196 protein-coding genes, 4 tRNA genes and 3 pseudogenes (2 of these 203 cut by a window edge) are annotated in these 230686 nt (G+C 59.7%); 81 read left to right on the top strand and 122 right to left on the bottom strand.

The window, feature by feature from the left end; all coding sequences use genetic code 11:
- The 4 genes in view from nuoK to nuoN are tightly spaced (at most 39 nt apart) and all read left to right on the top strand, a layout consistent with a single transcriptional unit that may run on beyond the window.
- Positions 1-267, top strand: partial view of an NADH-quinone oxidoreductase subunit NuoK gene (gene nuoK, locus ACVVH8_RS18725; RefSeq protein ID WP_003180046.1) — the 3' portion only. It extends 42 nt beyond the left edge of the window; the window shows 267 of its 309 coding nt (coding positions 43-309); its start codon lies beyond the left edge, outside the window; the stop codon is at positions 265-267.
- Positions 264-2117, top strand: a complete 1854-nt coding sequence (gene nuoL, locus ACVVH8_RS18730) for an NADH-quinone oxidoreductase subunit L (protein WP_475225522.1) — start codon at positions 264-266, stop codon at positions 2115-2117. Before nuoK ends, nuoL begins: the two co-directional genes overlap by 4 nt.
- Before the next feature lie 39 nt (positions 2118-2156).
- On the top strand, positions 2157-3689 hold the full coding sequence (gene nuoM, locus ACVVH8_RS18735) for an NADH-quinone oxidoreductase subunit M (protein WP_212809471.1): 1533 nt from the start codon (positions 2157-2159) through the stop codon (positions 3687-3689).
- A 7-nt stretch (positions 3690-3696) separates the two neighbouring features.
- Positions 3697-5160, top strand: a complete 1464-nt coding sequence (gene nuoN / locus ACVVH8_RS18740) for an NADH-quinone oxidoreductase subunit NuoN (RefSeq protein ID WP_007920173.1) — start codon at positions 3697-3699, stop codon at positions 5158-5160.
- Between the two features lie 191 nt (positions 5161-5351).
- Here the strand turns inward: nuoN and ACVVH8_RS18745 are convergent, their stop codons facing one another.
- Positions 5352-5816, bottom strand: coding sequence for a GNAT family N-acetyltransferase (locus ACVVH8_RS18745; RefSeq protein WP_475225525.1), 465 nt, complete (start codon positions 5814-5816; stop codon positions 5352-5354).
- Between the two features lie 519 nt (positions 5817-6335).
- On the opposite strand from ACVVH8_RS18745, the gene ACVVH8_RS18750 reads away from it, so the two are divergent.
- Together ACVVH8_RS18750 and ACVVH8_RS18755 are read left to right on the top strand one after the other, a co-directional pair.
- Positions 6336-7661: an OprD family porin gene (locus tag ACVVH8_RS18750; RefSeq protein WP_475225528.1), complete on the top strand. Its 1326-nt coding sequence runs from the start codon at positions 6336-6338 to the stop codon at positions 7659-7661.
- Positions 7662-7878: 217 nt separating this feature from the next.
- Positions 7879-8661, top strand: coding sequence for a hypothetical protein (locus ACVVH8_RS18755; protein WP_475225530.1), 783 nt, complete (start codon positions 7879-7881; stop codon positions 8659-8661).
- A gap of 67 nt (positions 8662-8728) precedes the next feature.
- Here the strand turns inward: ACVVH8_RS18755 and ACVVH8_RS18760 are convergent, their stop codons facing one another.
- From ACVVH8_RS18760 to ACVVH8_RS18785, 6 genes are all read right to left on the bottom strand, one after another.
- Positions 8729-9109, bottom strand: coding sequence for a DUF6124 family protein (locus tag ACVVH8_RS18760; protein WP_103306800.1), 381 nt, complete (start codon positions 9107-9109; stop codon positions 8729-8731).
- Positions 9110-9478: 369 nt separating this feature from the next.
- Positions 9479-9811: a DUF2790 domain-containing protein gene (locus ACVVH8_RS18765; RefSeq protein ID WP_137219223.1), complete on the bottom strand. Its 333-nt coding sequence runs from the start codon at positions 9809-9811 to the stop codon at positions 9479-9481.
- A gap of 67 nt (positions 9812-9878) precedes the next feature.
- The gene (locus ACVVH8_RS18770; RefSeq protein ID WP_212809479.1) at positions 9879-10082 is read right to left on the bottom strand and encodes a co-regulatory protein PtrA N-terminal domain-containing protein; all 204 of its coding nucleotides are present in this window, start codon (positions 10080-10082) and stop codon (positions 9879-9881) included.
- A gap of 235 nt (positions 10083-10317) precedes the next feature.
- Positions 10318-13464 (bottom strand): CusA/CzcA family heavy metal efflux RND transporter, encoded by a 3147-nt coding sequence (locus tag ACVVH8_RS18775; protein ID WP_475225533.1) that lies wholly within the window; start codon positions 13462-13464, stop codon positions 10318-10320.
- Positions 13465-13479: 15 nt separating this feature from the next.
- Positions 13480-14673 carry an efflux RND transporter periplasmic adaptor subunit gene (locus ACVVH8_RS18780; protein ID WP_212809484.1) on the bottom strand — a complete coding sequence of 398 codons (1194 nt, stop codon included), beginning with the start codon at positions 14671-14673 and terminating at the stop codon, positions 13480-13482.
- 49 nt (positions 14674-14722) lie between these two features.
- On the bottom strand, positions 14723-15970 hold the full coding sequence (locus tag ACVVH8_RS18785) for a TolC family protein (RefSeq protein ID WP_475225535.1): 1248 nt from the start codon (positions 15968-15970) through the stop codon (positions 14723-14725).
- A gap of 411 nt (positions 15971-16381) precedes the next feature.
- Between ACVVH8_RS18785 and ACVVH8_RS18790 the strand changes: the two genes are divergently transcribed.
- The 4 genes from ACVVH8_RS18790 (at position 16382) to ACVVH8_RS18805 (ending at position 19435) form a co-directional block, all read left to right on the top strand.
- The gene (locus tag ACVVH8_RS18790) at positions 16382-17056 is read left to right on the top strand and encodes a heavy metal response regulator transcription factor (RefSeq protein WP_475225537.1); all 675 of its coding nucleotides are present in this window, start codon (positions 16382-16384) and stop codon (positions 17054-17056) included.
- A complete protein-coding gene (locus tag ACVVH8_RS18795; protein ID WP_475225540.1) occupies positions 17053-18486 on the top strand; it encodes a heavy metal sensor histidine kinase in 1434 nt (477 codons plus the stop codon). The genes ACVVH8_RS18790 and ACVVH8_RS18795 overlap by 4 nt, the downstream gene beginning before the upstream one ends.
- A 236-nt stretch (positions 18487-18722) precedes the next feature.
- Positions 18723-19061, top strand: coding sequence for a type II toxin-antitoxin system Phd/YefM family antitoxin (locus ACVVH8_RS18800; protein WP_475225542.1), 339 nt, complete (start codon positions 18723-18725; stop codon positions 19059-19061).
- Positions 19058-19435: a type II toxin-antitoxin system VapC family toxin gene (locus tag ACVVH8_RS18805; RefSeq protein ID WP_475225545.1), complete on the top strand. Its 378-nt coding sequence runs from the start codon at positions 19058-19060 to the stop codon at positions 19433-19435. The genes ACVVH8_RS18800 and ACVVH8_RS18805 overlap by 4 nt, the downstream gene beginning before the upstream one ends.
- Positions 19436-19673: 238 nt before the next feature.
- Here ACVVH8_RS18805 and ACVVH8_RS18810 read toward each other — a convergent pair whose 3' ends face one another.
- Genes ACVVH8_RS18810 through ACVVH8_RS18835 form a run of 6 tightly spaced genes read right to left on the bottom strand, consistent with a single transcriptional unit; the run spans position 19674 to position 25624 of the window.
- Entirely contained in the window at positions 19674-21416 is a 1743-nt protein-coding gene (locus ACVVH8_RS18810; RefSeq protein WP_103305296.1) for an ABC transporter substrate-binding protein, read from the bottom strand.
- Positions 21417-21464: 48 nt separating this feature from the next.
- Positions 21465-21737: a DUF2160 domain-containing protein gene (locus tag ACVVH8_RS18815; protein ID WP_103305295.1), complete on the bottom strand. Its 273-nt coding sequence runs from the start codon at positions 21735-21737 to the stop codon at positions 21465-21467.
- A 10-nt stretch (positions 21738-21747) separates the two neighbouring features.
- Positions 21748-22548: a carbohydrate ABC transporter permease gene (locus tag ACVVH8_RS18820; RefSeq protein WP_003192012.1), complete on the bottom strand. Its 801-nt coding sequence runs from the start codon at positions 22546-22548 to the stop codon at positions 21748-21750.
- A gap of 9 nt (positions 22549-22557) precedes the next feature.
- On the bottom strand, positions 22558-23424 hold the full coding sequence (locus ACVVH8_RS18825) for a carbohydrate ABC transporter permease (protein WP_475225547.1): 867 nt from the start codon (positions 23422-23424) through the stop codon (positions 22558-22560).
- A complete protein-coding gene (locus ACVVH8_RS18830; RefSeq protein ID WP_475225549.1) occupies positions 23421-24530 on the bottom strand; it encodes an ABC transporter ATP-binding protein in 1110 nt (369 codons plus the stop codon). Before ACVVH8_RS18830 ends, ACVVH8_RS18825 begins: the two co-directional genes overlap by 4 nt.
- Positions 24530-25624 carry an ABC transporter ATP-binding protein gene (locus ACVVH8_RS18835; RefSeq protein ID WP_475225552.1) on the bottom strand — a complete coding sequence of 365 codons (1095 nt, stop codon included), beginning with the start codon at positions 25622-25624 and terminating at the stop codon, positions 24530-24532. Before ACVVH8_RS18835 ends, ACVVH8_RS18830 begins: the two co-directional genes overlap by 1 nt.
- A gap of 380 nt (positions 25625-26004) precedes the next feature.
- On the opposite strand from ACVVH8_RS18835, the gene ACVVH8_RS18840 reads away from it, so the two are divergent.
- Positions 26005-27843 carry a sigma-54-dependent Fis family transcriptional regulator gene (locus ACVVH8_RS18840; protein WP_475225554.1) on the top strand — a complete coding sequence of 613 codons (1839 nt, stop codon included), beginning with the start codon at positions 26005-26007 and terminating at the stop codon, positions 27841-27843.
- A gap of 189 nt (positions 27844-28032) precedes the next feature.
- Here the strand turns inward: ACVVH8_RS18840 and ACVVH8_RS18845 are convergent, their stop codons facing one another.
- From ACVVH8_RS18845 to ACVVH8_RS18855, 3 genes are all read right to left on the bottom strand, one after another.
- Positions 28033-29250, bottom strand: coding sequence for an MFS transporter (locus ACVVH8_RS18845; RefSeq protein WP_475225556.1), 1218 nt, complete (start codon positions 29248-29250; stop codon positions 28033-28035).
- 273 nt (positions 29251-29523) lie between these two features.
- Entirely contained in the window at positions 29524-30906 is a 1383-nt protein-coding gene (cysS, locus tag ACVVH8_RS18850) for a cysteine--tRNA ligase (protein ID WP_475225559.1), read from the bottom strand.
- 22 nt (positions 30907-30928) lie between these two features.
- A complete protein-coding gene (locus ACVVH8_RS18855) occupies positions 30929-32629 on the bottom strand; it encodes a glutamine--tRNA ligase/YqeY domain fusion protein (RefSeq protein WP_475225561.1) in 1701 nt (566 codons plus the stop codon).
- 251 nt (positions 32630-32880) lie between these two features.
- On the opposite strand from ACVVH8_RS18855, the gene ACVVH8_RS18860 reads away from it, so the two are divergent.
- Together ACVVH8_RS18860 and lpxH are read left to right on the top strand one after the other, a co-directional pair.
- The gene (locus ACVVH8_RS18860) at positions 32881-33387 is read left to right on the top strand and encodes a peptidylprolyl isomerase (RefSeq protein ID WP_103305286.1); all 507 of its coding nucleotides are present in this window, start codon (positions 32881-32883) and stop codon (positions 33385-33387) included.
- Positions 33384-34136 (top strand): UDP-2,3-diacylglucosamine diphosphatase, encoded by a 753-nt coding sequence (gene lpxH / locus ACVVH8_RS18865; protein ID WP_103305285.1) that lies wholly within the window; start codon positions 33384-33386, stop codon positions 34134-34136. Before ACVVH8_RS18860 ends, lpxH begins: the two co-directional genes overlap by 4 nt.
- Positions 34137-34256: 120 nt before the next feature.
- Here the strand turns inward: lpxH and ACVVH8_RS18870 are convergent, their stop codons facing one another.
- The 8 genes from ACVVH8_RS18870 to ACVVH8_RS18905 form a co-directional block, all read right to left on the bottom strand.
- Positions 34257-35786: a DHA2 family efflux MFS transporter permease subunit gene (locus ACVVH8_RS18870; RefSeq protein WP_103305284.1), complete on the bottom strand. Its 1530-nt coding sequence runs from the start codon at positions 35784-35786 to the stop codon at positions 34257-34259.
- A 200-nt stretch (positions 35787-35986) separates the two neighbouring features.
- Positions 35987-37189, bottom strand: a complete 1203-nt coding sequence (locus tag ACVVH8_RS18875) for an HlyD family secretion protein (protein WP_401300793.1) — start codon at positions 37187-37189, stop codon at positions 35987-35989.
- A gap of 15 nt (positions 37190-37204) precedes the next feature.
- On the bottom strand, positions 37205-38674 hold the full coding sequence (locus tag ACVVH8_RS18880) for an efflux transporter outer membrane subunit (RefSeq protein ID WP_475225563.1): 1470 nt from the start codon (positions 38672-38674) through the stop codon (positions 37205-37207).
- Complete coding sequence (locus tag ACVVH8_RS18885; protein WP_103305281.1) at positions 38664-39146, bottom strand: MarR family winged helix-turn-helix transcriptional regulator; 483 nt, start codon at positions 39144-39146, stop codon at positions 38664-38666. The genes ACVVH8_RS18880 and ACVVH8_RS18885 overlap by 11 nt, the downstream gene beginning before the upstream one ends.
- Positions 39147-39330: 184 nt before the next feature.
- Complete coding sequence (locus ACVVH8_RS18890) at positions 39331-40656, bottom strand: HdeD family acid-resistance protein (protein ID WP_103305280.1); 1326 nt, start codon at positions 40654-40656, stop codon at positions 39331-39333.
- A gap of 118 nt (positions 40657-40774) precedes the next feature.
- Complete coding sequence (locus ACVVH8_RS18895) at positions 40775-44449, bottom strand: translocation/assembly module TamB domain-containing protein (RefSeq protein ID WP_475225565.1); 3675 nt, start codon at positions 44447-44449, stop codon at positions 40775-40777.
- Positions 44446-46173, bottom strand: a complete 1728-nt coding sequence (locus tag ACVVH8_RS18900; protein ID WP_475225568.1) for an autotransporter assembly complex protein TamA — start codon at positions 46171-46173, stop codon at positions 44446-44448. The genes ACVVH8_RS18895 and ACVVH8_RS18900 overlap by 4 nt, the downstream gene beginning before the upstream one ends.
- A 65-nt stretch (positions 46174-46238) precedes the next feature.
- On the bottom strand, positions 46239-46889 hold the full coding sequence (locus ACVVH8_RS18905; RefSeq protein ID WP_103305277.1) for a GNAT family N-acetyltransferase: 651 nt from the start codon (positions 46887-46889) through the stop codon (positions 46239-46241).
- Between the two features lie 322 nt (positions 46890-47211).
- Between ACVVH8_RS18905 and xthA the strand changes: the two genes are divergently transcribed.
- Both xthA and ACVVH8_RS18915 read left to right on the top strand, forming a co-directional pair.
- A complete protein-coding gene (gene xthA, locus ACVVH8_RS18910) occupies positions 47212-48024 on the top strand; it encodes an exodeoxyribonuclease III (protein ID WP_103305276.1) in 813 nt (270 codons plus the stop codon).
- 267 nt (positions 48025-48291) lie between these two features.
- On the top strand, positions 48292-49626 hold the full coding sequence (locus ACVVH8_RS18915) for a substrate-binding domain-containing protein (RefSeq protein WP_475225570.1): 1335 nt from the start codon (positions 48292-48294) through the stop codon (positions 49624-49626).
- Positions 49627-49756: 130 nt separating this feature from the next.
- Here ACVVH8_RS18915 and ACVVH8_RS18920 read toward each other — a convergent pair whose 3' ends face one another.
- Positions 49757-50986 carry an acyl-CoA dehydrogenase gene (locus ACVVH8_RS18920; RefSeq protein ID WP_475225572.1) on the bottom strand — a complete coding sequence of 410 codons (1230 nt, stop codon included), beginning with the start codon at positions 50984-50986 and terminating at the stop codon, positions 49757-49759.
- Positions 50987-51169: 183 nt separating this feature from the next.
- On the opposite strand from ACVVH8_RS18920, the gene ACVVH8_RS18925 reads away from it, so the two are divergent.
- The 3 genes from ACVVH8_RS18925 (at position 51170) to ACVVH8_RS18935 (ending at position 53735) form a co-directional block, all read left to right on the top strand.
- The gene (locus ACVVH8_RS18925; RefSeq protein WP_095189900.1) at positions 51170-52099 is read left to right on the top strand and encodes a LysR family transcriptional regulator; all 930 of its coding nucleotides are present in this window, start codon (positions 51170-51172) and stop codon (positions 52097-52099) included.
- Positions 52100-52295: 196 nt separating this feature from the next.
- Positions 52296-52697: a MerR family transcriptional regulator gene (locus ACVVH8_RS18930; protein ID WP_212809518.1), complete on the top strand. Its 402-nt coding sequence runs from the start codon at positions 52296-52298 to the stop codon at positions 52695-52697.
- Positions 52698-52835: 138 nt separating this feature from the next.
- Complete coding sequence (locus ACVVH8_RS18935; RefSeq protein WP_475225575.1) at positions 52836-53735, top strand: hydroxymethylglutaryl-CoA lyase; 900 nt, start codon at positions 52836-52838, stop codon at positions 53733-53735.
- Between the two features lie 676 nt (positions 53736-54411).
- Here ACVVH8_RS18935 and ACVVH8_RS18940 read toward each other — a convergent pair.
- The gene (locus ACVVH8_RS18940) at positions 54412-56109 is read right to left on the bottom strand and encodes an AMP-binding protein (RefSeq protein WP_475225577.1); all 1698 of its coding nucleotides are present in this window, start codon (positions 56107-56109) and stop codon (positions 54412-54414) included.
- 359 nt (positions 56110-56468) lie between these two features.
- Here ACVVH8_RS18940 and ACVVH8_RS18945 point away from each other — a divergent pair, with 359 nt between their 5' ends.
- The 4 genes from ACVVH8_RS18945 to ACVVH8_RS18960 are packed head-to-tail and all read left to right on the top strand — an operon-like array spanning position 56469 to position 62031.
- Positions 56469-57632 (top strand): isovaleryl-CoA dehydrogenase, encoded by a 1164-nt coding sequence (locus tag ACVVH8_RS18945; RefSeq protein ID WP_103305271.1) that lies wholly within the window; start codon positions 56469-56471, stop codon positions 57630-57632.
- A 13-nt stretch (positions 57633-57645) separates the two neighbouring features.
- On the top strand, positions 57646-59253 hold the full coding sequence (locus tag ACVVH8_RS18950; protein ID WP_475225579.1) for a carboxyl transferase domain-containing protein: 1608 nt from the start codon (positions 57646-57648) through the stop codon (positions 59251-59253).
- Between the two features lie 13 nt (positions 59254-59266).
- On the top strand, positions 59267-60082 hold the full coding sequence (locus ACVVH8_RS18955) for a gamma-carboxygeranoyl-CoA hydratase (RefSeq protein WP_475225582.1): 816 nt from the start codon (positions 59267-59269) through the stop codon (positions 60080-60082).
- Complete coding sequence (locus ACVVH8_RS18960) at positions 60082-62031, top strand: acetyl/propionyl/methylcrotonyl-CoA carboxylase subunit alpha (protein WP_475225584.1); 1950 nt, start codon at positions 60082-60084, stop codon at positions 62029-62031. The genes ACVVH8_RS18955 and ACVVH8_RS18960 overlap by 1 nt, the downstream gene beginning before the upstream one ends.
- Before the next feature lie 41 nt (positions 62032-62072).
- Here the strand turns inward: ACVVH8_RS18960 and ACVVH8_RS18965 are convergent, their stop codons facing one another.
- Positions 62073-62732 carry a LexA family protein gene (locus ACVVH8_RS18965; protein ID WP_249412051.1) on the bottom strand — a complete coding sequence of 220 codons (660 nt, stop codon included), beginning with the start codon at positions 62730-62732 and terminating at the stop codon, positions 62073-62075.
- Positions 62733-62861: 129 nt separating this feature from the next.
- Between ACVVH8_RS18965 and ACVVH8_RS18970 the strand changes: the two genes are divergently transcribed.
- Positions 62862-63200 (top strand): DUF6124 family protein, encoded by a 339-nt coding sequence (locus ACVVH8_RS18970; RefSeq protein ID WP_103305266.1) that lies wholly within the window; start codon positions 62862-62864, stop codon positions 63198-63200.
- A gap of 143 nt (positions 63201-63343) precedes the next feature.
- Here the strand turns inward: ACVVH8_RS18970 and ACVVH8_RS18975 are convergent, their stop codons facing one another.
- Complete coding sequence (locus ACVVH8_RS18975) at positions 63344-63583, bottom strand: hypothetical protein (protein WP_475225586.1); 240 nt, start codon at positions 63581-63583, stop codon at positions 63344-63346.
- Positions 63584-63680: 97 nt separating this feature from the next.
- Here ACVVH8_RS18975 and ACVVH8_RS18980 point away from each other — a divergent pair, with 97 nt between their 5' ends.
- Together ACVVH8_RS18980 and ACVVH8_RS18985 are read left to right on the top strand one after the other, a co-directional pair.
- Complete coding sequence (locus ACVVH8_RS18980; protein WP_475225589.1) at positions 63681-64832, top strand: M14 family metallopeptidase; 1152 nt, start codon at positions 63681-63683, stop codon at positions 64830-64832.
- A gap of 150 nt (positions 64833-64982) precedes the next feature.
- The gene (locus ACVVH8_RS18985) at positions 64983-66197 is read left to right on the top strand and encodes an MFS transporter (protein ID WP_475225591.1); all 1215 of its coding nucleotides are present in this window, start codon (positions 64983-64985) and stop codon (positions 66195-66197) included.
- On the opposite strand, the gene ACVVH8_RS18990 is transcribed toward ACVVH8_RS18985, so the two are convergent.
- The 5 genes from ACVVH8_RS18990 to ACVVH8_RS19010 form a co-directional block, all read right to left on the bottom strand.
- A complete protein-coding gene (locus ACVVH8_RS18990; protein WP_103305262.1) occupies positions 66194-66739 on the bottom strand; it encodes a cytochrome b in 546 nt (181 codons plus the stop codon). The genes ACVVH8_RS18985 and ACVVH8_RS18990 overlap by 4 nt on opposite strands.
- Positions 66736-67842 carry a catalase family peroxidase gene (locus ACVVH8_RS18995; protein WP_475225593.1) on the bottom strand — a complete coding sequence of 369 codons (1107 nt, stop codon included), beginning with the start codon at positions 67840-67842 and terminating at the stop codon, positions 66736-66738. The genes ACVVH8_RS18990 and ACVVH8_RS18995 overlap by 4 nt, the downstream gene beginning before the upstream one ends.
- Positions 67843-67963: 121 nt before the next feature.
- Entirely contained in the window at positions 67964-68728 is a 765-nt protein-coding gene (locus ACVVH8_RS19000) for an enoyl-CoA hydratase-related protein (RefSeq protein WP_212809536.1), read from the bottom strand.
- A gap of 51 nt (positions 68729-68779) precedes the next feature.
- A complete protein-coding gene (locus ACVVH8_RS19005; protein WP_475225596.1) occupies positions 68780-70114 on the bottom strand; it encodes a hypothetical protein in 1335 nt (444 codons plus the stop codon).
- A complete protein-coding gene (locus ACVVH8_RS19010) occupies positions 70111-71706 on the bottom strand; it encodes an amino acid adenylation domain-containing protein (protein WP_475225598.1) in 1596 nt (531 codons plus the stop codon). The genes ACVVH8_RS19005 and ACVVH8_RS19010 overlap by 4 nt, the downstream gene beginning before the upstream one ends.
- 269 nt (positions 71707-71975) lie before the next feature.
- Between ACVVH8_RS19010 and ACVVH8_RS19015 the strand changes: the two genes are divergently transcribed.
- Both ACVVH8_RS19015 and ACVVH8_RS19020 read left to right on the top strand, forming a co-directional pair.
- Positions 71976-72482: an RNA polymerase sigma factor gene (locus ACVVH8_RS19015; protein WP_315446114.1), complete on the top strand. Its 507-nt coding sequence runs from the start codon at positions 71976-71978 to the stop codon at positions 72480-72482.
- Entirely contained in the window at positions 72479-73225 is a 747-nt protein-coding gene (locus ACVVH8_RS19020; protein ID WP_475225600.1) for an anti-sigma factor family protein, read from the top strand. The genes ACVVH8_RS19015 and ACVVH8_RS19020 overlap by 4 nt, the downstream gene beginning before the upstream one ends.
- Before the next feature lie 122 nt (positions 73226-73347).
- Here the strand turns inward: ACVVH8_RS19020 and ACVVH8_RS19025 are convergent, their stop codons facing one another.
- The 7 genes from ACVVH8_RS19025 to ACVVH8_RS19055 all read right to left on the bottom strand — a co-directional run bounded on the left by ACVVH8_RS19025 (position 73348) and on the right by ACVVH8_RS19055 (position 79964).
- Positions 73348-74319, bottom strand: a complete 972-nt coding sequence (locus ACVVH8_RS19025) for a Csu type fimbrial protein (protein WP_103305256.1) — start codon at positions 74317-74319, stop codon at positions 73348-73350.
- Entirely contained in the window at positions 74316-76673 is a 2358-nt protein-coding gene (locus ACVVH8_RS19030; protein WP_475225603.1) for a fimbria/pilus outer membrane usher protein, read from the bottom strand. Before ACVVH8_RS19030 ends, ACVVH8_RS19025 begins: the two co-directional genes overlap by 4 nt.
- Before the next feature lie 244 nt (positions 76674-76917).
- Positions 76918-77706: a fimbrial biogenesis chaperone gene (locus ACVVH8_RS19035; RefSeq protein ID WP_475225605.1), complete on the bottom strand. Its 789-nt coding sequence runs from the start codon at positions 77704-77706 to the stop codon at positions 76918-76920.
- A 34-nt stretch (positions 77707-77740) separates the two neighbouring features.
- Positions 77741-78241 carry a Csu type fimbrial protein gene (locus ACVVH8_RS19040; protein WP_103305252.1) on the bottom strand — a complete coding sequence of 167 codons (501 nt, stop codon included), beginning with the start codon at positions 78239-78241 and terminating at the stop codon, positions 77741-77743.
- A gap of 4 nt (positions 78242-78245) precedes the next feature.
- On the bottom strand, positions 78246-78782 hold the full coding sequence (locus ACVVH8_RS19045; RefSeq protein ID WP_475225609.1) for a Csu type fimbrial protein: 537 nt from the start codon (positions 78780-78782) through the stop codon (positions 78246-78248).
- A 20-nt stretch (positions 78783-78802) separates the two neighbouring features.
- Positions 78803-79336, bottom strand: a complete 534-nt coding sequence (locus ACVVH8_RS19050; RefSeq protein ID WP_103305250.1) for a Csu type fimbrial protein — start codon at positions 79334-79336, stop codon at positions 78803-78805.
- A 106-nt stretch (positions 79337-79442) separates the two neighbouring features.
- A complete protein-coding gene (locus tag ACVVH8_RS19055) occupies positions 79443-79964 on the bottom strand; it encodes a Csu type fimbrial protein (protein WP_475225611.1) in 522 nt (173 codons plus the stop codon).
- Positions 79965-80249: 285 nt separating this feature from the next.
- On the opposite strand from ACVVH8_RS19055, the gene zapE reads away from it, so the two are divergent.
- Positions 80250-81389: a cell division protein ZapE gene (gene zapE / locus ACVVH8_RS19060; protein ID WP_475225613.1), complete on the top strand. Its 1140-nt coding sequence runs from the start codon at positions 80250-80252 to the stop codon at positions 81387-81389.
- A 96-nt stretch (positions 81390-81485) separates the two neighbouring features.
- Positions 81486-82799, top strand: coding sequence for a leucine-rich repeat-containing protein kinase family protein (locus ACVVH8_RS19065; RefSeq protein WP_475225616.1), 1314 nt, complete (start codon positions 81486-81488; stop codon positions 82797-82799).
- A gap of 123 nt (positions 82800-82922) precedes the next feature.
- On the opposite strand, the gene ACVVH8_RS19070 is transcribed toward ACVVH8_RS19065, so the two are convergent.
- On the bottom strand, positions 82923-83627 hold the full coding sequence (locus ACVVH8_RS19070; RefSeq protein WP_038362748.1) for a YebC/PmpR family DNA-binding transcriptional regulator: 705 nt from the start codon (positions 83625-83627) through the stop codon (positions 82923-82925).
- A 221-nt stretch (positions 83628-83848) separates the two neighbouring features.
- Here ACVVH8_RS19070 and ACVVH8_RS19075 point away from each other — a divergent pair, with 221 nt between their 5' ends.
- Complete coding sequence (locus ACVVH8_RS19075; RefSeq protein ID WP_475225618.1) at positions 83849-85249, top strand: type VI secretion system Vgr family protein; 1401 nt, start codon at positions 83849-83851, stop codon at positions 85247-85249.
- A 6-nt stretch (positions 85250-85255) separates the two neighbouring features.
- On the opposite strand, the gene ACVVH8_RS19080 is transcribed toward ACVVH8_RS19075, so the two are convergent.
- Complete coding sequence (locus ACVVH8_RS19080) at positions 85256-86647, bottom strand: FAD-dependent oxidoreductase (protein ID WP_212809556.1); 1392 nt, start codon at positions 86645-86647, stop codon at positions 85256-85258.
- Positions 86648-86719: 72 nt separating this feature from the next.
- Positions 86720-88045: an MFS transporter gene (locus ACVVH8_RS19085; RefSeq protein ID WP_103305244.1), complete on the bottom strand. Its 1326-nt coding sequence runs from the start codon at positions 88043-88045 to the stop codon at positions 86720-86722.
- A gap of 282 nt (positions 88046-88327) precedes the next feature.
- Here ACVVH8_RS19085 and ACVVH8_RS19090 point away from each other — a divergent pair, with 282 nt between their 5' ends.
- Positions 88328-89200 (top strand): LysR family transcriptional regulator, encoded by an 873-nt coding sequence (locus tag ACVVH8_RS19090; RefSeq protein ID WP_103305243.1) that lies wholly within the window; start codon positions 88328-88330, stop codon positions 89198-89200.
- 192 nt (positions 89201-89392) lie between these two features.
- Here ACVVH8_RS19090 and ACVVH8_RS19095 read toward each other — a convergent pair whose 3' ends face one another.
- Entirely contained in the window at positions 89393-90253 is an 861-nt protein-coding gene (locus ACVVH8_RS19095; protein WP_475225620.1) for a LysR substrate-binding domain-containing protein, read from the bottom strand.
- A 112-nt stretch (positions 90254-90365) separates the two neighbouring features.
- On the opposite strand from ACVVH8_RS19095, the gene ACVVH8_RS19100 reads away from it, so the two are divergent.
- Positions 90366-91475: a 2-aminoethylphosphonate--pyruvate transaminase gene (locus tag ACVVH8_RS19100; protein ID WP_475225623.1), complete on the top strand. Its 1110-nt coding sequence runs from the start codon at positions 90366-90368 to the stop codon at positions 91473-91475.
- Positions 91476-91627: 152 nt separating this feature from the next.
- Positions 91628-92455 carry a phosphonoacetaldehyde hydrolase gene (gene phnX / locus ACVVH8_RS19105; RefSeq protein ID WP_475225625.1) on the top strand — a complete coding sequence of 276 codons (828 nt, stop codon included), beginning with the start codon at positions 91628-91630 and terminating at the stop codon, positions 92453-92455.
- A gap of 99 nt (positions 92456-92554) precedes the next feature.
- Here the strand turns inward: phnX and ACVVH8_RS19110 are convergent, their stop codons facing one another.
- Positions 92555-93451 carry a hypothetical protein gene (locus ACVVH8_RS19110; RefSeq protein WP_475225627.1) on the bottom strand — a complete coding sequence of 299 codons (897 nt, stop codon included), beginning with the start codon at positions 93449-93451 and terminating at the stop codon, positions 92555-92557.
- Between the two features lie 198 nt (positions 93452-93649).
- Between ACVVH8_RS19110 and ACVVH8_RS19115 the strand changes: the two genes are divergently transcribed.
- The gene (locus ACVVH8_RS19115; RefSeq protein WP_103305239.1) at positions 93650-94198 is read left to right on the top strand and encodes a cytochrome b; all 549 of its coding nucleotides are present in this window, start codon (positions 93650-93652) and stop codon (positions 94196-94198) included.
- 90 nt (positions 94199-94288) lie between these two features.
- Here the strand turns inward: ACVVH8_RS19115 and ACVVH8_RS19120 are convergent, their stop codons facing one another.
- A complete protein-coding gene (locus ACVVH8_RS19120; RefSeq protein ID WP_475225629.1) occupies positions 94289-95215 on the bottom strand; it encodes a 1-aminocyclopropane-1-carboxylate deaminase/D-cysteine desulfhydrase in 927 nt (308 codons plus the stop codon).
- A gap of 145 nt (positions 95216-95360) precedes the next feature.
- A complete protein-coding gene (locus ACVVH8_RS19125; RefSeq protein WP_475225632.1) occupies positions 95361-97400 on the bottom strand; it encodes an oxidoreductase in 2040 nt (679 codons plus the stop codon).
- Between the two features lie 208 nt (positions 97401-97608).
- Here ACVVH8_RS19125 and ACVVH8_RS19130 point away from each other — a divergent pair, with 208 nt between their 5' ends.
- The gene (locus ACVVH8_RS19130) at positions 97609-98736 is read left to right on the top strand and encodes a carbon-nitrogen hydrolase family protein (protein ID WP_475225635.1); all 1128 of its coding nucleotides are present in this window, start codon (positions 97609-97611) and stop codon (positions 98734-98736) included.
- A gap of 3 nt (positions 98737-98739) precedes the next feature.
- Positions 98740-99780, top strand: a complete 1041-nt coding sequence (locus ACVVH8_RS19135; protein ID WP_475225638.1) for an AraC family transcriptional regulator — start codon at positions 98740-98742, stop codon at positions 99778-99780.
- A gap of 378 nt (positions 99781-100158) precedes the next feature.
- Here the strand turns inward: ACVVH8_RS19135 and ACVVH8_RS19140 are convergent, their stop codons facing one another.
- Both ACVVH8_RS19140 and ACVVH8_RS19145 read right to left on the bottom strand, forming a co-directional pair.
- A complete protein-coding gene (locus tag ACVVH8_RS19140) occupies positions 100159-101004 on the bottom strand; it encodes a DUF2242 domain-containing protein (protein WP_212809572.1) in 846 nt (281 codons plus the stop codon).
- Positions 101005-101096: 92 nt separating this feature from the next.
- A complete protein-coding gene (locus ACVVH8_RS19145; protein ID WP_475225641.1) occupies positions 101097-101996 on the bottom strand; it encodes a LysR family transcriptional regulator in 900 nt (299 codons plus the stop codon).
- A 118-nt stretch (positions 101997-102114) separates the two neighbouring features.
- On the opposite strand from ACVVH8_RS19145, the gene ACVVH8_RS19150 reads away from it, so the two are divergent.
- On the top strand, positions 102115-103320 hold the full coding sequence (locus ACVVH8_RS19150; RefSeq protein ID WP_475225644.1) for an MFS transporter: 1206 nt from the start codon (positions 102115-102117) through the stop codon (positions 103318-103320).
- Positions 103321-103999: 679 nt separating this feature from the next.
- Here ACVVH8_RS19150 and ACVVH8_RS19155 read toward each other — a convergent pair.
- From ACVVH8_RS19155 to ACVVH8_RS19200, 10 genes are all read right to left on the bottom strand, one after another.
- A complete protein-coding gene (locus ACVVH8_RS19155; RefSeq protein WP_475225647.1) occupies positions 104000-105871 on the bottom strand; it encodes a SurA N-terminal domain-containing protein in 1872 nt (623 codons plus the stop codon).
- A gap of 227 nt (positions 105872-106098) precedes the next feature.
- The gene (locus ACVVH8_RS19160; protein ID WP_003183171.1) at positions 106099-106371 is read right to left on the bottom strand and encodes an HU family DNA-binding protein; all 273 of its coding nucleotides are present in this window, start codon (positions 106369-106371) and stop codon (positions 106099-106101) included.
- 148 nt (positions 106372-106519) lie between these two features.
- Positions 106520-108916: an endopeptidase La gene (lon, locus tag ACVVH8_RS19165; RefSeq protein ID WP_007917325.1), complete on the bottom strand. Its 2397-nt coding sequence runs from the start codon at positions 108914-108916 to the stop codon at positions 106520-106522.
- A 163-nt stretch (positions 108917-109079) separates the two neighbouring features.
- Positions 109080-110363 carry an ATP-dependent Clp protease ATP-binding subunit ClpX gene (gene clpX, locus ACVVH8_RS19170; RefSeq protein WP_016775335.1) on the bottom strand — a complete coding sequence of 428 codons (1284 nt, stop codon included), beginning with the start codon at positions 110361-110363 and terminating at the stop codon, positions 109080-109082.
- 112 nt (positions 110364-110475) lie between these two features.
- Complete coding sequence (gene clpP, locus ACVVH8_RS19175; RefSeq protein WP_007951559.1) at positions 110476-111111, bottom strand: ATP-dependent Clp endopeptidase proteolytic subunit ClpP; 636 nt, start codon at positions 111109-111111, stop codon at positions 110476-110478.
- Positions 111112-111203: 92 nt separating this feature from the next.
- A complete protein-coding gene (gene tig / locus ACVVH8_RS19180) occupies positions 111204-112514 on the bottom strand; it encodes a trigger factor (protein WP_103305231.1) in 1311 nt (436 codons plus the stop codon).
- 402 nt (positions 112515-112916) lie between these two features.
- Positions 112917-112992 (bottom strand) — tRNA-His (locus ACVVH8_RS19185).
- A 76-nt stretch (positions 112993-113068) separates the two neighbouring features.
- Positions 113069-113153: transfer RNA gene (locus ACVVH8_RS19190), tRNA-Leu, on the bottom strand.
- 58 nt (positions 113154-113211) lie between these two features.
- A tRNA-His gene (locus ACVVH8_RS19195) sits at positions 113212-113287 on the bottom strand.
- Between the two features lie 32 nt (positions 113288-113319).
- Positions 113320-113396: transfer RNA gene (locus ACVVH8_RS19200), tRNA-Arg, on the bottom strand.
- Positions 113397-113671: 275 nt separating this feature from the next.
- On the opposite strand from ACVVH8_RS19200, the gene folD reads away from it, so the two are divergent.
- The gene (gene folD / locus ACVVH8_RS19205; protein ID WP_064389226.1) at positions 113672-114526 is read left to right on the top strand and encodes a bifunctional methylenetetrahydrofolate dehydrogenase/methenyltetrahydrofolate cyclohydrolase FolD; all 855 of its coding nucleotides are present in this window, start codon (positions 113672-113674) and stop codon (positions 114524-114526) included.
- 230 nt (positions 114527-114756) lie between these two features.
- Positions 114757-115695 carry a D-alanyl-D-alanine endopeptidase gene (gene pbpG / locus ACVVH8_RS19210; protein ID WP_103305229.1) on the top strand — a complete coding sequence of 313 codons (939 nt, stop codon included), beginning with the start codon at positions 114757-114759 and terminating at the stop codon, positions 115693-115695.
- Between the two features lie 52 nt (positions 115696-115747).
- Here the strand turns inward: pbpG and ACVVH8_RS19215 are convergent, their stop codons facing one another.
- From ACVVH8_RS19215 to ACVVH8_RS19225, 3 genes are all read right to left on the bottom strand, one after another.
- The gene (locus ACVVH8_RS19215; RefSeq protein ID WP_103305228.1) at positions 115748-115951 is read right to left on the bottom strand and encodes a hypothetical protein; all 204 of its coding nucleotides are present in this window, start codon (positions 115949-115951) and stop codon (positions 115748-115750) included.
- A gap of 12 nt (positions 115952-115963) precedes the next feature.
- Entirely contained in the window at positions 115964-116170 is a 207-nt protein-coding gene (locus tag ACVVH8_RS19220) for a DUF6021 family protein (protein ID WP_212809581.1), read from the bottom strand.
- An 89-nt stretch (positions 116171-116259) separates the two neighbouring features.
- Entirely contained in the window at positions 116260-116931 is a 672-nt protein-coding gene (locus ACVVH8_RS19225) for a peptidase C39 family protein (RefSeq protein WP_475225650.1), read from the bottom strand.
- Positions 116932-117164: 233 nt separating this feature from the next.
- Between ACVVH8_RS19225 and ACVVH8_RS19230 the strand changes: the two genes are divergently transcribed.
- Positions 117165-117332: a hypothetical protein gene (locus ACVVH8_RS19230; protein ID WP_177431430.1), complete on the top strand. Its 168-nt coding sequence runs from the start codon at positions 117165-117167 to the stop codon at positions 117330-117332.
- Positions 117333-117573: 241 nt separating this feature from the next.
- On the opposite strand, the gene ACVVH8_RS19235 is transcribed toward ACVVH8_RS19230, so the two are convergent.
- Both ACVVH8_RS19235 and ACVVH8_RS19240 read right to left on the bottom strand, forming a co-directional pair.
- A complete protein-coding gene (locus ACVVH8_RS19235) occupies positions 117574-118323 on the bottom strand; it encodes a TerC family protein (protein ID WP_103305225.1) in 750 nt (249 codons plus the stop codon).
- 29 nt (positions 118324-118352) lie between these two features.
- Positions 118353-118595, bottom strand: a complete 243-nt coding sequence (locus ACVVH8_RS19240) for a hypothetical protein (RefSeq protein WP_103305224.1) — start codon at positions 118593-118595, stop codon at positions 118353-118355.
- A 143-nt stretch (positions 118596-118738) separates the two neighbouring features.
- Between ACVVH8_RS19240 and nhaR the strand changes: the two genes are divergently transcribed.
- The gene (gene nhaR / locus ACVVH8_RS19245) at positions 118739-119638 is read left to right on the top strand and encodes a transcriptional activator NhaR (RefSeq protein ID WP_475225653.1); all 900 of its coding nucleotides are present in this window, start codon (positions 118739-118741) and stop codon (positions 119636-119638) included.
- On the opposite strand, the gene ACVVH8_RS19250 is transcribed toward nhaR, so the two are convergent.
- Entirely contained in the window at positions 119633-120796 is a 1164-nt protein-coding gene (locus ACVVH8_RS19250) for an MFS transporter (protein WP_103305222.1), read from the bottom strand. The two genes, nhaR and ACVVH8_RS19250, sit on opposite strands and share 6 nt — an antisense overlap.
- Positions 120797-121134: 338 nt before the next feature.
- Here ACVVH8_RS19250 and sstT point away from each other — a divergent pair, with 338 nt between their 5' ends.
- Positions 121135-122367 (top strand): serine/threonine transporter SstT, encoded by a 1233-nt coding sequence (gene sstT / locus ACVVH8_RS19255; RefSeq protein WP_103305221.1) that lies wholly within the window; start codon positions 121135-121137, stop codon positions 122365-122367.
- 254 nt (positions 122368-122621) lie between these two features.
- Here the strand turns inward: sstT and ACVVH8_RS19260 are convergent, their stop codons facing one another.
- Positions 122622-123131: a DUF1993 domain-containing protein gene (locus ACVVH8_RS19260; protein WP_123529389.1), complete on the bottom strand. Its 510-nt coding sequence runs from the start codon at positions 123129-123131 to the stop codon at positions 122622-122624.
- Positions 123132-123256: 125 nt separating this feature from the next.
- Here ACVVH8_RS19260 and ACVVH8_RS19265 point away from each other — a divergent pair, with 125 nt between their 5' ends.
- Positions 123257-123901: a YceH family protein gene (locus tag ACVVH8_RS19265; protein WP_103306619.1), complete on the top strand. Its 645-nt coding sequence runs from the start codon at positions 123257-123259 to the stop codon at positions 123899-123901.
- A gap of 117 nt (positions 123902-124018) precedes the next feature.
- On the opposite strand, the gene ACVVH8_RS19270 is transcribed toward ACVVH8_RS19265, so the two are convergent.
- A complete protein-coding gene (locus ACVVH8_RS19270; protein ID WP_475225656.1) occupies positions 124019-124537 on the bottom strand; it encodes a cupin domain-containing protein in 519 nt (172 codons plus the stop codon).
- A 275-nt stretch (positions 124538-124812) separates the two neighbouring features.
- On the bottom strand, positions 124813-125631 hold the full coding sequence (locus ACVVH8_RS19275; RefSeq protein WP_212809586.1) for a shikimate 5-dehydrogenase: 819 nt from the start codon (positions 125629-125631) through the stop codon (positions 124813-124815).
- 256 nt (positions 125632-125887) lie between these two features.
- Here ACVVH8_RS19275 and ACVVH8_RS19280 point away from each other — a divergent pair, with 256 nt between their 5' ends.
- The 3 genes from ACVVH8_RS19280 (at position 125888) to ACVVH8_RS19290 (ending at position 126957) form a co-directional block, all read left to right on the top strand.
- Positions 125888-126247 (top strand): hypothetical protein, encoded by a 360-nt coding sequence (locus ACVVH8_RS19280; protein WP_212809588.1) that lies wholly within the window; start codon positions 125888-125890, stop codon positions 126245-126247.
- Positions 126248-126477: 230 nt separating this feature from the next.
- A complete protein-coding gene (locus ACVVH8_RS19285) occupies positions 126478-126672 on the top strand; it encodes a hypothetical protein (RefSeq protein ID WP_103306624.1) in 195 nt (64 codons plus the stop codon).
- 102 nt (positions 126673-126774) lie between these two features.
- Positions 126775-126957, top strand: coding sequence for a hypothetical protein (locus ACVVH8_RS19290; RefSeq protein WP_475225658.1), 183 nt, complete (start codon positions 126775-126777; stop codon positions 126955-126957).
- On the opposite strand, the gene ACVVH8_RS19295 is transcribed toward ACVVH8_RS19290, so the two are convergent.
- Together ACVVH8_RS19295 and ACVVH8_RS19300 are read right to left on the bottom strand one after the other, a co-directional pair.
- Positions 126954-128015, bottom strand: coding sequence for an AI-2E family transporter (locus ACVVH8_RS19295; protein ID WP_103306626.1), 1062 nt, complete (start codon positions 128013-128015; stop codon positions 126954-126956). The genes ACVVH8_RS19290 and ACVVH8_RS19295 overlap by 4 nt on opposite strands.
- Before the next feature lie 111 nt (positions 128016-128126).
- Positions 128127-128813: a cysteine hydrolase family protein gene (locus tag ACVVH8_RS19300; protein ID WP_475225661.1), complete on the bottom strand. Its 687-nt coding sequence runs from the start codon at positions 128811-128813 to the stop codon at positions 128127-128129.
- Positions 128814-129004: 191 nt separating this feature from the next.
- Here ACVVH8_RS19300 and trhP point away from each other — a divergent pair, with 191 nt between their 5' ends.
- Entirely contained in the window at positions 129005-130342 is a 1338-nt protein-coding gene (gene trhP, locus ACVVH8_RS19305; protein ID WP_475225664.1) for a prephenate-dependent tRNA uridine(34) hydroxylase TrhP, read from the top strand.
- Between the two features lie 178 nt (positions 130343-130520).
- On the opposite strand, the gene ACVVH8_RS19310 is transcribed toward trhP, so the two are convergent.
- Positions 130521-131387 (bottom strand): LysR family transcriptional regulator, encoded by an 867-nt coding sequence (locus ACVVH8_RS19310; RefSeq protein ID WP_212809593.1) that lies wholly within the window; start codon positions 131385-131387, stop codon positions 130521-130523.
- Between the two features lie 100 nt (positions 131388-131487).
- On the opposite strand from ACVVH8_RS19310, the gene ACVVH8_RS19315 reads away from it, so the two are divergent.
- Positions 131488-132384, top strand: coding sequence for a DMT family transporter (locus tag ACVVH8_RS19315; protein ID WP_475225666.1), 897 nt, complete (start codon positions 131488-131490; stop codon positions 132382-132384).
- Between the two features lie 198 nt (positions 132385-132582).
- Here ACVVH8_RS19315 and ACVVH8_RS19320 read toward each other — a convergent pair whose 3' ends face one another.
- Positions 132583-132813, bottom strand: a complete 231-nt coding sequence (locus tag ACVVH8_RS19320) for a hypothetical protein (RefSeq protein WP_475225669.1) — start codon at positions 132811-132813, stop codon at positions 132583-132585.
- A 92-nt stretch (positions 132814-132905) separates the two neighbouring features.
- Complete coding sequence (locus tag ACVVH8_RS19325) at positions 132906-133619, bottom strand: FadR/GntR family transcriptional regulator (RefSeq protein WP_475225671.1); 714 nt, start codon at positions 133617-133619, stop codon at positions 132906-132908.
- A 356-nt stretch (positions 133620-133975) separates the two neighbouring features.
- Between ACVVH8_RS19325 and ACVVH8_RS19330 the strand changes: the two genes are divergently transcribed.
- Both ACVVH8_RS19330 and gudD read left to right on the top strand, forming a co-directional pair.
- Positions 133976-135322 (top strand): MFS transporter, encoded by a 1347-nt coding sequence (locus ACVVH8_RS19330; RefSeq protein ID WP_475225673.1) that lies wholly within the window; start codon positions 133976-133978, stop codon positions 135320-135322.
- 25 nt (positions 135323-135347) lie between these two features.
- Positions 135348-136691 (top strand): glucarate dehydratase, encoded by a 1344-nt coding sequence (gene gudD / locus ACVVH8_RS19335; protein ID WP_475225676.1) that lies wholly within the window; start codon positions 135348-135350, stop codon positions 136689-136691.
- Between the two features lie 119 nt (positions 136692-136810).
- On the opposite strand, the gene ACVVH8_RS19340 is transcribed toward gudD, so the two are convergent.
- Entirely contained in the window at positions 136811-137689 is an 879-nt protein-coding gene (locus ACVVH8_RS19340) for a LysR family transcriptional regulator (RefSeq protein ID WP_103306635.1), read from the bottom strand.
- A gap of 160 nt (positions 137690-137849) precedes the next feature.
- Here ACVVH8_RS19340 and ampC point away from each other — a divergent pair, with 160 nt between their 5' ends.
- On the top strand, positions 137850-139016 hold the full coding sequence (ampC, locus tag ACVVH8_RS19345) for a class C beta-lactamase (RefSeq protein WP_475225678.1): 1167 nt from the start codon (positions 137850-137852) through the stop codon (positions 139014-139016).
- A gap of 72 nt (positions 139017-139088) precedes the next feature.
- On the opposite strand, the gene ACVVH8_RS19350 is transcribed toward ampC, so the two are convergent.
- Together ACVVH8_RS19350 and ACVVH8_RS19355 are read right to left on the bottom strand one after the other, a co-directional pair.
- Positions 139089-139355: a hypothetical protein gene (locus ACVVH8_RS19350; protein WP_103306637.1), complete on the bottom strand. Its 267-nt coding sequence runs from the start codon at positions 139353-139355 to the stop codon at positions 139089-139091.
- Between the two features lie 15 nt (positions 139356-139370).
- Entirely contained in the window at positions 139371-139664 is a 294-nt protein-coding gene (locus tag ACVVH8_RS19355; RefSeq protein WP_475225680.1) for a DUF6124 family protein, read from the bottom strand.
- A 524-nt stretch (positions 139665-140188) separates the two neighbouring features.
- Here ACVVH8_RS19355 and ACVVH8_RS19360 point away from each other — a divergent pair.
- Positions 140189-141556 (top strand): AAA family ATPase, encoded by a 1368-nt coding sequence (locus tag ACVVH8_RS19360; RefSeq protein WP_475225682.1) that lies wholly within the window; start codon positions 140189-140191, stop codon positions 141554-141556.
- Positions 141549-142175, top strand: a complete 627-nt coding sequence (locus tag ACVVH8_RS19365; RefSeq protein WP_475225685.1) for a retron system putative HNH endonuclease — start codon at positions 141549-141551, stop codon at positions 142173-142175. The genes ACVVH8_RS19360 and ACVVH8_RS19365 overlap by 8 nt, the downstream gene beginning before the upstream one ends.
- Positions 142176-142336: 161 nt before the next feature.
- Here ACVVH8_RS19365 and ACVVH8_RS19370 read toward each other — a convergent pair whose 3' ends face one another.
- Positions 142337-142906 (bottom strand): DUF4174 domain-containing protein, encoded by a 570-nt coding sequence (locus ACVVH8_RS19370; protein ID WP_475225687.1) that lies wholly within the window; start codon positions 142904-142906, stop codon positions 142337-142339.
- A 208-nt stretch (positions 142907-143114) separates the two neighbouring features.
- On the opposite strand from ACVVH8_RS19370, the gene ACVVH8_RS19375 reads away from it, so the two are divergent.
- On the top strand, positions 143115-143579 hold the full coding sequence (locus ACVVH8_RS19375; protein WP_103306642.1) for a GNAT family N-acetyltransferase: 465 nt from the start codon (positions 143115-143117) through the stop codon (positions 143577-143579).
- A gap of 64 nt (positions 143580-143643) precedes the next feature.
- On the opposite strand, the gene ACVVH8_RS19380 is transcribed toward ACVVH8_RS19375, so the two are convergent.
- From ACVVH8_RS19380 to ACVVH8_RS19395, 4 genes are all read right to left on the bottom strand, one after another.
- Positions 143644-143934: a hypothetical protein gene (locus ACVVH8_RS19380; RefSeq protein ID WP_475225690.1), complete on the bottom strand. Its 291-nt coding sequence runs from the start codon at positions 143932-143934 to the stop codon at positions 143644-143646.
- A gap of 9 nt (positions 143935-143943) precedes the next feature.
- On the bottom strand, positions 143944-144729 hold the full coding sequence (locus ACVVH8_RS19385) for a sulfite exporter TauE/SafE family protein (RefSeq protein WP_475225692.1): 786 nt from the start codon (positions 144727-144729) through the stop codon (positions 143944-143946).
- 230 nt (positions 144730-144959) lie between these two features.
- Positions 144960-146174 carry an MFS transporter gene (locus ACVVH8_RS19390; protein WP_475225694.1) on the bottom strand — a complete coding sequence of 405 codons (1215 nt, stop codon included), beginning with the start codon at positions 146172-146174 and terminating at the stop codon, positions 144960-144962.
- A 205-nt stretch (positions 146175-146379) separates the two neighbouring features.
- Positions 146380-147129 (bottom strand): hypothetical protein, encoded by a 750-nt coding sequence (locus tag ACVVH8_RS19395; RefSeq protein ID WP_475225697.1) that lies wholly within the window; start codon positions 147127-147129, stop codon positions 146380-146382.
- A gap of 272 nt (positions 147130-147401) precedes the next feature.
- Here ACVVH8_RS19395 and ACVVH8_RS19400 point away from each other — a divergent pair, with 272 nt between their 5' ends.
- The gene (locus ACVVH8_RS19400; RefSeq protein ID WP_475225699.1) at positions 147402-148550 is read left to right on the top strand and encodes an aldose epimerase family protein; all 1149 of its coding nucleotides are present in this window, start codon (positions 147402-147404) and stop codon (positions 148548-148550) included.
- 59 nt (positions 148551-148609) lie between these two features.
- On the opposite strand, the gene ACVVH8_RS19405 is transcribed toward ACVVH8_RS19400, so the two are convergent.
- The 6 genes from ACVVH8_RS19405 to ACVVH8_RS19430 all read right to left on the bottom strand — a co-directional run bounded on the left by ACVVH8_RS19405 (position 148610) and on the right by ACVVH8_RS19430 (position 151921).
- Entirely contained in the window at positions 148610-149137 is a 528-nt protein-coding gene (locus tag ACVVH8_RS19405; RefSeq protein ID WP_475225701.1) for an Imm15 family immunity protein, read from the bottom strand.
- A gap of 62 nt (positions 149138-149199) precedes the next feature.
- Complete coding sequence (locus ACVVH8_RS19410) at positions 149200-149706, bottom strand: DUF4265 domain-containing protein (protein WP_475225704.1); 507 nt, start codon at positions 149704-149706, stop codon at positions 149200-149202.
- 60 nt (positions 149707-149766) lie between these two features.
- Positions 149767-150231 carry a hypothetical protein gene (locus ACVVH8_RS19415; protein WP_475225706.1) on the bottom strand — a complete coding sequence of 155 codons (465 nt, stop codon included), beginning with the start codon at positions 150229-150231 and terminating at the stop codon, positions 149767-149769.
- A 144-nt stretch (positions 150232-150375) separates the two neighbouring features.
- On the bottom strand, positions 150376-150780 hold the full coding sequence (locus tag ACVVH8_RS19420; RefSeq protein ID WP_103306650.1) for a hypothetical protein: 405 nt from the start codon (positions 150778-150780) through the stop codon (positions 150376-150378).
- A 41-nt stretch (positions 150781-150821) separates the two neighbouring features.
- Complete coding sequence (locus ACVVH8_RS19425; protein ID WP_249412054.1) at positions 150822-151226, bottom strand: hypothetical protein; 405 nt, start codon at positions 151224-151226, stop codon at positions 150822-150824.
- 98 nt (positions 151227-151324) lie between these two features.
- On the bottom strand, positions 151325-151921 hold the full coding sequence (locus ACVVH8_RS19430) for a hypothetical protein (RefSeq protein WP_475225709.1): 597 nt from the start codon (positions 151919-151921) through the stop codon (positions 151325-151327).
- Positions 151922-152440: 519 nt separating this feature from the next.
- Here ACVVH8_RS19430 and ACVVH8_RS19435 point away from each other — a divergent pair.
- A complete protein-coding gene (locus tag ACVVH8_RS19435; protein ID WP_475225712.1) occupies positions 152441-153262 on the top strand; it encodes an aldo/keto reductase in 822 nt (273 codons plus the stop codon).
- Between the two features lie 25 nt (positions 153263-153287).
- Positions 153288-153758: a DUF1810 domain-containing protein gene (locus tag ACVVH8_RS19440; protein ID WP_475225715.1), complete on the top strand. Its 471-nt coding sequence runs from the start codon at positions 153288-153290 to the stop codon at positions 153756-153758.
- Here ACVVH8_RS19440 and ACVVH8_RS19445 read toward each other — a convergent pair.
- Positions 153723-156083 carry a DNA polymerase II gene (locus tag ACVVH8_RS19445; RefSeq protein WP_475225717.1) on the bottom strand — a complete coding sequence of 787 codons (2361 nt, stop codon included), beginning with the start codon at positions 156081-156083 and terminating at the stop codon, positions 153723-153725. The genes ACVVH8_RS19440 and ACVVH8_RS19445 overlap by 36 nt on opposite strands.
- Before the next feature lie 363 nt (positions 156084-156446).
- On the opposite strand from ACVVH8_RS19445, the gene ACVVH8_RS19450 reads away from it, so the two are divergent.
- Positions 156447-156887, top strand: coding sequence for a CBS domain-containing protein (locus tag ACVVH8_RS19450; RefSeq protein ID WP_103306656.1), 441 nt, complete (start codon positions 156447-156449; stop codon positions 156885-156887).
- 131 nt (positions 156888-157018) lie between these two features.
- On the opposite strand, the gene ACVVH8_RS19455 is transcribed toward ACVVH8_RS19450, so the two are convergent.
- The gene (locus ACVVH8_RS19455; RefSeq protein WP_212809646.1) at positions 157019-157642 is read right to left on the bottom strand and encodes a glutathione S-transferase; all 624 of its coding nucleotides are present in this window, start codon (positions 157640-157642) and stop codon (positions 157019-157021) included.
- 463 nt (positions 157643-158105) lie between these two features.
- On the opposite strand from ACVVH8_RS19455, the gene ACVVH8_RS19460 reads away from it, so the two are divergent.
- From ACVVH8_RS19460 to ACVVH8_RS19475, 4 genes are all read left to right on the top strand, one after another.
- A complete protein-coding gene (locus tag ACVVH8_RS19460; RefSeq protein ID WP_103306658.1) occupies positions 158106-158627 on the top strand; it encodes a DUF3455 domain-containing protein in 522 nt (173 codons plus the stop codon).
- A 156-nt stretch (positions 158628-158783) separates the two neighbouring features.
- Positions 158784-159320: a sigma-70 family RNA polymerase sigma factor gene (locus ACVVH8_RS19465; RefSeq protein WP_475225719.1), complete on the top strand. Its 537-nt coding sequence runs from the start codon at positions 158784-158786 to the stop codon at positions 159318-159320.
- Positions 159317-160009 (top strand): anti-sigma factor, encoded by a 693-nt coding sequence (locus tag ACVVH8_RS19470; RefSeq protein ID WP_401298130.1) that lies wholly within the window; start codon positions 159317-159319, stop codon positions 160007-160009. Before ACVVH8_RS19465 ends, ACVVH8_RS19470 begins: the two co-directional genes overlap by 4 nt.
- Before the next feature lie 132 nt (positions 160010-160141).
- The gene (locus ACVVH8_RS19475) at positions 160142-160660 is read left to right on the top strand and encodes a hypothetical protein (RefSeq protein WP_103306661.1); all 519 of its coding nucleotides are present in this window, start codon (positions 160142-160144) and stop codon (positions 160658-160660) included.
- Between the two features lie 71 nt (positions 160661-160731).
- On the opposite strand, the gene ACVVH8_RS19480 is transcribed toward ACVVH8_RS19475, so the two are convergent.
- Positions 160732-161823 (bottom strand): DUF1615 domain-containing protein, encoded by a 1092-nt coding sequence (locus ACVVH8_RS19480; RefSeq protein ID WP_475225722.1) that lies wholly within the window; start codon positions 161821-161823, stop codon positions 160732-160734.
- 342 nt (positions 161824-162165) lie between these two features.
- On the opposite strand from ACVVH8_RS19480, the gene ACVVH8_RS19485 reads away from it, so the two are divergent.
- Together ACVVH8_RS19485 and ACVVH8_RS19490 are read left to right on the top strand one after the other, a co-directional pair.
- Positions 162166-164370, top strand: a complete 2205-nt coding sequence (locus tag ACVVH8_RS19485) for a TonB-dependent receptor (RefSeq protein ID WP_475225724.1) — start codon at positions 162166-162168, stop codon at positions 164368-164370.
- A 252-nt stretch (positions 164371-164622) separates the two neighbouring features.
- Positions 164623-166158 carry an FAD-dependent oxidoreductase gene (locus ACVVH8_RS19490; protein ID WP_475225727.1) on the top strand — a complete coding sequence of 512 codons (1536 nt, stop codon included), beginning with the start codon at positions 164623-164625 and terminating at the stop codon, positions 166156-166158.
- 123 nt (positions 166159-166281) lie between these two features.
- Here the strand turns inward: ACVVH8_RS19490 and hemB are convergent, their stop codons facing one another.
- Entirely contained in the window at positions 166282-167256 is a 975-nt protein-coding gene (gene hemB, locus ACVVH8_RS19495; protein WP_123529451.1) for a porphobilinogen synthase, read from the bottom strand.
- A 243-nt stretch (positions 167257-167499) separates the two neighbouring features.
- Positions 167500-168198, bottom strand: coding sequence for a glutathione binding-like protein (locus tag ACVVH8_RS19500; RefSeq protein ID WP_315448999.1), 699 nt, complete (start codon positions 168196-168198; stop codon positions 167500-167502).
- Positions 168199-168543: 345 nt separating this feature from the next.
- On the opposite strand from ACVVH8_RS19500, the gene ACVVH8_RS19505 reads away from it, so the two are divergent.
- A complete protein-coding gene (locus ACVVH8_RS19505) occupies positions 168544-169218 on the top strand; it encodes a histidine phosphatase family protein (protein ID WP_475225730.1) in 675 nt (224 codons plus the stop codon).
- 132 nt (positions 169219-169350) lie between these two features.
- Here the strand turns inward: ACVVH8_RS19505 and mnmH are convergent, their stop codons facing one another.
- The 10 genes from mnmH to ACVVH8_RS19555 form a co-directional block, all read right to left on the bottom strand.
- Positions 169351-170454, bottom strand: coding sequence for a tRNA 2-selenouridine(34) synthase MnmH (mnmH, locus tag ACVVH8_RS19510; RefSeq protein WP_475225733.1), 1104 nt, complete (start codon positions 170452-170454; stop codon positions 169351-169353).
- The gene (gene selD / locus ACVVH8_RS19515; RefSeq protein WP_475225736.1) at positions 170454-171488 is read right to left on the bottom strand and encodes a selenide, water dikinase SelD; all 1035 of its coding nucleotides are present in this window, start codon (positions 171486-171488) and stop codon (positions 170454-170456) included. Before selD ends, mnmH begins: the two co-directional genes overlap by 1 nt.
- A gap of 128 nt (positions 171489-171616) precedes the next feature.
- Complete coding sequence (locus ACVVH8_RS19520; protein ID WP_475225738.1) at positions 171617-172159, bottom strand: hypothetical protein; 543 nt, start codon at positions 172157-172159, stop codon at positions 171617-171619.
- A 51-nt stretch (positions 172160-172210) separates the two neighbouring features.
- Complete coding sequence (locus tag ACVVH8_RS19525; protein WP_475225740.1) at positions 172211-172747, bottom strand: hypothetical protein; 537 nt, start codon at positions 172745-172747, stop codon at positions 172211-172213.
- A complete protein-coding gene (locus ACVVH8_RS19530) occupies positions 172737-172982 on the bottom strand; it encodes a hypothetical protein (protein ID WP_475225743.1) in 246 nt (81 codons plus the stop codon). The genes ACVVH8_RS19525 and ACVVH8_RS19530 overlap by 11 nt, the downstream gene beginning before the upstream one ends.
- A complete protein-coding gene (locus ACVVH8_RS19535) occupies positions 172979-174109 on the bottom strand; it encodes a hypothetical protein (protein WP_475225745.1) in 1131 nt (376 codons plus the stop codon). The genes ACVVH8_RS19530 and ACVVH8_RS19535 overlap by 4 nt, the downstream gene beginning before the upstream one ends.
- On the bottom strand, positions 174099-177689 hold the full coding sequence (locus ACVVH8_RS19540) for a toxin VasX (protein WP_475225748.1): 3591 nt from the start codon (positions 177687-177689) through the stop codon (positions 174099-174101). The genes ACVVH8_RS19535 and ACVVH8_RS19540 overlap by 11 nt, the downstream gene beginning before the upstream one ends.
- Positions 177686-178552, bottom strand: coding sequence for a DUF4123 domain-containing protein (locus tag ACVVH8_RS19545; protein ID WP_475225750.1), 867 nt, complete (start codon positions 178550-178552; stop codon positions 177686-177688). The genes ACVVH8_RS19540 and ACVVH8_RS19545 overlap by 4 nt, the downstream gene beginning before the upstream one ends.
- Positions 178549-180552 carry a type VI secretion system Vgr family protein gene (locus tag ACVVH8_RS19550; RefSeq protein WP_475225753.1) on the bottom strand — a complete coding sequence of 668 codons (2004 nt, stop codon included), beginning with the start codon at positions 180550-180552 and terminating at the stop codon, positions 178549-178551. The genes ACVVH8_RS19545 and ACVVH8_RS19550 overlap by 4 nt, the downstream gene beginning before the upstream one ends.
- A 211-nt stretch (positions 180553-180763) precedes the next feature.
- Complete coding sequence (locus ACVVH8_RS19555; protein ID WP_475225755.1) at positions 180764-191293, bottom strand: autotransporter-associated beta strand repeat-containing protein; 10530 nt, start codon at positions 191291-191293, stop codon at positions 180764-180766.
- A 522-nt stretch (positions 191294-191815) separates the two neighbouring features.
- Here ACVVH8_RS19555 and ACVVH8_RS19560 point away from each other — a divergent pair.
- Positions 191816-192775 carry a nucleoside-specific channel-forming protein Tsx gene (locus ACVVH8_RS19560; protein ID WP_475225758.1) on the top strand — a complete coding sequence of 320 codons (960 nt, stop codon included), beginning with the start codon at positions 191816-191818 and terminating at the stop codon, positions 192773-192775.
- Between the two features lie 15 nt (positions 192776-192790).
- Positions 192791-193813 carry a purine-nucleoside phosphorylase gene (locus ACVVH8_RS19565; RefSeq protein WP_475225760.1) on the top strand — a complete coding sequence of 341 codons (1023 nt, stop codon included), beginning with the start codon at positions 192791-192793 and terminating at the stop codon, positions 193811-193813.
- A gap of 137 nt (positions 193814-193950) precedes the next feature.
- Here the strand turns inward: ACVVH8_RS19565 and ACVVH8_RS19570 are convergent, their stop codons facing one another.
- The 3 genes from ACVVH8_RS19570 to ACVVH8_RS19580 all read right to left on the bottom strand — a co-directional run bounded on the left by ACVVH8_RS19570 (position 193951) and on the right by ACVVH8_RS19580 (position 196117).
- Positions 193951-194907: a quinone oxidoreductase family protein gene (locus ACVVH8_RS19570; protein ID WP_475225763.1), complete on the bottom strand. Its 957-nt coding sequence runs from the start codon at positions 194905-194907 to the stop codon at positions 193951-193953.
- 31 nt (positions 194908-194938) lie between these two features.
- On the bottom strand, positions 194939-195112 hold the full coding sequence (locus tag ACVVH8_RS19575; protein ID WP_007969534.1) for a DUF1427 family protein: 174 nt from the start codon (positions 195110-195112) through the stop codon (positions 194939-194941).
- Positions 195113-195343: 231 nt separating this feature from the next.
- Positions 195344-196117 (bottom strand): AraC family transcriptional regulator, encoded by a 774-nt coding sequence (locus ACVVH8_RS19580; protein WP_103307307.1) that lies wholly within the window; start codon positions 196115-196117, stop codon positions 195344-195346.
- A 136-nt stretch (positions 196118-196253) separates the two neighbouring features.
- Between ACVVH8_RS19580 and ACVVH8_RS19585 the strand changes: the two genes are divergently transcribed.
- Positions 196254-196481, top strand: a complete 228-nt coding sequence (locus ACVVH8_RS19585) for a DUF6555 family protein (protein ID WP_103307308.1) — start codon at positions 196254-196256, stop codon at positions 196479-196481.
- A 39-nt stretch (positions 196482-196520) separates the two neighbouring features.
- Entirely contained in the window at positions 196521-196793 is a 273-nt protein-coding gene (locus tag ACVVH8_RS19590) for a hypothetical protein (RefSeq protein ID WP_475225765.1), read from the top strand.
- Between the two features lie 22 nt (positions 196794-196815).
- Here the strand turns inward: ACVVH8_RS19590 and ACVVH8_RS19595 are convergent, their stop codons facing one another.
- The 3 genes from ACVVH8_RS19595 to ACVVH8_RS19605 form a co-directional block, all read right to left on the bottom strand.
- Entirely contained in the window at positions 196816-196983 is a 168-nt protein-coding gene (locus tag ACVVH8_RS19595; RefSeq protein WP_103307310.1) for a metallothionein, read from the bottom strand.
- A 1025-nt stretch (positions 196984-198008) separates the two neighbouring features.
- Positions 198009-198464: a DMT family transporter gene (locus ACVVH8_RS19600; protein ID WP_103307340.1), complete on the bottom strand. Its 456-nt coding sequence runs from the start codon at positions 198462-198464 to the stop codon at positions 198009-198011.
- Positions 198465-198467: 3 nt separating this feature from the next.
- Positions 198468-198953 carry a DMT family transporter gene (locus tag ACVVH8_RS19605; protein ID WP_475225767.1) on the bottom strand — a complete coding sequence of 162 codons (486 nt, stop codon included), beginning with the start codon at positions 198951-198953 and terminating at the stop codon, positions 198468-198470.
- A gap of 113 nt (positions 198954-199066) precedes the next feature.
- Here ACVVH8_RS19605 and ACVVH8_RS19610 point away from each other — a divergent pair, with 113 nt between their 5' ends.
- Positions 199067-200002, top strand: coding sequence for a LysR family transcriptional regulator (locus ACVVH8_RS19610; RefSeq protein WP_212809686.1), 936 nt, complete (start codon positions 199067-199069; stop codon positions 200000-200002).
- Between the two features lie 61 nt (positions 200003-200063).
- On the opposite strand, the gene ACVVH8_RS19615 is transcribed toward ACVVH8_RS19610, so the two are convergent.
- The 3 genes and pseudogenes from ACVVH8_RS19615 to ACVVH8_RS19625 form a co-directional block, all read right to left on the bottom strand.
- Positions 200064-200885: a methyl-accepting chemotaxis protein gene (locus ACVVH8_RS19615; RefSeq protein ID WP_401298343.1), complete on the bottom strand. Its 822-nt coding sequence runs from the start codon at positions 200883-200885 to the stop codon at positions 200064-200066.
- Positions 200886-200969: 84 nt separating this feature from the next.
- Positions 200970-201746: pseudogene (locus tag ACVVH8_RS19620) on the bottom strand (cache domain-containing protein); the annotation flags it as partial.
- 209 nt (positions 201747-201955) lie between these two features.
- Positions 201956-203275: a Na+/H+ antiporter family protein gene (locus ACVVH8_RS19625; protein WP_103307336.1), complete on the bottom strand. Its 1320-nt coding sequence runs from the start codon at positions 203273-203275 to the stop codon at positions 201956-201958.
- Between the two features lie 807 nt (positions 203276-204082).
- On the opposite strand from ACVVH8_RS19625, the pseudogene ACVVH8_RS19630 reads away from it, so the two are divergent.
- Positions 204083-205051 (top strand): annotated as a pseudogene (locus tag ACVVH8_RS19630) (PDC sensor domain-containing protein); the annotation flags it as partial.
- A gap of 264 nt (positions 205052-205315) precedes the next feature.
- Positions 205316-205909: pseudogene (locus ACVVH8_RS19635) on the top strand (methyl-accepting chemotaxis protein); the annotation flags it as partial.
- A gap of 132 nt (positions 205910-206041) precedes the next feature.
- Here ACVVH8_RS19635 and ACVVH8_RS19640 read toward each other — a convergent pair.
- The 4 genes from ACVVH8_RS19640 to ACVVH8_RS19655 are packed head-to-tail and all read right to left on the bottom strand — an operon-like array spanning position 206042 to position 208643.
- Positions 206042-207355, bottom strand: coding sequence for a sensor histidine kinase (locus tag ACVVH8_RS19640; protein ID WP_475225770.1), 1314 nt, complete (start codon positions 207353-207355; stop codon positions 206042-206044).
- Positions 207352-208020, bottom strand: a complete 669-nt coding sequence (locus ACVVH8_RS19645) for a response regulator transcription factor (protein ID WP_103307333.1) — start codon at positions 208018-208020, stop codon at positions 207352-207354. Before ACVVH8_RS19645 ends, ACVVH8_RS19640 begins: the two co-directional genes overlap by 4 nt.
- Before the next feature lie 3 nt (positions 208021-208023).
- Positions 208024-208335, bottom strand: coding sequence for a PepSY domain-containing protein (locus ACVVH8_RS19650; RefSeq protein WP_103307332.1), 312 nt, complete (start codon positions 208333-208335; stop codon positions 208024-208026).
- Entirely contained in the window at positions 208335-208643 is a 309-nt protein-coding gene (locus tag ACVVH8_RS19655) for a PepSY domain-containing protein (protein WP_123529487.1), read from the bottom strand. Before ACVVH8_RS19655 ends, ACVVH8_RS19650 begins: the two co-directional genes overlap by 1 nt.
- Before the next feature lie 248 nt (positions 208644-208891).
- Here ACVVH8_RS19655 and ACVVH8_RS19660 point away from each other — a divergent pair, with 248 nt between their 5' ends.
- The 5 genes from ACVVH8_RS19660 to codA all read left to right on the top strand — a co-directional run bounded on the left by ACVVH8_RS19660 (position 208892) and on the right by codA (position 214264).
- Positions 208892-209971 (top strand): patatin-like phospholipase family protein, encoded by a 1080-nt coding sequence (locus tag ACVVH8_RS19660; RefSeq protein ID WP_475225772.1) that lies wholly within the window; start codon positions 208892-208894, stop codon positions 209969-209971.
- Positions 209972-210056: 85 nt separating this feature from the next.
- Complete coding sequence (gene queD, locus ACVVH8_RS19665; RefSeq protein WP_003223505.1) at positions 210057-210413, top strand: 6-carboxytetrahydropterin synthase QueD; 357 nt, start codon at positions 210057-210059, stop codon at positions 210411-210413.
- Positions 210414-210611: 198 nt separating this feature from the next.
- On the top strand, positions 210612-211424 hold the full coding sequence (locus ACVVH8_RS19670; RefSeq protein WP_475225774.1) for an alpha/beta fold hydrolase: 813 nt from the start codon (positions 210612-210614) through the stop codon (positions 211422-211424).
- Positions 211425-211730: 306 nt separating this feature from the next.
- Positions 211731-213002, top strand: coding sequence for a cytosine permease (codB, locus tag ACVVH8_RS19675; RefSeq protein WP_475225777.1), 1272 nt, complete (start codon positions 211731-211733; stop codon positions 213000-213002).
- 14 nt (positions 213003-213016) lie between these two features.
- Entirely contained in the window at positions 213017-214264 is a 1248-nt protein-coding gene (gene codA, locus ACVVH8_RS19680) for a cytosine deaminase (RefSeq protein ID WP_212809700.1), read from the top strand.
- 128 nt (positions 214265-214392) lie between these two features.
- Here codA and ACVVH8_RS19685 read toward each other — a convergent pair whose 3' ends face one another.
- Complete coding sequence (locus ACVVH8_RS19685; RefSeq protein ID WP_475225779.1) at positions 214393-215373, bottom strand: diaminopimelate epimerase; 981 nt, start codon at positions 215371-215373, stop codon at positions 214393-214395.
- A gap of 242 nt (positions 215374-215615) precedes the next feature.
- On the opposite strand from ACVVH8_RS19685, the gene ACVVH8_RS19690 reads away from it, so the two are divergent.
- Both ACVVH8_RS19690 and ACVVH8_RS19695 read left to right on the top strand, forming a co-directional pair.
- Positions 215616-216767, top strand: a complete 1152-nt coding sequence (locus ACVVH8_RS19690; RefSeq protein WP_212809704.1) for an MFS transporter — start codon at positions 215616-215618, stop codon at positions 216765-216767.
- 290 nt (positions 216768-217057) lie between these two features.
- On the top strand, positions 217058-217204 hold the full coding sequence (locus ACVVH8_RS19695) for a hypothetical protein (protein WP_475225781.1): 147 nt from the start codon (positions 217058-217060) through the stop codon (positions 217202-217204).
- A 541-nt stretch (positions 217205-217745) separates the two neighbouring features.
- Here ACVVH8_RS19695 and ACVVH8_RS19700 read toward each other — a convergent pair.
- The 6 genes from ACVVH8_RS19700 to ACVVH8_RS19725 form a co-directional block, all read right to left on the bottom strand.
- Entirely contained in the window at positions 217746-220172 is a 2427-nt protein-coding gene (locus ACVVH8_RS19700; RefSeq protein WP_475225784.1) for a TonB-dependent siderophore receptor, read from the bottom strand.
- Positions 220173-220270: 98 nt separating this feature from the next.
- Entirely contained in the window at positions 220271-221254 is a 984-nt protein-coding gene (locus ACVVH8_RS19705; protein WP_475225786.1) for a FecR family protein, read from the bottom strand.
- Positions 221255-221294: 40 nt separating this feature from the next.
- Positions 221295-221786, bottom strand: coding sequence for a sigma-70 family RNA polymerase sigma factor (locus ACVVH8_RS19710; RefSeq protein ID WP_475225788.1), 492 nt, complete (start codon positions 221784-221786; stop codon positions 221295-221297).
- A 103-nt stretch (positions 221787-221889) separates the two neighbouring features.
- Positions 221890-222696, bottom strand: coding sequence for a hypothetical protein (locus tag ACVVH8_RS19715; RefSeq protein WP_475225791.1), 807 nt, complete (start codon positions 222694-222696; stop codon positions 221890-221892).
- 264 nt (positions 222697-222960) lie between these two features.
- Complete coding sequence (locus ACVVH8_RS19720) at positions 222961-227427, bottom strand: hemagglutinin repeat-containing protein (protein WP_475225793.1); 4467 nt, start codon at positions 227425-227427, stop codon at positions 222961-222963.
- A 113-nt stretch (positions 227428-227540) separates the two neighbouring features.
- Positions 227541-229268, bottom strand: coding sequence for a ShlB/FhaC/HecB family hemolysin secretion/activation protein (locus tag ACVVH8_RS19725; protein ID WP_475225795.1), 1728 nt, complete (start codon positions 229266-229268; stop codon positions 227541-227543).
- A 289-nt stretch (positions 229269-229557) separates the two neighbouring features.
- Here ACVVH8_RS19725 and ACVVH8_RS19730 point away from each other — a divergent pair, with 289 nt between their 5' ends.
- Complete coding sequence (locus tag ACVVH8_RS19730; RefSeq protein WP_475225797.1) at positions 229558-230676, top strand: HlyD family secretion protein; 1119 nt, start codon at positions 229558-229560, stop codon at positions 230674-230676.
- On the top strand, positions 230673-230686 hold the 5' end (the start) of the coding sequence (locus ACVVH8_RS19735) for a DHA2 family efflux MFS transporter permease subunit (RefSeq protein ID WP_475225800.1). Its footprint extends 1579 nt past the window's final position; the window shows 14 of its 1593 coding nt (coding positions 1-14); the start codon lies at positions 230673-230675; the stop codon falls past the right edge of the window. Before ACVVH8_RS19730 ends, ACVVH8_RS19735 begins: the two co-directional genes overlap by 4 nt.

Below are 230686 nucleotides of genomic sequence, written 5' to 3' on the forward strand. Positions count from 1 at the left end.
ATCCTGTTCTGCCTTGGTCTGGTCGGCCTGATGGTCCGCCGCAACATTTTGTTCGTGTTGATGAGTCTGGAAGTGATGATGAACGCCTCTGCACTGGCCTTCATCGTCGCGGGCGCCCGCTGGGCGCAGCCGGATGGACAGATCATGTTCATCCTGGTGATCAGCCTTGCAGCTGCCGAGGCCAGTATTGGTCTGGCGATCCTGCTGCAACTGTATCGCCGCTTCCACACGCTCGATATCGACGCTGCCAGTGAGATGCGCGGATGAACCTGATCTTTCTGACTTTCGTATTCCCTCTGATCGGTTTCCTGCTGCTGTCGTTCTCCCGTGGACGCTGGTCGGAAAACCTCTCGGCGCTGATCGGCGTGGGTTCCATTGGCTTGTCGGCGATTGTCGCCGCTTACGTCATCTGGCAATTCAACGTCGCGCCACCCGAAGGCGGTCACTACACCCTGGTGCTCTGGCAGTGGATGGCGGTCGAAGGCTTCAAGCCTGACTTCGCCCTCTACGTCGACGGCCTGTCGATCACCATGCTCGGCGTGGTGGTGGGCGTCGGTTTCCTGATCCACCTGTTCGCCTCCTGGTACATGCGCGGTGAAGCGGGTTACTCGCGCTTCTTCTCGTACACCAACCTGTTTATCGCCAGCATGCTGTTCCTCGTCCTGGGCGATAACCTGTTGTTCCTGTACTTCGGCTGGGAAGGCGTGGGCCTGTGCTCGTACCTGTTGATCGGTTTCTACTACAGCAACCGCAACAACGGTAACGCCGCACTCAAGGCCTTCATCGTGACCCGGATCGGCGACGTGTTCATGGCCATCGGCCTGTTCATCCTGTTCCAGCAAGTGGGCACGCTGAACATCCAGGAACTGCTGGTGCTGGCACCACAGAAATTCCAGGTCGGTGACTTCTGGATCACCCTGGCGACTCTGATGCTGCTGGGTGGCGCAGTCGGTAAATCGGCACAACTGCCGCTACAAACCTGGCTCGCGGACGCGATGGCCGGCCCTACCCCGGTTTCGGCACTGATCCACGCCGCCACCATGGTGACCGCCGGTGTCTACCTCATCGCCCGTACCCACGGTCTGTTCACCCTGGCGCCGGACATCCTGCACCTGGTCGGCATCGTCGGCGGCGTGACTCTGGTTCTGGCCGGTTTCGCCGCACTGGTACAAACCGACATCAAACGTATCCTCGCCTACTCGACCATGAGCCAGATCGGCTACATGTTCCTGGCGCTGGGCGTTGGTGCATGGGATGGCGCGATTTTCCACCTGATGACCCACGCCTTCTTCAAGGCCCTGCTGTTCCTTGCTTCCGGTGCGGTGATCGTTGCCTGCCACCACGAGCAGAACATCTTCAAGATGGGCGGTCTGTGGAAAAAACTGCCACTGGCCTACGCCAGCTTCATCGTCGGCGGCGCGGCCCTGGCTGCCCTGCCACTGGTTACCGCAGGCTTCTACTCCAAGGACGAAATCCTTTGGGAAGCGTTTGCCAGCGGCAACCACGGTCTGCTCTACGCAGGTCTGGTCGGCGCGTTCATGACTTCGCTGTACACCTTCCGCCTGATCTTCATCACGTTCCACGGTGAAGCCAAGACCGAAGCCCACGCCGGTCACGGCATCGCTCACTGGCTGCCACTGTCGGTGCTGATCGTGCTGTCGACCTTCATCGGCGCGATGATCGTTCCACCGCTGCACGGCGTCCTGCCGGAAAGCGTTGGGCATGCCGGTGGCGAAGCCAAGCACAGTCTGGAAATCGCTTCGGGCGCCATCGCCCTGGCCGGTATCCTGCTGGCGGCCCTGCTGTTCCTTGGCAAGCGTCGCTTCGTGACGGCAATCGCCAACAGCGGCATCGGCCGTTTCCTTTCGGCCTGGTGGTTCGCTGCCTGGGGCTTCGACTGGATCTACGACAAACTGTTCGTCAAGCCGTACCTTGCGATCAGCCATGTACTGCGCAAAGACCCGCTCGACCAGACCATCGGTCTGATCCCGCGTATGGCCAAGGGGGGTCACACCGCCCTGAGCCGTACCGAGACCGGTCAACTGCGTTGGTATGCCGCCTCGATGGCTGCTGGTGCCGTGCTGGTAATCGGCGCCATCGTGCTGGTAGCGGTCTGATATGAACCTTGCGAATTTGCGAAAGGAAACGAGCCCGTCATGATTCTGCCTTGGCTAATCCTGATCCCCTTCATCGGCGGCCTGCTGTGCTGGATGGGTGAGCGCTTCGGCGCTACCCTCCCCCGCTGGATTGCGCTGTTGACCATGACCCTGGAACTCGCCCTCGGCCTCTGGCTGTGGGCCCACGGTGACTATTCATTTGCTCCGGCGCCTGGCGCCGATCCGACCTGGGCGCTTGAGTTCAAGCACGTCTGGATCCAGCGCTTCGGCATCAACGTGCACCTGGCCCTCGACGGCCTGTCGCTGTTGATGATCCTGCTGACCGGCCTGCTGGGTATCCTCTCGGTACTGTGCTCGTGGAAAGAGATCCAACGTCACGTTGGCTTCTTCCACCTGAACCTGATGTGGATCCTGGGCGGCGTTGTCGGCGTGTTCCTCGCCCTCGACCTGTTCATGTTCTTCTTCTTCTGGGAAATGATGCTGGTGCCGATGTACTTCCTCATCGCGCTCTGGGGTCACAGTTCTTCGGACGGCAAGAAAACCCGGATCTACGCAGCGACCAAGTTCTTCATCTTCACTCAGGCTTCCGGCCTGATCATGCTGGTGGCGATCCTCGGTCTGGTGCTGGTCAACTTCAACAACACCGGCGTGATTACCTTCAACTACGCCGACCTGTTGAAAACCAAGATGTCGATGACCACCGAGTACATTCTGATGCTCGGCTTCTTCATCGCCTTCGCGGTCAAGCTGCCCGTCGTACCGTTCCACTCCTGGTTGCCTGACGCTCACGCCCAGGCGCCGACTGCTGGTTCCGTCGACCTCGCCGGTATCCTGCTGAAAACCGCTGCTTACGGCCTGCTGCGTTTCGCCCTGCCGCTGTTCCCGAATGCCTCGGCCGAGTTCGCGCCGATCGCCATGACCCTCGGTCTGATCGGGATCTTCTACGGTGCGTTCCTCGCGTTCGCGCAAACCGACATCAAGCGTCTGATCGCCTTCTCGTCCGTTTCCCACATGGGCTTCGTACTGATCGGCATCTACTCCGGCAGCCAACTGGCACTGCAAGGTGCAGTCATCCAGATGCTCGCGCACGGTCTGTCGGCGGCGGCACTGTTTATCCTCAGCGGTCAGTTGTACGAGCGCTTGCACACTCGTGACATGCGTGAGATGGGCGGTCTGTGGTCGCGTATCGCTTACCTGCCGGCGATCAGCCTGTTCTTTGCAGCCGCGTCCTTGGGTCTGCCGGGTACCGGTAACTTTGTCGGCGAGTTCCTGATCCTGATCGGTACTTTCGCCAGCGCTCCATGGATCACTGCGATTGCCACCTCCGGTCTGGTGTTCGGTTCGGTCTACTCGCTGATCATGATCCACCGTGCTTACTTCGGTCCGGCCAAATCGGATTCGATCCTGCACGGCATGGACGGTCGCGAACTGATCATGGTGCTGGGCCTTGCGGTGCTGCTGATTTACCTCGGCGTTTACCCGCAACCGTTCCTCGATACTTCTGCCGCCACGATGCATGGCGTGCAGCAGTGGCTCGGCACCGCCTTCACTCAACTCGCTTCGGCCCGGTAAGAGCGCTATGGAATTCACGATTCAACACTTTATTGCGCTTGCGCCACTGTTGATCACCAGCCTCACCATTATCGTGGTGATGCTGGCAATCGCCTGGCGCCGCAACCACTCGCAGACCTTCCTGATCTCGGTCGCCGGTCTGAACCTGGCTTTGCTGTCGATCCTGCCAGCCCTGAAAGTCGCGCCTCTGGCCGTGACCCCATTGCTGCAGATCGACACCTTCGCCTGCCTGTACATGGCGCTGATCCTGGTCGCCACCCTCGCTTGCGTCACCCTCGCCCACGCCTACCTCGGCGATGGCGGTTCGGGTTACCCGGGCAACCGTGAAGAACTCTACCTGCTGATCCTGATGGCCGCCGCCGGTGGTCTGGTTCTGGTCAGCGCGCAGCACCTGGCCGGTTTGTTCATCGGTCTGGAACTGCTGTCGGTGCCGGTTTACGGTCTGGTGGCTTACGCCTTCTTCAACAAGCGTTCGCTGGAAGCCGGCATCAAGTACATGGTGTTGTCGGCTGCCGGTTCGGCGTTCCTGTTGTTCGGTATGGCGCTGCTGTACGCCGATTCGGGTTCGCTGAGCTTCGTCGGTATCGGTCAGGCACTGGCTGCAACTGGCCTGCCTAGCTCGCTGGCGCAACTGGGCCTGGGCATGATGCTGATCGGTCTGGCGTTCAAGCTGTCGCTGGTACCGTTCCACCTGTGGACGCCGGACGTCTACGAAGGTGCTCCGGCGCCGGTCGCCGCGTTCCTCGCGACCGCTTCGAAGGTTGCCGTGTTTGCGGTGATGGTGCGTCTGTTCCAGATCTCCCCTGCTGCCAGCAGCGGTGTACTGAGCGACGTGCTGACTGTCATCGCCATCGCCTCGATCCTGTTCGGTAACCTGCTGGCCCTGACCCAGAGCAACCTCAAGCGTCTGCTCGGTTACTCGTCCATCGCGCACTTCGGCTACCTGCTGATCGCACTGGTGGCGAGCAAGGGTCTGGCGGTGGAAGCCATCGGCGTCTACCTGGTCACCTACGTGATCACCAGCCTTGGCGCGTTCGGCGTGATCACTCTGATGTCCTCGCCGTACAACGGCCGTGACGCAGATGCCCTGTACGAGTATCGCGGCCTGTTCTGGCGCCGTCCGTACCTGACCGCCGTACTGACCGTGATGATGCTGTCCCTGGCCGGTATCCCGCTAACCGCAGGCTTCATCGGCAAGTTCTATATCATCGCTACCGGTGTCGAGTCGCACCAATGGTGGCTGGTCGGTTCGCTGGTTCTGGGCAGCGCCATCGGCGTCTTCTACTACCTGCGCGTGATGGTCACCCTGTACCTGATCGAACCAAACCTGCGCCGCCACGATGCGCAACTGCACTGGGAACAGAAGGCAGGCGGCGTGATGCTGCTGGCGATCGCCCTGGTCGCGTTCTTCCTGGGTGTGTACCCGCAGCCATTGCTGACTCTGGTTCAGCAGGCGGGTCTGGCGGGCTGATTGCTTGGCTGGCTAGAAATGAAAACGGCACCTTCGGGTGCCGTTTTTGTTTACGCAATTCTTCTAGCAACAAATAACCTATGGCGAGGGAGCTTGCTCCCAGCGGGACGCGAAGCGGCCCCCGCTGTTCATCTGAGAAGCGGGGCCTGCTACGCAGTCCAGCGGGAGCAAGCTCCCTCGCCACAATTGCATCAAAGTTTCTTCACCATCGGTACACACGCCAGTTGCAGCCCTGAAGGTGATTGGTAAATCGCACTCCCCTCCCCGATGTAACCGCAACGCCGGTAAAAGTCGGCAGCGTTCAACGTTGCGTCCAGACACACCTCTGTCAGCCCCAGCTCTCGCGCTAGGCTCTCAAGAAAATACAGGACACGCTGACCCAACCCCCGCTGCATGAAATCAGGAAGAATAAAGATCGCACCGATTTCACGATGCTGTAGATCAAGCATCCCGGTCGCTACCGCTTCACCGTCCACGCACCCCAAATAGAAATGCTTTGCCATGAGTGTGTCGTAACCGTCCTCGGCCGAACCTCTCGTCCAATCGAGCATTTGCTGCTCGCTGTAGGCACCGATGCACTGATGCCGAATCGCTAGTCGCCGGATATCGAAGGCAATCTGGGCATCGTCCGGGGTCGCTCTTCTGATTTCGAACATTTCTCTCTCCATGAGCCATGTGCGGATGGGCAATGAAAAAGCCCCGTCCATTTCTGGTGGGGCTTTGGGTACACGTCAAATGACAAACACGTATGACCTTATGGCCCGCCGGAAGCGGTCATAGAGGAGCACATCATGTTCATTCGGTGTTGGGCAGTCATGGTCGGATAGTGCTGTGGATTGTTCCGACACGTCAATCGCGAAGTTTCCCCTAAACTCATGTGGGAGCGTGGCTTGCCCGCGATGACGCCGGCACATTCAGCATCATCATTGCCTGACCCAACGCTTTCGCGGGCAAGCCCGCTCCCACAGGTTTCAGTGGTGTTCATAAATCCAGGTACACCCGCATGGCTTGGCGTTACAGCCACATGACGAAATTGTAATTCCCTCATCACCTTGGCGTTATCCGCAGCTTGCAACGATGTCCCCCGGCGACCATGCCGACGAGCCCCATGCCCGTCGAACAATAAAACCCACGCCGAAGCACGTTCCCGTTCTGCCGAACCCAAGGAGTGTTTGATGGTTAACAATACAAAAATATCGATGGCCGCTTTAGCGGTGGTGGTCGGCTCCGGGCCGTCCATGGTGTTTGCAGAAGACAAGCCTGAGGGTTTTGTCGAAGGCAGCAGCCTGACGGTGCTCAACCGCAACTTTTACTTCAATCGTGATCACCGCAACGGCCAGTCCAGCCCTACCGGCAACGGTTATTCCGAAGCCTGGTCGCACGCGGTGATCAGCAAGTTCGAATCCGGCTTTACCCAAGGCACCGTCGGGGTGGGTGTTGATGCGTTTGCGATGATCGGTTTGAAACTCGACACCGGTGACGGGCGCAACGGTGGGCGCAGTTCGTTTGATGTGTTGCCGGTCAACAGTGACGGCGAGGCGCGGGACGAATACACCAAGGTCGGTGGCGCGGCGAAAGTGCGGGCATTCGATACGGTGGTCAGGGTCGGTGATGTATTCCCGGCAAACCCGGTCGTGGCGGCGGGTGACTCTCGTTTGCTGCCAGAAAGCTTTCGCGGCGTGACAGCGACCAACACCAGCATCGAAGGTCTGTCGGTGCAGGGCGGTCGACTGCACGCGATGAGCCAACCGGTGTCCAGCGACACGCGCGAGAACTTCGCGACCTTCTATGCAGGCCCGGTCAATTCGCCGTGGATCGCTTACGGCGGCGGCGATTATGCGATTAACAAAAACCTCAGTTTCAGCCTCTACTCCAGTCGCCTCAAGGATGCCTGGAATCAGTACTACGCCGGCACCTCGTGGACGTATCCACTGTCTGACGACCTGTCGCTGTTCGGTGGCCTGAACTATTACAAGGCTGTCGATGAGGGCAAACAACTGCTCGGCGAGTTCGACAACAACATCTGGAGCGGCCGTGCCGGCGTGAAGTTCGGCGCCCACTCCGTCGCCCTCTCCCACCAGCGCAACAATGGTAATGACGACTTCGATTACCTGCGCCAGTCCGACTCGATCTTCCTCGACAACTCCATCCAGTACAGCGACTTCAACTCACCGAAAGAACGTTCGTGGATGGTGCGTTATGACCTCGACATGACTACCTACGGCGTGCCCGGCCTGTCGTTCATGACCCGTTACGCGCGCGGCACCGATGCCGATTATTCCAACGCCAACGCGGTGTACATGCGCCGTGATGCCGAAGGTAACCCGCTGACCGATCAGAAGCGTTGGGAGCGCGACATCGAAGTCAAATACGTGGTGCAGAGTGGTTCGATGAAAGACCTGTCATTACGCTTGCGCCAGGCCACAACCCGCGCCACGGCGTTTGAGTCCGATCTGGATGAAGTTCGGGTGATTGTCGAATACCCATTGGCGATTCTCTGAGTTCACGAGCACAACACATTCACCTTTAGAAGCTCCTTGCTCCTTTGGTAAGAGGTGAATCTTTTGGCGTCCTTCGGGGCGCCTTTTTTATGCCCGGTGTTTAACAGACAGAGTGGCGAGAGCGCTTGTGACCCCAAGAACTATCAGGTAAAGAGTGGCGTTCCGACGTTCCCTACACCTGAATCGGAGTCAGGTGGATCAATTCCAAGGATCAATTGTGCTTGACCTCATTTACCGCGCTTCATGGGGCGTTGTACTGCTGCTGATTTTCCTCAGCGAAGCAATAACGCTGTTTGCCGCCGGGTTCCGGCTCGATCAGATGGAACGCCACCTCATCGAGTCTGACTTTGTCGGCACTGAACGAAAAAGACTGGGCAATGGCCCGTTGGGGCGAATGAAGAGAGTCAGGCAGATTCGCACACTCACCGGCCGAATCACTTACCCCCTTATGCTGGAGCGCCACGCGGTCACGGAGGCCGAGCGCTTACCGGCGCATCTGAAAAAGTGGCTGGCGATGCCACGATGCCTTCTGCGAATGGCTCTGATGGGGGCCTGTCTACTGTTGCTTTGGCTCGGTTTCGAGCGGTTATGTACGACGCTTTCCACACCGGCGAGCGACGCGAAGCTGCTGTACGTGGCAGCCTTGATCGCCTGTGTACTGGTGGCCGCTGTGGCGTTGCTCGTGCGGACGTACGTCAGCTTTTTCAAACTGACTGAGATCGAGTCTTTTCTGAAAGAGTCCTACTTCGTCGAACGAAACAGGCGGGTGCTGGGTGACAGTGTTTATGGCCGCTCCTGCCGCCTGTACCACATCTCGAACATTCTGTTCCTGGACTATGGCTATCTGCAGGCCAGTGATCCCGATGCCATTCCCGAGATTGACCGTTTTCCGTTGCCTCTGCGGAACTGGGTCAATATTCCGGCCCGGATGTTTGGCTACTCTGTTCCGGGTTTTGTCGCGGTTTACTGCACGGCGTGGATCTTCGCAGTGTTCGCCTGACGATCAGTCTTTCAATAAAACGCGGCCTGGATAGCGCCGCGTTTTTTCACCCCTCTCGGCAGATTGATCAGCCAGCAGGCTCGACGTTATCCAAAGCCCTGTTCACCGCCAGTTCGCCGAGCATGACGACTTGGGCGATGCCCAGAATCGTCTTACGATGCGTGCCTTCCAGCAGCGCGGCGAAGTCGCCGAGCATGACGGAGGCGGAGGCCAGGGATTCGCAGGCGTTGGCCAGCAGGGATTCGGTGTCGGCTTTGGGATTGGCCAGGAACATCTGGTTGGGGGTGTAGGGCGTGGCCATGATCGCGGCGCTGGGTTTGAGGTAAAAGTCGAGGGCGCGGTCGGCGGCTTTGTGGAGTTTTCGAATATCGGCGGAGACGTAGGGGGATGTTGTGTCGGCGTCCGCTGGAACGGTTGTTTCAGGCGGATTGGGCGTTGGCTTTTTCATGATGAAACTCCGGTGTGGCAATGGAGCTGGCCCATTCGGTTCCAATCGAAGGGTGGCAGCTGTACGCAGGTTGGAACCCGGGCCACCAGACAAAACCCGACAGACTCGAAGTCTCCCGCGCACAGCCGCCATAACGGAGTGCACACCATCAAGGTGCGCAAGCATACGTTATGAAAGCCAATTTTGCGCTTTCGGGTGGTCCGGGGTTCCAATCCCGATCGCTGATTTGGCAGCGACATCCACACACTAGAGAGCCGACGTCCGACGGACAACCTGAAAACATTGTGGGAAGGTTCTGCGATTGACCTACACCCTTAAACATCCCGAAGCGAAATACAGATCGTGATATTGCAATACCCCCGGTGTCGGCTATCCACCGCTGTTCCGGCAAACACCCGCCACGCTGTATTTGAGGGTGTTGAGCTGCCCTTGCGAATCTTCATAGGTCATGGCGGTGGGGACGACCGAGCAGGCAGGCTGCGGCTTCACCACGCTGACGATTTTCACCACGTCCAGCTTCATCCCGTATTCGTAATCCCTCACCACCGGCGGCGCTTTGCCCTGGTTGGCGGCGTATTGCGCCATGGCTTTGGCGTTGGCGCTGAATGCGCGCTCGAACGTGCGGTCACCCCCGCCCTCGGCCAGCACATTCATGGACATCGCCATGACGCCGGCGAGGGTCAACGACTTGATCAACTTCATCTTCAACTCCTCCATAAAAAAGCCCGGCATCGATGCGCGATGACAGGCTTGTTCCAGCACGGTGTGGTTACAGATCCTGGGTTTTGTCGTCTTTCTTTTCATTGACGACCACCGGATTGCCTGCAGCCTTTTCCTTGGCGACAAACAGCTCTACCGAGCGGTCGCTGGCGGCCATCATTTTTTCAAAAGTACGGTCGCCGCCACCTTCGGCCATGGCCAGGGAAGACAACGCCAAAGCTGCGGTGAAGGCACTGATTTGGGCGAATTTCATGTTTGATTCCTCGTTTAAGTAGCTGACGGGATCAAGGTAACAAGGCGAACCTATCGGGACGGTGGCGGGGAAATTACATATCCGTTATCTGGCCTTACCCCACCACTGAGCAGCCTGCGCAATACCTGTGGCGAGGGGATTTATCCCCGATGGACTGCGCAGCAGGCCTGCTTTTTTGGGGCCGCTGCGCGACCCATCGGGGATAAATCCCCTCGCCACAGGGTTGTGTTCACAATCAGGTGGGCATTGAGTCCTCATCCCGGCGATGGGCGAGTTGGTACAGCGCCGGCAAGATCAGCAGCGTGAGAATGGTCGAAGACAGAATTCCGCCAATTACCACCGTCGCCAATGGCCGTTGCACTTCTGCACCGGTGCCGGTCGCGAGCGCCATCGGAATGAACCCCAGAGAAGCCACCAGCGCCGTCATCAAGACCGGCCTCAGGCGTGTCAGCGCACCGAGGTTGATCGCATCCGCAAGCGACCGCCCCTCCTCGCGCAGATTGCGGATAAACGCAATCATCACCAAGCCGTTAAGCACCGCCACCCCGGACAGCGCGATGAACCCCACGCCGGCAGAAATAGACAACGGAATATCGCGCAACCACAGCGCCATGACCCCACCGGTCAAGGCAAAAGGAATCCCGGTAAACACCAGCAAGCCATCCTTGAGATTGTTGAACATCATGAACAACAACCCGAACACCAGCAGCAACGCCACCGGCACCACAATCTGCAACCGCTTGGCCGCTGATTGCAGTTGCTCAAACTGCCCACCCCAACTGGTCCAGTAACCGGCCGGCACCTGCACCTCACGTTCGATCACTTCGCCCGCCTCTTCAACGAACGAACCAATATCACGCCCCCGCACGTTGGCGCTGACGATCACCAGACGCTTGCCGTTTTCGCGGCTGACCTGATTCGGCCCGAGCACCAGGTCGAGGCTGGCGACGTCTTGCAGTGCGATGAAGCCGATCTGGTTGGCCGTACCGTTCACCGCAGGCACCGGGATCAGCAGCGCCGACAAGCCATCGATGTCCTTGCGCATGGCATCGGACAACCGCACGACCATGTCGAAACGCCGATCGCCCTCATACAACGTCCCGGCCTTGCGACCACCCACCGCCACGGCAATGGTGTCCTGCACATCACCGACGTTGAGCCCGTAACGCGCCGCCTTGTCGCGATCAATGTTGATGGTCAGCACCGGCAACCCGGTGGTCTGCTCGACCTTGACCTCGGACGCGCCGTTGACCTTCTGCATGGCCGCTGCAATCTTCGTCGCCGTGGCGTTGAGCACGTCCATGTCATCGCCAAACACCTTCACTGCCACGTCACTGCGCACGCCGGAAATCAGTTCGTTGAAGCGCAACTGAATCGGCTGCGACAGCTCGTAGTTGCTGCCTGGCAATGTCGCGGCCGCCACTTGCAGTTCGGCCATCAGGGTTTCGCGGGACTTGCCTGGATCCGGCCATTGCTCTTTCGGCTTGAGCATCACGTAGCTGTCGGAGATGTTCGGTGGCATCGGGTCGGAGGCGATTTCAGCAGTGCCGGTGCGGGCGAACACGCGCTCGACTTCAGGCACCTTGGCCAGAATCAAGGTTTCCAGGCGCTGCTGCATGTCCACCGATTGCGTCAGGCTGGTGCCGGGCACGCGCAACGCTTGCAAGGCGAAATCGCCTTCACTCAGGCTCGGCACAAACTCGCTGCCCATGCGGCTGGTCATCACGCCGCTGAGCACAATCACGCCCACCGCCGCACCCACAGCGACGGTGCGATGCGACATCACCCACGCCAATGCCGGCGCATAGACGCGACGCGCGCCGCGCATGACTGCGCCCTCTTCTTCCTTGACCTTGCCAGTCACGAACAGCGCAATCGCCGCTGGAACAAAAGTCACCGAAAGCAACATGGCACCGAGCAACGCAATCACCACAGTGAACGCCATCGGGTGGAACATTTTCCCTTCAACGCCGCTCAGGGCGAAGATCGGCAGGTACACGACCATGATGATCAACTGGCCAAAAATCAGCGGCCGCCGTGCTTCTTTGGCTGCCGCAAACACTTCCTTGAATCGCTCGCTTCGCGTCAGCAAGCGCCCATGGTGCTGCTGCGCGTGAGCCAGACGACGCAGGGTGTTTTCGACGATCACCACCGCGCCATCGACGATGATGCCGAAGTCCAGGGCGCCGAGACTCATAAGGTTGGCGCTGACCTTGTTGCTGAACATCCCGGTGAAGGTGAACAGCATCGACAGCGGAATCACCATCGCGGTAATCAGCGCCGCACGAATGTTGCCGAGGAACAGGAACAGAATCGCGATCACCAGAATCGCGCCTTCAATGAGGTTTTTCTTCACCGTAGCGATGGCTTTGTCGACCAGGTGCGTACGGTCGTAAACCGGCACGGCGATCACCCCGACAGGCAGGGATTTATTGATCTGTTCAAGCTTGCTCGCGACCGCTTGCGAGACGGTACGGCTGTTCTCGCCGATTAACATGAACACCGTACCGAGTACCACTTCGCGACCATTTTCCGTGGCCGCACCACTGCGCAATTCGCGGCCGATGTCCACGGTGGCGACGTTCTTGATGCGGATCGGCGTGCCGTCGACATTGGCCATGACGATGTTGGCGATGTCCTCGGTGCTCGCCACTTGCCCCGGCGCACGGATCAGCAATTGCTCGCCGCTGCGCTCGATGTAACCGGCGCCGACGTTGGCGTTGTTGCGCTCCAGTGCAGTGACCAGATCAGTCAGTGTCAGCTTGTACGCGGCCAGGCGTTTCGGGTCCGGCGCAATCTGATATTCCTTGGCGAAGCCGCCGATGGTGTTGATCTCGGCCACGCCCGGGACGTTGCGCAATTGCGGCTTGATGATCCAGTCCTGAATCACCCGCAGATCGGTTGGCGTGTACGGCGTGCCGTCGTCCTTCAGCGCGCCTTCCTTGGCTTCAACCGTCCACAGGAAAATCTCGCCAAGACCGGTGGAGATCGGCCCCATGACCGCTTCTGCACCTTCGGGCAATTGCTCCTTGGCGATTTGCAAACGCTCGTTGACCAATTGGCGGGCAAAGAACAGGTCGGTGCCGTCCTTGAAGATCACCGTGACCTGCGACAGCCCTGAGCGCGACAACGAACGGGTCTGCTCCAGTGCCGGCAAACCGGCCATGGCGGTTTCAATCGGGAAAGTGATGCGCTGCTCGGTTTCCAGCGGCGAGAACCCGGCGGCGCCGGTGTTGATCTGCACTTGAACATTGGTGATATCGGGCACGGCGTCGATCGGCAGTTTCTGATAACTGGCGATGCCGAGGCCGGCCATGAGCAGAACGGCGAGCAGGACGATGATGCGCTGCTCGATGGCAAACTGGATCAGGCGTTCGAACATGAGGACCTTCCAGGATTAATGACTGTGCTCGGCTGAGGCTTTGCCCAGTTCCGATTTGAGGACAAAGCTGCCGGCGCTGGCGACTTGCGCGCCGGCCTCCAGGCCTTGGGTAATTTCCACCTGCCCCGCCGCGCGACTGCCCAGCTCCACCGCTTGCGCCTTGAAGCCGTCGTCGGTGCGCACGAACACCGTGGGTTTGTCCTCGACGGTCTGGATCGCGGTTTCCGGCACCGCGACTTGCGCCTGACGGCTGTCGGTGGCCACCAGCGCGGTCACGAACAGCCCCGGACGCCACGAGCCCTGCGGGTTTTCCAGGGCGACGCGCACAGTCGCCGTGCGGGTTTGTTCGCCAAGCAGACTGCCGACGTAGGCCACGCTGCCGGTGACTTGCGCATTCAATTCCGGCGCGCTGACGGTGACCAATTTGCCCACTTGCACCTTGGTCAAATCCTTGGGTGACACGCCGAACGTCACCCACACCCGCGACAAATCCGAGAGCGTGAAGGCCGCTGTGGTTTCATCAACCACCTCCCCGGGCGTCAGGTGTTTTTCCACCACGACACCGTCGAACGGCGCCCGCAGTTCATAGCGATTGCCGCCGGTAGCGACCACGCTGCCGCTGAGCACGCTGATTTTTTGCCGGGCGTTGCTGACGGCGATTTCGGCTTCTTCCAGCGCTTGGCGCGCCTGAAGGAAATCCTGCTCGGCGGAGATCTTGTCCTGCCACAGCTTCTTTTCGCGCTCATAGGTGGTGCGCGCCAAGGCCAAACGGCGTTGCGCTGCCGCCTGCTCGCTGCGCTGATCGGAGATCTGCTGACTGGCGATGACAGCCAGCAACTGGCCCTTCTTCACCGATTGGCCGAGGTTGACTGCCACCGACTCGACCACACCGGGAACACGCGGCACGACGTGGGCGGTGCGGTCTTCGTCGAAACGCACTTCGCCGGGGAACGGCAGGCCGAGGCTGATGTTCTGCGCCTGTGCCCGGGCCAGTTGAATGCCCGCCGCAGCGATCTGCTCGGCGCTCAACTCGATATGCCCTTCTTCGTCATGTTCGCCGTCGGCGGCTGCGCCTTCTTCGGCGTGATCGGCATGTTCGGCCGCTTCATCAGCGTGGGCGTCGATGGACGCGTTGCCCGGCCACATCGAGCCGATGCCGATGCCCAGCGCCAACGTCGCCGCAGCGACCACAATCAGTTTTTTTTCCATGGAAACTCCTCTGCGCCAAACCATCGCGCAGTGATCAAAAAGATGAAATTCAAGGGCTGACGGCGAGGTCGCCGAAGATTCGTTCGATGCGCACGCGGGCATCGGTGGCTTCGCTGACAGCCTGGATGTATTGGCTGCGCGCACTGATCAGAGTGCGCTGAGCATCAAGCACGTCGAGGAAGCCGAACTTGCCCATTTCGAAACCGCGCGTGGCGCTGTCCACCGCACTTTGCGCGGCGGGGAGGATGGTCTGGTTGAACGCTGTGACTTCGCCGTTGGCGGTCTGCCATTGCGCAAGGCTGGTCTGGATTTCCGTGCGCAAACGCAGTTCGGTGGCGTTGCGCAGATCCCGCGCCTGATCGGTGCGCCGCGCCGCCGCGAGGACGTTGCCCTGATTGCGATTGAACAGCGGAATCGGCATCGACAGCCCGACCACGTTGACCCGCTCGCGCTCGGTTTCGCTGTATTGACTGCCGAGGCTTACGGTCAGATCGGGGATACGCTGGGACTTTTCCAGGCCCAACGACGCTTCGCGCTGATCGATCTGTAGTTTGGCCAGACGCAACTCGGCGGTCTCGTTCAGACGCTCAAGCAAACGATTCGGCGGTGGCGCGCTGGCGAGGTTTTGCGTGGCGGTTTGCACCGTAGTCGAGCTCGTCAACGGTGCGCCCATGACCTGCGCCAGTTGTTGGTAGGCATTGGCCTGATCGCGTTCGGCGCGGCTCAACTCCAGGCGCACTTCGGAGAGCTGCACCTGCGCCCTTGTACCTTCGACCGGCGATGATTTACCGGCCTCGATCCGCCCTTGCGCGACGCGCAAGCCATGCTCGGCCAGTTGCAGTGACTGGCGCGACAACTGCAAGCGTTGCTGCGCGGTCTGGGCGCCGTTGAACGCCTGAATGACATCGGCGCGCAAGGTGTTGCGCTTGCGTTCAAGCTCGATTCCGGCGGCATCCTGCGCACGGCTGGCGACGTCAATGCGCGCGCCGCGTTTGCCACCCAGTTCGATCGGCTGGCTGAGCTTCACTGTGGTGGTGCGGGATTCGCGACGGGTGTCTTCGGCCTCCCACGAGACCTCGGGATTGGGGATCAGCCCGGCCTGCTGGCGGTCACCCTCGGCGATACCGATTTCCCATTGGGCGGCGGCCAGATCCGGATTGCCGGCGAAGGCGCTTTGCAGGGCTTGATCGAGGGTCAGGGTCGATGCGTGCGCAAGGCTGGTACCGGCCAGCAACAGAATGCCGCTGGCTATTTTTTTCAGGCGTGATCGCGCCGTCAATTCTGTTAAACCGGGCAATGGAAGACTTCCTTTATTCAAGAATCTTTGATGGCGCCACGGTAGGGTTTTGAACTTATCGACAAGGTGACTGGAAGATTACAAATCCGTTATCCACGGTTGCAGGAAGTTGTTTTGCTCTAGCATGCGGAGTGCGCAACGCAACTATGCAATACATGGAAACAAATACGCCGAAGTTATCTGCCCAACAGCACTTGCCTGAACGCAATACATAGCTATTTGCACCTTCCTGCTGCGACAGGCTGTCGCAGATGGCCGAATTAAAGGGGTCAAACGTTGACCCTGTAGCCACTACAGCGTTTACCGTGCACCTCACTCAGTTATTTACTGCACCCGGAAGCCCCTACAAAAACAACAACTTTCCCGGCCACCCTTAATTAAATATCCATTAAATAGAAGTGGTGATAGATCATGCGAATCCTTGTGATCGAGGACGAGCTTAAAGCTGCCGAATACTTGCATCAGGGTTTAACCGAAAGTGGCTATATCGTTGACCACGCGGCCACCGGCGCCGATGGTTTGCACCTGGCGCAACAACAGGTTTATGACCTGATCATTCTCGACGTCAATCTGCCCGAACTCGACGGTTGGGGCGTACTGGAGCAACTGCGCCGCACGCATTCGACGCGGGTGATGATGCTCACCGCGCGCGGGCGTCTGGCCGACAAGATTCGCGGCCTCGACCTGGGCGCCGACGATTATCTGGTCAAGCCGTTCGAGTTTCCCGAGTTGCTGGCGCGGGTGCGCACGTTGATGCGGCGCAGCGAAAACATCCCGGTACCGCAAGTGCTGAAAGTCGCCGATCTGGAACTCGACCCGGGCCGTCATCGCGCGTTTCGCGGCGCGCAGCGCATCGACCTGACCACCAAGGAGTTCGCCCTGCTGCACCTGCTGATGCGCCAGTCCGGCGAGGTGCTGACCCGCACACAGATCATTTCGCTGGTATGGGACATGAATTTCGATTGCGACACCAATGTGGTCGAGGTGTCGATCCGCCGGTTACGGGCGAAGATCGATGAGCCGTTCGACAATAAGTTGATCCACACCCTGCGCGGCGTCGGCTATGTGCTGGAGGCGCGGGAATGAAGCCGGCCAGCCTGTCGATGCGCCTGGGTTTGACGGTGAGTATTCTCGGCGCGCTGTTGGTGGTGTTTCTGGCGATCCTCGCGTATTTCGCGCTGACCCATGAGCTGAATGCCCTTTCCAGAGACAGTCTGGAAAAGAAAATGGCGCAAGTTGAGCACAGCCTGTCGCTGTACGCCGATGCCAACGAAATCAGCGGAAAACCACACATTCTTCTCGATCAGGTGATGGGGCACGACAACCTGACGCTGACGATCTACGACCGTCGCAATTTGCGCACGCCGCTGCTCAAGTCCGGCACCGGCCTGGCTGATCCGCGGCTTGAATTGAAGGTCGTGCGGGCGATCACCGATGACCTCGCCTACTCGACCAGCACCGACGCCGATGGCGCTAAATTCCTCACCGTCTCGAAGCTGATCAGCCTCAAGGACGGCACCCGAGTACCGGTGCTGCTGTCGATGGACAACGCGCACGATCAGGCCTTGCTCAGCGCCTATTTGCGTTCGACGCTGATGGCCTTGCCGTTGCTGCTGATCTTCATTGGCCTGACGGCCTGGGGCGCGGTGCAGCGCGGGCTGGCGCCGATGCGCGAGTTTCGCAAAGTGGCGGCGATGGTCTCGACCCAGGATCTGGAGCATCGGTTGTCAGCGGTGAACATGCCGCAGGAACTGAGCGAACTGGCGCAGGGCATCAACTTCATGTTGCACCGCCTCGATGCCGGCGTGCAGCAGCTGTCGCAGTTCTCTGATGATCTGGCACATGAGTTGCGCACGCCGATCAACAACCTGATGGGCAAGGCGCAGGTGACGCTTTCGCGCGAACGCAGCGTGGAGGAGTACAAGGATGTGCTGGTGTCGTGCACCGAAGAGCTGGAGCGCGTGGCGCGGATTGTTTCGGACATGTTGTTTCTGGCGCAGGTCAGTCATCCGTCGGCGCTGGCGCCTTTTGAACAGATTGCTTTGGAAGAGGAAGCGTCGAAAGTCGCCGAGATGTTTTCGCTGTCAGCGCAGGACAAGCAGATTCATTTGAATGTGCTCGGCAGCGCCTCGGTGATGGGCGATCGGTTGATGATTCAGCGGGCGATTTCCAATTTGCTGTCGAACGCGTTGCGCCATTGCCCGTCCGGGAAAACCGTGACGTTGTTGATCGAACAAGGTGCCACGCAAAGCTCGCTGCTGGTCAGCAATCCCGGGGCCGGGATTGAAGCGCAACATCTACCGCATCTGTTCGACCGCTTCTACCGTGTCGACAGCAGCCGCTCGCGCTCACAAGGCAGTACCGGGTTGGGGCTGGCGATTGTGCGCTCGATCATGAGCCTGCATCAGGGTATGGCCGACGTAAAAAGCCTGCCTGGCGCGATGACCGTGTTCAGACTTGAATTTCCTGCGGTGACTCCAACGACCCCATCGCTGGCAAGCCAGCTCCCACAGTGATTTCGGGTGTACCCGGAATTTGTGAGCACCACAGAAACCTATGGGAGCTGGCTTGCCAGCGGTGGCGATGGCGCTGGGTCAGTCGATATTTTCGTACGATTTTTTACCGATTTGCTCCCGTCCCCACACAAACGCCGAAAGCTCTCGCCGCAACCTCCGTTTTGTCCTACAGCCAGTTTGAGTACATAGCTCTATGGTGGAGGCATGGCAGATGGAATACCGACGAGAGGCAAAAAATGAACAGGGAAATCGTTTGCGAATGGGCTGAAGAAGCCTATGGTTTGGCAGCGCTGAAATATTCTGGCTATATTTGTCCAGAATACAGGGGTGAGCTGATGATCATCGTTCCGCTGGCTGAAGCCAAAAACAATTTATCCAAACTCGTCGATGATGCCGCTGCTGGCCAAGTCATCACGATTGCCAAGCATGGCCGGGCGATGGCTCGCCTCGTTCCCGTAGGAAAACCCAGCGCTCAGCGTATTGGCGCAATGAAGGGCAAACTGGTGTTGCCCGACGATTTCGACTCACCATTGCCCGATGACATGCTTGATGCATTCGAGGGCACTCAGGCATGAGGCTTCTGCTCGACACGCACATTTTGCTCTGGACGCTCAGTGATGACGCCAGACTGTCCGGCAAAGCCAGAAAACTGATTGAGAACGCCACCGAAATCTACATCAGCGCCGCCACCTTCTGGGAAATGGCGATCAAGGTCGGGCTCGGCAAGCTGAAAGTTGATCTGGAAGAAATCCGCCAATATTGTCTCGACAGTGGCTTTATCGAACTGCCAGTGACTGCAGAGCACGCCATCGCCGTTAAGGATCTTGAGCACCATCACCGGGATCCGTTTGACCGCATTATCGTGGCCACAGCAATGACCGAACCGATGAAGTTGCTCACGGCTGATCCTTTGGTTGCTCGGTACACCGATCTGGCTGTTTTAGTCTAACCACCGCCCCTGAACCTGTGGGAGCCAGCCTGTTGACGATGGCGGCGGGTCAGTCGATATCAATGTTGAATGTCAGATCGAATCGCTTGCAGGCAAGCTCCCACAGTGGTTTCGGGTGCACTCGGAATATGTGAGTGACTCAGAAACCTGTGGGAGCTTGCCTGCAAGCGAAAGCGGTAGATCAGGCGCCAAAAAAAACGGCACCTCGCGGTGCCGTTTGCCTTTCACATTTCAGCGTTTACTTACGCGCATCCGCCCACGATTTCAGCAGTTCGTTGTAGCTGACGGTCTCGCCCTTCGGCTTCTCATTCGCCAGTTTCGGTTTCGGTGCACCCGGCTGGTCAAACCAGTATTGCGCATCGCGTTCCGGGTTCATCTTCGGCGCACAAGTGGCCTGAGCCTTGGAGCGTTCGAGGCGCGTCATGATCGCGTCCTGATCCTTGGCCAAGCCATCCAGCGCCTGTTGCGGGGTTTTCTCGCCGCTGGCCGCTTCGGCGATGTGGCTCCACCACAGTTGCGCCAGACGCGGATAGTCCGGCACGTTGGTCCCGGTCGGGGTCCATTGCACGCGGGCCGGGCTGCGGTAGAACTCGACCAGACCACCGAGTTTCGGCGCCAGATCGGTCATCGCCTGCGAATTGATGTCCGACTCGCGAATCGGCGTCAGACCGACGATGGTTTTCTTCAGCGATACGGTTTTCGACGTCACAAACTGCGCATACAACCACGCCGCCAATTTCTGTTTCTCAGGCGTGGACTTCATGAACGTCCACGAACCCACGTCCTGATAGCCGAGCTTCATGCCCTCTTCCCAATACGGCCCGCGCGGCGACGGCGCCATGCGCCATTTCGGCGTGCCGTCGGCGTTGACCACCGGCAGGCCCGGTTTGGTCATGTCGGCGGTGAACGCGGTGTACCAGAAGATCTGCTGAGCGATGTTGCCTTGCGACGGCACCGGCCCGGATTCGGAGAAGGTCATGCCCGCCGCTTCCGGTGGCGCGTAGGCCTTGAGCCAGTCGACGTATTTCTGCGTGGCAAACACTGCCGCCGGGCCGTTGGTGTCACCACCGCGGGTCACGCTGGAGCCGACCGGGTGGCAGTCCTCGACGCGAATCCCCCACTCGTCCACCGGCAAACCGTTGGGCAGACCTTTGTCGCCGCCACCGGCCATGGAGAACCAAGCATCGGTGAAGCGCCAACCCAGCGACGGGTCTTTTTTGCCATAGTCCATGTGCCCGTAGACGCGCTTGCCGTCGATTTCCTTGACGTCTTCGCTGAAGAATTTGGCGATGTCTTCATAGGCCGACCAGTTCACTGGCACGCCCAATTCGTAGCCGTACTTTTCCTTGAACTTGGCTTTCAGGTCGGCGCGCTCGAACCAGTCGGCGCGGAACCAGTAGAGGTTGGCGAACTGCTGATCGGGCAGTTGATAGATCTTGCCGTCCGGCGCGGTGGTGAACGAGATACCGATGAAGTCCTTGATATCGAGGGTCGGTGAGGTGAAGTTCTTGCCTTCGTTGGCCATCAGGTCGGTGATCGATTCGGTCTTGCCGTAGCGAAAGTGCGTACCGATCAGGTCCGAGTCGTTGACCCAGCCGTCATAGATATTCTTGTCGGACTGCATCACCGTCTGCATTTTTTCCACCACGTCGCCTTCTTGCAGCAGGTCGTGGGTGAGCTTGATCCCGGTGATTTCGGTGAAGGCCTTGGCCAGCACTTTCGACTCGTATTCGTGGGTGGTCAGGGTCTCGGAAACGACCTTGATTTCCATGCCGCGAAACGGCTCGGCAGCCTTGATGAACCACTTCAATTCTTCGAGTTGCTGATCGGCCGTCAGGGTCGACGGTTTGAATTCACTGCCGATCCATTTTTTTGCCGCGTCTTCGTAGGCATCGGCCCACGCGGCGGCGCTCAAACCGCTGAGTGCCAGCATGGCTGCCAATGAAATGCTATGTCGCAGCTTATTGTTTTTGTCGAACATAGAGACCTCCTGTTTAGGATTTCGGAGCACGGTTGCCGATCGATTCGACTAGCCCCAACGCATCACAGCCAACAGCCACACCAGGGACAACGCGGACGCCACCCAGATGCTCCAGTCGGTGGCGCCGATGACCAGCAAATGCAGGTAGGCGCTGCCGAGAAGACCGATAAACAAGCGATCGCCACGGGTGGTGGCAATCGGCAGAAAACCTCGCCGCAGGATGCTCGGCGAGCGCAATTCCCATGTGGTCATGCCCACCAGCAGCAGACCAATGGCGATGAAGAACCCCGCTGTCGGGGTGGTCCAGCTCATCCATTCCATCATCAGTTCCTCAGACTCGACCGAGGGCAAAGCCCTTGGCTACGTGGTTGCGCACAAACCAGATCACCAGCATGCCCGGCAGGATGGTCAACACCCCCGCTGCCGCCAGCACGCCCCAGTCGATCCCCGACGCCGACACCGTACGAGTCATCACCGCAGCAATCGGTTTGGCGTTGACCGAGGTCAACGTGCGTGCCAGCAGCAGTTCGACCCAGGAAAACATGAAGCAGAAAAACGCCGTCACACCGATGCCGGAACCGATCAGCGGGATGAAAATCTTCACGAAGAACTTGGGGAAACTGTAGCCATCAATGTAGGCAGTTTCGTCAATTTCCTTCGGCACCCCGGACATGAAACCTTCGAGAATCCACACCGCCAACGGCACGTTGAACAGGCAGTGCGCCAGCGCAACGGCGATGTGCGTGTCGAACAGACCAATCGACGAATACAACTGGAAAAACGGCAGCAGAAACACCGCCGGTGGCGCCATGCGGTTGGTCAGCAGCCAGAAGAACAAATGCTTGTCGCCGAGAAAACGATAGCGGGAAAACGCATAGGCTGCCGGCAACGCCACACTCAGGGAAATCACCGTGTTCAGGCTGACGTAATACAGCGAGTTCAGATAACCGGTGTACCAGCTCGGATCGGTGAAGATCACTTTGTAGTTCGCCAGCGTGAAATCCTGCGGAAACAGCGTCAGGCCGCCGAGGATTTCGGTGTTGCTCTTGAAGGACATGTTCAGCAGCCAGTAGATCGGCACCAGCAGGAACAGGATGTACACCAGCAACGGAATCAGCTTTCTTTTGCTCATGGCCGGGCCTCAGCGGTTGGTGTCGGAGTGCGTCATGGCGGTGTAGAACAGCCAGGACACCAACAGGATGATCAGGAAGTACACCAGCGAAAACGCCGCTGCCGGCCCGAGGTCGAATTGCCCTACAGCCATCTGCGTCAACGTCTGACTCAAGAAGGTCGTGGCATTGCCCGGCCCGCCGCCGGTGAGCACGAACGGCTCGGTGTAGATCATGAAACTGTCCATGAAGCGCAGCATCACCGCGATCAGCAGCACGCTCTTCAACTTGGGCAACTGAATGTGCCGGAACACCGCCCAGGCCGAGGCCCGATCAATCCGCGCGGCCTGGTAATACACGTCGGGAATCGCCCGTAGCCCGGAGAAGCACAGCAGCGCCACCAGTGAAGTCCAGTGCCAGACGTCCATCACCAGCACCGTGACCCAGGCGTCCATGGTGTTGGCCGCGTAGTTGTAGCTGATGCCCATGGCGTTGAGGCTGGAACCGAGCAGGCCGATGTCAGCGCGGCCAAAGATCTGCCAAATGGTGCCAACCACGTTCCACGGAATCAGCAACGGAATCGCCAGAATGATCAGCACCAGCGACGACCAACGGCCCTTGGTCGGCATGGTCAGGGCGACCGCTATGCCCAGCGGGATCTCGATCAACAACACGCACGCCGAGTAGATGAACTGGCGCAGCAACGAGTCGTGCAGACGCGGATCAAGCAGCACCTGCTTGTACCAGTCGGCACCGACGAAGTAGCGGCTGGACTGGTCGAAGATGTCCTGCACCGAATAGTTGACCACGGTCATCATCGGGATCACCGCACTGAACGCCACCAGCAGGAACACCGGCAATACCAGCCACCAGGCCTTGTTGTTCTGCACCTTGTTCATGGCTGCACCTCATCATCGGCTTCAAGCAGAAACTCATCGGCATAAACCATCAGCCACTGCGCCGGAAAACTGATGTACGCGGTGCCTTGGGGCACCGGTTTGTCTTCGGCCAGACGCACTTTCAGCGGCGCGCCGTCGAGGTCGAGAGTCATGATCTTGTAGGTGCCAAGGTCTTCGACGTGTACGACGTGTGCCTGCATCGCGTCGTCAAATGGCTCGTCCCACACGTGAATGAACTCGGGGCGGATGCCGACCTTCAGATTTTTCCACTGGCCGTGTTCGATATGTCGCTGCATGGCGTCGGACAACGGCAGGTGCGTCGAGGCAAAACCGACGCCGCCGGGCTGTGGCTGCACCTCGATCAGGTTCATCCCGGGGCTGCCAATGAAATAGCCGACGAAGGTGTGGCTGGGCCGCTCGAACAATTCCCGTGGCGTGCCGAACTGGACGATCTGGCCGCCGTACATCACCGCGATCTTGTCGGCGAAGGTCGAGGCTTCCAGCTGATCGTGGGTGACGTAGACCATGGTGATGTTGAACTGCTCGTGGATCTGCTTGAGTTTGCGCCGCAGCTTCCACTTCAGGTGTGGGTCGATCACCGTCAGCGGCTCGTCGAAGAGGATTGCCGATACGTCGTCACGGACCAGACCACGGCCCATCGAGACTTTCTGTTTTTCGTCGGCGGTAAGATTGCGCGCCTTCTTGCTCAGGAGGTTTTGCAGGTCGAGGACTTCGGCAATTTCCTGCACCTTGCTGTGCACTTTCGCCTCGGCCATGCCCTGATTTCTCAGAGGGAAGGCGAGGTTGTCGAACACGGTCATGGTGTCGTAGACCACCGGAAACTGGAAAACCTGGGCGATGTTGCGCTTCTCCGGCGTCAGGTCGTTGACCGCTTTACCGTCGAACAACACGTGCCCCTGCGAGGGGCTGAGCAGGCCGGAAATGATGTTGAGCAAGGTCGACTTGCCGCAACCCGACGGGCCGAGCAAGGCATAGGCGCCGCCCTGCTCCCAGACGTGGTCCATCTCGCGGATCGCGTAATCCTCCGCGCCGCTCGGGGTTTTGCTGTAGCTGTGGGCGAGGTGCTGCAAACGGATTTCGGCCATCAGGCAACCCTCGCGACGCGCCGGCCCGGTGCTTGCACCAGACGGCCCTGCGCATCGAAAACGAACAGTTTGTGGGTCGGGATGTAAATGCGGATCGGCGCATCGACGTCGTATTCGTGAACACCGGGCAGGTGCAGCACCAGCAGGAAATGCTCGTTGCGCACGTGCAGGAAAGTTTCCGATCCGCTGATCTCGGCGACTTCAACGGTCACCGCCAATTCCAGATCGTCATCGTTGCTCGGCACCAGCGAGATGTGGCTCGGGCGTACGCCGAAACGGAACTCGCCCTCGCCCACCGGACGCAAATCGACGTTCAACGGGAAGTGCACAAAATTGGCGAAGCTGACTTCATTGCCTGCGATGCGCCCGGGCATCAAGTTGATCGGTGGCTCGGAGAACAATTCCGCCGCCAGTACCGATTGCGGCTGGTGATAAACCTCGGTCGACGGGCCGCTCTGGATCACCCGCCCTTCATGAAGAATGGTCGTGGTGCCGCCCAGCGCCAAGGCTTCGTTAGGTTCCGTGGTGGCGTAGATGGCGATGGTGTGGCGCAGCTTGAACAGCTCGCGCATTTCCTGGCGCAGTTCTTCGCGCAGTTTGTAATCGAGGTTGACCAGCGGCTCGTCGAACAGGATCAGTTCGGCATCCTTGACCAGCGCGCGGGCCATGGCGGTGCGCTGTTGCTGGCCGCCGGAGAGTTCCAGCGGATAGCGTTGCAGAAACTTCTCGATGCGCAGCATCTTCGCGGTTTCCTGCACCTTGCTATGGATAATCTCTTTTGAGACACCGGCCTGACGCAACGGCGAGGCGATGTTCTCGAACACGGTCATGGTCGGGTAATTGATGAACTGCTGATAGACCATCGACACGTTGCGCAAACGCACCGGGCGCTGGGTAACGTCGACGCCGTTCATCAGGATGCGGCCGCTGTCGGGTTTGTCCAGACCGGCCATCAAACGCATCAGGCTGGTTTTGCCGGACAGGGTGCGGCCGAGCAAAACGTTGAAGGAACCGGGTTCGAATTTCAGGCATGCATCGTCGATCCAGGTCTGGCCTTCGACGGTACGGCAGACGTGCTCCAGGGTGAGTGACATGGCTCGGCCTTTTTATTATTGGAGTCAAGCGACCTGTGCACTGGAGCGACTTTCGTGCCAGAAATGGCAAGCTGTTGATTTGTCGTAAAAATCGCTGAAAGCGCAGGGAAACGGCGTTCAATGCTGAACACATTTGAACAGTCGGGCGATTGACAATGAACAATAGTGAACAACACTCTATGAACGCTTTTTGCCCGATTTCGTGAACACGAAGATCTCTGTAGGAGTGAGCCTGCTAGCGATAGCGGTGTGTCAGTCAATGCGAATGTGTCTGATAGACCGCTATCGCGAGCAGGCTCACTCCTACAATTGATCTGTGCAGGTTTCAAAGATTGGGCCCATAACAACAATAAAAATCGCTGCATCAGAGGCCCATTGCCATGGCCGCACCTGCCCCGCCGCTGTCCCACGACGCCCTCGTCCAGAGTTCCTGGCAACGTTGCCGCGCGTTCGGCCTCGACCACCAAAGCACTCCGGCCTTTGATCAACTGCCCGCCGCCGGCATCGCGCACCTGCTCGATAGCCATCACTCGCTGGTGCAGACCACCCACCAGGAAGTCCTGCCCTACTACGAAAACATCCTGAGCAATTCCAACTGCCTGATCATGCTCGCCGACAATCAGGGCCAGGTGTTGACCTCATGGGGCACACAACGCTTTATCGAGCCGAGTCTGGCCCGGGGTTTTCAGCCGGGGGCGAGCTGGATCGAACGCGCCAGCGGTACCAATGCCATCGGCACTGCGCTGGCCTGTGAGCAGGCGGTACACATTGAACACGATGAGCATTTCCTCAAGGCCAACCGCTTCATGACCGGCTCCGCCGCGCCGATTTTCGACGCCGAGCGCAAGGTGATTGCGGTGCTTGATGTGTCCAGCGACAGCTATCTGCCGCCCTCGCACACTTTGGGCATGGTCAAGATGATGAGCCAGACCGTAGAAAACCGGCTGATCCTCAACCTGTTCCATGGCCAACATTTTCAACTGACCTTCAACACCGGGTTGAACAACCTCGACAGTCAGTGGGCCGGATTGCTGATCTTTGATGAGAGCGGTCAGGTGCTGTCGGCGAATCGGCGGGCGGACAATTTGCTCGGTGTGCGCTTGTCGCGGGTCAGCGTCGAGAGTCTGTTCAAGGTGTCGTTGCTGGAGTTGATCAATCAGCCGGACGGTTTGCCGTTTGCCTTGCAGACCTCCGGTCGTAACCGCTTTCAGTGTCTGTTGAAGCGGCCGAAACAGGCGCCGATTCAAGCGCGAGTATTTGTTACTGAGGCCAAACCCGCCGCACCGACGGCGATCAGCCTCAATACCCTGCACTTTGGCGACAGCCGCGTGGAAAAAGCCGTGCGCCAGGCTGAGCGCTTACTGGAGAAAGACATTCCCCTGTTGATTCACGGCGAAACCGGGGTCGGCAAGGAAGTGTTCGTCAAAGCCCTGCATCAGGCCAGCTCACGGAGCAAACAGGCATTTATCGCCGTCAATTGCGCGGCGATCCCCGCTGAACTGGTGGAGTCTGAGCTATTTGGCTACGAGAAAGGCGCATTCACCGGCGCCAATCAGAAAGGCAGCATCGGCCTGATTCGCAAGGCTGACAAAGGCACGCTGTTCCTCGATGAAATCGGCGACATGCCGTTGCCGACCCAGGCGCGGTTATTGCGGGTGCTGCAGGAACGTTGCGTGCAACCGGTAGGCAGCAGCGAGTTGTTCGCGGTGGATTTGCGGATTATCTCGGCGACCAACCGCTCTTTGAGGGAACAGGTGCAATTGGGGCGGTTTCGTGAGGATCTTTATTACCGCATTGGCGGACTGACTCTGGAACTGCCGCCGCTTAGGGAGCGCAGTGATAAAGAAGCGTTGTTTAAACGACTGTGGGAACAGCATCGTGAACCGACGCAATGGGCAGGGTTGAGCCGTGAAGTGCTGGAGCTGTTTGGCCGTCATCCGTGGCCTGGGAATCTGCGCCAAGTCAGCAGCGTGATGCAGGTGGCGCTGGCCATGGCCGAGGAACAACCAGTGCGGCCGGAGCATTTGCCGGATGACTTTTTTGTTGATCTGGAGATGGAGCCGGTTGAGAGCGCACAGCCGTTGGGGGTTGATCTGAATGATGTGGAGGCGTTGAACCGGGAGTTGAAGGCTTCCGGGGGGAATATTTCCCATCTGGCCAGAAGGCTGGGCGTTAGTCGAAACACGCTTTATAAGCGGCTGCGGCAGATTGAGGGTTGAGTGAATCCCGATCCCTCATCGGAACGCCGCCAGCCCAGCCCTCTCCCGGAGGTAGAGGGAGCCGACCGAGATGTCTGGCGTTATACATCGACCTGAAAAAACGGGTTGATTATGGATTCGGCACACATCGTTCAGGTCAGCGTATCTCGTGAATATCCCCCAATCAGTCCCCTCTCCTGGGGAAGAGGGTTAGGGTGAGGGCGAAAAGACCGGCTCAACACGCGCAGTGGAAACAGCCGCCAAGGTGCGAAGTCCCACCAGAACCACCACCATCATCATCAACCCCGCGCAAATCGCCACGCCGAACCCCGCCCGTGCACCAAATGCATCAATCACCACCCCCGCCAGCATGCCCCCAAGCGCCACGCCGATGCTGATGCCCGTGGTCATCCAAGTCAGTCCTTCGGTGATCCTAGACGGCGGGATGATGATCGTCCCCAGTTTCATTACCACAACCATGGTGGGCGCAAACGAGATGCCAGCGATAAACAGCATCGCGGAAAGGACATAAACGTCCGGAGAGAAAACCGGCAGTACGCCGGTGACTGCCGTGACCAAAATCCCGATAAAAAACTGTTTTTCAATCGCCAGCGAAACCCGCAACGCACCGAACGTCAGGCCCGACACCAGCGAACCGAAGGCATAGGCTGCAAGGATGAAAGTGGCGGACGCTGGCCAGCCTTGTGCATTGGCGAACGCCACGACAGCAACATCGATTGAACCGCCAATAGCGCCCATCGCCAACAGCGCCAGGACAATCGTGCGAACACCGGGAATCAGCAGGGTTGAGCCGGTATTGCTGACATGGCCCACGACCACTTTAGGTTCAGTCTGGCGTTGCAAAAGGAACGCCGTCACCCCGACAGCCAGCAACGCCACCGCCACCAGCGGTCCGGCTTCGGCGAAAAAGCTCACGCTCAAGCCGATCGCCAGTGGCGGGCCGATGATGTAGGCGAGTTCGGTCAGGACCGTATCCAGAGAGAACGCGGTGTGCAGTTGCGGCTTGCCCCGGAATAACTGCGACCAGCGTGCCCTGATCATGGACGGCATGCTCGGCATTGTTCCTGCCAGGGCAGCCAGCACAAAAAACAACGCGGCGGGCGCCCTCAAGTGAACGGCGAAGATCAGCGCCAGCAACATGACGATGCTGAATGCCGTCACCACGGGTAGCACTCGACTCTGACCACGTTGATCAACCAGTTTCGAGATACGTGGGCCAAGCAATGCGTTGGCCAGGGTGAACGTACCGGCGACTGCCCCGGCCAGCCAGTAAACACCTGTCTGCTCCACCAACATGGTGATGATGCCAATGCCGATCATTGCCTGCGGCAAGCGGGCGATGGAGCTCGCGAGCACTAACCCCGTGGCACCAGGGGTTGTCAGCAGTTCGCGATAGTGATTAGCCATGATTCCTCCCTCTATTCGTCGCTGAGCAGCATCCCGCTGCCGCGTCAGACATCAAGACCTAGGCGAACGTCAAAAGCAACCTCGGCTATGCGGCAGAAAAACAAAAACCCGCGCAGGGCGGGTTTTGTTTTGATCGTTCCCACGCTCCGCGTGGGCATGCAGCCCGGGACGCTCTGCGTCCCTGCAAAGCCGAACGCGGAGCGTCCGAAGAGGCATTCCCACGCAGAGCGTGGGAACGATCATCGCGGCGGATGTCTCCAGCAGGTACAGCGATCAGTCAGCCAGACGCCAGGTCGTGCCGCCCTTGCCGTCTTCCAGCACCACGCCCATGGCGGTGAGCTGGTCGCGGATGCGGTCGGATTCGGCCCAGTCCTTGCCGGCACGTGCTGCCAGACGCGCAGCAATCAGCGCATCAACCTCAGCCGCATCGACACGCCCTTCAGCGCCCGCTTGCAGGAAGTCATCGGCTTCGAGCTGCAACACACCCAACACGCTCGCCAACTCTTTCAGACGTGCCGCCAAACCGGCCGCCGCATCGAGATCGCTCTCACGCAGACGGTTGATCTCACGCACCATCTCAAACAGCACGGCGCAGGCTTCCGGCGTGCCGAAGTCGTCGTTCATCACCGTGGTGAAACGCTCGACGAACGCTTCGCCACCAGCCGGCGCCACAGTCGGCAGGCCTTTCAACGCGTGGTAGAAACGCTCGAGTGCGCCTTTGGCGTCCTTGAGGTTGTCTTCCGAGTAGTTGATCGCGCTGCGGTAGTGGCTCGACACCAGCAGGTAACGCACGACTTCCGGGTGGTACTTGTCGAGCACGTCGCGAATGGTGAAGAAGTTGTTCAGGGACTTGGACATCTTCTCGCCATTGATACGGATCATGCCGCAATGCATCCACGCGTTGGCGTAGGTCTTGCCGGTGGCCGCTTCGCTCTGGGCGATTTCGTTTTCGTGGTGCGGGAATTCCAGATCGCTGCCGCCGCCATGAATATCGAAGGTCTCGCCGAGGCAGCAGGTGGACATCACCGAGCACTCGATGTGCCAGCCCGGACGCCCGGCGCCCCATGGCGATTCCCAGCTTGGCTCGCCCGGCTTGGTGGCTTTCCACAGCACGAAGTCCAACGGATCCTGCTTGGCTTCGTCGACTTCGATCCGCGCACCGATGCGCAGGTCTTCGATCTTCTTGCGCGACAGTTTGCCGTAGCCCATGAACTTGGCGACGCGGTAGTACACGTCGCCATTGCCCGGGGCGTAGGCGTAACCCTTGTCGATCAGCGTCTGGATCATGTTCAGCATGCCCGGAATATGGTCGGTGGCACGCGGTTCCATGTCCGGCTTGAGGATGTTGAGGCGCGCCTCGTCCTCGTGCATCGCCGTGATCATGCGCTCGGTCAGTGCGTCGTACGGCTCGCCGTTTTCGCGGGCGCGATTGATGATCTTGTCTTCAATATCGGTGATGTTGCGCACGTAGGTCAGGTTGTAACCGCTGAACCGCAACCAGCGGGTCACCAGGTCGAACGCAACCATGCTGCGGCCGTGGCCAATGTGGCAGTAGTCGTACACGGTCATCCCGCAGACGTACATGCGCACATTGTTGCCATCGAGCGGCTTGAAGACTTCTTTGCTCTTGGTGAGCGTGTTGTAAATCGTCAGCACTTTTAATTTCCTTGACGCTGAATCACTGGCCCCACGAATCACGCAGGGTCACGGTACGGTTGAATACCGGCTGACCTGGTTTCGAGTCCTTGATATCCGCAACGAAGTAGCCTTCGCGCTCGAACTGGAAACGGTCTTCCGGCTGTGCATTGCCCAGCGAGGGTTCTGCACGACAACCGGTCAGCACTTGCAGTGAGTCAGGGTTGATGTTGTCGAGGAAACTGGCGCTGTCTTCGGCCTTCTCCGGGTTCGGAGAACGGAACAGGCGATCGTACAGGCGCACTTCGCACTCGACGCTGGCGGCGGCCGGCACCCAGTGGATCACGCCTTTGACCTTGCGGCCTTCAGGGTTCTTGCCGAGGGTGTCCGGGTCGTACGAGCAACGCAGTTCGACGATGTTGCCGTCGGTGTCCTTGATCGCTTCGTCGGCACGGATCACGTAGCTGCCGCGCAGACGCACTTCGCCATTCGGCTCCAGACGCTTGTAGCCCTTTGGCGGCTCTTCCATGAAGTCATCGCGGTCGATGTAGATTTCACGGGCGAACGGCAGCTTGCGCACGCCGAGTTCTTCTTTCTGCGGATGACGTGGCAGTTCGAGGTTGTCGACCTTATCTTCCGGGTAGTTGGTGATCACGACTTTCAACGGACGCAGCACGCACATGGCGCGCGGGGCGTTCGCGTCCAGGTCCTGACGGATGCTGAACTCGAGCATGCCGAAGTCGACCACGCCGTCGGAACGGTTGGTGCCGATCATGTCGCAGAAGTTGCGGATCGACGCCGGCGTGTAGCCACGGCGGCGGAAGCCCGACAGCGTCGACATGCGCGGGTCGTCCCAGCCATTGACGTGTTTCTCGTCCACAAGCTGTTTGAGCTTGCGCTTGCTGGTGATGGTGTAGTTGAGGTTCAGACGGCTGAACTCATACTGACGCGGGTGCGCCGGCACTGGCAGTGCGTCGAGGAACCACTCGTACAGCGGACGATGGCTTTCGAACTCCAGGGTGCAGATCGAATGGGTGATGCCTTCGATGGCGTCCGACTGACCGTGGGTGAAGTCGTAGTTCGGGTAGATGCACCACTTGTCATCGGTCTGGTGGTGATGGGCGTGGCGAATGCGGTACATGATCGGGTCGCGCAGGTTCATGTTCGGCGAGGCCATGTCGATCTTCGCGCGCAGCACGCGGGCGCCGTCCGGGAACTCACCGGCGCGCATGCGGGCGAACCAGTCGAGGTTCTCTTCCACCGAACGGTCGCGGAACGGGCTGTTCTTGCCCGGCTCGGTCAGGCTGCCACGGTATTCCTTGGCCTGCTCCGGAGTCAGGTCGTCGACGTAGGCCTTGCCAGCCTTGATCAACTCCACCGCCCAGTCGTGCAACTGGTCGAAATACTGCGAGGCGTAGCGCACTTCGCCGGACCATTCGAAGCCCAGCCATTTGACGTCGCTTTCGATCGCGTCGATGTATTCCTGGTCTTCCTTGGCCGGGTTGGTGTCGTCGAAACGCAGGTGCGTGACGCCGCCGAACTCCTGGGCCAGGCCGAAGTTCACGCAGATCGACTTGGCGTGGCCGATGTGCAGATAGCCGTTTGGCTCAGGCGGGAAACGGGTGACGATCTGGGTGTGCTTGCCCGAGTCCAGGTCTGCCTGGATGATCGGCCGCAGGAAATTGACCGGCACGGCAGGGCCGGACTTGGCATTCGAGGTAGGGTCGACAGTGGGCTTGCTCATAGGATCCTTGACTTACATGTGCGCGGCCGCAAAGGGGGGCCAGACAAAACAAAGCCGCTATCATAGCCGATGCTGTCAAGGGGCTGACAGAGCACGGCCTATAAAGGAGCGCATTTAATCGCCGGGATTTGAAAAACAGCCTCGAAATTCGCGCCTGTCACGCTAAACTGCGCACCTTGGCCGATGCAGGCTGAACCGGTTGCGGGGCCTGGCGCTCCAAAACCACGAATTCCTTATAAAGAGTAATGACCATGACTCAAGTCAAACTGACCACCAACTTCGGTGACATCGTCATCGAACTGAACGCCGAGAAAGCCCCGATCACCGTGGCCAACTTCATCGAGTACGTCAAAAAGGGTCACTACGAGAACGTTGTGTTCCACCGTGTGATCAAGGGTTTCATGATCCAGGGCGGCGGTTTCGAGCCTGGCATGAAGGAAAAGAAAGACAAGAGCCCAAGCATTCAGAACGAAGCTGACAACGGTCTGAAGAACGAGAAGTACACCCTGGCCATGGCTCGCACCATGGAGCCGCATTCGGCATCGGCGCAGTTCTTCATCAACGCCACCGACAACAGCTTCCTCAACCACACCGCCAAAACCGCTCAGGGTTGGGGTTATGCCGTATTCGGCAAAGTGGTTGCAGGCACTGACGTTGTCGACAAGATCGAAGGCGTTTCCACCACGTCCAAAGCAGGCCACCAGGACGTACCAGCAGACGACGTGATCATCGAGAAAGCCGAGATCATCGAAGCGTGATATTGCTGATTTCAGACTTGCATCTGGAAGAGGAGCGCCCGGACATTACCCGGGCGTTTCTGGATTTGCTCGCCGGACGCGCCCGCTCGGCGAGTGCGTTGTACATTCTGGGCGACTTTTTCGAGGCGTGGATTGGCGACGATGCCATGACGCCCTTTCAGCGTTCCATCTGCCAGGCCCTGCGCCAATTGAGCGACAGCGGCACGGCGATCTTTCTGATGCACGGTAATCGCGACTTCATGCTCGGCAAGGCCTTTTGTAAACAGGCCGGCTGCACACTGTTGAAGGACCCGAGTGTCGTGCAGTTTTACGGCGAGCCAGTGCTGTTGATGCACGGCGACAGCCTGTGCACTCGCGACGTTGGCTATATGAAGCTGCGGCGCTATCTGCGCAACCCGATCACCCTGTTTATCCTGCGGCACCTGCCGCTGAGCACCCGGCACAAACTGGCGCGCAAACTGCGTAGCGAAAGCCGGGCGCAGACGCGGATGAAGGCCAATGACATTGTTGATGTCACGCCTGAGGAAATCCCGCGGATCATGCAGGAGTTCGGCGTGAAAACCTTGATCCACGGGCACACCCATCGCCCGGCGATCCACAAGTTGCAGCTCGGTGAGCAGGCGGCGAAACGGATTGTGCTGGGGGACTGGGATCGTCAGGGTTGGGCGTTGCAGGTCGATGAGAGCGGGTATGCCTTGGCGCCGTTCGACTTCGCCCCGCCGCCAGCCCTGCCCGCCCCCGCCCTCTAAAGATCACTACTATCCCTGTGGGAGCGGGCTTGCCCGCGATGAGGCCATCACATTCAACACCTCTGTTGACTGAAAATCCGCCATCGCGGGCAAGCCCGCTCCCACAGGTTATGTATTGCCTTAATGTCCAGAAGCGGCCGGACCGGCCTTCGCCGCAAACGGCGGTTTCGCCAGCCACACAATCAGAATCAACCCCATAAACCCCCAACCCAGCAACGTGAAGTAATCCACGGTGGAGAGCATGTACGCCTGGCTGGTCAAAATCTGATCCATCTGCGCGTAAGCCGATTGGCTCGCGCCGCCTAAATGGTTCAAGGTCTCGCGGGTCGCCGGCTCATAGGTGCTGATGCTTTCACTCATGTACGCATGATGCTGATCAGCCCGACGAATCCAGATCCACGTGGTCAGCGATGCCGCAAAGCTACCGCCCAGCGTTCGCAGAAAAGTCGCAAGCCCGGCACCGTCAGCGATCTGGCTTGGCGGCAAGTCCGACATCAGGATGCTCAGGGTCGGCATGAAGAACAGCGCCACGCCAATGCCCATGAACAGCTGCACCAAAGCGATGTGCTGGAAGTCCACTTCATTAGTGAACCCGGCGCGCATGAAGCAGCTCAAGCCAATCGCCAGAAACGCCAGACCGGCCAGCAAACGCAGGTCGAACTTGTTCGCGTACTTGCCGACAAACGGCGACAGCAGCACCGGCAAGATACCGATTGGCGCCACCGCCAGCCCCGCCCAGGTCGCGGTGTAGCCCATCTGCGTTTGCAACCACTGCGGCAGGATCAGGTTGATGCCGAAGAACCCGGCGTAACCCAACACCAACACCAGCGTGCCGATGCGGAAGTTGCGATGGGCGAACAGGCGCAGATTCACCACCGGGTGCTGATCGGTCATTTCCCAGATGATGAACACCGCCAGCGCGATCACCGAAATCGCCGCGCCGATGATGATGAAGTTCGACTCGAACCAGTCCAGGTCATTGCCCTTGTCGAGGATCACTTGCAAAGCGCCGACGCCGATGATCAGGGAGATCAGGCCAACGTAATCCATCGGCTGACGGCTGGTTTCCACCGGCCGTTTGGCCAGTTGCGAACGCACCACCATCACCGCGAAGATGCCGATCGGCACGTTGATGAAGAAGATCCACGGCCAGCTGTAGCTGTCGGTAATCCAGCCACCGAGAATCGGCCCCGCAATCGGCGCGACCACCGTGACCATCGCCAGTAACGCCAACGCCATGCCGCGCCTCGCGGGAGGATACACGGCGATCAACAGGGTTTGCGTCATCGGGTACAGCGGCCCGGCCACCAGACCTTGCAGGACACGGAAGCCGATCAGCTCAGGCATCGAGGTGGAAATACCACAGAGGAACGAGGCCAGTACGAACAGCATGGTCGCCCAGAGAAACAGCTTCACCTCACCGAAACGGCGGCTGAGCCAACCGGTCAACGGCAGCGCAATCGCGTTGCTCACGGCAAATGACGTAATGACCCAGGTGCCCTGCTCCGAACTCACCCCAAGGTTGCCGGATATCGTCGGCAGCGCCACGTTGGCGATGGTGGTGTCGAGCACTTGCATGAAGGTCGCCAGCGACAGGCCGATGGTGCTGAGCAACAGGCTGGGCGGCGTGAAAGAGGCGTTATTGCTCATTGTGAATCCTATGAAGCAGGGTTGGCGCCGCGTCTGTTAAAGACACAGCAGCACTTGTAGGAGTGAATCCTGTGGTGAGGGGATTTATCCCCGATGGGTCGCGAAGCGGCCCCTCTTTTGATGGAAAAAGCCGGGCCTGCTGCGCAGTCCATCGGGGATAAATCCCCTCACCACAAGGCTCACTCCCACAGGGGATAAATTCAGCGTTGCGCGGTTTTGCTGACCGCAGCGCTGTTGTCGTGGATCAGTTGGGCAATCATCGCGTCGGCTTCGGCCAACTGGCGGTCGTAGACGTTGGTGCTGAACGAAGCTTTTTGCGGTGGCTGCTGAGCCAGGACCGGGCCGCTCTGGTCATGCAGGTTCACTTCAACGTTGGTCGACAGGCCGACGCGCAGCGGATGCTTGGCCAACTCTTCGGCGTTGATGTGAATGCGCACTGGCACACGCTGAACAATCTTGATCCAGTTACCGGTGGCGTTCTGCGCCGGCAGCAAGGCAAACGCGCTGCCAGTACCGGCACCGAGGCTGTCGACGGTGCCGCTGTATTTCACGTCGCTGCCGTAGATGTCGGACTCGATGTCGACCGGCTGACCGATGCGCATGTCACGCAGTTGGGTTTCCTTGAAGTTGGCGTCGATCCACAACTGATCCAGCGGAATCACCGCCATCAGCGCGGTGCCCGGCTGTACGCGCTGACCGAGCTGCACGGTACGTTTGGCCACGTAACCGGTGACCGGCGCGATCAAGGTGCTGCGCGCGTTGGTCAGGTAAGCCTGACGCAAATCGGCGGCGGCCGACATCACGTCCGGGTGCGACGACACCACGGTGTCATCAACCAATGCGCTGGTGGTTTTCAGTTGCTGCTTGGCGTTGGCCAGGGCGTTTTGCGCCGAGGTCAGGTCGTCGCGGGCGTGGGACAGTTCTTCCTGGGAAATCGCCCCGCCCTGCGCCAGGTTTTTCCGGCGGTTGTAGTTGTCCTGGGCTTTCTGCACTTCGGCCTGTTGCGCGTTGACCTGGGCTTTCATGCCGTCGACGTTGCTATACAGACCGCGCACCTGACGCACGGTGCGCGCCAATTTCGCCTGCGCGCTTTGCAGGCCGACTTCGGCGTCATTCGGGTCGAAGTTGATCAGCACCTGACCTTCGTGAACCAGATCACCATCGTCAGCACCAATGCTGACCACGGTACCGGTCACCAACGGAGTGATTTCCACGACGTTGCCGTTGACGTAGGCGTCGTCGGTGCTTTCGTTAAAGCGCCCGATGAACTCGTGATAGGCCCAGACGCCAGCGCAGGAGAGAAGGACGACAACGGCCAGCACCACCAGCATGACTTTGCGTTTGCGCGGATTGCCGGTGTCGGGGGTGTTGTCTTGAGCTTGAGTGTTTTCGGCAGTGGCCATGACAAATACCTTGAATTAGTTGTGCGGCGTGGCTGGGTTGGCGTTGGCTGCGGTCAGGGTTTCTCCCTGGAAGCCGCCGCCCAGCGCTTGCATCAGTTGAATCGACAGGTCGATCTGCTCGGCATTGAGGTTGGCCAATTGACGCTGGGCCTGCAGCAATTGCTGCTCGATGCTGAGCACGTCCAGGTAGTTGCCGATGCCGGAACCGTAACGCTGGACGACGGTGTTGTAAGAGTCCTGAGCAATCTCGGTGGCGTGTTGCTGCGCACCGATCTGCCGGCCGATGTCACGCAACTGATTGATCGTGTCGCTGACATCGCCCAGTGCTTTCACCAGACTTTTGTTGTACTGCGCCACCGCCAGATCGTAATCGGCGTCGCGCGCATCGAGGTTGGCGCGCAGGCGCCCGCCGTCGAAGATCGGCACCGAAATGGTCGGGGCAATGTTGAAGAAGCGACTGGCCGAACCGAACATCGCGTCACCCAACAAAGATTCGGCACCGGCCGAGGCCGTGAGGTTCAAGTTGGGATAGAACTGAGTCTTGGCCGAATCGATGTCTTTGCTCGCCGCTTCGACGCGCCAGCGGGCAGCAACCAGATCCGGGCGACGACCGAGCAGTTCTGCCGGCAAGACCGACGGCACCGCGACAGCGCTGGCTTGCAGGACTTTCGGCCGGGCAATTTCGTTGCCGCGATCCGGGCCTTTGCCGAGCAACACGGCCAAGGCGATCTTCGCGCTGTTCAGGCGCTTTTCGGCGTCGATCAGGCTGGCTTCGGAGCTGGCTTCCAGACTCTGGGTTTGCTGGAACTGGTACTGACTGTCGATCCCCGAACTCAGGCGACGCTGGCTCAGGTCGAGCATTTGTCTGGTGCGCTTGAGGTCGTCGTTGGCCAGGTCATAAACGATGTGCGCCTGACCGAGATCGCTGTAGGCACGGGCGACGTCGGCAGCCAGCGTCAACTGCGCGGCCTGACGGTCGACTTCAGCAGCGCGGGCCTGACCGAGTGCAGCTTCCCACGCATCGCGCTGGCCACCCCACAGGTCAAAGTTGTAGTTGAAACCGGCGCTGACATTACGCACGGTGGCGTAGGCATCGCCCTGCCCTCGCGGGTCCTGATCCTTGGCCAGGCGCGAACGGCTGATGCCGGCGCTGGCGTCTAGGGTCGGATAGCGCTCGGCATCGGCGGCATACGCGGCGGCGCTGGCCTGATGAGCGCGGGCTGCGGCGATCTGCATGTCCGGGCTGTCGTGCAGGGCATCGCGGATCAGACCGTCGAGTTGCGGATCGCCGAGGCTGGTCCACCAGTCGCTTTTTGGCCAGGCGGCCGGCGACAGGGTCACGCCGTTCAGCGACTGGCCGACTTTCAGGCTTTTCGCATCAAGGTTCTGGCCGTGGGTATCGAGGCCGCTGTAGTTGGCGCAACCGGCGAGGATCATCGCCGACAGCACCAGCGTCAGGCTGCTGCGCAAGGTTTTACCGCTCATTGTGTTCACCTAACCGCTGGATAGTGATCGGGTCACCGGCTGCCAGCAGGATTTTCTTGAGAATGTATTCCAGGGTTTTCAACTCGTCCGGGGTCACGGCGCCGGCCAGTTCATTCATGGCGTCGGCACCAATGTGCGGCAGGCGATCGGCCAGTTGCTGGCCCTGTTCGGTGAGCTTGAGCTGCACCTGACGGCGATCGCCTTCGCTGCGTTGGCGAGCCAGAAAGCCTTTCTGCTCCAGACGATCGAGCATGCGCGTCATCGAACCGCTGTCCAGCGACAGGTGCCGGCACAGCTCGGCCGGAGTGTCGACGCCGAATTGGGCCATGATGATCAACACCTTGAACTGCGCGGCGGTGATGCCGTGGGGTTCCATGTGGGTGTCGATGATCTTGTCTTTGAGCAGCGCAGCACGGCCAAGCAACAGGCCGAGGTGGCAGTGTTTGAATTCGTCCGGGGTGAAATGCTTCATTTGCTCACCTAATAACTGCCTAGGCAGTGAATGTATGTCGAGATGTTACTGCCTAGGCAGCGAATGTCAATGGAATAGTTAGGAGGCTTGGTAATTAGTTGACCAGTGGACTGGGGTTTTGTGTTGCACAGGCGGACGTCATCGCTGGCAAGCCAGCGATTGAGGCGACTCGGTGGAATGCCGGTCAGGACTTGTCAGAAGGGTTCGCAGGTGGCGGCTGCACCGGATGCACCTCACGCCCACGCAGGGCCGTGGCGACATACCCGCAGGCGCGCTTCGCCCCCGCGTAAAGGCCATGCCAGCCCGGTGGCGCCGGCTCGATGGCCGCATGCAATGCCCGCGCATAATCAAGCACCAGCCCCGGCGTCCAGGCCATCGCCTCGGCGCGTTTGCGCACTTGCGCCGCCACCCAGAACTCGGGGCTGGTAATGATCCGGGCGAAATCAAGCATGCTCGACTGGCCCCGATTCATCGCCCCCTCAAGGGCCGCTTCGAGGCTATGGGCGACGGCACTGGAACAATTGCGGCTAGTGAGGTTATACGTGGTGTTCTGCCGATAATCCGCCCAGAACGCCGCCAGCCGCCGGGCATCGTAATGGGCAAAACTGACCTGCACCGATGACGGACACCAGTCCGCCACCTCGCCGGCATAGTCAGGCAGAAACCTGCCGGCCACATCATTGTTCGGCGTCGCCCGCAACAACCGGACGAAATCCCCCGCCGATCGATCAATGTCGTCCAGCGGGTAATGGCTGATGTAGATGTCCGGGCCACATGCCAGTGCCGCGTGGCCGGCAGAGATCACGCCGTTGATGTCGACCGCCGCGATATAGCGGTTGAGCAGGCGGTTGCGTACCAAGGTGTCGTCAACCGTGCCACTCGGTGTCCAGACGTGGATCACCAGCGCGGTGCTGGGTGCCGGCGCGCTGACCGAGAAAGGGCTTAACGGCGACTGCCAGTTTTTGAAGCGCAAAGACTGCCGCAGCAAAGCGCCGCCCGAGAGAAAGAGGCTCATGCCAATGCAGAACGGCACAGTGCCCTTATAAAGCGTCGGGTACGGTTCGAGGATGAACAGGCCAAAGCCGATTTCGAACAACCCCGTGAGCAATGACACTTGCCAACCGACAAAGCGCACCACTACCGCCGCCGCCAGCCGAAAGCCGCCATCGAGTAGAAACGCCACACCACACAGCACTGCCAGAATCAGGCTGGCAGCATGTTGCCTGTCGACGATCAGCAGTCCAAGTATCAGGAAAGCCAGACCTCGCACTTTGCGCAGAGCAGTAGCAGTGGCGGTGCCGGTTTGCGGTGCCGGCACCAGCAGAATGATCAGAGCTTCGAGCAACAACAGATAGCCGAACACATGCAGCGGAAAATACAGCACGCCGTCCAGCGCATCGATGAAGATGGCCACGCCGGCCGCCCCCCAGACGATGCCCGTCAGCGCCAGCGCCGACCAACGCTTGCGGACAAAATCGTTACCGAGCAAAACCATACTCAAGCGAACCATAGGCTTCCCTGTTTTCTTCGGGCAGCCGCAAACCGCGCAGCTTTCGAGCTGCGCTGAGTCTAATACATTCGGGCAATGCCGGATCGCTGCGGTGCGATCCGGCGATGGGGAGCGCGACCTAGAAATCGCGCTTGTAGAAGATATCCAGCGAGCTGGCGACGCCACTGGCCGCCTCGACATAAACCTTCTTGCTCAGTTTGTAACGCAGCGCGATGGTGTTGGCCGGCTCAAACACGCCGACGCCATAACGCAAACTGAGTTTCTCGGAGATGTTGCCGCTGGCGACTACGCTGGTGGTGTTGCCGCTGCCCTGGGTGTCGAGCTGGAAGTCCTGAATCCCCAGATCTTTGGCCAGGCTGCTGGTCACCCCGGAACTGCCCATCAAACCCAGACCCAACGCCGCTTGCGCGAGCATGTTGTTGTCTTCGCCGTTGGTGCTCAGAGGGCGGCCCAAGACCAGATAGGACAACGCCTGCTCCTGGCTCATCGCCGGCTCGGAGAAGATCTGCGTGGTCGGTTGCTCGGCGCTGCCACTGAGGCGAATACCGGCGATGACGTCGTCGGTCTGGCGGATCGCTTCGATGTCCAGATACGGTTGATCGATGGGCCCGGCAAACAGCAGGCGCGCACGCCGCACCGTCAGGCGTTGGCCGTAGGCGCGGTATTTGCCGTCGTTGAGCCACAGCTCGCCACGGGTGTCCATGTTGTCGCCGATGTGCACATGCCCTTGCAGGTTGGCGGTCAGGCCGAACCCGGCGAAGCTGAGTCGGTCCTCGCCGACCACCACATCGATGTCCATTTTCATGGCCATCGGCGGCTTGCCCTCTTCGGTCTGCGCACCGACGATGATCGTGTCGTCGGAGACTTTCACCGTCGAGGGCGGCAATTCACGCACGGTGATTTCACCTTTGGGCACCAGCACTTTGCCGGCGATCTTCAGCTCGTCGCCGGCCATGGAGATTTTCAGATCCGGCGCCACTTCCAGCTTGGCGTAAGGCTCGACGGTGACCGGCAGTTGCGTGCCTTTGAGCGCCAGATCGACCATCAGCGCCTGGCCCCAGGCGACGTTACCGCTGAGGCTGCCCTGCCCGGTCTTGCCGCTCTTCCAGCCGCCGTCCAGACGCACCGACTCACCGGCAATCACCGCTTTGAGTTGCAGGTCCTGCAGCTCCGTCGGCAATTCGGCGCCCGATACCTCGCCATCGCTGAGTTGCACGGTGCCGTTGACCAACGGCGCCAGCAGCCCGCCAGAAATCGTGCCGCTACCGTTGAGGCGTCCAGTGAGCTTTTCGACCATCGGCACAAACGGCCGCGCCACCGACAGGTCGAGCCCGGTGAGACGGAACGAGCCGCTTAGCGGTTTGTTTTTCGGCAGCGGATTGAGCTGCGCCTGCACCATCAGTTCACCGAGTTTGCCGCCGACGAAATTCAGTTCGGTATCGACACGCTTGGGCGTCAGTTTGCTGGTGAGTTTCAGGGTCTGGTAAGGGAAATCCAGCCACTGATCCTTTTCCTTCATGCGCAAGGTGCCGCCGCTGGCGTCGATGCTGATCACACCGTTGGGGCCGCTGGCCGGCAGATCCAGTTGCAGGTCAGCGTTAAGCTTGCCCTGCCAGGCGAAATCCTTGGGCAGCCATTGCGCCAGGCTTTCGATCGGGAATTGCTTGAGGTGGTAACGCAGTTTCGGATCGGGCATCAGCCGTTGATCCTCACCACACAGGCTGGCGCTGCCGGACATCCAGCAATGGGCGCCGAAGTTGATTTTGCCGTCAGCCAGACGTTCGAGTTTCGCCGGGTTTTGCAGCTTCCAGTCCTGACCGCCGGCCTGAATATCACCGCTGGCCAAGCGCCCGCGCCAGTTGCCCTTGTCCAGATTGCCGTCCAGACCCAGAGCCAGTTTGAGCTTCGGCCCGAGCAGGTCGAGACTGAGTTTCTGGTTCTTGATGTCGCCCTGAGCGCTGGCGGTCAACACGCCCAGATTGGTATCGCCGGCCTGAATCCCGCTGCCCTTCAGATCGATCTTGGCTCGTTGCGCACTGTCGAGCGTGGCGTCGAGGTTGAGGCTTTGCAGGCGATTGTCCTGAAACGCCAGTTGCGAACCTTGCAGACCGAGTTTGCCTTGCGGCGCCTTCAGCGTACCGGCGACGTTGACCTGACCGTTGATCTGCCCGCGCAGTTCTGGCCACAGCTGGGCCAGACGCGCCAGCTTGATGTCGATCTGCCCGGTGAGTTTCTGTTGCAAGCTGCCTTTGCCATTGATGCTGTTGTCGCCGAGGCGGATTTGCAGGGCATTGAGGTTCCACTGTTCGCCAGCACCATCAGCCTTGGCTTGCAGAATCGCCGGTTGGCCGCGCAGTTTGCCCTTCAGGTCGAGATCGGCGGTCAGGCTCAGGCGTTCGTTTTTCATTTCGCCCTGGCTTTTCAGCGGGCCGGCTAAAGTGCCCGGCAGCTCGGCGACCCAGTACGCCGGGTTGAGCGCCGACAAGTCCAACGCGGTGTCCCAGGCGATGCCGTCGGCGAACTGCACATTGACGTGGCCTTCAGCCTTGCCCTGCCCGGCTTGCATTTGCAGTTGCGGAAAAGCGATCTGTTTGAGGTTGCCACTGAACGGACTGCTCAGACTGAATGCCCCCGCCGGGCCGTCGAGGGCGGCGGCGAAGTTACCGATGTATTGACCATCGGTGTAGGAGACTTCGCCAGTGAAGGTACGCAAGGCAACCTGCGGCTCGTCGATTTCGTTATAGAGCCGATGCCACGGGAAGTCCTGCCAATTGATGTTGGCTTGCGCCGTGAGGCCTTTGCTCCAATCGACGCTGCCGGTGAGTTTGAGGCTTTGCTTGTCGTTGGCTGTCAAATCGAGGCCGGCGATCTGCGCGCCGCTGGCGTCGACTTTGCCGGTGAGCAGCAGCGCCACCGGGCCTTTATCCGCCGGCAGCGTGGCGGTGCCGTTGAGCTGGTAACCGTTGTTCAGATCGCCTTCGCCGGTCAGCAGCAATTGATTGAGTTGCAGGGTGTCGGGAAGATCGACGCTCGGTTTGAAGGCCTCGCTGGTGATGCGCACCTTGGCCGGGAGGTTTTCCGCCAGCGGTTGCAGCTCGCCAGTCAGTTGACCGTCGAGGTAGCCATGGCTGTCGGCGTGCAAGTTGAGGGTTTTCAATAGATCGCCGTCGATTTTCAACGCCAGCGTCCAGGGACCGGTGCCGGGAGACGGCAGGGTCAGATCCCCGGCGATGCTCAGCGGCCAGTTGCCGGTCGGCGTGAGTGTTCCGGACAGGTTCAGGCTGAGCTCGTCGCGCTGCAATTTCACGCTGTCGATCTGCATGCCCTGGGCCGTCCAGTGCGCCGCCAGTTGCAGGCCCTTGAGCTGCTCGCTGCCGTTGAACAGCAAGCTGCCCACCTGCACGTCGCCGAGTTCGATCGCTACGGGCAGTTGCAGATCCGGCAGTTTGATCGGACCGCTTTCAGTGCTTTCTTCACTCGGCGGGAATTGCAGGATGACCTGATCAGCCTTGAGCTGTTCGATGCACAGTGTCATGCGGGTCAGGCACAGCGGTGACCAGGCGAAAATCGCCTTGTTCAATTCGACGCGGCTGCTGTCCTGCTGCCACAACAGATGATCGGCGCTCCACTGCCCAGCGAGCCGGCCCTGGAAATTCTCCACGCTCAAGCCCGGCACCAGACCCAACACCCAACGGCTGCCTGCCTGGGTGCCGAGCACGGTGGCGATGCTCAAGACAACAAAAAGCACCAGCATCAACAGCGCCAGTGCCGCAATTTTCAAACCACGCTTCACAGCTCAGGCCCCATGGAAAAGTGCAGCCGGATGCCGCCATCGTCGTCCAGCGCATGGGCCAGGTCGAGGCGGATCGGCCCTACCGGCGAGACCCAGCGCACACCAATACCGACCCCGGTCTTGAGGTTCGGCAGTTCGAGTTTGTTGAATGAGTTGCCCTGGTCGACAAAGGTCGCGACACGCCATTTCTCGGCAACCGAGTATTGATACTCGACGCTGCCGGCAACCATGTAGCGGCCACCGATGCGGTCGCCGTCGGAGTTTTTCGGCGACAGGCTCTGGTAGTCGTAACCACGCACGCTCTGATCGCCACCGGCGAAGAAGCGCAGCGACGGCGGCACCGAGTTGTAACCGTTGGTGGCGCTGCCGCCGACCTGCACACGGCCGAGGAAACGGTGTTTGTCGAATACCGTGGTCAGGCCTTTAACCAGCGCGGTGCCATACAGCAGGTTGTTGTCGGAACCGACGCCCTCCTTCGCCACTTTGCTTTCAAAAGTCAGGCGATAGCCGTTGTGCGGGTCGATGCGGTTGTCGCTTTTCAGGTAGGAATAGCTGATGCCGGGCATCAGCAAAGTACTCAGGCCGGAGTCGTCGCCGAGTTCATATTCTTCGCGCTGCCATTTCAGCGAGATCACGCGCTGCCAGCCGCTGGGCAACTTGCTGTGCCATTCCGGGCCGAAGGTCAGCAGTTTGCTCACCGTGTCGGAGCCGTCGATATCTTCAAATTGATAGCCGCCGGCCCAACGCAATTTGTCAGTCAGTGGCGGGTCGAGCGGAATGTCATAGAACAGCCCGACGTTTTGCCGTGGCGCAGAGATTTCCGCTTCCCAGCCATAACTGTCGCCTTGCGGGTTGACCCAGTGGCGTGTCCAGTTGGCTTTGACCCGCGGCCCGACGTCGGTGGAATACCCGAGGCCCAGGCCCATGGTGCGCGGCTTGCGCGTGTCGAGTTTGACGTCCACCGGGATCACGTCGTTTTTCGCCGCGGTCGGTGCGGCATCGACGCGTATGCCTTCAAAATAGCCGCTCGATTGCAGGTCGCGATTGAGTTCGGCGATCAGCTCGGAGTCGTAGGGCTCGCCTTCCTTGAACGGCACCATGCGTTGCAGCAGGTCTTCGTCGAACGGCGTGTCACCCTCGAATTTGACTTTACCCAGCGCATAGCGCGGGCCGCTTTCGTAGATCAATTCGACATCGGCGACGCCGGCACGTGGGTCGACCAAAAGTTTTTGACTGGTGAAGTGGCCGCTGAAATAACCGAAGCGCGAAGCCTGATTCTGGATCAGGCGTTTGGCGTCCTCGTAGCGACCATGGTTGAGCACCGCGCCGGATTTGAGCACGTCGCTGTTCGGCACACGAAAGGATTTGAGGGAAGCAGCCGGGCCGTCGACGCGAATGGTGACGTTGCGCAGGCGAATCGGTTCGCCGGGATCGATTTTCAGGACTAGACGCGGTTTGTCCCCGCCCTTGACGTCGCTTTCGATCTGCGGCTGATAGTAGCCCAACGCCTGAGCCGCCTTGCGCGCCTGCTCTTCGGCGCCGCGACTGAAGCGCAGCAAGGCTTCTTCGTCGCGATCGCCGAGGCTGCCGATATAGCCTTCTATATTGGCCTTGAGTTCATCGTTGGACGGTTTGATCCGCACATCCAATTCACTTTGCGCCAGTGCCGCACAGCTGGTTAACAGCATGAGCACGCCACTGGTAAATCTTCCTGGAAACTTCATAGGCGCGGATGCTATCACGAGCTTGGGAGCGTGATAGAGCCTGGGGTGCCGGTAAAGTTCGACCTCTAAGCCGTTGCAGTTTGTAACACTTGTGGATTGGCGTGAAAAAATACGTGTTCTCGCACTGGGCCGACGGCAACTTCGCCAATCTCCTCGTAACCCTGACGTTTATAAAATTCCAGGTAACGCGGGTTACCGGTGTCGAGCACCACGCCTTGTGAGGTTTCATCCACCGCGCACCAGTTGTGCACGGCGGTCAGCAGTTGCTCGCCGAAGTGTTTGCCCTGGAACTGCGGGTGTACACCAAGCAGCGGCAGCATGTGCACCGAATCGCTGGGCACACACGCGGCCACGGCATCGTGATATTCCAGATAGCGCCGGGTGCAGCGAAAACCGGTGCTGAGCACCATGCGCAAGCGCCACGCCCAACTTTCGGTGATGCCCAGCCGACGTTGCGGCGGTGCGATCAGGGCGATGCCGATCAAGCGGTCGTTGACCAGCAGGCCGATGGCCGGCAAATCCTGAAGGAAATGTTGTTTCACCAACTCGCGCACTGTCGCCCGCACACGCTGCTCATAGCCGGGACGCTCGGCCTCGAACAGGTAACCGAAGGTCGGCTCGTGGCGATAAGCCTGATATAGCAAGGATCGGGCTTCGCGGGAGTAGCCGCGATCAAGCATATGGATGTCGGCGATGGCGGTCTGGGTTTCAGGCATGACGATGATTCTCCCCGGGGCACGGCTCAATTGGCTGCGCTCTTGTTGGTACGAACCCTTTGGCGTTGGCACAGTTCCCCACAGGTATAGACCAACCATGGATCTTCATCGACTGGACTGGCCCTATCGCTGGCAAGCCAGCTCCCACATGGTCCGCGTCGTACACAACATTCCTGTACACCCGAGAAACTTGTGGGAGCTGGCTTGCCAGCGATGGGGCCATTTCCGGCACCACACATCCCACAGGCCAAAATGATTTCTCCCACACTGGCCCCCATCCCCCATGTCAGCTAGCATCGCCCTTTTGCCAGGACTGCCGACCATGAAGATCGTTTCCTTCAACATCAACGGACTGCGCGCCCGTCCGCATCAGCTGGCAGCGCTGATCGAAAAACACCAGCCAGACGTGATCGGCCTGCAAGAAACCAAAGTCCACGACGATCAGTTCCCGCTGGAAGAAGTCCGCGCCCTCGGCTACCACGTGTATTTCCACGGTCAGAAAGGTCATTACGGCGTTGCCCTGCTCTCGCGCCAGGAACCGATCGCGATCCACAAAGGTTTCGCCACTGACGAAGAAGACGCCCAGCGCCGCTTCATCTGGGGCACTTTTGCCGACGCCAATGGTGTGCCGGTGACAATCATGAACGGCTATTTCCCACAGGGCGAAAGCCGCGACCACCCGACCAAATTCCCCGCCAAACAGCGTTTCTACAGCGACCTGCAAGCGCTGCTGGAAAGCCAGTTCCACAACGAACAGCCACTGGTGGTGATGGGCGATGTGAACATTTCTCCGGAAGACTGCGACATCGGCATCGGCCCGGACAACATGAAGCGCTGGCTGAAAACCGGCAAATGCAGCTTCCTGCCGGAAGAGCGCGAGTGGATGGCCCGCCTGAAAAATTGGGGCCTGACCGACAGCTATCGTCACCTGAACCCGGACGTGACTGACATGTTCAGTTGGTTCGACTACCGCAGCCGTGGCTTTGAAGATGAGCCCAAGCGTGGACTGCGCATCGATGTGATTCTGGCGTCGCACGGTTTGTTGCCACGGGTGAAAGCGGCGGGCGTGGATTATGAACTGCGCGGCATGGAAAAGCCTTCGGACCATGCGCCGATCTGGCTTGAACTGGCCTGACATTGAAGCCACCACAGAATCACATTTGACAATGAGGTTCTGTGGTCGGCTGACCTGTGGCGAGGGGATTTATCCCCGATGGGGTGCGAAGCGCCCCCAAAATTTTTCCTGTTAAACCGCATTCACAAGTTTTGGGTCGGCTTCGCCAACCATCGGGGATAAATCCCCTCGCCACAAAGGCTCCTCTACATTGAATGGCTGTCACGTTTTGGTCATACGCCTGACTTAATCTCCCCGGCAATCCCCTTGGCTTGATTCGGTGCCGGCATGACCCTGCGTGTTCTGTGCGTTTTTCTATTCAGTGCATGGCTGTCGGTCTCTGCCGCGGCCCTGCCGATACCCGAAAACGGCCCGGCGCTGCGCATTCAGGGCTCCAACACGATTGGCGCGGAACTCGGCCCGGCGCTGGTCGAAGGCTTGCTGCAAGAGCAAGGCTTGCTGAAGGTCCATCGCGAAACCCCGGACACCGCCAACGAACTACGCGTCGTTGGGCAGACTGCCGACGGCAAACGCGTGGTCGTCGACGTCACCGCCCACGGTTCCAGCACCGGTTTCACCGCGTTGAAAAACGCAAGCGCCGATGTGGCCGCCTCTTCCCGCGAGATCAAAGACAGCGAGTTGCTCGGCCTGCAAGCGCTCGGCGATCTGAAAAGTCCCAGCGCCGAGCAAGTCATCGCCATCGATGGCCTGGCGATCATCCTTCACCCCGATAACCCATTGCAGCAACTGGATACCGAGCAACTGGCGCGGATCTTCAGCGGCGAGGTGAAGACCTGGGAAGACCTCGGCGGGCGTGGCGGGCCGATTCATTTATATGCCCGGGATGATCAGTCCGGCACGTACGACACGTTTAAGGAACTGGTCCTGAGTCGTCGTGGGAAAAGTCTGAGTACTTCAGCGAAAAGGTTCGAATCCAGCGAGCAATTGTCCGACGCCGTCAGCACCGATCCGCAAGGTATTGGTTTCATCGGTTTGCCCTACGTGCGTCAAGCCAAAGCCGTGGCGATTGCCGATGGCGCGTCGCAATCGATGCTGCCGCTCAACAGCCTGATCGCCACCGAAGACTATCCACTGTCGCGAAGGCTGTTCTTCTATCTGCCACCGGACAGCAAGAACCCATGGGCCAAGGCGTTGGTGACGTTTGCGCAAAGTCCTCAGGGTCAGGCGATTGTCGCGGCCAACGGTTTTATCAGCCAGACCGTGCAGGCCATGACGGTCGCACCGAATGCGCTGATGCCAGAGGGTTATCAATCCCTCAGCCGGCATGCCCAGCGTCTGACAGTGAATTTCCGTTTTGAAGAAGGCAGCGCGACCCTGGATAACAAGGCGCATCAGGATCTGGCACGGGTACTCGACTATATAAAGCGCCATGACAAGACCGAACGCGCAGTGACATTGGTCGGATTTGGCGATGCCAAGGACGATCCGGCGCGGGCAGATTTGCTGTCGAAGCTGCGGGCGATGGCGGTGCGGCGCGAGTTGGTGAAGAACGGGGTGGTGTTGCGTGAGGTCCGCGGCTTTGGGGCGCTGATGCCGGTGGCGGCGAACAATGCGGATGAAGGGCGGATCAAGAATCGGCGGGTTGAGGTTTGGGTGTATTGACTTGCGCCTGATCGTTCCCACTCTCCGCGTGGTAACGCCGCCATGGACGCTCCGCGTCCGCTGTGACGCGGAGCGTCACGGGATGCATTCCCACGCAGAGCGTGGGAATGATCAGGGGTGAAGTTCTGGCTCAGCGCTCGCTACGCAACATTTCCTTCGGCACATACTTGCCGATCTCGAACTTGCCGATCGCCGCACGGTGCACTTCGTCCGGGCCATCAGCCAGGCGCAGCGTGCGTTGCATGGCGTACATGTAGGCCAGTGGGAAATCGTTGGAAACCCCTGCCCCGCCATGGATCTGGATCGCCCGATCGATCACGCGCAGCGCAACATTGGGCGCAACGACTTTGATCTGCGCAATCTCGCTCTTCGCCACCTTGTTTCCCACGGTGTCCATCATGTATGCCGCTTTCAGCGTCAGCAGGCGCGCCATATCGATTTCCATCCGCGAGTCGGCGATCTTGTCGACGTTACCGCCCAAACGCGCCAGCGGTTTGCCGAACGCGGTACGGCTCACCGAGCGTTTGCACATCAGTTCCAGTGCACGCTCGGCCATGCCGATCGAACGCATGCAGTGGTGAATCCGCCCTGGGCCAAGGCGACCCTGCGCGATCTCGAAGCCGCGTCCTTCACCCAACAGGACGTTTTCGTAAGGCACCCGCACATTGTCGAACAGCACTTCGGCGTGACCGTGCGGCGCGTCGTCGTAGCCGAACACCGGCAGCGGGCGGACGATTTTCACCCCGGGGGTATCAACCGGCACGAGGATCATCGAGTGCTGGGCGTGACGGGGTGCATCAGGATTGCTGAGGCCCATGAAGATGAGGATTTTGCAGCGCGGGTCGCAGGCGCCGGAAGTCCACCACTTCTTGCCGTTGATCACCCACTCGTCACCATCGCGCACGGCACGGGCGGCCATGTTGGTGGCGTCGGATGAGGCCACGTCCGGCTCGGTCATGGCGAATGCCGAACGGATCTCGCCGCGCAGCAGCGGTTCGAGCCAGCGCTGTTTCTGTTCTTCGCTGGCGTAACGCACCAGCACCTCCATGTTGCCGGTGTCCGGTGCCGAGCAGTTGAACGGCTCAGGGCCGAGCAGCGAGCGGCCCATGATTTCCGCCAGTGGCGCGTATTCAAGGTTGCTCAGGCCGGCACCGAGTTCCGACTCTGGCAGAAACAAATTCCACAAGCCCTCGGCCTTCGCCTTGGCTTTGAGCTCTTCCATGATCGCTGTCGGCTGCCAGCGATCGCCTTCGGCAACCTGGCGTTCGAACACCGCTTCAGCCGGATAAACGTAAGTGTCCATGAACGCGGTTACGCGCTCACGCAGTTCTTGCACCTTGGGCGAATAAGCGAAATCCATGAGCAGCTCCCGATGGTTGGCAGTTCTTCAGCAGAGGTTGTTTAAGGCATGCAATCGATGCTAGAACAGCGCTGATAATTTACCTAGCCTATTCTCGGCGTGTATAAACATTCATCACCGATATATGATCCAGTGATCGTCAGCCCTTAAAACACCGCCCTGAATAACAAGAGAAGCCGCGTTATGAATCTGAGCAAGGTCGACCTCAACCTTTTCATCGTCTTTGACGCGATCTATACCGAAGCCAACCTGACCCGCGCCGGGCAGATCGTCGGGATCACTCAGCCAGCGGTGTCCAACGCACTGGCGCGACTGCGCGAGACCTTCAACGACCCGCTGTTCGTGCGCACCGCCCAAGGCATGGTGCCGACGCCGATGGCGCAGAACATCATCGGCCCGGTGCGTAACGCGCTGTCGCTGTTGCGCGTGTCGGTTCAGGAAAGCCGGATTTTCAACCCGGCACAAGCGGTCAAGACCTATCGCATCAGCATGACCGACCTCACCGAAGCGGTGATTTTGCCGCCGCTGTTCCAGCGTCTGCGCCGTCTGGCGCCGACGGTGATCATCGAAAGCTTTCTGTCGAAACGCCGCGAGACCACCAAGGAACTGGCGGCCGGACGCCTGGATTTTGCCGTGGATGCACCGCTCAACACTGACCCGCAGGTGCGTCACGTCAAGCTGATGGAAGACCGTTACGTCTGTGCGATGCGCAAGGGCCATCCGATGGCAGGCAAGGAAAAACTGTCGCTCGATGATTATCTGTCGCTGACCCATATCCACATTTCCAGCCGCCGCAGTGGTCTGGGTTATGTCGATCTGGCGCTGGGCAAAATGGGCATTCAGCGCAAGATCGCCCTGCGCTCGCAGCATTACCTGATGGCGTCGCAGGTGATGCAGCAAACCGATATGGTCATGACCGTGCCGGAGCGCTTTGCCCGGCGGCATGAACTGCATGCCTTTAACCTGCCGGTCAACGATGTGCCGCCGGTGGAGACGCATTTGTACTGGCATGAAAGCACTGACCAGGACCCGGCGAATCGCTGGATGCGCGAACAGATGATCGAGTTGTGCCAGCAGGTGACGGCGCATGAGAAGAAGCTGGATAAGGTGTAGGGCTTTTTACCGCGGCGCTGCCATCGCGAGCAGGCTCACTCCTACAGTTGACCGTGTTTCATCTGAAGAAATGCAACCAATTGTAGGAGTGAGCCTGCTCGCGATGAGGCCAGCATGAACACCACAGATCATCCCGCTTGACGTAAACGTCAACCTGCCATTAGCTTAGCGCCAAGACCTTTTTTCGAGCGCTTTCATGAGCAGCCAGACTTACAGCATTTCCGACCTCGCCCGCGAGCTGGACATCACCACCCGGGCGATCCGTTTTTATGAAGAACAAGGCCTGCTCAGCCCCGAGCGTCGTGGCCAGGAACGCATCTATTCGCCACGCGACAAGGTCAGCCTGAAGCTGATCCTGCGCGGCAAGCGCATCGGTTTCTCACTGGCCGAATGCCGCGAACTGATCGAGCTCTACGACCCGTCGAGCGGTAACACCAAACAACTCAACAGCATGCTGGCGAAAATCAGCGAACGTCGGGAACAGCTGGAGCAGCAGTTGCTCGACATCGAGCAGATGAAACTGGAACTCGACACCGCCGAAGAACGCTGTGTGCAGGCGCTGGAGCAGACGCTTAAAAGCCAGCAAGCGGCGCAGTAATCAAACCCCTGTGGGAGCGGGCTTGCCCGCGATGAGGCCGGCACCTCCAGCAAATATGCTGACTGACCCGACGCCATCGCGGGCAAGCCCGCTCCCACAGGGGACCTCATGTATTTCAGAAAATGAGCAGGTCAGCCTATGTCCCTCCCCTCCCAAGTACGCCTGATCGAAGTCGGCCCACGCGATGGCCTGCAGAACGAAGCCCAACCGATCAGCGTTGCCGACAAGGTGCAATTGGTCGACGCCTTGAGCGCCGCCGGTCTTGGCTATATAGAAGTCGGCAGTTTCGTTTCACCGAAATGGGTGCCGCAAATGGCCGGTTCCGCCGAAGTGTTCGCGCAGATCCAGCGCAAACCCGGCGTCACCTACGGTGCACTGGCGCCGAACCTGCGTGGCTTTGAAGATGCGATTGCTGCCGGTGTGAAGGAAGTCGCGGTGTTCGCCGCCGCGTCCGAAGCCTTCTCGCAGCGCAACATCAACTGCTCGATCAGCGAAAGCCTTGCGCGCTTTGCGCCGATCATGGAAGCGGCGCAACAGCATGGCGTTACCGTGCGCGGTTACGTGTCTTGCGTGCTCGGCTGCCCGTATGAAGGCACGGTCGCGCCGGAGCAGGTGGCGATGGTCGCGCGCGAGTTGTACGCGATGGGCTGCTACGAGGTTTCGCTGGGCGACACCATCGGCACCGGCACCGCTGGCGCCACCCGCCGGCTGTTTGAAGTGGTGTCGGCGCAAGTACCACGCGACAAGCTCGCCGGGCATTTCCACGACACCTATGGCCAGGCGATGGCCAATATCTACGCCAGCCTGCTCGAAGGCATTTCCGTGTTCGACAGCTCTATCGCGGGGCTTGGCGGCTGCCCGTACGCAAAAGGTGCGAGCGGTAACGTCGCCACCGAAGACGTTGTGTACCTGCTCAATGGCCTGAGGATCGACACCGGTATCGACCTGGACGCCTTGATTACCGCGGGTCAGCAGATCAGCGCGGTGCTCGGTCGGCCGAGCGGTTCGCGCGTGGCCAAGGCTCGCAGCGCACAGTGAGGGACCACGGTGTTACCGCGGAGTCGAAAACGTGGGCATAAGCGAGTAACACGGAAACAAATTGTCTGGCTTTGCCGGAACGAAAAATCCCCGAAAATCATATATTGTTGATTTATAAGGGTTTTTAAAAGTTGGCACGCGTTCTGCTATCTCTATGGCATAACAAGAATAAAAAGCAGCAAACCACAATAAAAATAAGACGTACCGACTCTGACATAACAAAAACAACACGGCAGAGACGCAGCTAACAGATTTTTTTGGAGAAGGTGTGCTTTTCAGGGTGCTCTCAGGAGTGACCCGCAACCGGGCAGAGAACAATAAAACTACCTTCAGGTAGCTCCCGAATCGGTTGGATCGTTTAACGAGAAAGCAGATCAGCGCTCAAAAAAATACGTTTGCTCTTGACCCCGGATGGGGGTCGCCAAAAACAGCGGTAAAGGGCCACGGTTGCCAAAAACAACAACAGACCGACCCTCAATAATAAAAAAGAGCACGCGACGACAAAATTAAAGGGGAGCCTCGGCTCCCCTTTGTGCTTTCTGTGATTCCTGAATTCCCTCAAATCCCTCAAATCCCTGTGGGAGCTGGCTTGCCAGCGATTGCGGTAGATCATTCAACATTGATGCTGGCTGATTCGACGCCATCGCTGGCAAGCCAGCTCCCACAGTGTTTGTGTTCACCGCTTGATTGTTTTCAGCTCTTCGATGCTTATTTCCCGCATCCTGAACTTCTGAATCTTGCCCGTCACCGTCATCGGAAACTCTTCGACGAACTTGAAGTGCCGTGGCGTCTTGAAGTGCGCGATGCGCTCCTTGCACCAGGTTTGCAGCTCCAGCTCGGAAGCGTTGTGGCCGGGGTGAAACTTGATCCAGGCGACGATCTCTTCACCGTAACGCGAACACGGAATGCCGATCACCTGCACGTCCGCTACCGCCGGGTGAGTGAAGAAGAATTCTTCCAGCTCACGCGGATAAATGTTCTCGCCGCCACGGATGATCATGTCCTTGTTGCGCCCGGCGATGTTGACGTAACCCTCCTCATTCATGCTCGCCAGATCGCCGGTGTGCATCCAGCCCGCCTCATCGATAGCCTCTGCCGTGGCTTGCGGATTGCTCCAGTAACCGAGCATCACGCTGTAACCGCGGGTGCACAGCTCGCCGATGGTGCCGCGTGGTACCGGGTTGCCGGCTTCATCAATGATCTTGCTTTCCAGTTGCGGCTGAGTGCGGCCGACGGTGGTCACACGCAACTCAAGCTCGTCATTCGGGCCGGTTTGCAACGACACCGGGCTCGTTTCAGTCATGCCGTAAGCGATCTGCACTTCGTTCATGTGCATCTCGCTGATGACCCGGCGCATCACTTCGATCGGGCAGGTAGCGCCAGCCATGATCCCGGTGCGCAGGCTCGACAGATCGAATTCGGCGCGTTGCGGCTGATCGAGCATGGCGATGAACATGGTCGGCACGCCATACAGCCCGGTGGCCTTTTCCTCGGCGACGGTTTGCAGGGTCAGCAACGGATCGAAGGCATCGTTGGGGTAAACCATCGTGCTGCCGTGGGTAATGCAACCAAGGTTGCCCATGACCATGCCGAAGCAGTGATACAGGGGCACCGGGATCACCAGGCGATCAGTCGGGGTCAGGCCAATGCTTTCGCCGACCATGTAACCGTTGTTGAGGATGTTGTAGTGACTGAGGGTCGCGCCCTTGGGGAAACCGGTTGTGCCGGAGGTGTACTGGATGTTCACGGGTTGATCAAAGTGCAGGCTGTTGCTGCGCTCACGTAATTGCTCTGGGGAGGCATTGATGGCCAGATCGGCCAATTGTGACCATGGCAGGAAACCTGAAGGCGGCTGTTTGTCGAGACTGATCACTCCGCGCAAATCCGGCAGACGCTCGCTCCGCAACTGACCGATGGATTGCTCGGCCAGCTCCGGTACCAGGCCCTGCAACATGCCGTGATAGTCGGAAGACTTGAACGCCCCCGCACAGACCAGCCACTGACAGCCGGACTGCTTGAGCACGTATTCCAGTTCGGAGCTGCGGTAAGCCGGATTGATGTTGACCAGGATCACGCCGATTTTCGCCGTGGCGATTTGCGTGATGCACCACTGCGCGCAATTCGGTGCCCAGATGCCGAGCCGGTCGCCAGCCTGCAAACCCAATGCGAGCAAGGCTCTGGCATGCACATCCACGGCGTCGGCCAGTTGTCGCCATGAGTAGCGCAACTGCTGATGGCGCACCACCAGCGCCTCGCCGTCCGCGTACTGCGTGACGGTCTCGTCGAACTTCTGCCCGATGGTCGTCGCCAGCAAGGCCTTGTCCTGAGAACCGCGGCTATAGCTGCGCTGCGGGTTTGCACTGGGTTGATCCATGACGACCCCTATTGTCTTTATTTATGGGTTGCCGACAGTCACTTGCAGGATTGAGCTTAGTGGCGAGAGGATTTATCCCCGATCGGCTGCCAAGCAGACGAGTACCCGGCGAATGCGTTTTTGACGCGATCACAGGTTTCAAGGCCGCTACGCGCCCCATCGGGGATAAATCCCCTCACCACAAAGGCTCAGTCCTACAGAACCGGTCCGCTTTCAATCTTGAACTGCCCCTACTCTCGCTCAAGTTGACGTTAACGTAAAGGGTGATTGACAGCCATTCGCCGCAGGCTTACGTTAACGTAAAGGTGAGAACTGAAACGCCACTCTCCCCACCCTACAAAAAAGCCAAAAGGTGCCTCATGAGCTATCCATCCCTGAATTTCGCCCTCGGTGAAACCATCGACATGCTGCGCGATCAGGTTCAGTCCTTCGTCGCTAAAGAGATCGCTCCGCGTGCGGCGCAGATCGACAGCGACAACCTGTTCCCCGCCGACATGTGGCGCAAATTCGGTGACATGGGCCTGCTCGGCATCACCGTGCCGGAAGAGTACGGCGGTGCTGGCCTGGGTTACCTGGCGCACGTGGTGGCGATGGAAGAAATCAGTCGCGGCTCGGCGTCGGTGGCGTTGTCCTACGGCGCGCACTCCAACCTCTGCGTCAACCAGATCAACCGCAACGGCAACCACGAACAGAAAAGCAAATACCTGCCGAAGCTGATCAGCGGCGAACACGTCGGCGCCCTCGCGATGAGCGAGCCTAACGCCGGCTCCGACGTGGTTTCGATGAAACTGCGCGCCGACAGACGCGGTGATCGCTTTGTCCTCAACGGCAGCAAGACCTGGATCACCAACGGCCCCGACGCCAACACCTACGTGATCTACGCCAAGACTGATCTGGAAAAAGGCCCGCACGGCATCACCGCATTCATCGTCGAGCGCGACTGGAAAGGCTTCAGCCGCAGCAACAAGTTCGACAAGCTCGGCATGCGCGGCTCCAACACTTGCGAGCTGTTTTTCGATGACGTTGAAGTGCCGGAAGAGAACATTCTCGGCGTGCTCAACGGCGGCGTAAAAGTCTTGATGAGCGGCCTCGATTACGAGCGTGTCGTGCTCTCCGGCGGCCCAACAGGCATCATGCAGTCGTGCATGGACCTGATCGTGCCGTACATCCACGACCGCAAACAGTTCGGCCAGAGCATCGGCGAATTCCAGCTTATCCAGGGCAAAGTCGCCGACATGTACACCCAGCTCAACGCCAGCCGCGCCTATCTCTACGCCGTCGCCCAGGCCTGCGAGCGCGGCGAAACCACGCGCAAGGACGCCGCCGGCGTGATCCTCTATACCGCCGAACGCGCCACGCAAATGGCCCTCGACGCGATCCAGATTCTTGGCGGCAACGGCTACATCAACGAGTTCCCGGCCGGGCGTCTGTTGCGTGACGCCAAGCTGTACGAAATCGGCGCCGGCACCAGTGAGATCCGTCGCATGCTGATCGGTCGCGAACTGTTCAACGAAACCCGCTAAAACGGAGCTGGCCATGGCTATTTTGCACACTCAGCTCAATCCTCGATCAGCGGAGTTCGCCGCCAACAGCGCAGCGATGCTCAAGCAAGTCGACGCCTTGCATACCCTGCTTGCCCAAGTGGCGCAGGGTGGCGGCGCAAAGGCTCAGGAACGCCACACCTCACGGGGCAAACTGCTGCCGCGTGAGCGCATCAATCGCTTGCTCGATCCGGGCTCGCCATTTCTGGAAATCAGTCAGTTGGCCGCGCACGCCGTTTATGGCGAAGACGTGCCCGCCGCTGGCGTGATTGCCGGGATCGGTCGGGTTGAAGGCGTCGAATGCATGATCGTCGCCAACGACGCGACCGTGAAAGGTGGCTCGTATTATCCGCTGACCGTGAAGAAACACCTGCGCGCGCAGACCATCGCCCAGCAAAACCGCCTGCCGTGCATTTATCTGGTGGACTCCGGCGGCGCCAACCTGCCGCGTCAGGATGAAGTGTTCCCGGATCGCGAGCACTTCGGGCGGATCTTTTTCAACCAGGCCAACATGAGCGCCATGGGCATCCCGCAGATCGCCGTGGTCATGGGCTCGTGCACCGCTGGTGGTGCGTACGTGCCAGCGATGGCTGACGAAGCGATCATGGTGCGCAATCAGGCGACGATTTTCCTCGCCGGCCCGCCGTTGGTGAAAGCCGCGACCGGAGAAGTGGTCAGCGCCGAGGACCTTGGTGGCGCCGATGTGCACTGCAAGATTTCCGGGGTGGCCGACCATTATGCCGAGAGCGACGAGCACGCCCTCGCCCTCGCCCGCCGCAGCGTTGCCAACCTCAACTGGCGCAAGCTCGGCGAAGTGCAGCAGCGCGCGCCGATTGCACCGCTGTACGCCAGTGACGAGCTATATGGCGTGGTCTCGGCCGACGCCAAGCAACCGTTCGATGTGCACGAAGTGATTGCGCGACTGGTCGACGGATCGGTGTTCGATGAGTTCAAAGCGCTGTTCGGTACCACGCTGGTGTGCGGTTTTGCTCATCTGCACGGCTATCCGATTGCGATCCTCGCCAACAACGGCATCCTCTTCGCTGAAGCCGCGCAGAAAGGCGCGCACTTCATCGAACTGGCCTGCCAGCGTGGCATTCCATTGCTGTTCCTGCAGAACATTACCGGCTTCATGGTCGGGCAGAAATACGAGGCCGGCGGCATCGCCAAGCACGGCGCGAAACTGGTGACCGCCGTGGCCTGTGCCAAGGTGCCGAAATTCACCGTGATCATCGGCGGCAGCTTCGGCGCCGGTAACTACGGCATGTGCGGCCGGGCCTACGATCCGCGTTTTCTGTGGATGTGGCCGAACGCGCGAATTGGCGTGATGGGCGCCGAACAGGCAGCGGGCGTGCTGGTGCAGGTCAAACGCGAACAGGCCGAGCGTAGCGGCCAGGACTTCAGTGCCGAGCAGGAAGCCGACATCAAGCAGCCGATCCTCGACCAGTACGAAGAACAGGGTCATCCCTACTATTCCAGTGCGCGGCTGTGGGACGACGGCGTCATCGACCCGGCGCAGACCCGCGATGTGCTGGCCCTGGCCTTGTCCGCGTCGCTGAACGCGCCAATCGAACCGAGCCGCTTCGGCGTGTTCCGGATGTGATCGGGAGAATCTCATGAGCGATTTCAACACCCTTGAACTGCAGACTGACCCACGCGGTTTCGCCACGCTGTGGCTCAACCGCGCCGAAAAGAACAACGCGTTCAATGCCGAGATGATCCGCGAGCTGATCCTCGCCCTCGACAAGGTGGCCAGCGACGCCAGCCTGCGTTTCCTCCTGGTGCGCGGGCGCGGTAAACATTTCAGCGCCGGTGCCGATCTGGCCTGGATGCAGCAATCGGCCGAACTCGATTACCACACCAACCTCGACGACGCCCGCGAACTGGCAGAGTTGATGTACAACCTCGCCAAGCTGAAAATCCCGACCCTGGCTGTGGTCCAGGGCGCGGCGTTCGGTGGCGCACTGGGCCTGATCAGTTGCTGCGACATGGCGATTGGTGCGGATGACGCGCAGTTCTGCCTGTCGGAAGTGCGCATCGGTTTAGCACCTGCGGTGATCAGCCCGTTCGTGGTGCAGGCCATCGGCGAACGTGCCGCACGTCGATATGCCCTGAGCGCCGAACGCTTTGGTGGCCAGCGTGCTCGGGAAATCGGTTTGTTGTCCGAGAGCTATCCGGCGACCGAACTTGATGGGCAAGTTGAACAATGGATCAACAACCTGCTGCTCAACAGCCCCGCTGCCATGCGCGCCAGCAAAGACTTGCTGCGCGAGGTCGGCAACGGTGCACTGACCCCGGCGCTGCGCCGCTACACCGAAAACGCCATCGCGCGCATCCGCGTCAGCCCCGAAGGCCAGGAAGGCTTGCGCGCCTTTCTGCAAAAACGCCCACCGGGCTGGCAAGCCGCAACCACCACCAAGGAGCCGCGTTGATGAGCGCACCTGTTCTCACCACCCTGCTGGTGGCCAACCGTGGCGAAATCGCTTGCCGCGTGATGCGCACCGCCAAGGCTCTGGGCCTGACCACCGTCGCTGTGCACAGCGCCACCGACCGCGACGCGCGGCACAGCCGTGAAGCGGATATCCGCGTTGATCTCGGTGGCAGCAAAGCCGCCGACAGCTATCTGCAAATCGACAAACTGATCGCTGCAGCGAAAGCCAGCGGCGCGCAGGCGATTCACCCGGGTTATGGCTTTCTTTCCGAGAACGCCGGGTTTGCTCGCGCCATTGAAGCGGCGGGCCTGATTTTCCTCGGCCCACCCGCCTCGGCCATCGACGCCATGGGCAGCAAATCCGCCGCCAAGGCGTTGATGGAAACGGCTGGCGTGCCGCTGGTGCCGGGTTATCACGGCGAAGCCCAGGATCTGGATACCTTCCGTGATGCCTGCGAGCGGATTGGTTATCCCGTGTTGCTCAAGGCCACTGCCGGTGGCGGCGGCAAGGGCATGAAAGTCGTCGAGGACGTCAGTCAATTGGCCGAAGCGCTGGCCTCGGCTCAGCGTGAGGCGCAGTCGTCGTTCGGTGATTCGCGGATGCTGGTGGAGAAATACCTGCTCAAGCCGCGCCATGTGGAGATCCAGGTGTTTGCCGACCAGCATGGCAATTGCCTTTACCTCAACGAGCGTGACTGCTCGATTCAGCGCCGCCACCAGAAAGTCGTCGAGGAAGCACCGGCACCTGGCCTGACACCGGAGCTGCGTCGCGCCATGGGCGAGGCAGCGGTTCGTTCGGCGCAGGCGATCGGCTATGTCGGCGCCGGCACCGTGGAGTTCTTGCTGGATGCACGCGGCGAGTTCTTCTTCATGGAGATGAATACGCGGCTGCAGGTCGAGCATCCAGTCACCGAAGCCATCACCGGACTGGATCTGGTGGCGTGGCAGATTCGCGTGGCCCGTGGGGAAGCGCTGCCGATCACACAAGCGCAAGTGCCGCTCAACGGGCATGCGATTGAAGTGCGGCTGTATGCCGAAGATCCGTCGAACGATTTCCTGCCAGCCACCGGGCGTCTGGAGTTATATCGCGAATCGGCTGAGGGGCCGGGACGGCGGGTGGATAGCGGCGTTGCAGAAGGTGACGAGATTTCGCCATTCTACGACCCGATGCTCGGCAAGCTGATTGCCTGGGGCGAGGATCGTGAACAGGCGCGACTGCGGTTGTTGGGCATGCTCGATGAATTCGCGATTGGCGGACTGAAGACCAACATCAATTTTCTGCGCCGAATCATCGCGCATCCGGCGTTTGCCGCTGCGGAACTGGATACCGGGTTTATTCCGCGTTATCAGGAGCAACTGTTGCCGGTTCCGGGCGAGTTGAGTGATGCGTTCTGGAATGCCGGGGTGCAGGCGTTCGTGCAGACTTTGCCGGCGCTTGCGCGCAAGGATGACCCGAGTTCGCCATGGGCATTGAACAGTGGTTTGCGTGCAGGTCTGCCGCAGGAAATCACTGTGCATTTGAGCTGCGAAGGCCAGGATCGAGCGCTGACGCTGGGTGCCAGTGGCGACGCGAAGCTTGCCGGTGAAGCGCTGGTTGTCGAACACGACGGCGTGCGTCGTTCCTTGCGCGCGATTCGCCAGGGCGATTCGTTGTTTCTGCAATGGGAAGGTGAGTTGCGGCGTATTCAGGCCTTTGACCCGATCAGCGCCGTAGAAGCCAGCCATAGTCATCAGGGTGGCCTGACGGCGCCCATGAACGGCAGCATCGTGCGTGTTCTGGTCGAGGCCGGGCAATCAGTAGAGGCCGGTGCGCAACTGGTGGTGCTGGAAGCCATGAAGATGGAACACAGTATCCGCGCGCCGCATGCCGGGGTGATCAAAGCGTTGTATTGCCAGGAAGGTGAAATGGTTGGCGAAGGCAGCGCTCTGGTTGAATTGGAAGAAGTGTAAATGACGAAGATCGATCCTACGCCAAGCGAGGATCGATCTGACTAGTAACGCGCCGTTGCCTGAACCACTACGCCGATGATTCGACAGTCATCGGTAAACAAGGCTTTCGGCCAGGTCGGATTGAGCGGCACCAGGTAACGCTGGCCGCCCTCTTCGTCCAGCTTGCGGAAGATCGCCTCTTCGCTGTCGGCCCACCGCGCAATCACCAGTTTGCCAGGCACCGCTTCCGCCTCCGGATCCACCAGGATCAGCATGCCTTCGGCAATGCTCGGGCCGCGGGGTGCGGTCATCGAGTCTCCAGCCACCGTCAGCCAGAACGCTGCCCCTCGGGCATGGTAGTCCGTCAGTTGGAAAACCTGCTTGTCTGTCGACGAGACATAGGCCGGCTGACCGTTTTCGCGCACTTCGCACGGTGTTCGCCAATCGCTGACCGGGTAGCGGAAGTACGGGTTGTACTTCTGCGCCAGCGGCATGTCGTCGTCCGGCGTGACTTGCGGTTCGCGAATCACCAGGACCACCTCAAGGAAGTCCATGCCCAGTGCCTGCAGCACGCGGTTCATTTGCGTGATACCAGGCTCCCGGCGTTTGTTCAGCCAATGGCCGATCCCGCCTTGGGACATGCCGACGCGCTCTCCGAGCTCTGTTTGAGTGATTTTGAGTTCACTCATCTTGGCCTTGACCAACTCAATCCATTTATCCATGTGCGGCACCTTACGCTGACGCCTTCGGCCGACAAAACACATATTGTAGTATTTAAATTCTAGTCACAACTACGCATCGTACTATTCTGAAGCCACGGATTTTCAATCGAACAAGGAGTGGCCCTTATCATGAATATCAGCAGCAAAGACTTGCCAGATCTGCAAATGGACACCACGTTCACCTCTCCCCAAGGCAACGCAGCGGCACAACGTGCCCTGGACTATTACTTGAAACCTGCTGTATCAGAACCCGAAGTCGATGAACGATTTTTCGACGTCAGACGCCATCTCAGTGGCGAAGAGGCCCTGGTGCACGCCTCGGATTTGCTGCGATGTGCGGCGGCGACCGCCTTCAAGGCAGCGGAAAATTTGCAAGGCGCGAGTCGCGACCTGGCCTTTTCGGTGGTGCACATGGTGGATATGGCGCGGGCGATGGTCGACCATTCGCTCGATAGCGAGGAAGTCTGAGGAACGGAATTGGGACGGACAGGAAAGAATTTTCCAATCGCGCAGATAAAAACATTTGACTTGCAAATGATAATGATTATTATTGCAAGCAGCTGGTCGCGAGATCAGTCGATGGACCAGAGACCTTAGGTCGGTCTTCTGGACTATCTCCTCATCAGGCTAATCACGGTTTTTGACCCGGCTTTTTGCCGGGTCTTTTTTTTGCCCGTTTTTCGGGCTTGTGGCTTCAGGCTAATGAAGTCTTTATGTACTGCAAATTCGATGGCGCGGATAATATCAAAAGAATATCGGTTGGCAAGCCAGGCCCGGCCACATTGGGCCAAACTAATAGCAATTAGCACTTGAGAATCAATCGCATAGCCCCTAAGCTGCGTCCGCGTCATGGAAGACGCCCCCCGCCACACCCCGCAATTTCCCTCGGTTTCACCGCTGTCTTGCGTGTAAAGTAGCCGCCATAAAAATCATATTCAGGAACCGATTATGACCGTGGCCAAATCTTCGTTCGACATCAGCGCCAACTTCGACAGCGGCAACATCCAAGTCATCGACATCAGTAATCCGCTCAACCCGGTTCTGGCTATTCGCCCAGACACCCGCAGCGCGCATTTCCAGTGGTTCCACTTCAAGGCCAGCGGCCTGCATGTCCATCAGGAACACTGGTTTCGCCTGGTCAACGCCAGCCAGTCCTCCTACAACAAAGCCTGGACCGGCTACCAGGCCGTTGCGTCCTACGACCACGTCAACTGGTTCCGCATACCCACCCAATTCGAAGGTGACAGCCTGCGCTTCTGCCTCGAAGCCGAGCAGACCCACGCCTGGTTCGCCTACTTCGAACCCTATAGCCGTGGCCGCCACGACTGGCTGATCGAGCAGGCACTGACCAAGGCCGGCACCGAGTTGCTGGCGACCGGCAAGAGCGTCGAGGGCCGCGACATTCAACTGCTGCGCAAAGGCAGCGGCGCCGAAGGCCAGCGCAAAGTCTGGATCATCGCCCAACAGCATCCGGGCGAGCACATGGCCGAATGGTTCATGGAAGGCGTGATCGAGCGTCTGGAAAAACACGACGATCCGGTCTTGAACAAACTGCTCGCCAGCGCCGACCTTTACCTTGTACCGAACATGAACCCGGACGGCGCTTTCCATGGTCATCTGCGCACCAATGCAATGGGTCAGGATCTGAACCGCGCCTGGCAGAATGCCAGCCACGAAGTGAGCCCCGAGGTATTGTTCGTACAGCAGCAGATGGAAAAGTACGGCGTCGATCTGTTCCTTGACGTACACGGCGATGAAGAAATCCCTCATGTATTCACCGCTGGTTGCGAGGGCAATCCGGGTTACACGCCACGGATCGAGAAGCTCGAAGAGCATTTCCGCAGCCACCTCAAGCGCACCACCAAGGACTTCCAGACCCAGTACGGCTACACCCGCGACGAGCCGGGCCAGGCCAACATGACCCTGGCGTGCAATAGCGTCGGCCAGAAGTATGACTGCCTGTCGCTGACCCTGGAAATGCCGTTCAAGGATCACGACGACGCGCCGAACCCGCAAACCGGCTGGTCGGGCAAACGCTCGAAACAACTGGGCAAGGACGTGCTGACCACAATCGCCGATATGGTCGATACCCTGCGCTGATCCGCTCCCCTCGCGCCTACAAAAGATCGCAGCTTGTCTGCGATCTTTTGCTTTGTGTGGTCCACGGATTCGATTAATCAGGTTGCAAAATGAAACCGAATTACCTACCGTGATTCTGGTTTTAATTTGAAACCTAAAAAGGATCCGGGTATGAAACCTCAATCACTCAGTAGCAGCGTGGTGCTGCTCTTCGCCGTGGCCTGTGGTCTGGCAGTGGGCAATGTGTATTACGCGCAGCCATTGCTGGATGCCATGGCCGACGCATTCGCTTTGTCGCCGGCAACCATCGGTATCGTTATCACCCTGACACAGGTGGGTTACGGCGTCGGATTGGTCCTGCTGGTGCCACTCGGCGATTTGCTCAACCGACGGCGATTGATCGTCAGCCAGACGCTGCTATCCGCCGTGGCCCTGTTAATGATCGGACTGGCCCCCAACAGCGTCTGGTTGCTGCTGGGCATGACACTGACCGGTTTACTCGCCGTGGTGACGCAAGTGCTGGTGGCCTATGCCGCGACCCTGGCGATCCCGGCACAACGGGGCCGAGTGGTGGGTGTGGTCACCAGCGGCATCGTCGTCGGCATCCTGCTGGCGCGTACCGTTGCAGGAGGAATGGCTGATCTGGCCGGATGGTGCGCAATCTATTGGCTGTCGGCGGGCCTGACGTTGTTGATGGCGTTGCTGTTGCTTCGCGTATTGCCCAAGCATGAAGACCCACAACCGGCGTCGACCTATCGCGCATTGATCACCTCGGTATTCGTCCTGTTCAAGGAAGAACCGGTTCTGCGCCAACGCGCGCTGCTCGCCCTGCTGACATTCGCCAGCGCCATGGTGCTGTGGACGCCGATGGTCCTGCCGCTCGCAGCGCCACCGCTCTCGCTGTCGCACAGCGAAATCGGCCTGTTTGGCCTTGCCGGTGCAGCCGGTGCACTGGCTGCGGCGCGCGCCGGGCACCTGGCTGATCGTGGTCTGGGCCAATGGGTCAGCGGACTGTCGTTGTTGCTGATGCTCGGTTCGTGGCTGCCGATCGCCCTCACCCAGTCTTCGCTATGGGCGCTGCTGCTCGGCGTGATCACCCTCGATCTGGGCCTGCAAGCCGTTCACGTGACCAGTCAAAGCATGATCTACAGCGTGCGCCCCGAAGCGCAAAGCCGCCTCACCGCCGGATATATGCTGTTCTACTCGATCGGTAGCGCCCTGGGCTCAATCGGCTCGACCGCCATGTATGCGTGGGCCGGCTGGACCGCCGTGTGCCTGCTCGGTGCCGCAATCAACACCGTCGCCCTGCTCTACTGGTGGAAAACCCTGGCGCCACAACCTCGTGGCGAGGGAGCTTGCTCCCTGACCACAGAGGCCCGGCGTTAATCGCGATCACGCCCGCGCAACATGCTGTCGAGCACTTCGTCGCGGCGCACCCAGCCGTGAAACAGCGCCGCCGCCAAGTGCAGCAGCACCGTCAGGAACAACAGGTAGGCCAGATAACCATGAGCCTTACGCAGCAGCGCAAACAGCTGCGCATCCGCCGGCACAATCGACGGCAACTGCAGCGAACTGCTGAGCATGACGGGCTCGCCCGACGCGCTGATCATCGCCCAGCCGAGCAACGGCAGCGCCAGCATCAGCGCGTAGAGCAAGACGTGCGAAGCCTTCGCCGCCAGTACCTGCCAGTCCGGCAGATCTGCCGGCAGCGGTGGCTGGCGAGTCGAGAAACGCACCAGCAGGCGCACGATCACCAGCGCGAGAATCGCAATCCCCAACGGCTTGTGCAGGTGGATCAGCCACTCATGCCGTTCTGACACCGAGGTGACCATTCCGGCCCCGATGAACAGCATCGCAATGATCATCAGCGCCATCAGCCAGTGCAGCAAACGCGCCAGCAGCGCGAAATGAGTCGGTTGAGTTCTCATTGACGAGCCTCCTGTTTGGCGGCGGGCAACTGGCTGACTTCGCTGGTGCGGCGCAGATAGGAATCGGCGTAACCGGCCGAACGCGCGGCGAGCAACGGGTCGTCGGTACCTTGAATCCCGGCTGGCAGCACCAGCGGGTCATAGTTGATGTCGCGGCATTCGCCACTGAGTTGCGGTTGGGTCTTTTCCAGCACCAACGTGCCGGCGTTCAACACCTTGCGCCCCGCGGGCCAGGTTTTGCTGGCATCGTTTACCGGGTCATCGGCGTTCGCCAGGGTGATGTTCAGCTGAAAACGCAGCGGCGCAGCGGCCAAGCGTTGCACCAAGTCTTTTTCCAGAAAATCTGCGCCCTCAGGTGCACTGGCACCGGCCGTGTCTTGCGCCAACGGCGTCATGCTCCAGCGCACCGCCTGCTTTTTGCCGCTGGCGTCGACCAGGTAGAACGCGTTGACGCTGTTATAGGTTTCGGTGGCATAACTGGCGGACGGTTTTGCAGTCTTGACCCACGTCAGAAACGGCACGGCTTCCGGGTGAGAGGCGAAGAACGCCGGAACCTTCGCCGGGTCAGGCTTACCCGTGGCCGGATCCGGCGACTGCGCCTGCTGCAATTGATAGAACGCCTCAGGCGTGCCAACCGGGAACACCGGCATGCTGTTCATCCCGGTGCGCCATTGCTGCCCATTGGCCTGGGTAAATCGCAGCGCCAGACTGCGGATCGGCACGCTGCTGTCCGGCGCATAAGGATTGCCCGCCGGCAACGCAAAACGCCCGACCACCGGAGTGCGTGGCTCGTTGAACACCTGCGCGGTGGAGAACACCCGCGCCTCGCCACTGCTCTCGAAATGCCCGATCACGCACACACCTTTGGCGTGATTGCGGCGAAAGCCCGGGTGCACGCCGTTGTTCTTTTCCAGTACATCGACCAGCGCCTTGGGCGTCAGACGCTGTGGGTCAAAGTTACCGTGAACGTAGGCAAACGCTCCGGCCACCGCAGCGACTACCACAGCAATGCCGCCCAGACGCAGAATCAGGCTCGCCGCACTCAATGGCGGGCGTTTCGGCCCGCCGGGCCTCTTGATATCGGGTGAGATGCGATCAACCATGAAAGACTCCAGGGCCAATGGCCATAGGGAAAGGTGCTATGAGACGCACGCCTCGTAGGTTTATTCCCTTTGAACTGTAGTTTCTTTCACCGCACTACGTGTGACGCTGCGTTTGAGTAATTTAAACATGCTCGAATCGGGGTTCACGCTTCTCCAGAAACGCCTGCATTCCCTCTTTCTGCCCGGGGGTGGCAAACAAGCCATGAAATACCCGACGCTCAAACAATATGCCTTCGCGCAGTGCTAATTCCTGCGCACGATCTACCGCTTCGCGGGCAGCAGCTGTCGCCGCGCCTGAAAATCCGGCAATCCGCTGCGCAACCGCCAGTGCCTGTTCGAGCAATTGATCGGTGGCCGTTACACGCGACACCAGTCCCGCCTGTTCGGCCTCCCTGGCGTTGATAGAACGTCCGGTGAGAATCATGTCCATGGCTTTTGCCCGACCTATTGCGCGCGTCAACCGTTGAGTTCCGCCCATGCCCGGCATTACACCCAGGGTAATTTCCGGCAACGCAAACTTCGCCGATTCAGCCGCGATGATCACATCACACATCATCGCCAACTCACAGCCACCGCCATAGGCAAAACCCGCGACGGCTGCCACCTTCGGCGTCCGGAATCCGGTGAAAGCATCCCAGCCGGCAAAGTAATCCTCCTGGATCATTTCCACGCAGGATTTCGCATACATTTCCTTGATATCGGCGCCCGCGGCAAAGTACTCCTTCGTACCGGTAATCACGAAACAACCCACATCCGGATCAGCATCCAGCCCACGAAGCGTATCCAACAGCTCCTGCATCATCTGCGTACTCAGGGCATTTCGGGCTTGCGGGCGATTCAGCCGGATCAGCACAACCCGGCCCAGTCGTTCAATCAGTAGATTCATGTTCATTTCATTCCTTGAAAAAAGTGCCTGTCAGAAAAACTTCGCAGCCTGTCAGGAATCCCAGATAGCGCCGTAGGCCGGTATGCCCCGAGCTTCCATTTCCTCGACCACGCGCTCAGTCAATGTCTGATTGGAGATGCAAATGACCGCTTCAGCGCCGAACGACTGTACGGCGGTATAAGCCAGGGTCACCAGATCGGGTTTTCCCCGCACCTCCGTGTCCCAGATCAGGGCGTCAGGCTGGGCTTCGAGGATTTCGTCCACCAGCGGATCGCCGTAGGTGGCTCTCGGACTCCGAGTCGACCAGATCAAGCGTATGGGCACTTGTCTGGCCAACAGATGTGGCAGCACCGGCCCGATACCGCTGCCGGTGGCGATATACACCACCGATTTGAACAGCGTTTCAATGTGCGCCACGCCGGCGGTGGTAATGCCCTTGACCCAAACATGCGTTGGCGCCTGCTCGATAAAAGCACCGGTCCAGTCGCCGGCACGGGAAATAATCAGTCGGAAACCGTCCTGCCCCGGCGCAGGAATATTGGCGAAGGAATGCCATTCCCACAGCGGATTACGGCTGATGGCCGTCGCGGACCCGGCAAACGGCGTGTGGTGATTGAAGTGGGCAATCACTGCATGTGACGAAGGCCGAACCAGACTGACCGGCACTTTTCGCAAATGCAGCCAGGGCAACGCGATGCTGAACGTCACCAGCAGCAACACCCAGAACGAGGCAGACACAGAAAGAACGTCCATCATCGCCGCCGTCGGATTCTGCTCTCGGGCAGACACCAGCGTCATCGCCCAGAACATCGCGAGCGCAGCCCATCCGGCAAAACGGTGAGTTCGTTCGAATGCATTGTGGAATCGCCCGCGAATGGCCGGCATGGCCATGATTGCCACCAGCAACATTAACCCTAGCAGCCCGCCACTCACTCCGATCAAGGTCAGCGAAACACCGCCCGGCCCCTGGAAACGCTGCCAGAGCATCGAACTGAACAACAACGCAAACCACGCAATCGCAGCCATCGCCCCACCGCTGTGCAGCCCGCCGAAGTGGAAGACCTTGGCCAGCGTTCGCCGAATCGCCAGCGGCCAGCTGGTGGGCGCCCGGGTAGCCAGCCAGAACAACAGATTGATGAGGTACTGCTGACGAATCAGTATGGCCAACGACAGGTTAGCCACCACCAGCCCGGACAGCGTCTGCAAATCCGCACCGGCGGTCGACCACCATTGTCCGACCTTGATGCCGTAAACCAGCACGGCGATGTTGCAGGCCAGCACCAGCACCACCAGACGATTGTAATGCGAGAACATCGGCAGCGTTCCCAGGCGCCGCCAGAGCACCCGTCGAGCAGGTAAAACGATGTTCAAATCAGGCCCGCTCATGCCTTCACCTGAGCATCGACGCCCGCATTTGACGTCTGATGCGCCACAGCCCACTCGAGCAGTAATCGCTTGTCGATTTTGCCCCTGGACGTCAGCGGAATCTCATCCACAGCGAGAATCAGCGAGGGCACACAATAATAGGCAAGCCGTGCTTCACAGCAGACTCGCGCCGCATCGACGTCAGTTCTGGCGGGATAGACGAAGGCTACCAGATGACGATTATCGAGCTTCAGTGTGACCGCGCGTTCACAGTTCGGCGCAGACTCCAGGACCGCAGACACCGAGTCGAGCTCAACCCGAAAGCCCCTGACCTTTACCTGATCATCGACACGTCCCAGGTGCTCAAGCTCACCGTCTGCCGTCCAACGCCCCAGATCGCGGGTCCGGAACATCATGCGCCCCTGGCCCAGAAATGGGTCGGGCCGATAACGCTCACGGGTCAGTTGAGCATTGCCCAGATAACCCGCCGTCACGCAATCGCCGCCCGCCCACATCTCGCCCTGCTCACCCGGCTCGCAAAGTTGCCCTGCTTCATCGAGCACATACACGGTGTTGTTGGGCGTCGGCTTGCCAATCGTCAGTGCTCCCGAGCCCCGATAGTGCTGCATGGTATTGACGATCGTGGTTTCCGTCGGCCCACACGCATTGTAAAACGTGCAAATCGCTGCCCAGCGATCCGCCAACGGCTGTGGGCAAGGCTCACCCGCCAAAGCGACCACTTTCACTTGGCCACAACGAGCGGGGTCAAGCGTGGCAAGAATCGACGGAGTCGCGATTAACACGTCACACTGTTCAGCGGTCTGCGCGATGTCTTTGCCTCGGATCATAAGCGTCGCACCGTGGGCCAGACACCCCAGCACTTCCCAGGCCGCCATATCGAACGCGATGTTGAGGATCTGACCGACTTTCAACCCCGGTCGCATGCCGAGATTGCCGGGCTCGGTCAGCAGAATGTTGCAGACGTTGCGCTGAGTCACACGTACGCCGTTGGGCAGTCCGGTGGTGCCCGACGTAAACAATACAAAACACAGTGAGTCAGCTGATGATGTTGCGCCAAAGGTATTCAGTTCGTCCGCGGCGACACTGGCGACACGGATGAATTCATCCAGGTGGATGCAGTGTTGTGCCGCGGCCAGCGGAATCGCCGGCGCCAGTTCGGATAGCGTCAGGACTACCCGCACCTGGGCGACGTCCATGATGTGGCGTAATTGCGCAGCGGGGGTAATACCCACATGCTGCGGAATATAGGCGGCCCCGACTTTCAGCGTGGCCAGCATGCCCACCAGCATCGGAATCGACCTTTCGATGAACAGTGCCAAATGGTCGCCCGGTAACACGCCTTGTTTGAGCAACACTGCGGCAAGTCGATTAGCCTGGCGGTTCAGTTCGCCGTAGGTGATGGAATGGCCCTGATGCCGAGCGGCGACAGCCTGAGGCCGGGCAAGGGCTTGTGCTTCGATTGCGCGATGAATCAACCTCGCGTCAGGCTCGACTTTTGGGCCGCAGCCAAAGCGCTGCCATGGGGTGGACTGAACTTTCAACCGGGAATCGAAGCCCCGTGTCGACCGGTTAGTTATCGCGAACGCATTCATTGGAAATTCCCTTTTCTGATTTCAACCATTTTCTGGTCACGTCCGTCATCGGTGGCCTTGGCTGCACCGGTAGAAAAACGCGCCTTTCAAATGTGTTGAGCAGGGAAATTGAAATCCATTACATGGACTACAACTCGCGGAGAGCCGTCATACAAAACGAAGGATAAAAACTTACAGCTACGAGGATGGAATAAGCTTCGCTGAGGGGCGTCTTCCTTCTCAACACTGTCTTTCTGGCTCAGGGTATTGCCTTCGATGAAAACTTCGGCATGAACGCACTCGATGAACAACTGCGTGAGCTGATCCCCAGATTGCGCCGCTTTGCCGTGTCACTGACACGCAACAGCAGCAGCGCCGACGATCTGGTGCAGGCGAGTCTGGAGCGCGCCCTGTCGGGTTGGGGCGACAAGCGCGCCGACGGCGATTTGCGTGCATGGCTGTTCGCGATCCTGTACCGCCAGTTTCTCGATGCCCATCGTCGTTCGCGCCGCTATGCGCGGATGCTCGAGTTTTTCACCGGCCGCGACGATACCGAGCCGTCGGTGGAACGCACCGTGATTGCGCAATCGACCCTGCAAGCCTTTGACCGTCTGCCCACCGAGCAGCGCGCCCTGCTGCTGATGGTCTCGGTCGAAGGCCTTTCCTACAAAGAGGTCGCCGAGATCCTTGGCGCCCCGATCGGCACCGTGATGTCGCGCCTGTCCCGCGCCCGCCAGGCCTTGCGCCAACTCAGCGACGGCGAAATCAGCAGCCCTTCTTTGCGGATACTCAAATGATCAGCATGCCTCCCAACGAGCGTGACCTGCACGCTTATGTCGACCACCAGCTCAGCGATGCCGATCGGCGTGTGCTGGAGACCTGGCTGGCCAGCCACCCGGATGACGCCGCGCAGGTTCGCGCCTGGCAACAGGATGCCCAGCAACTGCGCGCGGCGTTGAGTGGCGCGTTGCAGCAACCGATGAATCCAGCGCTTGATCCGGCGATGATTCGCCAGCGCCAGAAACGTCAGTCACGCCGTCATCTGGCCAGCGCCGCGGTGTTGCTGATCGCGGTGAGCGTCGGCGGTTTCAGCGGTTGGCAGGCTCGGGAAATGACCTTGGTGCGCTCCTCTGTATTACCCATGACCGACGCCTTGCAGGCTTATCGGCTGATTGCCCAGCAAGGCATGCTGCCGGCGGATTACCAAATGGCAGGCGATGGCGATATGCAGCGCTGGCTCGACCGTTATTTCACTCAGGCCCGTCGCTTGCCGGATCTGACGGCGGCCGGGTTCCAACCGGTCAGCGGCCGTCTGCTCAGCACCGATGAGGGGCCAGCGGCGATGGTGATGTATGAGGATGCGAGTGGGCACAAGGTGAGCTTTTACGTTCGCCCACCCGGCCCGAAAAACACCTTTTTGCCACGCGGCACCCGCAGTGACGGGGATTTGCAGGCCGAATACTGGTCGGGTGGTGGTTACAACTATGCGATGGTCAGCCCGGTTGATACACCGGCTGCCCCCCTGCTGAAACAGTTTTGAAACACTGCATGACCCTGTGGGAGCGGGCTTGCCCGCGATGGGGCCGGCATGTCCAATACACGTGTCGCCTGATCTGACGCCATCGCGGGCAAGCCCGCTCCCACAAGGGGTCGGCGCAAGGTTCAGAACCCCACATCCAGCACCACATTGTCCAGATACGTCCCTGCCGGCGGTGTGGTCTGGTCGGTGTAGATCTTCGCGTTGTAATTGAAAATCTGGCTGCCAGTCCCGAGTCCATTGCCCGGATTGACCTCGGCATCGGTACTCGCCCGACGCGCGGCCCCGACACTGCCCCAGCGCGTCGTGCCGGCACTTTTGAAAATGTCATAGGCCAGATAGTTGCTCCCGGAAATCATCCGTCGTCGCCCACCCGCGCTGACCGGGTTTTGCCCGTCGCTCAGGCCCACGGTGTAGGCGCTGCCCTTGGTGCAGGCCAGGTTGATGGTCTGCCCGGTGACCGGTGTGAAGGCGCTGACCACCGGTGCGCTGCCGAACGCGATGTTTGGCGCCGTGATCGTGCAGTCGTTGGAGACGGTCAGGTTCACGGTCAACGTGGTAGTGCCGCTGTTGATGTCGCGCCCAAGGCAAATGGCGCCGATGCCGATACCCGAACAGTAATTCCAGTTCCAGAAGATGCTCAGGGTTTCGGTATACACCCCCGCTGCGACGTTGCTGCCGATGGTCGTCCCCAGGTAGAGCGGCACGGTTTTCGGCGTCGTACCGCCCAGCAGTCCCAAGGCATCGATGATGCCATTGCGGGCGAAGTCATACGCCGTGCCGCGAGTCAGCGGGTAACTGGTGCTGTTGTTGGCGTAGACCGTGTAACTGATGACATCGCCAGTGGGCCCGAGCAGTCCGCTCTGGGTCGACGAAACGGTGCCCCAGAAGTGGTCATTGCTGGTGAGCAGTGACAGCAAAGAGCCGGTGCAACTCAGCCCGCCATTGAGCGTGGAGCTGGGTTGCGATGTAGTGCGAACGGCAATCGAACTGAGCGTTCCGAAGGCCGCCGGCGTGGTACTGACCACCGAGCAAGCGGCCTGCGCCGCCCCCGGCGACAACAGCGCCAACCACAACAGCCAGCGTGCGCCGATCATTGGCACACCAGCGGGCCGATCAGCGGCACCTGATTCTGGTTCATGTCGACATTGAACTGCGCCTTGCAGGTTTTGCCATCCGCCAGCGTTACTTGTAGCGAGTTTTGCGCTTGCAGGTTTTCCAGATAGACCAGGCCATCCCAACCGACCACGGTGCGTGCGCCGCTCTCTTCATGCAGCACGCCTGCGCCCAACGGCAGCTCACGTTGCTGCGCATCGACCAGGACGATACTCGCGGCAATGATTTTGCTCAGCGGAAACTCCAGCAGATAACCGCTACCACGGCGTACCGCGATGCGCTGTTCAACATTGGGGCTGCGCACATTCGGCGGCAGGTTCAGCGGATCGATTTCGTACTTGCCACGGTAGTAAGCGCTGCTCCACGGCACCAGGAGATGACCGTTTTTATCGGTCTGGCCCACCTGCTGGTTTTCGTAACGCACCGGAATGTCGGCAAAACCATCGGTGCTGACCACCACAAAGGCATCGTCGATGCGGTTGGCGGCGAACACCTGCCGGTCCATCCACACCAGCGATCCACTGGCATCGGCCCAACGGGTTTCGGCGTCGGACGTGCCGTACACACCGGCCTGCAACTGCACCGATTGCAGGCGCCAGGTCACGTCGGCCTGGCGATAATCGGCGCCATCACCCTTGGCGTACCCCAGATTGAAGCCGACCCCGCCCTCGGTCGGCACCGAGCGACTGTAGTTGACGCGCTGCTGGGTTTGCCCGGTCTTGCTGCGCTCGCTGCTGATCGCCAGGCTGCCACGCAGATCGAACGGGATCACCAGTTGCGCCTGCACAGCCCAGTTGCTGTCGCCGATCTCGCGGTTGGCCGACAGATAAAAACTGCTGTTGCGCCACAACGGTTTGCTCCAGCTCAGGTTGAGCAGGCGCGTACGGGAATCGTCGGCGGCACGCACATCGAAATACCCGGCACCGAGACTGCCCCAGCGATCCAGGTTGAGGCTCAGCGTGGCCTGTTCGCTGCGGCGGCTGAGGCTGATATAGGGGCTGTCGACCACGGTCAGGTCAGCGTATTGATCGTGGCGTTGCAGGCGCTGGTAAGAAAAGCTGAAACGCTGATTGCTGTACTGATAACCGAGGCTCAATTGCTCGCCGCCGTCTCCGTCGAAACGGCTCTGACTGATGGCACTGTTGAGCACGCCGAAATTGCCCAGGCGCAGGTTACCGCCGAGCCCGCCGAGGGTCAGGTTTTGCGCGGCTTCAGCATGGCTTTCCAGGGTAAAACTGTCGCTGACGCCGTAACGCAGGCTGCCGGAAGTGACGCCCGGCCCATAGTTGAAATCCTTCAGCGCGTAGTCGCGACGCAATGTACCGGCCGCCACAGAAAAGTCGCTCAGGCCCTTTTGCAGCAAACTGCTGGTCACATAAAACGGCACCGTGGTCGACACCTGCCGCCCCAGTGCATCCGTGGTCACCACCACCGCTTCGCCGGCACCGTTGATGAACGGAATGTTGGTCAGCGTATACGGCCCCGGTTGCAGATCGGCGCTGCTGGATTTGTAGCCATTGATGAACAGATCCACCGAGGATGGCACTGCCGCCTCCCCGGCAAACTGTGGCAGCGGATAGGTCACCAGATCCGGGCGCACGGCAAAGTCGCGGGAGAATTGCACGCCCCCCAGACGCACCGAACTGCTCCAGGGCAACGCGCCGCTGATCACGTCGCCCGCCTCGTAGGTGAGCATTCGCTCGTCATCGGAGTAACGCCACGTGGTGTCGTAACGCAGGTAGCCGTTGTTCATCGTGTTGAGCGAATCACCGGACAAGGTGCGCCGGTATTGCCCGGTATTGGACAACGTGCCCCAACTGTCGAACAGCCGCACCTCGTTCCACGCCGCCAGGTAGGTGCCGGCATCGTCGGTGTCGTTGAGGTACAGGTCATAGTTGAACAGCGCGCCGAAACTGCTCAGTGCCGGCGTGCGCGGGTAGTTCTGACGATTGCCGATGAACTGCTCCGGCAACCATTCCGGCGGCACATCCAGCAGCAGGCGCTGGCCGACACTGTCGTAATCGCTGTGCAGCCCCGGCAGGCTGTCGAGGTCGACTTCGGCGCCAACACCGTCGGGCAGTTTCATGCCGGTTTCGCGTAACGCCGTGCTCGGCAGAAACAGCCGCCCACCGCGCTGATCCACCGCCACCACACGTCCGGTATTCATCTGGTTGACCACCAGTTCGAGAAACAGCTGTGCATCGCTGACGGCCTCCATGCCGCTGGGAGGCGGCGGCAATTCACCGGCCCCGGATGGTTGAACGAACACCAGGCAACACGCGCCGGTCATGAGCCACAACGGACGCTGAATACGGCGAGCCCATCCTGGGCTCATACGCGCTTTACGTCCGTCAATGGACTGATTCCTCCTGATACTTCCCTAGCCAGACTCATATCTCAGTGACACTACCCAACCCATGTGGCGAGAGAGCTTGCTCCCGCTCGGCGGCGCAGCCGTCGTAAACCAGTCACCCAAATTTAACTGAGACACTGCAGTCATCTGTTTTGGGGCTGCTTCGCAGCCCAGCGGGAGCAAGCTCCCTCACCACAAAAAGCACAGCTAAAAAATCTTCGTCCGGCTACCGTGCCGGGCTGATGCTCTGCACCTGCGGCGCCCCATTGACCCGTACCTGCAACGCCGAATCAGCCGCCGCAGCACCCGGTGCCGGCCAGCGCATCACCGCGCCCGGCAACACGTAACCGAGCAGTCCCTCGGCCAATGGCTTGCTCTGCCCGCCCTGCTTGATCGCCACGTCGGTCAATCGCGCATGCACCGCGCCCTGATTGCGCACCTCTACATATGGCCGCCCCTCCACGGCCACCGTGCGCCAGCTCAACTGCGGCAGGCCGATGCCTTTGGGATCTCGCGGGCGAGTGCTGTCCTCCTTGCTCCACAGCCCCGCGCCGTAGGCAAACAGCGGCACCGAATAGCGCATCTGGAAGCGGATGGCAGCGGCGGTCTTGCCGCCGTCAGCGGAGGCCGGTTGTGCGGACGGGATTTCGTCGATGATGATTCGATAAGCCAGTTCCTGCCCCGGCGGCACGTCTTTGGTGCGGGTCAGGCGCACCAGTTGTTTTTGCCCCGGCTCGATCTTCGCCACCGGCGGACTGCCGATCACGTCGCGTTGATTCTGGTATTGCTCCTCGAACCCGCTCTGGCTCCAACTGAACACACGAATCTGCAGATTGGCGGTTTCGTTGCCGCGGTTCTCCAGCCATAACGCACTGGCCTGCTGATCGGCCTCCAGCACCGGGTCAATCGGCCAGATCAATACCGAACTGGCCGCTAGCGCGTTGCCGGCCCCAAGCATGACCAGCGCCAACATCGCGCACTGAACCAACGAATGCCGTGATGTAACTGACCCCATAGACCTGCTCCTTGTCGGCAATCCAGCCTTCGCCTCACCACGACAGTTGCACCTGCAACACGTCGCTGTACGTCCCCCCAGGCTGATTGCCCGGCAATTGCACCTGACCGTAAATCGGCAGGCTGATGTTGTTCGCATCGCTATAGGCCACCGCCACGCTCTGGCCGATGCCCAGGCTCTGGCTGTACGCCGCATCGCGAAACAGCGTATACGCCACCCGCGCGCTGCCACTGTTGATCTGCATGTGCCGGCCGCTGCTGTTGTACTGACCGCCATCGACGCTCATGTTCAGTGTCACCCCCGGTGTGCATTGCAATTGCACACCGCCGGTCAGCGCGACCTGCACCGTGCCGGTGGCCAGGGCCGAACGTGAACCGAAATTCAGCCCGCCATAGTTCGACACCCCACCGACCACCAGACACCCCGCCGTGACCGTGGCGCTGACCTGAAAGCTCTGACTGGTCGCAGCGGTCAGCGGCAGCGGCGCACTGCCCGCACAAAGCAGGAGCAGCGCGATGCAGCCTTGACGGCGCATGGCATCAGAACGTCAGTTCAACAGCGACAGTGTCGGTGTAGGTCCCTGCCGGCAAACCGGCCTTACCCACCGCTTGACCGTAGATATTCACCGTTTGCGCCACGCCGGTGCTGGCGGCCAGATTGATCGTGCCGTCAATCGCCAACAGCTGCGAATGCCCGGCGTCGGTGTACAAGTCGTACGGCACATAATTGGCGACGCCGTCGTACAGCGCGCGCGTCCCCCCCGGTGACATGCCGTCATGGGAGCCCGCCCGGACCTTGACCGTCGGTGTGGTGCCACTGGAGCAGAGAATCGACAACGCCCCGCCACCACCGCCCAGCACTTGCCCGGTGGCTGTGGTGAACAGGCTGTTGGCGGTGCCGAAGTTCAACGCACCGAAGTTCAGACCGGTGGAGCCTCCGGCGCCGTTGACCTGACAGCTGCTGGTCAGGATCAGGCTCGAGGTGATCTGACCGGTGACAGTGGTGGCGGCATGGGCACTGGAAACCAGTGCCAGACCAAGCAACGACAAACCTATCCTTGATGCATACATACGCATGGTTTCCGTCCTCTACGGGGTTACCAGTCGAGCGTCACCGTCAGGGTGTCGGTATAGACACCTGCCGGGACCGCGCGGGTATTCGCCACCACCGAGCCAAATACCGGGATCGGTATCTGCGCACCGCTGGTGACAGCGAAATTGTGTTGTTGACCGATGCTGTAGCTCTGACTGCCGGAGGCATCGAGAAACAACTGATAGGGAATGGTCTGGCGGCCGTTGCTCAGGCGCCGGGTGTTGCCGTCACCATGGGCGCCACCGTCGATGCTGACGGTGAAACCGGTGACCGAAGGGTTGCAGGCGACATTCAGTCTGCCACTGCTGTCACCATCGAGGCTGGCCTTGATCGGTGCGTTCCAGGTCGGGCCCTGAAGTCCGAAGTCAAGCTTGCCCAGATCGCTGACCGGGCTGGCGGGGTCGCTGGTGTTGGTCACTTCGCAGCCGGCAATGAGGATCAGCCGCGCATGAATCTGCCCGCTCACCGCCGCTTGTGCGTCGTCAGCGAGTAACGCGAGCGTACCTGCCGCCACGACCATCCAGTACTTGCCTGTCATTGTGTCCGTCCCTGCTCCTTGAGGAATGGCTCAACCACCACGTTCATTGCTGAACACCTTCCTTGCACAATCCGCATCCGGCGGATTGCCAATCACAACCTGGCGATCACCAGGTCACCGTCACCTTGACCAGGTCCGAATAACGACTGACCTTCGGAACCTCCGCCAGGCGCTCGATCCGCGCATACAACGGCAGCTCCACGGTGCCCGTGTCCGGCACTCGACCGCTGACGGGTACATCCACCACCAGTGGCACACGACGCGCGGCGTCCTGATACAAGCGGTACGGAATCGGCTTGCTGTCAGCCGCCCCGGCCATGTAACGGACTTCCCCGACACCGCCGTGCAAACCGCCATCGACGCGCAACTGATAAGGCGTGTCCGGGTTGCATTCCAGGCGCGGCAGCCGTTGATTGGTCAAGGCCGCTCCGAGTGGCCCGGCCGGGTCGTCGAGGCGCGCGGTACTGCCGAAATCAAGCACGCCGAGCTGCTCGATACCGGCCTCGCGCTGCTGGCCGATCAACTGGCAGCCGCGCTGCACATCGACACGTACCTCGACCTGAAGATCCGCCGCGTACACGGGTGCAACACACGCACCCAGCAGGCCCATGACCACCCGTAGATTCACTGCCCGGTTCCTCGTCAGCGATCGCTTGCGTTGTCGTTACTGTGCTTCAGGTTAGCAACGGACGGCGATTGCGCCAGTCGATTGGATCCATGGACAGAGCGGGATATGTTTCGAAAGATTGGCAACAGGCCGAATTATCTCGCTGAAAATAGCTGTACGCGCCGCACAATATTGTTCACTGACCGCCCACTTTCCAGCGGCGGCACTGGAGCGTCCGTTGCACGTCTGGTTACACTGTGCCGCCGCGCTCCCGGGCGCCGGATTGATGACTCGGAGTGACGCAGCGTGCCCGCCCAACCGCCGAAACGATCACCACTGACCCAGCGCTGGCCGGCGTTGCGCCGCCTGTTCGGCAGAGGCCTGCCCGCCAGCGCGGGGCATGACGCCAGTGCGCAGTCGATCCGCGATTACTTCGGCAACAAGGCCCGCAGCCAGGGCTATACCCTCAGCCATGCCCAGCAGCGAGTGATCGATTGCATGGCGCAGCAGGCCAGCCTGCTGTTCGGCGCGTCAACGCACACCCCGCCGAGCCTTTATCTGCACGGAGCGGTCGGACGCGGCAAGAGCTGGTTACTGGATGGCTTTTTTCAGGTACTGCCGATCACGCAGAAGCGGCGCCTGCATTTCCATGAATTCTTTGCGCAACTGCATCAGGGCATGTTCCGCCATCGCCGGGAGGACGATGCCTTGGCCATCACCCTCGACGAGCTGTTGCGGGACTGTCGGGTGCTGTGTTTCGACGAGTTTCACGTGCATGACATTGGCGATGCGATGCTCATCACGCGGTTGTTCAAGGCGTTGTTCCAGCGCGGCATTCTGCTGTTGCTGACCTCCAACTATCCGCCTCAAGGCTTGCTGCCCAATCCGCTCTATCACGCGCGTTTCAAACCGGTGATCGAGCTGATCAACGCACGCATGCAGGTCATGGAAGTGGGCGGTCCGCACGACTACCGCACTCTGGCGCACAACCATGCGCATCAACTATTCACTCAGGGTCAGTACGTGTGGCCAGCCACGTCAGCGCAGCGTCAGGCCTTGAATCTGCCAGCAGAGAATGCGCCAGCCATTTCGTTAATGGTCGGCAATCGGCCGTTTCAGGCGCGGCTGCATGACGATCGACGTGTGGTTTTTACCTTCGCCGATCTGTGCGAACAGCCGACGGCCGTGATGGATTATCTGGAGTTGTGTCGGCGTTTCGACCACTGGATCATCGACCACCTGCCGCTACTGGACGGGTGCTCGATCGCCACACAACAACGCTTCATCAACCTGATCGACGTGCTGTACGACCAGGACAAACACCTGACATTGCTGAGTCGACTGCCGTTGCACGAAAGCCTGGCGGGCGACGCCATCGACCTGGCCCGCACCCGCAGCCGACTGGGCCAGTTGCAGCACCTGACAACCACCGCACACTACTTGTAGGGTTTCAGCGCAGTTTCGCACTCGGGTCTGCGCGGGGCAGGCATCTGCCGTTATCATGTCGCCCATTCTCAGCGACCCTCTATTGCGAATACCTTCATGCATACCCTTGCTCAATTGCGCGCCGGCGAATTGTCGGGCATTACACGGCTGGATCTGGCCTGTGGCCTGACCGAGTTCCCGTCGCAGATATTCGACCTGGCCGACACCCTTGAGGTGCTCAATCTCAGCGGCAACGCCTTGAGCAGCCTGCCGGATGATCTGCACCGCCTGACCCGGCTGCGTGTGCTGTTCTGCTCCGACAACCAGTTCACCGAACTGCCCGCCTGCCTCGGCCAATGCGCAGCGCTGAGCATGATCGGCTTCAAGGCCAACCGCATCGTCGAGGTGCCCGGCGCAGCGCTGCCGCCGTTACTGCGCTGGCTGATCCTCACCGACAACTGCATCGAAACCCTGCCGGACGAACTCGGCGAGCGCCCTTACCTGCAAAAACTCATGCTGGCGGGCAATCGCCTGCAATCGCTGCCCGCATCTTTAAGCGGTTGTCGTCGCCTGGAACTGATCCGCATCGCCGCCAACCGTCTCACCGAGTTGCCCCCGGCGCTGCTGACATTGCCGAGCCTGACGTGGCTGGCCTACGCGGGTAATCCGCTGGAAACCGAGGCCGATGCCGCCGCCCTTGAAGCCACACCGCTGATCGACTGGTCGGCGCTGCGTCTGGAGCAACAACTGGGCGAAGGCGCCTCCGGGGTGATTTCCCGGGCGATCTGGCAACGCGCCGACGGCTCGCAGCAGCCGGTCGCGGTGAAACTGTACAAAGGCGAGATGACCAGCGACGGCTCACCGCTGCATGAAATGAACGCCTGCATCACCGCAGGATTGCACCCGAATCTGATTCGCGTGGAAGGTCGTATTCATGGCCATCCCGACGGCCAACAGGGTCTGGTGATGCAACTGATTGATCCGAGCTTTCGCAACCTCGCGGCATTGCCGAGCTTGGTGTCATGCTCGCGGGATGTCTATGCCGAGGATTGCCGCTTCACCGCCGAGGTGGCGCTGAGCATTGCCAAGGGCATCGCTGCGGCGGCCGAGCATCTGCATCAGCAAGGCATCACCCACGGCGATCTCTATGGGCACAACATTCTGTTGAACGATCAGGGTGAGTGTTTACTGGGGGATTTCGGCGCGGCGTCGTTTCATGCCACCACGGACAACCTCGAAACGCGCGCTCTGCAACGCATCGAAGTAAGGGCATTCGGGGTTTTGCTCGGGGAACTGCTGGCGCGGATCGACTCAGGGCTGAGCGATGAGCGGCGTGCGGTGCTGGAAGTACTGGAGCAGCGCTGCTGTCAGGCGGATGTGCTGGCGCGGCCGGGGTTCAGTGAGGTCGTGCAGCAATTGCAAAATCTCTGATTAATACAACACCTGTGGCGAGGGAGCTTGCTCCCGCTCGGCTGCGCAGCAGTCGTCGCTTTGGGACGGCTTCGCCACCCAGCGGGAGCAAGCTCCCTCGCCACAGGTCAGTTTTGAAACAAATCAGCCAGCCAGACCGACGAACATATCCTGCACGTCGTCATGGTTGTCGAGGCCTTCAAGGAACGCTTCAACTTCAGCCATCTGCTCATCGCTCAAGCCGCTGACCGGGTTCTTCGGCTGGTAGCCCAGCTTGGCCGACAGCACGGTGAAACCTTGTTCCGGCAGGGCTTTCTGCACCGAATCGAGGTCGGTCGGATCGGTCAGGAACAGGGTCGCGCCCTCTTCACCGGGTTCAAAATCCTGGGCACCGGCTTCGATCGCGGCCATTTCCGGATCGGCGTCCGGGGTGTCCGGCGACGCTTCGATCATGCCCACATGGTTGAAGTCCCAGGCCACCGAGCCCGAAGCCCCCAACTGGCCCTTGCGGAACGCCACGCGGATTTCCGCGACGGTGCGGTTGATGTTGTCGGTCACGCACTCGACGATCAGCGGCACCTGGTGCGGGGCAAAACCTTCGTAGGTCACGCGATGGTATTGCACGGTTTCGCCCAACAGACCGGCGCCTTTCTTGATGGCGCGATCCAGGGTTTCCTTCGGCATCGAGGCTTTCTTGGCCTGTTCGACCACCAGACGCAGGTGTGCGTTGGTGGTGGTATCGGCACCGTTGCGGGCAGCAATGGTGATTTCTTTCACCAGTTTGCCGAAGATTTTGCCCTTGGCGTTGGCTGCCGCTTCTTTGTGTTTAACCTTCCACTGTGCGCCCATTACTCACTCTCTTGATCTGTGGCGCCGAGACATCTATTGGCCGACGCGTGCCGGCCAGTTTATACGGCCTAAAGTCGGCAATCGACCAAAAAAATCCTATGTGGAATCGACTTCTTCACCAGAGCTTGTAGGGCGATTCTGAAAAACCCCTTTGACATAACCATTCAGCGCTGGGGTTTCGTACCCTCTGAGACCCGTATTGCCTGACAGAGCCTGTGCGAATGCTCAATGACAAGGAAAGTCCGTTCACCCTCACCCTGACTGATAGCGGATTGTGCCTGCCGGTATTGCGCTTTCACGGCGAGGAAGCGCTCAACCAGCCCTATCGCTTCGACATCGAACTGATTGGCCTGGCGCCCGCCGTGACGCCGGGCGCATTGTTGCAGCAACCCGTGTTTCTGCGCCTGGACGACCAGCATGGGATTCACGGCGTGGTCCACAGTGCCAGTTGCGAACACCGCGGTACTCACCGGATCGGCTACCGACTTGTCGTGGTGCCAGCCCTGCAAAAGTTGGCGCAACCGAGCAAACGGCGTGTGTTCGTGCAACTGAGCGTGCCGCAGATCCTGCAGCAGTTGCTCGATGAAAATACCCTGCCTGACGATGGCTATCGGATTGAAATGACCGTGGGCCACTACCCGGAAAGGCCGTTCTGCATCCAGTTCGACGAAAGCGATCTGGCGCTGCTGCACAGGCTTTGCGAAGAGGAAGGCATCCACTATCACTTTGAACACCGGGCGGACAGTCACATTGTCGTGTTCGCCGATGACAGCTTGAGCCTGCCGCAGGAACCGGCGCTGCTGCCGTTCACCGATGATGCGCAAGTGCCGTTGCCCAGTGTCAGCGCGCTGTACCAGCATCACCACGCCGCGCCCATTGCGACGCTGCATGCCGTGCGCAATCGAGGGCCGCAGGCAAGCAGAGAAGCGGCCGCCAATCAGACCCCGGCCAATGCGCAAGCAACCCTGCCGTCACTGGAACAACGCCACAGTGAACAACGCAGTCGTCGCCACCTGGAGCGCCAACGTTGTCAGCACCGTTCGATCAATGGTCGCAGCGACTGCATCGGTTTACTCAGCGGACATTTGCTGCAGGTGACGGAGCACCCGATCAACAGCTTCAACGAACAATGGCGGATCACCTCCATCCGCCACCAGGGTCAGCACCCATCGATTCTTGACCCGCGTCCGAGCGAACATCGCTATCACAACGACTTCACCGCTCAACCCTGGTCAAGCGACTTCCGCCCGCCGCTCAAACAACCGCGCCCCGGCATCGCCGGCTATCATCTGGCGCAAGTGCTTGGCGCAACGGGGCATCCGGCGCGACTCGATGAACAAGGGCGCGTCGCCGTCAGATTGTGGCCTGCGCAACCATCGTCAACCGCCGATAGCGATGCAATCTGGCTACCTGTCGCCATGACCCGAGCCAACGGCCGAGTCGCGCCCGATGACTTGCCTTGTGCAGGCAGTGAGGTATGGGTGAGTTTTCTTGATGGCGATCCGGACCGACCGATTCTATGCCTGGGCACCCAGCGCAATCCGCCGCCGCACAAAACACCGCCCCTGCACGACGACAGCTTGTTGCTCGACTGGCTGCTTAATCAGCCGCACTCCCTGTAGGCGCCGTCAGCCCTTGTCGGCCTTGCCCGCCGCCGCTGCAAATTTCGCCAGGCGTACGTCCAGATGCCGGGGGCGCCGGCCGTGATCTTCAGCGCGCTCCTTGCGGCGGATGGCGTTGCGCACCATCAGCGAGCCGAGGTAGCGGATCGGCTCCGGCGGAAAATACCCCAGCGGCCCGTTGACCAGTGGCGAGCGGGTCCACGGGTTATCCAGGCCCTGCACCAGCGACGCGAGAATCTGCCCGCCCATGTGACACGGGCCGACACCACTGCCGGAGTAACCAAAGCCGTAAAACACATTGCCGCTATTGCTCATCTGGCCAAAGAACGGCAAACCGGTGACCGAGCGATCCGAGGGCCCATTCCACGTCGCATCGATTTTTACTTCGGCAAACGCCGGGAAAAAGTCGCCGAGACTGCGCTTGAGCAAGCCCGCATACGGCGATGGCTGATCGAACACCGGTAGCATTCGCCCGCCATAGGCAAAGGTGTTGCCGCCCTTGCCGAGCATGATCCGGCCGTCAGCGGTGTTGTGGTAGTAGTGCACGAAAATCCGCGAGTCGAGCACGGTGACGCCACTGGTCAAACCGATGTCCTGCAACAGATCCGGACGCGGTTCGGTGATCAGCATGTCGCTGGAGACAATCGCCACACTGCGTTCGAACTGTGGAAAGGCACGCGCCATCCACGCGTTCATCGCCAGCACCACACGGTCGGCGATGACGTTGCCGTTCGCCGTCTGGATCCGCGCCGGGCGCCCTTCTTCGAGGCCGGTCATCGCCGTGTTTTCGTGGATTTTCACCCCCAATTGCAACGCCACCCGGCGCAATCCGCGCACCAGTTTGCCCGGTTGCACACTGGCCGCCGCTGGCGAAAACCAGCCTTCCAGATGCTTGCTCGACCCGGCCATGCGCTGCACATCGGCGACCGGACGTTGGCTGAACGAGTTGATGCCGTTGCGCTCAAGCGCCGCGATCACTGCATCTGTCGAGCCGACCTGCGCCTGATTGGTCGCGGTGTACAAGGTGCCGTCGAGACGGTATTCGGCATCGACACCGTACTGCTCGCAGAACTCGCCGATGGCGTGAATGCTGCGCTCGGACTCCTTGACCAGCCGCACTGCTTCCTCGACACCGAACAAGCGCTCGAGGGTGAAATACTTGGCCGACCACGACAGCGCACAGCCGCCATTGCGGCCACTGGCGCCGGCGCCGCAGATGTCGGCCTCGATCAACAGCACATCGAGTTCGGGGTTCTGTTGCTTGAGCATGATTGCCGTCCACAACCCGGTGTAACCACCGCCGACGATGCACACATCGGTGCGGACTTCGCCTTGCAGCGGTGGGCAAGTCGCCGACGTATCGGCCTGCAAGGCCTGCTCCAGCCAAAACGGTCTCATGGGTTTTCTCCAGTCAGTGGGCCACGGCACAGCCTGCCGCGAACGCCGCAGCAGGCCACGAGGCAAGGGTTTTCAGGTACGCAGCGGTTTGATCGTCAGCCGGCAATTGGGAATTGAGGCGCGCGGCTCCATCAGGCCAACCGGGCGGCTGTTCCAGTGTGGAATCAGCACCAGCGCCGAGAACAGCGCGCAACCGGCGAAGACGATGAACACCGTCACCGAATCGAAGTACCCAGGCAGCAAGCCACCGAGCACCGCGCCGACCGAGCCGCAGCCGTTGACGAATCCGGCCGCTGTGGCGCCCGCCTTGGCTTTGCCGAAGTCGATGGCAGCCGCGCCGCTGATCATCGAATCCGGGCCGTAGAGGGTCAGGCCCATGACAAATAGCAGCGCCACCACCAGCAACACGCTGCCGGTGTGTAACGCGCCCATGAACAACGCCAGCGTCACGGTCAGTGCCAACAGACTCAGCACGCAGGCCGGCATGCGCCGGGCGCCGAAAAGTTTGTCCGAAGCCAGACCGATCATGATTGGCCCGAGCAACCCGGCCAGTTCAAAAGACGTGGGAATGATCGCCGCGCCAACCTTGCCGACGCTGGGCATTTGCTCGAAAACGATCACAGGCCCCCACAACAGAATCGCGTAACGCGCCGGTTTCAGCATGAAATACGCAAGACCGAGCACCAGCACCGTGCGGTTGCGCAGGATCTCCTTCAACGGCTCCCACACACTGAGTTTACTGTTGGCTTCGGCCTCTTCAGCACTCAGTTCCGGCTCCGGTTCCACCGCTGGCAGGCCGACGTCTTCCGGTTTGTCGCGCTGGAAGATAAAGAACAGAACAGCCACCACCGCCACCACCACCGCGCTGGAGATAAACGCCGCGTGCCAGGTACCGACCAGCGTGTACGCCCACCAACCGGCGAATGGCGACGCCACCAGACCGCCAAAGGCGTAGCAGGAACTCCACAACCCGAGCACGCGCCCGCGCTGCTCGGAAGGGAAAAAACTGCCCAGGTTTTTACACAAGCCCGACCATCCGGTGGACTGCGCCAACCCCTGGATCAACATGCAGGTGGCGAAAATCGGCAACGTCGCAAAACTGCCCATCACCAGCGCCGCCGCCGCGGAGATCAGCAAGCCACCGAGCACCACGACCCGTGGGCCAAAGCGGTCGGCGAGCATGCCCCAGGTGAATTGGCCGATGGCGTATGCCGCCAGATAGATCGCATCGAGGTTGGCCATGGCCATCTTGTCGAGCATGAACGTCGGGTCTTCGCCGATGCCCAGTTTGGCCACCGAGAACGCTTTGCGAGTGAAGTAGAAAGCGGCGTATGCAAGCCAGGTGATCGCGAAAATCTGCATGCGCCAACGCGCAATGGTGCCGATGTGCTTGTTCATGGTGGTTCTGACCTCAGGGTGTGAGTGTGCCGGCAGAATCGTTGAGTAAACGCCTGTGTTTTTTATTGTTGAGCACTGCGATATCACCCCATCCCTATGGCGATACCGGTCAGATGAGTCCTGCTTTTGCACACGCAGGCTCATCGCCAACCCTGCTGTCCGAGCGGGCAGTCAGCGATGGCGTGAGCGGATCAAAGCAATTACTGTTTAATAAATAAAATCGATTTATCGTATTTCACACATAAGCTCAGCTTGTTACTGACCGTTTAATCAGGAGCCACCATGTCTGTCTCCCACGCTCAGCTCAAAGCGTTTCATGCCGTGGCCGTACACGGAAGCTTCACCAAAGCCGCCGAGCGGCTTTTCCTCACGCAACCGGCGATTTCCGACCAGGTGCGCAAACTGGAAGAACGCTTCGGCGTTCTGCTGTTTCATCGCAATAAACGTTCGGTACGCCTGACGGATCTGGGCGAGCGCTTGCTGGCGATCACCCAGCGCCTGTTTGTGATTGAAGCCGAAGCACAGGAATTGTTGCAGGAGTCCCAGGCCTTGCAGACCGGCAGCCTGATTCTGGCGGTGGATGCGCCGGTGCATGTGCTGCCGCAGATCGCGCGATTTTGCGAGCGCTATCCGGGGATCAGCGTGAAGATCGAGACCGGCAACACCGATGAATCACTGTTTCGACTGTTCAACTATCAGGCCGATCTGGCGCTGCTGGGCCGCGATGTCAGTGATGAGCGCTTGCTCTGCGTGCCACTGCGCAACGATCCGATGGTGGCGTTCGTGTCGCGCAATCATCCGTGGGCCGAACGCGAGTCGATCTGTCTGGCGGACCTCGACGACACGCCGCTGGTGTTGCGCGAACATGGTTCGGTGACGCGGCAGACGCTGGAAGAGGAAATGGCCCGGGCCGGATTTCGCATACGCCCGGCCATTCAGGTCGAAGGCCGGGAAGCGGCACGCGAGGCGGTGGTGGTGGGGATTGGTGTCGGGGTGGTGTCGGCGGCGGAGTTTGGTGCGGATTCGCGGGTGTGCGCATTGCCGATCATCGATTGCACCCGGCGCTTGACCGAGACACTGGTGTGTTTGCGCGAGCAGAGTTCGCGGCGGGTGGTGGCGACTTTCCTGGAGATGGTCCGCGAGAGTCTTGTGTAATCAGAACCTGCCCCATCGCTGGCAAGCCAGCTCCCACAGGGATTCAGCCGTTCACACATTTTGTGTACACCAGAAAAACCTGTAGGAGCTGGCTTACCAGCCCCCACAGGGATTCAGCCCGTTCACACATTTTGTGTACACCAGAAATACCTATGGGAGCTGGCTTGCCAGCGATGAATGCGCCGCGGTTTATCAGTCTGGTGCAAGACCGAAAAACGCCTGAATCAAGCGCAACTCCCGTCGCCGCTCCATGCAGCCGATCATGTGCCGATTGACCAGTCCCTCGCCAACAATCGGAATCGCTACCACTCGCGGGTCATGGCTGACTTCCACCGAGGACACCACGCCCACCCCCAGTTCCGCCGCCACCGCTTCCGTTACTGCCTCGCGGCTGTCCAGTTCCAGCAACACCCGTGGCTGGATCGACGCCTGCGTACAGGCCTGGTCAAACGTGCGCCGGGTAATCGAACTCGGCTCACGCAGCACCATGATCACTTGATCCAGCTCTTTGAGTTTCACGTCTGAAGCGCGCGCCGCCCACGGATGCCCTGCCGGCACCAACGCGCAAATCCGCGACTCGCTCAGCGCCTGCAAATGCAGGCCTTTACGCGGTTCGACTTCGGTCAGCACGGCTACGTCGGCGTGTTCGGATAACAGCGCCGTCAGGGTTTCCTGCGCATTGCCCAAGCGCAGATTGACTGTGATCCCCGGATAGCGCGCACGCAGACTGGCAAGCATCGGCATCACCATGTGCGGGCCATCCGCCGCCACTTCCAGCCGCCCGGTGAGCAATTGCCGGTTGGCTTCGAGCATCGTCTGCGCTTCTTCCGCCAGCCCGAACATCGCCCGGGTAATGGCCGCCAGTTTGGTGCCCTCCTCCGTCAGTTCCACCCGTCGCGCAGTGCGTCGCAGCAAGGTGATCTGGTAGTGCTCCTCCAGCGCCTTGATGTGTCCGGTGACCGCCGGTTGGCTGATAAACAGGCGCGCGGCGGCACGGGTGAAGCTGCCCTCACGGGCCACGGCATCAAAGGCGCGAAGCTGGAACAGATTCATGAATAAATCTCACTGATGGCTGGCATAACAACAAACAATTTGATTGATGCAACGGCGAATTGCAACGTATGCCCCGTAGCTTCATCCCCCAGCGCAATCCGAGGACACACGAATGAGTATCGCCGAACCCATCCTGCTCACTCCCGGCCCGTTGACCACTTCGGCCCGCACCCGCCAGGCGATGATGGTCGACTGGGGGTCATGGGATGACCGCTTCAATCAACTGACCGCCAGCCTTTGCGAACAACTGCTGGCGATCCTCAATGGCGCCGCGACCCATGAATGCGTGCCCCTGCAAGGCAGCGGCACCTTCGCGGTTGAAGCGGCCATCGGCACACTGGTGCCACGCGACGGCAAAGTGCTGGTGCTGATCAACGGCGCTTATGGCAAGCGTCTGGCGAAGATCTGCGAAGTCCTCGGCCGATCTTTCAGTACCTTCGAAACCGCTGAAGACGAACCGACCACCGCTGCTGACGTCGATCGTCTGCTGCGCGCCGACGTCTCCATCACCCACGTCGCCTTGATTCACTGCGAAACCAGCACCGGCATCCTCAATCCGTTGCCAGAGATCGCCCAGGTGGTTCAGCAACACGGCAAACGTCTGATCATCGATGCCATGAGTTCCTTCGGCGCACTGCCGGTGGATGCGCAGCACGTGCCGTTCGATGCGCTGATCGCCGCGTCCGGCAAATGCCTGGAAGGCGTGCCGGGGATGGGTTTTGTTTTCGCTCGCAAAGAGTCGCTGGCTGCGGCGGCCGGCAATTCGCATTCGCTGGCGATGGACCTGTTCGACCAGCACGCCTACATGAAAAAAACCGGCCAGTGGCGCTTCACCCCGCCGACCCACGTGGTCGCGGCGCTGCACGAAGCCCTGCTGCAATACAACGAAGAAGGCGGCCTGCCGGCACGGCACGCGCGCTACGTCGCCAACTGTCAGGCCCTGATGGAAGAGATGGGCAAGCTGGGTTTGCGCAGCTTCCTGCCGGCGGCCATTCAGGCGCCGATCATCGCCACGTTTCATGCACCGAAAGATCCGCGTTACCAGTTCAAGGATTTCTACGAACGGGTCAAGGCCAAGGGTTACATCCTCTACCCCGGCAAACTGACCCAGGTCGAAACCTTCCGCGTTGGCTGCATTGGTCACGTCAGCCCGGACGAAATGCGCCAGGCCGTCGCGGCCGTGGGCGAAGTACTGCGCGAGATGGAAGTCCTCGACATCTGATCCGACTTGATCCCTGTGGGATCGGGCTTGCCCGCGATAGCGGTATGACATTCAGCATAAATGTCGACTGAAAGTGCCCCATCGCGGGCAAGCCCGCTCCCCACAGGATCGCCGAACCTTTTGAATAGCTTGTTCTCATAGGAATCTTTGCCATGAACTACACCAACCCAACCCAGCTGCAAGCCGCCATCCTCGACTGGGCCGGCACCGTGGTCGATTTCGGCTCGTTCGCACCCACGCAGATTTTCGTCGAAGCCTTTGCCGAGTTCGACGTCCAAGTCTCCATCGAAGAAGCCCGCGGGCCAATGGGCATGGGCAAGTGGGATCACATCCGCACTCTGTGCGATCAGCCACAAGTCGCCGAGCGTTATCGCAAAGCGTTCGGCCGCACCCCGACCGACGATGACGTCACCGCCATCTACAACCGCTTCATGCCCCTGCAAATCGAGAAAATCGCCGAGCACTCGGCGCTGATTCCCGGCGCGCTGGAGACCATTGCCAACCTGCGCCAACAGGGCATCAAGATCGGTTCCTGCTCCGGCTACCCGAAACAGGTGATGGACAAAGTCGTGGCGCTGGCCGCCAGCAACGGCTACGTCGCCGATCACGTAGTCGCCACCGACGAAGTACCCAATGGTCGCCCATGGCCGGCGCAGGCACTGGCCAACGTGATTGCCCTGGGTATTGACGATGTCGCCGCTTGCGTGAAGATCGACGACACCGTACCGGGCATCCTCGAAGGCCGTCGCGCCGGGATGTGGACCGTGGCGCTGATCTGTTCCGGCAACGCGTTGGGGCTCGATTACGCCGGTTTCCGTGCACTGGGCTGCGACGAACTGGCCAGCGAGCGCAAGCGCATCCACGCCCTGTTCGAGGGGTCGCGCCCGCATTACATGATCGACACCATCAGCGATCTGCCGGAAGTAATCGCGGACATCAACAAGCGTCTGGCTCGGGGCGAAATGCCACAAACCGTGTAAGTGCCAAATAAAAAACACCGCCGACTTCAAATCAAGTCCGCGGTGTTTTTAGTGACTACGTAAGCAGTCACGACTTATTACACGTCAATTTCCGTTAGCTTATTCCGAGATCAATTTATTATTTGCATCGAAAGCCAGGCCGTCCGGATACCGTTTACTGCCATCCGGAAATCTCACTGTTCCATCTTCCCAAACAACACGCCCATCCGGGTATTCAGTCGTATTATCCGACCAGACAATCCGGCCATCGGGAAACTCGACGCGACCATCCTGATGGTGAATAACACCGTCCGGGCCCTTCAGCGAAGTTTGATTCGCATCGATCAGGCTGCCATCGGGCAGCGAGGTCGAGCCATCCTTGTTAAGGACTCCACCCAGATTGATCACAAGTGTCGCCAGAGCAATGGGGTCAATACTGAAGTTGATGGTCGGCCATGGCATTGGCGGCCTTTCCACTTTTACAGGCGCGGTAGTCTCGCCGGGCGCTACTGGCTTGGTCGGCGTAACGGTATCGACTGGCTTGACCGGTGGCTTGGTCGGCGCATCAGGTTTGACCGGTGGTTTGACCGGCGCAACAGGCTTGACCGGCGGCTTGACCGGCGCAACAGGCTTGACCGGCGGCTTGACCGGTGCAACAGGCTTGACCGGTGCGACGGGCTTTACTGGCGGCTTCACTGGCGCTACTGGTTTCACCGGTGATGTGACTGGCGAAACGGGTTTGACCGGCGCCGGTTTGCTGATCGGGCTTGGCTTGAGACCGGGCTGCGGCTTGGGAACAGGCTTCCTGGCCATTGCCTTCTTTACAACATATGCGTTTTGATTTTTGCTCGTAAACATGGCGCACCTAATTAAATAAATAATTAACAAACAATAAATTCCCTGGCAAACCAACAACACCCAGGAACTGAAAACAACATTAACCAGCACACTAAAATCACACAAGACAAAGTCAAATACAGAATATAAACAACACACCGTTACACCCAACTTATCCACACAGACACAACCAATGATACTTGGTATTAATTAAGTGCCCCTTCACCTTCTCTCAGCCACACCCCAAATACATCGCCCGGCAACGCACAATTAAAAAATCGTTCATTCAAGGCAAAAACCACCCATCGGGTTTACAGTTAAAGCATGCCGTCGTTCAAGAACGGCCGTTTTCGACGCTGATCTGTGAGGAAACACCGTATGCCGTGGACAAGCTCCGAATCTCGCTACAGCACCGTATCGGTTCTGCTGCACTGGCTGATGCTGGTGTTGTTGGTGCTGGTGTACGCCAGCATGGAATTGCGCGGCCTGTTCCCCAAGGGCAGTGGAGGGCGCACGCTCATCAAGGAAGCCCACTACATGCTCGGCCTGACCGTGTTCGTGCTAGTGTGGTTTCGCCTGCTGGCCCGCAGCGTCGGCCCCGCCCCGCAGATTTTTCCTGCTTCGCCGCAATGGCAAACCGTGCTGGCGCGGCTGATGCACTGGGCGCTGTACCTGTTCATGATCAGCATGCCGATTCTCGGCTGGTTGATCACCAGCGCCGAAGGGCATCAGGTGATGTTCTACGGGTTTGATCTGCCGTTGCTGGTGGGTGAGGACAAAGCGTTCGCCAAACAAGTGGAAGGCTGGCACGTGCTGATCGCCACTATCGGTTACTGGCTGATCGGGCTGCACGCGCTGGCGGGGATCTATCACCATTACGTGGTCAGGGATAACACGTTGTTGCGGATGATGCCCAAACGCGGCTGAAACGCTTTTGGAGGCATGCTGGATTCTCTGTGGCGAGGGGATTTATCCCCTCGCCACAATAGATCCCCTCATGACAGAGATACGCTGCAATCAGGGGACGCGGTCGAATCCCCGTCGCCCCTGCAATCCGCCGGTATGCACGAAAATCAGCCGAGTGCCGCTGGCAAATCTACCCGCCTCGACGTGGCTCTTTAGCGCCAGCAACGCCTTGCCGGTGTAAAGCGGCTCCAGCAGCATACCGCTCGCCTGCTGGCTACGGTCGATAAACTCAAGCAGCCCAGCATCGACCCTGGCAAAACCGCCACGACTGGCATCAATCAATTCATACCCTGTATTGGCCATTCCAGCTTCGTGGAGGACTGCCTTGATCTGAGGCGCCACCCCATGATCCTCCGGCACCGCCAGCGCGCCATACACCGGATGCGCACCCGCCTCCGCCAGCACCAGCCCCGCCAAAGTGGTTCCGGTGCCACATGCGAGCCACCATCCGTGGTAATCGCTCCAGCCGAGATTCGCCAATTGCGCGTCCACCTGAAGCTTCAGCGCCGCGCAGCCCAACGCCCCAGGCAATCCACCACCGCCCTCCGGCACCGCAAACAGCGTCGGATATTGCGCCTGCCACGGTGCCCAGAACCCCGGTTCATGCCGCGCCCGATAACCGCCGTAACCCAGCCAATGCAACTGCATGCCGAACGCCTGTAAATCACTCACCGTGGGTGTTTCCTGCGCGTGCCCACGCAACAGCCCGACCGTTTTGAAGCCCAGCCGTTTGCCCGCCGCCGCTAGCGCATGCAGATGATTGGAGTGCGCGCCGCCGAGGCTGATGATGCCTTCGGCACCGGCCCGTTCGGCAGCCTTGAGATGCTCGGTGAGCTTGAACCACTTGTTGCCGCTGATCAGCGGATCGATCTGATCCAGGCGCAGGATCGCCACTTCAACATTGGCGGCAGTGAGCCAGTCCAGATGAAGTGGTTCGAGGGGGGCTTGGTGTAGCCAATCGGAGGGAGGCAAAAACATGAGCGGCGATTCGATCTAGACAGAGCCAGCATTCTAGTCGCTCATAAGCAGCCATCGCGAGCAGGCTCACTCCTGCATTTGAAATGCGTCCACCTGTAGGAGTGAGCCTGCTCGCGATAGCCATTGGCACGCTAGGCCTGGGAAATCAGAGTTCGGCCGCCAGACGCGAGCCCTGGTTGATCGCCCGTTTGGCATCCAGCTCGGCCGCGACATCCGCACCGCCGATCAGGTGCACGTTCTGCCCGGCCTCCACCAGCCCGTCGTGCAGCTCACGCAACGGATCCTGGCCCGCGCAGATCACGATGTTGTCCACCGCCAACACCTGCGGCTCACCGGTTTCACCAATGCGGATGTGCAGGCCTTCGTCGTCGATGCTCAGGTATTCAACGCTGTTGAGCATCTGCACCTGCTTGTTCTTCAGACCTGTGCGATGAATCCAGCCGGTGGTCTTGCCCAGACCGTCGCCGACCTTGGTTTTCTTGCGCTGCAACAGGAACACTTCGCGGGCCGGTGCATGTGGCTCAGGTTTGATCCCGGCGACACCACCCCGTGCCTCAAGGTGAGTGTCGATGCCCCACTCCTTCCAGAACGCGGCGCGATCCTGGCTGGTGGCCACACCTTGATGGACAAGGAATTCCGACACGTCGAAACCGATACCGCCAGCGCCAATCACCGCGACACGCTTGCCGACCGGCTTGCGCTCAAGGATCACGTCGAGATAGCTCAATACCTTGGCATTCTCGACGCCCGGAATCGCCGGCACACGCGGCGCAATACCGGTGGCGAGGATGATCTCGTCGTAACCGCCTTCCACCAGTTTCGCCACATCGACGCGGGTGTTCAGGCACACCTCGACATGGGTGGTCTGCAACTTGCGTTTGAAGTAACGCAGGGTTTCAAAAAATTCCTCTTTGCCCGGCACACGCTTGGCGATGTTGAACTGGCCGCCAATCTCACTGGCCGAATCGAACAAGGTCACCTGATGGCCGCGCTCGGCCGCCACGGTGGCGGCGGACAACCCGGCAGGGCCGGCACCGACCACGGCGATTTTCTTGATCTGCTGCACCGGCAAATAGTTAAGCTCGGTTTCGTGGCAGGCACGCGGGTTGACCAGGCAACTGGTGAGCTTGCCGCCGAAGGTGTGGTCGAGGCACGCCTGGTTGCAGCCGATGCACGTATTGATTTCGTCGGCACGGCCTTCGGCAGCCTTGTTGACGAAGTCCGGGTCGGCGAGGAACGGCCGCGCCATCGAAACCATATCGGCATCGCCCTCGGCCAGAATCTGCTCGGCGATTTCCGGGGTGTTGATGCGGTTGGTGGTGATCAGCGGAATGTTCACCGAACCGCGCAGCTTGGCCGTGACCTTGCTGAATGCCGCACGCGGCACTTTGGTGGCGATGGTCGGGATCCGCGCCTCGTGCCAGCCGATACCGGTGTTGATGATGGTCGCGCCTGCCTGCTCGATGGCTTTGGCCAGGGTGACGATCTCGTCCCAGGTGCTGCCGCCCTCGACCAGATCGAGCATCGACAGACGGAAGATGATGATGAAATTCGGGCCGACCGCTTCGCGGACGCGACGCACGATTTCCACCGGCAGGCGCATACGGTTTTCGTAGCTGCCGCCCCAACGGTCGGTGCGGTGGTTGGTGTGCGCGGCGAGGAACTGGTTAATGAAATAACCTTCCGAACCCATGATCTCGACGCCGTCGTACTCGGCGGTCTGCGCCAGTACCGAACAGGTGACGAAATCGCTGATCTGCTTTTCGATACCTTCCTCGTCCAGCTCTTTGGGCTTGAACGGGTTGATCGGCGCCTGAATCGCACTTGGCGCAACTTGTTTCGGGCTGTAGGCATAACGTCCGGCGTGGAGGATCTGCATACAAATCTTGCCGCCCGCTTCATGCACCGCGCGGGTGACGATGCGGTGCTTGAGCGCTTCTTCCTCGGTAGTCAGCTTGGCCGCGCCGGAATACACGCCGCCCTCATCGTTCGGGCCGATACCGCCAGTCACCATCAGGCCGACGCCGCCACGGGCGCGTTCGGCAAAGTACGCCGCCATGCGCTCGAAGCCGCCCGGTTTCTCTTCAAGACCAGTGTGCATCGAGCCCATCAGGGTGCGGTTGCGCAGCGTGGTGAATCCCAGGTCCAGCGGGGCCAACAGGTGCGGGTAATGAGCGGCGGTCATCGGTAACTCCACAACGAGCGATCACGGAAAAATTGCGGGAGCTCTGCGTCCCCCGTCAGTCATGTTCGACAGACTAAGAGTCGCATCGCTGTCACTCAATGACCGTAACTGACAAGTTAATGATCAAAATGCGCAGCACCCCTTGGCAACCAGCGCCATGGGCCCTACCCTAGTCGCCACACTCTGTACCCGGCTGTTGTTGGTTTTCATGCGCAAACTTCTGTACCTGTTTTTCTCCATGGCCATCGTGGCCGCCCTGACCACCTACGCCATGTGGGCGGCGGACCGGCCCCTGGGCCATTACCTGTCGGACTTGCGCATCAAACTGGCGGTCGACCAAGGCACACCGGCCGACCGTGGCAATCTGCTGGGCATCCAGCCCGAACTGTTCCCTACCGATTATCAGAGCCCCGAGCGCCTGCACCGCAAACTCGCGGCCTATCTGCAGCAAGCGCAGGATCAGGGCCTAGTGAACGACAAGACCGTCGTAGTGCTGCCGGAGAATATCGGCACCTGGCTGATGCTCAGCGGCGAGAAAGACGAGCTGTATCAGGCGCCGAACCTCGCCGAAGCGATGAACTGGCTGGCGGCGAGCAATCCTCTGTTATTCGCCCGCGCCTGGCTCAGCGCCAAGGGCAGCGACCGCGTCAACGACGCGCACCTGCGCATGAAGTCGCGCTCCATGGCCAAGGATTACCAGGCCCTGTTCGGTGGTCTGGCCAAGGAATTTCAGGTGACGCTGGTAGCCGGCTCGATCGTGCTGCCCGAGCCCAGTATCCGTGATGGTCAGCTAAAACCCGGCAGCGGTGCGCTCTATAACAGCAGCGTGGTATTCGGTCGCGACGGTGTGCCCCTCGGCCAACCGCAACGGCAGATGCATTCGGTGTTCGATCAGCGTGATGTGATTCAGGCCGGTGAACAGACAATCAACGTCGTCGACACCCCGGCCGGGCGCCTCGGCGTGCTGATCGGCAGCGACAGCTGGTATCCGGACAACTATCGCAAACTCGACGAGCAAGGCGCGCAATTGGTTGCGGTGCCGGCGCAGGTGTTCGGCCATGGCACGTGGGACAAGCCGTGGCGTGGCTACAAGGGTTCAAGCACACCGAGTTCGATCAGCCTCAAGCCCGGAGAGGTCAGCGAAGGTCAGGCATGGCATCGCCTGACCCTGACCGCGCAACCGCCCAGCAGCCGGGCCATTGCCGGCATGAGCGTGTTTCTGCGCGGGCAGTTCTGGGACCTGTCGAGCTCAGGTCAAAGTTTTCTCAGCAGCAACGGTCAGCAGTTCGCCGATGGCGAAGCCCGTGGCGCCCGTTTGCTGAATATCTGGTTGTAAATGATGAAGCCGCTACCGATGCGCCTCGGGGATCTGTCGGTGGGCTTCGTGCATAGCCTCGCCGATGCCGTGCGCAGTCATGGTGCCGATCCCCAGCCGCTGCTTGAGCAATACGGTCTGGATGCCGCTCGTCTGGCCGAGGCCGGAGCACGGCTGTCGATTCCGCGTTATATGCGTCTGGGCCATAGCGCGATTCAACTGACCGACGATCCGGCATTGGGCCTGCGCATGGGCCAGCTCAGTCGCCTGAGCCAGGCGGGACTGGCCGGTGTGACCGCCGCGCAGGCGCCGACCGTACGTGAAGCAGCCCGTTGCCTGATCCGTTTCGAGCCGTTGTACGGTTCCAATTATCGTGGCCAGTCGAGTTTCCACGAAGACGCCGACGGTGCGTGGTTGCGCTTCTATTCGATCAGCCCGTACAACGCCTACAACCGCTTTGTGGTGGACTCGATCATCGCTGGCTGGCTGCACCAGTTATCCAGCGTCGGTCGCGAACCATTGCGCGCCGAGCGCATCGACATCGAATTCGATGAACCGGATTATCGCGATGCCTATGCAACCCTGGGAGATAACCCGATTCAGTTCGGCGCCGAACGTAACCAATTGCGCCTGAGCCTGAGCAGCCTCGCCCAGCGCAACCCCGAGCACTGCCCGAGTACCTGGCGGCACTTGCTGCAACTATGTGAACGGGAACTGGAACAACTGACCCGCACCCGCAGCCTGCGCGAACGCATCACGCAATTGCTCGGGCCGTTGCTCAACGGTGGGCGGGAACCGGATCTGGAAGAAGTGGCGGCACGCCTGAAGCTGCCGACCTGGACCTTGCGGCGCAAACTGGCCGAGGAAGGCACACAGTTTCGCGCGATCCTCAATGACACTCGGCGTGATCTGGCGATGACCTACATCCGCGACACAGAACTGGCGTTCGGCGAGATCGCTTACCTGCTGGGGTTTGCTTCAGCCGAAGCGTTCCAGCGAGCGTTCAAGCGCTGGAGCAGCCAGACGCCTGGTGAATTCCGCCGCAGTCATCGCAAAACAGCGTGAAGCTGCGAGTTACTAGCGGCTAGCTGCAGGCAAAAGATCAAAGCTCGGTCGCGTCTTCCGCAGGCTCTGGCGGGTCCAGCTCAAAGGCCTGGTATTCGAGCAGTTCTTCTTGATAGTCGTCCATTGTGTAATCCCCTACTGCTCTCTTCGTTTGTGTCCCGAGCATATCGCGCCTGTGTGAAGGAAAAGTGAAACACGACCTTCATGGATAAAACGTAGCAGGCGGTCAGGAATTTATCATGGGATTTTTCAAGAAGACCTGAAACCACTGTGGGAGCGGGCTTGTTCGCGAAAGCGGTTGATCAGTCACATCGATGTCGGATGTGCCGACGCTTTCGCGAGCAAGCCCGCTCCCACAGGAGGGTGCCCGGCGTTAGCTTATTGGCCGTTGGCAGGCAACGCCGGAATCGGCTCGGACGGCGGTGGGATGTTCGTCGGATTAGCCGGTGGCGTGATGGTTTCCGTGGTCGGCGCAGGTTCTGCGCTTGGTGCCGGAGTGATCGGCGTAGCGTCCACTGGCGGCGCAACCGGTTCGGAACTGACCGGGGCGGTCTCGACGGGAGCTGGTGCGGTCACGGCCGGGGCTGCCGGTGCAGGAGCGGTTTCAGCAGCCGGCGCCAGATTCGCCGGAGCCGCTTTCGGCTCAGGTACGCCCAGGTCGGTCTTGGGTTTCTCTTCGATGTGCGCTGCCTTCTTCGTCTCTGCCGGCAGGAACTGCTCGACCAGAGTAAAGAAACGCTCGTAGAACTTCTGCGCCGTCACTGTTTCGCTGGCGACCTTGACCATCGAATCATCCGACGAGCCAATCGGCATCGACACCGAGCCGAGCACACCGACACCCAGGCTGGCCGAATTGTTGGTCTTCTTCAGTGCGTAGCGATCCTGCAGGGCGTTGGCGAACACCGTGGCGTGATGCTTGCCACTGGCATCTTCGGCACAGACCACGTTGAAACTGATTTCCAGGTGCGTTTCGCCGGTCTGCTGGAAGCTCTTGTGGCCGCTGACCAGTTTAGGGTCGCTGCTGGTGATGATGTAGCCCTGGCTGAGCAACGCGCGACGTGCCGCTTCGCAACTGGCGGTGTCGGTCACCGGATAATTGCGCGAGAACGTACCGGAGTCATCGAAGTTTTCATGCTCATACATCGGCTTGTCTTTCGAACAGCCGGCAACAGCGGTCAACAACAGCGCCAACCCGACAACACGCATGGGAGTGGAAATCAACATTGAACATCCTGAGGGAAAACAGTCCGGGGCGTATTGTGCAACAGATCGTGACCCCGCGGCGTATGGATTAGTGTCTTAAAACGGTTACAACTCTATCGACCTTCGGCGTCGGGAAAAAGTCGCCTCGATAAATGATCGATGAAAACCCGCAATTTGGCGGTGGCATGGCGGCTCGACGGCCACAAGACCCAAAACTGCCCGGTGTGCTCCAGATACGCGTCCAGCACCCGCTGCAGGCGTCCCTGCGCGACGGCTTCATGGGTCATGAAATCCGGCAGGCAGGCAATGCCCATGCCGGCGAATGCCGCGTGGGCAACGGCCTCAATGGACGTGCTGACCAGCCGCGCCGGCAATATCGGCTCTGCGGTGAAGGGTTCTCTACGCAAGGGCCACGGCTCCAGTTTGCCGGTGGCATGGAAGGTGTGGCGTAAACACGCGTGAGTCGCCAGCTCGGTGGGGGTTTGTGGCACACCGCGTTGCCGCAAATAAGCCGGGCTGGCCACCAACACCATATGAAACTCGCCCAACGGTCGTGCCATCAGCCGTGAATCACGCGGTTTGCCGGTACGGATGACGGCATCGAAACCCTCCTCCACCACGTCGACCATGCGATCGGTCAGATCCAGATCCAGTTCGATCTGTGGATACTGCGTCATGAATTCGTTCATGACCGGCATCACCAGCCCATGCACCTGCGGCAGGCTGATCCGCAACTTGCCGTGGGGCTGCGAAGCGGCATCGCACAGCTCGAACTCAGCCGCCTCGACCTCGGCGAGGATCTTGCGGCAACGCTCGAGAAACAGTGCGCCCTCGCTGGTCAGCGTGACACTGCGTGTGGTGCGATGAAACAGCCGTACGTTCAGCCGCGCCTCAAGTCGCGCAATGCTTTTACCCACCGCCGAAGACGACACCCCTTGCAACCGGCCAGCCTCAGTAAAACTGCGCGTTTCGGCGACCTGAACAAACACCGAAATACTGCCCAGGCTATCCATACCAACCCTCCATTGACGACATCCATGTCCGATATGTTCGGAACCATAACCTGTTTTTCGCCAATGCGCAGCGCTCTACCCTGTGTCCCTCGTCAACTCTGCACAGGGATGCTGGCTCATGAACGACACACCACTCACCTGCACTACGCTCGATAATCCACCCGCAACCGCCGAACGCTTACCGCTCGCCGCGTTACTGGCGCTGGCGACCGCCGGTTTCATCACAGTAATGACCGAAGCCATGCCGGCCGGCCTGTTGCCACAAATGAGCAGTGGCCTGAGTGTCTCTCAAGCGCTGATCGGGCAACTGGTCACGCTCTACGCCATCGGCTCGATCGTCGCCGCCATACCGCTGACCATCGCCACTCGCGGCTGGCGTCGCCGACCACTGCTGCTGTCCGCCATCGGCGGCTTTGCCATTGCCAACAGCATTACCGCCGTGTCTGAGCTGTACTGGCTGACCCTGACTGCACGGTTCATCGCCGGCGTGTTTGCCGGCCTGCTCTGGGCCCTGCTCGCCGGATACGCAAGCCGAATGGTCGCCCCACACCTGCAAGGTCGCGCGATCACCGTGGCCATGCTCGGCGCACCGATTGCACTGTCCCTGGGAATCCCCGCCGGCACCCTGCTCGGCACCCTGATTGGCTGGCGTCTGAGCTTCGCAATCATGACCGCATTGACCGTGCTGCTGGTGATCTGGGTACGCTTGCAAGTGCCAGACTTCCCAGGCGAGCGTGCCGGCAAACGCCTGCCACTGCGTCAGGTCTTCACCCTGCCAGGCGTGCGGCCGGTGCTGTTCGTAACCCTGTCCTACGTGGTTGCACACAATCTTCTGTACACCTACATCGCGCCATTCCTGCAACCGTCAGGATTGGGCGGTGAAATCGACCGGGTGTTGCTGGCATTCGGCGTGGCGTCAGTACTGAGCCTGTGGATCGTCGGCAGCCTGATCGACCGCTGGCTGCGCGAACTGGTGCTGATCAGCGCAATCCTCTTCATGCTTGCAGCCATCGCCCTGGGCATCTGGCGCGAATCGCCAAGCGTGGTCTACATCGCCACAGCCGTGTGGGGACTGGCATTCGGCGCCATGCCCTCGCTGCTGCAAACCGCTTCAGCGAAAGCCGCGAAGGACGCCGCCGACACCGCCCAGTCGATGCTGGTCACGCTGTGGAATGTCGGCATAGCCGGAGGGGGACTGGCGGGTGGACTGCTGCTGGACAGCGTGGGGGTCGAGCACTTTCCGTTGATCGTCGCGGTGCTGCTGGTCTCGACCTTCTATGCCGCTACCAATGCCCGACACCATGGATTTCCACGAGCGGCATAATGCTCAATGGTTTAAATACCCTCGCAACACCCGACCGGATATCCCCCGGCGATGCCGAGATTCCCTGTGTAGGGCTGCCGCAGGCCACGATCCTTTGATCATCACAACGTCAAAGTCAAAAGATCGCAGCCTTCGGCAGCTCCTAGAGAGCATGAGAATACCCGCCAGAAATTAGTGGCCGTAACACTGCCTTCGGAAGCAAGCCCCCCTCCCACAGTTTGAAACAGGTTCACCAGCCAGAGATTGGTCGGCTGTCAGCCCGCCATCGCTGGCAAGCCAGCTCCCACAAAGAAATGCGTAGACTCCAAACGCGGCGCATGCCGCCCCACTCAACACAATGAGCGTTAGCTCGAGTACCGCTCTTGATCTTAAAAGGCCCGTCGGCAGGCTGAGCGGAGGGGTTCATCCGGGGAGGACATCGAAAGGAGGTGCAGCGAAGCAAACCGGAGGCGATGCCCCGGATGAACCCCGGAGCGAAGGAACCCGAGCCACAGCGAGGGCCGTACGTCAGGGTAAAGCCTTTTTGGTTACTTTTTCGGCGTCTGGAAAAAGTGACCCGCCGTAAGGGCGGAACCCTAATCAGCCACACCCACAGCAACGGATCCACCAACAATCACCCGCCCAATAAAAAAGCCCCGACCAATCGGCCGGGGCTCCCTTATCAAATCTCAGTCAAACATCAGAACTTCTTGATGTCAGCCTGACTCTCCAACTGCTTGCGATACGCCGCAAAGTCCTGCTGACCTTCACGCGACGCCAGGAAGCGACGGTACTGAACCTTCTCTTCATCCGTCGGCGCAGCCGCTTCGTTAACGCCATTCAGACGCACGATCATCAGACTGCCATCCGGCAGAGTCACGCTGCTGAACGTCGGCTTGTCCTTGGCAGCCGGTTTCGGCATACGGAACAGCGCTTGCAACACAGCAGGATCAACCCCTTCCTGACCACGAGTGGCCGCTTCAGTGGTTTTCCAGTTCAGCCCTTCAACAGCCTTGTCCAGCGGAGCCTTGCCATCGCGCAGATCAGCAATCAGCTTCTCAGCCTTGGTCTTGGCAGCAGCACTGGCGTGCTCTTTGGTCAGCTGAGTACGGATAGCCGCACTCACGCTTTCCAGAGGCAGTTGCGCAGGCTTCAGATGCTCTTTGGAGCGCAGCACAATCACAGTTTCCGGATCCAGTTCGATGGCGGTGCTGTTGGCACCTTCATCAATCACTTCAGTGCTGAATGCGGCAGTGACCACGGCACGGTTAGCGGCAACACCTTCACCACCTTCACGGCCAAACGGCTTGGAGGTGTGCACGGTCAGCTTCAGATCTGCCGCGGGCTGAGCCAGGTCAGATGCTTCGAACGCGGAGTCTTCCAGTTGCTTGGTCGCTTCGACGAAACGTTGCTCGACCTGCGCTGCTTTCAACTCGCGGGTCAGCTTGTCTTTCAGGCTGGCCAGCGTTGGCACTTCAGGCGCTTCCACACCCAACAGTTTGATCAAGTGGTAACCGAAGTCGGTGCGCACCGGCTCCGACACCTGATCTTTGGCCAAAGAGTACAAAGCTTTTTCGAAGGCAGGGTCATAGACGCCAGGACCGGCATAACCGAGGTCGCCACCATTGTTGGCCGAACCCGGGTCCTGCGAGAACTCCTTGGCCAGCGCTTCGAACTTCTCGCCCTTGGCCAGACGCGCCTGGACTTCTTCGATCTTCGCTTTGGCCTGAGCTTCGGTGATCTTGTCGTTCACTTCGATCAGAATGTGCGCGGCACGACGCTGCTCCGACAGGTTGGCGATCTCTTTTTGATACGCCGCCTGCAGGTCTTCGTCCTTGACGGCGACCTGATCGAAGAACGAAGACTTCTTCAGCTCTACATAGTCGATGATCACCTGATCCGGAGTCATGAACTCCTTGGCGTGTTCATCGTAGTAAGCCTTGACTTCGTCGTCGGTCAGTTTGACCGCAGCCGGGTCAGCCTTGATGTTCAGCGTAGCGAAATCACGGGTCTGTTTTTCCAGACGGGCGAATGCCATCACTTCGGCGTCAGTGACAAAACCGCTGCCCGCCACACCGGCGCGCAGTTGGCCGATCAGCATTTCCTGAGCCAGCATCTGGCGGAACTGCATACGGCTGTAACCCAGTTGACGGATCACCTGGTCGAAACGCTCGGAGCTGAACTTGCCGTCGACCTGGAATTCAGGTGTCTGCAGAATCACTTGATCCAGCGCGCCTTCGGAGAAAGCGAATTTCGATTGTTCTGCGCCTTGCAGCAGCAGCTTGCGATCGATCAGCCCCTTGAGGGCCGATTCGCGGAGCATTTTCTCGTCAAGCAAAGAAGCATCGAAGTCCTTGCCCAACTGTTGCATCAGCTGACGGCGTTGCATATCAACGGCCTGGCTCAGCTCGTTCTGGCTGATTTCTTCACCGTTGACCTTGGCCGCCTCATTCTTGTGAGTGGCGGCCTGGAAAATGGCGTCGAAACCGGTCAACGCCATCAGCAAAATGATGGCTCCGATAATGGTCTTGGCAATCCAGCCTTGTGAATTGTCCCTGATATTCTGCAGCATGCGTCCCCCAGAAACGGTTGAACTTCAAAATTAGGCAACCGTGGAGCGTGGGTAGAATCCGGATAGAAGAAAGGCGCATCCGAGGATGCGCCTTCTCGTAACTGGCGGAGCGGACAGGGCTCGAACCCTCGATCCCGGCGTTACAGGCAGCTGTTTCAGCGACCTGCGCTACCGCTCCGCTGCCAAGTCAGGCATGACCCCGACCCGGATGGGTAAAAACCTGAAACTTAGTTAACAGCTTCTTTCAATGCTTTACCGGCTTTGAAACCTGGCTTCTTGGCAGCCGGGATTTCCAGAGTCTTGCCGGTCTGAGGGTTACGACCGGTACGAGCCGGACGGTCAGTCACGGAGAAAGTACCGAAACCAACCAGAACAACGGAGTCGCCAGCCTTCAGAGCGCCAGTGACGGATTCGATTACAGCGTCCAGCGCACGGCCAGCAGCAGCTTTCGGGATATCAGCGGATGCAGCGATAGCATCAATCAGTTCCGACTTGTTCACTCTAAGTCCCCTTATATCTATTTTGAGATGATTCTAAGTTTTTTGGTGAAAGCAAAAACGAGTGCTGAATGGCCTACAGACACTTAAGAGCCGCTTTATAACAAGGGCTCTAAAAAGCTGTCAAGGAAGCCACCCAGGCAAAAACGTATTAATGCGTGCTAATTCTTTCCTTAGAGTCAGACTCGCGTTTTTCGTCCTTGGCAACTATCTCCGGAGCCACATCCGGCAAGGGCTCCGGCGCGTATTGCAGCGCAATTTGCAGGACCTCGTCAATCCATTTAACCGGCTTAATCTGCAGATCCTGCTTGATATTGTCAGGAATCTCCTTCAGATCGCGCACGTTCTCTTCCGGAATAATCACAATCTTGATTCCACCGCGGTGGGCCGCTAGCAGTTTTTCCTTCAAACCACCAATTGCCAGCACCTGACCACGCAGAGTGATTTCACCGGTCATGGCAACATCGGCGCGCACCGGGATGCCGGTCAATGCCGACACCAGCGCCGTGCACATGCCCACACCGGCGCTAGGACCGTCTTTCGGCGTCGCCCCTTCCGGCATGTGAATGTGCGTGTCGCGCTTCTCGTGGAAGTCCAGAGGAATACCCAGGCTCTTCGCACGGCTGCGCACCACGGTCAGGGCCGCAGTGATCGATTCGACCATCACATCACCCAGCGAACCGGTCTTGATCAACTGTCCCTTGCCCGGTACGACCGCCGCTTCGATGGTCAGCAGTTCGCCCCCAACCTGAGTCCAGGCAAGCCCGGTCACCTGACCGATCTGATCTTGTTGCTCAGCCAGACCGTAGCGGAATTTGCGCACACCGAGGAAATGCTCCAGCAGATCAGCTGTCACTTTCACCGAGAAGCGTTTTTCCAGCGCGTGCTCTTTCACAGCCTTGCGGCAGACCTTGGCGATCTGACGTTCAAGGCCACGCACACCCGCTTCACGGGTGTAGTAACGAATGATGTCGCGGATCGCTTCTGCGTCGAATTCCAGCTCGCCCTTCTTCAGACCATTGGCGGCAATCTGTTTCGGCGACAGGTATTTGACTGCGATGTTGATTTTCTCGTCTTCGGTGTAGCCCGGCAGACGGATCACTTCCATCCGGTCGAGCAGCGCCGGCGGGATGTTCATCGAGTTCGAGGTGCAGAGGAACATCACATCCGACAGGTCGTAATCGACTTCAAGATAGTGATCGTTGAAGTTGTGGTTTTGCTCGGGATCGAGCACTTCCAGCAACGCCGACGCCGGATCGCCACGCATGTCGCTACCCATCTTGTCGATTTCATCGAGCAGGAACAGCGGGTTGCGTACGCCAACCTTTGTCATCTTTTGAATCAATCTTCCCGGCATCGAACCGATGTAAGTCCGGCGATGACCACGAATTTCCGCTTCATCACGTACGCCACCCAAGGCCATGCGCACGAATTTACGGTTGGTGGCGTGGGCAATCGACTCTGCCAGCGAGGTTTTACCCACGCCCGGAGGACCGACCAGGCACAACACCGGACCACGGATTTTCTTCACGCGTTTTTGTACGGCGAGGTATTCAAGGATACGTTCCTTGACCTCTTCGAGGCCGTAGTGATCGGCATCGAGAATGTCTTCAGCGCGCGCCAGGTCCAGACGTACCTTGCTCTGGGCCTTCCAAGGCACCTGCACCAGCCAGTCGATGTACGAGCGCACCACGGTGGCCTCAGCGGACATCGGCGACATTTGCTTGAGCTTGTTCAGCTCGGCAGTGGCCTTGGCCAACGCGTCTTTCGGCAGACCGGCAGCGTCGATACGCTTTTTCAGGTCTTCGATTTCGTTGTGGCCTTCGTCGCTGTCGCCGAGTTCTTTCTGAATGGCCTTCATCTGCTCGTTCAGGTAGTACTCGCGCTGACTGCGCTCCATTTGTTTTTTGACGCGACCACGAATACGTTTTTCGACTTGCAGCAGATCGATCTCGGCATCCAGCAACGCCAGAACGTGCTCGACCCGGGCAGACAAATCGATGATTTCGAGGATTTCCTGCTTCTGCTCGATCTTCAACGCCATGTGCGCAGCCATGGTGTCGACCAGGCGGCCCGGCTCATCGATGCTGTTGAGCGAAGACAGGACTTCAGCCGGGACTTTCTTGCCCAACTGTACATATTGTTCGAACTGCGACAGCAGCGTGCGCACGAACACTTCGGATTCGCGCTCGGCGGCGTCGACTTCTTCGATCAGCGAGACCTCGGCACGGCAGTGGCCGTCGACTTCGCTGAAGCGCTCGACGGTGCCGCGCTGCTCACCCTCGACCAGAACCTTGACGGTGCCGTCAGGCAGCTTGAGCAGCTGTAGAACAGTGGCGATGGTACCTACGCGATAGAGAGCGTCTTCACCGGGATCATCGTCAGCCGGGTTTCTCTGGGCCAGCAGCAGGATCTGCTTGTCGCCCGTCATCGCTGCCTCGAGGGCTTCGATGGATTTCTCGCGCCCCACGAACAGCGGGATAACCATGTGCGGATAAACCACGACATCACGCAATGGCAGGAGAGGCAATTCGATGGTTGTCTTCATGATTTCGCCTCTACGGCGGCCATATGGCCGTAATCAGATGGAATTAAGCTTGAAACCAAGATGGGGGCTGCCTTGAAAAAAAACAAGCGCAAAGCGGATGTAAAAAACGACATAAAAAAAAAGAGGCCCGAAGGCCCCTTCTTTGTTGCGACGCGGTGGACGCTTACGCGTCCGGCGCTGCCTTGGCCGTCGGCTCACTGTTTTCGTAGATATACAGTGGCTTGGACTTGCCTTCGATCACACTCTCGTCGATCACGACTTTACTCACCTCGGACTGCGAGGGGATTTCGTACATCGTGTCGAGCAGCACACCTTCGAGAATCGAGCGCAACCCACGGGCACCGGTTTTACGCTCCAGAGCACGCTTGGCGACAGATTTCAGTGCGTCGGAACGGAATTCCAGATCCACGCCTTCCATCTCGAACAGCTTGGCATACTGTTTGGTCAGAGCATTTTTCGGCTCGGTGAGGATCTGCATCAACGCAGCCTCATCCAGCTCGTCCAGCGTCGCGAGGACTGGCAGACGACCGACAAACTCAGGGATCAGACCGAACTTGACCAGATCGTCAGGCTCGACTTCACGCAGGGATTCGCCGACTTTCTTGCCTTCTTCCTTGCTGCGCACTTCCGCGTTGAAGCCGATGCCACCTTTGGTGGAACGGTTCTGGATAACCTTCTCGAGACCCGAGAAAGCACCACCGCAGATGAACAGGATGTTACGAGTGTCGACCTGCAGGAATTCCTGCTGCGGATGCTTGCGACCACCTTGCGGCGGAACGGAAGCGACCGTGCCTTCGATCAACTTGAGCAAGGCCTGCTGCACGCCTTCACCGGAAACATCGCGGGTGATCGACGGGTTATCGGACTTGCGGGAAATCTTGTCGATTTCGTCGATGTAGACAATACCCATCTGGGCTTTTTCTACGTCGTAATCGCACTTCTGCAGCAGTTTCTGAATGATGTTCTCGACATCTTCACCTACGTAACCCGCCTCGGTGAGGGTGGTTGCGTCAGCGATGGTGAACGGAACGTTCAGCAGGCGGGCCAGTGTTTCGGCCAGCAGGGTTTTACCGGAGCCTGTCGGGCCGATCAGCAGGATGTTGCTCTTGCCGAGTTCGACGTCGTCAGCCTTTTTGTCACGCTGGTTCAGGCGCTTGTAGTGGTTGTACACCGCTACGGCCAAAACCTTTTTCGCACGCTCCTGACCAATCACATACTGATCAAGGATGCCGCTAATTTCTTTAGGCGAAGGCAATTTATGCGCGCTGCTTTCGGCCTGGGCTTCCTGCACCTCCTCGCGGATGATGTCATTGCACAGGTCGACGCACTCGTCGCAGATAAAGACCGAGGGGCCGGCAATCAATTTGCGCACTTCATGCTGGCTTTTGCCACAGAAGGAGCAATAGAGCAGCTTGCCGTTGTCCTCGCCGTTGCGGGTGTCAGTCATTCGTTCGATCCAAATCCGATAGGCTTGCAACACAAGATGAAGGCTATTGCGGGCTTTTTCAAGCCCGCCGCTGATCAGACCAGCCGACCAAGCCTATTTTGAGCTGCTTATTTTAAGCTGGGCGCTGGTTGATCACTTCGTCGATCAAGCCGTATTCCTTCGCAGCTTCCGCACTCATGAAGTTGTCGCGGTTGGTATCGCGCTCGATTTCTTCCAGAGTGCGACCGCTGTGTTTGGCCATCAGCGTGTTCAGACGCTCGCGAATGAAGAGGATTTCCTTGGCGTGGATTTCGATGTCCGACGCCTGGCCCTGGAAACCGCCCAAAGGCTGGTGAATCATCACACGCGAGTTAGGCAGGCAGAAACGCTTGCCTGGAGCACCTGCGGTCAGCAGGAATGCGCCCATGCTGCAGGCCTGGCCGATGCAAGTGGTTGATACGTTGGGTTTGATGAACTGCATGGTGTCGTAGATCGACATGCCTGCAGTCACCGAACCGCCCGGGGAGTTGATATAGAGATGGATGTCCTTGTCCGGGTTTTCCGCTTCAAGGAACAGCAGTTGCGCGCAGATCAGGTTGGCCATGTAGTCCTCTACCGGACCAACCAGAAAGATCACTCGCTCCTTGAGCAGGCGCGAGTAGATGTCATAGGCGCGTTCGCCACGAGCAGATTGCTCGACAACCATCGGGACCAGGCCGCCTGCGGCCTGGATATCAGAGTTCTGCTGAATATACGAATTACGGAACATGCTCTGCAGTCACTCCCAAATAGTTATGTCTTGAATACGCATAAGCCAGCTCGAAGGCTGGCTTATGTGTGTACTTCTTAACGCAAAAACAATCAGTCGGCTTTTGGAGCTTCTACCGGCTTGACCGCTTCTTCGTAAGAGACCGATTTGTCGGTCACGCTAGCTTTCTGCAGAACAGTATCCACAACTTGTTCTTCCAGCACAACCGAACGCACTTCGTTCAGTTGTTGCTCGTTTTTGTAGTACCACGACACGACCTGCTCAGGCTCCTGGTAAGCCGAAGCCATTTCCTGAATCATTTCGCGAACGCGGGCTTCGTCAGGCTTCAGGTCGAACTGCTTGACCACTTCAGCCACGATCAGACCCAGCACTACGCGACGCTTGGCTTGCTCTTCGAACAGCTCGGCCGGCAGTTGATCAGGCTTGATGTTGCCACCGAACTGCTGAACAGCCTGCACGCGCAGACGGTCAACTTCGTTGGACAGCAGAGCCTTAGGCACTTCGATCGGGTTGGTGGCCAGCAGACCGTCCATTACCTGATTCTTGACCTTGGATTTGATCGCCTGACGCAGTTCACGCTCCATGTTCTTGCGAACTTCGGTGCGGAAACCGTCGATGCCGCTTTCCTTGATGCCGAATTGAGCGAAGAACTCTTCGTTCAGCTCAGGCAGTTTTGGCTCGGAAACGGTGTTTACAGTGACGGTGAACTCGGCGGTTTTGCCAGCCAGGTCCAGGTTCTGATAGTCCTCAGGGAAAGTCAGGTTCAGAACGCGTTCTTCGCCAGCTTTAGCACCTACCAGACCTTCTTCGAAGCCCGGGATCATGCGGCCGGAACCCAGCACCAGCTGAGTGCCCTTGGCGGAGCCGCCAGCGAATGCTTCGCCGTCAACCTTGCCAACGAAATCGATGTTCAGTTGGTCTTCGTTCTGGGCAGCGCGATCGGCCACTTCGAAACGGGTGTTCTGCTTGCGCAGGATGTCGAGCATCTTGTCCAGATCAGCGTCAGCCACGTCAGCGCTCAGGCGCTCAACGGTGATGCCTTCGAAGCCGGCAACGGTGAACTCAGGGAACACTTCGAATACAGCAACGTATTCCAGATCCTTGCCAGCTTCGAGCGACTTAGGCTCGATCGATGGCGAACCTGCCGGGTTCAGCTTTTGCTCAACCACTGCTTCATAGAAGGAGGACTGGATGACATCACCAACAGCTTCCTGACGAGCATCAGCACCGAAACGGCGCTTGATTTCGCTCATTGGCACTTTGCCTGGACGGAAGCCAGCAATCTTGGCCTTTTGGGCAGTCTGCTGCAGACGCTTGTTGACCTGAGTCTCGATGCGCTCTGCCGGCACGGTGACGCTCATGCGGCGCTCGAGAGCAGTAGTATTTTCAACAGAAACTTGCATGGATATTCCTCGTTGCACAGACGTTAGCCGGCCGTTTCCGACCCCAGAATCAAGGGCATGCATTCTAGTGGGTCAAACTCAAGAAGTCACCCTACTGAAAACGGGTAAAAAAACAGCGGGCAATTTATAGGGATAGATGCACAGATGCAGCGCGTCCCACAGGCGAATACAACCAATCACGCCAAGGCTCTGCGCCGACCTCTTCTATATATAGAAGGGACTGCCCATCACTCCTTGACGGCCGCTCTTGCAAGCAAGCCCGGCGAGCAGTGCAGCATCATCGAGCAACATAAATACGACGAAGCGCCCTGCCCCTGCGACCGAAAACCGGCAAGCGCCAGTTTTTGAAACCGCAAAAACAAAAAAGGCGCCAGACTGTTAAATCTGGCGCCTTTCGAAATATGGGGTGGACGATGGGGATCGAACCCACGACAACGGGAGTCACAATCCCGTGCTCTACCAACTGAGCTACGCCCACCATATTGCGTAACAAAAAAGCCAAACAACTTCTTTGTTGAACCTCACCAGCCCGAAGACATGGATGAAGCTTTAATTGGTGCGGATGAAGAGACTCGAACTCTTACGCCTCGCGGCGCTGGAACCTAAATCCAGTGTGTCTACCAATTCCACCACATCCGCGGATGAAGCTTTTTAAAGCAAAGGCGCCAGACTGTTACATCTGGCGCCTTTCGAAATATGGGGTGGACGATGGGGATCGAACCCACGACAACGGGAGTCACAATCCCGTGCTCTACCAACTGAGCTACGCCCACCATATAACGCTACTTGTGCCAAAGCTGCCTAATGGCGCACCCGGCAGGACTCGAACCTGCGACCATCCGCTTAGAAGGCGGATGCTCTATCCAGCTGAGCTACGGGCGCCTTATTAATCTGTACTCTTAAAGGACTACAAACTAAGTGCTTTCCAGTGTTGCAGAACCTTGATTCCGCTTCACCTTCTTAACCAGTGCTAGGCTGTGCCCGACAAGTGCGACGAATAGTATAGAGCGCTCCGAAGGTCGTCAAATCATTTTTGAAAAAAATTCATTTAATTAAAGGAGTTAGGGGAATTTGCTGACCAAGCGCCTTTGCCCTCACCGCTCGACATGCGAGAATGCGTTCTCTTTTTTTCCCCTCTCGATGGTTAATCACGCGCAATGACTGCACAACTAATCGACGGCAAATCGATCGCCGCCAGCCTGCGCCAGCAGATCGCCCAACGAGTTGCCGAGCGTCGCCAGCAAGGCCTGCGCACTCCCGGCCTCGCGGTGATCCTGGTCGGCAGCGATCCTGCCTCTCAGGTTTATGTCTCGCACAAGCGTAAAGACTGTGAAGAGGTCGGCTTCCTCTCTCAAGCCTACGACCTGCCCTCTGAAACCACTCAGCAGGCGCTGACCGATCTGATCGATCGTCTCAATGACGACCCGGCGATCGACGGCATCCTGCTTCAGCTGCCGCTGCCCGAGCACCTGGACGCTTCCAAACTGCTGGAGCGCATCCGCCCGGACAAAGACGTTGACGGTTTCCATCCTTATAACGTCGGTCGCCTGGCCCAGCGCATTCCGCTGCTACGCCCGTGCACGCCTAAAGGCATCATGACCTTGCTGGAAAGCACGGGTGCTGATCTTTATGGCATGGACGCCGTCGTTGTCGGCGCGTCCAACATCGTCGGTCGCCCGATGGCGATGGAGCTGCTGCTGGCCGGTTGCACCGTGACCGTGACCCACCGCTTCACCAAGGATCTGGCTGGCCACGTCGGCCGTGCTGACCTGGTGGTCGTGGCCGCCGGCAAGCCGGGGCTGGTCAAAGGCGAGTGGATCAAGGAAGGCGCGATCGTCATCGACGTCGGTATCAACCGTCAGGACGACGGCAAACTGGTCGGTGACGTTGTCTACGAAACCGCCCTGCCGCGCGCCGGCTGGATTACTCCGGTTCCGGGCGGTGTAGGCCCGATGACCCGCGCCTGCCTGCTGGAAAATACGCTTTATGCAGCGGAAACCCTGCACGCTTAAACCGTATTTTTCGCAGTACCGAAACCCCGCCCCGTGCGGGGTTTTTCATGCCTGAGAAAAAACACTAACCGTTCGCCGGAAACCCCTCTTTTTTCAGGCCTTTTCACGAGATTTTCAGGTCTTCCAAACAACCATCGACAGTTCTTCAGCCATACTCCTAAAATGCGCCGGTTTTAAGAAATAACCCGTTACAAACTAACGGAATATCCAACCTTTATGAGTTTGCCAGCGTGAAAATTCGTCTTTCGATTCTGAGCCTGTTTTTTGCTTTTACAGGCACATTCATCACGCCAACGATCAACGCTGCGGAAACCACCGCTGCCCCACGTGACGCTTCGACATTGAAGATCGCTTCCGGCAGCGCCCTGCTCATGGATATGCAGACCAACAAAGTCATCTACTCCAGCAACCCTGACGTGATCGTGCCGATCGCTTCCGTCAGTAAGCTGATGACTGGATTGGTAGTGGTTGAAGCCCGACAGAACATGGACGAATGGATCGATGTCGATATCAGCCACACGCCGGAAATGAAGGGCGTGTTTTCCCGAGTCAAACTCAAGAGTGAGCTGCCGCGCCGCGAGATGCTGCTGATTGCCCTGATGTCCTCGGAAAACCGTGCGGCCGCCAGCCTCGCGCATCATTACCCGGGTGGATATGTCGCCTTTATCGCGGCGATGAACGCCAAGGCCAGGGCACTGGGCATGACCAACACCCACTACGTCGAGCCGACCGGTCTGTCGGAGCGCAACGTTTCCACTGCCCGCGATCTGAGCAAGTTGCTGGTGGCCGCGAGCAAATATCCGATCCTCAGCGAACTAACCACCACCAAGGAAAAAACTGTTTCTTTCCGCAAACCCAATTACACCCTGGGTTTTCGCAATACCGATCACTTGGTCAACAAGGCCGACTGGGATATCAAGATCACCAAAACCGGCTTCACCAATCCCGCCGGCCATTGCCTGGTATTGGTGACTAAGATGGGCAACCGTCCGGTTGCGCTGGTGATTCTCGACGCGTTTGGCAAGTACACGCATTTTGCCGATGCCAGCCGCATTCGCAGCTGGATGGAAACCGGCAAGAGCGCCAGTGTTCCGGCGGTGGCTCAGCAATACAAAGCCGAGAAAAACCTCAAGGCGCGCCAGAGCGGCGTGGTTGAAGCGTCCAAGTAAATCGCAGCATAAGAAAAAGCCCCGAATCTTCGGGGCTTTTTTTCGTCTGTAATCAGTCGTTGGGCAGTGGCATCTTGTCGTCATCAGGAATGCCATCGCCCTTGCTCGGATCCGGCGCAAGCCCTGGTGCTACCAGAGGCCGAGCCAATGGATCGCGCATCGGACTGTCCGGGTCCAGCACCGGATCGACGCCCTCTTCCGGCGTGGTCGGCACACTATCGGGCTTTTGGTCATCGAAGCTTGAATCGGTACTCATACGCACCTCACCTCAAGGTTTGAGATTGGCTAACGGATCGTAGGGTTTGGACGGTTTCTTGTTGTCCTCACCGGGCTGTACATCCTTGGGCGCCTTGGCGGGCCCCACAGGATCGACTTGCGGATCATCGAGATCCGGGGAGTCCGGGTCGAATCCGAGATCATCGCCTGAGGAATGCTCGGAAGAATGCGGGCCTTGCGGAGATGGGGAATCTGTCATGTCGCCTCCTGATTCACCCGCGAACAACGGGCTATAAGCGTAGGAGGCTTGCCGGGCGCAGTCGTGCCCGGCAAATGACGAACGGAACGTCAGTGCGCAGCCAGCGCCTTGCGCGCCTGCGCCGCTTCCGGTTCCTGACCGGCACGGGACAACTCATCGGCCGCTTTCAGCCATCGCTGACTATCAACGGCTGCCGGGATCTGCGAGGGCTTCTGGATCAGGATGGCCCACCCGCCAGACTTTTCGAAAGCCGACTCGAAGGCACTGAACCCCATCAATTCGCGGCGATTCATACCGGCACGAAGGAGCACTTTCTGTTTGTTGCGGTCGTAGCCTGAAAGAATTGCGTAACGCGGTTCGGCCCAGAATGCCGAGCCTTCGCTAAAGCGCACCATCACCGGATACCCGGCGGCGACCTGTGTCAGCAAGGCTGGCAGATTCTTGTCCAGCGGATAGACAACCATGCCGTATTCCCGGGCAAGGTTCTGCATGTTCTCTTGCAGCTTGTCTTCGGCACCGGGCAGGTGCAGTGGTTTCTCCAGCAGCCCCGGGGTGATCACGATCCCTTGCTGCGACAACAGGCTGGCGAGCACCTGCGGCCCGGAATGGTTGGCCTCACCCCTATAGAACGTGCCACTGAGCTCGACCCGCTCCGGCAGGCGCTTGACCTCTGGCGCCACACTGCCCGCACACCCGGCCAACACCGCCACGCAGCCAGCGACCAGCAACGCCGCACGCATTCGAGAAAATACCTGGACCATCGTCACTCTCTGTTCAGACACCGGTCATCGTGTTCCGGCAACGCCAGCGATCATAGGGCCGCGAACGGCTGCGGTATAGCTCTAAACCGTAGACGCATCGATTGCATAGAGCGAACTGATTGGTCACCACCGACCTTTGGTCAATAGCCTGAAACACGGCGTTGACTAGACTGTCACTGAAACAGAGCGAATTGAAAAGTGTGCGCCCGATGCAGGGCGAAGAGGAGGCACTGATGAGCCTGACCATGACCATCGTAATGTTGATTGCCGGCTGGCTGGCTGTTGCCGCCGCCATGCTTTGGGGGGTGTTGCGGATTGCGCGGCGTCATCACCCTCCGGTTCACACCACGCCCATTGAAAAAGTTGAAAAGCAACGCGTTCGCCACGCGACTGCGCACTGAAGCGATAGCCCCTCACCCTAGCCCTCTGCCAGAAGGAGAGGGAGTTGACCGGGTTGCTCATCCGAAGTACATCGACCTGAAATATCGAGTCGAACTCAGGTTTGAAAACAACAAAGGATCGGCTCCCTCTCCCTGGGGAGAGGGCTGGGGTGAGGGGTTGGCTCCGATGCGCAGCACAACTCCTGAGAAAAAAAAACCGCCTGAACTTCAATAGCTCAGGCGGTTTTTGCATTTTCAGCGTTTACACCTGCTCAGCCACTTTCTTCTGCCGAGCCCGGCGCGACATCATGTTCAACACTTCAATCGCCGCCGAGAACGCCATCGCGGCATACACATAACCTTTCGGTACGTGGGCACCGAAGCCTTCGGCGATCAGCGTCATGCCGATCATGATCAGGAAGCCCAGGGCCAGCATCACCACCGTCGGGTTGTCGTTGATGAACTTGGCCAGCGGGTCAGCCGCCAGCAACATCACCAGCACCGAGACCACCACCGCGATGATCATGATCGGCAAATGTTCGGTCATGCCGACCGCGGTAATGATGCTGTCGATCGAGAACACCATGTCGAGCATCAGGATCTGGCCGATAGCGGCCGCGAAGCCCAGGGTCACCGTCGACGTGGCCGACTTCGGATCTTCCGGCGCCGGATCCATGCTGTGATGGATTTCCGTCGTTGCCTTCCACACCAGGAACAGACCACCGGCAATCAGGATCATGTCCTTCCAGGAGAAGGCCTGGCCAAGGATTTCGATCACCGGCGCAGTCAACTGCACGATGAATGCGATGGTGCTCAACAGCGCCAGTCGCAGGATCAACGCCATGCCAATACCGATGCGGCGCGCTTTCTGCCGGTGCTGTTCGGGCAGCTTGTTGGTCAGGATCGAGATAAAGATCAGGTTATCGATGCCGAGCACGATCTCCATCACCACCAGTGTGGCCAAAGCAACCCAGGCGGTGGGGCTGGCGGCGAGTTCTAACAGATATTCCATGGGTCAGTCCTGACTCTGTGTAAGACGAATTAGATGGTCTTGGAGGAAGATTCGGATTTTTCCGAATCTTTTTCCGGGGTTTCTTTTTTCTCGATCAGCCCGCCGGTGGCGTCGCTGAGCGCTTGCTCGGCAGCTTTGTGGGTGTCGTCGATGGCCTGTTTGGCACTTTCGGCGGCTTTGCCCATCAACTGCTGGGCGCTTTTCTCGGCCTGATCGCAACCGGTCAGAACCAGTAAAGACGTAAACAACAACGCTGGGAGTGTGTATTTCATGGGGCTTCCTTCGAATGAACAGACAGGGTCACAGACCGGCCGTCGATGGCTGGGCATTCTAGGGAGACAAACACTTCAGTAAAATTCGTATTTTCAGCGGCTATACTTCGGTTTTTACGAATCCGAACACCAGGGACGCGCCGATGCTCAATTACCGACAACTGCATTACTTCTGGGTGGTGGCCAAGACTGGCAGCATCGTGCGTGCCTGCGAGCAACTGAACCTGACACCGCAGACCATCAGCGGACAGATCTCCCTGCTCGAACAAACTTACGGCATCGATTTGTTTAAACGGGTGGGCCGGCAGCTCGAACTCACCGAAGCCGGGCGCCAGGCCCTGCCCTACGCCGAGCAGATGTTTCAGTTGGGCGGCGAACTGGAGTTGATGCTGCGCGCCCAGCCCAACGAACAGCAGATCCTGTTCCGCGTCGGCGTTGCCGATGTGGTGCCAAAATCCATCGTTTATCGCCTGATCGCGCCGACCATGGAGCTGAACGAGCCGCTGCGCATCACCTGTCGCGAGGACAAACTCGAACGCTTGCTGGCGGATCTGGCGATTCAACGTCTCGATCTGGTGATCTCCGACAGTCCGATGCCGTCGCACCTCGACATCAAGGGCTACAGCCAGAAGCTCGGCGAGTGCGGGATCAGTTTCTTCGCCACCGCCGAACTCGCCGAGCGTTACGGGCAGGACTTTCCGCGCAGCCTGCACGGCGCGCCACTGTTGATTCCCGGGGCGGAAACCGTGGTGCGCAGCCGTTTGCAGCGCTGGTTTGCCGAACAGCAGATTCAGCCGCAAATCGTTGGGGAGTTCGATGACAGTGCCTTGATGCAGGCATTCGGCCAATCCGGCAGCGGGATTTTCATCGGCCCGAGCGTGATTGCCGAGGAGGTGAAGCGCCAGTACGGCGTCGAGCTGATTGGCCAGACCGATGCCGTGACCGAGTCGTTTTACGCCATTTCGGTGGAGCGCAAGGTCAAGCACCCCGGCATCGTTGCGATTACCGAAGGTGCCCGACGCGAGCTGTTTACCGCGTTATGAGGCCTCTGCGCACATTTCGCGCGGCTTGAGTGTCATCAAGACCATGGCGAGGAATACTGACAGCAGAATGAACCCGGCGGCAGCAAAGCCAAGGAAGCCTAGACCTGCGCTGTCGATGACCCGGCCACCGACCATGGCGCCCAGGCCAATCCCCAGATTGGCCCCGGCGATATTCAACGAGGCGGCAAAGGCTGGCGCTTCTGGCGCGGCTTTCATCAGACGCACATGGCTGACCAGGAACAGCGCCGCCTGGGTCACGCCCCAGATGCCCATCGCCACGGCCAGGCCCAACGGCGAATGAATGTTCGGCACCAGCGACACCATGCCGGCAATCATGAACGCACAGAACAACACCGACGCCCCCAGCGGATGGCGGTCCACGGCACGCCCGCCCAAGGAGTTGCCGATTAGCCCGACCGCGCCGAAGCCCATCAGGCACCAGCCGACCACCGTGCCGTTGAATCCGGCCAGGCGTTCAAGAATGTCGGCCAGATAGGTGTAAGCGGTAAACATGCCGCTGAACACCAGAATCGACAGCAGGATGTGGCCGATCATCAACGGGCTGCGCAGGATCTTGAACTGTGAGCGGAAGCTGACCTGGTGCTGGTGCAGATCGGTTTTTGGCAGGTAGACAAACAACAACAGCGCCTTGGCAAACGCGATAACCGCGAGAATGCCGAAAGCACTGCGCCAGCCGAATGCGTCGGAAATCAGCGTGCCGACCGGAATGCCGAACACCGTGGCGCAGACAATGCCGAAGCCGATCTTGGCGATGGCGCGACCGGCATAGTCCGGGCCGACGATGTCCACCGCCGTTTCACTGGCAAGCGCCCAGAACACCGGCAGCCCCAGTGCCGGGATCAAGCGGGCAATCGCCATCACCCAAATGTTCGGCGCCAGCGCGGCCACGGTATTGGCCAGGCCGAACATGATCAGGATGGTGATAAACAGTTTGCGTCGTTCGAAGCGGGCGAAATACGCAGTCAAGAATGGGCCGAACATCGCCACGGTAAAAGCGAATAGAGTCACCAGCAGACCGGCCTGCGGGATCGTGACTTCAAGGTCGCGGGCAATCGACGGCAGCAGGCCGACGATGACGAACTCCGTGGTCAGCACCGTGAAGCCGGCGGCAGACAACAGAAGGATGGGCAACAACATGGGGAACTCCAGCAAAACGACGACACCAGCGTTGACCGTAAGGCCCGCTGGCAGAACTTGAAAATGAGGATGGAGAATCTTAACAGAGTGTTTCGAGACTGACTTGCACAAACCTGCCGATCTTGAAGGTCAGTCGGGTGGCAGATCGTCACAGGCCTGAAGGATAAAGCCTACGCTGTGATAAAGTCCGCGCCCTGAAAAACGAACAGCCTATTCAGCGTCGTGTTTAAAAGCGCTGATGTCGCGTCAGACCTTTCGGCTCGTGACGGTGGCCTGCCCCTGATATTGCCACCGTTTTCGCGCAGCCTTGCACCCTATAAAAAATCAGAGATGCCGTTATGACCGCTTCTTCCCCTTCTCTATTGCACCGCCTCAAGAACCTGAGCCTGGTCACGCAGATCCTGATCGGTCTGATTGCCGGTATCGCCCTGGCGATGTTCGCCCCGGATGCGGCGAAAAGCACTGCATTTATCGGCAAGGTATTTGTCTCGGCGCTGAAAGCCGTGGCACCGATTCTGGTGTTTGTGCTGGTGATGGCCTCGATTGCCAATCACAAACACGGCCAGGAAACCCATATTCGGCCGATTCTGTTTCTGTATCTGCTGGGCACGTTCGCTGCGGCGGTAGTCGCGGTGGTTGCCAGCATGGCGTTTCCGTCGCACTTGGTGCTGTCGACCGACAATATTGCCGTGACCGCACCGGGCGGCATCGCCGAAGTGCTGCAAAGCCTGCTGCTGAGCGTGGTCGACAACCCGGTGACCGCGCTGATGAACGCCAACTTCATCGGCATTCTGGCGTGGGCGATCGGCATGGGGGTCGCGATCCGGCATGCCGGTGACACCACCCGCGAAGTGCTGGGTGACCTGTCCAATGGCGTGACCCTGATTGTACGCGTGGTGATTCGCTTCGCGCCGCTGGGCATTTTCGGCCTGGTCGCCTCGACCCTCGCCACCTCGGGCTTCGGCGCGCTGATCGGTTACGCGCATCTGCTGGCCGTGCTGCTCGGCTGCATGCTGTTCGTGGCGCTGGTGATGAATCCGATGATCGTGTTCTGGAAACTGCGTCGCAACCCCTACCCGCTGACCCTCCAGTGCCTGCGCGAAAGCGGCATCACCGCGTTCTTCACCCGCAGTTCGGCGGCGAACATTCCGGTCAACCTGGAATTGAGCAAGCGTCTGGGCCTGCATGAAGATACGTATTCGGTGTCGATCCCGCTGGGCGCGACCATCAACATGGCCGGTGCGGCGATTACTATCACTGTGCTGACCCTGGCGGCCGTGCACACGTTGGGCATTGCCGTGGATATCCCGACCGCAATCCTGCTCAGCGTCGTAGCGGCGATCTGCGCGTGCGGTGCGTCGGGCGTAGCCGGGGGTTCGCTGCTGCTGATCCCGCTGGCGTGCAGCCTGTTCGGTATTCCGAGCGAGATCGCCATGCAGGTGGTCGCGGTTGGTTTCATTATTGGGGTGTTGCAGGATTCGGCGGAGACGGCGTTGAATTCGTCGACTGATGTTTTGTTTACCGCAGCAGCCTGTCTGGGTGAGGAAGAGAAGGCCCAACGCGCCGCGTAATAATCGCTGCAATGAAAAGCCCGCCGAGGTGTGAACCTGGGCGGGCTTTTTTGTGGCTGAGATCTTTACCCCCTCACCCCAACCCTCTCCCCCAAGGGGGCGAGGGGGAAAGGGAGCTGATCGGGGGCTGTTCAGATTCTGAGTTCGACTCGATGGATCAGGTCGATGCAGGACGCAAGAACACAGCGATCAGTCCCCTCTCCCTCCGGGAGAGGGTTAGGCGGGCGGCGTTCCGATTAGGGGCTCTTGGCGATTTAGAACGCGCCCATGTAATCACGCTTGCCCACTTCAACACCGTTATGGCGCAGCAGCGCGTAGGTGGTGGTGACGTGGAAGAAGAACTGCGGCAGACCGTAGGTCAGCAGGTAAGCCTGGCCGCTGAAGCGCTTCTCTTTCGGCGTGCCCGGACGGGTGACGATTTCGATACCTTCCTTGCCATTGATCTGCTCAGGCTTGATCTCGCCGATGTAGGCGAGAACCTTGGCAATCAGCGCTTGCAGCTCGGCGAAAGTGGTTTCAGTGTCGTCGTACTTCGGCACTTCGACTTCAGCCAGACGCGAGGAAACGCCCTTGGCGAAGTCGACCGCGATCTGTACCTGACGCACCAGCGGGAACATGTCCGGGTACAGGCGTGCTTGCAGGAAGGCGTTCGGGTCGATGTTTTTCTCGGTGGCGTGGGCTTCAGCCTTTTTCAGCACATCGCTCAGGGCGTTGAGCATTTGTTGAAAAACCGGGACGGATGCGGCGTACAGGGAAATGGTCATGGCAGTCTCGTGTAGTGGCTGGGTGGATCGTGGGGGCGATTATAGCCATGCTTGATGACCACACGGCTTGCCTTTTGTTTGGCAAGGATTAGGCTAAGCGCCTTCGACTGCAAAGGGAACGCGCGATGACCACCGAACAAGAATCCACCTTTGACGAGCCACGGCTCAACGCCACGGAAATCCGTATTCTGGGTTCGCTGATCGAGAAACAGGCGACCAGCCCGGAAACCTATCCGCTGACCCTCAACGCGCTGGTAACGGCCTGCAATCAGAAAACCAGCCGCGAACCGGTGATGAACCTCACCCAAGGCCAGGTCGGCCAGAGCCTGCGCGCCCTCGAAGGGCGTGGTTTCGCCAAACTGGTCATGGGCAGCCGCGCCGACCGCTGGGAGCACAAGGTCGACAAGGCGCTGGAACTGGTGCCGGCGCAGGTGATTCTGAGTGGTTTGATGTTTCTGCGCGGCCCGCAAACCATCAACGAATTGCTCACCCGCAGCGGACGCATGCATGATTTTGAAGATGCCGAGCAGGTGGTGCATCAGCTGGAGCGCTTGATTGCGCGCGGGCTGGCGGTGTTGATTCCGCGTCAGGCGGGGCAGCGCGAGGATCGCTATACCCATGCGCTGGGTGATCCGGCGGATATCGAGGCGATTCTGGCGGCTCGGCAGAATCCGGGGGAACGTGCGAGCGGCGGTGTTTCGGTCGAGCGCATCGAAGAGCTGGAAGCGCGGATTGCAGCGCTGGAAGAACGCCTGGCGCGCCTCGAATAACCACCACAAATCCAAGGCAGGAGTGAGCCTGCTCGCGATAGCGGAGTGTCATCCAAAGATGATGTGACTGGCACGACGCCATCGCGAGCAGGCTCACTCCTACAGGGGTTCTACGTTTTATTCCCCATCCCAGTAATCAACGCCATCCGCCTGCCGTGCCACGGCGACAAAGCCTGAGGCGTTGCCCTCGGCATCGACACTGAAGTTGTCCATCACTGCGTACTTGTTCGAATCCGGGTATTCACAGATGTCCGGTTGCTGCTGGGTGCTGAGTGCCAGATAACGTAATTCAGCCTGGCTGGTATTGATGATCTGATGCGCCTTTTCCGGGCCACCCGCCGGGCAAGCGATCACGTCTCCGGCGCGGATCGGGAAGCGCTCGGCGCCGAGGCGCACCTCGCCCTCCCCGGCCACCACGTAAAACATCTCTTCATTGACCCGATGACTGTGAAACGGGCTGCCGCGCATGCCCGGCGGCAACGCATACAAACGATAACCGAGCTTCTGCGCACCGAGTTGCTGACCGATTCGGGCCATGCGCTGCTGGTAGCGCCCGGCGGTTTCGCCTTCTGGCGCCAGGGCTGCGGGAAGCGGTTCGAGTTCGACCTGATGCAGGTTGAGGATGGGCGGATGCATGCTGACCTCGGTTTTTTGCGTGTGGGCAAGTCTGTGCTTGCTGGGAGATTCAGTGTAGGCAACCGATAAACCGCGGTGACTTCATCGCTGGCAAGCCAGCTCCCACAGGTATCGGGCTGGAATACAAATATGTGAACAGTCCCCGGCATTGTGGAGCTGGCTTGCCAGCTCTCACAGGTATCGGGGTGGAATACAAGTATGTGAACAGTCCCCGGCATTGTGGGAGCTGGCTTGCCAGCGATGGGGCCCGCTCGTTCACCACAGAATCTGCAGCATCAGCTACGTGCGAAATTCACCGCTGCCTGAAACTGCTCCTCGGTCGGCCGCACCCCGGTGTACAACACAAACTGCTCCAGCGCCTGGATCGCAATCACCTCAAGTCCGGTAATCACCCGCTTGCCTTCGGCCCGGCCACGCACGATCAGCGGTGTTTCCGACGGAATCGCCACCACATCGAACACCGTCTCTGCGGCCGCGATCACCTCAGGCTCAAACGCCAACTGCCCCGCTTCCGGGCCGCCATCCATACCAACCGGGGTAACGTTGATCAGCATCTGCACACGTTCATCGCCCAGTTCAGCCTGCCAGCGATAGCCCAGCGAGTCCGCCAGCGCACGCCCGGCGCGCTCGTTGCGGGCGATGATCAAACCGTTTTTATAGCCACCATCGCGCAAGGCACTGGCCACCGCTTTGGCCATGCCGCCGCTGCCGCGCAGAGCGAAAGTCGATGTCTTGGGCACCGCATGGGTTTCCAGCAACTGCGCGACGGCGATGTAATCGGTGTTGTAGGCCTTGAGATGGCCCTTTGTGTTGACGATGGTGTTGATCGACTGGATCGCCGCCGCCGAGGCATCCAGCTCATCGACCAGCGCGATGCAGGCTTCCTTGAACGGCATCGACACGCCGCAGCCACGAATGCCCAACGCCCGAATCCCGCCGACCGCACCGGTCAGATCCTGGCTGCTGAAGGCCTTGTAGTAGAAATTCAGGCCCAACTGCTCATACAAATGGTTATGAAAACGCAGACCAAAATTCCCCGGGCGCCCCGACAGGGACATGCACAGCTGGGTGTCTTTGTTCGGATTCATCTGCATGAAACTTCTCCTTCAAACGCACTTTCGGATGGACGGGATTAGCCAGCCCATCGGGTTCTGAACGATCATAGCGGCCTGTCTGCACGGTGCTGAGCGGCCATGGCATGGCCCGGTAAAGAAGCCGGTACAGACCTTACACAAAATTTACTCAGTGACCGTGCTGTTTTTCAAAATGTTGCTGTCTTAGAAGTATCCCCGCGACAACTGTGGGCCTGGTGCAGGCCCGGACGCCGGGTCGAAGAACCGAGGATTTATCATGATTCGTAAACTCCCCATTATGGCCTTACTGATTGGCGCACTCGCGGTCACAGGCCAGGCAGAAGCCGGTGGTGGCCATGGCTGGCAAGGCCCTGCGGTGTTTGGTGCGATCGTCGGCTCGGCCATCATCGGCTCGGCGCTGATCAACCAGGACCGGCCGGTGTACGTGCAGCAACAGCCGGTTTACGTTCAGCCACAACCGGTCTACGTGCAGCAACCGCCTCCACCGGTCTACTACCAGCCAGCCCCGGTTTATGTGCAACAACCGGTGTATGTGCAACCGGCCCCGGTTTACTACGGCCCTCCGCGTGGTTACTACGGCCATCCGCACGGCTACTACGGCGGCCCACGCTGGTAATCGAAAACAAAGCCCCGCTTTTATAGCGGGGCTTTTTTGTGACCGTCGGTCGGCCAACGTCTGAAAAAATCTCGCAAAGGTCGCTGTGAGGACAGTTTCAACCGTTAAAGTCGGCATGATTGAGTCGACCGTTCGCATCTTTCGCTTGAAACGGTCATTTTTTTGTCATGACGGAACCGCACTCTGAATCCGTCCGTAAACAACAGGTTGATAACAACAAGGACGACTCCATGCCTACACAAAATCCGCACCGCATCGTCGGCTTGTGCACCTCAAGCAAGGTGTACAACGTTTTGACCGAGCTCAAGCACCTGGAAGGTCACCGCTGCGCCAAGTTACTTTCGCTGCTGGCGGAAAATCTGGTGCACAAGGGCCTGCTCAATGAGCACGAAGTGGTGCACATGCTTGACCAGGTTGTCGATTGAAACAGCCCTCACTGTTATCAATGACCACTATCGAAAGCGTTGATTGTCCCTGAGAACGGCGAGCCCCTAAGGTAGCCCCATCGTTTGATGGAGGTACGCGTCATGGCTCAGGTTCAAATCATGTCAGTGATCGGTAGCGCCGTTCCCGCACCACTCAGGGAGCTGGGATTGCTCGCCTGTTGGTACGTAGTGCGTGACGGCGAGGCGATCAGCGGCCCGTTGACTTCCTTGCCGGCCGCTCAGGCGCTGTCGCAAAAGATCGTCGGCAGAGCGTTTCACGCCTAAGGCAGCTGGACTTTGGGTTTTGTCTCGATGAACAAGGCCCAGCTCGACATGAACAGCGCGGCAATCAACGGCCCGATGACAAAGCCGTTCAAGCCGAACACCGCCAGCCCGCCCAAGGTCGAGATCAGAATCAGGTAATCAGGCATGCGCGTGTCCTTGCCCACCAGAATCGGGCGCAGCACGTTGTCCACCAAACCGATCACGAACACCCCGAACAAGCCCAGCACCACGCCCTGCCAGATCATCCCGCTGAGCAGGAAGTACACCGCCACCGGCGCCCAGACAATCCCCGCCCCCACCGCTGGCAACAGCGATAGAAACGCCATCAACACCGCCCAGAGCAATGCGCTGGGGATATCGAGAAACCAGAAAATCGCCCCACCCAGTGCGCCTTGCGTGATCGCCACGACCAGGTTGCCCTTGACCGTCGCCCGCACCACCCGGTTGAACTTCAGTTGCAGGCGACGTTTGTGATGCTCTTCCAACGGCACCGCGATGCGTATCTTGCGCACCAACTCCGCGCCATCGCGCAGAAAGAAAAACAGCAGATACAGCATGATGAAAAAGCTCACCACAAACTCGAACGTGCCCTGGCCAAAACTGAACGCCTGACTCGCCAGCACCTGGCTGCCCTGCATCGCTGCTTTGACGATTTTCTCGCGCACGCCGTTGAGTTCGCCCATGCCGAAGCGGTCGAGCAGATTCTGGAAGTAATGCGGCAGGCTGTGTTTGAACTGCGCCAGATACGCTGCGATATCAAGTTTGCCGCTTTCAATATTGCTGTAGAGCGTCGCGCCTTCCTGCACCAGCAGCACACTGAGAATGATCACCGGCAAAATCGCAATCACCAGGCAGATGCTTAACGTACACAGCGAGGTCAGGTTGCGTTGCCAGCCGAATTTCATCTGCAAGCGGCGTTGCATCGGCGCAAACAGAATGCCGAGGATTACCGCCCAGAACACCGCACCGTAAAACGGCAGCAGAATCCAGATGAAGGCCACCGTGACCAGCACCAGCAGCACGGTCAGGGATTTGAATTGAAGACTTTTTACGTTCATGTCCGGTCCATGTCAGTCAGGCGTCATGCACGCCCCGGTTGTTAGTCAGCCGGAGCGTGCACGAGTGCCATCTTTATTCATGGAGCATAGTTGCGGATCAGCGCAGGCTGATTAGCGAACCGGCAGTTTGATGATCTGCGCGGTGCTCAGCACGTCACCGAAGGTGTCTTCGACTTCCGTCAGCGCTGCGTTGTGCAGTGAATCCTTGTCGATGGAAGCACCATTGGCACGAGTGATTGCGCGGGTCGCCGAGGCATCGGACGCGACGATCACGTTGTAACCCAGCGGCGCGGCATCACGCGCGGCACCGGCGACGCAGGCGTGGGTCATCAGGCCGGCGATGATTACGGTTTCAATTCCGGATTTCTTCAGGCCCTCGTTGAGATCGGTGCTGCCGAACACGCTGACCGTGGTCTTTTGCAGCACAACATCGTTGGCGCGTGGCTGCATGTCCTTATGAAACTTCACCGTTTCGCCATCGATCGCAAACACCGCCGAACCGGCCGGGGCGACATGCTGAACGTGGTAGACCGGGATCTTGTGGCGATCGGCGAAGGCAATCAGCTCGCGGGTTTTCGCCAGTGCGGCGGCACCGTCGGGGATTGGCATCTTGCCGGTGAAGTATTCGTTCTGGAAATCGATCACCAACAGTGCGGATTTACCCGCTGGCAAATGATCGGTCGGCGTGGCGCCGGACATTGCCCGGATGGTCGGCTGGCTGTCCGCCACAGCGGCGGTGCTGGCCAACACACCGGAAAATGCACAAGCGGCAAGAAAACGACGGGTAAAACGTTGCATGGGACTTTCCTTTTGCTATCGAGTGGGTGGGCAAAGGTTAGCGCGCATCGCCCCATCGAACACAGCGCAACCGGCACATGATCTGTGCTGTTTTTGCACAGATTCCCGCCACTCGCTGAAACATAGATCCAGATCAACAAAGCCGATCTGCAAGCGCATTACCCTGCCGCGCTTTTGCGATCGACGCCGCCATGAACCCCACGCCTGCCCTCGCCGCCCCGGAACTGCTCGCCCCCGCCGGCACCCTGAAAAACATGCGTTATGCCTTCGCCTACGGCGCCGATGCGGTCTACGCCGGCCAGCCCCGTTACAGCCTGCGAGTGCGCAACAATGAGTTCGATCACGCCAATCTGGCACTGGGCATTCGCGAGGCGCAGAGGCAGGGCAAGCGTTTCTATGTGGTGGTCAACATCGCCCCGCACAACGCCAAACTGAAGACCTTTCTCAAGGACTTGGCACCGGTCATCGAGATGGCGCCGGATGCGCTGATCATGTCTGACCCGGGGCTGATCATGCTGGTGCGCCGGCATTTCCCGCAGATGCCGATTCACCTCTCGGTGCAGGCCAACACGGTGAACTGGGCCAGCGTCGAGTTCTGGCAGTTACAGGGTCTGAGCCGGATCATCCTGTCGCGGGAATTGTCGCTGGAGGAAATAGGCGAAATCCGCGAACAGGTGCCGGGCATGGAGCTGGAAGTGTTTGTCCACGGCGCGCTGTGCATGGCCTATTCCGGGCGCTGCCTGCTGTCGGGATACATGAACAAGCGCGATGCCAATCAGGGCACCTGCACCAACGCCTGCCGCTGGAAATACTCGGCCCAGGAGGCCACGGAAAACCAGCTCGGCGAGATCGTCCAGACCTTCCAGCCCGAACCGACCCTGGGCCTCGGCGCGCCAACCGACCAGGTGTTCCTGTTGCAGGAAGCCAACCGCCCCGACGAACTGATGCCGGCCTTCGAAGACGAGCACGGCACCTACATCATGAACGCCAAGGACCTGCGCGCAGTGCAGCACGTCGAACGCCTGACACGCATGGGCGTGCACTCATTGAAGATCGAGGGCCGGACCAAATCGCACTTCTATTGCGCGCGCACCACTCAGGTCTATCGGCGGGCCATCGATGATGCAGTGGCCGGGCGCGAGTTTGATCGAAGTTTGATGCTTGATCTGGAATCGCTGGCCCAGCGCGGTTACACCGAAGGTTTCCTGCGCCGTCATGTGCATGACGAGTACCAGAATTATCAGCACGGCAGCTCCGTGTCGGAGCGCCAGCAATTTGTTGGCGAGCTGACCGGCGAGCGGCGTGATCGTCTGGCCGAGGTCAAGGTGAAGAACCGTTTTGCCTTGGGCGATCATCTGGAATTGATGACGCCCATGGGTAACTTTCACTTTGATCTGCATGAACTGCACAACCTCAAGGGTGCAGCGATCGAGGTGGCGCAGGGGGATGGGCATACGGTGTATGTGCCGATTCCGGATGCGGTGGATTTGCGGTTCGGGTTGTTGATGCGCGATTTGCGTGATGCCTGAAAAGCCCCTCACCCTAACCCTCTCCCCGAGGGAGAGGGGATTGATTGGGGGATATTGCAGAGGTACGCCGACCTGGACGCGCAGCGGTGAATCCATAATCGACTCGCTTACTCAGGTCGATGTACAGCGTCAGACACCTCGGGCGGCACGGGCGGCCTTCCGATGAAGGCAGCTTTTCTTACGCCACAAACTCTTCACGCAACATCGCCACAAACGCCTCGCGCGCCGGGTGTACCCCGGCGTTTTCATGCCAATAAAACAGGTTTTCGATGGCGGTCAGTTCAGGAAACTCAAAGCCCACGCACCCCGCGCCTTTGGCGTATTGCTCGAATACGCCTTTGGGCACCAGCGCCACGCCAGCCCCCGCACTCACGCAGCCGACAATCGCACCGTAACTGGCCAGGCTGACTATCGGCAGCGCCTGCCCCTGACGCAACAACCAATGCTCCAGCGCCGCCCGATACGGACAACCTTGCGGCCACATGAACACGGTTTTGTCTTGCAGATCATTGATATCGCGCACCGGCCCAAACGAGGTAGAGGCGATCAGCAGCAACTCTTCGCGATACATCGGCGTGCGTTTGAGCTGCGAGCGTTCGACGTCCACCGCGACAATCGCCCCGTCGAGACGATGACTGACCGTGTCGTCGAGCAACTGCCCCCAAGTGCCGGTGGTGAGTTCCAGCGCCACCTGCGGATAACGCTTGTGAAACTTCGCCAGCAGCCGTGGCAAGCGCCCAGTGGCTGACGACTCGATCGCGCCGATGCGCAGCGGCCCCGAGGGTTCGGCCGATGGATCGACGGCGCGTTTGGCTTCTGCCGTCAGTGCGAGAATCTTTTCGGCATAGGCGAGAAACGTCTGCCCCGCCGGACTGATCCGCAGCCCACGGCCCTCACGCAAAAACAGCGCCACACCCAACTCGGCCTCCAGCGCCTTGATTCGCGCGGTGATGTTCGACGGTACACAAAACAGCTTTTCTGCCGCTCGCGCAATGCTGCCAACCTCGGCCACGGTCTTGAACATACGGATTTGTGCCAGCTCCATACCCATCACTCTGAGTGAACATTCAGCGCAGTATAAGTCAGTTGTGGCGAATGATCGGCCGCCCGGATACTCGGCGCATCAACCCCTCGGTGCCTCAATCATGCAGCCTCCCTCTTCCGTGAAAATTGTTCTGGCCATGGCTTTCGTCGTCGGCTGCTGGGCCTATTCGCCGACCGGCATTCACGTCGGCCTGCAAGCCTACGATCCCGGGCATCTGGCGCTGATGAGGTTTCTGCTGGCATCCGTGTTCATGGCGGTCATCGCCGCATTCAAAGGCATTCGCTTGCCGCGCCTGAACGATGTGCCGCTGCTGTTCGCCTTGGGCTTTTTTGCGGTCAGCCTGCATCACGTCGCGCTGAACATCGGCCAGCAAAGTGTCAGTGCCGGGGCGTCGAGTGTGCTGGCGCAATCGAGTCCGTTGTTCAGCACGTTGCTCGCGCGGTTCGTGTTCAAGGATCAGATCAGCGCCTGGCGTTGGAGTTGTGTGTTGCTCGGGCTTGTCGGCGTGGTGATTGTGGTCAGTGGCGATAGCGGCCTCGGCGAAATGGACGCGCATGGCTTGTTGATCCTGCTGGCGGCGCTGTCGTGGAGCATTTATTTCGCCCTGCAAAAGCATCATGCCCGCCGTTATGACGGCTTGAGCCTGGTGTGCTACGCGGTGTGGTCAGGGACGTTGTTGCTGATGGTTTATTTACCGGGATTGAGCGAGACCGTGATGAAAGCCCCGTTGCGAGTGCAATGGGCGGTGTTGGCGCTGGGGATTTTTCCCAGTGCACTGGCTTATCTGGCGTGGGGTTTTGTGCTCAGGCACGTGGATTTGAGTCGGGCGACGATGACGCTGTATCTAATACCGCCGACGGCGATGGCTATTGCTTCGATGGGATTGGGCGAGCGGCCGAGCATGCTGGTGCTGGTCGGCTCCGCGGTGGTGCTGATCAGTGTGCTGGCGTTGAATCTGGAACAACGGATTTCGCTGGGGCGGACGGCTGGAGTTTGATCCAGGACTGTGCCGAGGCTGATGCCGCCATCGCTGGCAAGCCAGCTCCCACAGGGTTCAAAGGTATACATGGCAGTCATGTACACCCAGAGAGTTCAGGAGTGTATATAACTGCCGAGTACTCCCGCATAAGTGTGGGAGCTGGCTTGCCAGCGATGGGGCCGCCATAGCCAACACATCAGGCAAGCCAGATGCTGATCAGCGCATATCATCCGACAACGGCGTCGGTTCATCTGCCGGCGGCACATCGTCATCCGCCGCCGGATCCTTCCAGTCGTCCGGCCGGTCAGCATCACTCAACGGATCTCGCCCTGGGGGCATTCCCATCGGTGAATCGTGATCGGCCAGGGTCGGTTCATCGGTACCGGGCATCGGGCGGGTCGGGTCGGTGGGGAGAACCCCACCCTGAAACAGCAAATCGTTAGCCATGACGCACCTCACCAGGGAGGTCCGGAAAACCCGGGCCGTACAGGTTGGAATCCCGCCTGTGTGAGCCGTGCTATCGAACGGACCAACGGCGATCAGCCTTGTGCAATGAAGCGGTCACGGCTGTTGCTCAGGTGCAGCCACATGGCGGCACGCGCCGCATCCGGATCCTGGCGCTTGATCGCATTCAGAATCGCCTCGTGCTCAAGGTTCGCCAATTGCCCCAGTTTGCTCAAATCCGCCGCGCCCCGTTCGGCGGCATTGACCCGTGCACGGGGAATCATCGCGCTGCCCAGTTGCTGCATGATCTCGCTGAAGCAGACGTTGCCGGTGGCCTCAGCGATCAGCAGATGAAAGCGCCGGTCCGCCTCGACGCAACTGTCGTTGTTGGCCAGCAGCCGTTGATAGTCGTCGAGCGCCTGACGCATCTGCAGCAATTGCTGTTCGCTGCGTCGCTGTGCAGCCAGTGCAGCGGCCTGCGTTTCCAGGCCCATGCGCAATTCGAGAATGCTGCGCACCCCCAGCGCCGTATCCACATTCAGACGTAGCCCCTGCTCCGGTGCACGCTCAATGACGAACGTGCCGATGCCGTGGCGCGTCTCGACCAACCCCGAAGCCTGCAATTTGGAAATCGCCTCGCGCACCACCGTGCGGCTGACTCCGTGCTCCTGAACGATGGCGTTTTCCGACGGCAGCTTGTCGCCGGGCGACATCTGCCCGAGCAGGATGCTTTGAGTGAGTTTTTCCACCAGATCATGCGCGAGGTTGTGCACGCGTTTTCGGGCGGGAGCGTCGAGGTCTTCTTGCATGGTCGGTTCCGCTGAGGGGGCTTGCGGATCGTAGCACTGAGCGGGTGGCTGACAAGCTTGATTCTAGCTCGGAACGTCATTGAACTTGTATGACAACACTCAATGCTTATCGATTTCCTCAGTACGCCCTCCAATTCAAAACAGCGAGAACCAAGCGATAAGCAACTACATCACCTCGCTATTCTGACCAATAAAACCGGGAATAAAACCTGAAATAGCATAAAAACAATTCCCATCAGAGGAAATTAATCGGTCCTCCCCACTTGTAGGACAAAAAAATCAGGTTGTATGATGTCTATCAACATCGCAACACACAGACCTACCCCGCATAAAAATAATCAGTGGGAGAAAACCAAGTGAAAACCTCCGTCTCCGGGATGAACGAGGGCGTTGATTCAACGCTGGCGTCCGCCATCTCGAAAGTGAAACGCCACGTCCTGCCGCTCTTCGTGATCATGTTCATCGTCAATTACATTGACCGGGTGAACATCGGCTTCGTCCGCACCCACATGGAACACGACCTGGGCATCGGCGCCGCCGCTTACGGCTTCGGCGCCGGCCTGTTCTTCATCGGTTACGCGCTGTTCGAAGTGCCCTCCAACATGCTTTTGCAGAAAGTCGGCGCGCGCATCTGGCTGACTCGCATCATGCTCACCTGGGGACTGATCGCCGCCGGCATGGCGTTCATTCAGAACGAAACCCACTTCTACGTTCTGCGCTTTCTGCTCGGCGTGGCCGAAGCCGGGTTCTTTCCCGGGGTGATTTATTACTTCACCCGTTGGCTGCCAGGCGTGGAACGCGGCAAAGCCATTGCGATCTTCCTCAGTGGTTCGGCCGTGGCGTCGCTGATCTCGGGCCCGCTGTCCGGGCTGCTCCTGCAAATCGAAGGTCTGGGCCTGCACGGCTGGCAATGGATGTATTTCATTGAGGGGATGTTTTCGGTGTGCCTGTGCGTGTTCGTCTGGTTCTGGCTCGACGCCAAACCCCACGACGCGAAATGGCTGACCCGCGCCGAACAGGATGCGCTGGTCACGGCCATCGACGACGAACAGAAGGCCCGCGAGGCCGCCACACCGATCCGGCCATCGATGGGCAAACTGCTCAAGGACCGCCAGATCATTCTGTTCTGCCTGATCTACTTCTTCATTCAACTGACGATCTACGCCGCGACCTTCTGGCTGCCGAGCATCATCAAGAAGATGGGCGAGATGAGCGACTTCCAGGTCGGCTTGTTCAATTCGATCCCGTGGCTGCTGTCGATTGTCGGCATGTATGCCTTCGCCACGTTCTCGGCCAAGTGGAAACACCAGCAGGCATGGGTCGCCACCGCCCTGTTGATCGCTGCGGCGGGGATGTTCATGTCCACCACCGGCGGGCCGATCTTCGCCTTCGTCGCGATCTGCTTTGCGGCGCTGGGTTTCAAATCCGCCTCGTCGCTGTTCTGGCCGATTCCCCAGGCGTATCTGGATGCGCGCATCGCCGCCGCAGTCATCGCCTTGATCAACTCGGTGGGCAACCTCGGCGGCTTCGTTGCGCCGACCACGTTCGGCCTGCTCGAACAACACACCGGCTCGATTCAGGGTGGGCTCTATGGCCTGGCCGCGACCTCGATCATCGCTGCAATCATCGTGTTCTTCGCACGGACTACAGCGAAACCCGCACCGGCCATCGCCGTGGCCGACGCCGCGCCGAAACACGCCTGACTTTCCGTTTCCAGGAAAAAAAACAATGAACGCACACGACACCGCCAAAGCCCCGATCATTACCGCCATGCAAGTCGTCCCGGTGGCCGGTCACGACGGCATGCTGCTCAACCTCAGCGGCGCCCACGGACCTTTCTTCACCCGCAACATTGTCATTCTCAAGGACAACGCCGGCCACACCGGCGTCGGCGAGGTGCCCGGAGGCGAACGCATTCGCCAGACCCTGGAAGACGCACGCAGCCTGGTGATCGGCAGCCCGATCGGCACGTATCAAAAGATCCTCAACCAAGTGCGTCAGACCTTCGCCGACCGCGACGCCGGCGGCCGTGGTCTGCAAACCTTCGACCTGCGCATCACCATCCACGCGGTCACCGGCCTCGAAGCCGCCCTGCTCGACCTGCTCGGCCAGCACCTCGACGTACCGGTCGCGGCGCTGCTCGGCGAAGGTCAGCAGCGTGATCAAGTGAAGATGCTCGGCTACCTGTTTTATGTCGGCGATCAGCGCGAAACCGACCTCGCCTATCGCAGCGAACCGGATGCGGATAATGACTGGTTTCGCCTGCGTCACGAGAAGGCCATGACCGCCGAAGCCGTGGTACGTCTGGCTGAAGCCGCGCATGCGAAGTACGGATTCAAGGACTTCAAGCTCAAGGGCGGCGTCCTCAGTGGCGATGCCGAAATCGAAGCGGTGACGGCACTGGCCGAGCGCTTCCCGGAGGCGCGAATCACCCTCGATCCGAACGGCGCATGGTCACTGAAAGAAGCGATTCGTCTGTGCCGTGATCAGCATCATGTGCTGGCTTACGCAGAAGACCCGTGCGGTGCGGAAAACGGTTATTCCGGCCGCGAAGTGATGGCCGAATTCCGCCGCGCCACCGGGCTGAAAACCGCCACCAACATGATCGCCACCGACTGGCGCGAGATCGGTCACGCGATCCAGTTGCAGTCTGTCGACATCCCGTTGGCCGACCCGCACTTCTGGACCATGCAGGGGTCGGTGCGCGTGGCGCAGATGTGCCATGAGTGGGGCCTGACCTGGGGCTCGCATTCCAATAATCATTTCGATATTTCCCTGGCAATGTTCACTCATGTAGCTGCCGCAGCACCGGGCGACATCACCGCCATCGACACCCACTGGATCTGGCAAGACGGCCAGCGCCTGACCAAAGCACCGCTGCAAATCGTCGACGGTTGCGTGCAAGTGCCGCAAAAACCGGGGCTGGGCGTAGAACTGGACATGGATCAGTTGGCCAAGGCCCACGAACTGTATAAAGGCATGGGCCTGGGCGCGCGGGATGACAGCGTGGCGATGCAGTTTTTGATTCCCGGGTGGAAGTTCGATAACAAGCGGCCGTGTCTGGTGCGCTGACGCTGCAATGCTAACTCCACCGTCCCTGTGGGAGCTGGCTTGCCAGCGATGGCGGTGGATCAGCCGAATAAATGTCGACAGACCTGACGCCATCGCGGGCAAGCCCGCTCCCACAGGGTTCAGGGCTGCCCTGAGATTTGTAGCAGCCAGTTTTTGAACGCGAGCATCGCCGCGCTCTCCGGCCGCGACTGCAACCGTGTCAGCCAATAACTGCCAGTGGTGATCTCGATGGCAAACGGCTGGCAAATCGCATCGGCCGCCAATTGCCGGGCGAACATCAGCGGCGGCGCCAATGCCACCCCGCCGCCCTGCAACGCCGCTTCCATCATTGCCAGTGACGAGTCGAAGACGATGCTCTGCGGCGGCGCCGCCTGGGTCGCCAAACCCGCCGCCTGAAACCACTCCGGCCATTCATCGGTGCGATAGGAACGCAGCAAGGTCTGCTGCAATAGGTCCCCGGGCGTATGTAATTGCCGGGCGATTTCCGGCACGCACAACACCGACAACGGCGCGTCGAGCAACCGCGTCGCTTCGATACCATGCCAGGCGCCAGCGCCGAAGCGGATCGCGTAATCCAGCCCTTCAGCGGCAACATCCACCCGGTTGTTATTAGTCGACAGCCGCAAATCTATGAGCGGATGTTTCAATCGAAAGTCCGCCAGCCTCGGCAACAGCCAACCCACGGCGAACGTGCCGACCGCGCCAACAGTCAACATCTCGCGGTACTGTCCCCCGGCAAGGCGCTCAAGAATCTGCGCGATGTGGTCAAACGAAGTGCTCAACACCGGCAGCAAGGTTTCGCCTTCACTGGTCAGCATCAGCCCGCGGGGCAAGCGTTTGAACAGGGTTACGCTGAGCTGCGCTTCAAGGCTTTTGACCTGATGGCTGACGGCGGCCTGGGTCACGCACAGCTCCACGGCAGCACGGGTGAAGCTCAAATGACGCGCCGACGCCTCGAAAGCGCGCAGTGCGTTGAGCGGCAATTGCGGTCGAATCATGCCCAGCCCTCAATTTTTCTAATGGCTCATCCGAGTTTTCATCGTTTGTCGATGAATGCCAGACTGCCTAAATTGTCGGCGCTGATCAGCCACCTGACGTTTCAATTGCCCGCAGTCTAGCGGGATAACGCCATCAACACTCATGGAGAGTGGTTTACTCATGTCATTCATCAACCCAAGCAAAGTCATTTCCCGCAGCGCTTTCGGCCTGTTCTTCGGCGCCGCTGCCTGCGTTGCCGCACCGCAAACCGACGAACAACTGCAAGCAGTGGTCAACGCTGCTGTCACGCCCGTGATGCAACAACAGAACATTCCTGGCCTGGCCATCGCCCTGACCGTCAACGGTAAGGCGCATTACTTTAACTACGGCGTCGCCGCCAAGGACACCGGGCAGAAAGTCAGCGAAAACACCCTGTTTGAAATTGGCTCGGTGAGCAAAACCTTCACCGCAACGCTCGCCGGATACGCCCAGGCGACGGGCAAACTGGACCTGTCGACCAAGGCCAGCCAACTCTGGCCGGAACTCAAAGACAGTGCCTTCGACAACATCAGCGTGCTGCAACTGGGCACCTACAGCGCCGGCGGTTTGCCGCTGCAATTCCCCGCAGAGGCGGATTCGGCGGACAAGATGCTCGGCTATTACCAACAATGGAAACCGGCTTATCCGCCCGGCAGTCATCGTCAGTATTCCAATCCGAGCCTGGGTTTGTTCGGTTACCTGACGGCGAAGAGCCTTGGCCAGCCATTTGATCAGGCCATGAGCGAAACCCTGCTGCCGAAACTGGGCCTCAAGCACACCTACATTCAAGTGCCCGCGTCCGAAGAGCACCTGTATGCCAAGGGATATGACAAGCAGGATCAACCGGTTCGCGTGAGTCCGGGAGCATTGGATTCCGAAGCCTACGGCATCAAAACCAGCGCGGCGGACATGCTCCGTTACGTCGAAGCCAACCTGAAACCCGCGAGCCTGCAACAGCCGCTGCAAAACGCCGTCGCCGCGACCCACACCGGTTACTACAGCGTGGGCGACATGACCCAAGGCCTGGGCTGGGAGCGCTATGCCTACCCGATCAGCCTGAGCAAACTGCAGGCCGGCAACTCGACAAAGATGGTGACGGACGCGCACAAGGCCAATTGGCTGAATCCGCCACAGCCTGAACCGGCCAATGTGCTGTACAACAAAACCGGCGCGACCGGAGGTTTTGGCGCGTACGTGGCGTTTGTGCCGTCGAAGGATCTGGGCATCGTGATCCTGGCCAACAAGAATTACCCGAATGCGGAACGGGTGAAGATTGCGCATGAAATCTTCAGCGCTCTGAAGGACTGACCCTCACCACAGGGTTCTCTACTCACAAAAAAAATGGGCGACCTCTTGAGGTCGCCCATTTTGTTTCAGCGCTTAAAGCTGCGCCTGCAACCGCCACCCGATGACATCCATCAAGTCACAACTGTCACGCAACGGAATCGCCAACACCCGGGCGAAATCCTGCAACAGCAGCGCATCGTGTCCCTTGCCCTCTTCCAGCGACAGGGTTTCCATCAACTGCGTCACGCAGCGCAAGCGATACGCAGCGGTGCCGTGCAACACGTCGATGGGGGCTTCGCTGTCGATCAGCAAACATGGAATCTTGCAGTCGATACCGGTGATAGGGATGTAGCGCGCCATGTTGAACCTCCGTGTTCAATGTTGAGTTGCGAAGCGCTGTGGGTCGAGATTGTCCAGTGCGCGGTTGACCAGCAACTCGCCGATCACGGCCAACTGCTGAATCGCCAAGGCGAGGCTGCGCTGGGAATAGTCCAGCTTGCAGGCCATGTCGGTGGTCAGAACATTGAGTGAGGCGAGGGTTTCGCAAGCGTGGGTGAGTAGCGTGGGGGTGTCGATATCGGGGCGGAGGGTGAAGACGTAGCTGACAGGATCGGGGTGATTGGGGGCGCGGAGGCGATTGTTGCGGGAGTCGAAGGATCCTGAAGTCATGGGAGATTCAGGAGGATTGGGTGTGTGTTTTTTCATAAATTAAACCCTCGGGACATTTAACGAAAAAACTGCCGAACTCACTTCCACGAGAGGGTGGCAGCTTTGCGCAGGTGTGGAAGTCCGGGACAACCCGAGGAACCCGGTGCACTCGAGAGTGCTCCTGCGCATAGCTGCCATAAGCCACAATGTTGGCATATAAATCGCCGACATGTGTTTACGGGCGCATATGCGCTCTCGGGAAATCACCGGACTTCCACATCCGACCACTGTTTTTTTCAGCGGCCAAAGAAGGGTATTCCCCTGCCCCACAACGCACCAGTTCACCAACGCCGCCGCGACTTGCAGGAAATATCCGCTGTAGACGCAGGCCTTTGCCTCAGACATTTCTGTAGGAATATGCTGCAACGAATTTTGAGGAGCGACTGAATTTGTTGTATCTACACTGCATCGAATCAATCCGTGGCCACGAGTGACATAATGCGCGCCAAAGCATACAAACCGACTGAGCGGCAAAGGGCGTTGTAATGGAAATTAAAGGATTCAAGCTCACCGATGTCGGACCATTTTCCGATTTGAGCGCGGCATTTGCCCCTACCCTAAAACATCACTCGAAAATTACGGTTCTGGTAGGCAACAATGGCGCCGGAAAAACCACCCTTTTACGATCACTTGCCACCTCGCTGAGCTGGCTCATCGCAAGAATTCGCACTGAAAAAGGCAATGGTAACCACCTCATTGATGAGGACATTCGAAACGGTGCCCCCGGGGGCGTAATAACTATTGGTGTAGCGGACGTTACCCATCCAAGGGTACTTGCTGCGGACGGCGACTCAGAAAGCGAAGTGTTTGTATGGGGTATTGCTCGTGCCAAACAAGGACGCAAGGCTTCTTACCATAGCTCTTTAGGCGAGGTAACACTGCTCGCAGACCACTACCGTACCCAACTTACCGCCAGTAACAAAGCCTCCCTCCCCCTGATTGCCTACTACCCGGTCGAACGCTCCGTCCTCGAAATCCCGCTAAAAATCCGCACCAAACACACTTTCGACCAACTCGACGGTTACGACAACTCGCTCAACCGAGGCGTCGACTTCCGCCGTTTCTTCGAATGGTTCCGCGAGCGCGAAGACAGCGAGAACGAGACCGGCATTTCCGACATCGCACTGGCCGAAATCTCCGAAAAATTCGGCACCGACAGCGACGTCTGGAAAACCCTCGCCAACCTGAAAGCCTCCTCCCGCGACCGCCAGTTGACCGCCGTGCGCTCGGCCATCGCCGCGTTCATGCCCGGTTTCACCAACCTGCGTGTGCAACGCAAACCGCGCCTGCACATGGCCATCGACAAGGACGGCGTCACCCTCAACGTCGCCCAACTCTCCCAAGGTGAAAAGTCGATGATGGCGCTGGTCGGCGACATCGCGCGACGTTTGGCGATGATGAACCAGTCGCTGGACAACCCGCTGCACGGTGACGGCATTGTGCTGATCGACGAGGTCGATTTGCACCTGCACCCGAGATGGCAGCGCAGCCTCATTCGGCAGTTGAGCGAAACCTTCCCGAACTGCCAGTTTGTCCTGACCACCCATTCACCGCTAGTGATCAGCGACGCCAAGGATGTGCTGGTTTACGTACTCAATGACGGCGAAATCCACGAACACAACGGCCTGTATGGACTGGATGCCAATCAGGTTTTGCTGGAAGTCATGGACACCGACATCCGTAACAGCGACGTGCAGAAACGCCTCAATCGATTGATGGAATGTTTGCAGGACGGTGAGCTGAAAAAAGCCAATAAGCTTTTCGCCGAGCTTTCCAAGGATCTCCCCGAGGGACATATCGAGCTGGCGAAAGCCGCTTTGCTGATCCGCAAACTGGAGTTGCGCAGTGCGTAAGATTCTCAAAGGAACTGAGCCAGCATCGCTGAGCCAATGGAAGGTCAGAAACAACACCGCTACTTACCGCGATCTACCTGCCGAAGAACGTCAATCCGTTCGCACGGCTTGTATCACCGAACAGTTCGGGCTCTGTGCTTATTGCTGCCAGTCCATCTCCGTTGGCGCCGCACACAACGAACACGTCGCAGCCCAGGATCGATTCCCTGCGCGCACTCTGGATTTCAGCAATATCGTTGCCAGTTGCGACAACCGTCATCACTGTGGGCATGGTCGAAAGACTCAGCCGCTCAAAGTGACACCGCTCATGACTGAGTGCGAAACCGAGCTCAAGTTTTATTTGTCCGGGCGAGTGGTCGGCAAAACCGACCGTGCCACGGAATCAATCAAGACGCTGAATCTGGGTGATACCGAAGAAAGTAATCGGGGACTGATCGAAAAACGAAAGCGAATGGTCGATGACCTTATTTACTCCAAAGGACTGCAACCCAACGAGTTGATCCTGGAAGAGGAAGACCTTCTGAGCTTGCTCCTGGAAGAGTTGGAGAAACCTGAGGACGGCCAGCTCCAGCCCTTTTCACCCGTGCTGGTCAATGTAATCCGCCAGATTCTGCCTTGATGCACAGTTAGCGACAAAACTTGAAGATCAAAAGATCGCAGCCTGCGGCAGCTCCTACATTAGATCTGCGTAGGAGCTGCCGCAGGCTGCGATCTTTTCGCGGGCAATAAAAATGGGCGACCTGCTGAGGTCGCCCACTTTTTTTGATTCAGGCCATGCCTTCAATCATCCGGCATTTCCGGCGGCTTGGCCGCTTTTGCAGGCTTGGTCGGCTTGGCGCCTTTTGCACCTTTGGCCGGTTCCGGCACGGCGGCGGCCGGGGCCTGTGCGGCGGCTGCAGCGGCCGCTTCCTTCTCGGCCATTGGCATGGCGTCGATGGTGTCGAAGATTTTCTTCAGGTCCACTGACTTCGCTTCGTCCCCCGATGCCGAGAGTTTGGTCTCACCGTCCTTGCCCACCAGGAACACTTTCGGATAGGCCCCGGCGCCGAGTTTCAGCGAACGCAATAACGCCATCGTGTCCTGCTGGCCGAGATCCTTGCCGTCGAGCTGACCGGTCATGTTGAGGATGGTGTAGACCTTGATGTTGCGGTCGGCCACACCTTTTTTGTTGGCAGGGTCCTCCAGCGACTTTTTCAGGCTCACCCACACGGGGTCAACGGTGCTTTGCGCGATGACGATCAGCGGTCGGGCGCGGCCCAAGTCTCCAGCAGTCGGCGAATCGTTGTCAGCGGCGAACAAGGGGCCGGCAATCGCCAGCAAGAGTGTCAGGGTCATTGACCTGATGAGCATGCGCATCTCCTTTTGATATCCACGCTCTAATGATTGCGCATCGTGGCGATTGTTCCGGGGTGAGCCGGCAAATATGTTTCGCCTTGTCAGAAGCTTAGGTCAGCCCGGACATTGCGCAACCGGATGCGCGCAATCGTGACGTGGATTTGATTACCTTGCATGAGCGCATTAGGGTGGCAGTTCTGCCGACGAAACGGAGTTCACCCGCATGCACATCGATTACCTTTGCGATCACCCCGAATTGATTGAAGAACTGGCCGAACTCAACTTCAAGGAGTGGGGTGAGTTCCGCACAGGTGACACCCTTGAGGCGCGCACCGAACGCATGCGCGCGGCATGCGGCAAGGGTGCGATTCCCAGCGTCGTGGTGGCGATCGAAGACGGCAAGTTACTCGGTGGCGCGCTGCTGATCGACAGCGATATGAAAACCCGCCCGGACCTGACGCCGTGGCTGGCCGGTGTTTATGTGAAAGCCGAAGAACGTGGGCGCGGGATCGCTTCGCAACTGGTCAATCGAATCGTTGAAGAGGCTGCGGGGCTGGGTGTGCGGGAGTTGTATCTGTACACCGACGCAGCGCAATCACTTTATGCGCGGCTGGGTTGGGAGGTGGTCGAGGATCTGGTCTACGAAGATTTGCCGGTGACGATCATGAAGTACACTTTCGCCGACTGAGACAATCCCTGTGGCGTGGGTGCTTGTCTCAGCCCAGTGCCAAATCGAGTGCCGCCAGTAATTGTTACGGTTCAATGCAGTGCTCGCCGAGTCTGAGTACCCCGCCGTCGAGATCAACGCTCAGCATTACCGATGCGCGATCTCCAGGATATTTGCGCAGGAGCAAGTCGATGCCACTGGCTGTCTCGTCCGCCGTGCCGATCAAATCCCATAGGCTGTCGCCAAGATCCAGCAACACCTGCTGACGCTGCTGATCAACCACAAGCGGCGCATACAGCCAATGGCTCATGCGCATTTCTCGCGGTTCGACGGTAATTGCGATGCGGCCATCGCAATGAAAGGTGGTTTCACTCATGGTCTTTCATCAAAACGCCAATTTGTAACCGATCAACACCAGCATCGTCGCCAGGCACGGGCGCAGCACTTCATCGGAGATGCGCCCGGTCAGGTGACTGCCAAGCCAGATGCCCGGCAACGAACCCACCAGCAAAAAGCCCAGCACGCCCCAATCCATGTTGCCCATGCTCGCGTGGCCAAGACCTGCCACAAGTGTCAGCGGCACGGCGTGAGCGATTTCGGTGCCGACCAGACGGCGCGTTGGCAACAGCGGATAGAGGATGAACAGCGCGACCGTTCCCAGCGCGCCAGCGCCGATCGAGGTCAGGGCAACCATGGTGCCGAGGATCAGACCGGTGATCACCGTCATCACGTTCAGCCGCGAACCGCTGGGGTTGTAGTTGCCACCCGCGCGTTTGTGGGCGAATTCGAGCAGGCGCTTCTTGAAAAAAATCGCCAGCGCCGTCGCGAAGAGTACAAAACCCAACGCCTGCTTGATGATGGCGTTCATCGCGTCCGGCGCGGTGTGCAGGGTGCTGAGGAACCACAGGGTCATGGCCACCGCCGGCACGCTGCCGAGGGTCAGCCAGCCGGTAATGGCCCAATCGATGTTCTTGTTCTTTCTATGGACGAGCACACCACTGGATTTGGTGATGGCCGCGTACAGCAGGTCGGTGCCCACCGCTGTCGCCGGGTTGATGCCGAACCACAGCAGGATCGGCGTCATCAAGGAACCGCCGCCGATACCGGTCATGCCGACGATAAAACCTACCACCAGCCCGGCAATCACCAGGCCGAAATTTGCCAAATCCATTAAGACGTCCAGAAAAACGACAGGAAAAAACTGGCCCGCAGCATAGCGATTTTTCTTATAACCACATATATCGATGCGGTCTATCGTTATGCCATATAGAACTCGCAATCGCTCTACTGTAGGAGTGAGCCTGCTCGCGATAGCGGTTTATCAGTGACCGATTCAGTGACTGACCCAACGCTATCGCGAGCAGGCTCACTCCTACAGGGGGTATTCTGGTGAGCCGCAGATTAGTGCACTCGCCGACCCGGTTTGAAGCTGTGGGTTTTGTTGATCCACACCGTCGCCAAGGCGATCAGCGAAAGGATCAACAGCGCCCACGGAAACGACATCGCCCCTGCCCGATCCAGCAACAGGCCGCCAAACAATCCGCCGCCGGCAATCGCTACGTTCCAGGAGGTGGTGAGCATCGCTTGCACCACGTCGACATGCTCACCGGCCGAGTCCGCCGCCGAGGTCAGTAGCAAGGTGGCCGAGCCGCCAAATGACAAGCCCCACACCGCCATGCAGGCAAAAATGAGCAATGCTGACGGTGTAATCAGCGCCAACACCAGTGCCGTCAGAGCAAACACCGCGAGGCTGATCAGCGTCAGCCAGCGCAACCAGCGATCCACCAAAAAGCCGATGATCCAGATCCCCACCAGCGAGCACAGGCCAAACACCAGCAACACCAGATCGACCCGGTCCGCGAGACCGGCCTGCAGCAGAAACGGTGAGATGTAGGTGTAGAGAATGTTGTGCCCGAGCATCCACGTCAGCACCACAAACAGCACCGGCCGCACACCCGGCAGACGCAACGATTCGAGCAATGGCAGACGCTCGTCACTGGCCTGCCCCGGTCGATCCGGCACCGCAATGACAATCCACGCCGCCAGCACCAGGGCCAGCGCCGACATGATCCCGAACGAGGCACGCCAGCCGATCAGATTGCCCAGCCATGTCCCCGCCGGCGTGCCCAACGACAACGCAACCGGGGTGCCGAGCATGGCAATCGCCAGCGCCCGCCCCTGTTGATGCACCGGCACGATCCCGCGTGCATACCCGGCCATGATCCCCCACGACAGCCCCGCCGCCATCCCGGCGAGAAAGCGCGAAGCCAGGGTCAAACCGTAATGGCTGGAAAACGTGGTGATGGTGTTGAACAGCAGAAACCCGCCCACCGTCATCAACAACACTCGACGCCGAGGCCAGCCACGCGTGGCAACGGTCAGGGGAATCGCCGCGACAATCGAGCCCAGCGCATACAGCGTCACTAGTTGTCCGGCGAGCACTTCGCTGACGTTCAGCCCTGCGCCGATCTGTGGCAGCAGCCCGGCTGGCAGGGTTTCGGTGAGGATGGCGATGAAACCGGTCATGGCGAACGCCAGCAACGCGGCATAGGGCAGTTTGTCGGCACGGGCGGTGCGATCGACACGGCTGAAATCGGCGCTTGCAGGATCGGTCATGAGGGGTGCGGCTCCATTTTGATCAATAGCGGCGATGGATTGTATACAAAAAACCGCACTGGCTATCCGTCAATGTGGGAGCTGGCTTGCCAGCGATAAGGTCGGGTCAGCCGGCGTTGGGTTGGCTGACCCACCGCCATCGCTGGCAAGCCAGCTCCCACAGGGTTTTGTGCTGCATTGATCAGCATCGCCACCCCAACCGAACTCACTGCACCGGCAAGAAATTCAGGAACAGCAGACTCTGCGCGTAGTTCAGACCGATCCGCCGGTAGCGCTCATCGAGCATTTGCGTCAGCAAATCCAGGCGCGCGACGATTTTGCTGAACTCGGTGGCGAAGCTCAGGTTGCTGCCCTCCTCCGAGATCTCATTGGAGAACAACAACGGCTGGCCTTCCTTGTTCTGCCGTTGCGACAGAATCCACATGGCCTTCTCAATATTGCGCGCCGAGTTGTGCACAAACGTCGGATTGATCGCGTCGGTCATGTAGAACTCGGTGCGATTGCCATGGGCAGTCACCAGCATGCTGCCAATGGCATAGATGAACGCACCGACCCGGTCACCGAGAAACTCCGGGCTCATCGCATAGCTGAGCGCGGCCAGATCCTTGCGACCGCCGAGCACCGGCAACGGCTGTTGCTGCTCGATCGCCAGGCGCACCTGTTTCACCGCGGTGTTGATATTGAGGAAACCGGATTTGCGCAGCTCTTCGGGGTTACGCAGGTACAGCTTGCCCATCAAGCGGTAGAGGCTGTTGAGGTTGTCGCGCATCGCCATCGTGGCCATGCGATCGACGCTGGTCTGCAGGAATTCCTGCGGCTGACCTTCACGCATCTGATTGAAGAAACCGTTGCCGTCCTGATGGCTGCAACCGCTGAACAACAGCGACGACAGACACACCAGCAGCAAGCACGGTCGGCGAAAAAATATGGTGATCAGGTCAAAAACGCTCGGCATGAATTCTCGAACAGGCACATTCCTGTGCGGCGGGAGTCACCGCATCCTGGCCATGGATAGAGCCGCCGATTGCAAAAAAGTGCAGTGCTCACAGTGTTTCCCGACCTTCGGCAACCATTTAGTCCGACTTTATCATTGCAATAAACGCTTAATCGGCTATAAATTTTCACTCAAATCTTAAATAGCATGACTATTACCATCCCTATGTAGGAACGGCCTGCGGCAGCTCCTATACCGGGATTTGAAAACAACAACAAAAAGGAAGGTCAACCATGCTTCAATCCCGTCACCTGCTCTCCGGCCTCGGACTCTCTCTGATGATCGCCACCCTTTCCGCCAACGCGGCGGGCCTCAGCGCCGAACACAAAGCCTTCGGCAAAACCAATGACGGCACGCCCGTCGAGCAATACATCCTGCGCAACAGCCATGGCATGCAAGCCACCGTCATCACCTACGGCGCGACCCTGCAATCGCTGAAAGTGGCGGACAAGCACGGCAAGTTCGACGACGTGGTGCTCGGCTTCGATGATGTGCAGGGCTATCAGAAAGGCACCGCGTATTTCGGCGCGACCATCGGCCGCTTCGGCAATCGCCTCGCCGAGGGCGCGTTCGAACTCGATGGCAAGCGCTATCAAGTGCCACAGAACGACAAGACCAACGCGCTGCACGGCGGCACATCAGGCTTCGATAAAAAGGTCTGGAAAGCGCAGGAAACCAAGGACAAGGATTCGGTCGGCGTGACCCTGACCTATCTGTCGCCGGACGGCGAAATGGGCTTTCCAGGCAACCTCACCACTGAGGTGACCTATCGCCTCACCGACAACAACGAACTGCGCATCGACTACAAGGCCAGCACCGACAAACCGACGGTGCTCAACCTGACCAACCACAGTTACTTCAATTTGGCCGGCGCGGGAAATGGCGACATTCTCAAACAGGTCGCGACCCTGCATGCCAGTCATTACACCCCCGTCACGGCCAAGTTGATCCCGACCGGCGAACTGGCGCCGGTAGCCGGCACGCCGATGGATTTCAGCAAACCGACAGCGATTGGCACGCATATAAAAGCTGATCATCCGCAGTTGAAATTCGCCGAACCAAAACAGGGCGGCTTCGATTTCAATTGGGCGCTGGATACCAAGGGTGATGTAAACAAGGTCGCCGCTGAAGTCAGCGATCCGCAGTCAGGCCGGCATCTGCAACTGTTTACCAACGAACCGGGCGTGCAGTTCTACACCAGCAACTTCCTCGACGGCACGGTCAAGGGCAAGGGTGGCAAGGTGTATCCGCATTGGGGGGCGTTTACTCTGGAGACGCAGCACTATCCTGACTCGCCGAACCAGCCGGACTTCCCGAGTACGCGTCTGGACCCAGGGCAGACTTACACCCAAAGCGTGGTGCTGAAGTTCTCCGCAAAATAGATCCACACTGGATCTGTGGCGAGGGAGCTTGCTCCCGCCGGGCCGCTAAGCGGCCCCCGTCATCTATCGTTTTCGAAGCTCTTGGGAACGGCAAAAACCCTGACAATATCCTCACCACAGGCAACGTCATAAAACCTGCTTTCGTAAAAATCAAAGAGCGTCTCTACACCGCAGTTGGAAAAATGCCTTCTGACTTCTTCCATCTCTCGCGACACCGTTGCGACGGGGTCACTCTTTAATTTCTCCACAAAACCAATAGAGGTTGGTTTTGGATAAACAAAGATATTGGGGATCGCTACACCCTGCTCCTTCAGAGCTTCGAAATCGGTGTAACTCACAGCATAAAAGTGCTTGTTATCAGTGCCCGTCGCAGTCAACGCCTTTATTGAGTTCAGAAGAAACACGGCGAGACCGGTCAGAAAATCGGAGACTCGGTCACTGCTCATCTGCGCCTGCAAAAACGCCAATCGGCTGTATCGTGAAACAAGCGGTATCTCTTCAAAACTCTCATAGCTTGAAAAGAACACCCCCATATCGTTATAGGGTTCCTGGCTAATCACCTTGCTGTAAAAGTCTGTCAGCTTCATCTTCCCGAACATTCCATCAGATCTCAAAACCCTCTACTGTCCGCTGTGCAATGCTGGGCCGATTAATTTTTCGTGCTGTTCGCGCCATCGCCCAGCCACCAGTAGAGAAGCGTTTCGTCTTCTATATCATCGATATTCTTGTAAACGTTCGCGTAATACCATTGAAGCCCGGTCTCCTCGCGGAACGCGTCGAAGAACAGTGCGATGTTATCCATTCCGGTCTTCGCGGGAATGGCCAAAGTCAAATTCCCTTTGTATACGCCGTCCAAGGTACCGTTGAGATGGTTGGCAACGTCCGCCTCCAGCCTCACCAGACGTTCTGGCGAAATGTGGCTGGAATAGATGTGAATACAGAAATTACCTCCCCTTCTCAGTACCTCGGCGTGTGTCTGAGAATTTACCAGGGAAACCACATCGCCTCTGGCCAGATTCAACGCCAGCCCCGGTGATGAAAGCAATTCATAGGTATGCTCAGCCAGTTTTCTCGCGGGTAAAGATTCAAACACCGCCCCTTTGGAGTTCTTTCCGGCATACACGCGAATATGTTCTACAGATCCTTCGTCTACCATCCAATACTCCTAACCTGGTGCTCTAAAGCAAAATCAGACCCTGTACACACAAAGCGAGGATCACATGCGGTGCTCAAGAAAGCTGTAGAAATTGCTGATGAAGTCTCTCCGTAGACCCGGCAGTATCCTCTTCAAGATCAGGAAATAAAGATAGACCGGTGTGCCGCCATCCCCTTCCTCTTCCCAGATTTCCTCTGTCCCAAAGCAATAGAGCACAGCCCGAATAAAATTTGCAAAACACTCATCCGTCTTACGGTACTGCTGCTCCATCTGCCAGAGTTCAACCTTGAGCTTCTTTCGGAATGCCTCATCACTTTCTATTCTTTCCCGCGAGAGGCCTGCCTTCAGATAGGGAAGCAACAACTCCAATTTGGCACTGGAAATAGCGTCAAGCTTGCCTCTCTGGATAAGACCCAATAGATAACGAGTGTACTCACAGGTCATTTCTCCAAAAGACACACTCGCCTCAAGCAGCTGTTCTTCCAGGCGATCAAACTCATTATTTTCCAAACTATCCAGCATCATAAAATGCTTCTTCCATTCCTGACCGATCCGTGGCTAGCGCAGACGCAGTTGTCGACTGTTACAGAAAAAGCCCCACTCTTTACTGGGCCTTTAAATCACAGACGCTCGCGTTCAGCGAGCGTCTGTTGTATCTGACCTGTCAGATCACCCCTCGATCAGCCCGGCGCTTTTCAAGCCCTCGCGCATGCCCTGATCCGCCTGTTCGCACCACTGCTTGAGCGTCAGACCCGATGGCAGGTTGGCTTCCAGCTTCTGGTATTTACCTTCCGTCAGCACTTCCCCCTTACGACCGTTGGCTTCGCTCTTGTCGCCCTCGCTCTTGTCCATCTCACCCGGCATCTCGGAGACAAACCCCACCATTTTATTGGCGTTATCCACGCTGTCAGCTTTCAGCAAGCCCTTGTCAACGCAATGCTTGATCAGGCCGGCCGTGTTACGCCCCATGTCGTAAATCCCCTTCAGCGTGGCAGCGTCCGGCCCCTCCGCGTGGGCAACATTGACGGTGCCGAAAGCGGCGGTGATTGCAAAAATGAAAGCGGCTTTTTTCATGTTTATTCCTTTAAAGATGAGGCGGGTTGTTGAATACAGAACTATGACTGAGGCTTCCTACTTGCGAAATTATATCTCGCCATACTGACAACGCTTTCACTCTCGTCCTCAAGCAGCTTCTCCAGGATTGCAATAGGCGCTTTTCTATTTGCAGCTATTGCCCCCCTGACAAGAGAATTGGGGTCTTGAGAAAGACGCTCAAACAATGTTTGCGATAACTTTCGCTTTGAAGCAACAAAATACCGGACGTCATCGAATACACACAGCTCTTCAAGAATTTCCACCGGCACCGTTTTATTGTGCGCAACCCATCTTCTGTACTCGGGGAATTTCTCGATCACCTCACGCCATACCGAAATCGGAGCCTCTTCCATAGCGGCTCGATCGTACTCGTCTTTTACTTCACTGCCACGCAGCGCCACAAACTCTTCAGCAGAGGTAATCATATTGCTTCCTTACATTCATTGCAGTGACCTTATGCACAGTCACCACCAGGTACGTCATCCGTAAACTGCTTCATGGCAGGCCTGACCGGCAGTGCGGATTAAAGCGCTGCAATCAAACGATTAAATGCACGTGCGCAGCCTCGTTGTTTTGCATCTCTAATCATCGAATCGTGAGTGAACGGTTCAAGCGTTTCGCGAACCGCTTTCTTAGCTATTGCATTGAAGTGTGCATTATCAAAATCACACTCCAGCGTTGAAACCCTATAAGAATTGCGCTTGGACCACTGATCGAATCGTATTACGATTTTTTCGTCAAAAATCAGTGCCCCATCACTTTTATCCTCAAAAAAGAAGAACTCCTTACGATTCGTATCGACATGCCCCGTTGATGTAGCAAATGGCTGCTTTCTTAAAAGAGAAGTCAGCCTTACCCCACCTGCAATACCAAGACCTCCCCCCAGACTCTCACTCGCGAAAAAATACTGCTTGAAAACAACCATTATTTTTCTACGAAAATAAGGAACTTCGTATGCTTTCTCGAAAGAATGAAAACCATTCGGATCGCCGATCAGTTCAAAATCGGCACTTATCAAATCCGCCCCGGAGAAGCCGCTCAACCCAAAAATACCTGGCTGAAGATTACCCGCCCTCTCTATAAACAACTGAACAAGCTGATGAAAATCAGTAGAAATCACATATTCCCTTATTACGCGCTACCGGCGTTCGTACCCGCGGCATGCTCCTTACTAACAATGGCTCCCAGCTGTTTCAGTTCAGGCACACGCGAAGAGCCTGGATCTGAATCGATGCCCGCTCCTGCGGATTTCTTGAGCCGATCCACACTCATCGTTTTATCGAGGCATCTTAAAACACACTAGCAGGCTAACGCTATTGCCGGTCAGAATGGCGATGAGTGATCAAACTTCATGCCAGATATCACAAACCCCCTGCAAATCAAGGTCCTGAGCGAAACCTACCGTCTTCCTGCGTCACTTGAACCGAATCAACAATGAAAAGTGCGCAACTTCTTGCGCACTTGCCCGGGCAGGTGTTTAACGAAAAATTGTTAAATGAAAAGCGCAAGATCGAAAGATCGCAGCGTTCGGCCAGGAGCTGCCGAAGGCTGCGATCTTTTGCGTTTTGAGCCTCATGGAACCCCTGCGCTATCCTGCTGCCCACTAAAAGGTATCGACACGTTCAGAAAGGAGGATTGCATGCGTACTCTCGAGTTGGCCGGTGTGCAGGTGCCGGTGATTGGCCAGGGCACCTGGCGCATGGGCGAAGACCGTTCGGCGCACACGCGTGAAGTGGCGGCGCTGCGCACGGGTATTGAGTTGGGCATGACCCTGATCGATACAGCGGAGATGTACGCCGAGGGCGGTGCCGAAACAGTCGTCGGCGAGGCCATCGCCGGGCTGCGCGATCAGGTGTTTCTGGTGAGCAAGGTCTACCCGCACAACGCCAGCCGCACAGGCATCCCACAGGCTTGCGAGCGCAGCCTGCGTCGGCTCGACACCGATTACATCGACCTCTATCTGTTGCATTGGCGCGGCCAGTATCCGCTGGAAGAAACCGTCGAAGCGTTCGAACGCCTGCGCGAAGAAGGCAAGATCGGCCGCTGGGGTGTGTCGAATTTCGATGTCGACGACCTCGAAGAACTCTCCAGTTCAGCCTGTGCGACCAATCAGGTGCTCTACAACCTGGAAGAGCGTGGCATCGAATTCGATCTGCTGCCGTGGTGCCAACACCAGCGCATGCCGTTGATGGCCTACTGTCCGATTGGCCAGGGTGGCGCGATGCTGGCTGAACCGTTGCTGAAGCAGATCGCCACTCGTCATGGCGTCACTCCCGCACAGGTTTCGCTGGCGTGGATTCTGCGTCAGGATAGTGTGATTGCGATTCCCAAGGCTGTGCGACCGGAACATGTGCAACTCAATGCACAAGCGGCGCAGCTGCAACTGGAGGCCGGGGATCTGGCGGCGCTGGACCAGGTGTTTCAAGCGCCACAACGCAAGCAGCGACTGGCCATGGTCTGAGCCAGCGACTGGCGAGGGCTTCGCGATGAGAAGCACTGATCAGTACGACCCCTGCAACCTGCAACGATTTGTCCAGGCCCAGGACCCAGTGTTCGAACGGGTCCAGCGTGAACTCGACGAGGGCCGCAAACGCAGCCACTGGATGTGGTTTGTCTTCCCGCAGTTCGCCGGGCTGGGCGGCAGCGAAATGTCCCGACGCTATGCCATCGGTTCGGCCGAAGAGGCCCGAGCCTATCTGGATCATCCGTTGCTCGGGGCGCGGCTGCGCACCTGCACGCAACATGTATTGAATGTTCAGCAACGCTCGATCGCCGAGATTTTCGGCCATCCCGATGACTTGAAATTTCACTCCTCGATGACGCTATTCGCCCAGTTCACCGCTGACGACAGCTTGTTCAATCAGGCGCTGGAACGCTATTTCCACGGCATTCTCGATGAATGGACGCTGCAGCTGCTCGACTCAAAACAGGCCCAGTTGCCCCCCGATCAGGGTTGAGAAATCGTCGTCGACAAACGGCAGAATCGCATCCGCCACCGGTTGCAGTTGCCGGGTGATGTAGTGGTCGTAGTCGATGGCGGCGCGGCGCACTTCCAGCGGCTCGGGGCCGGCCAGGGAGATGACGTAGCTGATCCAGCCACCGTTCTGGTATTGCCGAGGGCGCCCGTGCTGGGCGTTGTAATCGTCGGCCAGGCGCGCCGCGCGCACGTGCGGCGGGACGTTGCGCTCGTAGTCGTCGAGGGTGCGGCGCAGGCGCTTGCGGTAGACCAGTCGCTCGTCGAATTCACCGGCGAGGGTTTTGCGCACGTAGTCGCGTACGTAGTCTTGATACGGCTTGCGCTGGAAGATCCGCTCGTAGAGTTCCTGCTGAAATTGCCGGGCCAATAGCGACCAGTCGGTGCGCACGGTTTCCAGGCCTTTGTAGACCATTTCCTCAGTACCGTCGGCGCGGGTGACGAGACCGGCGTAGCGCTTCTTGCTGCCCTCCTCCGCGCCGCGAATGGTCGGCATCAGAAAGCGTTTGTAGTGAATTTCGAATTGCAGTTCGAGGGCGCTTTCCAGACCGTACTCATCACGTACATGCGCACGCCACCAGTCGTTGACGTGTTTGACCAGCGCATGGCCGATGGTTGCCGCTTCTTCTTGCCCGTGCGGGCGACGCAGCCAGACGAAGGTTGAGTCGGTATCGCCATAGATCACCGCGTGGCCCTGCTCTTCGATCAGCTTGCGCGTGCGCAGCATGATCTCGTGGCCGCGCAGGGTGATTGACGAGGCCAGCCGCGTATCGAAGAAGCGGCAGCCGCTGGAGCCGAGCACGCCGTAGAAGGCGTTCATGATGATTTTCAGCGCCTGCGACAACGGCGCGTTGTGCTCGCGCTTGGCCGTCTCGCGGCCCTCGGCGACCCGCGAGACGATCGACGGCAGGCAATGGCGGGTGCGCGAGAAACGTGCGCCACGGAAGCCCGGCACCGAGTCGGCGTCGTCGGGGTGCTGCAAACCTTCGATCAGCCCCACCGGGTCGATCAGAAAGGTGCGGATGATCGACGGATACAAACTCTTGTAATCGAGCACCAGCACCGATTCATACAGGCCCGGTTGCGAGTCCATGACAAATCCGCCCGGGCTGGCCTGCGGCGGATTGGTGCCGAGGTTCGGCGCAACAAACCCCTGTCGATGCATCAGCGGCATATACAAATGGGTGAACGCCGCCACCGAACCGCCGCTGCGATCCGCCGGTAGCCCGGTGACGCTGGCGCGCTCCAGCAAAAAGGTCAGCAGTTCAGTCTTGGCGAAGATCCGCGTGACCAGTTCGCAGTCCTTGAGGTTGTATTTGGCCAGCGCCGGTTTGTCCTCGGCGAACATGCGGTTGATTTCGTCCATGCGCTGGTACGGATTGTCGATGGACTTGCCTTCGCCAAGCAGGGTCTGCGCGACGTTCTCGAGGCTGAACGAAGGAAAACTCCAGGTCGCCGAGCGCAGCGATTCGATGCCATCGATGATCAGCCGCCCCGCCGCCGAGGCGAAGTAGTGATTGCGACTGCCGTGTTCGCGCCACTGCATCTCTTCGCCGCCACGGCCGATTTTCAGCGGCACGCCGAGGCGTCGCGCGTGTTCGTGGAGGATGCGCAGATCGAACTGGACGACGTTCCAGCCAATGATCGCGTCGGGGTCGTGCCGCGCAAACCAGTCGTTGAGTTTCTTCAGGATGAGCGTGCGCGAGTCGCAGTATTCGAGGTCGAAGTCGACGATGCTGGCGTCACCGTTCGGCGCACCGAGCATGTACACCTGGCGCTCGCCGCAGCCTTCCAGGGCGATGGAATACAACTCACCGGTTTCGGTGGTTTCGATGTCCAGCGAGACCAGGCGCAGTGTCGGCCGGTACTTGGGATCGGGTTTCAATTGCGCGTTGAGCAATACGCCGTCGGTATCGGCGGTACCGTTGAACAGTACCGGCGCGGTGATGAAACGCTCCATCAGATAGCGTTCCGGCGGGCGCACATCAGCTTCGAAGACATCGACACCGGCACGATTGAGCGCGGTTTCCAGGCGCATCAACTGGCCGTGTTGCTGGCAATACAGGCCAAGCACCGGGCGATGCTCGAAATCCTGCAGGGCCAACGGGCGCAGTTCGACATTCTTTTCGTCGTGCAGCAGGCGTTCGGCCGCCTCGCGCTGTTCGGCGGGGATAAACGCCACCGACGGCTGATGCGGCAAGCGCACACGGCGCGGCCCGGCGTCGGTCGCCAGCCAGAACTCGACTTCGGTGCCGGCCGGGGTATCGCGCCAATGCCGGGTCAGGACGAAGCCCTGCTGTAAATCCACCACTGCGACCTCAGGAATTGAAACAGAGGGGCATTCTACGCTGCCCTTCCTGAGATAACCCCATCCCCTGTGGTGAGGGGATTTAGCGCAACGTCGCACCGCCCCGATGGGTTGCAAAGCAGCCCCAAAACCATCCGACACGGTGTGTCAGGCAAGTCCGGCGGGCTGATTCTGGGCCTGCTGCGCAGGCCATCGGGGATGAATCCCCTCGCCACAAGGCTCCACTGGCCACAAAGCCTCTTTGCAGGTTGAGAAAATCGAGTAAATGACGTTTTTTGCGTGTTATCTGCCGCTTTGCCACCTTGCTCTGCGCGCTTGCGTCTACGATGCTTGGATAACAACGACAACACCTGAGTAACCGCCATGAAGACCGTCGCCCAACTGCTCAAGCTCAAAGATCAGAAAAATCAGGAAGTACACCAGATCAAGCCTGATCACATGGTGCTCGAAGCGCTGATGAAGATGGCCGAGAAAAACGTCGGCGCCTTGCTGGTGGTGGAAAACGACGAAGTGGTCGGCATCATCAGCGAACGCGATTACGCGCGCAAACTGGTGCTGCATGGCCGCTCATCGGTGGGCACGCCGGTTCGCGACATCATGGTGGCGAACGTGATCACCGTGGATACCCACCAGACTGTCGATACCTGCCTGGGCATCATGTCCGACAAACGTCTGCGCCACTTGCCGGTGGTGGAGAACGGCAAGCTGATCGGCTTGCTGTCGATTGGTGACCTGGTCAAGGAAGCGATTGCCGAACAGGCTGAGCTGATCAAGCAGCTGGAGCAGTACATTCGCGGGGAGTGACCCTCGTCCTCCTCATGATCGTTCCCACGCTCCGCGTGGGCATGCCTCCGGTGACGCTCTGCGTCACGCTTTGGGACGCAGAGCGTCCCGGGCTGCGTTACCACGCAGAGCGTGGGAACGATCCTCTTGAGTCAGGCTGGCCAATGCCGGGCGAAGACTGGCGCCAGCACCGGGTGCCGGTCGATCCGCTGTAACCACGCATAAAACCCCGGCCGAGTCTGACGCAAATGCTCGCGGCTCCCGGCCCAGCGCGTCACCACCGCCGCCAGCACATCCAGCGCCCCCGGCGTTTCGTCATCCAGATACAACTCCGCTGAAAACTGATCAGCAAACACCTCCCAACTCCAATGCAAACGTTCTCGAGCGCCGGCAATCAGGTTTTGCCGCGACGCTTCGTCGGGCATCACCAGCCAGCGCTCGGGGTAATCGATGACGCCGATCGCCGAGTAACAATTGCTGACGATGTAGACCAGACCACGAATCGCCTGATCGCGATCCTCCGCCTTGACCGGCAATAAACCGGACTTGGGAAAGGTCAGGCCCAGATGAATCAGAATCGCCGCGCTTTCGGTGATGGCGCTGCCATCGGGCAGTTGCAGAGTCGGAATCTGCTTCAGTGGATTGAGCTGCGCCAACGCCTCGGCGGCTTCGGTACTGGCTTCGACATCAATGAAGCGATAAGCGATCTGACACAACTCCAACGCCGCTTCGATGGCGGCTGCGCCTGAATTTCTGTGCCCATACAGTTGATACATAAATCCCCCCTTCTACTGGCTACCCATCCCCTGTGGCGAGGGAGCTTGTCGGAACGCCGCCCGTCCCGCTTGGCTGCGCAGCAGTCATAAAATCAGAGACTGCGGTGTATCAGTTGTAGTGCATTTACCGGGTTTGGGCCTGCTTCGCAGCCCGGCGGGACGGGCGGCATTCCGACAAGCTCCCTCGCCACAAGAGCGAATTTGTCAGCAGTTGTATCGGTATTGGCACGTTTTCCCATGCACTCGCGACTTGCGAATTCAAACCTCGCAAGACAGCGCTGGCGGTGCCCATCCCGCACCAAGTGCATCAAGAACGCGTGGGAGCTGGTTTGCCAGCTACCACAAGTAACGAGGTGATTGAAAAATATTTGTCGGGTACTGCATCCAAATGTCTCCGCCACGGGTAGTCCCTGTAACAGCCCTCCTCGGCTGCCAGCGGTCTACCTTTTTCGGAGAAACACTGATGAACATCACCCAGCTGATTGGCCTCACCGGTTTGCTCGCCCTCTCCTCGACAACCTTCGCCCAAAGCAGTTACCCCGATGCGATCAAAGTCCCGGATGGCCACAAGATCGCGATGGAAACCACCGGGGTCGGCGAGATCACCTATGAGTGCCGCGACAAGCCCAATATGGCCGGACAGACCGAGTGGACCTTTGTCGGTCCGAAAGCGGTGCTCAATGACCGCAGCGGTAAACAGGTCGGCACCTACTTCGGCCCGCCCGCCACTTGGCAGGCCAAGGACGGTTCGAAAATCACCGGCACGCAGTTGGCCGTGGCGCCGTCGAGCCCGGGTAACCTGCCTTATCAACTGGTCAAGGCCAACCCGGCCGAAGGTAAGGGCGCGATGAGTGGCGTGAGTTACGTCCAGCGCGTTGCGCTCAAGGGCGGCGTGGCGCCGGCGAGCGAATGCACCGCGGCGAACAAGGGCAAGCAGGAAGTGGTGAAGTACCAGGCCGATTACATTTTCTGGGCGGCGAACTGAAGTCACAGGCCCAACACAAAACCTGTGGGAGCGGGCTTGCCCGCGATAGCGGTAGATCAGTGAAGTAGAAGTTGGCTGACCCGACGCCATCGCGGGCAAGCCCGCTCCCACAGGGGTTCTGTGTGCTGAAGTTAAATGTGAGCTAGATTGCACGACATGTCTTTGCCTGAATCGGTGTTCGATTATGAAGCCCGTCTCGCTGCCTGTGCCCGCGGCGAGCAGTCGGCCCTGCGCGATTTGTATCTGCAGGAAGGCCCACGCCTGCTCGGCGTGGCCAGGCGACTGGTGCGCGACACCGCGCTGGCGGAGGACATCGTGCATGAGGCATTCATCAAGATCTGGAACGGTGCCGCCCGGTTTGACCCGGCGCGCGGTTCGGCGCGGGGCTGGATGTTCAGCGTGACCCGGCATCTGGCGCTCAATCTGCTGCGTGATCAGGGTCGGGAAACGCCGTTCAGCGAAGACCATGAAGTGCCGACACACGACGATGATGCCTTCGATGCGCACTCACACTCGGCGCGCATCCATCGCTGTCTCGAACAGCTCGATGCGCAACGTCGACGCTGCATCCTCCACGCCTATGTCGACGGCTACAGCCACGCGCAAATATCGGCGCGCCTCGACACACCGCTGGGCACCGTCAAAGCCTGGATCAAGCGCAGCCTTAACGCGTTGCGGGAGTGCATGGGATGACCACCGAATCGGCTCAGGAACGCGATGAACTGGCCGGCGAATACGTGCTCGGCACGCTCTCTGCCGAACAGCGGCGCGAGGTGCAGAAACGTCTGGCGCATGAGCCGCCACTGCGTGCGGCAGTGGATGCCTGGGAGCGACGGCTGCTGGAGTTGACGGACTATGCCGAATCGCAGCAACCGTCGGCGCAGTTATGGCCACGAATTGAACGCAGTGTCGAGCGCTCGACGCACAAAGCGCCCTCAACTTCCTGGTGGAATCTGCTGCCATTGTGGCGCGGGCTGAGCGCTGCCGGGCTGACCGCGACCTTGATTCTGGGCGCGATCCTGCTGACCCAGACCACACCGAAACCGAGTTATCTGGTGGTTTTGGTCGCGCCGCAGGACAAGGCGCCGGGCTGGGTGATCCAGGCCAGCAATGCACACGAGATTCAGTTGATTCCACTGGGTGTGGTCGAGGTGCCGGCGGACAAGGCACTGGAGTTCTGGACCAAGGCTGACGGCTGGCAAGGGCCGGTGTCACTGGGTCTGGTCAAGCCGGGGCAGGCGCTGTCGGTACCGCTGGACAAGTTGCCGCCACTGCAACCCAACCAGCTATTCGAGCTGACGCTGGAGGGCGCCAACGGCTCGCCAATCGGCAAGCCGACCGGGCCGATTCAGGCGATCGGGCGCGCGGTGAAGGTGTTGTAAGGCTCTGGCGCGGGGGTTCTGGCAATCATCATTGGCGTCGATGTTCACCATTACATCAATGAAGTTCTCATAAAAAATCCCCGGCGTAACATCCGCTCCATACCAACCAACAACACCCCGGAGCACACCATCATGAAACGCCAGACTCTTCTCAGCATCGCTTTCTCGGTTTTCGCAGTAAACGCTTTCGCCGCCACGCCAGCTCACACGATGATCGCCGCTGATGGCTCGGATCGTCTGTATCAAAACGCTGTTGCGGCTGATGGTTCCGATCGTCTGCAAGGCAACACCGTTGCCGCCGATGGCTCGGATCGCCTGCAAGGCAACACCGTCGCCGCTGATGGTTCCGATCGTCTGCAAGGCAACACCGTCGCCGCTGATGGTTCTGATCGCCTGCAAGGCAACACCGTCGCCGCCGATGGCTCGGATCGTCTGCAAGGCAACACCGTCGCCGCTGATGGTTCCGATCGTCTGCAAGGCAACACCGTCGCCGCTGATGGTTCCGATCGTCTGCAAGGCAACACCGTTGCCGCTGATGGTTCCGATCGTCTGCAAGGCAACACCGTCGCCGCTGATGGTTCCGATCGTCTGCAAGGCAACACAGTTGCCGAAGGTGGTTCGGATCGTCTGAACGAACGTCGCGCTGTTTGAATGAATGGCGTTACCGCAACAACCCAGAGAAACCCGGCTCCCGTCAGCCGGGTTTTTTACGTCTGCGTGAATCAGCCGCCCTTGGCCATGCAGCGCTTGTAACGTTCATCCACGCGCTTGGCGAACCAGGCAGTGGTCAATTTTCGGGTGATTTTCGGGCTCTGCAGCACGATCCCCGGCAACACCGCACGCGGCAGTGGTTTACCTTCTGCCTTCTCCGCCAGCTCGAACACGCGTTGATAGAGTCTGGTCTCTTCGAACTCCAGGGTTTTGCCCTTCTCCAATTGATCGCGAATGGTCGGGTTGCGCATGCCCAGCGATTTGCCGAGGGTGCGTACCGCCAGTTCCGTGCCGCCGGGCATGATCGAGTCGTAGCGGATCAAGTCGCCGTCCAGCGCCAGCGGGATGCCCGAAGCACGGCTCACCGCGTTCTGGAACGCGGCGTTGCGACTGGCGTACCACCCGGCATTGAAGTCGGCGAAGCGGTACAGCGGCTCGCGATAGCTGACCGGATAACCGAGCAAATGCGCGATGCCGAAATACATGCCACCGCGCCGGCTGAACACCTCGCGGCGGATGGTGCCGTCCACCGGGTACGGATAATCCTTGGCGTGCTGTTCGGCAAATTCGATGCTGACCTGCATCGGCCCGCCGGTGTGCACCGGGTTGAAGCCGCCGAACAACGTGCGGCCCATCGGCACTCGGCCAATGAAGTCATCGAAAATGGCACTCAACTCTTTTTCGCTGCGCGCCGCGCTCAGGCGTTCGCTGTAGGTTTTGCCGTTGGTCGAACGCACTTGCAGGGCGCCGCTGACCAGCAGGCTGGGGATATGCACTTTGGCGGCGCGGCGGTCCATTTCGTCACGGGCAATTTTGCCGAGGCCGGGCACTGTCGGGTCGGCTTGAAAGGTGGATTCCTGTTCGGCCACGGCGAGCACCGAACAGAGATTCTGTGTGGTCGGGCTGATGTTCTGCGCGGCGAACGCGGCATAGATATCCGTGGCCCAGCCCTGGCGGTCGGCGGTTTTGGCGGGCATCAGCCGCACGATCTCGGCCTTCACTTCGGCGGGGGCACGGGGTGCAGGCTCGCTGCTGCGCTGACCGGCACAACCGGCCAGCACCAGCAGCGCGGCGAGGGTGATAAATAATCGAGAGTTGTGCATGAAGCTTCATCCAGTCCGTTGAGGCGGGTTCACCATACGATCAATGGGGTTCCACAAACCAGACTTACACAGACCTTGTGGCGAGGGGATTTATCCCCGATGGGGCGCGAAGCGGCCCCGTTTTTGATTTCCAAGGGGACTGCTGCGCAGTCCATCGGGGATAAATCCCCTCGCCACAAGGACGCAAATCAAGCCGTGGATTAGAGGTTTCAGCCGTAATGACAAACTGATTGCAAAACGTTACTGAGAAAAACTATCATTTGTGCCTGGAGTCGCATTTGCGCAAGGAGTTCCCGCGCCGCCCTTACTTTTCTCACTGGCCGTGCGCCTCCAGGTACAAAAATGCCCGCTCCAGCTCGACTTGCCGTGCCCTTTCGCCCGACGCTTCTCGCCCTGCTGTGCTCCCTGACCATCACCGCCCACGCTGCTGAAAAAGACAACAAAGCGCTGGTGCTGGACGACGTCAACGTCAACGCTCAAGCCCCGACACCCAACGCCCTGCCCCCGGTCTACTCCGGTGGTCAGGTCGCACGCGGCGGCCAACTTGGCGTGCTGGGCAATCAGGACATGATGGACGTGCCGTTCAGCGCGGCCTCCTACACCGAGCAACTGATCCAGGATCAGCAAGCCGAGGACGTCGCCGATGTGCTGCTCAACGATTCCTCGGTGCGCCAGGCTTCCGGTTTCTCCAACCAGGCGCAGGTCTTCATGATTCGCGGTCTGCCGCTGAACGGCGACGATATTTCCTATAACGGCCTCTACGGCGTACTGCCTCGGCAGATCATCTCCACCGACGCCCTGGAGCGCGTGGAAGTGTTCAAAGGCCCGAACGCCTTTATCAACGGCGTGACCCCGACCGGTTCCGGCATCGGCGGCGGCGTCAACCTGCAGCCAAAACGCGCCGGCGACGTGCCGCTGCGCCGCTATACCACCGACATCAACAGTGAAGGTCGCGTCGGGCATCATTTCGATATCGGCCAGCGTTTCGGTGAAGACAACCGCTTCGGCGCGCGGATCAACCTGTCGCAACGTGAAGGCGATACCGGCATCGATCACGAAAACCAACGCTCGAAACTGTTCGCCATCGGCCTCGACTATCGCGGAGATGCGCTGCGGATTTCCGGCGACTTCGCCTATCAGAAAGAACGCGTCAACGGTGGTCGCAACTCGGTCAACCTCGGCACCGCCACGCATATTCCGGACGCGCCATCGGCCGACACCAACTACGCGCCGAAGTGGGGCTACACCGATATCGAAGACACCTTCGGCATGCTTCGTGCCGAATATGACCTCAACGACAACTGGACCGCTTACGCGGCCGGTGGCGCCAAACACACCCGTGAAGTCGGGCGCTACAACTCGACCACGCTGGTCGGCAACAGCGGCGCATCGTTCACCACTGGTTCGTTCATCCCTCACGATGAAGACAACACCAGCGTGATGGCCGGCCTCAACGGCAAGTTCAACACCGGCCCTGTCAGCCACAAGCTGAACTTCGGTCTGACCGGCATCTGGGCCGAACAGCGCAGCGCCTATGATTTCGACCTGACCAAGTACGCCAACAACATCTACCACCCGGTGGAAACCCCGGCGCCGGTCGGCAACTTTTCCGGCGGCGACCTCAATGACCCGGGCATCGTCGGCAAAACCTTCAACCGCAGCCTGGCGATTTCCGACACCCTCGGCTTCTTCGATGATCGTCTGCTGATAACCGCCGGCCTGCGTCGTCAGCAAATGGTGGTGCAAGGCTACAACTACGCCAGTTGGGGCAGCGGCGGCCGTAAATCGAGCTACGACGAGTCGATCACCACACCGGTCTACGGCCTGGTGTTCAAGCCGTGGGAGCACGTGTCGTTCTATGCCAACCACATTGAAGGTCTGGCCCAGGGCCCGACTTCGCCGACCAGCAGCGGCGGCTTTCGTGTGACCAATGGCAACGAAGTCTACGCACCGGCACGTTCCAAGCAGACCGAAGCCGGGGTGAAAGTCGACATGGGCACCTACGGCGCGAGCCTGGGGGTGTATCGCATCGAGCAACCGAGTGACGGTTACTGTGAAATCAACAGCGCCACCACCTGCACCTACGTGCGTGAAGGCGAGCAGGTCAACAAAGGCGTGGAACTGAACGTGTTCGGCGAGCCGATCAATGGTCTGCGCCTGATCAGCGGCCTGACGTTGATGGACACCGAACTGAAAAACACCCTCAATGGCGCCAACGACGGCAACCGTGCGATTGGCGTACCGACCTTCCAGTTCAACGCTGGTGCCGACTGGGATGTACCGGGCCTGCAAGGTGTAGCGCTGAATGCGCGGATGCTGCGTACTGGCGGCCAATATGCCGACGCAGCGAACAACCTCAGCCTGCCGACGTGGAACCGTTTCGATGCCGGTGCGCGTTATGCGTTCAAGGTGTCGGAGAAGGACGTGACCGTGCGTCTGGGCGTCGAGAATCTGGCGAACAAGAAGTACTGGGAATCGGCTCAGGGTGGATATCTGACGCAGGGTGAGCCGCGAGTGGCGAAGTTGTCGGGGACTATCGACTTCTAAACCGCTGTCGAACACACACCTGTGGCCAGGGAGCTTGCTCCCGCTGGGTCGCGAAGCGGCCCCCGCTTCTTTGACAGAAGCGGACTACTGCGCAGTCCGGCGGGAGCAAGCGCCCTCGCCACAGAATCTCTGCCAGAAATCAAAAAGGCCCCGCCGCCCCAACGCTGCGGGGCCTTTTTCCGTCTGGCTGATCAACTGGCCACCCTCTCCTTCTGATCCATACTTGCTGCACAGCAAACGGAGAACAGGCCCATGAACCGCAGCGACGTCCTGATCATTGGCGCCGGCCCGACCGGCCTGGTGCTCGCCCTGTGGCTGAGCAAACTGGGCGTGCAGGTGCGCATCATCGACAAAACCTCCGCCCCCGGCACCACCTCCCGGGCGCTGGCGGTGCAGGCGCGCACGCTGGAGCTGTACCGGCAACTGGATCTGGCCGACACCATCGTGCGCAGCGGCCATCGCGTTGCGGCAGCCAATTTCTGGGTCAACGGTAAACCGGTCGCGCAACTGCCGCTCAATCGCATCGGCGAGGGCCTGACACCTTATGCGTTCATCGAAATCTTCCCGCAGGACGAGCACGAACGGCTGCTGATTGATCGGCTCGAAGACTATGGCGTAAGCGTCGAACGCAACACGACGCTGGAGAGTTTCGAGGAAACCGGCGACGGTCTCACCGTGCATTTACGCCTGCCCGATGGCGAACAGGAAATCTGCCAGGCCTGCTATCTGGCCGGTTGTGACGGCGCGCGATCGGTGGTGCGCAAAACCCTCGACACCGGTTTCCCCGGTGGCACCTATCAACAGATTTTCTACGTGGCAGATGTGCAGGCCAGCGGGCCGGCGATGAATGGCGAGTTGCATCTGGATCTGGACGAAGCGGACTTTCTCGCGGTGTTCCCGCTGGCCGGAGCAGGCCGCGCACGGCTGATCGGCACCGTACGCGACGAACGTGCGGAACGCGTCGACACACTGGAGTTTTCCGACGTCAGCAGCCGCGCCATCGAGCACCTGAAAGTGCACATCGAAGAGGTCAACTGGTTCTCCACCTATCGCGTGCATCACCGAGTGGCGGAGCATTTTCGCAGTGGTCGCGCGTTCCTGCTCGGCGACGCGGCCCACGTGCACAGCCCGGCGGGTGGTCAGGGCATGAATACCGGCATCGGCGATGCGATCAATCTGGCGTGGAAACTCGCCGCGGTTATCAGCGGTGGCGCCGAGACCCGACTGCTCGACAGCTACGAAACCGAACGCATCGCCTTCGCCCGGCGGTTGGTCTCCACCACCGACAAAGTCTTCAGTTTCGTCACCGCAGAGGGGCGCATGGCTGATCTGCTGCGCATGCGTGTGGCACCGTTTCTGATCCCGAAAATGGCCTCATTCGAAGCGAGTCGCGAATTCCTCTTCCGCACGGTGTCGCAAGTCACCCTCAACTATCGCGGCATGTCGCTCAGCCAAGGCGTGGCCGGACACGTCCACGGCGGTGATCGCCTGCCGTGGGCGCATGACGGTGAAGGGGATAACTACGAGCCACTGCGCCAGCCTTGCTGGCAAGTGCATGTATACGGCGACACCAGCGACGAGATGATCCAATGGTGCAACGAACATCACCTGCCGCTGCATGTGTTCGACTGGCGACCGGCGTTTGAGACGGCAGGATTGGGGCGCAACGGCTTCTACCTGCTGCGCCCGGATACCTACGTGGCGATTGCCGATAACAGCGCGGATCCGAAGGTAATCGAGCGCTACTTCCGTGATCACGGCATCCGGCCGTTCTTCAATTGCTCCTGACACACCACAATCCTCTGTAGGAGTGAGCCTGCTCGCGATTGCGGTGTGTCATTCACCAATGATTCGACTGACACACCGCAATCGCGAGCAGGCTCACTCCTACATTTGGATTTGCTGTGTGGCCTAGATCCCGGCCAAGGCCAGATCCATCGCAAAGTAAGTGAAGATCAGATCCGCGCCCGCACGCTTGATCGCGCCCAGGCTTTCACGCACCACGCGATCCTCATCAATCGCCCCGGCCTGTGCGCCGAACTTGATCATCGCGTATTCGCCGCTGACCTGGTACGCCGCCAGCGGCAGGTTCGAGGCCTCGCGAATATCGCGGATGATGTCGAGGTAGGCGCCGGCCGGTTTGACCATCAGCGCATCGGCGCCTTCCTGTTCGTCCAGCAGCGATTCGCGCAAGGCTTCACGGCGGTTCATCGGGTTCATCTGATAGCTTTTGCGGTCGCCCTTCAGCGCGCTGCCACCGGCCTCGCGGAACGGGCCGTAGAGCGCCGAAGCGAACTTGGTCGAATAGGCCATGATCGGAATCTGGGTAAAACCGGCCGCATCGAGTGCCTGACGAATCGCCCGTACCTGACCGTCCATTGCCGCCGACGGCGCAATCACGTCAGCGCCGGCACGAGCCGCTGCCACAGCCTGTTTGCCGAGATTGATCAGAGTCTGGTCGTTGTCGACTTCATGGTTGTGCATCACGCCGCAATGGCCATGATCGGTGTACTCGCAGAAGCAGGTGTCGGACATCACGATCATTTCCGGCACGGCATCCTTGGCGATCCGCGACATGCGCGAAACCAGGCCGTTTTCACGCCAAGTGTCGCTGCCATTGCTGTCCAGATGATGGGACACGCCGAAGGTCATCACCGACTTGATGCCGGCGCGAGCATAACGCTCGATCTCACTGGCCAGTTTGCGCTCGGGAATGCGCATCACGCCGGGCATGCTCTTGATCGGCACGAAGTCATCGATCTCTTCTTCGACGAAAATCGGCAGCACCAGATCGTTCAGGCTGAACTCGGTTTCCTGGAACAGACTGCGCAGGCTCGCATTGCGGCGCAGACGGCGGGGACGTGCTTCGGGGAACTGACTGGACATGGGGCTTTCCTGAAAACGCAAGATGAGACGAAAGTCGTAGGGGGCGAAGCTTATGCCTTGCGAGGGTTGGCGTACAAACCTGGATCAATCAAGAGTGCATTACTGAGCGCGCAACAATCCTCCAGACCACCATAAAACCCTGTGGGAGCTGGCTTGCCAGCGATGGCGGTGGGTCAGTCAACATGGATGTCGACTTGCCGGCCTCATCGCTGGCAAGCCAGCTCCCACAGAGTCATGTGTCATTCAAGCAGGAATGGTCAGGCCTCGGGTGACCGCCGGCCGCGCCAGGAAGCGCTCGAGCACACGAGTCACATTGGGGAAGTTGCTGATGCCCACCAGATCGCCCGCTTCATAAAAACCAATCAAATTGCGCACCCAAGGGAACGTCGCGATGTCGGCAATGGTGTAACGCTCGCCCATGATCCAGTCGCGGCCTTCCAGACGTGTGTCGAGCACCTTCAGCAGACGTTTGCTTTCGTCGACGTAGCGGTCACGCGGGCGCTTGTCCTCGTAGTCCTTACCAGCGAATTTGTTGAAGAAACCGAGCTGGCCGAACATCGGGCCGATACCGCCCATCTGGAACATCAGCCACTGAATGGTTTCGTAACGCAGCGCCCCCTCCTGGGCCAGCAACTGGCCGCTTTTGTCCGCCAGGTAAATCAGGATCGCGCCGGACTCGAACAGCGGCAGCGGCTGATCTTCAGGGCCATGAGGGTCGAGGATCGCCGGGATCTTGTTGTTCGGGTTCAGCGACAGGAATTCCGGGGACAACTGGTCATTGGTGTCGAAACCGACACGGTGCGGCTCGTACGGCAGGCCGATCTCTTCAAGCATGATCGAGACCTTGACGCCGTTGGGGGTCGGCAGGGAATAGAGCTGAATCCAGTCAGGGTACTGCGCCGGCCATTTCTGGGTGATCGGGAACGCGGACAGATCGGTCATGGGAAGCATCCAGTCACAAATTAAAGGCTGATCATAATGTAGGGGCTGCCGAAGGCTGCGATCTTTTGATTTTGACCTTTGAAGCAAGATCAAAAGGTCGCAGCCTGCGGCAGCGTCTACAGGAACCGTAACATTCAGTGATTAATCTCCTCCGCAAGCCGATCCAGGTTGCCGTTAGAGTGCCGCGCACGCTTGCGGATCGAACCAAAAGGGCCTCAGGGGACTCTGAGCTATGCCCTTGTTGCAGAGGAAGCGCTTCACGACATGGAAACCACCCGGTGCTGGGAGCCCGTGGTGCAAAGGTTTGTCAGCCTTAATCGAACACGCTGAAGACTTTTTTATTTCATGACGAACCTTATGCGTTTCGCCAAACGTTTCAAACATCGCGCGTATGTGGCCCTGCCCTCCCTGTTGGCGGTCAGCGCGCTGTTCCTGTCGCTGGAATCCAGCGAAAGCCGTGCCCAAACGGTGGACGGCACCCAGACGTTGGTGTTCCTGCGTCACGCGGAAAAACCCGAAGGCGGTCTCGGCCAGCTCAATTGCCAAGGCCTGAACCGGGCCATCGACCTGTCGACGCTGCTGCCGGAAAAATTCGGCAAGGCCGATTATGTGTTCGCCGCCAACCCGACACGCAATGTCGAGGAAGGCGAGCTGGACAATTCCTACAGCTATATTCGCCCGCTGATGACCATCAGCCCGGCCGCGATCAAGCTCGGCCTGCCGGTGAATATCGAGTTCTCGGCCAACGACACCAGCGATCTGGCGCGCGAACTGCTCGAAGACAAGTACCACAACTCGACGATCTACACTGCCTGGTCTCACGGCTACCTGCCGGAACTGATCAACAAGATTGCAGGTAACGCGGTCGGCAAGAAACAGAACATCACCGATGACTGGGCGGGCAACGACTTCGATTCGCTGTATGTGCTGACCCTGACGTGGCACAACGGCAAGGCCAGCCTGCAAAGCCACAGCTACAAGCAGGGGCTGGATAATGGCAAGGCGACCTGCCCGACCTGAGTTTTTTGCTGTCAGTCAGGGCCTCATCGCTGGCAAGCCAGCTCCCACAGTGTTTTGTGGTGACCGCCACTATGGGCATCACTCAAGACCTGTGGGAGCTGGCTTGCCAGCGAAGGGCCAGTCAATACGCCATCAACCCGGCTGACTCAGCCGCTCCCGCAGGTACTCAAGTACCGCCCCGCGCTCCCCCGCGAGCTCGATCCGCCCACCCTTCTTCTCGCGTTGAAACGCATACATCGGGTCGTAATATTCGCGCAGCAAGCCTTCGATCCAGCCCCGGTGCAAATCCACAGCACCACTGCGGCCCTGCTCGGCCAGAGCGTCTTCCATCAGGATCAGCATCCGTCGATGGCGCTCGCCGCCGAGACGTTTCTGCACGTTGTTCAAACTGTCCAGCAAGCGCTCGGCAAACAGGGCAAAACCCTGCTCGCCATGCACCAGCGAAAACTCCGCAGACAGATCCACCACATAATCACGCAGGATCCGCTCGACACGATCTTCAAAGCGATCCTCCAGCCAGACCATCGGGTACTGCTGCATGCCCTGATACAGCGGCAACGGCAAGGCACAACTACCGACGACCCGGCTCTCGTCCTCCAACACGAACTGCCCGATACCGGCATGGCGCTTCTTCAGAATGTCGATGGCCAGGCGGTTTTCAAAATCGATGTTAGACGGCTGCCCGGTGGCACGTTTGCCGAAGCTTGAGCCGCGATGATTGGCGTGACCTTCCAGGTCCAGCCCGTTGCGCAATTGCACCAGCACTTCGGTCTTGCCCGTGCCGGTCATGCCGCCCAGCAAGACGAAATCGCACTGGGCGATGGCCTCCTCAAGCGTGTCGATCAGGAAGCTGCGCATCGCCTTGTAACCACCGCCGATGCGCGGGTAATCGATGCCCGCCTCGTCACGCAGCCACTGTTGAGTGATCTGCGAACGCAAGCCGCCACGAAAACAATAAATGAAGCCCTCTGGGTGAGCCCGGGCGAACTCGGCCCACGCCTGAATGCGCTCGGTTTTCACCGTGCCGGACACCAGTTGATGCCCCAGTTCGATGGCGGCGTGCTGCCCGTGCTGCTTGTAACAAGTACCAATCTTCTGCCGCTCGCTGTCATTCATCAGCGGCAGATTGACCACGCCGGGGAACGCGCCTTTGTGAAACTCGACCGGCGCGCGGGCGTCCATCAGCGGTCGGTCGTTGAGGAAAATATCGCGGTAATCGGTGCAGTCGCGGAACATCAAATCACCTCGACTGCGTTCGTCTGTCGCTCGACCAGATCACCGATTGGCGCAAGGTTCAGGCCCAGTTCTTCGGCCAGGGCAAGAAACTCGTCATTGCCTTCTGGGGTAACAGCAATGAGCAGACCGCCACTGGTTTGCGGGTCGCAGAGCACGCGTTTGTGCAGTTCTTGCACGCGACCGACCTTGGACGAATAACTGTCGAAATTGCGCAACGTACCGCCAGGCACACAGCCCTGATCGAGGTAGTACTCGACGCTGTCCAGACGCGGCACACGGTCGTAAGCAATACGGGCAGTTAGTTTGCTGCCGTCCGCCATTTCCACCAGGTGCCCGAGCAGGCCGAAACCGGTGACGTCGGTCATTGCAGTGACGCCGGCGAGTTTGCCGAAGCGACTGCCGGGTTTGTTCAGGGTGCACATCCAGTCGCGAGCGACGCCAACATCGCTGTGGCGCAATTTGCCCTTTTTCTCCGCCGTGGTGAGGATGCCGATGCCCAGCGGTTTGGTGAGGTACAACAGGCAACCAGCGGTCGCAGTGTCATTGCGTTTCATGTGGCGCTTTTCCACCAGACCGGTGACGGCGAGGCCGAAAATCGGTTCCGGTGCATCGATCGAGTGCCCTCCCGCCAGCGGAATGCCCGCCGCATCACACACCGCGCGACCGCCACGAATCACTTCCCGCGCCACCTCCGGCGCCAGCACATTGACCGGCCAGCCGAGGATCGCAATCGCCATCAACGGGTCGCCGCCCATGGCGTAAATGTCGCTGATCGCGTTGGTCGCAGCGATGCGGCCGAAGTCGAACGGTTCGTCGACGATCGGCATAAAGAAATCGGTGGTCGACACCACGCCACGCTCGGCATCGATCTCGTAGACCGCCGCGTCATCACGCGAGGCATTGCCGACCCACAGTTTCGGATCAAGATTCTGCGCCCCGCTACCGGCCAGAATCACCTCCAGCACCTGCGGGGAAATCTTGCAGCCGCAACCGGCACCGTGGCTGTATTGGGTCAGACGAATCGGCTCGCTCATGGGGGCAGTCTCAGGCTGGGGAATGGGGCGAATTCTAGCAGAGCGCAGGAAAGCTGATTTTTGCGCTGAATGCCAAGGCCCCTTCGCTAGCAACTGGCTGCCCTATCGCTCACTGAGCTGCATAACTTTCATGCACGACGCTTGCCGGTTGATGATGTTTTTTGGACCTCGGCAAAGATCTCGGTAATGGGTCGTCGCGGCTGGCGTTTTTGTATCTGGCGCACCTGCTCACTTAGCCGCAGCAACTCCTCACTCGGCTTGGCCCATTGATCTTCCGGTAAAGGCTCGGACCACTCGCGCATGGCTTCGGGCAATGTATGTTTGCCAATCCTTTCGAGGCGCCGCACTTCCCATTCGACGAGACGGTTGGGAATCGTCCACAGAGTCATGACGTGGTACAGGTACCAGAAAAACCCTGACAGCCGAGTGCGCGAGCCATCGCGTATCTGCTGGTGCATGCGTGCGCGGGCGTTGCGAAACGTGTGCAGGCCTTCGTGGGGCGGGTCGTCGGGGCCTTGGAGGTCTTGTAGGTCCTGAATCGACTTGAGGTCGTTGACCTCGTATTCCATGTAGCCGCGAATGGCTTCCCAATGGCTGATGGCGAGCGGCAGCCCGGCGCAGGGGAATTCGAGGCTGGTGAGGGTTTCGCCGTGGTAGAAGCCGATGCCCATGCCGTATTGGCGGTGGATGCCATATTGGGTCGCGCCTTGGGCTTCGATGATTCAGGCGGAAAGAGATTCCCAGGGGACGAAGACGGGGTCGGTTTCGCCTTCGGGCATGAAGCAGACTTCGCGGCGTTGGCGGTTGAAGCGGGTCGGGATGATTGAAGCGCGTTTTTTGTGGTTGTGGTGCCAGACGCAAAGGCCGATGAGTAAGGCAAGAAAGCCCGTTATTAACGCTAGTTCGTATGACGCGAGAAAAACGCCCTCAATAACTTCTCTGATGAACTCCCATCCGTCCCCGAACAGGAGCGCAAGCAATCCTCCGACAAGTGGATATAGGAGTGCGATCATGACGGTGCCAGTGAATGGCCCGCCCAATATCACTTGCCATGAGAACACCTGCGGTGATCCGAACCCAAAGTCCATATACACATCGTTCAGTTCTCCGATATGTGGCCCATAGGGTGGTGTTGCTGTGGGCAATGGCAGTGGCGCGAGATAGGTAATTTTTCCACCTGAAAACGGCTCGATATTGCCTGTTTTTCGTGGCTGTTCAAGCTGCGTTGTACCTGTTGGCTTGTCGAGACTATTCGGCATGATCGGCTTGCTCCAAGAACTGGGTTTCAACAAGCAATAGCGGTGGATTTTCTTTTACCAACTGAGGAACGACTACAGAGAAATGACCTTCTTTTCGAGGATCCAGATGGATGACTTGAGTTCTCGATGCCCACTCACCTTTGGCGTTCATTCTTTGAATACAAACTGCCAGTTCAAGTGTTTCTTTCGCCGGAGTGAATTCAACGTCAGTGAGCAGTACGGGGGAATCACTCATGCGCGACGCTTACCAGTCGCAGCCGAGTGTTGCACCTCGGCAAAGATCTCGGTAATCGGCCGGTGAGGCTGACGCTTTTGAATCTGCCGCACCTGCTCACTTAGCCGCAGCAACTCCTCACTCGGCTTGGCCCATTGATCTTCCGGTAAAGGCTCGGACCACTCGCGCATGGATTCAGGCAACGTCTGTTTGCCAGTCCTTTCGAGGCGCCGCACTTCCCATTCAACGAGGTGGTTGGGAATCGTCCACAGGGTCATGACGTGGTACAGGTACCAGAAAAACCCTGACAGCCGAGTGCGTGAACCGTCGCGGATCTGCTGGTGCATGCGGGCGCGGGCGTTGCGAAAGGTGTGCAGGCCTTCGTGGGGCGGGTCGTCGGGGCCTTGGAGGTCTTGTAGGTCCTGAATCGATTTGAGGTCGTTGACCTCGTATTCCATGTAGCCGCGAATGGCTTCCCAATGGCTGATGGCGAGTGGCAGGCCGGCGCAGGGGAATTCGAGGCTGGTGAGGGTTTCGCCGTGGTAGAAACCGATGCCCATGCCGTATTGGCGGTGGATGCCATATTGGGTCACGCCTTGGGCTTCGATGATCCAGGCGGAGAGGGATTCCCAGGGGACGAAGACGGGGTCGGTTTCGCCTTCGGGCATGAAGCAGACTTCGCGGCGTTGACGGTTGAAGCGGGTCGGGATGATTGAAGCGCGTTTTTTGTGGTTGTGGTACCAGACGGCTAAGCAAATAAGCACGATTAAAGGGCCGGCAATCAACTCGTTCTCATAGCCCACTTCGAACATACCAATTACTGACTCGCGGATTGCTTCATGTCCGTAGCCAAAAATAATGCCCAAAAGACCAGTAAATAACGGGAATAAGACCGTGACAATGATAGCGCCTGTGAATGCCCCTCCTAGCATTAGTTGCCAGGAAAATACCTGCGGTGACCCGAGACCAAAGTCCATATACGCGTCATTTAACTTTCCAATGTGCGGCCCATGAGGTGGAATCGTCGTAGGAAGTGGCAACGGTGCGAGGTAGGTAATTTTTCCACCTGAAAATGGCTCGATATATCCTGCCTTCCTATGTTGCTCAATTTTCGAGGTAGCAATGGGCTTGCCGTGATCACTCAGCATGATCAGCCCACTCAAGATATTGGGTTTCTACTAGCAACATAGGAGGGTTTTCTTTGACAAACTTAGGAGCGACCACGGCAAAATGCCCCTCTGCCCGAGGATCCATATGAATTACTCGAGTTCGAGATGCCCATTCCCCTTTGCCATTCAGAGCTTGAACACAGACCGCCAGTTCTAACGTTTCCTTTGCAGGCGTGTATTCAGAGTGGGTCGCAACAGGGTATTGAAGACAAAACACCAATCCTTCTGGCGATGACCTCACAATACGCAAGCTGCTCAGTATCTCCTCGCTGATAACTTCCTTGCGTTCTCGCGGCGCACCTTGAGCATGCAACGGCATCAAAACGCTATGGGCGCCGATGCCCAATCGATGAGTTTGCTTACCGTTTAAAGGAAATAATAGATCGCCCAGCGTCAGCCTTGGCAGCACCAGATGGATATCGCTGGGTTTGGCTTTGAACAACAGGTTTTTCAGCCAGGAGTCGTGCGGGTTTGGGCCAAGTTGGGCGTAAGGTGCATGGATCAGAAAAGCCAGATAACTCTGAAAGTCTTCCAGTGAATGATCGCCGCGCATTTCCGCATCACGACTCCAAGGCGTGATTTTCAACCATTTGTCGTGGGCTGAGAGGTTGTAGCGATTGAACAGCCAAGTACCCACGAATTCCAGCACGGTGAACAAAGCGCCAGCCAAGTTGAAGCGGAAGAATATGGTGGAAAGACGTGTACCAGCGGCGGCCCAGGCAGCTGTTCGTGCCGCGCTATTAGGTGCAGCCAATACCTTGAAAGAGGCGTAGACAGTATTACCTACTCCGTAAGCGTTAGTTGTCACCATTCCTCCCGCGCCCAAGGTCGCCAATGCGGCCATTCTCTGCTCAGACTGACTCCCGCTGCGGATCGCCTCTTGCCAGTTTCGACGTTGGTTTGCGAAGTTGGCAACAGACGCTCTGAAACCCAAGATATAAGTAAAGAAACCTAGCCCTACATGCAATTTCCCGATCTGAACTTGCACATGTTGCAACGTCTCAAGCTGCAGACTTGCCACAAGCGCTGTACTACGAGCCTTCATCGCCGTATCCGCAAGGCTTTGCGCTGCAGTGAAACCGGCCGCTCCCGTCACAGCCAAAGCAGCAAAAAAATCCGCCCGCTTCTTCTTGTCCCGGGTCTGCTTCATCAATTCCCCATAAACCCCCACCAAATTCACCACCTGCACCAAAACCACCACCAACCCCATCCCCTCCGTCTTCACCAGACTCCCCGCCGAAATCCCACCCACCCCCAGCCGAATATTCCCCAGCAAACTCCTTAACTCCCCCTGCTGTGCCGGCGGAAACACTACCGTCACCCCTGCCCGCGCGGGCGTGGCGCCGTACAAGCGGGCCGAGCGATCCGGCACTTCCTCAATCGGGCTCAGCGCCGCCGCCAGTCGCCCTTCAATCACCGTCAACTGCGCCCGCACGCGCAGGATCTCTTCCTGCAACTCCAGCGCTCTCGGCGTTTTGTGGCCTTGGCGGTTCTTGTTGTGGGTGATCTGGTTGCGTTCGCGGTTGAGGGTTTTCAGGTAGTCGCGTTCGCGCAGCAGTTCCTTGATTGCGGTTTGCAGGGCGGATTGTTCTGCGGGGCTGGCGACGGTGAAGGTCACGCCGCTGGTTTTGGCGGCATCGAAGAGGCGCAATTTCAGCCCTTTGGGCAGGCGCTGGAACAGCTCATCGAGATCAGGAATTTTCTCGCCCGATAAGTCGAAGCCTTCTAGCACGCGGTTCAGGCCTAGGTTCAGTGCCGGGCTGTAGGTGTCCTGCACAGCGGCCGCGACCGTGCGGCTGTGTTCGGGCATGTCGTCGAGGGCCGGCAGGTGCGGTTGCTCGATCTTCTTCAGTTTCGCCAGCCAATCCGGCAGGTTGTTGAACGTGGCCATGCCGGCGTTGAACAGGAACGCATATTGCCCGGCCTGCTCGGCTTGCAGGCGCAGCGGCAAGGTGTAGAACAGCGTCCGGGTCAATTCCGGGTGCTGTTCCAGATAACCGAGCATTTGTTCGCTCGCCGCGTCGCTGCGGCAGAGGTCCTTGAGACAGGCGTATTCGGTGCTGAGGGCCTGGTGCAGTTGCGTCGCCTCTTGTGCGTCGTAGTACCACGCCGCGCGGTGGAAGCGGCCGGCGACCAGCAGTTGCGTGCGGTCGGCGGTGATGCGTTCGAGCAGGCGGTTCCAGCGGCCGAGGTCGTCGCGCAGCAGATTCAGTCGCTTGTCCATCGCTGGACGGTCGATCAGGTCGTTGACCCCGCGTTTGCCGCTGAGCACCGGGCCGTCGAGCACATCGCGCATGCGCCGATCCTGATCCTTGCCCAGATCGACCAGCGTTGACAGGTGTCGCTCGACGAAATCTTCGGGGGCGACTGCCTCGAAATACTGACGCGTGTAGTAACGGCGATCCGCCTCGGCGGTGGCGCGATCATGGGCGGTGAAATCTGGCGCGACGCCGTCGAAACGGTTCAGGGCCAGCGACTGATCGAGGGCCTTTTCACGCAGTTGATTCAGTTCCGGCGTCGCGTCTGTAGAGGTCGGCTCGATGCTGCCACCCTTGTTCAAATAATCGAGCAACGCCTTGCGCGTGTTCTCACGATCCGGTTCTGGCAACTGCTCGATATCGGCAAACAGGGCTTTGGCCTGCGGTTGGTCACTGGCGTTGGCCAGACTGTCGAAATCTTTGTCGTTGAGCTGGCTGAGCGATTCGATGTAACTGGCCAGCAGATAATCACGCTCGTTGTTATCAGTGTTGCTCCACGCCTCGACCCAGCCGACCACGCGGTCCTGATACTCGGCCAGATCGCGCAGCACGCCCAGATCGTCGTTGACCAGCAGAAACAGCGTGTCGTCCTGATAAGGCCCGCGTACCCGACCGAGAAACTCACCGATGTGTGCGGCACGAAAACGCTTCGGTTGCTCCCATAGATAAGGTTCGCGTTCATGCTCGGGGGCATCGCTGACGTGCACGGTCGGCATCCGCGTCGCGCCCTCTTCAGCGACCGGCTCAGCGCCAGTCGCCACTTCCGCCAGCCATTTTTTCGCCTGAGCAACCGTCAGCAAATGTTCGCCACCGACCAGACAATTCACCGGCCCCAGATCGACTGCCTGCATGAAATGCTCACGCTCCTCAGCGCTATCCAGCACCTGAGAGCATTTGCGGGCCGTCCACTGCACCTCGGCGAAGCTCACGTACAGCGTGCTTTTGCGCGAAAAGATCAGTGCCGGGCGCTCTTCAATGGCGCCGCGCTGATCCTCGCTGACCGTTTTACCCTGATGCAACAACGCCGTGATGATGCCGTCGAGTACCCGGTATTCGTACAAGTCGCCACTGAGGCCGTCGATGATGTACAGCCAGCCGTCGCGCAACCGGCGGATGCCCATCGGGCGCGCGCTCAGGGTGTACGGCAAATTCAGCTCGGCGCCGGGATCGTGCTCTCTTTCCACCAGGCCGTAACTCAGCGGCAGCAGTTGCACGTGGGTTTGTCGCAGCGGGCACGCCGTGGGAGTAGCAATTGGGGCTTTCGAAGCCGCTGCGGCATCAAGGATGGCGGGATGGGTCATGGGCATTCCTTCTGGCTGGCCCAGCGCTGCGCCAGATCAGCGGCCAACGCAACGCGCTCGCCCGGTGATTGCAGTGAGGGCGAATGCAGCAAGTGATGGATTTTTGGGTGTTGGTCGATATCGCTGCCGTCAAGCCACACCATCAGGTTGGCGTAGTTGAACAACTCGGATTGGCTGCTCAGGCCAAGCGCGCGGGCTTGGCTATCAATCTGCTCAAGGGTTGGCCAGCGCTGACTCAGCGCTCCTTCGAGAGGAAATCCGGGAAAGTGCTTCAACAGATGCGCATTGAGTTCCAGCAAGGCGCGACGCCGATCAACCCGGTCCAGCGCTGCGTCCAGTTCAGGGCTCAGGCAATAAGGAACGCCAAGCACCGGGCACTCCGCCCGTCGCGGTCGATGGCTGTGCCAGACCGCGTTGACGCAATCGGCAGTCACCACGCAACTCAAAGGCCCGAACAAACACTGATCGCCACTGGCAAACAGGGCATGAGCAACCGCCGCATCGGCCAGCCGCAGCATGGCCGACTGGCCGGCCGGCAACTCGACGCTGACCAGTTTGCGCAAGTGCTCGGCCACGCTGTGCGCAGGCGCCGCGCTGAACAACAACACGCCCCACTCCTCAGCCGCGTGTTGCAGATAGAACAGCGCCAGCGGATCGTCCGCCTGCTGGATCTCCACCAGCAACGGCGAGATGTCGCGCAATGCAGAAAAGGACGTCTGGTCGAACAAGGCAAACGTATTGGCCGCCGGGCTGAGCTGCCTGACCCGCGCTGGCAAATCGCTGATCGTTGCGCCATCCAGCAACAGCAAGGCCCGTTGCTCGCTCCAAGGCAAATCATCGGGAAAAGAAGTCAGAACGCTCATGCTTGGGCCGCCTCGCAGACCAGGCACCGCGCGTCACGGTTGGCAGCCAACGCATGGCGTTGCTGAAGCGGATCAGACGCCACTTTCAACGACGGCAACGCTCCCGGCACCAACGGTTCTGCTGCCAGGCCAACCGCAGGCGCGCCACCCTGAACGATCGGCACGCTGCTGCAGATGCCCTCCGGCCCCAGCGTCAACCAGTGCCCGCCGGCCATGATCGTCACATGGGTGCCGCCATCGATAACCACTTGCTGACCGGCGCCGAGGTGGATTTGCTGGCCGGCGCTGAGTCGCTGACTGGCGACCCGGATGTGCCGGTCGCCTTGCACCCACAGGTGGTCGTCCTGCTTGAGTTCGGTCAGGCGATTGCCGTGGGTCAGATGATGCTCATCACTGCGCAGATCAAGACTGCATAGACCGCCGACGACCATTGTGTGTTGGTGGTCGACCTGCACGCGTTGGTCATTGAGCACCAGTTGAGCGAAGTCACGCTGGGCGCGAATGGCAATTTCTTCAGCGCCTTTTCTGTCCTCGATGCGCAACTCGTTATAGCCGCCACCGCCCGGACTGCTCTGGCTGCGAAAGATACTGCGCGTGTGTTCGGCCGGCAGGGCCAGTGGCACCGGCGTCGCCGCGTTGGGCAAGCAGCCGGCCACGAACGGTTTGTCCGGATCGCCCTCGGTAAACCCCACCAGCACTTCCATGCCGACGCGCGGAATCTGCACGCTGCCGTAACGGTCATGGGCCCAGCCCGTGGCCACGCGCAGCCAGCAACTGGATTGCTCGTTGAGCTGACCGTCGCGATCCCACAGCAGTTGTACTTTCACCCGACCATAGGCGTCGCAGTAGATTTCCTCGCCGGGCGGCCCCGTCACCACGGCATGCTGGTTGCCGGTCATGCGTATTTTCGGATGCTCCAGCGCGGGGCGAAAATTCACCTCCCAAGGCGTCGCGACGAAGTGATTGCGATAGCCCTGACTGAAACCATCGTCGGTAGCCGGGACGCTTGACGATTCCTCCAGCACTTGCGGTTGCAGGCCGATGTGCTCAACGCGGGTCAGCAGCCACAGGCCATTGCAGTCGGCGCGCGGGTGCTCGCTCATGTCGACGAAACTGCCACTGCGCATCAGGCTTTGGTCGCTGCGCCCATGGGCTTGACGATAATCGGCACGATGCCGCTCAAGGGCGCGCTGGCTCAAATGTCTACCGTGATCACGGTGGCTGAACTGTCCCGGAAAGCGGTAATCCTCAAGCGCTGGAAGCCGGTTTTCTTTGGCCTCGGCGTCGAGTTGCACCGTGGGTTTTTCAAAGTGATAGTCGCGGCGACTGACGTGGCTGGTGCGGGTTTCGAGACGAACCTTGAAGCGGTCGATCACCGCCGCTTCGGCGACCATGCCGCTGCCTTGTGCATAGGCTGTCGGCACGTCAGGTGTGGGGAAGACCGTCTGGTCGTCGCCAAACACCAACAGATGCCCATCGTTACGGTGCTGGAAATGAAAGTGCAGGCCTTCTTCCTCGCACAAACGCTGGATGAAGTGCAGATCCGACTCGTCGAACTGCACGCAATACAGGCGCGGCGGGTACTCGGCACTGAGTTGAAAACGCCAGGCATCGGGCTGCATGCCGTGGTCACTCAACACGCTGGCGATGATTTGCGGCACGCTCTGGTGCTGGAAGATCCGTTGATTATGGCGATGCGCAAGGTAAGCCAGACAGGGCACCAGAACGATCTGATAGCGCGTCAGACGGGAACCGGAATCACCTTGGGCGATTCGATAAATCTGCCCGTGAAGACCGGCGCCGTTCGCACAAAACGAGAGAAATGCCGGACGGTGCAGCAAGGACTCGAGATCCAGGTCACGGCGTTCGCTGACCAGTTCAAGGTCGATCTTGTAGGTTTGGTTGAGCGCCTCGGTAGCCCGGAATTCGGCTACCTGCAGATCGTGGGGAAAACCTTCGATATCGAGTCTGAAAACAACGGAGCGGCCGGCGGTAAGCATCCACATATCCCTGTGTCTGTTTAAGGCACAGGACTGTGAGGCGTGATGGCTAAATCGGTGAAGTCAGATGAATCGATGTTTGATGTAGGGCGTTTCCATTTGGGAAAAAGCGGACGGTTCCAAAACGAATTTCCTACAGAAGTTACTGAGACCTTTGCTCCGGCAAAAAAAAACCGCCCTCGCGGGCGGCTAAAAGTGCTTCGACCCTAATTCAGAAGCCAAGGCTGAAGCTGATGGTCATCGCGTGATCGTTGTTGTCGTTCGACAGTTGCCCCGAATAGCCGACCCCGAGCTTGCCGGTCGGGCTGATCTGGAAGTCCACGCCCGCTTCAACGATGGCGCTGTCCTTGGCAATCGGCACACCTTGAGTGCTGAACGAGGCGCCGCCGTCGATGAAGGTCAGGTCGGCGTCAGGCTTGGTGTCGCCGAACGCATGCCGCCAGCCCACAGCCGCGCGCGGGGTAAATTGCCCGCCGTTGCTCAGGGTGATGACTTTGCCGGCGCGCAGGCCGAGGGTCGAGAAGGTGATGTCCTGATCGGCATCGGCCTTCAGGCGCCCTACTCCGCCCTTTTCCTTGGCCTTGTCGGTGTCGTAGTTGACGTAGGCCAGACCGGCGAACGGCTCCAGAGCGATACCGGCGGCGTCAATGGTGTAACCGACTTCGCCGAAGACCTGTGCGCTGCGTGCGTCGTAGTTGGCTTTCAAGCGATCGTTGTAAGTACCGACGCTGACGTCGCGTTTGGTCTCGATGTCGTGCCAGCTGTAAGCCGCGCCGAGGCGCACGGCCAGTGCATCGAACTGCGAGTTGAGGTACGCCGCCAGGTGGTAGCTTTCGACCGTGGCATCCGAGCGACGATCATGGGCGTCGAGATCGCTGCGGGTGTAGCCGGCGGCCATGCCCACGCGCCATTGGTCATCGATCTGCTTGTCGGTGCCGAGCAGGAAGCCGCTGAGGTTGCGATCGAGTTTGGCGCTGTTGCTGTCGCCATCCGATTCACCCCAGGCGCCGAGTGCACGCGCCCAGCCGACCATTTCGCCGTGGCAACCGTTGCTGCTCAACTGGTTGTCACTGGGTGCCAGGGCACGGCGTGGATCATCCGGCGCGCTGCACGAAGGCTGGCGCATGCGATCGTTGACGGCTTCGCGCACGTAACGCGAATCTTCGAGAATCGCGCTGGCGGTGCTGGCGTGGATTTCGCCGGACAGGCTGTCGAAGGCACTGCGCGCACCGGCCACACTGAGGTTGACGATCTGGTTCTGCAACGCCGTACCCGCTGCACCGTTACGCGACAACGCCGAAGCGGTAGCGCTCTGGTTGCCGGTCGCAGCGACATCGGCGAACGAGTTGTCGTTGCGGCTGACGGCCAGGGTCACCGAATCGGCACCGTAAACCAGCGAGCTGTCGAGGAAGGCATACTGCGGCAGATCGGCGCTGCTGAAGGTACCGGTGACACCGCCACCCGCCGTGATCAGCGAGTACACGGCATTGCCAGTGAACGGTGCCAGCGAATTGACCTGCAAACCACCGCCTAGCGCTGCGGTACCGCCGACCGCCAACGGTGTCGCGGTTGGCGAACTGATGGTCAACGCCAGCACACCGTCGGCGGCATTGGTCAGGTTGCCGGCCACGCTCAGAGTGCCAGCCTCGGCCCCCGAAGCCACCACACCGTGGTTGACCAGCGAACCGACGCTGCCGTTACCGCTCAGACCGGCGCCGTTGGCCACGGTGACTTGCCCACCCAACGAAGCTCGCGCGGCGCGGCTGCCGACTTGCAGCACGCCTTGATCCACCGACACGGTGCCGCTGAATGGATTGTCACCGGTCAACAGCAATGTCCCGGCGCCACGTTTAAGCATTGCGCCCAGTCCACGCAGCGAACCGTTGAACTGGCCATTGGCGTTCTGCTGGAACACCAGCGAAGCGTTGTTGAGGATGTTGCCTTGCAGGCTGGTGGTGTTGCCGATCAGCGTACCGCCGCTGACCGTGGTGCCACCGCTGTAGGTGTTGGCGCCGCTCAGCACCAGGGTGCCGGCGTCGAGTTTTTCGATGCCGCCAGTCCCGACCAGTGGTGTGGAAATCTCCGCACTGGCCCCGGCGTTGACGCGCACCGGCGCAAGGCTGCCGTCAGCACCGTTGACCGGCGTCAGGGTGCCGCCCGCCCCTGGCACCAGGCTGTAGCCGCTGGTGAGGAATTGCAGGCCGGTGAAGTTCTGATTGCCCTGCACAGTCACCGTGCCGCTCTGCCCGCCAAATACGGCGAACTGACCGTTGGAGGCCAACGCTTGCGTGCCGCTCGGATCGGTCCAGTTGGTATTCGGCCCCCACACACCGCTACCACCATCGATGCTGCCATCAGGATTGGTGGTGCCGCCGTTCCAGAACTGCACCTCTCCCGGCGTGCCTTGCACCAGCAGATTGATCTGGTTGGCGATGGCGGTTTGCAGGGTCAGATTGGCCGTCGACACCGGCAGGCTGCCGTAAACCAGCCCGTTGTCAGTCAGGCTGCCGCCGTAGCTGAACAGTTGGTAGACCCCGGTGCCGAAGCCGCCGGCGTTGCTGATGTTCAGCGTGCCGTCGAGGGTCAGGTTGCCAGCGACGTTGACCACTGTGGTGGAGCTGGCCGCCGAGCCGAGACTGAAGTCAAGATTCGTGCCCGAGGACAACGCCAGCGAACCGACCGACAACGGCGTCGCCGTGCCGCCACCGAGCAAGGTCGCGCCGTCGGCCAGTCGCACCGCCCCGCCGAACTGACCGCCGCCACCGATTTTCGCACCGCTGGCGACGTTGACGTTGGCGCTGTTGAGTACACCGTTGACGAGCAGATTGCCGGCCTGCACCGACGTGTTGCCGGTGAACGTATTGTTGCCGGTCAACAGCAATTGACCGCTGCCGGTTTTGTTCAGCGTGCCGCTACCGGTGAGGTTGCCGGTGTAGCTGCCGTCAGCGTTCTGCTCGAAGGTCAGCGCCGCGTTGTTGACGATTGCGCCTTGCAGGCTGCTGGTGTCGCCGCGCGTGCTGCCGCCGTTCAGCGTGGTGCCACCGCTGTAGGTATTCGCGCCGCTGAGCACCAGATCACCCGTGCCGTTTTTCAGCAGACTGCCGCTGCCGGTAATCGCGCCGATCAGGGTGGTGTTCTGGTTACCGGCGAGCGTCAGTTGCGCGCCGAGGTTGATGGCGTTGGCCAGTTGCAGCGCCGAGGCACTGTCGAGGCTGCCGTTGCCGCTCACACTCAACGCACCGCTGCTCAGTGCGCTGTTATTGCCGAGGATCAGCGTGCCTCCCCCCAGTTGGGTGCCGCCGCTGTAGGTGTTGCTGCCGTTGAGGGTCAGGCTGGAAGCGCCGGTCTTGATCAGACTGCCGCTGCCGCTGACCACGCCGCCGAGGGTCAAGGCATTGGAGCCGGCAACGTTCAGGCCACCGTTGAGGACCACGTCGTTGCCGAGGCTGACGGCGGTGTTGCTGTCCAGCGCGGTGCCGTTGGCCGCCGTCAACACGCCAGTGCCGAGCGCCGCGTTGTTGCCGACCACAATCTTGCCGCCATTGAGCGCGGTGCCGCCGGTGTAACCGTTGGCGGCGTTGAGCACCAGCGTGCCGGTGTCGTATTTGCCGAGGGTGCCGGCGCCGTTGAGTGCCACACCGATGGTCGCCGTTGTGTTCGGATCGACGCGCACCGAGGCGTTACCCAGCGAACCGTTGACCAGATTCAGCGACCCCGCCGTGCCGTTTTGCAGGCTGTAGCCATCGGTGACGAACTGCATGCCGGTGATGGTTTGCGCGCCGTTGACCGTGACCGTGCCCGCCGTGCCCTGGAACACTGCGAAGTTGTTGGTCCAGGCCTGATTGGTGGTGCCGTTGACGTCGGTCCAGTTGGTGGTGCCGGTGCCCCAGGTGCCACTGCCGCCGTCCACCGAACCGTTGGCGATCAGTTGATTGCCGTCCCAGAATTGCACAGTAACGCCCGGTGCGGTAACCAGCAGATTGATCTGGTTGGCCAGCGCGGTTTGCAGGGTCAGGTCGCCCGGGGTGACGCTGCCCGGTACCGTGCCGATCAGCATGCCGTTGTCGGTGAGGCCACCGGTGTAGTTGATCAGCCGATACACGCCGCTGCCGAAACCGCCGATGTCGCTGACATTCAGCGTGCCGTCGAGGGTCAGATTGCCGCCGACATTCACCAACGCATTGCCGCCACCAGACACCGGGGTGCCGAGGCCGACATCGAAGTTGGAGTTGCCGTTGAACACCAGCGAATTCACCGACAAGGTGCTGCCAGTGAGCCCGGCCAGATGCCCGCCATCGGCCACGGTCACGGCTCCGGTCAGCGTGCCGCCGCCACCGAGGGTGCCGCCGCTGTTGACCAGTACATTGCCGCTGGCCAGTGAACCGTTGACTTGCAAGGTGCCGGCGTTGACGTTGGTGTCACCAGTGAGGGTGTTGTTGCCGGTCAGGGTCAATGTGCCGCTACCGAGCTTGGTCAAACCGCCCGGATCGATGCCATCCCTGAGGACGCCAGCGAATGTGCTGCTCTGGTTGTTGCCTCCGATGCTCAGGATGTCAAAGTCACCGATGCCAACCGTACCGTCACCGGTCAGGCTGCCGATGCTGGTCGAATCGCCGATGTTGAGCGTGGTACCGGCGGCGAGATTGACGCTGGCGTTATTGCCCAGCGCGGTGCTGCCGACGGTGTTCAGGCTGCCGGCCACAACATCGATCAGACCGCTGAACGTGTTATTGCCGCTGAGCGTCAGGACCGCCAGACCGTTCTTGGTCAACGTACCAGCGCCGGCGATCACACCGCCCAGCGTCAGGCCACTGTTACCTGTGAGGCTCAGATTGGCATTGACGTTGAGGTTGTTGGCCAGCGCCAGCGGTGCGGCGTTGTCGAGGGACGCTGCACCCGCTACGGTCAGTGCGCCGGAACCCAGCGCGGAGCCCGTACCGAGCGTCAGTGTGCCGGCGTTCAGCGTGGTGCCGCCCGAGTAAGTATTGATGCCGTTGAGCGTCAGGTTCGACGCGCCGTTCTTGACCAGTCCGCCAGCACCGCTGACCACACCGGCGAGAGTCAGGTTGTTATCGCCGGTGTTGGTCAAGTTGGCGTTGAGAACCACGTTATTGCCAAGGGACACCGCACTGCTGCTGTCCAGTGCCGAAGCACCGGCCACGGTCAGGTTGCCCAGACCGAGAGCGCCGTTGCTGCCAGCGGTCAGGGTGCCGGCATTCAGGGTAACGCCGCCGAGGAAGTTGTTGGCCCCGGACAGGATCAGGTTGGCCGCGCCATTCTTGGTCAGGCTGCCGGCGCCGTTGATGGCCCCGCTCAACGTCAGATCGTTGCTGCCGACGATGCCGAGGTTGCCCGCCAGATTGATCGCGTTGTTCACACTGACGACGCCGCTGGCATCCAGCGTGGTGCCATTCGCCGCGTTCAATGTGCCGGAACCCAGTGCCGAGTTCGACGCCAGAATCAGTCCACCCGCGTTCAGTGCTACCGGCCCGAGGAAGGCGTTATTGCCGCCGAGGGTCAGGTTGGCTGAACCGTTCTTGATCAAGCCGCCGGTGCCGGAAATGACACCGTTAAGGGTCAAGGCGTTGCTGCCGAGCACGGTCAGATTGCCGTTCAGGGTGGCCGCGTTGGCCAGTGTCACGGCGGTGTTGCTGTCCAGTTGCGTACCGGCATTGGCGATCAACGCGCCAGTGCCCAGCGCGGTGTTGCTGCCGACCACCAGCGTACCGCCATCCAGTTGCGTCCCACCGCTGTAACTGTTGGCGCCGTTAAGCACCAAGGTGCCCGCGTCGAGTTTGCTGAGGATGCCGCTTCCGTCGATGTTTACACCGACCGTGGCGGTCACGCCCGGATCAACGCGCATCGCCGTGGTGCCGCCCGTGCCGTTGACCGCAGTGAGCAGCCCCGCCGTGCCGTTCACCACATTGTAGCCATCGGTGAGGAATTGCATCCCGGTGAACAGTTGCGTGCCGTTGACCGACACCGTACCGGCCGTGCCCTGGAACACCGCGAAGTCGCCGGCCCAGGTCTGGTTCAGCGTGCCGTTGGAATTGGTCCAGTTGGTGCCGCCGGCATTCCATGTACCGCTGCCGCCATCCACTGTGCCGTTGGGAATTGTCTGGCTGCCGTCCCAGAAACGCAGGTTGGTGTTCGGCGCCGACACCACCAGGTTGATTTGATTGCCCAGGGTCTGCACGAGGATGTCGCCGAGGCCGTAGCCCACCGGCACACCGGCCACGGTCAGACCGTTGTCGGTCAGCGCACCGATGTAGTTGAACAAGCGGTAGACCCCGACACCGAAACCGCCGGCATCGGTGACGTTGAGATTGCCGTCGAGGGTCAGGTTGCCGCCAATGTTCATCAGCGAAGTGGTCGATGGCGTGGCGAGGCTTGCGTCGACATTACTGTTGGCCGTGAGGATCAGCGACGAGGTTGACAGGGTATTGCCCGAGGACAGCGCCAGATGACCACCGCTGTTGATGGTGATGAAGCCAAGCGCCGAACCGGTACCTGTGAGGGTGGCGCCGTTGTTGACGTTGAGCTGGGTGCTGGCGAGTGAACCGGTGAGATTCAGCGTACCGCCGTTGACGTTGGTGTTGCCGGTAATGCCGTTGATGCCGGTGAGGTTCAGCGTGCCGGTGCCGACTTTGGTCAACGCACCGCTGCCACCGAGGTCGCCGTCGAAGGTGCTGGTATCGCTCACACCGCCCACGGTCAGAGTATTACCGCCGGCGAGTTGCACACTGCCGCTACCGCTCAGCCCGTTGAGGCTGGCGCTGCTGTTGAGATAGAGACTGGCACCAGCGCTGATGTTGGCGCCGGAGGTATTGCCCAGCGCCCCACTGCTCACGGTGGTAAGGCTGCCGGAGGCGATGTTCAGCGCGCCGGTGAAAGTGTTGTTGCCGCTGAGCGTCAGATCGCCAAGGCCATCCTTGGTCAGGCTGCCGGCGCCATCAATCACACCGCTGAGGTCCAGGGTGTTGCTGCCGGCCAGGGTCAGGCCGGCGTTGAGGGTGATGTTGTTACCGACGGTCATCCCGGTGCTGTTATCCAGCGTCGCGGCGCCGCCGACGGTCAAGCCGCCGCTGCCCAGCGAACCGGGCGCCCCGAGGGTCAGCGTGCCCGCGTTGAGTGTGGTGCCACCGCTATAGGTGTTGGTACCGTTAACGGTCAGGTTGGCCGCACCGTTCTTGATCAACTGACCAGCGCCGCTGATCACACCGCCGAGGGTCAGGTCCTGCGTGCCGCCGACGCTCAGTGCCGCATTGAGCACCACCGCGTTGGCCAGACTGGCCAGCGGCGAACTGCTGTCGAGCGTTGCTGCGCCGCCAACCGTCAAGGCACCGGTACCGAGTGCCGAACTGTTGCCGACTGTCACCGTACCGGCGTTAAGCGTGGTGCCGCCGACGTAGGTATTGGTGCCATTCAGATTGAGATTGGCCGCACCGTTTTTCACCAGGCTGCCGGCACCGGCGACGGTACCGGTAAGGGTCAGATCCGCACTGCCACCGACATTGAGCGCGCCGGCGAGGTTGACCTGATTGCCCAGGGTGACGGCGGTGTTGGTGTCCAGCGTAGTGCCAGCTGCTGCGTTCAATGCGCCGCTGCCGATTGCGGTATTGCTGCCGACAATCAGTTTGCCGACGTTGAGTGCGGTGTTGCCGAAGTAGGTGTTGGCGCCGTTGAGGATCAGGTCGGCGGGACCGTTTTTGGTCAGACCGCCGACGCCGGCGACCACACCGCTGAGGGTCAGCGCGTTGCTGCCACCAATGGTCAAGTTACCGCCGAGGTTGACGTTGTTGGCCAGGCTTGTTGCGGTGGAAGCGTCCAGCGTAGTGCCGTTCGCCGCATTGACGACACCGGTGCCGAGGGCGGTGCTGGAACCGACGATCAGTGTTCCCGCATTCAGCGACGTGGCACCGGTGTAGGTGTTGTTGCCCGTAAGAGTCAGGGTCGAGGCGCCGGTCTTGATCAGGCTGCTCGCGCCACTGATGACGCCACCAAGGGTCAACGGATTGGTGCCGCCCGCCGTAAGGTTGGCGTTAAGGGCAATCGCATTGTTCAGCGTTACGTCGGCGCTGCTGTTGAGCGTGCCGCCCGCACCACCGACGGTCAGCGTGCCAGTGCCGAGCGCGGCGTCATTGCCGACGGTGAGGCTGCCGGCATTGAGCGCCGTGCCGCCGGTGAAGGTGTTGGCGCCATTGAGTGTCAGGTTGGCGGTGCCGTTCTTGATCAACTGACTGGCACCGCTGAGCACGCCGCCCAGGATCATGTCGTTGCTGCCGCCAATGGCCAGGTTGCCGTTGAGCGCAACGTTGTTGTTGAGGATGACCGAGGTGTTGCTGTCGAGGGTCGCGGCACTGGCGACATTCAGGCTGCCGCTGCCCAGTGCGGCGGCGTTACCGACGGTCAGGGTGCCGGCGTTCAGGGTGGTGCCGCCGAGGAAGGTGTTGGCACCGTTGAGAATCAGGTTGGCCGCGCCGTTCTTGGTCAAACCGCCGCTGCCGCTGACCACACCGCCGAGGGTCAGATTGGCGTTGCCGGCGACGTTCAGATTGCCACCGAGGGCGACGGCGTTGCTCAGCGCCACGGTGGTGCTGGCATCAAGGGTAGTGCCCGCCGCCGTAGTCAGTGCACCGGTACCGAGCGCGGTGTTGGAGCCGACGATCAGCGTGCCGTTATTCAGCGCTGTACCGCCAGAGAAGGTGTTGTTGCCACTGAGGGTCAGGTTGGCCGTGCCGGTTTTGAGCAGGTTGCCGGTGCCACTGACGACACCGCCCAGACCCAATGCCTGAGTGCCGCCGATGGTCACCCCTCCCGCCAGTGCGACAGCATTCGCCAGCGTTACCGCCGTGGTCGCATCCAGCGTGGTGCCGTTCGCCGCATTCAGCGCGCCTGTGCCGAGTGCGGTGTTGCTGCCGACGAGCAAGCTGCCGCCGTTGAGCGCAGTGGTGCCACTGTTGGTGTTGTTGCCGGTCAGGGTCAGGCTCGCGCTGCCGCTTTTGGTGATCGCGCCGGTGCCGGAGACGATGCCGGCCAGAGTCAGCGCATTGCTGCCGAGCACGTTCAACGCACCGGTGACGCCGACGTTGTTGGCCAGGGTCACGTTGCCGGTGCTGTCGAGGCTGGTGCCGGTGCTGGTGTTGAGCACGCCAGTGCCCAACGCGTTGTTATTGCCGACACGCAAGGTGCCGGCGCTGAGGCTGGTAATCCCGGTGTAGGTGTTGATGCCGTTGAGGGTCAGGCTACCACTGCCGGTTTTGGTCAGGTTGGCGGCGCCACTGATCACCCCACCTAGGGTCAGCGCACCGGTGCCGGTCGCGGTCAGGGTGCTGTTGAGAGTGATCGCGTTAGCCAGCGAAATCGGCGCCGTCGCCGAAATGCTCGAGGAGCCGCCAACGGTGATGCCGCCATTGCTGAACGCCTGATTGTTGCCCACCAGCACCACACCGCCGTTGAGCACGGTGTTGCCGCTGTAAGTGTTGATGCCGTTGAGGTTGAGCTGGCCGCTGCCAATTTTGGTCAGGCCGCCCGTACCGGAAATCACACCGTTCAGGGTCGTGCCGTTGATGCCCTGCAGGGTCAGGCCGCCGGCACCGAGGTTAATCTGGTTGGCCAGCGACAATCCGGCGTTACTGGCCTGGAGAATCCCGCCGTTGGACGTCAGCACACCGCTACCGAATGCCGCGTTATCGTTGAACTGTGCAACACCGCCATTGAGCGTGGTCGCGCCGCTGACCAGTGGTCCCTGCAAGGTCCAGGTGCCGCTGTTGAGGGTCAGGTTGTTGAAGTTGACGTAGGTCGCGCTGGACGCCGTACCGGTCCCGGTGGTGCCACCGCCAAGGCCGATCGGGTTTTGCAGGATCAGCGTGTTGGTGCCAGCCGCGCCGCCATCGATCGTCCCGGTCGGGGCGAAGGTCAGGTTGATGCCGATCAGGCCACCAAGGCCGACGGACACTTGCACGCCGTCACCGACGTTAACGCTGGAACCGGTGATCGCGTAGAAGGTGTTGGTACTGCCCGCGCCCATCGACACGCCGCCGGTGATGTTACCGGCGTTGGTGAACGTGTTGCCCGCCACCGACGTCTCGAACGCGATCCGGCCGTTGATCGTACCGCTGGCATTGTTGGTCATATTGACTTGCGAACCGCCATACACCCCGACCACTGGCGTATCGGCCAGGGTGATCCCGCCGACCGACAGCCCGGTCGAGGTAATCGTGCCGTCGTTGGTAATGGTCGTGGTGCCCGATACCGCGTTGTTCACGCCAATCCCCAGACCGTTGATGCTGGTCAGGTTGAGGCCGAGCAACATGCCGGTGCCGCGAATGAGCCCGGTAGTGTTGTTGACGATGCTCACCGTGCTGGTCGCGCCGGTGCCGATGAATGCGCCGCCACTGAGGATCGAAACCAGGCCCAGCAAGGCCGGGTCGAGAGTGCCGGAGTTGTTCAGGTTGATATTGGCCCCGGTCAGGTTGATGACCTTGCTGCCCAGCGTCGCATTCATTTGCGCGCCGGAGGCGACGTTGACCGTCAGGCCGCTGGTGGCACTGCTGTAATCATTGAGAAACAGCGGCAGCGTCGGGACGCCCGAACAGGTAATCGTCGAGCCCGCCGCCGAGCAGGTCGCAAACGCCTGCTCGCTGACCCCGCCGAACAGAAGCCCGGCGACGCTCAAGTGCACAGCAAGGGAAAGAGGAGAAAAACGCGATACGAGGGCGACACCGAACCTTGCTTCCACGGGCTACTCCTTGTCGTGGCCAATTTCTTCCTTGAAAGCGTGTGAACCGCTGCTTATTCCACACGCGACTCAAGACTTCGACGGTCATCACAAAACCGTTGATTGGGGACAAAGCTAGTAGACGCCCAGCATTGGGGCACGGATTAAATGGTGTTAATACTTTAATACTAGGCCCGTCTGGAATAAGCGTTTCAGCCCGTACCGACGGGCCTGACATGGCTTTTGTGGCGAGGGAATTTATCCCCGATGGACGCGCAGCAGGCCCCGCTTTCAAGGGCCGCTACGCGCCCCATCGGGGATAAATCCCCTCGCCACAGGAGTCATACCCGCCGGCATTTTTTGCGCTTTTGAAAAATGTGATCGTTCTGTCAGAAAAATCGTTGAAATCGACGAAATATCAGCGAATTGAAAACATTGGTACGGCTTGTGCAAACGTTTGCGAAGCGTCAATCCCGGCATTTTCCCGACAACCCCCTACAGGTCCGCAGAATTCGGGCCTCGATCCGCAAAAAAGGACTTTGAATGCGCCCCGCTTCCTCGCTTTGCGCCCCGTTAGCGCGCACGTTTGCTGTTTCCATGCTACTGACCGGCGTTACCGGACTTCTCAGCCACAGCGCCCTCGCCCAACCCGCATTGCCGCAAGAGTCCGCTCAAGGCGAAGCCCTCAGCCCCGAAGCCAGTCCACCGAAAAAAGGCGCGTACCTGTCGGACTGGTACAACCAGGACTTGATGCTGATCGGCAGCAAAGACATCAGCTTCGGCCCGCAGCCGGCCGACGATATCTACCTGGAATACGAGTACTTCGGCCGCAAGGGGCCGTTCGAACTGTACGGCTACATCGACATCCCGAAGATCTTCAACATCGGCAACAGCCACGACAAAGGCGTGTGGGATCACGGCTCGCCGGTGTTCATGGAGCACGAGCCGCGCATTTCCATCGACTACCTCGCTGGCCGCAGCCTGGCTATTGGCCCGTTCAAGGAATGGTACGTCGCGTTCGACTGGATCTACGACCACGGCAGCCGCAAGGAGAACCGCGCCAATACCCTGTACAGCGGCTTCGGCACTGACATCGACACCCATTCGCGGGTCAACCTGTCGGCCAACCTGTACGGGCGCTACCAGTGGGAAAACTACGGCGCGAGCAATGAATATTCGTGGGACGGCTACCGTGCCCAGCTCAAATACATCGTGCCGATCGACAAATTCAGCAACGGCGCATCGCTGACCTACATCGGCTTCACCAACTTCGATTTCGGCTCCGACATCCACAAGGACAACCCGGCGCGCACCGCCAACGCGACGGTGGCGACCAACGTGTTGCTCTACTCGTTCACCCATTTGCGCTTCACCCTGGTCGGGCGCTATTTCCACAACGGCGGCAACTGGGAGGACGGCAGCGAGCTGAACTTCGGCGACGGCAATTTCCGCGCGCGCTCGAATGGTTGGGGTTACTACGCGGGCGTCGGTTATCAGTTCTGAATCAAGGAGATTTTCATGCAAGCAATGATGCGTTTGACCCTGGCCGGTGCAGCCCTGCTCTCTTCTACCGCATGGGCGGTCGAAGCGCCGATCCAGCCGAAAGTCGTGCTGATCACCATGTTCGCCCCCGAGGCGCAGCACTGGATTGATCGCCTTGAGCTCAAGCAGGAAGTCCGCGTACCGGGGCTGTCCGCCGAGTACCCGTCCATTCGCTGCAACACGCAGCAGGTATGCCTGCTGACCACCGGCATGGGCCAGACCAACGCTGCCGCCTCGACCCTGGCCCTGGCCCTGTCGCCGAAATTCGATCTGCGCAAAAGCTACTTCCTGATCGCGGGTATCGCCGGGATCAGCCCGAAGCACGGGACCATCGGCACCGCTGCGTGGGCGCATTATCTGGTGGAGTTCGGCACACAATGGGAGCTGGATTCCCGTGACGCGCCGTCGAGTTGGCCGACCGGATACCTGGGCATCAACACCAAAGGCCCCAACGAAAAACCGCCGCTGGACTACAAGACCGAAGTCTTCGAACTCAACCCGAAACTGCAGGCCAAGGCCTTCGCCCTGAGCCACAAGGTCAAACTGAGCGAGAGCAAGGAATCGGCGGCGTGGCGCCTGAGATACCCGTCAGCGCCAGCCAACCAGCCACCGGTGGTCACCCGCTGCGACACATTGGCTGGCAACACCTGGTTCTCCGGCACACGCCTGAGCGAACGGGCCGAAGTCTGGACCCGACTGCTCACCGACAACAAGGGTGAATACTGCACGACCCAACAGGAAGACAACTCGACATACGAAGCGCTGTTACGCGCCAGTCGTGAGGGTCTGGTGGATGTGCAACGCCTCGCAGTGGTGCGCGCCGGTTCCGATTTCGACCGTCCTGAACCGGGCGGGAGTGAAGTCGATAATTTGCTCAAGTACGCCGATCAGGGCGGTTTTGTGCCGGCGCTGGAAAACCTCTATCGCACGGGTAATCCGCTGGTGCAGGACATCCTCAAGAACTGGTCGGCATGGGAAAACGGCGTTCCTGCCTCTTAAGAACAACGCGGATCCCTGTGGGAGCTGGCTTGCCAGCGATGGCGGTGGATCAGGCGCAGAGGAGATTGCCTGAATTGACGCTATCGCTGGCAAGCCAGCTCCCACAGGTTGCGGGGTGTTGAGGAGATTAAGGTGTATCAGGGAATGAGGATGACTTTGTCGCCGCTGCCCTGATTCACATCGGCATAACGCTGTAAGCCTTCGGCCAGCGGTGCTTCGACCAGGCCTTGCGGCAACGGCAGCAGGCCTTCATCGAAGAATCGCCCGAACTGTTCCAGCATCACCGCACAGGCTTCGACGCCGTACAGCAGCGAGTTGATCCCGACCACCGAACCGCCCTTGCGGTACAGCGCCAGTGCCGGCAACTGCACGTGGCCATCCACCGGCGCAGCGATGATCGCGATGCGACCGAATGTGGCCAATGCCGCCACCGAGGCCGGCAACCAGAAACCGGTAGTGTCGAAGATCACATCCGCACCGCCGCGATATACCGCGTTGACCTGCGCGCCGAGGTCTTCGGGTTTATCCAGTTGAATCGTCTGATAACCCTGCGCCTGCAAGTCTTTGACTTGTTCGGGCCGGCGCGCCGCTGCCAGCAACTGCGCGCCGCGCACTTTGGCCAGCGCCAAGGCTGCCGTGGCCACTGCACCGCCACCGATCACCAGCAAGCGGGTTTCAGCGGTTACGAGGCTACGTTCCAGCGCATCCCATGCCGTGGTGTACGGCACGCCGAGGCTGGCGGCCTGGGTGAAACTCAGGTGCGACGGTTTGTGGGCCACGCCGTTGGCCGGCAGTTTGACGAATTGCGCATGGGAGCCGTCGGCGAAAAAGCCCAATTCACGCCCGGTACCCCAGACTTCCTGGCCGATCAAGGCCTGCGGACCTTCGACCACGACACCGGCGAAATCGCGACCGGGAATCCGCGGCAACGTGGTGTAGGGGAAACGCCCGAGTACGTTTTTCACGTCGCTGGGGTTCAGGCCCGCCGCCTTGATCTGCACCAGCACCTCATCGGCGCCCGGCACCGGCGTTGGCACCTCGACGTAACGCAGGGAAGACAAGTCGCCGGTTTTATCGAATTGCAGTGCTTTCATGGATACATCCACAGAATGGGAAAGAGAAAACTCAGGACAGCCAGCCCGCGACCAGTTGCCGGCCCATCGGCCACAACTGCTCACCGGCCAACATGCCGAGCAGACCGACCAGCGCGATTGCCGGAGGGGCTGGAGAACGGAAATCCAACGCGCCGTAGAGCAGGCCGACGCCGAGGCCGATGGCCAGAGAAATCAGGTAGTTCATGGGAGAACTCTGCCGCGTGAAGGGAATGGGCAGAGTCTAGGGAATCGGCCGCAAAGGCATCGGCCAAGGACTTCTGAATTTCGGCCAAATCTGCCGAAATCAGCGAAAACCCTGTGGGAGCTGGCTTGCCAGCGATAGCGGTATGTCTGTCACGAAAATGCTGGATGTGCGGGCGCCATCGCTGGCAAGCCAGCTCCCACAGATTCGGTGCAGGTTGAGGAAATAGCGTCGTTACACAGTGAATTGCGAGGGGGCGACGCCCAGCTCACGGCGGAACATGTCGCTGAAACTGCTCGGCGAATAACCCAGTTCACGGGCAATCACACTCACCGCCACGCCCTGGATCAGCTCCGCCACCGCCGTCGCCAGTTGCACCTGCCGCCGCCATTCAGCGAAGCCCATGCCGAGACTGTCCTTGAACAATCGCGCCAGCGTGCGCACGCTGGCGCCGGCGTTTTCCGCGTGCTGTTCGAAGGGAATTGCCAGCGACGGTGACGCGATCACCGCCTGACAAAGATTCATCAGGCGCCGATCGGAATCATCCGGCAGCGGAATCTTCAACGGCGAACGCCGGGCGCGTTTCAACTCCAGCAACGCCAGCCCGACCAACGCCTCGTAATACGCCGGATCCCCACTGTCGCCCTGCTCCACCAACCCGACGATCAATTCGCGCAACAGCCCGCCGACCTCAATGACCTGCACCGTCTCATCCAGCGTCGCCGCCAGCGCCGGGCGCAGGTAGATATTGCGCATCTGCAGATCCGACACCACGCGAATCCCGTGCGGCACACCCGGCGGCAACCACACCGCCCGCTGCGGTGGCACCACCAATGCCTCGTGCGGCGTCTCGACCCACATCACTCCGCTCATCGCATACAACAACTGCCCCCAGACATGCTCATGCGGCTCGATAAACAGGCCACGCGGATAGGTTCGCGCCAGCGGTTGCATGGGCACATCGGTGTCACTCAGATCGGGGGGTGCGGCGAGGGCCATGGCGAGCATTCATTGGGGTTGGCGGAAGCGCCATGGTAACCAGTGCGCCATTTCGTCGCCAATGGCGAAAACCGTCGGACAATCCGAGTGAATTTTCCACGCGCGCTGCGATCCTTCTATTACCACAGGGAGGAATACGGGCTTTATGAACAACGCAAAACTTTTCGTCATTGAATACACCCTTCACGGCACGCCCAAATCGTTCATTATCCGCTCGGACAAAATGGACAACGCCGAGGCGTGGCACTGGGCGAGTTGCGACGCGGGCGTGGGTCGAATCCCGCGCTTTGGCCGCGAAAAAGTGCAGAAGACCAGCAAACCGATGGCGGAAAAATTCGGCGTCGAAAATGTTATCTGGCGACCCGCAAGCTAAGCTCTGCGTGGCCATCAGGATCATTCGGGGGAGTGCACAATGACCAGCATCAGCAGTCCGGCGCAACTTGAATATGGCCTGGACACGTTGTTTGGGCGCATCACCAAGAGCGTGGAGTGTCGGGTGGGTCTGGAGGCGGTCGAAGATGATCCTTATCGTTTCGCCCTGCGGGTGCCCGCACCGTTACCGGAAAACCTCGACCAGGCGAAAACCGTGGTGGTGTGGGTTGAAGGCAGGCGGCTGCAAGGCACTGTGCGGCATGCCGAGCGGCTGGATGATGAGAGTCTGAAACTGGAAGTGGAGCCTGATTAGGCTCCACTTTTTTTGCATGCCGTTATTTGGGATGCGCGCAATGGCAGCCTTTGCTTGAGCACTCTTCACCGCTCTTGTGGTGATGGGCGCAGGCTTCGCAGCAGTAGTGCTTGCCGTGCACGGCGTAGGAATGGTCGCCTTCCTTGATTGTGCATTTGCATCCTGGACAATCGCATTTTCTATCGGGCATGGGACAGACTCCTTGGGTGGTGGTGGTCTGGGGCTTGAAGGGCAAGCCGTAGGAACCAGTGTAGGAGTTGCCGAAGGGTGCGATCTTTTGTTTTTTTTTGGGGGGGGTTGGGGGCATATCCGTTGCTGCGGGTGTTGCTGATTAGGGTTCCGCCCTTACGGCGGGTCACTTTTGGCAAACGCCCCAAAAGTAACCAAAAGGGCTGCTCCCTGACGTACGGCACTTCGCTTAGACTCAGTGTTCCCTCGCTACGGTGTCCATCCGGGGGCATCGCCTCCGGTTTGCTTCGCTGCACCTCCTCTCGATGTGTTTGGCTTCGCCAAACGGCGCTGCGCGCCTACCCCGGATGAACACCTCCGCTCGGCCTGCCGATGGGCCTGAAGATCAAGAGCAGGATCAAAAGCCAAAGCCAAAGCCAAAGCCAAAGCAGATCAAAAAATTGCAGCCTTCGGCAGTGCCTACAAGGCGTGAGTACAACCGCCAGAGCTTGGTCGACTGTCAGGTCGCCATCGCTGGCAAGCCAGCTCCCACAAGGGTGGAGTACAACCGGCAGAAACAGGTCGACTGTCAGGCCGTCATCGCGAGCAGGCTCACTCCTACAATTGGATCGTATGCAGTCTGCCAGAGACTGGTCGGCTGTCAGGCCGCCATCGCTGTTCAAGCCACACCCCCGCACGCGGCGCATGCCGCCCCACTCAACACAATGAGCGTTAGCTCGAGTACCGCTCTTGATCTCAAGCGCCCGTCGGAAGGCTGAGCGGAGGGATTGATCCGGGGTGGGAGCGCAGCGACCGTTTGGCGCAGCCAAACACATCGAGAGGAGGTGCAGCGAAGCAAACCGGAGGCGATGACCCCCGGATCAATCCCGCAGCGAAGGAACCCGAGCCACAGCGAGGGCCGTACGTCAGGGTAAAGCCTTTTTGGTTACTTTTTCGGCGTCTGGAAAAAGTGACCCGCCGTAAGGGCGGAACCCTAGGAGGCCGTTACCGCAGCAACGGATATGCCCCCAAATCCCAAATCCCAAATCACTCAGCAGCACGCGAACTACTGCGATACATAAAAACCAAAGCCAACCCCAAACACCCCATCGCCAAAACCCGACTAGAGGAAAGCTCAATCGCCGGATTCCCCAACCAACCAAAATTATCAATCAACATCCCCATCCCCAACTGCCCGACAATTACCGCCACCGTCGCCACAGCCGTCCCCACCACAGGCACCGCCCCCACCATCACCATCATGTACACCACCCCAAATAACGCCCCAGTCAGCTGCCACTTCGGCACATCCAACAAACTTACCGCATGCGCCGGCTCAAAAAACAAAATCAACAACCCGGTGGTCACCGCCCCCACGACAAACGTCAACAAACTACTGCGCAACACCCCAACGCTCTCACCCAACCGCCCATTGATCGCCGCCTGCACACTCAACACCGCGCCAGCCAACACCACCACCGCCAACAAAATAACCAGACTCATCACTCAACTCCGCGCAATCAAAACAAGTGCCGCCACAATCAACGCCAACGCCAGCCACCGCTCAGCATTGACCTTCTTGCGCGTCGCGCCGAACCAGCCGAAATGGTCAATCAACACACTCTTGCCAACCTGCCCGGAAAGAATCGCGATCATCGTCATCGCAATGCCGATATGCGGCGTCGCCAACGTCAGCACCACCACATACATCGGCCCGAGAAACCCACCGATCAACTGCCAACGCGGCAGATCAGTCAGTGCCGGGCCTTTTTGCGGGCCAGCGAACAACAACAGCAAAAACAGAATCGCCGAGCCGACCCCAAAGATGCTCAAGGTCGCCCACAGATGCCCGACCTGCACACCCAACGGCCCGAGCAACCCCGCCTCAACCGACAAGCCCATGCCCGCCAGAATCACCAGCGGCAGCAACAACAGGCGCAATCCCGATTTCGAAACCGGTGCGCTGACACTCACCTCATCCAACGTCTGCATAAACAACATTCCACTCAAGTAAACGATGGCGCGGATTATCGACTGGCGCAGCTGTGCGATAAATGGGAGCATCCGGACAACACTTTTGCGCAACTTGCACAGCAGGATGGTTAATGCACGGGCTCAACGAACTCGGATTCAAGGCACTCAGGCTGTTTGTGGCGGTGCTCGACCACGGAAGCTTTTCCGAAGTCGCCCGCCGCGAAGGTGTCGCGCCCTCTTCGATTTCCCGGCAGATCCAGTTGATGGAGCAGGCGCTGAACCAGCAATTGCTCTACCGCCACACCCGCGCCGTGACGCCCACCGAAGCCGGGCGCATGCTCGGTCACCATGCGCGGCTGGTGCTGGTGCAATTGGAGGAAGCCGAACAGGCGTTGCAGGAACAGCAAAGTGAACCCACGGGGCTCGTACGCATCAACGCGCCGGTGGTGTTCGGTCAACGGCATCTGACGCCATGGCTGGGTAAGCTGTGCGCACGTTATCCGAAGCTGCAACTGGATATTCAGCAGACCGACCATTACGTCGATCCGCTACAGGAAGGCGCGGATCTGCTGTTTCGCATCGGCCCGTTGCACGATTCGAGCATGCAGGCGCGGATCCTGGCGCCGCACCGCTTTCAGGTCGCGGCAAGCCCGGCGTACCTGAAACGTCACGGCACGCCGCAACACCCCGCAGAGCTGGCGCAACATCAGTGCCTGGCCTACAAAGGTGCGACCGGCCAGCAGCGCTGGTTTTTCCGTCGGGGTCAGGAAGACTGGACGCCGTATTCGGTGCGAGGCCCGATCACCGGCAACCACGCCGACACCCTCACCCAAGCCGCCGAGCAAGGCCTGGGGCTGGTGATGTTTCCGTCGTGGCTGATTGGTGAGGCGGTGCGCGAAGGCACGCTGGTGCCGGTGCTGGGGGACTATCAGGTATCGAACAGTCTGGAGCCACAGCAAATTGCGGTGTTGTGGCCGGGGAGCCGGCGGTTGTCGGTGAAGGTAAGGACGGTGATTGATTTCTTTATCGAATGCTTTGGCGAAGTGCCCTATTGGGACAGACCGTAATGGATCGAGCGCAACAATCACCGCAGCTCCCACAGGGGTTTTGTGAAGGCGACAAATCGCGTCAGATCCGGAACTGCCCCACCAGTTTGCCAAGTCGTTGCCCCAGCTCCGCCAGGCTACGCGACGTCTGCGCGCCCTGTTGCGTCTCATCCGCCACGCTGTCGACCGCCACCGCAATCTGATGCACGCTGCGATTGATCTCTTCGGCCACCGCCGTCTGCTCTTCCGCCGCGCTGGCAATCTGCGCGTTCATCGAGTTGATCGTCGCAATCAATTCCGCCATCGCATCCAGCGACGCCCCTGCCTGATTGGCCTGCGCCGACGTCCCGTCACCCGCCTCACTGGACCGACGCATCGCCTCGACCGCCGACTGCGTGCCCGCCTGCAAGCGATCGATCATCCCCTGAATTTCCTGAGTGCTGATCTGCGTACGACTGGCCAGCGCCCGCACCTCATCGGCCACCACCGCAAACCCGCGCCCGGCTTCACCGGCCCGTGCCGCTTCGATCGCCGCGTTCAGTGCCAGCAGATTGGTCTGCTCGGCAATCGAACGAATCACCCCGAGCACGCCGACAATCGAGCTGACGTCCTGCTGCAAACTGTCCAGCGACACACCGCTGCTGCGGATGTCATCGACCAGCGCATGAATCTGTTTGATGCTGCCGGCTACCACACGTTTCGCGCTCTGCCCTTCTTCATCGGTCTGCTGGGCAGCGACGGCGGCGTTCTGTGCGCTCTTGGCGACTTCCTGGGCGGCGGCGGACATTTCGTTGATCGCCGTGGCCACCTGATCGGTCTCGTGGCGTTGACGCTCCATGGCCTGATCCGAACGCTGGGCCTGATCCGACACCTGCGTCACCAACCCGGTCAGTTGCGTGGTCATCTCGGTGATCTGCCGCACCAGACCGTGAATCTTGTCGACGAAACGGTTGAACGAGCCGGCCAGTTCGCCGAGTTCGTCCTGGCTGGTGATGTTCAGACGCCGGGTCAGATCGCCCTCGCCTGCTGCGATGTCATCGAGGTTGGCTTTCATCAGGGTCAGTGGACGCAGGATGGTATTGGCCAGCAACATGCCCGCCGCTGCAATCACCAACAGCACCACCACGGCCACACCGACGATGCTCAGCACCACGCCTTGCATGCGTTCCTGTACCTGCGCTTCCACCAGCGCGACTTGCGCTTCGATGCCGTCGAGAATCACCGACGTACCGACAGCCATGTCCCACTTCGCCAGGTATTCGGTGTAACCGAGTTTCGGCACCAGCACCTGCGCGTTGCCCGGCAACGGCGAGCTGTATTGCAGATAGTGAGTGCCGTCCTTGGCCACGCTGACCAGACCGCGATTGACGTAAACGCCGTTCGGGTCGCGGTTGTCCTTGAAGCTTTTGCCCACGCCTTCAGGGTCATTGGCCTTGAACAGGCGCACGGTCTCGGAGTCGTAGCCGAAGAAGTAGCCGTCCTTGCCATAACGAATGCCCGAGAGCAACTTGATCGCTTGCGCACGCGCCTCGGCGTCACCGGGGGCGGCGGCATCGTAAAGTGGTTTGATCGTGGTCATGGCCACGGCGACGTAACTTTGCAGCGTGGCTTTGGCGTCGCCGAGCAGGCGTTCGCGGGTCTGTTCGACCTCTTTGTGCGCCTGTTCCTGGAGGATGAACAGCGTGGTCAGGCTGATGACCAGCGCGAAGAGCAATACCGGGAGGACGGCAAGGGAAAGGACTTTGGCCTTGAGACTCAAGCGCATTTCGGGGGCTCACTCTTTTGGTTTTATTGGCGTGGTTAAAGGCTTTAACGGCACACCAAAGCAAAAGTTGAGTCGAGCGGACACCTCATGACCCTGTGGGAGCGGGCTTGCCCGCGATGGCGGTGTGTCAGACACATGGATATTGCCTGTTCCGACGCCATCGTTGGCAAGTCGAATCGTCGCACCGCAGCTCCCACAGGTTGCGGTGTTTAGAGGACCATCGCGGCCACCCAGCCGAATGCCAGCAGCGGCAGGTTGTAGTGCAGGAAGGTCGGCACGACGGTGTCCCAGATGTGGTGATGCTGGCCGTCAACGTTCAAACCGGAGGTCGGGCCCAGGGTCGAATCCGAGGCCGGCGAACCGGTGTCGCCCAACGCCCCGGCAGTGCCGACGATGCACACGATGGCCATCGGACTGAAACCCAGTTGCACGCACAGCGGCACAAAAATCGCCGCCAGAATTGGCACCGTGGAAAACGACGAGCCGATGCCGATGGTCACCATCAACCCCACCAGCAACATCAACAGTGCACCGATCGCCTGGCTGTGATCGATCCACGCCGCCGCGCTTTCGACCAGCGAACGCACTTCACCGGTGGCCTTGAGCACTTCGGCGAAACCCGAGGCGGAGATCATGATGAAGCCGATCATCGCCATCATTTTCATGCCTTCGGTGAACAGGTCATCCGTCTCGCGCCATTTGACGATGCCCGACGCCGAGAAAATCAGGAAACCGGCCAGCGCACCGATAATCATCGAGTCCAGCAGCAACTGAATAATGAACGCCGCGGCGATAGCCAGACCGGCAATGCCGATGGTGCGCGGGTTGTAGGCCACGCTGACTTGCTCGACCTGCTCGATCTTCTCCAGATCGTAAACGCGCTTCTTGCGATAGCTGAAGAACACCGCCATCAACAGGCCGAAGACCATGCCCAGCGCAGGAATCGCCATGGCGTGCATGACGTTGATATGACTGATGTCGACGCCAGCCTTGCTGACGTTTGCCAGCAAAATCTGGTTGAGGAAGATATTGCCGAAGCCAACCGGGAACACCATGTACGGCGTTATCAGGCCAAAGGTCATGACACAGGCAATCAAGCGACGGTCCAGTTGCAGCTTGGTCAGCACATAGAGAAGCGGCGGTACCAGCAGCGGAATGAACGCAATGTGGATCGGCAGGATGTTCTGCGAGGCAATCGCCACCACCCACAACAGACCGATCAGCAGCCATTTGACGCTGCCGCCACCGGTGCTGTGCTGACGATCGACCATCGCCAGGGCCTTGTCGGCCAGCGCGTGGGCCAAACCCGACTTGGCAATCGCCACGGCGAAAGCGCCGAGCAACGCGTAGGACAACGCCACCGTCGCGCCGCCGCCCAGGCCGCTGTTGAACGCCTTGAGCGTGGCGTCGATGCCCAGGCCACCGGTCAGGCCGCCGACCAATGCACCGACGATCAAGGCGATCACCACGTGCACGCGGGACAGGCTGAGGATCAGCATGACGCCGACCGCTGCAATCACTGCATTCATTTCACTACCTCAAAAACACTGCGGTGGAAAAATCACCGCCAGACAGGATGAGTCCGCCAACGGTTCACCGGCGGATTTGCAAAGAGGGTCTTATTAGAAGGGCGCGCACTGTGCCGCAGAGTGGCGGCGGTGTCAAAGCGAGTGGCTGAACTGAAATGTAACTTTGATCGTTCCCACGCTCTGCGTGGGAATGCCTCAAGGGACGCTCCGCGTTCCATTGGACGCAGAGCGTCCGGGGCTGCATTCCCACGCGGAGCGTGGGAACGATCAAACATTCTCACAGACGCACCGCATTGGCGGGTTTTGCGACTGCTGCGCAGCCGGTCGGGGATAAATCCCCTCACCACAGGTTTTGTGTTTACCCCAAACAGGGTTTCCAGCCTGCGCATGCGGCAATTCGCCATATTGTGTTTCAAAGATAAAGAAAGCCGAAACGCGGCCGTTACAGTGCAAAGTCTCAGATATTTATCGAATAAGGACGTCTCCATGTCGCTCAGACAACTTTCCATCCAATGGAAAATCACCCTGCTCGCCGGGCTTTGCCTGGCCGGTATCGTGACCCTGTTGGTGGGTCTTTCGCTGTACCGCATGGAGCACAGCTCCGAGCTGGTGAAGGCCTCCAGCATGGAGATGCTCACCGAATCGGCGCAGGCGCGCATCGAATCCCAGGGCGAAGTGCAAGCCGCCGGCATTCGTCAGCAGTTCATGGACGCCTACCAGTACGGTCACGGTTTCTCGCGTCAGGTGCTGTTCCTGCGTGAACAGGCCGAGAAACGCTTCCTCGACGCCTTCGACCTGCGCGAAGACATGACCCGTCAGGTCAAGTCCGCGCTGCAAGCCAACCCCGACCTGCTCGGCCTGTCGCTGGTGTTTGAAGCCAACGCACTGGACGGCAAGGACGAACTGTTCGCCGGGCAAGCGGAGCTCGGCAGCAACGACAAGGGCCGTTTCGCCCTGTACTGGTCGCAACCGACCCCTGGCAAAATCACCTCGATGGCCCTGCCGGAAAGCGACATGGCCGACACCAGCACCGGCCCCAGCGGTCAGGCGGCCAACGCCTGGTTCACCTGCCCGCGCACCACGCTCAAACCGTGCGTAATCGAACCGTACTTCTACGTGATCGACGGCCAGAACGTGCTGATGACCAGCATCGTCTTCCCGCTGATGGTCAACGGCAAAGTGATTGCCTCGCTGTCGGTCGACATCAACCTCAACAGCCTGCAATCAATCAGCCAGAACGCGAGCAAAAAGCTCTACGACGGCCAGACCGCCGTGAGCATCATCAGCCCGGTCGGCCTGCTCGCCGGCTACAGCCCGGACGCGAGCAAACTGAGCAAGCGTCTGGACACCGTCGACACCACCAGCGGCGCCGAACTGCTGCGTCAACTGACCTCCAGCACCAGCGTTTCCAGCCTGCACAGCAACGGCCAGTTGAAGGTGCTGTCGCCGTTCCAGCCGATTCCCGGCGGTCCGTCGTGGGCGGTGTTGCTCGATGTGCCGGAAAAAGTCCTGGTGGCACGCGCCGAAGCGCTCAAGCAGCAACTGGATGCGAGCAACAACTCGGGCACCATCATCGAACTGAGCCTGGGCGTGCTGGCCGCGCTGATCGGCCTGTTGCTGGTGTGGCTGATGGCGCGCAGCGTGACCAGACCGATCCTCGGCGTGGCCAACATGCTGGAAGACATCGCCAGCGGTGAAGGTGATCTGACTCGCCGTCTGGCCTACGACAAAAAGGACGAGCTCGGGCAACTGGCCGGCTGGTTCAACAAGTTCCTCGACAAGTTGCAGCCGATCATCGCTGAGGTGAAACGCTCAGTGCAGGATGCGCGCAACACGGCCGATCAGTCCTCGGCCATCGCCACCCAGACCAGCGCCGGCATGGAACAGCAATACCGCCAGGTCGACCAGGTCGCTACTGCCTCACACGAGATGAGCGCCACCGCGCAGGACGTCGCCCGCAGCGCCGCCCAAGCTGCCGAAGCGGCCAAGGATGCCGACCGCGCCACCCGTCAGGGCCTGACCGTGATCGACCGCACCACCGCCAGCATCGACACCCTCGCCGCCGACATGAGCGCGGCGATGATCCAGGTCGAAGGCCTGGCCGCCAACAGCGAGAAGATCGGCGCCGTGCTGGAAACCATCCGCGCCATCGCCGAGCAGACCAACCTGCTGGCGCTCAACGCCGCGATTGAAGCGGCGCGTGCCGGTGAAGCCGGACGCGGGTTTGCTGTGGTTGCCGACGAAGTGCGTAACCTTGCCCGCCGCACGCAAGAGTCGGTGGAGGAAACCCGTCAGGTGATCGAGCAACTGCAAAACGGCACGCAGGATGTGGTTGGCTCGATGGGCAACAGCCATCGTCAGGCGCAGGGCAGCGTCGAACAGGTTGGTCAGGCAGTCACTGCACTGCGGCAGATCGGCGATGCGGTGACGGTGATCAGCGACATGAACCTGCAGATCGCCAGTGCGGCTGAAGAACAGAGCGCGGTGGCTGAGGAGATCAATAACAACGTGGCGACGATCCGTGATGTGACGGAGTCGTTGTCCGGGCAGGCGAATGAATCGGCGCGGGTGAGTCAGTCGCTGAACAGTCTGGCAAATCAGCAGCAGAGTCTGATGGATCAGTTTCGGGTCTGACGGCCCATTGCAAAACCCAATGTGGGAGCGAGCCTGCTCGCGAAAGCGGTGTGTCAGTAAACGATGATGTGTCTGACCCGCCGCATTCGCGAGCAGGCTCGCTCCCAAAAGGGATTGGTGGTGTTTGGGTGATCAGCGTTTGGGCAGCTCAATCACCACCTTCAACCCGCCCCACTCACTCTCGCCCAACACCAGCAACCCGCCCCACGTGTCGACAATGTCGCGCACAATCCCCAATCCCAAACCATGTCCATGGGTCTGCTCATCCAGCCGCGTCCCACGACTGAACACCTGAGCGCGCTGATCCGCGGGAATCCCCGGCCCGTCATCCTCAACGCTCAGGGCATAGCCGTCGGTTCGCTCAATCACACTCAAGCGCACCTCGGCATCTGCCCATTTGCAGGCGTTGTCCAGCAGGTTGCCCAAAAGCTCCAGCAAATCCTCACGATCCCATGGCAACTGCAGACCTGTCGGCGCGACGTAACTCAGCGCCAGGTGTTCGCCATGGATCATGTTCAGCGTCGCCAGCAATCCCGGCAGTTCTGCATCGCAGTCAAACAATGCACCGGGCAGCGCATCACCGGACAGTCGCGCACGGTTCAGTTCGCGATTGAGCCGTTGCTGCACTTGCTCCAGTTGTTCTTTGAGGATCTTGCGCAGCTCGGGATGGCCTTCGAGTTTTTCGCTCGACGCCAGACTCAGCAACACCGCCAACGGCGTTTTCAACGCGTGCCCCAGATTGCCCAGCGCATTGCGCGAACGCTTGAGGCTGTCTTCAGTGTGTGCGAGCAGATGGTTGATCTGCGCCACCAGCGGCTCCAGCTCCACCGGTACTTGATCATCCAGTTGCGAACGCTGGCCCTGCTGCAATTGCGCAATCTGCTCGCGGGCCTTTTCCAGCGGTTTCAACGCGCGGCGCACGGTCAGCCGTTGCAAAAACAGAATCAGCAGCAATCCGGCCAGACCGAGACCGAGGCCGAGCTGGCGCATACGCTGGAAACTCTCGCGCACCGGGGTGTAATCCTGCGCAACGCTGATCGAAATTGACTGGCCCAAGCGTCGATAATCCGAACGCAGCACCAGCAACTGCTGACCGTCCGGGCCCAATTGCAGATTGCTGTGCAGGCCGGGCGTTTCCAGCAATGGCAGATCCTGATCCCACAACGAACGCGAACGCCAGTGGCTTTCAGCAAAATCTATACGGAAGTAATGCCCGGAAAACGGCCGCTGGTAGGCCGGCGACAGGTGTCGCTCATCCAGTTGCAAACCCTGCGGGCCGCGCACCAGTGCCACCAGCAGGCTTTCGCTGTCGTTGCGCAAGCCGGCTTCGAGGTAGCGCTGCAGGCCCACTTCGAACAACCACAGGCTGGTTTGCGCCAGCACCACGCCGACGACCACCATCACGCTGATCAACCCCAGGCTCAAACGGCGCTGGATTGACCTCACGAAGCTTGCCCGCCGAACAGGTAACCCTGGCCGCGACGGGTTTCGATCACGCTTTTGCCGAGCTTGCGGCGCAGGTGATTGACGTGGACTTCGAGGACGTTGGAGTCACGTTCGGTCTCGCCGTCGTAGAGGTGTTCGGCGAGGTGGCTTTTGGAGAGGATCTGCTCCGGATGGAGCATGAAATAACGCAACAGACGGAATTCGGCGGCGGTCAGTTGAATGTCGGCGCCGTCGCGGGTCACGCACTGACGGCCCTCGTCCAGATGCAGGCCGGCAGCCTTGAGCGTCGGTTGATTGGCCTGGCCCTTGGAGCGGCGCAGCAGCGACTGAACCCGCAAGTGCAGTTCTTCGGGGTGGAACGGTTTGGTCAGGTAATCATCGGCGCCGGCCTTCAAACCTTCGATGCGCTCGGCCCAGGAATCGCGTGCGGTGAGGATCAGCACCGGAATCGCCAGACCGCCCGCACGCCACTGCGCCAGCACCTCAAGCCCCGGCACGCCGGGCAAGCCGAGGTCGAGGATGATCAGGTCATAGGGCTCGCTGCTGCCCTGATACACCGCATCACGACCGTCGGCCAGCCAATCCACCGCGTAGCCTTGGCGTTGCAGGCCGGCGATCAATTCGTCAGCCAGCGGCACGTGGTCTTCCACCAGAAGCAAGCGCATCGATCAATCTTCCTTGTCTTTTACGAGTTCACCGGTATCGGCCTTAAGATGCAGCTCACGGGCGACACCTTCGACGGTCAGCAACTCGACTTCATAAATGTAGACGTCGTGTTTTTCTTCCAGCTCGACTTCCAGCAGTTTTGCACCCGGATAGCGATCCATGGCCTGCTGCAGCACTTGCTCCAGCGGCAAAATCACTCCGCGCTCACGCAGCTTCAGGGCTTCGTCCTGATCGAGGTCGCGGGCCATCGCCGCCGAGCAAAAAATCACGAACGCCAACGCAGTAGAGCTGGTGGCGCGAACATTAACCTTCATTACGTATCCTGATGATCCTTGAGAACCTGCCCGCTGACCGCGTCTAATTCCAGATCCCACTCCAGCCCCTGCGGATCACGCATTTCGACCTGGTAGATGTACTTGCCGTACTCCTCTTCCAGCTCGGTTTCGGTAATCGTCGAACCCGGGTGTCTGGCCAGTGCCGTGGCATTGAGCTTCTCGAAGGAGACGATAGTACCAGCGTCGCGCAGACGCAGGGCTTCATCCGGCCCCAGATCGCGTGCATGGGCGAGGCTGGCGGTCAGGCCGATGATCGAGGCGAGGGACAGGGCAGTCAGGGTTTTCATGGTGTCTCCGTAATTTTTATGTGTTGCGTACGGTGGGCACCTTAACGGGATGAACTTAACTGAAACTGAATGGCCATCATTGCTCTGCCTCAATACATATGCCCTCTGTAGGAGCGAGCCTGCTCGCGATGGCGGTGTATCAGACGCATCATTGCTCAATGACACACCGCTATCGCGAGCAGGCTCACTCCTACAAGGTTTTGCAACATGTGCTTATAATTGTTCGCTTGCTAACGATCGAGACCGGTATGACCGCCATCCACATCAAGTTCCCTGCCCTCACCCTCAAGGCCGGCCCGCGGGCCATGGCGCGGATTCGTGCCCAAGGCCTCAACGCTGCCGATGTCGGCACCTTGCCCGGCGCGGCCGGTGGGCCGAAGGCGTTGGGGATTCAGGGGCTGGATCTGGCACTGTTCGGTGAATGGCTGCCGAGCGCGCCGCGCGAGCGTTCGCTGATCGGTGCGTCGGTCGGTTCCTGGCGCTTCGCCAGCGCCTGCCTGCCGGACGCCGCCGAAGGCATCCGTCGTCTCGGGCACTTGTATGCCGAGCAGAATTTCAACAAAGGCGTGACCATGGCCGAGATCAGCCAGAGCTCGCAGCGCATGCTCAATGACCTGCTCGATGGCCGCGACGCGAGCATCCTGAGCAACGCCGATTACCGGTTGAACATCATGGTGGTCAAAAGCCAGGGCCGCCTCGCTGACGATCATCGCGGTCGCCTCGGGCTGGCGCTGGGATCGGTGATCGCCGACAACCTGCGGGGCCGCGCGCGGCTGTCGCGGCACTTCGAACGGCTGATCATCCACGATCCGCGCCTGGCGCCGCCGGTGCATGCGTTGAACGACTTCCCGTCGCGCTTCGTTGCCCTGAATGCCGGCAATCTGCGTCAGGCGCTGTTGGCCTCGGGCTCGATTCCTATGGTCATGGAAGGCGTGCGCGACTTGCCCGGCGCTGGTGCCGGGACGTTCCGCGATGGCGGTCTGCTCGACTATCACCTCGACCTGCCCTACAGCGGCGACGGCATCGTGCTCTATCCGCATTTCACCGATCGGGTGATTCCGGGCTGGTTCGACAAAACCCTGCCGTGGCGCCGCGCCTCGACCGAGCGCTTGCAGGATGTGCTGCTGCTCGCGCCGTCGAAGGAATATCTGGCGCGCCTGCCCTACGGCAAACTGCCCGACCGTAACGACTTCAAGCGTTTCATGGGCGATGCGCCGAGCCGACAGAAATACTGGCACGCGGCGATGGACGAGAGCCGCCGACTGGGCGATGAGTTTTTGGAACTGGCTGCCAACGGTCGCCTCGCCGAGCGCTTGCTGACCCTTTAGTCAGTGTTTTGCGCAGAGCTCTGGTAAACTCGCCGCCTGCCCGAATCGCTGCGGCGAACGCCATCTGAACAGAGCCGAAATCACTGTGGAAATCTTCAAAGAGTTTACTTTCGAATCCGCCCACCGCCTGCCGCACGTCCCGGACGGCCACAAGTGCGGGCGTTTGCACGGTCACTCGTTCAAAGTGGCGATTCACCTAAGCGGCGACCTCGATCCGCACACCGGCTGGATCCGTGACTTCTCCGAGATCAAGGCGATTTTCAAGCCGCTGTACGAGCGTCTGGATCACAACTACCTGAACGACATTCCCGGCCTGGAAAACCCGACCAGCGAAGTGCTGGCCAAATTCATCTGGAATGAAATGAAGCCGCTGTTGCCAGAACTGAGCGCAATCCGCATTCACGAGACTTGCACCAGCGGTTGCATCTATCGCGGCGAATAACGCAACGCTAATACCCATTGTAGGAGTGAGCCTGCTCGCGATAGCGGATTGACATTCAACATGGATGTCGGCTGATACACCGCTATCGCGAGCAGGCTCACTCCTACAAGGGATTGGTGTTTTGCCAGAGAACAGCCTTCACGGCTGTTTTTTTATGCCTATGCTTTTTGGCTCTCCACCCGCCAAGAGGACAGGCCCATGACGGACTGGCTGCTGGATCAGGTCTTTGCCTTCAACGGGCGACAAGTACGCCATGCCGTGCGCGGCGACGGTCCACCGCTGGTGTTTGTACATGGCACGCCGTTTTCGTCGTATGTGTGGCACCGCATCGCCCCGCACTTTTTCGCCACACACCGAGTGCATTATTTTGATCTGCTCGGCTACGGGCGTTCTGAACAACCGGACGCCGACGTGTCCCTCGGCGTGCAGAACGAGCTGTTGGCGCAGTTCCTCGATCATTGGAATATCCAGACCCCCGATGTCGTCGCCCATGATTTTGGTGGTGCCACGGCACTGCGCACGCACCTGCTCAACGGCAAGGATTACCGCAGCCTGACGCTGATCGATCCGGTGGCGCTGACACCCTGGGGCTCACCATTCGTGCAGCATGTACGCCAGCATGAAGCGGCGTTCAGTGGATTGCCCGACTACATCCAGCGCGCCATCGTACCGACCTACATTCGCGGGGCGATTCATCGCGACATTCCCGATGAAGAACTGGCACCCTACGTACAGCCGTGGCTCGGCGATCCGGGGCAAGCGGCGTTCTATCGGCAGATTGCGCAGATGGACGAGCGTTATACCCGTGAGGCCGAAACCCTGTACCCGAGCATCCGATGCCCGGTGCAGATTCTCTGGGGTGAAGACGATCAGTGGATTCCCATCGAACGGGGTCGTGCCTTGCATCAGATGATCCCCGGATCACAGTTCCACCCCATCGCCAACGCCGGGCACCTCGTCCAGGAAGACGCCCCCGAAGCGATCGTCGCCGCCCTGCTGCGCTTTCTCTGACAGCTCCCAAACGCCCCTGACACCGATCATTCCCACGCTCTGCGTGGGAATGCCTCAACGGACGCTCCGCGTTCGGCTTTGGAGTGGGACGCGGAGCGTCCCGGGCTGCATCCCCACGCGGAGCGTGGGAACGATCAATCAAAAGATCGCAGCCTTCGGCAGCTCCTGCATGGGGCTTCGGTGTGTTCAAGTGCACCGCTTTCGGGCCGAATATCGCTGTCTCGTCTATACATACCCGCAACTCCCGGTTTGGCACGACCACTGCAACCTCCCCCGCGTCTTCCCTCTCCCGCAAAGGACCGCCCCATGACGCAGAACGATCCCGGCAACGATTACCCCCTCAGCGAAGTCCCGATGCACGCGCGAAAAGGCCTGGCCTCGACCGCCATGGTGTTACTGGGATTCACGTTTTTCACCGCGACCATGTTTGCCGGCGGCAAGCTCGGCGTGGCCTTCAGTTTCGGCGAGATGATGGCGGTGATCATCGTCGGCAATCTGCTGCTAGGTTTGTACGCGGCAGGTTTGGGTTACATCGCTTTCAAAAGTGGCCTCAACTCAGTGCTGATGGGGCGTTTCTGCTTTGGAGAAGTCGGCAGCAAGCTCAGTGACCTGATCCTCGGCTTCACCCAGATCGGCTGGTACGCTTGGGGCACTGCGACGGCAGCGGTCGTGCTCGGCAAATATTTTGATCTGGATGAAGGCACCGTGCTCGGCCTGATGGTGCTCTTTGGCCTGGTGTTCTGCGCCACGGCGTACGTCGGTTATCGTGGTTTGGAGATTCTGTCGTATATCGCGGTACCAGCGATGATGTTGCTGCTGATGCTGTCGATGTGGGTGGCGACGGTGAAGGTCGGTGGCTTCGAAGGTTTGCTCAGCGTCGTGCCGAGCGGTTCGCTGGACTGGTCGACCGCGATCACATTGGTGTTCGGCACCTTCGTCAGTGGCGCCACGCAAGCGACCAACTGGACGCGGTTTTCCCGTTCGGCGCGGGTGGCGGTGCTGGCCAGCCTGATCGGTTTTTTCATCGGCAACGGTCTGATGGTACTGATCGGCGCGTACGGCGCCATCGTCTATCAGCAGCCGGACGTGGTTGAAGTGCTGCTGCTGCAAGGTTTCGCCATGGCCGCGATGGCCATGCTGTTGCTGAACATCTGGAGCACCCAGGACAACACCATCTACAACTTCGCCGTCGCTGGCTGCAATCTGCTGCGCACCAGCCGACGCAAAACCGTGACCCTCGCCGGCGCAGTGATCGGCACCCTGCTCGCGCTGTTGGGCATGTACGACATGCTGGTGCCGTATCTGATTTTGCTGGGCACGGTGATTCCACCGATTGGCGGGGTGATCATGGCCGACTTTTTCTATCGCTGGCGCGGCCACTACCCACGCCTGGCCGACGCACGGCTGCCGGCGTTCAACTGGCCGGGGCTCGGGGCTTACGGGGTCGGCACGGTTGCCGCGTTCAGTTCGCCGTGGGTCGCGCCGCTGGTAGGTATTGCCGCTGCCGCGCTAACGTATGTCATCGTCACCGGCCTGCTCGGCGCCCGCCGCGCCAGCGCGCCACTACAAGACCTATAAGAAGGATTCGCCTGATGCACATCATCAACGCCCGACTGCGCAACCAGGACGGTTTGCACGAATTGCACCTTGAAGACGGGCTGATCCGCAGCATCGCCCGCCAGACCGAGGCCCCTACCCTGGGCCCAGACGACCTCGACGCCAGCGGCAACCTGGTAGTGCCGCCCTTCGTCGAACCGCACATCCACCTCGACGCCACCCTCACCGCCGGCGAGCCGCGCTGGAACATGAGCGGCACGCTGTTCGAAGGCATCGAGTGCTGGGGCGAGCGCAAGGTCACCATCACCGAAGAAGACACCAAGACCCGCGCCAAGAAAACCATTCAGACCCTGGCCGCCCACGGTATCCAGCATGTGCGCACGCATGTCGATGTCACCGACCCGCAACTCACCGCACTCAAAGCCATGCTCGAAGTGCGCGAGGAGAGCCGTCACCTGATCGACCTGCAAATCGTCGCGTTCCCGCAGGAAGGCATCGAGTCGTTCCGCAACGGCCGTGAGCTGATGGAAGAAGCGATCCGCATGGGCGCCGACGTGGTTGGCGGGATCCCGCATTTCGAATACACCCGTGATCAAGGCGTCAGCTCGGTGAAGTTCCTGATGGACCTGGCCGAACGCACCGGTTGCCTGGTCGATGTGCATTGCGACGAAACCGATGATCCGCATTCACGCTTTCTCGAGGTGCTCGCCGAAGAAGCGCGCAGCCGTGACATGGGCGCCCTCGTCACCGCCAGCCACACCACGGCGATGGGCTCTTACGACAACGCCTACTGCGCCAAACTGTTCCGTCTTCTCGGCCATTCCGGGATCAGTTTTGTGTCCTGCCCGACCGAGAGCATTCACCTGCAAGGACGCTTCGACAACTTTCCGAAACGCCGTGGCGTGACCCGCGTCAACGAGCTGCTCGAAGCCGGGATGAACGTGTGTTTCGGCCAGGATTCCATCGTCGATCCGTGGTACCCGCTGGGCAACGGCAACATCCTGCGCGTGCTCGAAGCCGGGCTGCACATCTGCCACATGCTCGGCTACCGCAACCTGCAAAGTGCGCTGGATCTGGTGACCGACAACAGCGCCAAAGCCATGCACCTGGGCGAGCGTTACGGGCTGGAACAAGGCCGCCCGGCGAACCTGCTGATTCTGTCGGCGGACAGCGATTACGAGGTGATCCGCAGCCAGGGCCTGCCGCTGTATTCGATTCGTGGTGGTGAGGTGTTGATGAAACGGCAGATGCCGGTGGTGGAGTTCAGTACCAATCTGAGCTGAAAATGTTGTCGGGGCTTACGGCCTTATCGCCGGCAAGCCAGCTCCCACAATGATTTGTGATGGACAGGAAGCCCATGTTCAATACAAACCCTGTGGGAGCTGGCTTGCCAGCGATGGCGGCCTGGAGTTCAGCTCATGAGCTGAGCCGTACCGAATAATCTGACTCGCACTAATTCTCCCTGCTCTTCCTCAAGCAAAATCGGCGCAGTGCCACCGGGCATTACAACCTGCACCTCTCCTGCATCGACCCAACCGACCCGCCACGCGGCCGAGGCCACTGCGCTGGCGCTGGTGCCGGAGGACGCCGTCGGGCCTTCGCCGCGCTCAAACACACGCGCGACGATACGTTGCTTTGATTCGCGCACGGCCCATTGCAGATTGATGCCCGCCGGGCAGGGTTGTCCGGCGCCGGTCGGCATGGCGTAGGCGATTCGGGTCAGGTCTTCGTTCAGTGGTGATTCACGCATTCTCTCGTTAGTGGGCAACGCGGTCTTGTCGCCGAGCAGTGTCACGCAATGCGGATTGCCGATGCGTACGAACTGGCTGTGGGTCCATGCGGGATCGAGTTGCGCCAAGGCTTGCACATGACTCACCTCCCGACCGTTTAAGTCGACACTTTCGACGTTCTGCGCGCCCACGCAAAACGGCCCGAAACCGGGCTGACCGAGATCCAGCCAAAAACCTTTCATCCCTTCTACCTCGGCAGGTTTCACCGAGGTCTCCACCGGTTGACCCTTGTCATGATGCACGCGCAACAGTGCGCCCTCCTCCGGCAGTAAACCTTGCTCGGTCAGCGCCTGAGAAAAAATCGTCAGGCCGTTGCCACTGCGCTCGGCAAGCGTGCCGTCGGTGTTGACGATCAACACATCAAAGGGCGGCGAGGTCTGGAAAGGGCCGATCAGCAGGCCGTCACTGCGGTGGGATTTGCTGTTCGCGGGCCGTTGACCTTCGGGCCAGTCACAGCAGAGTTTGATTGCAGCCCTGCTCCACGACTGACGCGACGCTGCGCAAGCAGTGGCACTCGCGGCCAGATCGATACCTGCCCCGCGCAGCGCTTCGGGCGAAACCACGCCATAGATATTGCCCCGTGCGTTGTAGAACTGCGTCATGAACCGGCTCTCGTTTTCGAATATCCAAAGGCGCCACTGTAAAACGCAATCCCTTGTGGGAGCGAGCCTGCTCGCGAAAGCGCGGGGTCAGGCAACATTTTTTCTGACTGAAATACCGCTTTCGCGAGCAGGCTCGCTCCCACAGGTTAGGATGTCGACTGCACAGCCCCGAGACCTGCGATCGAACCTCGACGCACAATCACTGTCCTTCGGGGACGCGATGTTTTTTGCCAAGGATTGATATGACCAGCCTCACCTCCCAAGACACCTTCGTCCCCGGACGCCTGCAACAGATGTCTACGCGCATCGCCTTCTTCATCGCTGGACTCGGCATTGCCGCGTGGGCGCCACTGGTGCCGTACGCCAAGGCCCGGGCCGGGCTCGATGAGGGCACGTTGGGTCTGTTGCTTTTGTGTCTGGGGGTCGGTTCGATTCTGGCGATGCCCATGGCGGGGATTCTTGCGACCCGGTTCGGCTGTCGTCGGGTCGCCACCGGTGGCACCTTGCTGATCTGCGCGGCGTTGCCATTGCTGGCGACGGTGTCGTCGATCCCGGCGCTGATCGCCACGCTGTTCATGTTCGGCGCCGGGCTCGGCACGGTGGATTCGACGGTGAACCTGCAAGCGGTGATCGTCGAGCGCGCCAGCGGCAAGAACATGATGTCGGGCTTTCACGGCTTGTTCAGTCTGGGTGGGATTGTCGGCGCGGCGGGCGTGAGTGCCCTGCTCGGCCTCGGCCTGTCACCGCTGGGTGCGATGCTGGTGGTGGTGGCCGTGCTGATTGCCGCGTTGTTCAAATGCGTGCCGCACATGTTGCCCTACGGCAGTGAAAGCTCGGGCCCGGCGTTCGCGGTGCCTCACGGCATCGTGCTGTTTATCGGTGGGATGTGCTTCATCGTGTTCCTCACCGAAGGCGCCGCGCTGGACTGGAGTGCGGTGTTTCTGGCGCAGGAACGTGGGATCGACACGGCGTATGCGGGGTTGGGTTACGCGGCATTTGCCCTGACCATGACGGCTGGGCGCTTGATGGGTGACCGGATTGTGCGGATTGTCGGTGCGACGCGGATCATTTTGTTTGGCGGTCTGTTGGCCGCGGCCGGGCTGTTTCTGGCGACGTTCGCGCCGAGCTGGGAAGCCGCGCTGGTCGGTTATGCGCTGGTCGGTGCGGGATGCTCGAATATCGTGCCGGTGCTGTATACGGCAGTGGGCAAGCAGACGGTGATGCCGGAGAGTATTGCGGTGCCGGCGATTACGACGTTGGGTTATGCGGGGATTCTGGCGGGGCCGGCGGTGATTGGGTTTGTTGCGCATGCGAGCAGTTTGAGTTTTGCTTTCGGGCTGATGGCGGTGTTGCTGGTGGCGGTGGCTATTGGTGGGAAGGTGTTGAGGGTCTGAATCGTTGGGGGGGTTGGGGTTTGGGGTTGTGAGCATATCCGGTGCTGCGGGTGTTGCTGATTAGGGTTCCGCCCTTACGGCGGGTCACTTTTGGCAAACGCCCCAAAAGTAACCAAAAGGGCTGCTCCCTGACGTACGGCACTTCGCTTAGGCTCAGTGTTCCCTCGCTACGGCGTCCATCCGGGGGCATCGCCTCCGGTTTGCTTCGCTGCACCTCCTCTCGATGTGTTTGGCTTCGCCAAACGGCGCTGCGCGCCTACCCCGGATGAACACCTCCGCTCGGCCTGCCGATGGGCCTGAGGATCAAGATCAAGAGCCAGATCAAAGGCCAGATCAACAGCCAGATCAACAGCCAGATCAACAGCCAGATCAACAGCCAGATCAACAGCCAGATCAACAGCCAGATCAACAGCCAGATCAAAAGCCCCTCACCCTAGCCCTCTCCCGGAGGGAGAGGGGACTGACCGAGGTGTTTGGGAGAGCTACACCGACATGAAATACCGAGTCGAACTCAAATTCTGAAAGATTCACAAATCGGCTCCCTCTCCTAGGGGAGAGGGCTGGGGTGAGGGGCAAACCCACCACAAAACCAAAGCCAACCGCACGCTTCTCACCACTCACCACAATGAGCGTTAGCTCAAGTACCGCTCTTGATCTTCACCACTCAACACAATGAGCGTTAGCTCGAGTACCGCTCTTGATCTCAGCGCCCGTCGGAAGGCTGAGCGGAGGGATTGATCCGGGGTGGGAGCGCAGCGACCGTTTGGCGCAGCCAAACACATCGAGAGGAGGTGCAGCGCAGCAAACCGGAGGCGATGACCCCCGGATCAATCCCGCAGCGAAGGAACCCGAGCCACAGCGAGGGCCGTACGTCAGGGTAAAGCCTTTTTGGTTACTTTTTCGGCGTCTGGAAAAAGTGACCCGCCGTAAGGGCGGAACCCTAAGCCGCCATAACCGCAGCAACGGATATGCCCCCAATCAAAACCCAACACTAGCCTGAACAAAGAACGTCCGAGGCGCCCCCACATACATCCCCGAATTGTTATCGCTCGAACGCGTAAAGTACTGCTTGTCAAAAACGTTCTTCACCCCCGCCCCCAACTTCAAGTTAGAAACCTGAGGCCCAAAGTCATACCCCCCACGCACATTCCAGGTCACATACCCCGGAATATCGCCGTACTGCCCATCCGCCGTGCCGTCAGTGATGTAATTGCCGTTAAAGCTGCCATCAGCATTCACCCCGGTACCCGGCGAACGCTGTTTCGACTGGGCAAACCCATCAATGTTGTAAGTCCAGCGATTCACGTCATACCGCAAACCAACCGTCGCCACCTGACGCGAATAAAACGGCAGATCACGCCCCTTGAACCCCGGAATCTCGCCTTCATACGTCGCGCGGGTGTAAGTAAACCCGGCATTAGCAGTCAAGCCATCCAGACGCGGATCCAACGCCGCCATATCGTAATGCACCGACGCCTCAATCCCCTGGTGCTTGGTCGCACCCAGATTGGTCCAACCCACATCGTTACTGATGTACTGCAGTTCGTCGTCGAAGTCGATGTAGAACAGCGTCACTTCCCCGCCCCACACGTCATCGTTGTAGCGCGTACCGATCTCGTAAGTCTTGGCCTTTTCCGGCTCAAGACCGTTGGCCGTCTGGTCGCCCGAGCCGCCCTGCCCCAGTTGGAAATACTGCAGGCTGCCAAACGACGTTTCGTAGTTGGCGAACAGCTTCCACGCATCCGACAAGTGATACATCACGCTCAGCGCCGGCAGCGGTTCGTTGCTTTCGATGCTGCGGTTTTTCTCCTGCACTGGTTTGCCCGCCGTATCGAGCACGGCGCGATCGTGCCAGTCAGTGCTGATGTGTTCAAAGCGAATACCCGGGGTGATCGTCCAGTTGCCGACGTCGATCTTGTTGTCGATGTAGACCGAGTTGGCTTCGGTGCCGCCCGTGCGGTCCTGGAACACATGGCCATCGGACGTTGGTGTGAGCACCGGCTGATTGTTGACCAGCGCCACACGGCTCGACTGCTCGTGCATCGCCTCTTTCAGATAGCGATAACCGACGCTGACTTCCTGCGTGGTCGGGCCGACATCAAAGACACGCGATACGCGCGGCTCGATACCCAGCGTGTAGTACGAACGTGGGTACGAGCTGAGGGTTTTCTGGTCGCGGGCGGCGATCGTGCTGCCACGGAAGCTGTCGGTGTAGTAGGTGAGGATTTCTGCCTGAGTGCGTTCGTCGATCTGGCGGATCCACTTGAACGACACGTCTTTGCGCCGCCCCGTGAATTGGTCGTAGTCACGCACCGAGTCGTACGGGTTGTCGTCGTACTGCTTTTGCGTGAGACCGCCGGGCATGTCGGCGCTGGCGTCGTAGTAATGGAAATTGAGGCTGAAATCGTCCTGATCGGTCGGAGCCCAATGGGTCTTGAGCAGTACGTCGTCGATGTCGTTACCGTTATTGCGCTCGCGATAACCGTTGCCGTTGACGCCCGAGTACAGCAACGCCACGCCCATGCCGTTATCGGCAGTGCCGCCGAGGAATGCGGTGTCGATGTGCTTCCAGCCGCCGTACTGAGTGGTTTCCAGCGTGGTGCCGATTTCACCGGTGGTTTCTTCCGGAATGGCCCGAGTGACGAAGTTGATCACGCCGCCGACGTTTTGCGGCCCGTAACGCACGGACCCGGCGCCGCGGACCACGTCGATGCTGTCGAGGTTGCCGGAGGAAATCGGCGCCATCGACAGTTGTGGTTGACCGTATGGGGCAAACGCCGCCGGCACGCCGTCGATCAGCACAGTCGAGCGTGGCGACAGGCGCGAAGTCAGGCCGCGCACACCAACGTTGAGGGAAATGTCGCTGCCACCGGTGCCGTTGGAGTCCTGCACCTGCACACCTGGCACCCGCTTTAACACATCACTGACGTTCATCGCGCCCTGCTCGACCATCGCTTCGCGGCGGATCACCGTGCGTGCGCCAGGGTGGTTCTGCACCACGGCGGCGTTGGCGTCGCCCAGCCAGTCGCCGACCACTTTGATGTCGGTCACGCCCAGTTCCAGCGGGCCATTGCTGGCAGCGGAAGTCGCCGCGGGCGACAGGGTCACCGACCCTTCGTTGATCTGATAATCCAGACCGCTGCCTTGCAGCAATTGGCGCAGCGCCTGTTCCGGAGAGATGTCGCCATCCACCGCTGGGGCTTGTTTACCGGCGACCAGATCGGGACTGAAAAACACTTGCAGCGAAGTCTGCTGACCCAGTTCGCTCAGGGCCTGGCCCAGTGGCTGGGCGCGGATATGAATGGCGTCGGCAGCGTATGCCAGAGGCATGGCAGCGTTGACCGCCAGCGCAAGGGCCAGCGGCAACCAAGGGGATTTTTTGTTGTTGGCGGTGGTGGTCTTCACGTCGAACGTAGTCCTGTGGATCGCAAGAGTGTGCGGCTGTTAATGCAAACCAGTTGCAGTTGAACAGGAAGACGATGAACTCGAAAAAAACCTGAATTTTATTTTGAAATTATTTCCTGACTGCCATCGGCGAGGGTGCGAACGGCCACCGGCAGGATGCTCGGCAAGGCCTTGAGCAAGGCGTCGGTGTTGTCGGATTTGAACACGCTGGTCAGGCGCAGATTGGCCACGGTCGGGTTGGCGACGGTCAATGGTTTTTCGCGATAACGCGACACTTCGGCGGCGACTTCGCTGAGGCTGGCGTTGTTGAACACCAGTTTGCCGCCGCGCCAAGCCGTCAGTTCGGCCGGATTGACCGCATAGGCCGCCGCGACTTTGCCCTGCGCATCGACGTAACTGCCAAGGCCCGCAGTCAGGCTGATGAACTCATTGTCCGGCGCATGACGCCCCTGCACCTTGACCGTGCCCTGCTCCACCGCGACACGGGTTTGCGTGACATCGCGGCGCACATCGAAGCGCGTGCCGGTGACCGTGACCTTGCCGCTGCCGGCCTCGACCACGAAGGGCCGGGCGCTGTCGTGCTGGACGCTGAACATCGCCTCGCCTTCAGTCAGCTCGATCAGCCGGCGATCCTTCTCAAAGCGCACCTGCAAGCGGCTGCGACTGTTCAGATCGATCACCGAGCCATCCGGCAGCGCCACATGCTTGCGCTCACCCAGCGCCGTGGCGAACTCGGCGCTGTAGCCCGACGGATGATTCAAACCGCTGAACAGCCCGAGCCCAAGCGCCACCGCCAGCACACTGGCCGCCATTGCGTAGCGCAGCAGCGGACGCCGTTCGCGACGGCTCGGTGGCGTATCGATAAGAGCTTTGAGCCGTGGCGCCGGCAGCAGATCCGCCGCTGACCACAAGCCCTGCAACAACTGAAATTCGGCACGGTGCTGCGGATGTTCATTCAGCCAGGCATCGAAGCGCTGCTGCTCGTCGGCACTGACAGCCGACTCCTGCAAACGCACAAACCAGCGAGCCGCATCATCGCGCACCGTTGTTTGCCCGCACGCGCAATCACGAGTATCCATCATGGAATGTCCTGTTTGGCTGGGGATGAAAAAGCACGGCCGCTCATGACTGCAACCCGTCGAGGCGATCACGCAGATGCCGCAGGGTGCGGATCATATACTTTTCGACCATGTTCTTGGACAGCCCCAGGCGTTCGGCGATTTCTGCCTGGGTCAGGCCCTCGATCTTCTGCCAGACGAAAATTTTCCGGCAATTGACCGGCAGCTCGGCGAGCGCCCGTTCGATGGAGTCGGCCAGCTGGATCGCATGCATGTAATGCTCCGGGTCGCCGGACGACGACTGACCGTGATCGATTGCCTCCGACTCCATGGCACCGCGCCGATCCTCGCGCCGATAGCCATCGACCGCAATATTGCGTGCGGTCTGATGCAAATACGCCCGGGGCTGCTGCACCGCTGTCGAATCGGACTCAAGCACCCGCACAAAGGTGTCGTGCGCCAGATCCTCGGCCTGCGCGCGATTGCGCAGGCGACGAGTCCAGGTGCCGATCAACTCTTCGTAATGCTCGAAAAAGCCGGGTCTGCGGGGACGCATGGGGGTATGAGTGGCGTGCTGAGGAAAGGGCGTGAATAGTAATGCTTCCTATTAAGGCCGGCAATTTATTCCTTGGCGCACCGCAACGAGAACAGATCGCCGCTCATTTGTCCTGATCAGGATCGACAACGCCGAAACAGCCAGTCGGCGGCTGCAAATACAAATAAAGCGGATTGACCAACAAGTGCGCATCACCGCAGGTGATCAGGTGCATGTGGTCGCTGTAGGTGTTGATCAGGTGCTGGATTCTCGGGGCGATGTACTGATGAATACCCGTACGCAATTCCATCCCGGCGCGGTAGTACGTCGAGTAGAGCTCCTTGAATTTGGCACCGTCGGTGGAGGGAATCGGCTTGACCGTCGAGGAGGAACTGACAAACGCCTGGAATTTCTCGAACGCGGATTTTTCCCCGACAAAAGGCTTGGCGAAATCGACGATGGCCTGGTACTCGGCTTTGAGAAAACCCATTTCGGCCACTCGTGCGCTGTCCCCCAGCACGCCCTTGATCAAACCGACGGACACCGCACTGGGAAAGCAATTGGCGTTGTTCATGTAATTTTTCATCAGGTTTTCGATGATCGGAAAAACTTCATGCTCCCAACCGAAGACCTTGCCATTTGTGAACACGGGCCCGAACAGCGGCGGTACCGATTGCAGCGAGACCGCGCGCGGATACTGCTCGACATGGCAGACAATCTTGTTGGCCTCAATCAGCGGCTGGAAGAAATTCGCCCAGACACCGCGAGCCGCCCATTGAAAAGGCGGCTCACGGTGAGCATCCCCGGTGAGAAAAATCATCGGGTCATACTCATCCGGAAATTGCTCGGCGGCCGCGGCCAGTTCCTCAGCGCGCTCGTCCGACATCAATACACCTTTGTCGATCCACCAGTTTCCTTTCCGATCGCCCATGAGCATGCCCCTGTCAGTCCATTGTGGTTAGCGCCCGCTCTCTCACCCTAGTCGGCCTCCGGCGGGTTTTCCATCGCGAGGCGTAAAGGGTCGAACAGGGACGAGTGAATGACCACAGACAAATGTGGGAGCGGGCTTGCCCGCGAAAGCGCTGGGTCAGTCGACATCTCTGGTGACTGACACGACGCCTTCGCGAGCAAGCCCGCTCCCACAGGGTTGGTTGGTGGTGGATGCAGATTCGGGTGCAGCCACCACCGATGGTTTTTAGCCTTTCTCGTCGATCCCGGCTTGCAGAGGCTGGCCATTCAGATGGCCGCTCAGGGTGACCGGGCCGACTTTCAGGTTGCCGTCTTCAAAGGAAACCTTGGGTGCGTTTTCCTCCTTCTTCTGCGGCAGATCAAGCCCGGCTTTTACACCGTAATCGAGGTTGCTCAGATCAGTGCTGCCGACCTTCGAACCACCGAGATCAACCTTGCCTTCGGACGAGGAAATCCGCGCGCCGGTCAGTTGCGTGGCGCCGCCGACGTTGAGGTTCACGCCCTGGCTGGCACTGATGCCGGAGGCGTGCTTGACGCTGTCCTTGTGCGCGTATTCGCCCTGCGCTTTCAGAGTTGGCTTGTAATCGGTGCCGGCGAGTTTTTCCTTGTCGCTCGGTGGATTTTTCTTCGCGGTCAGGCCCAGATCGACGTCGACCTTGGCATGGGTCTGCGAGTCCTGACGACTTTCGACAGTCATGTCACCGGCAACCTTGCCGCCGACATTCTGCGCCTCGATCCGCGCACCCGACAGCTGTGCATCACCCGCGCTGTTCAGCACCACCGTGTCAGCCTTGATCTGGCTGTTCTGCTGTGTGGTGCCCTGCAGGTAGTCCACCCCCACCCTGGCTCCGGCATTGAAACCGTGGTCGCTGCTGGCCTTTTCATCGGCCGCGGTCGGAGTTTTGCTGCTCAGGTTGCCACCGGCATTCAGCGCCACATTCCAGTTGTTGCGGTTGTCGGTGGACTGCGCCGATTCCTGAACGTAGCCGCCCTTCTGCGCATCAACGTTTACGCTTGGCGCTGCGACTTGAGTGCCTTGCAGATGAACCGCATCACCACTCAGGGCGATACCGTTCTGGCTGCTGAGTTGGCCACCGGTGAGGGTTTGCGCGTGCTCGTTGACTCGACCGATGTTGAAGTTGCCACTCAGATTGCCGCCCTGATCTCGGCTCTTCTCGCTGCTGGTTTTGCTGCCGCCGCCCTTCAAGCCGCCGCCGAGATTGCTGCCGGTGGCGTCATGAGTGTCGGTGGCGGCTTGCAGATCGAGTTTGCCGTCGGCGTGCAAATCGATGGCGCCAGCGCTGTCGATCTTCGTGCCTTGTTGAACCTGATTGCCGCCGCTGCTCAGTTGCACGCCGTTACCGCTGATGCTCGCGACATGCGCCTGAGTGTCAGTGGATTGCTTGCCCGTGTGATCGAGCTGGAAGCCAGCGCCGAGGTCGACGTTGGTGCCGTCGGTGCCCGGCAAGGTGCCGACTGTGAGCGAGGCATTGCCGCGCAGGCTGGACTCGTTGCTGTGCTGACGGTCGGTGGCCTGATTCAGCGCCAGATCGCCGCCGGTCTTGATGTTGACACCGCCCTGCCCGCCGTCGAATCGGCTGCCTTCGAACTGTGCGTCACCGGCAGTTTTGATGGTCACACCCTGGCTGCCGGCATACCCGCCGACCACTGCACTGGAACTGTCCTTGGAGGACTGGCTACTGCCACCCGCACCGCTGCCGGCGACGTTCACGTCTTCACCGGTTTTGGTGTAGACCCGCACGTCGACCTTCGCGTCCACCGCGTTATCAGTGTTCTTGCGCGTATTGTTGGCAGCATCGGCGACCAGTTTGTCGGCGCTGATGTTCACTTTGCCGGCGCTGGCGTTGTACTGAGTGCCTTGGTCGTGCAGGGTGCCGGTGGCTTTCACATCGACGCTGCCGCCGTCGAAACGGCTGACCACCGCGTTGCTGCTTTGCTCGGTTTTATCAGCGCTGCCATGGCCGATCGCAACGTCAATACCGACGTTCGGTTGACCCAGATCGCTCAGCGCATCCTTGTCCGGCACCTTGCCGTTCAACACCTCTTTGACGACACCGGCAATCGGTCGGGCGATGTCTTTGTACTCGACGTTGGCACCGATGTCGGCCGACCAGTTACTCTCGGTGTGAGTGCTGCTTTCAGTGTTGCTCGCCGCGCGGTTGTCAACCTCGTTGGCCGCGATGTTCAGACCGTTGCCAGCCTTGACCTGCGCACCTTCGGTGGCAAGTTTGTCAGCATTGATGGTCAGGCCACCGGCACTCTGCACACTGCTGGTTTGCGCAGTGGTTTTGCTCGTGGTGTCCTGCGAAGTGCCGTGGGCGAAATCGACGCCACTGCCGGCGCGGTCGAGGCCGCCGGTGTAGTAGAAACCGCCGCCGGTGCTGGTCTTGTCGGTGGAGGATTTGTGGCTGTCTTCTTCCGCCAGCAACGAGACATTCTTGCCACTCAGGCTGGTATCGCCAGCGGTGGATTTCACCTCGCCGCCCTTGATGGTCAGATCGCCGCCGGCCTTCACCTGTACAGTGCCGCCGCTGAGGCTTGAGCCCTGCTGAGTGACATCGTTTTTAGTGACGGTTTGCTGCTTGTCTTCGTAATGAATCCCCGCGCGATATTGCTCCGGCGTTTGCTCTTTGGCGTAAGCATCGAAGCCGCGTGTCTGCGTGTTGTCAGTACTGTCGTGGCTGTTCTGCGCCGAATGCACGTTGACGTCACCCGCCGCGTCCGCCGTCAGCGCGCCGCCCGCCTTGACCGTCGAGCCGGCGACCTCAATGTCCTTGGCGCTCTTGAGCTTGAGGTTGCTGTCGGACACCAGTTCGCTGCGCACCGTGGTGCTGTCCTTGGCGTTCTGGCGTGACTCGTCCTTGGTGATGCCGAAGAACTTGCTGTCCTTGTCATGGTTGTTGCTGTGCGAGGTGTCCTGCACGCCGTCGATGACCAGCGAACCCTTGTCACTGATGACACTCGCTTCGGTGCCGCCCCGGACCTGGCTGCCACTGATGCGCACATCGTCAGCCTTGACGAGCAATTTGCCGGCGGCGTTGATCTTGCTGCCCTGATGCTGGGTCTGGCCCTTGTCGGCATCGCCGGTCTTGCCGAAGAAACCACCGCCGACCAGATCACCGGAATAGCGGTTGTCGCTGCTGCGATTAGTGCGCGTGGCGGTGCTGATTTCCACCTGTTTGCCGGCCAGTTGCAGGTCGCCCGAGCTGTTCAGCTCGGCGCCTTCGGAGCGCAACAAAGCGGCGGTTTGCAGGGCGATGTTGCCGGCCTTCAACTGGCTGCTGATGCTGCGCTGCTCTTCGCTGCTGGTGTTCCAGTCGGCTTTCCACAGGTGCTTGCGGTGATTGCCCTGATCAGTCTGGGTGTGGCTTTCGGTGGCGGCAGTCAGGCGCAGATCGCCGCCGCTTTTCACCTCAAGATTCTTCGCTGCTTCAACCTTGGCGGCCTTGAGTTCGGCATCCTTGCCGGCGGACAGTGTCGCGTCGCGGCTGGCGATAATCTGGCTGCCGTGCTGACGCGATTCGCTGTCGGTCTGGGTGCGGTCGTAGGTTTCCCAAGTGATGCCGATGGTGCTGTTGTTCCAGTTCTCGCGCTTCTCCTGGAGCTTGCGGCTATCGACCGTGCTCAGGGTCAGGTTGCGTTTGGCATCGACGGAGACGTCGCGGCCACTGACATCGGTGGCCGCCAGGGTCAGGTCCTTGCCGCTGTGCAAACCGACATCGCCCTGGCTGCTGCGGATGCCTGCACGGGTTACGTCGAGGCTGTTGGCCACGGCCTCACCACTGACATTGAGGTCACCGGCGGAACGAATCTGCACGCCATCACGCCCGGCCACTTGCACTGCGCCAACCCGCACGCCTGCCCCTTCAGCGGTGCTGACGATGTTGATGCGTCCGGCCTGCATCGCGCCGAACAGGCTGGCGTCGATGCGCTGATCGCCAGTGTTGCCCGCCGGGTCCACGGTTTTCACTTGGCCGCTGGCGTAATCAACCTGATTGCGACCGACCGTGATGTTCAGTTGATCACGGGCAGTAAGCGCGCCCTGGCTGTCGATACGCGGGGCGATCAGGTTGATCGAGCCCTCGGCGTTACGCAGGCCACCGCTCTGGATTTGCAACTGACCACTGGCGTCACGGGTGTTCAAACCTTGCAGTTTGCCGTCGTTCAATTCCGGGCGCCCGACCACCAGATTGGCGTTCGGCGTGTTGATGAAACTGCCGCCATTGACCGAAATGCCGTTAGGGTTGGCCAGCACGTAATCGGCAGGACGACCGAAGATTTCCTGTGCGCCGTTGATCGCCGACGGGTTGCGGCTGATCACTTCGTTGAGGATCACGCTCGCGGCTTGCCCTTGCAGTTGCGGGTTGGCCGCCAGTTGCCCGGCAAGTTGCGATTGCCCGGCCTGCAAGGCGTTGTTCAGCACCAGCCCCTGACGGTCGACGTTGTAGTCGAGGAACTGGTTATGCGACAGGCCCGAGCCGTTGGGCGCGACGATGTTGACGATGGGCACACCGCCCTGGGTCTGCAATTGCGCGGTGCCGCCGGGGCCCGGCGCGACCACGACACCGCCGGCCATCGCGTTCGGCAGGTGCACGGCGAAGAACAGGCTGGCAATTGCCCAGCGCAATTTGCCCCGAGGCGAAAGATGAAATGCAAAGGTGTGTGCTGGCATAAAAACGTCTCCATGTGAGTACGGCATCACGTCGCGCGATTTAGTCTTGGCCGTGGCTGTCACGCTCAGATCCAACGGCTGTTTGTTCACTGCATTCTTGGTTTATGTAGCGCTCATATTTGCAAACCGACCCGCATCAGCCAGGTTTCAGGCTCATGTTGCAGACCGTTCGGCGTGTTAAGTGCGCGCTGGTAATCGACATCGACACTGAAGTTTTTCCAGCCCAGATTCAGCCCGACACTGGCACTGCTCAGGCGTTGGCCCTGAGCGCCGTGATCGGCCTTGATATAGCCGTGGTCGAGGCCGATACGCGGCGTCATCTGCACAGGCCATTCGCTGCGCAACGGCAGCCGCAAGGTGTTGCGCCAGATCGCGCCGCTGGCCCCGGACGCGCTGCTGACGCGATAGCCGCGTACTGCCGAATCGTCGGTGCCGAGCAGTTGTTCGATGGCCGGCAACGGGTCCGGGCTGTACTGCAAATTCAGTTGGCTCTGCCACTGCCAGGTCTGCGCGCCGAACTGACCATTGCGCCACTGACTGAGGCTGGCGCGGTACTTGTGGAACTGCGCCTTGGGCAGGTTGTTGATCTGCTGCCGCGAGTCGTCATCGGCGCCGAACCAGCGCAGGCCCTGGGCGTAGTTGACGTCGAGGTTCCACACCGCACGGTCGAGCCAGAACAGATTGAGCCCGGCTTCGGCCACGGTCAGGGTCGGGCTCTGAATGCCCAGCCGCACGTTTTCCAAATAGCTGTCGACGTCCTTGTGCGCCAATTGCAGGTTGGCGCTGAGCTGCCGGCTCTGGTCGCGCCACAACACACGGTCGGCGCGCAGGCTGACCTGGTCGGTGATGCCGGTGCTGTGAAAAGTCGTGCTTGGCAGTTTGAACGGCGCGCGGTATTCGGCGTGGCTGGCGAACACGCTGTAGGTCCAGTAGCCGTAGGGAATCGCGTAATACAGGCTGGCGTTGCGACTGTAACGATCACCCTGATTCAAGGTGTCACTGGCGCTGAGGCTCAACAGGTCGTTGAGTTCCAGCGGGCTGTCGAGGCTCAGGCTGAGCGTATCGCGGTCGCGCCCGGTGCTGGCGCTGCCGAGGTTGTCGAACCCCGTATTCAAGGCCCAGCGCGACTGCCCGGAGGTGCGTGAACGCAGAATGATCCGCGAGGCGCCGGGCTGACTGCCGGGGGCGATGTCGGCGGTCAGATCGACAGAACGCAGGCGGTTCAACTGGTCGAGACCTTGCTCCAGATCACGCAGGTTCAGCGGCCCGCCAAGCATCCCCGGAAACGCACCGCCCAGCGACACCGGCAGACTCTGATCGGCCAGTTCGATGGACTCGATGTAGCCCTCGTCGACCATGATGTCGAGCGACTGCCCTGCCGCCGGAGCGCTTGCCAGATACGGGCGGCTGGCGATGTAGCCCTTCTCCACGTAGATCGCGGTGATGGTGGCGAGCAGATGATTGATCTGGCCGACGCCCATGCACGGTGCCAGCAGCGGTTTGATGCGTGCGTTGAGTTTGTCGCTGTCGATCAGCGTCACGCCGCCGATACGCGTGCCGCTCAACGGCCAGCAGCGTTCATCGGGGGTGACGGTTTGCGGCATCGTCGGCGTGGCGGGTGCCGGACCGAACGAGCCGCGTTCCAGTTGGCGCTTTCTTTGTTCCAGTTGCAGTTGTTGCAGATCGCGCTGTTGCTGTTGCTGCTGGCGCAACACTTCCTGGCCCGGCGCGACAGGTTCGGCAGCTTCAAGCGAGGAGGCACACACACTCAACACAAAGGCCGACAACAGCGGGCAACGCGTGGAACGACGACGAGAAGCAGCGCAAAGCGAATACGGCACGCAATATCCTTGCGATCATCAAATGGCGTAATGCCACCCTATCAATGATCGTGATAGTCGGAGCCCTTATTCACAAATGCAAGACGCTTCCTACCGTGCTTACACTTCTTAAACAATTGATTAAACAGGGGCTAGGCGCGTCTCAGGGTTTCCCCTATGAATTGAATTTGCGCTAGGTAAAAGGCGCAGCGAGCCATCTGACGATCGGTGCCAAAAATAAATTGCCACCAAATATTACCTACGTCATATTACAGCCGTAATAACGACCCGTTTCCGCAGGTATTACGCCATGACCAACATGCCCACCCTCGAACCTGACCTCGCTGTCCCGGTCAAGACTAAACCGCCGCTGCTTAAACGCTTGTTGATTCCCGGCATCGGTTTGATCGCGCTGGTGTTTGCCACGGTGTATGCCGTGCACTGGTGGGGCGCCGGGCGTTTTCTCGAGGAAACCGACGATGCCTACATCGGTGGCGACGTCACAGTGATCGGGCCGAAAGTCGCCGGTTACATCGAAGAGGTGCTGGTCAGCGACAACCAACACGTCAAGGCTGGCGATGTTTTGATCCGCCTCGACGCCCGCGACTATCGCGCCAACCTCGCCAAAGCCGAGGGCGCGGTGGCTGCCGAAGAGGCGCTGCTGGCCAACCTCGACGCCACCGAGCAACTTCAGCAAGCGGTGATCGGTCAGGCCCGCGCCGGCATCGATGCGGCAAGTGCCGAAACCGCTCGCTCGCGGGACGACAACGCTCGCTACAAACGTCTGGTGACCACCAATGCCGTCTCGGTAGAAAGCGCCCAGCGCGCCGACGCCACTTTCAAAACCGCCCAAGCCTTGAGCGCCCGTGCCCAGGCTGAATTGCTCGCCGCACAACGCCAACTCGCAGTGATCGATACGCAAAAACAACAGGCCCGCGCCGCCCTCCAGCAAGCGCGCGCCGAACGCGATCTGGCGCAGTTGAACCTCGGCTACACCGAACTGCGCGCGCCGGTTGACGGCGTGATCGGCAACCGCCGCGCACGGGTCGGCGCCTACGCGCAGGCCGGCTCGCAACAACTGTCGGTGGTGCCGGCCAGCGGTTTGTGGGTCGATGCCAACTTCAAGGAAGACCAATTGGCGCGGATGAAACCCGGCCAGCGCGTGAGCATCCGCGCCGACGTGCTGTCCGGTCAGGAATTCCATGGCCGACTCGACAGCCTCGCCCCGGCCACCGGCTCGCAGTTCAGCGTACTGCCGCCAGAAAACGCCACCGGCAACTTCACCAAAATCGTCCAGCGCGTACCCGTGCGCATCCTCCTCGACCCGGCCGATGGCGTGCTCGGCCACTTGCGTCCGGGCCTGTCGGTGACCGCCGAAGTCGACACCCGCGCCCAGCCTGAAAACAGCGCCGTGGCCGTCGCACCATGAGCGCTACCCT

It is taken from the genome of Pseudomonas trutticola BRTCR10, assembly GCF_056155105.1.

What these genes read in the sequence shown, in the direction of transcription:
- nuoL (WP_475225522.1), top strand. Translation starts at nt 264, where the DNA reads ATGAACCTGATCTTTCTGACTTTCGTATTCCCTCTGATCGGTTTCCTG.
- nuoM (WP_212809471.1), top strand. Translation starts at nt 2,157, where the DNA reads ATGATTCTGCCTTGGCTAATCCTGATCCCCTTCATCGGCGGCCTGCTG.
- nuoN (WP_007920173.1), top strand. Translation starts at nt 3,697, where the DNA reads ATGGAATTCACGATTCAACACTTTATTGCGCTTGCGCCACTGTTGATC.
- ACVVH8_RS18745 (WP_475225525.1), bottom strand. Translation starts at nt 5,816, where the DNA reads ATGTTCGAAATCAGAAGAGCGACCCCGGACGATGCCCAGATTGCCTTC.
- ACVVH8_RS18750 (WP_475225528.1), top strand. Translation starts at nt 6,336, where the DNA reads ATGGTTAACAATACAAAAATATCGATGGCCGCTTTAGCGGTGGTGGTC.
- ACVVH8_RS18760 (WP_103306800.1), bottom strand. Translation starts at nt 9,109, where the DNA reads ATGAAAAAGCCAACGCCCAATCCGCCTGAAACAACCGTTCCAGCGGAC.
- ACVVH8_RS18765 (WP_137219223.1), bottom strand. Translation starts at nt 9,811, where the DNA reads ATGAAGTTGATCAAGTCGTTGACCCTCGCCGGCGTCATGGCGATGTCC.
- ACVVH8_RS18770 (WP_212809479.1), bottom strand. Translation starts at nt 10,082, where the DNA reads ATGAAATTCGCCCAAATCAGTGCCTTCACCGCAGCTTTGGCGTTGTCT.
- ACVVH8_RS18775 (WP_475225533.1), bottom strand. Translation starts at nt 13,464, where the DNA reads ATGTTCGAACGCCTGATCCAGTTTGCCATCGAGCAGCGCATCATCGTC.
- ACVVH8_RS18780 (WP_212809484.1), bottom strand. Translation starts at nt 14,673, where the DNA reads ATGGAAAAAAAACTGATTGTGGTCGCTGCGGCGACGTTGGCGCTGGGC.
- ACVVH8_RS18790 (WP_475225537.1), top strand. Translation starts at nt 16,382, where the DNA reads ATGCGAATCCTTGTGATCGAGGACGAGCTTAAAGCTGCCGAATACTTG.
- ACVVH8_RS18795 (WP_475225540.1), top strand. Translation starts at nt 17,053, where the DNA reads ATGAAGCCGGCCAGCCTGTCGATGCGCCTGGGTTTGACGGTGAGTATT.
- ACVVH8_RS18800 (WP_475225542.1), top strand. Translation starts at nt 18,723, where the DNA reads ATGAACAGGGAAATCGTTTGCGAATGGGCTGAAGAAGCCTATGGTTTG.
- ACVVH8_RS18805 (WP_475225545.1), top strand. Translation starts at nt 19,058, where the DNA reads ATGAGGCTTCTGCTCGACACGCACATTTTGCTCTGGACGCTCAGTGAT.
- ACVVH8_RS18810 (WP_103305296.1), bottom strand. Translation starts at nt 21,416, where the DNA reads ATGTTCGACAAAAACAATAAGCTGCGACATAGCATTTCATTGGCAGCC.
- ACVVH8_RS18815 (WP_103305295.1), bottom strand. Translation starts at nt 21,737, where the DNA reads ATGGAATGGATGAGCTGGACCACCCCGACAGCGGGGTTCTTCATCGCC.
- ACVVH8_RS18820 (WP_003192012.1), bottom strand. Translation starts at nt 22,548, where the DNA reads ATGAGCAAAAGAAAGCTGATTCCGTTGCTGGTGTACATCCTGTTCCTG.
- ACVVH8_RS18825 (WP_475225547.1), bottom strand. Translation starts at nt 23,424, where the DNA reads ATGAACAAGGTGCAGAACAACAAGGCCTGGTGGCTGGTATTGCCGGTG.
- ACVVH8_RS18830 (WP_475225549.1), bottom strand. Translation starts at nt 24,530, where the DNA reads ATGGCCGAAATCCGTTTGCAGCACCTCGCCCACAGCTACAGCAAAACC.
- ACVVH8_RS18835 (WP_475225552.1), bottom strand. Translation starts at nt 25,624, where the DNA reads ATGTCACTCACCCTGGAGCACGTCTGCCGTACCGTCGAAGGCCAGACC.
- ACVVH8_RS18840 (WP_475225554.1), top strand. Translation starts at nt 26,005, where the DNA reads ATGGCCGCACCTGCCCCGCCGCTGTCCCACGACGCCCTCGTCCAGAGT.
- ACVVH8_RS18845 (WP_475225556.1), bottom strand. Translation starts at nt 29,250, where the DNA reads ATGGCTAATCACTATCGCGAACTGCTGACAACCCCTGGTGCCACGGGG.
- ACVVH8_RS18855 (WP_475225561.1), bottom strand. Translation starts at nt 32,629, where the DNA reads ATGAGCAAGCCCACTGTCGACCCTACCTCGAATGCCAAGTCCGGCCCT.
- ACVVH8_RS18860 (WP_103305286.1), top strand. Translation starts at nt 32,881, where the DNA reads ATGACTCAAGTCAAACTGACCACCAACTTCGGTGACATCGTCATCGAA.
- ACVVH8_RS18870 (WP_103305284.1), bottom strand. Translation starts at nt 35,786, where the DNA reads ATGAGCAATAACGCCTCTTTCACGCCGCCCAGCCTGTTGCTCAGCACC.
- ACVVH8_RS18875 (WP_401300793.1), bottom strand. Translation starts at nt 37,189, where the DNA reads ATGGCCACTGCCGAAAACACTCAAGCTCAAGACAACACCCCCGACACC.
- ACVVH8_RS18880 (WP_475225563.1), bottom strand. Translation starts at nt 38,674, where the DNA reads ATGAGCGGTAAAACCTTGCGCAGCAGCCTGACGCTGGTGCTGTCGGCG.
- ACVVH8_RS18885 (WP_103305281.1), bottom strand. Translation starts at nt 39,146, where the DNA reads ATGAAGCATTTCACCCCGGACGAATTCAAACACTGCCACCTCGGCCTG.
- ACVVH8_RS18890 (WP_103305280.1), bottom strand. Translation starts at nt 40,656, where the DNA reads ATGGTTCGCTTGAGTATGGTTTTGCTCGGTAACGATTTTGTCCGCAAG.
- ACVVH8_RS18900 (WP_475225568.1), bottom strand. Translation starts at nt 46,173, where the DNA reads ATGAAGTTTCCAGGAAGATTTACCAGTGGCGTGCTCATGCTGTTAACC.
- ACVVH8_RS18905 (WP_103305277.1), bottom strand. Translation starts at nt 46,889, where the DNA reads ATGCCTGAAACCCAGACCGCCATCGCCGACATCCATATGCTTGATCGC.
- xthA (WP_103305276.1), top strand. Translation starts at nt 47,212, where the DNA reads ATGAAGATCGTTTCCTTCAACATCAACGGACTGCGCGCCCGTCCGCAT.
- ACVVH8_RS18915 (WP_475225570.1), top strand. Translation starts at nt 48,292, where the DNA reads ATGACCCTGCGTGTTCTGTGCGTTTTTCTATTCAGTGCATGGCTGTCG.
- ACVVH8_RS18920 (WP_475225572.1), bottom strand. Translation starts at nt 50,986, where the DNA reads ATGGATTTCGCTTATTCGCCCAAGGTGCAAGAACTGCGTGAGCGCGTA.
- ACVVH8_RS18925 (WP_095189900.1), top strand. Translation starts at nt 51,170, where the DNA reads ATGAATCTGAGCAAGGTCGACCTCAACCTTTTCATCGTCTTTGACGCG.
- ACVVH8_RS18930 (WP_212809518.1), top strand. Translation starts at nt 52,296, where the DNA reads ATGAGCAGCCAGACTTACAGCATTTCCGACCTCGCCCGCGAGCTGGAC.
- ACVVH8_RS18935 (WP_475225575.1), top strand. Translation starts at nt 52,836, where the DNA reads ATGTCCCTCCCCTCCCAAGTACGCCTGATCGAAGTCGGCCCACGCGAT.
- ACVVH8_RS18940 (WP_475225577.1), bottom strand. Translation starts at nt 56,109, where the DNA reads ATGGATCAACCCAGTGCAAACCCGCAGCGCAGCTATAGCCGCGGTTCT.
- ACVVH8_RS18945 (WP_103305271.1), top strand. Translation starts at nt 56,469, where the DNA reads ATGAGCTATCCATCCCTGAATTTCGCCCTCGGTGAAACCATCGACATG.
- ACVVH8_RS18950 (WP_475225579.1), top strand. Translation starts at nt 57,646, where the DNA reads ATGGCTATTTTGCACACTCAGCTCAATCCTCGATCAGCGGAGTTCGCC.
- ACVVH8_RS18955 (WP_475225582.1), top strand. Translation starts at nt 59,267, where the DNA reads ATGAGCGATTTCAACACCCTTGAACTGCAGACTGACCCACGCGGTTTC.
- ACVVH8_RS18960 (WP_475225584.1), top strand. Translation starts at nt 60,082, where the DNA reads ATGAGCGCACCTGTTCTCACCACCCTGCTGGTGGCCAACCGTGGCGAA.
- ACVVH8_RS18965 (WP_249412051.1), bottom strand. Translation starts at nt 62,732, where the DNA reads ATGGATAAATGGATTGAGTTGGTCAAGGCCAAGATGAGTGAACTCAAA.
- ACVVH8_RS18970 (WP_103305266.1), top strand. Translation starts at nt 62,862, where the DNA reads ATGAATATCAGCAGCAAAGACTTGCCAGATCTGCAAATGGACACCACG.
- ACVVH8_RS18975 (WP_475225586.1), bottom strand. Translation starts at nt 63,583, where the DNA reads ATGACGCGGACGCAGCTTAGGGGCTATGCGATTGATTCTCAAGTGCTA.
- ACVVH8_RS18980 (WP_475225589.1), top strand. Translation starts at nt 63,681, where the DNA reads ATGACCGTGGCCAAATCTTCGTTCGACATCAGCGCCAACTTCGACAGC.
- ACVVH8_RS18985 (WP_475225591.1), top strand. Translation starts at nt 64,983, where the DNA reads ATGAAACCTCAATCACTCAGTAGCAGCGTGGTGCTGCTCTTCGCCGTG.
- ACVVH8_RS18990 (WP_103305262.1), bottom strand. Translation starts at nt 66,739, where the DNA reads ATGAGAACTCAACCGACTCATTTCGCGCTGCTGGCGCGTTTGCTGCAC.
- ACVVH8_RS18995 (WP_475225593.1), bottom strand. Translation starts at nt 67,842, where the DNA reads ATGGTTGATCGCATCTCACCCGATATCAAGAGGCCCGGCGGGCCGAAA.
- ACVVH8_RS19000 (WP_212809536.1), bottom strand. Translation starts at nt 68,728, where the DNA reads ATGAATCTACTGATTGAACGACTGGGCCGGGTTGTGCTGATCCGGCTG.
- ACVVH8_RS19005 (WP_475225596.1), bottom strand. Translation starts at nt 70,114, where the DNA reads ATGAGCGGGCCTGATTTGAACATCGTTTTACCTGCTCGACGGGTGCTC.
- ACVVH8_RS19010 (WP_475225598.1), bottom strand. Translation starts at nt 71,706, where the DNA reads ATGAATGCGTTCGCGATAACTAACCGGTCGACACGGGGCTTCGATTCC.
- ACVVH8_RS19015 (WP_315446114.1), top strand. Translation starts at nt 71,976, where the DNA reads ATGAACGCACTCGATGAACAACTGCGTGAGCTGATCCCCAGATTGCGC.
- ACVVH8_RS19020 (WP_475225600.1), top strand. Translation starts at nt 72,479, where the DNA reads ATGATCAGCATGCCTCCCAACGAGCGTGACCTGCACGCTTATGTCGAC.
- ACVVH8_RS19025 (WP_103305256.1), bottom strand. Translation starts at nt 74,319, where the DNA reads ATGATCGGCGCACGCTGGCTGTTGTGGTTGGCGCTGTTGTCGCCGGGG.
- ACVVH8_RS19030 (WP_475225603.1), bottom strand. Translation starts at nt 76,673, where the DNA reads ATGAGCCCAGGATGGGCTCGCCGTATTCAGCGTCCGTTGTGGCTCATG.
- ACVVH8_RS19035 (WP_475225605.1), bottom strand. Translation starts at nt 77,706, where the DNA reads ATGGGGTCAGTTACATCACGGCATTCGTTGGTTCAGTGCGCGATGTTG.
- ACVVH8_RS19040 (WP_103305252.1), bottom strand. Translation starts at nt 78,241, where the DNA reads ATGCGCCGTCAAGGCTGCATCGCGCTGCTCCTGCTTTGTGCGGGCAGT.
- ACVVH8_RS19045 (WP_475225609.1), bottom strand. Translation starts at nt 78,782, where the DNA reads ATGCGTATGTATGCATCAAGGATAGGTTTGTCGTTGCTTGGTCTGGCA.
- ACVVH8_RS19050 (WP_103305250.1), bottom strand. Translation starts at nt 79,336, where the DNA reads ATGACAGGCAAGTACTGGATGGTCGTGGCGGCAGGTACGCTCGCGTTA.
- ACVVH8_RS19065 (WP_475225616.1), top strand. Translation starts at nt 81,486, where the DNA reads ATGCATACCCTTGCTCAATTGCGCGCCGGCGAATTGTCGGGCATTACA.
- ACVVH8_RS19070 (WP_038362748.1), bottom strand. Translation starts at nt 83,627, where the DNA reads ATGGGCGCACAGTGGAAGGTTAAACACAAAGAAGCGGCAGCCAACGCC.
- ACVVH8_RS19075 (WP_475225618.1), top strand. Translation starts at nt 83,849, where the DNA reads ATGCTCAATGACAAGGAAAGTCCGTTCACCCTCACCCTGACTGATAGC.
- ACVVH8_RS19080 (WP_212809556.1), bottom strand. Translation starts at nt 86,647, where the DNA reads ATGAGACCGTTTTGGCTGGAGCAGGCCTTGCAGGCCGATACGTCGGCG.
- ACVVH8_RS19085 (WP_103305244.1), bottom strand. Translation starts at nt 88,045, where the DNA reads ATGAACAAGCACATCGGCACCATTGCGCGTTGGCGCATGCAGATTTTC.
- ACVVH8_RS19090 (WP_103305243.1), top strand. Translation starts at nt 88,328, where the DNA reads ATGTCTGTCTCCCACGCTCAGCTCAAAGCGTTTCATGCCGTGGCCGTA.
- ACVVH8_RS19095 (WP_475225620.1), bottom strand. Translation starts at nt 90,253, where the DNA reads ATGAATCTGTTCCAGCTTCGCGCCTTTGATGCCGTGGCCCGTGAGGGC.
- ACVVH8_RS19100 (WP_475225623.1), top strand. Translation starts at nt 90,366, where the DNA reads ATGAGTATCGCCGAACCCATCCTGCTCACTCCCGGCCCGTTGACCACT.
- phnX (WP_475225625.1), top strand. Translation starts at nt 91,628, where the DNA reads ATGAACTACACCAACCCAACCCAGCTGCAAGCCGCCATCCTCGACTGG.
- ACVVH8_RS19115 (WP_103305239.1), top strand. Translation starts at nt 93,650, where the DNA reads ATGCCGTGGACAAGCTCCGAATCTCGCTACAGCACCGTATCGGTTCTG.
- ACVVH8_RS19120 (WP_475225629.1), bottom strand. Translation starts at nt 95,215, where the DNA reads ATGTTTTTGCCTCCCTCCGATTGGCTACACCAAGCCCCCCTCGAACCA.
- ACVVH8_RS19125 (WP_475225632.1), bottom strand. Translation starts at nt 97,400, where the DNA reads ATGACCGCCGCTCATTACCCGCACCTGTTGGCCCCGCTGGACCTGGGA.
- ACVVH8_RS19130 (WP_475225635.1), top strand. Translation starts at nt 97,609, where the DNA reads ATGCGCAAACTTCTGTACCTGTTTTTCTCCATGGCCATCGTGGCCGCC.
- ACVVH8_RS19135 (WP_475225638.1), top strand. Translation starts at nt 98,740, where the DNA reads ATGAAGCCGCTACCGATGCGCCTCGGGGATCTGTCGGTGGGCTTCGTG.
- ACVVH8_RS19140 (WP_212809572.1), bottom strand. Translation starts at nt 101,004, where the DNA reads ATGTTGATTTCCACTCCCATGCGTGTTGTCGGGTTGGCGCTGTTGTTG.
- ACVVH8_RS19145 (WP_475225641.1), bottom strand. Translation starts at nt 101,996, where the DNA reads ATGGATAGCCTGGGCAGTATTTCGGTGTTTGTTCAGGTCGCCGAAACG.
- ACVVH8_RS19150 (WP_475225644.1), top strand. Translation starts at nt 102,115, where the DNA reads ATGAACGACACACCACTCACCTGCACTACGCTCGATAATCCACCCGCA.
- ACVVH8_RS19155 (WP_475225647.1), bottom strand. Translation starts at nt 105,871, where the DNA reads ATGCTGCAGAATATCAGGGACAATTCACAAGGCTGGATTGCCAAGACC.
- lon (WP_007917325.1), bottom strand. Translation starts at nt 108,916, where the DNA reads ATGAAGACAACCATCGAATTGCCTCTCCTGCCATTGCGTGATGTCGTG.
- clpX (WP_016775335.1), bottom strand. Translation starts at nt 110,363, where the DNA reads ATGACTGACACCCGCAACGGCGAGGACAACGGCAAGCTGCTCTATTGC.
- clpP (WP_007951559.1), bottom strand. Translation starts at nt 111,111, where the DNA reads ATGTTCCGTAATTCGTATATTCAGCAGAACTCTGATATCCAGGCCGCA.
- tig (WP_103305231.1), bottom strand. Translation starts at nt 112,514, where the DNA reads ATGCAAGTTTCTGTTGAAAATACTACTGCTCTCGAGCGCCGCATGAGC.
- folD (WP_064389226.1), top strand. Translation starts at nt 113,672, where the DNA reads ATGACTGCACAACTAATCGACGGCAAATCGATCGCCGCCAGCCTGCGC.
- ACVVH8_RS19215 (WP_103305228.1), bottom strand. Translation starts at nt 115,951, where the DNA reads ATGAGTACCGATTCAAGCTTCGATGACCAAAAGCCCGATAGTGTGCCG.
- ACVVH8_RS19220 (WP_212809581.1), bottom strand. Translation starts at nt 116,170, where the DNA reads ATGACAGATTCCCCATCTCCGCAAGGCCCGCATTCTTCCGAGCATTCC.
- ACVVH8_RS19225 (WP_475225650.1), bottom strand. Translation starts at nt 116,931, where the DNA reads ATGGTCCAGGTATTTTCTCGAATGCGTGCGGCGTTGCTGGTCGCTGGC.
- ACVVH8_RS19230 (WP_177431430.1), top strand. Translation starts at nt 117,165, where the DNA reads ATGAGCCTGACCATGACCATCGTAATGTTGATTGCCGGCTGGCTGGCT.
- ACVVH8_RS19235 (WP_103305225.1), bottom strand. Translation starts at nt 118,323, where the DNA reads ATGGAATATCTGTTAGAACTCGCCGCCAGCCCCACCGCCTGGGTTGCT.
- ACVVH8_RS19240 (WP_103305224.1), bottom strand. Translation starts at nt 118,595, where the DNA reads ATGAAATACACACTCCCAGCGTTGTTGTTTACGTCTTTACTGGTTCTG.
- nhaR (WP_475225653.1), top strand. Translation starts at nt 118,739, where the DNA reads ATGCTCAATTACCGACAACTGCATTACTTCTGGGTGGTGGCCAAGACT.
- ACVVH8_RS19250 (WP_103305222.1), bottom strand. Translation starts at nt 120,796, where the DNA reads ATGTTGTTGCCCATCCTTCTGTTGTCTGCCGCCGGCTTCACGGTGCTG.
- sstT (WP_103305221.1), top strand. Translation starts at nt 121,135, where the DNA reads ATGACCGCTTCTTCCCCTTCTCTATTGCACCGCCTCAAGAACCTGAGC.
- ACVVH8_RS19260 (WP_123529389.1), bottom strand. Translation starts at nt 123,131, where the DNA reads ATGACCATTTCCCTGTACGCCGCATCCGTCCCGGTTTTTCAACAAATG.
- ACVVH8_RS19265 (WP_103306619.1), top strand. Translation starts at nt 123,257, where the DNA reads ATGACCACCGAACAAGAATCCACCTTTGACGAGCCACGGCTCAACGCC.
- ACVVH8_RS19270 (WP_475225656.1), bottom strand. Translation starts at nt 124,537, where the DNA reads ATGCATCCGCCCATCCTCAACCTGCATCAGGTCGAACTCGAACCGCTT.
- ACVVH8_RS19275 (WP_212809586.1), bottom strand. Translation starts at nt 125,631, where the DNA reads ATGCAGATGAATCCGAACAAAGACACCCAGCTGTGCATGTCCCTGTCG.
- ACVVH8_RS19280 (WP_212809588.1), top strand. Translation starts at nt 125,888, where the DNA reads ATGATTCGTAAACTCCCCATTATGGCCTTACTGATTGGCGCACTCGCG.
- ACVVH8_RS19285 (WP_103306624.1), top strand. Translation starts at nt 126,478, where the DNA reads ATGCCTACACAAAATCCGCACCGCATCGTCGGCTTGTGCACCTCAAGC.
- ACVVH8_RS19290 (WP_475225658.1), top strand. Translation starts at nt 126,775, where the DNA reads ATGGCTCAGGTTCAAATCATGTCAGTGATCGGTAGCGCCGTTCCCGCA.
- ACVVH8_RS19295 (WP_103306626.1), bottom strand. Translation starts at nt 128,015, where the DNA reads ATGAACGTAAAAAGTCTTCAATTCAAATCCCTGACCGTGCTGCTGGTG.
- ACVVH8_RS19300 (WP_475225661.1), bottom strand. Translation starts at nt 128,813, where the DNA reads ATGCAACGTTTTACCCGTCGTTTTCTTGCCGCTTGTGCATTTTCCGGT.
- trhP (WP_475225664.1), top strand. Translation starts at nt 129,005, where the DNA reads ATGAACCCCACGCCTGCCCTCGCCGCCCCGGAACTGCTCGCCCCCGCC.
- ACVVH8_RS19310 (WP_212809593.1), bottom strand. Translation starts at nt 131,387, where the DNA reads ATGGAGCTGGCACAAATCCGTATGTTCAAGACCGTGGCCGAGGTTGGC.
- ACVVH8_RS19315 (WP_475225666.1), top strand. Translation starts at nt 131,488, where the DNA reads ATGCAGCCTCCCTCTTCCGTGAAAATTGTTCTGGCCATGGCTTTCGTC.
- ACVVH8_RS19320 (WP_475225669.1), bottom strand. Translation starts at nt 132,813, where the DNA reads ATGGCTAACGATTTGCTGTTTCAGGGTGGGGTTCTCCCCACCGACCCG.
- ACVVH8_RS19325 (WP_475225671.1), bottom strand. Translation starts at nt 133,619, where the DNA reads ATGCAAGAAGACCTCGACGCTCCCGCCCGAAAACGCGTGCACAACCTC.
- gudD (WP_475225676.1), top strand. Translation starts at nt 135,348, where the DNA reads ATGAACGCACACGACACCGCCAAAGCCCCGATCATTACCGCCATGCAA.
- ACVVH8_RS19340 (WP_103306635.1), bottom strand. Translation starts at nt 137,689, where the DNA reads ATGATTCGACCGCAATTGCCGCTCAACGCACTGCGCGCTTTCGAGGCG.
- ampC (WP_475225678.1), top strand. Translation starts at nt 137,850, where the DNA reads ATGTCATTCATCAACCCAAGCAAAGTCATTTCCCGCAGCGCTTTCGGC.
- ACVVH8_RS19350 (WP_103306637.1), bottom strand. Translation starts at nt 139,355, where the DNA reads ATGGCGCGCTACATCCCTATCACCGGTATCGACTGCAAGATTCCATGT.
- ACVVH8_RS19355 (WP_475225680.1), bottom strand. Translation starts at nt 139,664, where the DNA reads ATGACTTCAGGATCCTTCGACTCCCGCAACAATCGCCTCCGCGCCCCC.
- ACVVH8_RS19360 (WP_475225682.1), top strand. Translation starts at nt 140,189, where the DNA reads ATGGAAATTAAAGGATTCAAGCTCACCGATGTCGGACCATTTTCCGAT.
- ACVVH8_RS19370 (WP_475225687.1), bottom strand. Translation starts at nt 142,906, where the DNA reads ATGCTCATCAGGTCAATGACCCTGACACTCTTGCTGGCGATTGCCGGC.
- ACVVH8_RS19375 (WP_103306642.1), top strand. Translation starts at nt 143,115, where the DNA reads ATGCACATCGATTACCTTTGCGATCACCCCGAATTGATTGAAGAACTG.
- ACVVH8_RS19380 (WP_475225690.1), bottom strand. Translation starts at nt 143,934, where the DNA reads ATGAGTGAAACCACCTTTCATTGCGATGGCCGCATCGCAATTACCGTC.
- ACVVH8_RS19385 (WP_475225692.1), bottom strand. Translation starts at nt 144,729, where the DNA reads ATGGATTTGGCAAATTTCGGCCTGGTGATTGCCGGGCTGGTGGTAGGT.
- ACVVH8_RS19390 (WP_475225694.1), bottom strand. Translation starts at nt 146,174, where the DNA reads ATGACCGATCCTGCAAGCGCCGATTTCAGCCGTGTCGATCGCACCGCC.
- ACVVH8_RS19395 (WP_475225697.1), bottom strand. Translation starts at nt 147,129, where the DNA reads ATGCCGAGCGTTTTTGACCTGATCACCATATTTTTTCGCCGACCGTGC.
- ACVVH8_RS19400 (WP_475225699.1), top strand. Translation starts at nt 147,402, where the DNA reads ATGCTTCAATCCCGTCACCTGCTCTCCGGCCTCGGACTCTCTCTGATG.
- ACVVH8_RS19405 (WP_475225701.1), bottom strand. Translation starts at nt 149,137, where the DNA reads ATGAAGCTGACAGACTTTTACAGCAAGGTGATTAGCCAGGAACCCTAT.
- ACVVH8_RS19410 (WP_475225704.1), bottom strand. Translation starts at nt 149,706, where the DNA reads ATGGTAGACGAAGGATCTGTAGAACATATTCGCGTGTATGCCGGAAAG.
- ACVVH8_RS19415 (WP_475225706.1), bottom strand. Translation starts at nt 150,231, where the DNA reads ATGATGCTGGATAGTTTGGAAAATAATGAGTTTGATCGCCTGGAAGAA.
- ACVVH8_RS19420 (WP_103306650.1), bottom strand. Translation starts at nt 150,780, where the DNA reads ATGAAAAAAGCCGCTTTCATTTTTGCAATCACCGCCGCTTTCGGCACC.
- ACVVH8_RS19425 (WP_249412054.1), bottom strand. Translation starts at nt 151,226, where the DNA reads ATGATTACCTCTGCTGAAGAGTTTGTGGCGCTGCGTGGCAGTGAAGTA.
- ACVVH8_RS19435 (WP_475225712.1), top strand. Translation starts at nt 152,441, where the DNA reads ATGCGTACTCTCGAGTTGGCCGGTGTGCAGGTGCCGGTGATTGGCCAG.
- ACVVH8_RS19440 (WP_475225715.1), top strand. Translation starts at nt 153,288, where the DNA reads ATGAGAAGCACTGATCAGTACGACCCCTGCAACCTGCAACGATTTGTC.
- ACVVH8_RS19450 (WP_103306656.1), top strand. Translation starts at nt 156,447, where the DNA reads ATGAAGACCGTCGCCCAACTGCTCAAGCTCAAAGATCAGAAAAATCAG.
- ACVVH8_RS19455 (WP_212809646.1), bottom strand. Translation starts at nt 157,642, where the DNA reads ATGTATCAACTGTATGGGCACAGAAATTCAGGCGCAGCCGCCATCGAA.
- ACVVH8_RS19460 (WP_103306658.1), top strand. Translation starts at nt 158,106, where the DNA reads ATGAACATCACCCAGCTGATTGGCCTCACCGGTTTGCTCGCCCTCTCC.
- ACVVH8_RS19465 (WP_475225719.1), top strand. Translation starts at nt 158,784, where the DNA reads ATGTCTTTGCCTGAATCGGTGTTCGATTATGAAGCCCGTCTCGCTGCC.
- ACVVH8_RS19470 (WP_401298130.1), top strand. Translation starts at nt 159,317, where the DNA reads ATGACCACCGAATCGGCTCAGGAACGCGATGAACTGGCCGGCGAATAC.
- ACVVH8_RS19475 (WP_103306661.1), top strand. Translation starts at nt 160,142, where the DNA reads ATGAAACGCCAGACTCTTCTCAGCATCGCTTTCTCGGTTTTCGCAGTA.
- ACVVH8_RS19480 (WP_475225722.1), bottom strand. Translation starts at nt 161,823, where the DNA reads ATGCACAACTCTCGATTATTTATCACCCTCGCCGCGCTGCTGGTGCTG.
- ACVVH8_RS19485 (WP_475225724.1), top strand. Translation starts at nt 162,166, where the DNA reads ATGCCCGCTCCAGCTCGACTTGCCGTGCCCTTTCGCCCGACGCTTCTC.
- ACVVH8_RS19490 (WP_475225727.1), top strand. Translation starts at nt 164,623, where the DNA reads ATGAACCGCAGCGACGTCCTGATCATTGGCGCCGGCCCGACCGGCCTG.
- hemB (WP_123529451.1), bottom strand. Translation starts at nt 167,256, where the DNA reads ATGTCCAGTCAGTTCCCCGAAGCACGTCCCCGCCGTCTGCGCCGCAAT.
- ACVVH8_RS19500 (WP_315448999.1), bottom strand. Translation starts at nt 168,198, where the DNA reads ATGACCGATCTGTCCGCGTTCCCGATCACCCAGAAATGGCCGGCGCAG.
- ACVVH8_RS19505 (WP_475225730.1), top strand. Translation starts at nt 168,544, where the DNA reads ATGACGAACCTTATGCGTTTCGCCAAACGTTTCAAACATCGCGCGTAT.
- mnmH (WP_475225733.1), bottom strand. Translation starts at nt 170,454, where the DNA reads ATGTTCCGCGACTGCACCGATTACCGCGATATTTTCCTCAACGACCGA.
- selD (WP_475225736.1), bottom strand. Translation starts at nt 171,488, where the DNA reads ATGAGCGAGCCGATTCGTCTGACCCAATACAGCCACGGTGCCGGTTGC.
- ACVVH8_RS19520 (WP_475225738.1), bottom strand. Translation starts at nt 172,159, where the DNA reads ATGGGCATCGGCTTCTACCACGGCGAAACCCTCACCAGCCTCGAATTC.
- ACVVH8_RS19525 (WP_475225740.1), bottom strand. Translation starts at nt 172,747, where the DNA reads ATGCCGAATAGTCTCGACAAGCCAACAGGTACAACGCAGCTTGAACAG.
- ACVVH8_RS19530 (WP_475225743.1), bottom strand. Translation starts at nt 172,982, where the DNA reads ATGAGTGATTCCCCCGTACTGCTCACTGACGTTGAATTCACTCCGGCG.
- ACVVH8_RS19535 (WP_475225745.1), bottom strand. Translation starts at nt 174,109, where the DNA reads ATGCTGAGTGATCACGGCAAGCCCATTGCTACCTCGAAAATTGAGCAA.
- ACVVH8_RS19540 (WP_475225748.1), bottom strand. Translation starts at nt 177,689, where the DNA reads ATGACCCATCCCGCCATCCTTGATGCCGCAGCGGCTTCGAAAGCCCCA.
- ACVVH8_RS19545 (WP_475225750.1), bottom strand. Translation starts at nt 178,552, where the DNA reads ATGAGCGTTCTGACTTCTTTTCCCGATGATTTGCCTTGGAGCGAGCAA.
- ACVVH8_RS19550 (WP_475225753.1), bottom strand. Translation starts at nt 180,552, where the DNA reads ATGCTTACCGCCGGCCGCTCCGTTGTTTTCAGACTCGATATCGAAGGT.
- ACVVH8_RS19560 (WP_475225758.1), top strand. Translation starts at nt 191,816, where the DNA reads ATGCGCCCCGCTTCCTCGCTTTGCGCCCCGTTAGCGCGCACGTTTGCT.
- ACVVH8_RS19565 (WP_475225760.1), top strand. Translation starts at nt 192,791, where the DNA reads ATGCAAGCAATGATGCGTTTGACCCTGGCCGGTGCAGCCCTGCTCTCT.
- ACVVH8_RS19570 (WP_475225763.1), bottom strand. Translation starts at nt 194,907, where the DNA reads ATGAAAGCACTGCAATTCGATAAAACCGGCGACTTGTCTTCCCTGCGT.
- ACVVH8_RS19575 (WP_007969534.1), bottom strand. Translation starts at nt 195,112, where the DNA reads ATGAACTACCTGATTTCTCTGGCCATCGGCCTCGGCGTCGGCCTGCTC.
- ACVVH8_RS19580 (WP_103307307.1), bottom strand. Translation starts at nt 196,117, where the DNA reads ATGCTCGCCATGGCCCTCGCCGCACCCCCCGATCTGAGTGACACCGAT.
- ACVVH8_RS19585 (WP_103307308.1), top strand. Translation starts at nt 196,254, where the DNA reads ATGAACAACGCAAAACTTTTCGTCATTGAATACACCCTTCACGGCACG.
- ACVVH8_RS19590 (WP_475225765.1), top strand. Translation starts at nt 196,521, where the DNA reads ATGACCAGCATCAGCAGTCCGGCGCAACTTGAATATGGCCTGGACACG.
- ACVVH8_RS19595 (WP_103307310.1), bottom strand. Translation starts at nt 196,983, where the DNA reads ATGCCCGATAGAAAATGCGATTGTCCAGGATGCAAATGCACAATCAAG.
- ACVVH8_RS19600 (WP_103307340.1), bottom strand. Translation starts at nt 198,464, where the DNA reads ATGAGTCTGGTTATTTTGTTGGCGGTGGTGGTGTTGGCTGGCGCGGTG.
- ACVVH8_RS19605 (WP_475225767.1), bottom strand. Translation starts at nt 198,953, where the DNA reads ATGCAGACGTTGGATGAGGTGAGTGTCAGCGCACCGGTTTCGAAATCG.
- ACVVH8_RS19610 (WP_212809686.1), top strand. Translation starts at nt 199,067, where the DNA reads ATGCACGGGCTCAACGAACTCGGATTCAAGGCACTCAGGCTGTTTGTG.
- ACVVH8_RS19615 (WP_401298343.1), bottom strand. Translation starts at nt 200,885, where the DNA reads ATGACCACGCAACTGACCGGGTTGGTGACGCAGGTGTCGGATCAGGCC.
- ACVVH8_RS19625 (WP_103307336.1), bottom strand. Translation starts at nt 203,275, where the DNA reads ATGAATGCAGTGATTGCAGCGGTCGGCGTCATGCTGATCCTCAGCCTG.
- ACVVH8_RS19645 (WP_103307333.1), bottom strand. Translation starts at nt 208,020, where the DNA reads ATGCGCTTGCTTCTGGTGGAAGACCACGTGCCGCTGGCTGACGAATTG.
- ACVVH8_RS19650 (WP_103307332.1), bottom strand. Translation starts at nt 208,335, where the DNA reads ATGAAGGTTAATGTTCGCGCCACCAGCTCTACTGCGTTGGCGTTCGTG.
- ACVVH8_RS19655 (WP_123529487.1), bottom strand. Translation starts at nt 208,643, where the DNA reads ATGAAAACCCTGACTGCCCTGTCCCTCGCCTCGATCATCGGCCTGACC.
- ACVVH8_RS19660 (WP_475225772.1), top strand. Translation starts at nt 208,892, where the DNA reads ATGACCGCCATCCACATCAAGTTCCCTGCCCTCACCCTCAAGGCCGGC.
- ACVVH8_RS19670 (WP_475225774.1), top strand. Translation starts at nt 210,612, where the DNA reads ATGACGGACTGGCTGCTGGATCAGGTCTTTGCCTTCAACGGGCGACAA.
- codB (WP_475225777.1), top strand. Translation starts at nt 211,731, where the DNA reads ATGACGCAGAACGATCCCGGCAACGATTACCCCCTCAGCGAAGTCCCG.
- codA (WP_212809700.1), top strand. Translation starts at nt 213,017, where the DNA reads ATGCACATCATCAACGCCCGACTGCGCAACCAGGACGGTTTGCACGAA.
- ACVVH8_RS19685 (WP_475225779.1), bottom strand. Translation starts at nt 215,373, where the DNA reads ATGACGCAGTTCTACAACGCACGGGGCAATATCTATGGCGTGGTTTCG.
- ACVVH8_RS19690 (WP_212809704.1), top strand. Translation starts at nt 215,616, where the DNA reads ATGACCAGCCTCACCTCCCAAGACACCTTCGTCCCCGGACGCCTGCAA.
- ACVVH8_RS19695 (WP_475225781.1), top strand. Translation starts at nt 217,058, where the DNA reads ATGGGCCTGAGGATCAAGATCAAGAGCCAGATCAAAGGCCAGATCAAC.
- ACVVH8_RS19705 (WP_475225786.1), bottom strand. Translation starts at nt 221,254, where the DNA reads ATGATGGATACTCGTGATTGCGCGTGCGGGCAAACAACGGTGCGCGAT.
- ACVVH8_RS19710 (WP_475225788.1), bottom strand. Translation starts at nt 221,786, where the DNA reads ATGCGTCCCCGCAGACCCGGCTTTTTCGAGCATTACGAAGAGTTGATC.
- ACVVH8_RS19715 (WP_475225791.1), bottom strand. Translation starts at nt 222,696, where the DNA reads ATGGGCGATCGGAAAGGAAACTGGTGGATCGACAAAGGTGTATTGATG.
- ACVVH8_RS19720 (WP_475225793.1), bottom strand. Translation starts at nt 227,427, where the DNA reads ATGCCAGCACACACCTTTGCATTTCATCTTTCGCCTCGGGGCAAATTG.
- ACVVH8_RS19730 (WP_475225797.1), top strand. Translation starts at nt 229,558, where the DNA reads ATGACCAACATGCCCACCCTCGAACCTGACCTCGCTGTCCCGGTCAAG.